Below are 230686 nucleotides of genomic sequence, written 5' to 3'. Positions count from 1 at the left end.
GATGACATCCGGGTCGAGGATATTGATGACGTGGGCAAGGCTTTTTGCCATGCGTTCCTCGTAAGCCTGCATCAGGGCTTCAGCCTGCGTATCACCCTGTTCCGCAAGCCTCACAATGTCAGCCGATGCGCGTTTACTACCCGTTGCCAAGCGGTATTCCGCCTCAAAACCTACCCCAGAAAGCCAAGTTTCGATACAGCCCTGTTGGCCGCAATAGCACGGTTTGCCGGGTAACTCGCTCGCAGTAGGCCACGGTAATGGGTTATGCCCCCACTCCCCGGCAATGGCGTTCGCGCCCGTCAACACCTTGCCGTGTACCACGATACCCGCGCCTGTGCCTGTTCCCACAATCACCGCGAAGACGACCGCCGCCCCAGCACCCGCGCCGTCGGTAGCTTCGGACAGGGCTAAACAGTTGGCATCATTTTCGGTTTTTATTGGGCGTTGCAGCAGGTTCTCCAGATCCGTCGGCAAGGGTTTGCCATTCAACACCACCGAATTGGCGTTTTTTATCAAACCCGTGGCGGGTGAAATCGCACCGGGTGTGCCGATACCCACGGTGCAGGTTTGTCCGGCGTGCTGTTCCGCTTCATCCACCAGTTGTTTGATGGTCTGCAAAATCGCGGCGTATTGGCCTTGTGGCGTGGGTAAGCGTTTACGGAAAACCTCATGGCCTGTCTCATCCAGCAATAATACTTCGATTTTGGTTCCACCAAGGTCAATGCCAATTAACACGCGTTACCTCCTAATTTCAAAAAACCTGCGCTAAGTCATGATGAACTCTGGCAAAATAATGCTAAATTACCCGAGATTACCTTGAACATAGACGAAAATGGCAGGCGTTACTATGCAATTTGACGACATTCTCACCCGTTCCCCGCTGATGGAGGCCGTGTTGCGTTCCGCACACTTGATTGCCCAGACCGACGCCAGCGTGCTGATTACCGGCGAGTCCGGCACGGGCAAGGAATTGGTTGCCCGCGCCATGCACGCGACCAGCCCGCGCTGCAAACAAGCCTTCATTACCGTCAATTGTGCCGCACTACCAGAAACGTTGGCAGAGTCGCTGCTGTTTGGGCATCGTAAAGGCGCTTTCACCGGCGCGGATAGCCAGCACCTCGGCCTGATTGGTGCGGCAGAGGGCGGTACGCTGTTCCTCGATGAAATCGGCGAATTGCCCTTGACGCTGCAAGCCAAACTGCTGCGTTTCCTCGAATCCGGCGAAATCCTCCCCTTGGGTGAAACCCAACCGAAACGCCTGAATGTACGGGTTTTCGCCGCCACCCACCGCGACCTGTACGCGCTGGCGCAAACGGGCGCATTCCGTCAGGATTTGTTTTACCGCCTCAATATCATTCCGGTCGAATTGCCCGCGTTGCGTGAGCGTAAGGAAGACATTGAGCTGCTGGGTAAGCATTTCCTCACGCAATTCGCAGCACAGCACAAACTGCCTGTCGCGAGTCTGGCCAAAGAAGCCCGCCAACACCTGTTGCGCCATGCGTGGAAAGGCAATGTGCGTGAACTACGCAATCTGTGTGAACGCCTCAGCATCCTGCTGGCAGGTCGCGACATCGGTCTAACCAATCTGCCGTTGGAAATCCGTTCCGCCGCGCCACAATTTAGCGCAGCACCCTTCAGCCTGCCTGAAACAGGCATCAATCTGGAAGATTTGGAACGTGACTTGCTGAATCAGGCGTTGGAACGTACCCAGAACAATAAAACCCACGCTGCCCGCTTACTTGGCATCAGCCGCGATGCGCTCAATTACCGCATGAAGAAGCAAGCAGTCTAGCGTCACTTTTAGACCTCAGGTCGGAAACGCTCGGCACACTCACCCTTTCTCTGCCACACCTTGTAGGTAAGCCACAAGCTGAGGAGGAGTGAGTGATGTCCGTTAGTGATGTGTCAGTGTTGAAATATTCCGTGTTGGGTTCCGCGATGTTGACCTTGACGGGGTGTGGTTTGAACCCGCCTCGTGTGGCAGATATATTGCCTATGCAAACCATCCAGCCAGCCAAAGCTGCACCAGCCCCGATCAAACAAGCCGCTCGCGTCAAGCAAGTGCCTGTCCCTGCCAAGCCACAGCCCACCACCTTGCAGAAAGCCCCCGCTCCCGTCTCCGCCTCAATCACTGCGCCAGTGCCAGCACCATTACCTACCAAAGCCGTAGCCAGTACCACGCTTGATAAAGTGGCGTTTTGTGCGCTCAAGCAATGTGGCAAAGGTTACTGCTGGGGCGGCAATACCCCGATGAAAGGCTTTGATTGCAGCGGCCTGACCCAGTATTCCTTTGGGCAGGGCGCAAGTGTGGAGATTCCACGCACAGCAGCAGCCCAGTACAAGGTTGCCGAGAAAGTCTCTAAAAAAGAGGCCGGGCGCGGCGATCTAGTCTTCTTCAAAACACGCGGTTCACGGGTCAGCCATGTGGGGATTTATCTGGGCGCGGACAAATTCGTCCACGCCCCCCGCACCGGAAAACCCATTATGGTCAGTAAACTGAGCGGTTACTGGCAACACCGTTTGGTCGGCTTCGGACGCATTCCGGGTGCACGCCAACCCTTGCTGCCGCGCAGCGTCGTGTAAGATTTAGTGCATTTGTGGGGTGATTTCCTGAATCGGGGCATCGGTCGTAGTCGTGCTGCCGTCTTCAAAGGTTAGGGTAATCGGTGCGTTTTCACCCACCTTCATATCTTGTTTCAAGCCAATCAGCATGATGTGCAGGCCACCCGGTTTCAATTCCACTCGACCTTTGGCAGGAATGTCGATCTGCTCAACCTGACGCATTTCCATCACGCCGTTGTTGTTGGTGTGAGTGTGTAACTCTACCGTGGCAGCGACCGGGCTGGCAGCCGATTTGACGCTATGATCAACGTCAGAGCTATTCACCAGCGTCATGAACGAGGCGCTGTTAGGCTGACCCGGCGGCACGGCGCGAGCAAACGGGTTTTCAACGGTGATGCCGTCCGCTGCTTTGCTGGCACTGGCTGGCTTGGCTTCCGTGCTGGCGGCGGGGGTTGGGCTGGCTGCTTCTGGGGCTTTGTTCTCGGCAGTTTTTTCGCCGCAAGCGACCAACAGGGAAATCAGGGCGCTTAACACCGCGATACGGTAAACAGGTTTCATGGTTATATCCTTTCTTGAAGCAAATCTTAATCAGAATTCGGTTTCGAGTTTCAGCCAGGCGCTGCGCCCCGCTTCGTTGACACGCTCAATCGTACCACCCAAGTCCAGATTACGGCGACTGACGTGCTCGGAATAGGTTTTATCGAGCAGATTATCCACTCCAAAGCGTGCTTTCGTCGATTTGTTGAGGCTATAACGCCCGTAAGCATCCACCACGCCGTAACCCGCGCTGTCGCCGACTTCGGTGGCGCCGATCATGGCGGTATCAATGCGGTCTTGCCCGGCCGCGAAGCGTACCCGTGTGCCGCCGCTCCATTTGCCGCCGTTGTAATCCAGTTGCAGTTTGCCGTTGACAGGAGGCGTTTGCGCAATCGGGCGGTCATCCGTGGTATTGGTGCGCTTGACGTAGGCGACATCGCCGGAAAGCCGTAGTTTCTGGGTCAACTTGGTTTCTGCCCCCCATTCCGCGCCGAGCAGTTCGGCATCAACGTTACGGTAAATCTGTGCGCCCGTTTGTGCGCCGCTGGTTACTTTGTCACGCAAGATGTAATCGTCTACCTTGTCGGCGAAAACCGTGCCTGTCCAGCGGATATTGCCGCGTTGCTGGCTGAGGCCAAGGTCAAGCTGGTTGTGCTTTTCCGGTTTGATGTCAGGGTTGCCGACCCAGCGATCGGCGGCGGTTGCGCCCCATTTGTTGATGAAGCGTTCGGTTTCATCGGCCGTGCGCATGCTGCGGCTTGCCCCGGCAAACGCGGTGGTGGTGGCATTGAGGGATTTTTCGTAACGCAGCAAGCCACCCACATGGGTTTCTTCCTTGTCCGTCGCGCCGTAGCCGTAAATGGCGGTGTAATTCTGGTTGGCGGTGCGCCCACCTGCGACGGTGCTGGCTTTGGAGGCTGCTGCTTTTACCTGATCAACCCGCACACCGTATTTTAGTTTGTCCGCAGTGCCAAGCGGGGTTTCCGCTTCGGCGAAAACGCCGGTCTGGTCGGTGGTTGCGCCCGGCCACATCAGGCCAGTTACTGTGCCGCCCATCGACATGTTTTTCATCGTGGCATTACGGTCGCGGTTTTGCACGTTCACGCCATAGGTAACGTCGGTTTTGCCGAGGGTTGATTTTAGCGCTAGTTTGCCGCCGGTGGTGTCGGAGGTGGTGGGAACGGCCATTTTTGTGCCGGTTTGGGTGCGCAGGCTGTAATTGTCCATCAGGTGGTCAATTTCGCTGAGGTAAACTTCCGCCTCCACGCTGTTGATCTTGCCGTCGAGCTTGTCCTGATATTTGAGGCGCTGGATGGAGCCGGATTCTTCCGGGCTGTCCATGCTGGCGCCGGGGTAAAGGGCGTCGGAAAAGTCATTGTTTTCGTAGCTGTATTCCAGCAGGCGCTCGGGGGTGGGGGTTGCGCCGAGTACGATGCCTTGTTGCTGGTGTTTGTAGGAGGAGCGTACTTCGTTGCCATCGCCGTCTTCGTAATTGCTTGCTTCGCGATCCTGTGTGAAAACACGCGCATAGCCTTTCGTGAAGGCTTTGGTGACATCGGCGGAAACGTCGTGTTTGACACCATTACTCATGGTGGTGGCGGAGGCTTTGCCACTCCAGCCGCCGTCCGGGTCAAGGATGCTGCGGGTATCGCGCTCGAACAGTACCGTGCCGCCACTGCCGCCAGAACCGTGTTGCAGGGTTTGCACGCCTTTTTCCACAGTGACTTTTTCGTAGGTTTCCAGTGCTGCCCAACTCGCGGGTGGGTCCATGCGATTGGGGCAGCCGCCGTGGACGTAAGCACCGTCCAGCAACACATTCAACTGGGTTTGGGATTGCCCGCGAATAATCGGTTCCAGCCCGCGCCCGCCAAACCGGCTAGCGGATACGCCGTTCAATTGCTTGAGGAAATCGCCACCATCCGCAGGTAACACCGCGCTGCGTTCCGCTGACAATGGCGCGGCTTCGTTGGGGGAGGGGGCTTTTTTGGTGGATTTGATGTCAATGACCAAGGTGTCTTCGGCATTCGCCACCGCGCTTAACATCAGTAGGGAACTCAGGAGTGTCAAACGGGCAAGGGTGTGTTGCATGGCTAAACCTTTCAAAATCTGTTACTTGGTTAACGGATAGCAAGTAAAGTGCCAATGCTTAAATTGCTGATTTACAAGTTTATTAATGGATAATGTACTAATGCAGACGTGTGAAATAACGCGATTGCTGTGTGATTTCACGCTATTATCCTCGCCATCTTGTAACCGGATACAGCAACGCCATGGTTCCTAACCGTACTGAACGCCCTGTGGGCAGCCGCCGTGACTGGCATAATCTGCAATCCATGCTGCCCTTTTTGTGGGAATACCGGGGGCGGGCGCTGTTTGCGCTGGTTTGCCTGATCCTTTCCAAAGTGGCGAACGTGGGTGTGCCGGTCATTCTCAAGGACATCGTGGATGCGTTGCAAGGCAAGCCTGAGCAGGTGTTGGTGTTGCCTGTCATTTTGCTGCTGGGTTACGGCGCATTGCGGTTGGCGAGTGCCTTGTTCAATGAGTTACGCGACACGGTGTTTGCGCGGGTACGCTACCACGCAATGCGCAAGCTGTCGGTGCGGGTGCTGGAACATTTGCACAATTTGTCGTTACGCTTCCATTTGGAACGCAAGACCGGCGCGATCAGCCGCGACCTTGAGCGTGGCACTAGCTCGGTTAGCACCCTGATGAATTTCATGGTGTTCAGCATTATCCCGATTGCGGTGGAATTCACCTTGGTGGCGGTGATCATGTTGAAGAACTACGCGCCCGTGTTTGCGCTGGTGACGTTCGCGACGGTGGCGGTTTATGTGTTTTTCACCGTCAAAATTACCGAGTGGCGCATGGATCATCGCCACGAAATGAACCGGCTGGATTCGCAATCCAGCAATCAGGCGATTGATAGTCTGATCAATTACGAGACGGTCAAATACTTCAATAACGAAAAGCTGGAGTTGGGGCGTTACGACAGCACGTTGGGACAGTGGGAAGAATCGGCGGTCAAGAGCCAGACTTCGATGTCCTTGCTGAATTTTGGGCAGTCGTCGATCATCGGCATCGGTGTCACGATCATTATGTTTTTTGCGGCGAATGGTGTGGCGACGGGCAGCATGAGCATCGGCGATCTGGTGATGGTGAATGCCTTTATGCTGCAATTGTTTTTGCCGCTGGGGGCGCTGGGCATTGTGTATCGGCAAGTAAAATACACGCTGGCGGATATGGACATGGTATTCCGCTTGCTCGAAACCCCGCAGGAAGTGCAAGACAGGCCGGGTGTGGGCGAATTGCAGGTGACACAGGGTGAAATCCGCTTTGAAGACGTGAATTTTGCCTATCAGCCGGAACGCCCGATTTTGCAGGGTGTGTCGTTTAGCGTACCGGCCGGGGCGAAACTTGCCGTGGTTGGGCATAGCGGCGCGGGAAAATCGACGCTTTCACGCTTGCTGTACCGTTTCTATGACGTGACGGGCGGACGCATTCTGATTGATGGGCAAGATATTGCGGGGGTGAGTCAGGCCAGTTTGCGCAAAGCGATTGGTATCGTGCCGCAGGATACGGTGCTGTTCAACGACAGCATTCGCTACAACCTGCAATACGGCAATCCGCAAGCGACGCAGGCCGAGTTGGAAAAAGCCGCCGACATGGCACACATCCGCCGTTTCATCGACAGCCTGCCAGACGGGTGGGATACGATGGTGGGTGAACGTGGCTTGAAACTGTCCGGCGGCGAAAAACAGCGGGTGGCGATTGCCCGTGCCATTTTGAAGAAACCCCCGATCCTGATTTTCGACGAAGCTACCTCGTCACTGGATAGTGCGACCGAACAGGCGATCCAGCAGACCTTGCACGAAGTCGCCGGGCGTTACACCACGCTGATGATTGCACACCGGCTGTCGACGATTGTCGATGCCGACCGGATTCTGGTGATGGATGGCGGTAAGGTGGTGGAGCAGGGGACTCATGCGGAATTGCTGGCACTGCGTGGGCAGTACCAGCGGATGTGGGAATTGCAGCTTAGGGATGATACGCGTTAATTTATGGCATCGTCATGCTGCGCCGCTTGCAGGTCGAGGCAAGGGGTGGGAATCCGCGTGCACGTGCGCAGTTACGAGGAACGTTCCATCGGTGCCAGCGACGAGGCGGGCAATGCCCAAGCCTGTGCTTTCATCGAGTTGCGGCCAGTGAATGGCAGCGCCGAACACTATGGCGTCGGGATCGACGGCAATATTATTACCGCCCCCATCAAAGCTTTGGTGAGCGGGGTTAACCGTAACGCTTCAGCACTTTAGTCGCATACGACAAGTAAAATCTTGGTGCAAGACGTGTATTGCAATGTTTAAAGCCAGCAATATTTAGTACTACAATACAAAAAATCCACCAAAAAACAGGTATCGTAGTAAGATGATTGAGCCACTACAGCACCTTTCCAGTCAAATCAGGACGCAAAAGCTGCCGGACTACCAGCGATTCCTGTTCCGGCAAATCGACTTTTCGCAACGCTTGATCGGTATCATGGGCGCACGCGGGGCGGGTAAAACCACGCTGCTGTTGCAATACCTCAAGTCTGTGACGCGGGAAACCAAGGTGCTGTATGTCATTGCTGACCACCCTTTGGTCGGGCAGCACGGGCTGTTTACCATTGCCGATGAATTCCAGAAAATCGGCGGTGAACTGCTCATCATCGACGAAATCCACAAATGCCAACACTTCGAGCGCGACCTGAAGCTGATTTTCGACAGCTTTTTTAACCTCAAAGTCATTTTTACGGGTTCATCGGCAACCGCCATTGACAATGCCAAGGCGGATTTGAGCCGTCGGGCAATGCTGTACCCGTTGCCCGTGCTGTCATTCCGCGAATTTCTGGAATTGGAAACGGGCGAAACCTTTGAGGCGGTGACGCTGGATGCCCTGCTCCAGCAGCATCCGCAACTCGCGCTGGAAACGGTCAGCCGGATCAAACCGCTGGCGTATTTGCCCGCGTATCTGGAACACGGTGCTTACCCGTTTTACCGCGAGGCAGGTTCAACCTATTTGCTGCGCTTGTTGAATGCTGCGATGCAGGTGATCGAGACGGACATCCCCGCGCTTCACCCGATTGACTACGACAAGGTGAATGCGCTGAAAAAGCTGATGGTGATGTTGTGCCAAAGCGAGCCTTACGACATCAATGTGTCCAAGCTGTGCGGCGCGGTGGAGCTGAACCAGAAAACCCTCTACAAATACCTTGGGTTGTTACAGGCGGGCGGGTTGTTGCGCCTGTTGGGGGCGAAATCCAGCGGGGTCAGCATTATTTCCAAGCCGGAAAAGCTGTATCTGGATAATACCAACCTGTTCGCTGTCTTTTGTAACCAGCCCAAAGCGGGGACGTTGCGTGAGACATTTTTCGCCTCGATGCTGTCTTATCACCATACGTTGAATTATCCCAAAAGCGGGGATTTTCTTGTGGATGGGCAGTATGTGTTTGAGGTCGGCGGTAAGTCCAAATCGAAGAAGCAGATTAAGGATGAAACGGCGGCGTGGGTAGTGGCGGATGGGCTGGAAATTGGTGCAGAGGGGAAGATTCCGTTGTGGTTGTTTGGGTTTTTGTATTGAGTGAAGCCTGCATCAGCGATAAGTTGAGACGGCGACGAGTGCCGAACTATCTGCAATGACAATCATGCGGCGCGAAGCTGTTTGAAACGAATGACTTCGGCTTCGATTTCATCCATATCGGTGCTGATGGTTTCGATGTGGTACTGCTTGCAGGCGGCAAGGAAGGTGTAAATGTCTACACCTGCAAATTCGCAGGCTGCGCCACGCGATAATTGACCGGACTGGAACAGCAACAAAGCGGTATGTAGCTTGAGTAGCTGCGCGAGACTGGTTTTATCCTGTTGTGGCAGCAGGACGTGATCGGGTATTTCAAGCGTTATTTGCATGTTTTGCCCTCTGAGGAGTGATGGATATGTGCTTGATTGTAGGGTTATCGCGGTGGAAAAGCCATATCACGAATTTTTGAGCTATTTGTGATGGCAAACACCTACATTACTACCGTTTATCAGATAAGCTTTACCGAACTTCAGTCTCAGGGGCTTCCGCATGACTCATACAAACCACCGCGCTTCAGCAATTCTCATTTTGCCCCTCACCCAATAAAATGGCGTAAACTAAACCTATCCCATTGAGATCTGTTCCGGGAGGTGAAGTCGATGAGCTACCCAACCGTTACTGCTGCTGCGCTAACCGCACCGCTCACCTTTGCGGGTATCGTGGAGCAATTGCGCGATACATTCCGCGCCTTCCCCGACTGCCGCAAACCCGGCAATAATACCCGCTATACCTTGGAGGATGCGGGTTTGAGTGCCTTTTCGGTGTTTTTCATGCAGTGTGCGTCCTTTCTGGAGTACCAGCGGCGCATGGTGGAGAACCAAGAGCGGAGTAATGCACAGACGTTGTTCGGTGTTCATGCCATTCCCTGCGACAATCAAATTCGCCATTTGCTGGATAGCGTGCCGCCGTCAGCCGTTGCGCCTGCTTACCGTTATCTTTTCAATGGGTTGCAACAGAATGGTTATTTGGATAAGTGGCGGGTGCATGACTACGGTTATTTGTTGGCACTGGATGGGACACAGCATTTTTCGTCATCCCACATCCATTGTGAGCAGTGTTTGACGAAGACGCATCACAACGGGACAGTCACCTACTCACACCAAGTGCTGACCCCGATTTTAACAGCACCCGATAAACCGCAGGTGATCCCGTTACCGCCAGAGTTCATCAGCCGCCAAGATGGGCAAACCAAGCAAGATTGTGAAATCAACGCCGCTAAACGCTGGCTGGCTCAGTGGGGCGCGGATTACATCCCGCTGGGCATCACGTTTCTGGGGGATGATTTGTATTGTCACCAGCCCTTTTGCCAAGCAGTCCTGGACGCTGGCGCACAGTTCATTTTCAACTGCAAACCCACGTCCCACACGACCTTATATGAAGAGTTGGAAGGGCTAGAGAAAATCGGCGCGATACGCACCCATCTTGTACAGCGGCGGATGGGAAAGCATTCTGTCACGGATACCTACCGTTTTGCGACGCAGATGCCCTTACGTGATGGGGACGATGCCCTGCGTGTCAACTGGTTCAGTCTCACGAGTGTGCGTGATGATGGTAAGTGCTTATACCATAACGATTTCGCCACCTCTCACCCTATCACCACCGGCAAGGTCGTCGATCTTGTGAAGGCTGGGAGGTGTCGCTGGAAGATTGAGAACGAAAACAACAACACCCTGAAAACCAAAGGCTACCACTTTGAACACAACTTCGGGCATGGGCAGCAACACCTCGCCAACTTGTTGGCCGCATTAGTGTTATTGGCTTATCTCGTCCATACCGTGATTGACTTGATGGATGAGCGTTTCCGAACGTTACTTCAGAAAATGGGGTCACGCGAACGCTTGTTCGATGACATCAATACGCTCACGACCTTTTTGTGCTTCAAAAGTTGGACGGCTCTGCTGGATTTTATGCTCGTCGGCTTAGAGCGGCGGCATCAAGCGGATGAGATTGAGCAGTGGGTGGTAAAATGAGAATTGCTGACCGCGCTTACGGTAGCTGGATTTTCGGCGCAATCCTGCTGATTTTTGTCTTCGCTGTTTTCTGGCTTGCACCGGATGCTTTGCCGTCTTTCAAACAACAGATTCTGGCATTTTCGATGGCATTGCTGGCGGGTTTGTTTGGCTTTTTCCTGACGGGGGATATGACGCTGGCGATGCAGCATAAGGAGTCCAGTACTTCGTTGAAAGCGGCGGGTGGGATTGCGTTGTTTGTGTTGGTGCTGGCGTGCTGGCGTGGTGGCAGTCGTCGGCTGCGCCGGTCATTGCAGCGGAAGCACCGCAAGCGGCTAAATCGGTTGAAAAAGCGGTAGCACCCAAACCAAGCCAATCCGTTACGCCTACACAAACGCAAGCACCTAAAGCCGCTGAAACCCAGCGTGATAGCAGCATTCATTCCAACAAAGATGCCAAAATTCGTGCTGCAAATGAGGGTGAGGTCAGTGTCATCATGGGCAATGGGCAGGTGGTGCAAGGCAAGCAAACGGCTGGCGAATTCAAGGAACAACCTGCGACACCCAGCAATTCCAGCATTAGCAGTGACGGTAATCTGGTGATCGAAGCCACGGGCAACGGTAAGGTTAATGTCGTGACGGGCAACGGACAAATCCAGCAAGCGGAGTAAGCCATGAAAGCAGCAGCCTTTTTCCTCCCTCTGTTACTCAGCAGTTCGCTGGTTTTGGCGGATCAGGATTCCAGCATCCGTGCCAAAAAAGTCGAAATGACGGCTGAGGAAGAAGCGACTGCCATCATCCAGACAGGTGACGGCAAGATCATTGGCAAAACGGGCGACTTCATCAAGGAACTGCGCCCCTCAAAATCGGGTGGCAACCGTAACAGCAGCATTTCTGCGGGAGAAAACCTGACCATAAAGGCAACGGGCAAAGGCGTGGTCATTGTCCAAACGGGCAACGGCACTATCGTTTACCAAGCCAATAAAGAAGCCGTCAAGAAACTGGGTGTCGCGGAAAAATCGCTGGCTTCGTTCTTCGCCATCCTGCAAGTCGAAGACGTGCCGTTGCAAGACTGGGATAAGAAACTCGAAGAAATCGCCGAAAACTACCAACGTTTGAAAACGCAAATTGCCGACATCCAGACCGACGACCAAGCCATTGCTAATCTGAAGAAACAAGCGGAAACCGCCATTGATAAAGGTCAGCTCAACGAAGCTAAAACCTTGTTGGATAAAGCTGAAACATTAGCAATGGATAGCCATGTCGAAAATAGACTGATTACGGCTGCTGATATTTCCGCTTCTAAAGGTGCATTGGCATATTTTCAGTTGCAATACCAACTTGCGGGCGAAAATTACGAAGATGCTGCCAACAAAATAGGGGCGCTAGGTGATAAGCACTACGTGACGTGGAGTCATTACCTAGATTCGGCTGGTCGAGCTTTCCATGATGCGGGACAATATCAACAAGCACTGCCATTGTATGATAAAGCACTAATACTGCGGGAAAAACATCTACCTGTTAACCACCCGGATGTTGCTACTAGTCTCAATAATTTTGCAGAACTCTACCGAAAGATGGGGCAATACGAAGAAGCAATTCCACTACATGAACGTGCGTTAAACATCAGAGAAAACGCAGTTGATAAAGACCCATCCGCTGTTGCCACTAGCCTCAACAATCTTGCCTTTTTGTACTACACAAAAGGGCAATACGAAAAAGCGTTGCCATTGTTTAAACGATCTCTGGAGCTTTTGGAAAAAAATCTTGGCAACGACCACCCTGATGTGGCTCGGAATCTTAATAATATCGCACTTTTGTACCTATCTACAGAGTAGCCTCATATAAGCCAGCAATATTATTAAGTACAGTGGCAACCTTCTCGTGATCTTTTCCGAGTCCTTTTTCAAAAATCTCTAGGGCACGTTCAAACAATGGTAGAGCTTTCTCGTGCTGTCCTTTAGCCCATCTCTTTATACACAAATCAGTCCTTCCCCCAATTCACTAGCCATCTGAATCCCATAAATACAGTCCAGCACCCTTGAGTAGCCCAACCAGATACTTTTGGCTCCCGGTTCGCCATCGCATTTTCTGCCCAGAAAGCCCCCCAGTTCTGCCAGATTGCGGATCACTTGATTGAGGGTAGGTATGCCATCGGGCAGTGCTTTTTTGCCGAGCCGGAAGGATACTTTCCATTCCAGCGGGTCAAACACCAGCTCAGCCGGAAGTTCTGGGCAGGTACGCCCCAACCGCATCAGAAACATAATCCGCCAGGCCACCATGATGTAGAGCGCGAGGGCTTTTTCGATGCGCTCTTTAGTGTCCAGTTGCAGTTTTTCGACGCGACAGCCAACTTTCAGGACATCAAAAAACATTTCGATTTCCCAACGCGCCCGATACCAGTCGATGAGTTCACCGGCGGCATCGGCGGTCTCTACACAACGGTTGGTGACTAAACGCCAAATGAGGGGCGATTTTCCGGCGGGTGGGTTGATTTCTTTGGCTTGAACCAAGGTCAATAACATCGGGTGCTTGCTCTTGGGACGCAGGGTATAACGTAACACCTTGATTTCCTGTACCACTTTGCGGGCTTTTTCACCCTGCTTGCGCGGTTTGGTAAAGGTGATGCGGGTCAACGCCTGTTGTTGCTCAATGGCATCCCACAGTTTTAGGTCATCTCCTAAGGCACGGTTATGTTGCGCCCGTATCAGCAGGTCAGCCGGGTAATCCAAGACTTGTGCCCGTTTGAGCAAGTCGTAAAAGTCGCTTTCCCGGTCGCCCGTATAGATGAGCCGGTGTCCGGGGCAGCGTGCCGCCAGTTCGGCTACCCGTTCATACCCTTCGATCCAGCGACGGCTTTCTTTGATGCTGGGGTTCGCTTGGTCGGCGGCTTTGCTCAAGCCCCGTGACCACATCCACGTATCGGTGATGCCCAACGGCAGGCGTTCCGGGGTGATACACAAGGTCGGATGCAGGTACATCCCGCGTTGCTTATCGTAGGATAACCGCCCCAAGCCCTCGGTTTCCTGTCCATTGAAGTCCAATTCGGTGGTGTCTTGAATGCACAGGATAATCTTCGAGTCTTGTTGACGGATTCGGCACTCTGTCGCTTCAAAGTGGGATGCCATCAAAGCATCATGGCTCACCGCCTCATTCCAGAAGAAACGGTACGTCGCCAAGGTACTTGACCAACTCTGGCAAGCCTTGGGGAGGCTGGATTGGGGCGCTTTCAGCATGGCATTGAGAATATGGGCGGCGCGTGTTTCGAGGCGCTTGTCTCCCAAATCAAGATCGGTGAGTTCGCTAGATGACCAGTTCATAGGTGAAAATTGCTTATCTTACATCAGCTTGGGACTTGTGTATAAGGAGATGACCTTAAGCGGCAACAAATCCAGTCACCGGATTCAATACTCGCGGAGGGGGAATAGGCAAACGCACCGTCACCGGCTTTTTAGCCAATGCCTGCTGGCACGCTTGGCGGATAATTCGGTAAGCGCTGATACCTAGGCGTTTGCAGGTTTCCACGATAGTCAGTATTAACGGGCGGAATTGATCACCTCGGAAAGATTGGCTAAAAAAGCTGGTCTTACGCCAGATGACATAGGGGCGGATAGCCCGTTCGGCAGCATTGTTGGTCAGAGGAACACCGGAATGACGCAAAAATGTCCATAACATCAGGTCATCATCCCGTAAGCGTTGGCACTGGTTGGCGGTTTTAGTCGGCTTATCAGGATGTTGTGCTTGACGTAAGCCGCTACCTGCTACCAATGTCTGGCGGAAGGCTTCGCGGAGTTTATCCATGCGTTGCCGGTACAACCTGTCCGAGTAAGCACCTGCGAGCTTGCGGTTATGCAAGTGGACAATCAGGCGTGCCAGACGCAGCAAACGCTTCCCTAAGATGCCTGCACGCCCGTAACGTTGTGCTATTTTTTTGAACTTACGGATAATGTGCGCCCAGCACAGTTGCCGTCGTTCATTGGGGTGGTGATTATAGCCGCCGTGCTGGTCGGTCACGAGTACGCCATTGAATTTTCCCAGCAATTCGTCCGCTGCACCTTTGCCGCGTGAGTAATGCGTCATGAAGTACACCACCTGTGGCGAACACATCACCCATAACCATTCACGTTCGCGCCCACGGTAGTGACTGGTTTCATCCGCGTTTACCACCGGGCTGCTACGCACCGCATCACCCGCCTGAGCATATAAGGGTGCTAACCAACGGCTGACGGGGGCAGTAGCCTCACTGATCGCACCGCTACTGAAGGATAACTGCCATTGTTCTTCCAGCAGTAACTGGATTTGCCGCGTGGACAGGCGGCACGCCCCGTTCATCAGGGTGATCCAACTGATCAAGCCAGCACCCATCTGCCCGCTGGGGATGTCTTCGGGTAACTCGGCTACCTGACGTTTCCCGCAGCAACTACACGTACCCGCATACAGGCGGTGTTCCGTTACTTGATAAGCAACTTCCGGTAGGTCAAATACCTGATGACGCTGGCTCGGCGTGTTTTCCAGCACCAGATGACCACCACAACGGCAACAGCCTTCGGGATAGTAATGCTGGATAGCATCCAGGCGTGATTCCTCCACCAAGGCGCGTTCATGTTTGCTGTGTCCTGGCTGACCGCCGCGTTTTAACGGGCTTTTCGGTTTGCGCTCGCGTTGGGCGCGTTGTTCGGGCGTGTCACGTGACGGTGGGTTAGAGGAGTTCGCGGAGGAGTCATTCAGGCGTTCTTTCAGTTCTGTCAGTTCCGCTTCCAGTTGTTTTACCCGTGCCTGCAACGCAACCACCAACGTCAGCAGATCACGGTTAAGCTGCTGAGAAGCTGCCAAATCGGTTGGCAACGCAATATCAGTAAAATCGGTGGTGATCGTTAGCTCGTTCATCTTTCAAGCATAGCTCAGACTCTGGCAGTTGCAAGCCCGTGAACAGTTACCGAGAATGTTCCGAGCTGCATTGACATCTCTGTCGTGCAGCGTGCCACACTCGGCACACATCCATTCTCTTATTCCAAGCCCTGCTTTACCTTTCGGACTGCTGGCAGAAATACTGCCGCAACACGAACAGGCTTGGGTAGTGTACGCTTCGTCGACTTCCTCAAACACCACTGACCGCGCGATCGCTTTGTATTTCAGTTGGGTTTTCAGCATGAACCGGCCTGCATCCAAGCCGCTTTTTGCCATCGTGGTTTTGGCTAAGGCGGAACTGCTGACGTTGCCGACAACGATGAGTTCATTCTCACACACCAGCTTGGTGGTGAACTGTTGTAGCGCATCTTTACGCTTGTTTTTGATCTTGGCATGGATGGCTTTCACGCGCTTTTTCGGTCAGACACTATCTACCTACCCCACTGCAAACGCCGCGTCAACAATCCTCCCAACAGAAGCAATATCGGCCAATCTGTAGCGCCAGCTCCACTGCTAGTGCTAGTGGCAGCAGATTCATCGTACACATCAAATTGTGTACCCGTATCGAGTTCCACTCCCGGCATTAGCGGAATGCTGGGAACGTCGATGGTTTGCCCCCAGAAATCCGTGATCCGAAAATCGTAAGGCCCAATCCCCAAACCACTGGGCGCAACAAAGTAATTGTGTGATTCCCGCGCGATGGTCGTGTAGGCATTGCCAGAACCAGCAGTGCGTGCTTCCAGTTTTGCAATCGGATAGAGATGGTCGCGCACCTGCACCGCCATCCACCATTGACTGGAACTTTCCTCCACATAGAGTTTGAGATTACCCACTTGATCATTGGCGACATAATGCCAACTGATCGGAATAATACCCGTGTCAAGATTAGCAATCTGCGCAAAGGCATCCTGATCAAGATCGACATTGCCGGGCGCACATTCAGGGCACTGATCATCAACCCGCACCGTGACGCTCAGCCCCGTAGCGTTGTTGGTTATCTTGATAAGCCCACCGCAGGCTGCCGAATTGGCGTAGTCGCTTGCATTCATCGCCGCCGTCAGGGTGGTAGTGGGAACCGGCAGGCTGCAATTGCCCCCGCCACTATAATCATAGAAAGTGCCTTGGCCAGTATGCGTACTACTGTCGGCATAAGCACTGCCACCAGAAGCCAGTAGCAGCAGTGCGCAACTGATGCGCATAGAATGGTGAAAAACAGAAATAGTCATGGTCAGTCAACTCCCTTCAACGATGCCATGACTCAGTATAGTTGTGGTTGACACCGTTAGTCCCCTCATCTGCCCAACTTGCCCAACCTTTTTCCAACCTGCTCTTCATTAAGCTGCTTTCCAGTACCTGTAGTGGCATAGGAGGCTGTTACGGGGTCAACCTAGATATTTGCTTTAGCTGGAGAGGAGAATCCCCCCATGAAACAAGAGCGTACCTTCCGTAGACTGTTGCTGGTACTGACCGTCAGTTGTGCCTTTAGTAGCCCGCTAGCCCATGCCACCGTGACCGACCAAGACATTGCTGACGATGCCAAAACCACCAATGATGTCGTGAGTTACGGCATGGGCTTGCAAGGCCAACGTTTCAGCACGCTGGACAAGCTGAATACCGAGACGGTGAAAAACCTCACTCCCGCCTTCGTGCTGTCTTACGGCGATGAAAAGCAACGCGGTCAGGAAGCGCAACCCTTGGTGCATAACGGTAAAATCTTCGTCACCGCCTCTTATTCCCGCGTATTCGCCGCCGATGCCAAAACCGGCGAAGAAATCTGGCAATACGACCACCGCTTACCCGAAGGCATTATGCCGTGCTGCGACGTGGTAAACCGTGGCGGCGCGTTGTACGACAACTTGTTCATTTTCTCCACCCTCGACGCACAACTGGTTGCCCTCGATCAGGACACCGGCAAAGTCGTCTGGAAAGAAAAAATGGAAGACTTCAAAGCCGGTTATTCCAACACAGCCGCGCCTATCGTGGTGAAAGGCATGGTCATTACGGGCGTCTCCGGCGGTGAATTCGGCGTGGTGGGTAAAGTCGAAGCGCGGGATGCCAAAACCGGCAAACTGATCTGGTCACGCCCCACCGTGGAAGGCCACATGGGTACACTCAACGGCCAAGACAACGGCATTACCGGCGAAACCAACAAATCTTGGCCGGGCGACCTGTGGAAAACAGGCGGTGCGGCGACATGGTTAGGTGGCACTTACGACGTTGAAACCGACAGCCTGTTCTTCGGCACGGGCAACCCTTCACCGTGGAACTCGCATTTACGCCCCGGCGACAACCTGTACTCCTCTTCCGTACTTGCCATCAACCCGGCGGACGGCAAGATCAAATGGCATTACCAATGGACACCGCATGATGGTTGGGACTTTGACGGCGTCAACGAATTCGTATCATTTGACCTGAAAAAAGACGATGGCACGATTGTCAAAGCCGGTGGTCACGCTGACCGCAACGGCTTCTTCTATGTCTTGGATCGCACCAACGGCAAGCTGATCAACGCCACCCCATTCGTGAATAAAATCACGTGGGCAAAAGGCATTAATCTAGAAACCGGTCGCCCTGAATACGACGACACCAACCGCCCCGGCGCACCGGGCAGCGAAGCCAAAGGCACATCTGTGTTCTCCGCACCCTCCTTCCTCGGGGGCAAAAACTGGATGCCAATGGCCTACAACCCCGGCACTGACCTGTTCTACATCCCCGCCAACGAATGGGGCATGGACATTTGGAACGAGCCGATCAGCTACAAAAAAGGCGCGGCTTACCTTGGTGCAGGTTTCACCATCAAACCGTTGAACGAAGACTACATCGGCTCACTGCGGGCGATGGATCCGAAAACCGGCAAAATCGTCTGGGAAGCCAAAAACAAAGCGCCACTTTGGGGCGGCGTACTGACCACCGCTGGCAATCTGGTCTTCACCGGCACACCCGAAGGCTACCTGAAAGCCTTTGATGCCAAAACAGGCGCAGAACTGTGGAAATTCCAAACAGGTTCCGGTGTCGTTGGCTGCCCAACCACGTGGGAACAGGATGGCGAACAGTTCGTCGCCGTGCCTTCCGGCTGGGGTGGCGCGGTACCACTGTGGGGGGGGGAAGTCGCCAAGACCATCAAACACCTCAATCAAGGTGGCAGTCTGTGGGTATTCAAACTGCCTAAAACAACCTCTTAACCCCGACAACGCGGGCGGGGTGCAACCACCCCGCCACAACGCGGAATGGGCTTTTCTTTGATCGAAGGTATGTACTATGCAAATCGCAACACGTTCTGTTTCCGCTGCACTGGCAGCTTTAGCATTGGTTGCTGCCACCAATGCGTTTGCCCACGGTGATGTCACCCCACAAGCCATTAATATTTCAGGGCTTGATCCACTCAAGGACAGCGCGACATGGGAGGAAACCAACCCGTATTCCGGTAACGAAAGGGCGGCTGAAATCGGGCATCACGCATTCGCCCAAAACTGCGCCCGTTGCCACGGCATTGATGCCATTTCGGGTGGCATTGCCCCCGACTTACGCGAAACCCTTCCGTTGGGTACAGAAGGCGATGAAATTTTCCGGGAACGCATGATCAATGGCGCAATCCGTAACGGCGTCACCTACATGCCCAAATTTGACGGCATTGTGGCTCAGGAAGGTTTATGGGCAATCCGCTCATGGCTGGAAACCGTTTCGGTCGATGCGCCCCCCAAAGACGCCGCCAAACCAGAAGAAAAAAAATAGTCGTTATGCCCCTCCCCAAGAGGGGTTTTCTCATGCAGAGGAGGATACACCATGAAATTGACCACATTAAGCACACTCGGGTTAAGCGCCCTATTATTCGCTGCCCCGCTCTACGCTGGTACGCTGGAGGAAGTCAAAGCCAAAGGCGTGTTAAGCATTTCCCTGTACAAAGAATTCCCCCCGTATTCATCCGTGATTGATGGCAAACAACAAGGCGTAGACGTCGCCATTGCCGAAGCCCTCGCCCAAAAATTGGGTGTAAAAAGCGAAATTCGGCTGGTCAGTGCCGATGAAAACGTCGAAGACGACCTACGCAATAACGTTTGGAAAGGCCATTACCTCGGCGGTGGTGTTACCGATATGATGTTACACATGCCCTACGACAATGCTTTTTCCGACAAAGTGGATAAGGTCAAATTCGTCGCCCCGTATCAGATGGAGCAAGTCACGTTTGCCTTTGATACCAGCAAAGTGGGTAAGCAACCGACGCTAGCGAATTTCACCAGCGCCCCCATCGGGGTTGAAATCGACACCCTCAGCGACTTTTACTTGCTAGAAGCCTTACAAGGGCAAATCAGCAAAAATATCCGGCATTTCCCCAACCTTACGCAAGCCGCCGATGCCCTGAAAAAAGGTGAAATTGCAGGCATTATGGGGCCACGCGGTGAACTCGAAGGCGTGTTAAGCGCACGCCCGGACAATATCCAAATTCAAGGTTTGATTACCCCCGGTTTAGGCCGTGGCAGTTGGGCGATGGGCGTGGCGGTGAAAGCCGATAATGCCGACCTCGCCAGCGCCGTGGATGGCGGGATGGCAGAGTTGGTTAAAGACGGCTCCGTGAAAAAGATTTTCGAGCAATACAAACTGACGTACAACCCAGCAGCAGAACCCCCTGTGGCAACCGCCCAGAAGTGAGGCTTTATGATCAGGCATGGTCGATGGCTGGTGTTCTGCCTGCTCTGTCAAACGGCAGTAGCGGCAGAACCTGACCCCCTCAACTCCCCGCAATGGGAGGCGATGCACACGCGTTTCCTCAACGGCGAGCCGTACACCTTCGACAGCAAGGTAACGGTAGAAGCCCCACCAGAGGCGGAAGATTCACTCAATGTTCCCATCGCCTTACGGGTGACGGACTTGCAGGGAATACAGGAAATGCGCGTGTTTGCGGATCTCAACCCGCTGCCACACGTGCTGAACTTTCGCCCCAAAACCATCGCCCCGAACCTTGCCTTCCGCATGAAGTTGCAACAAGGCAGCCCGGTGCGGGTCGCCGTGAAAACCGCTGACGGGCTATGGCATGTTGGCGGCACGTATGTCGAAGCGGCAGGCGGCGGTTGCACCTTACCCAGTCTCGGCACATCCAGCGGTGACTGGAGCAAAACGCTGGGGCAAGTCTCGGCAAATGTATGGAAACACCCCGACAACAATCGCTTGCGCATCCGCGTCATGCACCCGATGGATACTGGCTTAGCCAGCGGCATTCCCACCTTCCACATTGAAAACCTCAACGTCAAAGACGCGCAAGGTCAGGTACTGGCCGAACTCGACCTGTACGAGCCGATCAGTGAAAACCCCATGCTGAGCCTGGATGTCGGCAAAAACACCACCTTCACACTGGAAGGACGCGACAACAACGGCAACAAGATTGCAGCGGAGGTGACCCCATGAAACGCTGGTTACTCATGCTGTTACTGGTAAACGCTACGGCAGTGGCGGAGAGTTTCGAGTACCCACTACAACCACAGCCAGTGGCCACCGACACCTACGTCATCGAAGGCAAAACCGAGGATTTTTCCAAACAGAATGGCGGTTTCATCGTCAACACCGGCTTTATTGTCACCACGGCGGGCGTGGTAGTCATTGATACCGGCGTATCGCGGCGTTTTGGCGAACAACAACGCGCGGTGATTGAAAAGCTTACTGGCAAAAAAGTGGTGCGTGTGTACATTACCCACCACCACCCCGACCACTTTCTGGGCAATCAAACGTATACCGATGTACCGATTTACGCCCTACCCGCGACCCGTGACGGCATCAAGGCGGAAGGCGAAACCTTCAACGGCAATATGTACCGCATGGTCGGTGATTGGATGCGCGATACCCGCGTCACCCCGCCCACCCAAGATGCCAAAGCAGGCAAGGAAACCGTCGGTGGGCATGAACTGGAAGTGATTGCCCTACAAGGGCATACCGCTGGCGATTTAGTGCTGTTTGATCACACCACCGGTGTCTTGTTTTCCGGCGACCTAGTGTTCAATAACCGTGCGGCGACGACCCCACACGCAACGCTGGCGATGTGGTTAACAACGTTGGATAGCTTGCAAGCCTTGCCCTTTAAAACGCTCGTGCCGGGGCATGGCAACGTCGCCAGCGACACCGCCCCGATTCAACAAACCCGTGCGTATTTGCAATGGCTGCAAACCACGCTTGAAGATGCCGCCGCACACGGGCTGGATATGTTGGAGGTGATGCAAACACCGATTCCAGCCGACTTCCAACACGTCGCGTTGGTGCAACATGAATTACGGCGCTCGGTCAGCCATCTGTACCCGGCGCTGGAACAAGCACACCTGAAACCGGCGAAGCCAGCAGAATGAAATGGGGCAATCTCCTCCTCCCACTCTATTGCCTTTGCTTACCTGCTTGTCAGCCGGATTTGGGTTTAGCTGACTGTGAACGTACCCCGGATATGCCAGCGGGGTTAAAAATGGCACATTACCGGGGGGCAACCCCGGCGTGTGTTCCCAATAGCATCACGCTGAATGTGACAGCCTTGCAAACCTTGCTACAACGCCCTGAATCCCCCGTGCTGATTGATGTGTGGGCGATTCTGTTGCGTCAGGAAGCAGGCTTCCCCAGCGTCTGGCTGCCCAATGACGTGCATGAAAGTTTGCCGAACGCGGTGTGGTTGCCGAACGTCGGTTACGGGGAGTTAGCGCCGGAAATCGACACGTATTTGCAAACCAACCTGCAACGTTTGAGCGGCGGCGACAAACACAAACCGCTGGTATTCTTTTGCGTAGCGGATTGTTGGATGTCGTGGAATGCCGTGCAACGGGTACGCCAGTACGGTTACACGCAGGTGTATTGGTTCAAGGATGGCACGGATGGGTGGGCAGAAGCAGGACTACCCTTGGTCACGGTCAGTCCTGTGGATATGGATTAAAACTTACACTGGCTGTCGCGCTCGTCGAAGCCTAGCGTGTCGAGATTATTGGTTTGATGTAAGAAACCTTCCAGCGGGGCGCGATCTACCACCCAGTTATGCGTCGACAGTAGCAGCGGCTGACGTAACTGATGATCCCACGGGCGGAAGCTGCTGGCATTGCCTTTTGCGCCATCCAGCGTGGTATCGGGCGCGGTCAGAAAATCCCGCAACTTGGCAAAATCAGCCCCATTGGTTTGTTGTACCGCTGTGGCAATCGCTTTGACTGCCATCCAAGCTGCCCAATCGGGGTCACTCATGCGGCGGGCGGCTTTTTTCTCGAAACGCTTCTCGACTTGCGGTGCGCCGTGGCGTTCCCACGCCCAGTTCCATGCCAGCGCATTCAAGCCCTCCGCACCAATCACCGGACGCGGCAACAGCGTTTGGTAAGCGGCATTGCGGGCAAATTCGCCGTGACTGTCGGCAATATAAACCACATCGTAATCTTCATCTCCGGTCAGCAGCGCAATATTGTTCTTGTCGCGCTCACGTGGGTCATTGCCCAACACAAACGGGCGTTTGGCAACGATTTCTGCGCCGTAACGCTTGGCAGCCCGCTCGAAGGCAGCGGTCAGCAACTGGTCTTCTGGCGCTGCGCCTTCCAACACCAACACTTCTTTCCACTTGTGTGCGACCAAGTATTGCACCAAGGCATCGGCTTGCATGGCGTGATTGGGCAAGGTGTGAAACACGACCGCTTGACACTGTGCCTGACGCAAACTGTCATCGGGGGCGGAGACATTGAAAAACACTACGTCTTTGCCTTTGAAGGCGCTGGCAACTTCGCTCAAGGTGGGTGCAGGCAAATCGCTGAGGATAAAGCGCACCCCTTTGGCTTGCAGGGTTTCCACTTGTTTGACCAGCTCTGCCGCTGTTGCCGCTTCAGCTTGTTCCAGCACAAAGTCGATACCGGCGTTTTGCCCGTGGAATTTCACTTCCTTGAGTGCCACTTCTGCCCCCACAGATGGGCGACCCAAGGCTTGCCCCAGAAATTGCGCAGTCATGTGCTTGTCGTCGTAACGCGGGTCAGCGCTTTGCTGCACATACCCGATGCTGAGGGTTTGCGCGGCAAACACGGGCAAGCTGGCGCAACCGACCCACAAACACACCAGCCAAGTGCCGCAACGCTTAATCATCGACCACCACCATGTAGGGCACACGCCCAACCGGAACGGATTTGGTCACTTTACGGTCTGCCACATTGACGATGGATACGTCATCGCTCAAGCCATTCGCCACGAACAACAGCGACTCATCCTTGTTCAATGCCGCATTCCACGCACGTTCGCCGACCAGAATGTAATCCGTGACCTTGCGGGAAACCACATCCACCACCGCCACGCGATTCGCCCGCCCGATGGTGACGAAGGCGGTTTTGCCATCACGGGTCATGCTAATGCCGACGGGGGTAATGTCTTCCTTGCGGAAACCTTCGGGAGCAAAGGTGATTTTTTCTTTGAGGGTATTGTCGGCGAGGTTGATGATGCTGATGGAAGCATCCAGTTCGCTTGTCACCCACAGTTCCTGATTGTCAGGCGTGGTGGCAAAGCGGCGCGGACGTTCGCCCACCACAATATTGGCTTTCACCGCTTGGCTGGCAATGTCGACCACATGCACGGTATTGGCGACTTCGGAGGTGACATACACACTTTTGCCGTCATGACTGGTCAGGACACCTTCAGGTTCTTCACCGATTTCGACTTCCTTGAGCATTTTTTTGCTGGCAACGTCGAGAATTCCTAATGCACCGTCATCTTCGAGGGAGATGAACATTTGTTTGCCATCCTGACTGAAATCGAAGGCTTCGGGGTCTTCGACATCCTCAATCTTGTCGATGACTTCAAGCGTGGCAACGTCGATCACGTCGATGCTGGCACCTTCACCGCAGGCGGCGTACAGCAAGGTTTTATCGGGGTTGAATTGCAAATGGCGTGGGCGTTTGGAGGTTTTGATGTCTTTAACTTTTGCAAAGGTTTTGCCATCCAACACGGTGACAATGTGGTCGTTTTCGCTGCTGACGAAAGCGTAGCCGGTATCTTTGGCGAAAGTGGGGGTGGCCAGCAGACTGATCGACAGCAGTGGCAGGGTGAATAGCGGGTGCAGGTGTTTCACGATGTCCTCCTCATCAATGGCACTTGCGGGTCACTGTAGTGGGAAGGTGGTTGGAAAAAGGTTGGTTGGAAAAAGTTGCTACACTACCTATCCCTACCCAGCTAGCGTAAGATAAATTACTGTAATAATTATTACGGTAAATCCAAATGAAATTCTACAACCGTGACAGCGAACAGCAGCAATTGCGCCTGTGGTCACAGCAAGCAGCAGAAGGCAAATCCAGCCTGACCCTGATGGTGGGGCGGCGGCGTGTCGGCAAAACGGGCTTATTGGCTCACACCTACCAAGGTTCAGCCCTCTACCTGTTCATTTCCCGCAAAGCCGAGCCGCTGTTGTGCGCAGAATTCACCGAGCAAATCCGCACGCAATTAAATCTGCCGATTTTCGGGCAACCCCGCAGCTTGCGTGAAGTACTGGAAATCCTGTTCCAGTACGCGCAAACCCAGCCGCTAACACTGATTCTGGATGAGTTTCAGGACATTGCGCGGGTAAACCCGGCGGTATTTTCCGAACTGCAAAACCTTTGGGATCAGTACCGCCCGCGTTGCAAACTGCACCTGATTTGTTGCGGTTCGCTGTATTCGCTGATGACCAAACTGTTTCAGGACAGCAAAGAACCGCTGTTCGGGCGTGCCGATCACCGTATTAACCTGCAACCGCTCAAGCCCGCCTACCTTGCCGAATTGCTGCATGACAGCGGGCGTTACAGCGCGGATAACCTGCTGACGTGGTATACCTTGAGCGGCGGTGTGCCGAAATACCTCGAATGGCTGGCACAAACCGACCCGCAACGCGACTTGTGGGAAAGCCTGATCAATGAGTTCAGTCTGGTGATCGAAGAAGGCCGTTATCGGCTCGCGGAAGAATTCGGCGCAGAACAAAGCACTTACTTTTCCATTCTTGCCACTTTAGCCAGCGGCAAAACCAGCCGCAGCGAAATTGAATCGGTGCTGGAAATGTCCATCGGCCCTTACCTGAAACGGCTGGAGGAAGACTTCGCCATTATCCAGCGCGTTACGCCGGTATTCGCCACCCCCAACAGCCGACAGATCAAATACCGTATCCAGGATGCGTTCCTGAGCTTCTGGTTTCGCTTTATCTATCGTTATCGCAGCGCGGTGGAAATCGAAAACTTCGCCTTCCTCCGCCAAGCGATTACGCGGGATTTTGCCACCTACAGCGGCGCATGGCTGGAGCAACTGTTCCGCGCCCAGCTTGCCGCCACGGGCGAGTACAACCTGATTGGCAATTACTGGGAAGCGGGCAACAAAAACGAAATCGACATTGTGGCGGTCAACGACTTCAGCAAAACCGCGCTGATTGCCGAAGTGAAACGTAACCCCGATAACTTACGTTTGAGCCATCTCAAAGCCAAAGCGCAGCGGCTGGAACAACGTTTGTCAGGTTATGCGATCACCTATCGGGGGTTTTCGCTGGCGGATTTAGAGGCTTAGGTTGGTAAAAGGTTGGTAGATAAACCGCCCGCTTTGCGGTATCAAGGATAAGCAAATCAACGGGAGGCGGTGATGGCAACCACAAGGCATTGGCCTGCAATGCTGGCAATCAGTCAGCGCGAAACCATCAAATTCTGGCATCAGCGCGGACGCTTGTTGTCGGCACTGGTACGCCCGGCCTTATGGTTGATGGTGTTCGCTGCCGGATTCCAGAATATTTTCGGGGTGTCGATTATCCCACCTTACGACACGTATATTGAATATCAGGTCTACGTCGTACCCGGGTTGCTGGGAATGGTGTTGCTGTTTAATGGGATGCAGTCGTCGCTGGCCATGGTGTATGACCGCGAAATGGGCTTGATGCGTTTGTTGCTGATTGCGCCGCAACCGCGCTGGTTTTTGCTGTTGAGCAAGCTGGTCGCGGGAACAGTGTTGTCGGTGTTGCAAGCCTATGCTTTCTTGGCCTTGTGCGCGGTGTTCAAGGTGGATATTCCGTGGTCGGGGTGGCTGTATGCCTTGCCTGCGCTGGTGCTGGGCGGTTTGATGTTGGGTGCGTTGGGGCTGCTGCTGTCGGTATCCGTGCGCCAATTGGAAAACTTCGCGGGGACGATGAATTTCGTGATTTTCCCGATGTTTTTTCTTTCCACCGCACTGTATCCGTTATGGAAATTGCAGGAGTCGGGGGCAGTCATTGTGTATACGCTGACACGCTTCAACCCGTTCACCCATGCGGTGGAAATGATCCGTTTTGCCCTTTACGGCCAATTCAACCTCCTCTCCTCTCTGGTCGTATTGGGCGCTTTGATCCTGTTTTTCCTGCTGGCGGTGTGGGGGTATGACCCGCAGCATGGGTTGGTGAAGAAAGCGCGGCAGGCTTGAGGCCGATGCTCACCAGCAATATCTTTCATTTGCTTGCTGAGCCACTTGGTTTTACTATAATCGAATAGTAAAACTTTATTAGAGGCTACCGATCATGCACAAAGTAAGCAGTAAACGCCAAGTCACCTTACCCAAAGACTTGTGTGATCAAACCGGTATTTTTCCCGGTGATTACGTGGAAATCTTTGAATTCAACGGCAAGCTAACCGTGATTAAAAAGGTTGTGGGTAGCAGTGCTGGCAGCCTGCAACACCTCAAGCCCCGCATAGCTATTCGTGATAATGAATCCTTACAGGATGCGCTGCATGATTGCCATTGATACCAATGTGTTATTGCGCCATGTGTTACAGGATGATGAACAACAATCTCCATTAGCAACCCAGTTAATTGAGCGACACGCCAAGGTATTGGTGACAGATGTTGTGTTGATCGAAACGGTCTGGACATTGAGTGGTAAAAAGTACCAAGCCAGCCGTGACGATATTATCAAACTGATCAGTGACTTGCTGAGTGAACCCAATATCGTGTTTGAAAATCCACAAGCTGTGTGGGCAGCTTTAAGTGAATTCCGCACAGAACGCCCTACCCAAGATGAAACAGGCAAGAAGCTCAAACTGCCCGATTTTCCTGACACCTTGATCATTTACAAAGCCAAACAGACTGCCAAGCAATGGGGTGAGCCAATTGAGGCTGTTTACAGCTTTGATAGTGGTGCACTGCGGGTCAGAGGAACAAAGCATCCCTGAAGATGGGGATATGCACAATAACCATTTTCCTCAAATCAAATAAAGCCATTCCACAATTGTTCTGGATCCCCGCAGGTTGGTAAAAGGTGGGTAGTATTCCCCCCTGCTTTGCGGTATCAAGAAGCCTTCATGTCATCGTGGAGGAGGACATTATGTCGGGTTCATACCGTCTTTACTGGGTGCGCTGTGTCGCCGTTTTGGGTTTACTCGCAGGGCTAACATCACCCGCCTTCGCGCTGGAAAAAGTCCGCGTTGGCGTGCTGGAATTCGGCACGGTCAACTGGGAAATGGACGTGATCCAAACCCACAAACTCGCCGAACAACAAGGCATTGATCTAGAAATCGTGCCGCTCGCTTCCGCCGATGCCTCCACCGTGGCGCTACAAGGTGGCGCGGTCGACATCATTGTCTCTGACTGGGTATGGGTCGCCCGCCAACGCGCTGCCGATGTTGATTACACCCTATTCCCCTACTCCAACGCGGTCGGCGAATTGCTGGTCAAGGCCGATAGCCCCATCAAAACGCTAGCCGACCTCAAAGGCAAAAAACTCGGCGTGGCGGGCGGCGCGTCCGACAAAAGCTGGCTGCTGTTACGCGCCTTTGCCCAGCAACAACAGGCGCTGGATTTGCAAGCCGACACCGAGCCGCAATACGCCGCGCCCCCGCTGCTGAATGCGCTGATGCAACGCGGCGATTTGGATGCAGTGCTGAACTTCTGGAACTACGCCGCCCGCCTCAAGGCCGCCGGGCTACGCAGCATCATCACCGTGCCCGATACGCTGGAAGGCTTAGGCATCCCGCGTGACCTACCGCTGCTTGGCTGGGTCTTCAGCGAAAAATGGGCAAAGGAACACGCCGCCAGCGTCAACGGTTTCCTCAAAGCCTCGTATGCCGCCAAGCACATCATGCAAGACGACGATGCCGAATGGGTACGCCTGCGCCCGCGCCTGAAAGCCGATGACGACGCCGTGTTTACCGCCCTGCGCGACGGTTTCCGCGCGGGCATCCCCACCTGTTTTGGCGACAAGGAAAAGCAGGCGGCGGCGGATACCTTCCGCATTCTGGCTGAAGTCGGCGGCGAAAAGCTGGTCGGCACCGCAACCGCGTTGGACACAGGCGTGTTCTGGCCTGACTTCAGCCTGCCTGCTTGCGCGAAGTGAAGCTGAATCAGCGTTACGTGCGGGTGCTAGTGCTAGGCGGCTTTTTGCTGGTTTGGCAACTGCTCGCGTTACTGCTAGCCAGCCGTTCCCTGCCCAGCCCGCTGGCAGTGCTGGAAACCTTGTGGCAACAGCTCGTCAACGGTGAATTACTGTTTCATCTCGGCATCACCCTGCTGCGGGTTATCGTCAGTTTCACGCTGGCGATGCTGGTCGGGGTCGCCATCGGCATTCTCATGGGCAGCCGCAAAGCGTGGGATAATGCGCTGGATGTGCTGCTGATCCTCGGCCTCAATATTCCCGCGCTCGTCACCATTATCCTCTGCTACATCTGGCTGGGCTTGGGCGAAACCGCAGCGGTGCTGGCGGTAGCCTTGAACAAAATCCCGATGGTGATTGTCACCCTGCGCGAAGGCGCTCGCGCCATCGACCACGACTTGCTGCAAGTCGCGCAAGTCTATCGGCTGTCACGCTGGCAAACCTTCCGCAGCGTCTACCTGCCACAACTTTACCCCTATTTGTTCGGCGCAGCGCGTAACGGGCTGGCGCTGATCTGGAAAATCGTGCTGGTGGTGGAACTGTTGGGGCGTAGTAATGGTGTCGGTTTCCAATTGGGCAATTACTTCCACTTTTTCGACATTAGCGGGATTCTGGCCTACACACTGGCGTTTGCGCTGATCGTGCTGGCGCTGGAAGCCTTGCTGCTACGCCCGCTGGAGCGGCATTTGAATCGGTGGCGCACATGAGTCTTCTATCCATTGATTTACAACGCAAAATCTACCCAAACGGCGTCTGTGCGGTGCAGGATTTGCGTTTTAGTGCCAATCAAGGCGAATTCATCGCGCTAGTGGGGCCTTCGGGGACGGGCAAAAGCACCTTGTTGAATATGATTGCAGGGCTGGATACCGATTTCACCGGGCAAATCCACTCCCCGCCGGACACCACCTTAAGTTTCATGTTTCAGGAACCGCGTTTGCTGCCTTGGCTAAGTGTCGCGGATAACATCCGGCTGGTGCTGGAGGCGCCGCAACGCCAGCACGACAACGCACGCTTTGCCCGCATGGAGACGCTGTTGCAGCAACTCGGTTTGCAGGATTTCCGTGACAGCTTCCCCAATCAACTGTCGGGCGGAATGAAACGCCGCGCCGCACTGGTACGCGCCTTCGTGACCCAGCCCAGCCTGTTGCTGATGGATGAACCCTTTCAGTCGCTGGATGAACCCACCGCACAAGACTTACGCCAGTTGCTGCTGAAGCTGTGGGCAGAAAGCCAGCCGACCGTGCTGTTTGTCACCCACAGTTTGAACGAAGCCTTGTTGCTGGCGGATAGAGTGCTATTCTTATCGCCACGCCCTGCCAAGGTGATTCTGGATTACCGCGTGCCGCTGCAACGCCCGCGCCCACTGAATACCAGCGCCTTACAACCCTTGCAGGCTGAACTGCTGCAACAATACCCGGCACTGCTTTCCGGCCTGCTTGACCGGACTTCTGAGGAATTTCCACATGCCTGAATTACCTATCCTGTCCGTCGCTGCGATCAGCAAGCACTACGGCAAACTGTGTGCTGTGAATCAGGTGAGTTTCCAGCTTGGCAGCGGCTTTCATGCCTTGCTGGGACCCAATGGAGCGGGGAAATCCACCCTCTTCCAACTGTTGACCGGGCTATTCGCGCCAGATCAGGGCGATATTCACCTCAACAGCATCAGCATTCGCCAACACTTGCCGCAAGCACTGGCGCAGATGGGCGTGGTGTTCCAGCAACCCGCGCTTGATCTTGACCTCAGCGTGCAAACCAATCTGGACTTTTACGGGCGTTTGCATGGCATGGGTAAAGCCGACATCCGCGCCCGCAGTACCCACGTCCTCACCCAACTGGAAATCGCCGACCTTGCCCCCACGCCTTGTCGCAACCTCAGCGGTGGCAATCGCCGCAAGGTGGAACTGGCGCGGGCGCTCTTAACCGAACCGAAATTGCTGTTGATGGATGAAGCCACCGTCGGCCTTGACCCCGCTTCCCGCGCCACCTTGCTGGCTTACGTCCACCGCTTGTGCCGCGAGCAAGGCTTGTGCGTCTTGTGGGCCACCCACCTGATTGACGAAGCCGAGCAAGCGGATCAGATACTGGTCATGCACAAGGGCAAATTGCTGGCACAAGCCCCACCGGCTGCCCTGATTACCCAAACCAACACCGCATCCTTGCTGGAAGCTTTCTTCCAGTTGTCGGGGGAATCCCGTGTAGAAACCACGCCAGCCCAGCTATGAAGAACCTGCCCGTCACCCAAGGCCATGTGTTGCATTACGCCGAATTCGGTCATCCGGCGGGTATTCCCTTGCTGTTTGTACACGGCGGCCCCGGCTCTGGCTGTCATCCCGCGCAAGCCAAGCTGTTGTATCCAGAAGGCTTCCGCATTATCCAGTTTGATCAGCGCGGTTGCGGGCAATCCACACCCGGCGGCAGCTTATTAGGCAACCGTACCGCAGCACTGGTGCGCGACATGGAAGCCTTACGCCAGCATTTGGATATTACGCAATGGGTTATCTACGGCGGTTCGTGGGGCGCAAGCTTGGCGCTGGAATATGCTAAACGTTACCCACAACAGGTATTGGGCTTGCTGTTGCGCGGGGCATTTCTGGCACGGCAAGAAGACTGGGAATGGTTTAGTACGCCACACGGGGTTGCCCAACAATTTCCGGCAGCGTACCAAGCCTTACGCCAAGCCTTGGCAACACCGGAAGGTGCAAACCCCATCCTCAGCTTGTACCAGCAGTTGCTCAACCCGCAGACTCGTCAGGAAGACGCTTACCGTTACGCGCTGGCTTGGGATGTGTGGGAATGCACGGTCATGGGGCTATCCGCGCCGACCTTCAACCCTGACTCGGCACGCTGGCAGCGGAGCATCCACCGCGCCCGCGTGTATAGCCATTATTGCGCCCACCAGTTCTTTCTCAGCCCGCAAGGTGTCTTGCCGGGGCTGGAGGCTATCCGCGACATTCCCGCCACACTGGTACACGGCGTCAACGATCAGGTATGCCGTTATGCCAGCGCCCACTTGCTGGCGGATGCCTTACCACGTTGCCAACTGGTGGCGGTGGAGGCGGGACACGGGATGCATGAAACTACCTTGCAGCAAGCTCTGCAACAAGCGGCAACCACATTGCACACCAACCTAACGTCGTGCCCACATTTCCCTGATTGACGCCGCTGAAAGTGCGGATGGAAACATTGTTGATGCACTTGGTGTAACCATCCGAAAAGAGCAATAAAACCCTGAAGGAAAAAGTCGGTGAAGGCTTCAAGACGGTGGGCGATGGTCTGGTCGGGATACTGGAACTGAGCAAGGATTTGATCCCCGGTGGCGAATTGGTCGCTGGCGGTGCAAAAGTACTGGTCGGTCTGGGTTCAGGTGTCGCGGGCAACGCAGCCCAAACCAGTGAGAACGAGGCTGCCACCCACCCTGAACTCTACCTGCTGAACGCTTTGGCTGCCGCCGCGACAAACGGTAAAAAGCCGGTGTGTCTGGTTGATGCGGATAGTGACGAGTTAAATCGGGAAATCAGTCACGCCAGCGAGTTATTGGCGTTGTTGCCGAAACATACCCACCCCGACAGGCAGGAGGTGGAGGATGATTTCTGATATAAAGCTGTTTGACTAGGGACTGGAATTTTTGGTGGTCAATCATAAGGGGTACGGTATTTTACTCAACACCAAGCAATTCAATTTCATAGATCAGTACGGCATTGGCGGGGATGATGCCGGGAACGCCCGTCTGCTGGTACGCGAGGTGAGGGCTGATTTTTACCTTCCGCGTTCCACCAACACGCATACCCTCAACGGCGTATTCGATGCCGGGTATCAGCACTCGCTCACCAACGACAAACGTGTTTAGGGTGTTTTGGTCAATGGGTTCACCTTTGCTCAGCCAACCATTCAAACGGACGTTAACGCGCGTGCCTTTTTCTGCTGTCGCACCGACGCCTTCGATTTCTGATAGCAACTTAATGCCGGGTTTGAGCTGCATGAAAGCACCTAAAGGTTTGTTGGACGAAAACTATATATAACAGGCGATCGAGTATGCATCTATCAGGACGCTTGGAAGGAACCAACTGTTCATGACGTTGAGTATAAAACCTTGTTGCAGCAGGTGTTCCCAATGGGGGCGAGTTAGTTCGTTGGTTTGGATTTTCAATGGACTCGCGGATTGTACCAGTTTGTCACTCGCTGGCTGACCTTGCTTGGTACTAGCGATGAATCCAATCCCCCATTACTTTGGTTACTTTTGTTTCTTTTCCGTTAATATCTTTCACAATTAACTCCAAACGAGTTGATGGCTTTAGGATGATTTCTCGTCGCATTGCAACATAAAACAGGAGTGTTCCCTCAACTGGTGTAGTTCCCACTGGCATATCCTTTGTTTTGGACTCAAGAGATTCAGATGCGCGTATAACAGTGCTATTAATCGATCCGCTTACCCGAAGAGAGTCTGGTATTTCAGTCAGTTGAGCAATAACAGGAGTTTCATTTTCTGGAATAACAAATAACAGCCATTCAGTTGCAACACTGGATGCGCCAGTATTCCAAATTTTGGCGTTTATCCCTATTCCTGTCCAGACTCCTCGCATGTCTGTTGCGTCTGGGTCGAAGACACCAGCCCCTATCATTGATAGCATCAGATTGGGCTGCTGTGAAAGTTGTGTCTCTGAAGTACTCCTTTTGTTGGATATGAGCAATCCTATTGCTAATCCAAGCAAAAATATGCCGAATCCAACTCCAGTGAAAGTTACCCATGCAGGTATTAGAGGAAACCTTGTTGGGGCAATACTCCAAAGCCCAAAAACAATGGTGAGTGCTAACCCAGATACCCCAATGGCTCTGTCTATCATTGAAAAGTTCCCAATTTGGCAATCGATTGCCAAAGATTATAGCGTCAAAGGTTAGCATTATGCAGAGCTTTTATCGGTAGCTTCTATTATGAAAATTACCTGCATCAACCTAACCCAACCATTAAAATCCCCCCATGAACCTCGACATCTTCAACACCCCGCCCGAACCGTGGACTGAACCCTTAAGCCCCGGTGCGCTGGTATTGCGCCAATACGCCGCCGCCCACACCGATAGCTTGCTGGCAGGCATCCACGCCATTGCTGCCCAAGCCCCGTTCCGGCACATGCAAACGCCCGGCGGCTATACGATGTCGGTGGCGATGACTAATTGCGGCACGGCGGGCTGGATCACCGACCGTAAAGGCTACCGCTACAGCACCACCGACCCGCTGAGTGGGCAAGCGTGGCCTGCGATGCCAGCGGATTTCCGCAACTTGGCGCAAGCCGCAGCACTGGCGGCAGGTTTCCCCGCATTCCAGCCAGATGCCTGCCTGATCAACCGCTATCCGGTAGGTGCAAAAATGGCCTTGCATCAGGATCGGGACGAACGCGACCTGACCGCGCCGATTGTGTCGATGTCGTTGGGTTTGCCCGCGACGTTCTTGTGGGGCGGATTGCAGCGCAGTGACAAGGCGGTGAAAGTGCCATTGCTGCACGGCGATGTGGTGGTCTGGGGCGGGGCAGCACGGTTGGTGTTCCACGGCATTGCGCCACTCAAGGCGGGGCAACACCCGCTTTTGGGTGAGGAACGCATTAACCTGACGTTTCGGCAGGCGTTGTGACTAAAGGGAAAACTGGTTTTTCGCATAGACTTGAAAAACATGCTATTAACCTGTAGATGGTCGATGCTGACCGTAGTAAGGTTGAGAAGAGTTTGGGAGGCAGGAGGTAGTATGGCACTGGCAAGCGTAAGAGGTAGCCGCTTGACCCAACGGCGGTCTGAGATTGAGACTCAGTGGAGCCGTTTCGTAGCGGGTAGTCCGTTCATCAAGACAGATAATGTTCGCGAAGACATCATGTCCTCGTGGCAGCGGAGTGCCCAACATTTAAAACCTCAGAGGCTTCATGCCCCGGCGGATGACGAATACACCGCCGCCCGCCATTGGCAGGAATCCCCCCTGTGCCAAGCCGCCCGGCGTGAACAGGATGCCATGATGCAACTCGCCAAGGAAGGCGAACTGGTGGCAGCGATTGCCGACCCGTCCGGGCGGCTGCTGTGGACATTCGCCAGCAACCACATGCGCAAACGTGCCGAAGCCGTCAATTTCACCGCAGGCGGGCACTGGGATGAACGCTCAGTCGGCACCAATGCCATTGGCCTGTCGCTGAAACTGCGGCGTTCGGTGACGGTGTTTTCATCCGAACACTATTTGCCGTTTGTGCATGACTGGGTGTGTTATGGCGCACCGATCATTCACCCGCAATCCGGTGAATGCGTTGGTATCCTGGATATGTCGACTACTTGGAACCAGCACACCCCCTTGGGGCAAGCGGCGGTGACGGAACTGGCGCGGTCGATTGGGCGTTGCCTGCCGCAAAATTTGCCGCTTGCCGAACTGGAAATCCATGCCCTTGGGCAGCCGCGCATCCTGTTTCGGGGTAAGCCCATGAACCTGCCGATGCGTCAGGTGGAAATTCTCTGCTTGTTGGCGCTGAACCCACAAGGTTTGACGTTGGAAGGCTTCCACGCAGCATTATACGGCGATTTGCCAGTTTCTACCGCGACCCTGAAATCGGAGTTATCGCATTTGCGCCGTTTACTGGATGGGAAGATTGGTTCACGCCCATACCGTTTGCAGGTTCCGGTGTGGGCAGATTTTATCCGCGTTTGGGAAACCTTGCGCCAGCAGCAGAGTCAGGAAGCGTTTTCACTGTACCGTGGCAGTTTCTTGCCGCAATCAGAATCACCGGAAATTGAAGAATGGCGGCATTGCATTGATGCCGTGATGGGCAAGGCGCTTGAATCCTGCCAAGACCCGTCCGTCTTGATGGAAAAACTCTGCCACAGCACCTCAGGCAGCGAATTGGTTCGCGAGCGGCTGGAAGAACTGGTATCACGCCCGCGCCGGTGATGGTGACATCAGCACCGCGTAATGGCGCAGGTATTCCGGCTCATACGCCAGTAAGGCAGTGCGTAAATCCTGTGCCGCAATCAAGGGGGAAAGGGCGCGTGCCAGCACATTGCAATTCCACAAGCCCACCACGGGTTGTTGCCCAAACGCATAACGCCCGTGCTCATCATCGGGGTGGCAGACATAAGCCGGGTCACGTTCCAGGGTAAAAGTTCCCAGCCCCACATCCAGCGTCAGCCCAAGGATGGACTGGTTGTCGGTGTTCATCACCCCATGCACAAAACCGACTGCTTGCCAGTGCGCCACTAGGTGTGCCGTGCGTAACACGACTGCATGGAAAAAGGCCGCATAACGCTGTTCCCCCGCTGCCTCACATGCCGGGTAGTGGCAGGTAATCACATGGTCTGCCAGTTGTTGTAAGGCGTCGCGGTTTTTCTGGAAAAAATAATTCTCGAATGTGCCAAAACGCACATGGCTGGGTGCAATGCGCGTTACGATGGCGCTTGGCTCGAAGCCACCCCGATACACTGTCTGGCTGCCGGAAACCACACACAAACACCGCGCCGTCGGTACACCTAACGCTGCCAATTGTTCAGTCGTGTGAAATTCGTGCAGGCATTCGCGCAATCCGGCACGCCCGTCAGCATTGCGGGCATAGGGCGTTTTGCCTGCACCTTTGAGGTAAATATCCAGAATACCCGTGGGTGTTTCCACCTCGCCCAGCAACAGGCCGCGACCATCGCCCAGCAAGGGGTTGAAGTTGCCGAACTGATGCCCTGCATAATCCTGCGCCAAAGGTTGCATACCGGGGAGTAAGGCATTGCCGCTGAAGACTTGCAGGAACAAATCCGTGGTTGCTTCATCGGGGTGCAGGTTGAGCCAGTGCAATACCGCCGCACTGCTACACACTACGGTCGGGTTTTCCAGCCCCAGCGGCGGGCATTCGCTGTAGAAATGCGCCCCCAGCGTGTGGAAGCGGTTGTGGAAAGTGAGGTCGTTCAGGTGCTTCAACGGGGTTTCCTGGGTAATGGGTATGCAAAAATCTGGCGTTCTCTGGCTTTTATCATTTATCTGGTGATGGCTAGGTACTAGACTGGGGGCAATACTTAATAAATGAACACAGGATACCTGTACAAATGCTGACATTCATTCGTAAAAACCTCTGGCTTGCCATTGGCCTGATCGCGCTGAGCATTGCGGCAAGCAGTTTTGTGCTGACGGCGTGGTTGGATCTTCACCCTTGCTACTTATGCATTTTCCAGCGCTTGCTGTTCATGCTGATCGGGGTGTTTGGCCTGCTCGCCGTGACGGGTTTTGGTGAGAAAGTCTGGGGTTGGCTGGTGCTATTGCTGGCAGGTGTGGGAACCGCTACCGCCAGTTATCAAACGTGGTTGCAGCTACAGCCCCCCGGCGAAGTCTCTTGTGCAGGCGGGCAACCCAACCTGATTGAACAACTGGTTTACTTCCTGAGCGATCACGTTCCCGGCCTGTTTGAGGTAACGGGGTTGTGTGAAGACGAGGAATTGGTGATTCTGGGGCTTTCCCTCGCCAATTGGGCGCTGGTTTCCTTCCTGTCAGCGTTGGTTGTGGCGGCGTGGGCTTTGTTCGGTAAGCCGAAAAAAGCGGATCAGGCATAGCCCGATCCACACATCGCACGAGGAGGAGGAAACTTAGAAGAAGCCCAGCGGGTTGATGTCGTAGCTGACCAGCAGGTTTTTGGTTTGCTGATAATGGTCGAGCATCATTTTGTGGGTTTCACGGCCTACGCCAGATTTTTTGTAGCCACCGAAGGCTGCGTGCGCAGGGTAGAGGTGGTAGCAGTTAGTCCATACACGGCCTGCTTGGATGCCACGCCCCATGCGGTAAGAACGGTTCATGTCACGCGTCCACACGCCTGCACCCAGACCGAACTCGGTGTCATTGGCAATCGCCAGCGCTTCCGCTTCGTCTTTGAAGGTGGCCACCGACACGACTGGCCCGAAGATTTCTTCTTGGAACACGCGCATATTGTTGGTGCCTTTCAGCAGGGTAGGCTGGATGTAGTAACCTTCGCAGTAATCCGCCGCCATGCTTTCAACTTCACCGCCGGTAATGACTTCCGCGCCTTCTTCCTTGCCAATCTGGATGTAGCTGAGGATTTTTTCGTACTGCTCTTGGGAGGCTTGCGCACCGACCATGACTTCCGTATCCAGTGGGTTGCCGCGTTTGATTTGTGCGGCACGCTCGATCACCATGCCGATGAATTTTTCGTAGATGGATTCTTGAATCAACAGGCGTGAAGGGCAGGTGCAAACTTCGCCTTGGTTGAAGAATGCCAGTACCGCGCCTTCGACTGCTTTGCTGACAAACGCATCTTCATGATCCAGTACGTCTGCAAAGAAGACGTTAGGGGATTTGCCGCCCAGTTCTACGGTGGAGGGAATGATGTTTTCCGCCGCGTATTTCATAATCAGAGAGCCGACCGGGGTAGAGCCGGTGAAGGCGATTTTGGCGATGCGTTTGCTGGTGGCCAGTGCTTTGCCTGCTTCTACGCCGTAGCCGTTGACGATGTTCAAGACACCGGCTGGCAGTAAGTCAGCGATCAGTTCCATCATGACCAGAATGGAGGCGGGGGTTTGTTCTGCCGGTTTCAGTACCACGCAGTTGCCTGCTGCGAGTGCGGGCGCCAGTTTCCAGCACGCCATCAGCAGCGGGAAGTTCCACGGGATGATTTGACCGACCACGCCCAGCGGCTCATGGAAGTGGTAAGCGACGGTGTGTTCGTCGATTTCACCCATCGTGCCTTCTTGCGCACGCAAGCAGCCTGCGAAGTAGCGGAAGTGATCGGAGGAAAGTGGCACGTCAGCGTTCAGGGTTTCGCGCACGGCTTTGCCGTTGTCCCAGGTTTCGGCGACTGCCAGCATTTCCAGATTGGCGTCGATGCGGTCAGCGATTTTCAGCAGGATATTGGAGCGTGCGGCGACGGATGTTCTGCCCCACGCGTCTTTGGCGGCGTGGGCGGCATCCAGTGCCAGCTCGATGTCTTCGGCGCTGGAGCGCGGGATCTGGCAGAACGGCTTGCCATTGACCGGGGAAATATTGTCGAAGTATTCACCGTTTACCGGGGCAACCCATTCGCCGCCGATGAAGTTGCCGTAGCGTTCTTTGAAGTTGATGACTGCGCCTTCGGTATTTGGATTTGCGTATTGCATGTTCGTCTCCTCTCTTGTCCATTTGATAACTCGGGATTGCTTCCCTTGTGAATAAGATAAAGCGCGAGGGTTGGGAAAAGGTGGGTGGATGCAGCTCAATGACAGTGGAAGTAGCACAGATTTCCATGCCTATCACCAACCGAATAGCTGTACTTGCACCACATCCCCCGGTTCTACCGTGGCGGATGCTTCCGGCAGAATAATCAGGCAATTCCCCTTACTCATGGAACTGAGTACACCGGAACCCTGATAGCCGGATTTTTCCACCACCAGTTTGCCGTCTGCTGCGCGACTCACCGTGCCGCGTTGGAATTCCATCCGCCCCGGTCGTTTTTTCAGGCGGCTTTGGCTGATGGCATCCACCAGCAACGCTTGGTCAGCCGTTTGCCCGGCAAGTTTCAGCAAGGCAGGCTGGACGAATTGTAGGAATGTCACCATCACGGCAACCGGATTCCCCGGCAAGCCAAAGAACAGCGCATTGCCGAGCTTACCGAAAGCCAGCGGACGCCCCGGTTTGATGGCGATTTTCCAGAAATTGATCTGCCCGAGCTTGTCGAGGATGAGCTTGGTGTAGTCGGCTTCACCCACGGAGACACCGCCGGAGGTGATGACCACATCGGCGATTGCCGAGGCTTGCAGGAAAGCCGCTTCCAGCGCCGTTGGGTCATCGCGTACCACGCCCATGTCGAGGATGTCGACGTTAAGCTGTTTCAACATGCCGTACAGGGCGTAGCGGTTGCTATCGTAAACTTCCCCGTCGCGCAGGGTTTCGCCGATGCTGCGGAGTTCATCCCCCGTGGAGAAAAACGCTACCCGCAGCGGACGGTAGACGCTGAGTTCGCTGATACCGAGGGAGGCGAGTACACCCAAATCCGCCGGATTTATCCGCCGCCCAGCACTGATAACGCAACTGTCCTTGGCGATGTCTTCACCTGCTTGACGCACGTTTTGCCCGCTGCGGTGGCCTGCACCGATGCGCACCCTGCCTGCTGCGCCCGCTTCGGCTTGCTCCTGCATCACCACGGTATCGGTTCCGGTTGGCATGGGTGCGCCGGTCATGATGCGCACGCATTCGCCCTGAGCACAGCTAGCAGTGAAGGGTACACCGGCGAACGCTGTACCGATTACCCGGTATTCGCGGATGGCATCGCCCGGCAGGTCAGTGCCGTTCAGGGCGTAACCATCCATCGCCGAATTGACGTGGTTGGGTACGTTGAGGGGGGAAATCACGTCTTCCGCCAGAATATGCCCGAGGGCATCGCGTAACGGACGTTTGAGCGCGGGGGAAACCGCTTGCAGGGCATCCATGATACGGCTGCGGGCGGCGGCGACGCTCAGGCTGGTAGGGTCGAGGTCGTCGGCACAACTGGGGGCGGAACGGATGTGGTGGGTGGAGGGAGGGGTTTCCCCCTTCTTCATCCAGTTCAGCACAAATTCGGCGATTTGATCCGGTTGGTTGATGTCGAGTTTGGTGATGTGTGGTGGCGTTTCCAGCGTCATATCGTCAGTTGCCAAGGCAATCACATGGCTGTCGTCGGGGAATAGCAAGGGTTTGCCGAGGCTAGGGCGGTGTACTTCGATTTTGGGAATGGCGGTGTGCTTGAAGCCTTCCACCAGCACCAGATCGGCGCAATCGGGGTTGACGAAATGCAGCACGTCGACCAGTTCCGGTTCGCGCTGGGTTTTGCATTCCTGCATCATCGCCATGCGTTTGCGGGAAGCCAGCAGTACCTGATCGGCTCCGGCTTCGCGGAAACGGTAGCTGTCTTTGCCCGGTGTATCCAGCTCGATATTGTGGTGGCCGTGTTTGATCACCGTCAGGCGCAGCCCGGCGAATTTCAGGCGGGGGATCAGTTCGGTGAGCAGGGTGGTTTTGCCAGTGCCGCTCCAGGCGCAGAAGCCGAGGATGGGGAATGGGGTGGTGGAGGAAGGGAGGGGGATTTTCGCCCCTTCCATTTCTGCTTGCTGCTCTGGGGTATTGATATTGCGGAACATGTCGCGGCAAGTGGCGAAATCTGCTCGTGCCATGCGGTGTTGTGCGTACCACAGGTCGATCTTGCGGTCGCCGTTTTCCAGAAAGGCCAGCAGGCTGGGCAGCAGGCTGACGGGGATCAGCGCATGTACGGGTTGCAGGCGTTCGCCGTCATGCGCGACGGCCAGTTCAGCATCGTTTTGTCGCAGGGCTTGTAGCAGGCGTTCCGCCATGTCCGGCGCGATAGTGGGGCCGTCGCAGGGCACGGTCATGATGTAGGCCGTTTTGGCTTCCTGCATCGCTGCGGCGAAGCCCGCTAATGGCCCCTGAAAGCCGCTGAGTTCATCATTAACCACTGGCAAGCCGTAGCGCTGGTAGCGCTCGTGATTACGGTTTGCGTTGATCAGCACCGCGCCTGTTTGTGGCTGAAGTGCGTTCAGTAGGTGTTCTACCAGCGGCAGTCCGTTGAAGTCGATCAGTCCCTTGTCCTGCCCGCCCATGCGGCTGCCGCGTCCGCCTGCGAGGATGACGCCCGTAATATCGGTGGTTGAAAGCTTCTTTTCCATGATGGTACTCACGATGCCTGCTGTAAAAGGGTCATGTTAACGAATCGGGACGCGGGTGTAACCGTTTGCAGGCGGCCTGCGCTCAGATTCAGGTGTTCGTTGACCAATGATGAAAAACATTCCGGGTCGTGGCTGGCGACCAATAGCGCCATGCCATCGTCGCGTAATTGGCGTAACAGGCTGATGGTGCGGTTGCGGGCTTCCCTATCCATGTTGGCGGTGGGTTCGTCGAGCAGCAGGATACGCGGTTGGCGTAACCAGGCGCGTGCCAGTGCCACCCGCTGGTATTCGCCGCCGGACAGGGTTTTTGCACGGGTATCCGCGATTTGTTCCAGCCCTGCCCATTGCAGCGCGGTGTGGATGCGTTGTTCGCGTTCGGCTTTCGGCAGGCTGCGGTCAAGAGCAAAACTGAGGTTGTCGCGCACACTGCCTTCAAACATATAGGGTTGCTGGTGCAAATACAGCACGCTGCTTTGCAACAGCTTGCGGTAATGTCGCCAGTTGAGCTGTGCGTGGCCGGTGTCGGCCGCGAATTGTTCCGGTTTCTCGAAACCGCCGAGGATGCGCAGCAAGGTGGTTTTGCCCGTGCCATTTTCGCCGGTCAGCAGGGTGCAGCTACCGGTACGCAGGCACAGTTCCAGCCCCGCTAGGATCGTGCGCCGGGCGTAGTGTTTGTGGATGTCGCGGAAATGCAGTGTACTCATGAGCCAACAAATCCTTTGCCTTGAAAGTGGTGTAACAATACGTTGAGAGTGGCCGCCATCACCAGTAATACCATACCGAGTGCGATGCCTTGGGCGAATTCCCCCTTGCTGGTTTCCAATGCAATTGCGGTCGGAATATTGCGGGTGTGATGCAGAATATTGCCGCCCAACATCATTGACGCGCCCACTTCCGAAATAATCCGCCCGAACGAGGCCAGCACTGCCGCCAGCAAGCCGAAACGCACTTCGTAGATAATCGTCAGCAACGCCCGCAGGTGGGAAGCCCCCAGTGTCCGCGCCGTTTCCCACGCGCGGCGGTCAGCTGCCTGAAGTGCCGAATGACCGATCGACACCAGCATTGGAAAGGCCAAGGCAATCTGCCCGATGATCATGGCGTTTTGGGTGAACAGCAAGTGCCATTCCCCTAAGGGGCCTTGCCGTGACAAGATCAGGTACAAGGTTAGGCCAATCACGACCGTCGGCACGGATAGCAGGGTGCTGAAAAGGGCAATGATCAGCCGCCTGCCGGGAAAGTTGCCATACGCCAGCACAAACGCCAGCAACACGGCTGGCGGGGTGGCGATCAGTAAGGCCAGCAGGGAAACGCGGAAGGAGATTCCGACAATTTCCCACAAGGCCATGTCACCGCTGAACAGCAGGTGCAGGGCTTTGAGGCTGGCGTCAATCAGGGCATCCATGCACCCTTATTTGGCGGTCGCTGGTGCTTCTGCCGGTTTGTCAGCAGATGGCGCCGCTGTGTCAGCATTCGGGGTGAACAATGGCGTACCATTGATCTTGAAATCGGCAATCGCTTGCTGGCCTTTTGCCGAGATGATCCAGTCGATAAAGGCTTGTGCGCCCGTGTGGTTAATGTCGGGGTAACGTGTTTGGCTAACCGCAATCACACCATAAGGGTTGAACAAATCCTTGTCGCCTTCGTGGACGATTTTCAATGGGGATTTGTCAACGCCCGCTAGCCAAGTGCCCCGGTCAGCGAGGGTGTAACCTTCCAGTTCGCCCGCCATCTGGATAACCTTGCCCATGCCTTGTCCGGCTTCACGGTACCAGTCACCTGCTGGCTTGATGCCTGCGGTTTCCCACAATTGCTTTTCTTTCTTGTCTGTGCCGGAATCATCGCCGCGTGAGATGAAAATGGCTTGCTTCTCAGCGATTTTGGCGAATGACTCAGGTGCAGTCTTGGTGTCGCGCACGCCCGCCGGGTCAGCATCGGGGCCGAGCACGATGAAATCGTTGTACATCACCGGGTAACGCTTGTCGCCGAAGCCTTTTTCGACGAATTCTTTTTCGGCAGCGGGGGCGTGTACCAGCACCACATCTACATCGCCATCTTCACCCATTTTCAGCGCCTTGCCCGTGCCGACGGCAATGACTTGTATGCTGTAGCCAGATTCTTTCTCGAATTTGGGCAGCAAATCTGTGAGCAGGCCGGAGTTTTCGGTACTGGTGGTGGTGGCCATTTTCAGCGTCATGTTGGCAGGTTTGTCATCGGCATGAACTGCGCCGCACAGGAATGCGCTTGCCAGCAATAGGGTTGATAATAGCTTTTTCATGAAGTCTCCTTGAGTGAGTGGTATACATGGTGTTTGCAACTGGCAGATATAGAGCAAAAACAATGCCACCTTGCTACTTATCGGTCTAAAAGCCGTTTTGGCGGGCATAAAACACCCTGAAACTACGCTAAACCACCAAGGCTGATCGCTGATTGTTGCCTGATTGGTTCATTATGTCCCATATATTGCACAGGTTATGGGTCATAATGATACAATCACCGGTATTGCAAGCCATTGGTAACCCCACCTGATGAAATCTGTGCTGATTGTTGATGATGAACCCGGTATCCAGTCCTTTTTCCTGCGTGGCCTAACCAGTCGCTTTGACCTGATCGAAACAGCGGGCGATGTAAAAACTGCGAGTGCGCTGCTGGAACGCTGCCATTTTGACTTGATCATTTCCGACATCCGCTTACCAGACCGTACCGGGGTGGAATGGGTAACGGAACTGCGCGACAAGGGCAACCTGACCCCGGTCATTTTCATCACCGCCTACGCCAGTCTGGAAACCGCCATCGACGCGCTGCGGGTGGGGGCGATGGATTTCATCCTCAAACCATTCCGGCTGGAGCAGATACTCGCAGCGATTGACCGTTGTCTGGAAACCCAGCAGTTACGCCGGGAAAACTTCGTGTTGCGTCGCCAACTGGAACAGCATTTGGAGGTTGGCGGTATTATTGGTGAGTGCGAGGCGGTACACAGCGTCTGCCAGATCATTCGACAGGTTGCGCGGATGCCGTCTACCGTGTTGATTGAGGGTGAATCCGGTACGGGCAAGGAGCTGGCCGCCCGTGCGATTCACGAACTCAGCCAGCGCAAAGGTAATTTTGTCTCGGTCAACTGCGGGGCGATGACGGCAGAGCTGATGGAGAGCGAGCTGTTCGGTCACGTTAAAGGCTCTTTCACCGGGGCGCATCAGGCGCGGGAAGGGCTGTTTGCCTACGCCAACGGGGGGACATTGTTTCTGGATGAAATCGGTGAAATGCCGCTGACCATGCAGGTACATTTGCTGCGGGTGCTGGAAGAGCAGCGAATTCGCCCGGTGGGTTCCAACCGTGAAACGCCGATTGACGTGCGTATTCTTGCCGCCACCAATCGCGAACTGGTGCAGCGGGTTAAAGAGGGGCTGTTCCGTCAGGATTTGTTTTACCGTCTGAATGTACTCAGCATCCGCCTGCCGCCGTTGCGTGAGCGTGGGCAGGATGTGGATTTACTGGCACACCATTTCAGCAAGCGGCTTTCCGGCGAACTTGGGGTGAATGCCTTACCGCTGGATAGAGCCGAAATCATGCGCCTACAAGCCTACGACTGGCCGGGCAATGTGCGCGAACTGAAAAACGTGATCGAACGGGCGTTGTTGCTGGGCATTATGCCTAGCCAGTGTTTGGCGGGAACGCCATCCGGCAGAAAACTGCCCGTACTCAAGGAAGAGGCTTTGCTGCTGGAGGATGTGGAAAAGCAGCATATTCTGCGTGTACTGGCGTTGGAAGACAGCAACAAGTCGGCAGCGGCGCGGCAATTGGGTATCTCCCGCAAGACGCTGGAACGCAAGTTGAACGGCTGGGCATTGGAGTGATCGGGTGAAGCTATGGCGTCTGCTGTTCCGCAAGATTCAGCGTTCGGTACGTTACAAAGTCTTGCTGCTGGTGTTGCTGCCCTTGTTGCTGATGATGCCGTTGCTGTTGGGGGCGACGGTGTATTGGGGCTATCAGCTCACTTACCAGCAGTTGTTTATTAAGGTGAATACCGATCTGTCAGTGGCGGATGATGTGTTCCGCCGCCTGCAACAGGATTACCTCAACCGCTTGGCGCGGTTCGGCGAGTCGTATGCTTTCCGTACCTTGCTGGATGCCGGGGATCAGGCGGGTATTTCCCGAAGGCTGGATGCTTTGCGTCGTGAGGAACAGCTTGCCTACCTGCAACTGCTGGATTTGGGGCAATTGGATGGCTTCCCGGATGCGCAATCCGGGCGTCAGTCGCCTGCCTTGCAAGCCGCGATTCGGGGGCAGGCCAGCACCGGCATTGCCATTTTCAGCCCGGAAGATTTGCGCCGCGTTGACCCGCATTTGGAGGAACAAGTACGCTTGCCGCTACTTTCCACCCCTTACGCCCGACCCATCCAGCGGCAGCAAGAAAACCGGGGGATGATGATCCGCGTGCTGTATCCGGTACGCGATACCGAGGAGCATGTCATTGCGGTGATGGATGCGGGGGTGTTGCTCAACGGCAATTTTGCGCTGGTCGATGCCATCCGCGATTTGGTGTACGGCAAGGGCAGCCTGCTGCCGGGCAGTATCGGCACGGTGACGATCTTTCTGGATGACGTGCGCATTTCCACCAACGTGCCGCTGAAACCGGGGGAGCGTGCGCTGGGGACGCGGGTATCGGAAAGCGTGCGGCATAGCGTGCTGGATCAGGGGAAAACCTGGATCGACCGCGCCTTTGTGGTCAACGACTGGTACATTTCTGGCTACGAACCGATTCTGGATACGAGCGGTCAGCGGGTCGGGATTCTCTACGCCGGTTATCTGGAACAACCGTTTCGTACTCGCTTGTGGGATGCCATCCTGTTTCTGGTAGGGCTGTTTCTGGCGCTGACCGGGATGATCGCCGTGTTGGTGGTGCATGGCGCGGGCGTTATCCTGCGTCCGCTGGAAAAAATGCGTGAGGTTATCCGCGCTATCAGCCGGGGGGAAAAGCAGCGCATCGGCAAGCTGGCTTCCCGCGACGAATTGGCTGAACTCGCCAGCCGTTTCGACCTGATGCTGGAACAACTGCAATTACGCAGCGATGAAATCAGCCATTGGGCGACGCATCTGGAACACAAGGTCGACGAACGTACCGCCGAACTTCAGCAGAAAAATGCTGATCTCAGTCGCACGATTACCTTATTGCACACGACTCGCGACCAATTGGTTGCCGCCGAAAAAATGGCCGCACTCGGCGAGTTGACCGCAGGCATGGCGCACGAAATCAATAACCCGGTTGCGGTCATTCTCGGCAATGTTGACGTGATGACTTCATTACTGAGGGAACACGCCCAGCCGGTACAGCCAGAAATCGACCTCATTATCGAACAGATCGACCGGATTCGCGCCATCATCCACAACCTGTTGCAATACGCCCGGCCTGCTGATCATTTGCAGTTGGAACAGGTGGATGTGAACGTTTTGGTCGCACAAACCTTCAAGCTGCTGAAGCATAGCCACCAGCGTCGGCATGTCCGTTTTAAGACCGATTTCGGTGCTAGCCTGAAGGTCACGATCAACCCGCAGGAATTACAACAAGTTTTGGTCAACCTGATCCGCAATAGTATTCAGGCGCTGCCGGAAAGCGGTGGTTTGATTACCATCAGCACAGAACGCTGGGCGTTTTTGGGGGTTGTTATCCACGTCCGCGACAACGGTGCAGGCATTGCGCCAGAACACTTGCCGCGCATTTTCGACCCGTTCTTTACCACCAAACCGAGCGGTGAAGGTACGGGGTTGGGGCTGTCGTTGAGCTATGCAATGGTGCAGCGTTACGGCGGGCATATCACGGTGGAATCGGTGTTGGGCGAGGGGGCGTTGTTTAGCGTGTATTTGCTGGAAAGCCCGGTGGATGAGGCTTGCGTCAGCCAGCTCGAATCATTGTAAACATGGTTAGTAATTTTGGTTGCGATGATTTATGCCATATACGGCACATGCTTGTAGCCATCAGGCTATAATGTGTGGCAGAGGTACAACCATGCAGCCAATCCTGACTGATACATCGCTAAGCACATTGATCGCCCAAGGTGAAAATAATGCGGTGGAATTTAAATCCGCGCTGGTAAATCCTGATTCGCTAGCGCGTGAGCTGGTGGCGTTTGCCAATACCCACGGTGGTGTTGTGCTGCTGGGTGTGGAAGATTCCGGCGACATTACCGGCCTCCCCAATGACAGAAACCACGAAGAATGGGTGATGAATATCGCTCGCGAGAACGTGATTCCAGCGCTGGATGTCACTGTTACCCAAGTTATCCATGAAAATAAGACAGTATTGCTGATCCAGGTTCCCAAGGGGCGCGATAAACCTTATCAGACTCGTAAATTCCAGTTTCTGATTCGGGTTGGCTCAACCAATCGTGTGGCTACCCAAGCCGAATTGATGCGCCTGTTCCAGCAAAGTGGCGTCTTTCATTATGACTTGCAGGGTGTTGAAGGCACTTCCATGCGGAGCTTGGATTTGCGCAAGTTGGCTGACTATTTCCTCAAGTACGACATTGATTTCGAGCAGGAGGATGATCGGGAACGGATTTTGATCAATACCGATATTCTGGATGAGTCCGGTCGCGCCACTATTGGCGGTATGCTGATATTCGGAATCAATCCGCAACGTCATTTGCCGAATGCCAGCATTTCCTTCGCTCACTTTGCCGGTCACGAACTGGATGACGAACTACTCGACAAGCAGGTGATTGGCGGTACGTTGGATATTCAGGTTGATACCGCGTTGGCCATCATCAAGAATCATATCCGCCAGCCCAGTCGGATCGAAGGTAGTCGTACCGTGGATCAGATTTTCCAGTACCCGGATAAGGTGTTCCGTGAGCTGTTGGTGAATGCCTGTGTCCACCGCGATTACGCCATTCATGGCTCACGTATCCGCGTTTTCATGTTTGATGACCGTCTGGAATTCATCAGCCCCGGACGCTTGCCTAATACTGTATCGGTGGAAAAAATCAAATTGGGCGTTTCCTACGGGCGTAATCCAGTCATCGTCAAATTCATGGAAAACATGCGCTACATCGACAAGCTTGGGCGTGGGCTGCCGATGGTGTACCGCACAGCAGTGCAGGCTGGAAAGCAGGTGGAGTTTATGGAGTTGGGGGAAGAGTTCCGGGTCATTCTGGCGTTATAAAACAATGGGGCGCATTCCGCGCCCCCAACACGCTTTGTGGAGTCTATTGAGCTAAACCGTTTTCTGCCTCGCAGCACTCATTCCATCACTCTCTGCTTGATCCTTCATTTCCTCGTACCACAAATCATGGTGTTCCTTCGCCCAGTTGGCATCGCAATAGCCGGTCGCCATGGCTTCAAACGCGCCTTCCATGGCGACTGTACCCATGTAGATGTGTCCCATGGCGGCTGACATGATGACCACGCCTGCGATGCTGTGAATCCAGTGATACCACGTCATGACGTTGCGCCCCTGCTCGAAGTTGGGGAAATCCAGCACCAGCCCGCTGACCACTACAAATGTGCCAACGATGGCTGCAATCCAGTACCAGCCTTTCTCGCCCGCGTTGTAGCATTCAGCAGAAACGTGTTTGTCGCCAAACAAGCCGCCACCTTTTGCCAGCCATTTCAGGTCGAGCAGTTTGGGCATATTGCCTTTCATGAAGGTAATCACCAGCACCACCAACGATACGGCAAACGCAGGCCCCGCAAAATCATGGATACGCTTGAACAGGTAAGTCAGCGTGCCGCCGATTTCCGCCCCGAACACCGGAATCACAATATGACGCCCGAACATCAACACCATGCCAGTAATGGCCAGTGCCACGAACAGGATAGCTGTCGTCCAATGCACATAACGCTGCAAGGTGCTGAAACGCTTGATCTTGTGATCAGAACGCCCGGCGCGGATCGGAATCTTACCGCGTACCAGCCGGAACACGATAATCGCCAGTGCCACCAAACCGAGCACGATAGCCGCGTTCGGAATCAGTTTTTCCATCCGGTATTCGCGCCAGTCTTGACCTTGCTTGTTGATCAGCACGCCCGTATCGACGCCTTGCACCTGCGTCCGAATTTGCCCGGTATCCGTGCCGTCGCGACCACGGATTTCATTCCATAAATCCACCCCCGGCGAGGGTACATTTTGCGCCGCTAACGGTGGCGGGGCTGCGGTTTGATCCGCCGCCTGTACACCCGGCACGAATAGCATCAGGCACAACAACAGCAGCATTATTTTGTTCATAACCCTACTCCGTGGCCGTAGCCTTACCTTCCAGTTCTGGCGGAACCACCGTTGGCTGGAAACCCGTTTGTTGCAGGCTAGAGCTGGAAACCAGTGCGCTCGCCGCCCGGTTCACCACTCGCTTGCGGTAGATGTCGGCAACGATATTCGCATCTCCCGCCAGCAATGCCTTGGTGGAACACATTTCCGCACACAGTGGCAGCTTGCCTTCAGCGATACGGTTGCTGCCGTATTTTCTGAACTCTTCCGGGCTATTGTCGGCTTCTTCGGGGCCTCCGGCGCAGAAGGTGCATTTGTCCATTTTGCCGCGTGACGAGAATGCGCCATCGCTGGGGAATTGTGGCGCACCGAACGGGCAAGCATAGAAGCAATAGCCACAGCCGATACAAGTATCCTTGTTGTGCAGCACGATGCCGTCTTTGGTGGTGGTGAAGCAATCCACCGGACACACTGCCTGACAGGGCGCGTCGGAACAATGCATACAGGCGACCGACAGCGAACGTTCACCCGGCTCGCCATCTTTGATCGTCACCACCCGGCGGCGGTTAACGCCCATCGGCACTTCGTTAGCGTTTTTGCACGCCGTGACACAGCCATTGCACTCAATGCAGCGTTCCGCATCACAATAAAATTTCATTCTTGCCATGATTCTATCCTCAAGCCTTGGTGATGCGGCACAGGCTGCACTTGGTTTCTTGCATCTGTGTTACCGAGTCGTAACCGTAAGTGAAAGCGGTGTTGCAGGCTTCGCCCAGCACAATCGGGTCAGCGCCTTCCGGGTATTTGGCGCGTAAATCCTTGCCCTCGAACACACCACCGAAGTGGAACGGGGTAAACGCCACGCCCGCTGCGACCCGTTGCGTCACCAGCGCCTTGACGTGAATCTTGCCGCCTTCAGGGGCTTCCAGCCACACCATGTCACCGTCCTTGACCCCGGCGTTATTGGCGTCACGCGGGTTGAGCTCCACGAACATGTCCGGCTGCAATTCCGCCAGCCACGGGTTGGAACGGGTTTCGTCGCCGCCGCCTTCGTATTCCACCAAACGCCCAGAGGTAAGGATGATGGGGAAGTCTTTCGAGTAATCCTTGGCCTGAATCGAGCCGTAACGGGTTGGCAAGCGCCAGAAAGATTTACGGTCTTCGTAAGTGGGGTATTTTTCCACCAGATCGTGCCGCGAGGTATACAGCGGTTCGCGGTGGATGGGGACTGGATCAGGGAATGTCCACACAATGGCACGTGCCTTGGCGTTGCCGTAAGGAGCGCAACCGTGCTTGATCGCCACCCGCTGGATGCCGCCGGAGAGGTCGGTTTTCCAGTTTTTGCCTTCGGCAGCAGTTTTTTCCTCGGCCGTCAGATCGTCCCACCAGCCGAGTTTTTTCAGTAATTCGTCGGTGAACTCGGGGTAGCCGTCGGTGATTTCCGAACCCTTGCTCCAAGAACCTTCGGCGAGCAGGTTGACGCCATCACGTTCCACCCCGAAACGGGCGCGGAATGGCATTCCTCCTTCCGCCACCGGAATGCTGGTGTCGTAGAGGTTGGGGGAACCGGGGTGGTTCATTTCCGGTGTGCCCCAGCACGGCCACGGCATTCCGTAGAAGTCACCGTCACACGCGCCGCCGTTGGCTTTCAGCGAGGTGTAATCGAATGTGCCCCAGTTTTGCTGGTGCTTTTTCATGCGTTCAGGGCTTTGTGCGGTGTAGCCGATCGTCCACATGCCCCGGTTGAATTCGCGGGTCAGGTCTTCGATCACTGGTTCGCCATCCTTGACCTCAATGTGTTTGAACATTTGCTGGTCGAAACCCAGTTTCTTGGCGAACAGGTACATGATGCTGTGGTCGGGTTTGGACTCGAACAGCGGTTCGATTACCTTGTCACGCCATTGCAGCGAACGGTTGGAAGCCGTTACCGAGCCGTAGGTTTCAAACTGGGTACAAGCAGGCAGCAGGTACACGCCATCAGTACGGTCGTGCATGACGGCGCTGATGGTGGGGTAAGGGTCGACGACGACCAGCATTTCCAACTTTTCCATCGCGGTTTTCATTTCCGTTCCGCGTGTCTGGCTGTTGGGGGCGTGACCCCAGAAGAACATGGCGTGGATACTGTCTTTTTGTGCGATATTGGCCTTGTCTTCGAGCACGCCGTCGATCCAGCGTGAAACCGGGATGCCGCTGGTTTCCATGACCGGTACGTCGATTTCTTTGCCGTCTTTGTCCTTGCCTTTTTCGTAGCTGCCGGGTTCAAAGCGGCCTTTGATCCAGTCGTAATCCAGATCCCAGACTTTCGCCCAGTGTTTCCAAGAACCGCCGGTCAGGCCGTAATAGCCGGGCAGGGTATCAGCCAGCACGCCGAGGTCGGTTGCACCTTGTACATTGTCATGCCCCCGGAAAATATTGGTGCCGCCACCGGGTACGCCCATATTGCCGAGTGCCAACTGGAAGATGCAGTAGGCGCGGGTGTTGTTGTTACCGATGGTGTGTTGTGTACCACCCATGCACCAGATGAAGGTGCCAGGGCGGTGTTCAGCCATGGTTTGCGCGGCCTTGAGGACTTGCGCTTCGGGTACGCCGGTGACTTTCTCGACTTCTTCCGGTGTCCACTTGGCGACTTCGGCCTTGATCTCATCCATGCCGTAGACGCGCTGACGGATGAATTCCTTGTCTTCCCAGCCGTTCTGGAAAATGTGCCACAACATGCCCCATACCAAGGGTACGTCCGTGCCGGGGCGCAGTCGCAAGTATTGATCAGCGTGCGCCGCCGTGCGGGTGAAACGCGGGTCAATCACGATGACGGGGGCGTTGTTCTGTTCCTTGGCTAGCATGATGTGTTGCAAGGATACGGGATGCGCTTCCGCTGAATTCGCCCCAATGATCAGGATCGCTTTGGAGTTGTGGATGTCATTGTAGGAGTTGGTCATCGCCCCGTAACCCCAGGTATTGGCTACCCCGGCGACGGTGGTCGAGTGGCAGATACGTGCTTGATGGTCGACGTTATTGGTTCCCCACATCGCCGCCATTTTGCGGAACAGGTAAGCCTGTTCGTTGCTGTGCTTGGCAGAACCTAGCCAGTACACCGAGTCAGGGCCAGATTTTTCGCGAATTTGCAGCAGCTTGTCGCCGATTTCGTTGATGGCTTCATCCCATGAAATCTTTTTCCACTTGCCGTCGACCAGCTTGGTGGGGTACTTGAGGCGGCGTTCGCCGTGGCCGTGTTCGCGGACTGCCGCACCTTTGGCGCAGTGCGCCCCGAGGTTGAAGGGGTGGTCGAAAGCCGGTTCCTGCCCTGTCCACACCCCGTTTTTCACTTCGGCAATAATGCCGCAGCCGACTGAACAGTGGGTACAAATGGTGCGGACTTCTTTGGTGTCACCGCCTGCTTTGGGGGCATCTTCCGCTTGTGCTTTGCGCATCATGCCAGCACTGATGCCGGTGGCGAGCATGGCTCCGCCTGCCATCAGGCTGGAATTGCGCAGGAATTCACGGCGATTGATCGACTTGATGCCGAGGGTCTGTGTGGCTGGCTGGATGGGCTGGTCGCTGATTTTGCGTAGTTTCATGGTCTAAATCCTCCAACCACATCAATGTGCGGCAGTTTTGTAATAAGCGGCGATATGGGGAGTGAGCCGGTAGCCTGTCTTTTCTTCTGGTTTGGCGGCAACGGTTTCCGTGGCAGCTTCGGCTACGCCGGGCAGGGTGGCTAGCAAGGTTGCACCCGCGCCCGCAGCAACCGTGCCACGCAGGAATTCACGGCGGGTGGTATGGGGTTGCTGTTTCTGATCACTGTTCTTCATGCTCTGACTCCTACATCTGCATATTGAAATACTGTTGTTCAAAACGGATGAACGCACCGCCTGTCTGTGCTACCGACTGATAGAACGAGGCCGCTGTCGCTCCCTGCAAGTCGCCGAAAAACCTTTTCAGCCAGTTCACCATGTGCCGCTGGAAGAACCCCGCTTGCTGGGCAAACTCGGCCTGATCTTCGATCAGCATGGCCATGACTTCGCACAGGGCGGCGGCGTGGTCTTCCGGTTCGTGTACGTTGGGGTCACGTTCAAACCCCAGTCGGGCGAGTTCCTGACGTAACTGACCCAGCGGTTTTTCCATCAGGAAGCCGGTCAAATACCACGAGCCGTAGGGAACCACTTCGCCCCTGCCTAGCCCGATGAATAATGCATGGAACTCGTCATCAATCATCATCGGGTCGGCGTGGCGGGCGGCTAGCCCCAGCCCAATCAGCGCGGTTGCCAGTTCGTCATTACCATTGGTCATATTGGCCAGTTGTTGCACGTAATCGAGGATGTCGCTATCCGGTGGTTTACGTAACAACGCCGCCAATAAACGGTAGGTGTTGGCGCGGTAAATTTGCTCCGGCTCCTGCGTGCGAACAAACAGACTGTTCTGGTTCATCCATCTTGCGCGAGATACCCCGTCCTTCAGGGCGGGGAGGGATAGCGCGTCGGCGGAGCCGACCCTGTTCTCGCTCCTCTTTTCGTTTACGCTATTTTGGTTAAACAGGCACAACGAACACGGCATGGACTACACTGTGAGTCATGCCAACGAAACGCGCCTACAAATTCCGGTTTTACCCAGACCCGCAACAAGAAAAGTTGCTGGCGCAGACGTTTGGTTGTGTGCGTTACGTGTACAACAGCATCTTGCGTTACCGCACGGATGCTTACGATCAGACTCAGGAAAAGGTCAGTTACCTGGGTGCTAATGCGCGATTGACCGCCATCAAACAATGGCCTGAGCTGCTTTTCTTGAATGAAGTCTCCAGTGTTCCGCTGCAACAATGCTTGCGGAACCAACAAACCGCGTTCAAGAACTTTTTTGAGGGCAGGGCAAAATACCCTGTCTTCAAATCCAAAAAGCACCGCCAGTCGGCAGAATTTACTTACCGTGCTTTTACATACCGCAACGGTGAATTGAAGCTGGCTAAGTGCGATGTGCCGCTGGACATTCGATGGAGCCAGCCACTTCCTGCTGCCCCGACCACCGTTACTGTTTCCAAAGATCAGGCCGGACGCTATTTCGTGTCTTGCTTGTGTGAATTTGAACCCACGCTGTTGCCCGTCACCGACAAAAAGGCAGGCATCGACGTGGGCATCAAGGATTTGTTCGTCACCTCTGACGGTTTTAAGTCCGGCAATCCCGGCCACACCGCCCAACACGCGGCTAAACTGGCGAAATACCAACGCCGTCTTGCCAAGAAGAAACGCGGCAGCAAGAACCGGCTGAAAGCTAAACGCAAGGTTGTCCGTGTTCACGCGAAAATTTCCGATTGCCGTTCGGACAACTTGCACAAACTGTCCCGCAGATTAATAAACGAGAACCAAGTGATCTGCGCTGAAAACCTCGCTGTGAAGAACATGATTAAGCACCCGAAACTGGCCAAGCACATTGCCGATGCGAGTTGGGGGGAATTTACCCGCCAGCTTGAATACAAAGCCCACTGGGCAGGCAGGACGTATGTCGAGATCGACCGTTTCTTTCCTTCCAGCAAACGCTGTAACGGCTGCGGGTTCGTGAAAGCAAACATGCCGCTGGACGTGCGGTCTTGGAAATGCCCGGAATGTGGCGCAACCCACGACCGTGACGTGAATGCAGCACGTAACATTTTAGCCGCCGGACTGGCGGTGTTAGCCTTTGGAGAGAATGTTAGCGGTGATGGCATTTCGGTGTCGTTGTCCTGTTCTCGATGAATTAGGAATCCCCTTCCTTTAGGGAGGGGAGGAAGTCAATGCGTCTCCTTTCCTTCTTTAGTAGGGCAATTTCCGTACCAGCTTTGGCGGTAAAAGACTGCCCGATAACACCAGCGGGTCAGATCAAATCTGCCCATTTGCCCAGTAGCGGGACATTTTGTCTGTGTCAGTGGCGAAATGACCGGGACATTGTGTCGCCCATCGCGTCAGGGTCTTGCACCACATCCACCACCCGGCAGTTGTCGCACATTTCCAGCCGTTTGAGGGCGCGGGGATCCTGAAACATGGGGTGGGAAGCCAGTTTGCCGAGCATCATTTTGATCGCGCTTTGGCTGCCAAAGGGTTTGCCGCAACGGATACAGCAGAACGGTTCTTCCTCGTGGAGGGTGCGGGTCAGGCGGCGCTGTGCGTGGTCGGCAAGGTAAAGTGGTTGTAGGGTAATGGCCTGTTCCGGGCAGCCATTGGCGCACAAGCCGCATTGCACGCAGCGGTCGGGGTGGAAGCGCAGTTGTGGCTTGTTGGTGCCGCCGTCGATGGCTTTCAGGGGGCAAATGGTGGCGCAGGCCATGCACAGGGTGCAGGCGTCCTTGTTGATGTTGAGTAGGCCGAAGGGTGCGCCTTGCGGCAGCGGGATTTCGGCGCTGGGTTGCGGGGCGTGTTGGTAGAGGTGGTCAAGCGCTACCGTCCATTGCAGGCGTTTGTCATTCATGCCGCCTTGGGTGGAGGAGGGGAATGTCGGCATGACCGGGGCGGGGCTGATGCCATCCGCTGGCGTGCCGACGGCCAGCCATTGAATCGCATCGCTGGCATAGCCTAACCCCTGCAATTGCGCGTGGGCGGTGGCGAGTTGCTGTTGCAAGGTTTGGCGGCTCAATTCGGGCGTGGCGTCTTCGTCGTAGAGCAGCACTTGCGAGGCACCGAAACTGAGAGCGGCGAACCACAGTTCCGGGCTGGTGCTGCCGAGTTCTTCCACCGGTAAAGGCAGGATATTGGCAGGTAAAGCATCCAGCGACACCGCCATTTCACTGCGATGGAACAGGATTTTGGGGGCAACCCCACCCGCTTCCCGGTACGTGCGCAACATGACCCGCAACTGGTCAACGCTGTGCGCCGGGGAGGGGTACTGGTAACGGATAGCACCGCTGGGGCAGGCCGCCGCGCAAGCGCCACCGCCTTGACACAGTTGCGGGTTGACTTCGATTTTTGTGCCGATGGAAATGATTGCTTCCGCCGGGCAAGCGTCAATGCAGCGGGTGCAACCCTTCAAGCCGCTGCTGCTGTGGGCGCAAAGACTGGGGTTGTAGTGGAAATAACGTGGCTTGCTGAATTCGCCGATCAGGTCGGGAAGTTCGGCGAGTGTGCCGCCCAGCGTTTCCGGGCTGGGGGCGAAATAGCCGGGCGGTTGTATGCCGCGTTGCAGGGTAGGTGTGAGTTGCAGGTCGAGGATCAGGTCAGTTTGCAGGATGCTGCCTTTGCCATCCTCACTGTTCAAGCTGATGCTGAAAGCCCCTAAATACCCACTGATGTCGATGCTGCGCCCAGCCAATGGCGTAACCACTTGCTTCAGCTCTGTGTTCACGGCTTCCGTCAGCAGGATGTGCGGCTTGAGTGTCTCCGGCAATTGTGCCGCGATTTCCAGCGCTTCCGCCCCGCCAATAATCAGCACCCGGCCTTGCGACTGGTAAGCAACCGAGTCGGTCACGGCTTGGGGGTGTTGTTGCAAACTGGCGAGCGCCTGCTGGCGGGCGGCGAGTAAGGTGTCGTGGGTCATGGCGTTTGTTTCCATCAGGGATTCCAGTTGTGCGCGGGCAGTGCGTTGCAGGTGGTATTTCATGTCGGCAGTGATCAGGTTGCCGAGTGGGGCGAACGTGGTGTAGTCGCCGCAGTAGTCATCGAGTGGGTCGATGACGTTGAATTGGGGTTGGTGGAACAGCTTGCGCAGGGCAGCGTTGCGTAAGGCTTCGCTGACTTTGGCAGAAAAGAAGCCGCTGTAGTCGGAGTCGAAACCGAGTGTTTCCAACGGGGGCATGTCAGCATCGGTGAGTTCGGGGGGCACTTCGGGTGGCGTTGCGGGGGGCGTTGCGGGTTCTGCTTCTGGCTTTTCAGCGTCGGCGGTTTTGGTTTCGCGCTTCAGGCGTGCCCAGCGTCCGAGAAAGTTTTCATCGCTCATCGTTAATGTCCCCGGTCGTTGTCGTTTTGCCAGTCGGTCAGGCGGCGTTTTTTCTTTTTTTCTGGCGCGTAATGTTCCAGCACGTAGGCTTCTGTCCAGCGGTAGAGTTCGGGTGGAATCGGTACGGCGTACACTTCCGCGCTGCCTTGCAGGTAGGAATTGGCTTCGTCGAAACTGAGGGTGACGATGTATGGGGAGGGCGTGCCGTCAGCCGCGAGGTTGGCGATGATGTAGCAGCCCGGTTGCGGCGATTGCAGGTTGTGGTAGTAACCGTCGCATTCGTCGCGGTGCAGGCTGACACTGAGGCCGGGGTAAAGGTATTGCTGGATGCCGTCCTGTTCATGCAACAGGGTAACGGTGTGGTGTTCATTGGTACCGACCACCACGCCGGTGGCTGTCCAATAGGCATCAGCCCAGCGGCTGATCGACGGACGTTTTTCCAGAATGACGGATACCGCCAGCCGTTGGGGTAAAAGGGGCGCATCTTGCAGGGTTGATGGATTCACGGTTTTCCTCCGAAAGCGTTCTTTAAAGACTTGAGCAAGTTACGTGCCAGCGGGCGAAGGGGGGAATAAGTCGGTTTGGTGGTGTTTAATGCGGGGGTGTTGGGTCATTTTGTCCGGTTCAGTCGCTTGACATGGGTCAATTTGTTACGCCCGGTACTTGGGGTATAAAGTATTCCCTTGGATTTGAATGGCCTGTTACAGTCGGTATGGTTCTTGCTAGGAACAATACACCAGACGGAGAAAATTGAATGAGCAGCACTGCCCACCCTACCCAACTGGTTGACCGTTTTGGTCGCCAAATCACTTATGTCAGGCTGTCGGTCACTGACCGCTGTGACCTGCGCTGCGTGTATTGCATGTCAGAAGACATGACCTTTGTGCCGCGCGAGCAATTGCTGACGCTGGAGGAAATGGCGCGTCTGGGCAAAGCCTTCGTCGCTCTCGGCGTGCATAAACTTCGCATTACCGGCGGTGAACCGCTGGTACGCCGCAATATCCTCAAGCTGTTTGAGGACTTGGGGCAACTGGAGGGCTTGCGTGACCTGACCCTGACTACTAACGGTACGCAGTTGACCCGTTACGCCAAAGACTTGAAAGTGGCGGGCGTGACCCGCGTCAATATCAGCCTCGATACGCTGGATGCGGAACGTTTCCACAAACTCACCCGCCTCGGCGACATCAACAAGGTGCTGGCGGGGATTGATGCGGCACTGGAAGCCGGTTTCCAGCGGGTCAAGCTGAATGCGGTAGTGCTGAAGCACCGTAACCACGATGAAGTCACCGATCTGGTCAATTTTGCCCACCAACGCGGCATGGACATCAGTTTCATCGAAGAAATGCCGCTGGGCGTGATCGGCGATCATGACCGTGCCGAAGCTTATTATTCCAGCGATGAAATCCTCCGTGATTTGCGCACCGGGATGGAGCTGCATGGAGTGGATGAGAATACCGGCGGGCCAGCCCGCTATTTCCAGCGCGGCAGTACGGATAGCCGGGTGGGGTTCATTTCGCCGCATAGCCATAATTTCTGCGATACCTGCAACCGGGTGCGGGTCACGGCGGAAGGGCGTTTGCTGCTGTGCCTAGGGCAGGAACATTCGCTGGATTTACGCCGCGTATTGCGTGCCAACCCCGGTGATGATGCCAAGCTGCGTGAAGCCTTGCTGGCGTCGATGGCGCTCAAACCCGAGGGTCACGATTTCGACTTGAAAGCCCAACCGGTTATTTTCCGCCACATGAGTGCTACAGGAGGTTAGTCATGTCTGAGCCACCCGCTACGCCGTATCCACAGTTGAGCAATGCTTCGCTGGATACCACTATCTGTGTGCAGCCGGTGGACGAATACGGGCAAGCGCGGGAAGGCTACATTTCTGCGGAACGCCCGCTGACGATTTACCTCGACAAGCGCGAAATCCTCACCCTGATGACCATGGGCAGTCAGCCAGAATTGCTGGTATTAGGCTGGTTACGCAACCAGAACCTGATTACCGAACTCGCCCAGCTCAAGGCCATTCAGGTGGATTGGGAAACCGAATCAGTCGCCGTCACCACCTTTCAGGGTGTGGAGGGGTTGGATGAAAAACTGGGTCGCAAAACCGTCACCACCGGCTGCGGACAGGGAACCATGTTTGGCAACCTGATGGACAGGCTGGATCAGTTGCAACTGCCCGCCGTCACGGTGCAGCAGTCGCAGCTTTATGACACCTTGCACGCGCTCACCGAATACAACGAAATCTACCGGCGGGCGGGGGCGGTGCATGGTTGTGCGCTGTGTGCGGGCACTGACATCCTCAGTTTTGTGGAAGACGTGGGCAGGCACAATGCGGTCGATACCATCGCCGGGCACATGTGGCTGCACGGTATCGTGGGTGGCGACAAGCTGTTTTACACCACCGGGCGGCTGACTTCGGAAATGGTCATCAAGGTGGCGCAAATGGGTGTGCCGGTGTTGTTATCGCGTTCCGGCGTGACTGAAATGGGCTTGGCGCTGGCGAAAAAGTTGGGAGTAATCCTCATCGCCCGTGCCAAGGGGCGGCATTTTCTGGTGTACAACGGGGTGGAACGGGTGGTGTTTGATGCCATGCCTCGGCGTGTGGAAGCGGATGCATGAACCAGACGACTTACATGAGCGTCAAGCAGGTCGCTGATTACTTGCATCTGAATGAAAAGAAAGTCTACGAATTGGTGCGCGATAATCAGATTCCAGCCACCAAGGTGACCGGCAAATGGCTGTTTCCGCGTACTTTGGTGGATCGTTGGCTGACGGAATCGTCCTATAACGGTTTGCTTAGCGACCGGCTTTCCATTGTGGGTAGTGACGATCCGTTGTTGTATCGGGTGGCAATGGCTTACACCAATGCGGTGGGACCCAATGCGCTGGTCAGCTATTTTCCGACCGGCACTAGCATGGGCTTGAAGCTGTTGCACATGCGCCGCGCGGATGCTTGTTGCTTGCACTGGGGGCCGAATGAGGAAAGTGGTTTGCGTCACCCGGCCTTGTTGCGCCAGTTCCGGCAGGCGGATTTGTGGGTGTTGGTGCATTTGTACCGGCGCGAACAGGGCTTGATGATTCACCCCGAGGCGCTGGAGCGGGTTGGGGATGATAAGCAGCAGATTTTTCGCCAGCCGCTGCGCTGGGTGGAACGCCAGCAGGGGGCAGGTTCGCAACGTTTCCTGATGGAAGTGCTGAGCCGCGAAAACCTGAATGTCGACGATCTGGATATGCGCCAGATAGCCTATTCCGAACGCGAGGCAGCGGCGCTGGTGTCGATGCGCGAGGCTGATATTGCCCCGGGGGCGAAGGCGGCGGCACAGGAAAACGGGCTGGCTTTCATTAGCTATGGGTGGGAGTCGTTCGATATTGCCTTGCCGCGCAATATCTGGTTCCGGCATTTGTTTCAGGGGCTGTTGCAGCGGTTGCGCTCGGATGTGACCCAGCGCATGGTGCTGACGTATGAGGGCTATGATTTGAGCGAGACGGGGAAGCTGTTGTGGGGGGAAGATTGATTTTAACGTTGGAGGTGCTTGAATGGCAGCATTGGCTTCCACACGCCGAGGCATGGCATCAAACACCACCTGCTTCACCCCGACGGTTCAGGATGACACCTACAATTAGTTTAAATCAAAGGGGGAAGATTCGATTGATCAGGTTGCGCGGCAAACCCCGTCCTTCAAGTCGGGGAGGATAGCGCGGGTGGCGAAGCCGCCCTATGTTCGGTAGTTTTGTCGGATAATCCGCGCAGTTTAACGCAGAATACCCACTCAAGCCGCTCTTGTTTAGCTACACTCCGAAGATGCAACGACTACAAGCCTTCAAATACGAACTCATGCCCAATGGTGAAACACAGCGTCAACTACGCCGTTTTGCTGGGTCATGTCGCTTCGTGTACAACAGGGCGTTAGCGTTGCAGCAAGCCAATCATGAAGCAGGTGAAAAATTCATCGGTTACGTCGCAATGGCCAAGCACCTGACCGCATGGCGCAACGGTGTGGAAACCCCGTGGCTGAAAGATGCCCCTGTTCATCCCCTGCAACACGCGCTCAAAGACCTCGACAAGGCTTACCAAAACTTCTTCGCCAAACGTGCCGACTTCCCCCGTTTCAAGCGCAAAGGCAGCGGTGACAGTTTCCGTTATCCTGACCCCAAACAAATCAAGCTCGACCCAGGCAATAGCCGACTTTTCTTGCCGAAACTGGGCTGGATACGCTACCGCAATAGCCGCGATGTGTTGGGAGAACTACGCAATGTCACGGTTTCCAGCAAAAGCGGGAAATGGTTTGTCAGCATCCAAACCCAGCGCGAAGTGGAAAAAATCGCTTCTCAAGCCACGACAGCCATCGGCATCGACCTTGGTATAGCCCGTTTTGCCACGTTCTCCGACGGTACGTACCTCGAACCGCGCAACAGCTTCAAAACCAAAGCCGCCAAACTCGCCAAATACCAACGGCGCATGGCGCACAAACAAAAGTTCAGCAACAACTGGAAAAAGGCCAAAGCCAACGTTCAAAAAATTCACATGCAAATTGCCAACGCCCGCCGCGATTTCCTGCACAAGGCGACGACCACGCTCAGCCAAAACCACGCGCTCGTGTTCATCGAAGATTTGCAGGTCGGTAATATGTCGAAGTCAGCGGCAGGCACGGCAGAAAACCCCGGCAAGAACGTTGCCCAAAAGTCCGGCTTAAACAAAGCCATTCTCGACCAAGGCTGGGGTGAATTTCGACGGCAACTCGACTACAAGCTGGCATGGAAAGGCGGCATGTTGTTCGCTGTGCCACCGCATTACACCAGTCAGGAATGCCCAGAATGTCATCATGTATCGGCAGATAACCGCCAGACGCAAGCACGGTTTGTGTGCGTGAAATGCCACTATGAAAATCATGCCGATCATGTCGGCGCGATCAATATCAAAGAGCGGGGATACCGCTTGTTAGCTTGTGGAGATGCGGCCTTAAGCCGCTCGATGAAGCAGGAACCCGCCGAAGTAAGTCAGCTATCTAGCTGAATGCAGTAGGAATCCCCTTCCTTTAGGGAGGGGAGGATGTCAAGAAAGATTCAAATTCTACTGCGTACATAATCGTTTACCTATTAAGGGTGTCAGATGATGATACTACGCTGGTTGGTTTGCGGCTATCTACCACCACGCTGTTTGGGTTTCCCCGTTGGCTTCGGCTTCCCGCCCATATCCGCCCGCGCCTTCGGTGGCAACCCCGTATGCTGCGTCAACATTTTCCCACCCTGCGGCTTCGTATTCGGTTTCCCCACCCGCTTCTGATGCTCTCCACCCTTATTCTTGCGCCGATGCGCCTCATACACCAACTGTTCCTCACCCGCTTTGTAATGTGGGATCAACTGGTTCTCGCCATCGCCGATCAGTTCCTGCCGCCCCATCTCCGCCATTGCTTTGCGCAGCAGCGGCCAGTTTTTCGGGTCGTGCCAGCGCAGGAACGCTTTGTGCAGCTTGCGCTGTTCCGGTGATTTCGCGGTTGCCACTTTTTCGCTCTTGTAGGTGACTTTGTGCAGCGGGTTTTTGTCGGTGTGGTACATGGTGGTGGCGGAGGCCATCGGTGAGGGGTAAAACGCTTGCACTTGGTCGGCGCGAAAGCCGTTTTTCTTCAGCCACAGCGCGAGGTTGAGCATGTCTTCGTCGGACGTGCCGGGGTGCGCGGCGATGAAATACGGGATCAGGTATTGTTCCTTACCCCCTTTATCCTTGTTGCCTACGCTGGATGCTTGCCCGCCATACAGAGCACACGCCGCATATTCACCAAGCCCATACGATTGAGTTTTAACGCTGCTACGGTTGCTCGCCCGATTGCTGTCAAACCAATCATTTGCGTGTAATCATCCGTCCAACCAAAATGGGCTTCCCATTGTTGCTGGCGCGGATTAAACAGCTCAACCCTATCACCTGTCGCAGGATCAGTGCCTTGCACTTTATTGGATTTGTGGCGATTACAGCCACCGCAGGCTAAGGCTAGATTTTCGAGCGATGTTTCGCCCGCACGGCTGATAGGGGCGATATGATCAAACTCGAACGATTGCCCCGAATATTCCATCTGGCTTTGGCAATACTCGCAACGTCCACCCGCACGCTCAATAATCGCGCTTTGTTCCGCGCTGGAAAGATGGCGTTTAGACATAAGGTGCTGGTGTCTGAATCCCTAACTGTTGCATTAGCGTATCCAGTGGTACGTTGCGCAGTTGGGCAAGCTCAAATAAATGCTGCATCCGTTCGGCATCTGCCAGTTCGACAACATCCACCAAGGTTAGTAAGTGAGCATGTTCGGCTGGCGTAATATTCTCATCGCGCAATTTTTGGCTGAGATCCTGATAGTCTGCCAGCGTTTGCGCGGGCAACGGCGTATTGATTTGTTGCAGCAATACCGCTTCCCGTTGCGGGATACTGGGTGCTTTGCGGCGTGCCAACAGGATACCGACTTGCGAAAAGAAACGTTCCAACTCTGGCGTGTCGAGCATTTCAACACCGCGCAACACCTGATCCAGTTCAATAGCTGAATTGACTTGCAATGTGGTCATGGCATGGGGTCATCCTACGGTTAAGAAGCTGATAGCGAGAACTTTAAAACAAGATGACAGGTGTTGTCGAATAATGAAAGTCGTTTACTCTCAATAGTTTCCTCAAATACATTCAAGTGCTGGATTGGGGTGAAGAGCAATCGCAATAGGCGGCGTTGGTGCGCTGTGAATTAATGCAGTTGGGGCAACCGATTGGGCATTATGATACGTTGATTGCTGCTCATGTCCGCTCGTTGAAAGCGATATTGGTGACGCACAATGTCCGTGAGTTTGAGAGAGTGCAGGGGTTGTTGTTGGAGGATTGGGTGTAGTTACTCACCAGTCAGTAATTTTATTCTTGGAAGCATCGAAATAAGGCTTTAAAAATAGCATCAATGCCCGACCAGTCATAGTTATTGATTTTCGTATGATCTTTTTCGCATATGCTAAGTTTTTCTTGCATTTTTTTGAAAAGTTGCTTTTTTTTATTTTTTTGGAAATTTCCTTGATCTTTTTTTTCAGTCCACTGAATTGGAATTAAATTATTTTCTTCTGTTAAAATATCATTTCCATAGTAAATTTCAATACTAGCAGCTTTGCCATTGATATTACACATGGTTGTTGACGGTTGGTCATTGGTCTGTTTATCGTGTGCTGGATACTCATTTGCTAGAGAAATATCAGGATAATGAATTAGTTTTATATTGGAGGGTAAATTTTTTTTATTTATTTTGCTCTCTGCTTCTATTCCTGCTTTATCATTGTCCAATAAGCCAATTACTCGATTATTTATACAACAAGCTACAAAGCTTTCTATTCTTTTAACCAGAAGAGAAGCTGAACTCTCAATTTCATGTTTTTCATCAAGCTCACCAAAATGAAAAGGCATAAATAAATAATAATCTACTAAGTGTGGATATCGTAAGCGCAATGATCTCTCTAGAATTTCTTTATCTGTTTTTCCTTCGGTTAATATGAGTATTTTAGAGTTCTCGGCAATATTTTTATTTAGTTCGTTGATGCTATCATTTCTAATCTCACCTTTGCAATCAAGAGTTTCAGCCAGATCTAGCCATGTTAAATCTAAGCTAATAACATCGCTAGGGTCAAAAGCTTCTAGAATGCATCTCAAATAACAACGTTGATTATTATCTGGATAGTCAAATGTTTCTTTTCCGCTACTGTATGCTAATATATAATTGGCAAGGAATGAAATTCCTTTATTAGGAATTCTTGAGTTCTTCAAAGCTATTAAATCAATTTGATTTTCCTTTAGTTGCTTAAAGGCTTCTATAAAATCATCCACTGTTAAGTCTTTGAGTTTTTTCCTTATCTTTCCTTCTTCTAGTATTTCATTTAATGTTTTTGAAAGAGTGGAGTGAAATCTCTTTTCTAAGAATTTATCTATTGAATCAGTGTAAGAAATTTTATAAGATTTTTTTATTTTATCTAGTGTGTAGCCGATAATTTCTAGCCTATCTATAGCTTTGGCTACGGAAGTTATATATTTCCAAGTTATTATTTCTTCAACAGGTTCATCATCAAAGATATTTTTATCTTTTTCTATAGAGCGCAGCTTTTCAGATTCGACAAAAATTATCATTAAATAAGGGTTTATATTATTTTTTGAAGACGAAATAGTGTATTCATTAATGCTTATATTGGCATAAGTATCCATATTCACTATTTCCCTATTTAGTGTTTCTTTTTTGTAAATGGCTTCGGCGGCAACCCCGTATGCTGCGTCAACATTTTCCCACCCTGCGGCTTACCCGCATTCGATTTACTCGCTGCTGCTTGCGCGGGTTTGCCAGTATTGGGTTTACCAGTCGCTACACTTTGCGCAGGTTTACCATAATTCGGTTTGCCAGTCGTTGCAGCCGCGACAGGTTTCCCCACCCGCTTCTGATGCTCCCCGCCCTTATTCTTGCGCCGATGCGCCTCATACACCAACTGTTCCTCACCCGCCTTGTAATGCGGGATCAACTGGTTGTCGCCATCGCCGATCAGTTCCTGCCGCCCCATCTCCGCTATCGCTTTGCGCAGCAACGGCCAGTTTTTCGGGTCGTGCCAGCGCAAAAACGCTTTGTGCAGCTTGCGCTGTTCCGGTGATTTCGCCGTTTCTACCTTTTCGCTTTTGTAGGTGACTTTGTGCAGCGGGTTTTTGTCGGTGTGGTACATGGTGGTGGCGGAGGCCATCGGTGAGGGGTAAAACGCCTGCACCTGATCAGCACGGAAGCAGTTTTTCTTTAGCCACAGTGCGAGGTTGAGCATGTCTTCGTCGGACGTGCCGGGGTGCGCGGCGATGAAGTACGGGATCAGGTATTGTTCCTTGCCCGCCTCCTTGGTGTATTTCTCGAACAGGCGTTTGAATTCGTCATACGCGCCGATGCCGGGTTTCATCATTTTGGAGAGCGGCGCATCTTCGGTGTGTTCCGGGGCAATCTTGAGGTAGCCGCCGACGTGGTGCGTGACCAGTTCCTTGACGTATTCGGGGTCAAGTACAGCCAAGTCGTAGCGCAGGCCGGAGCTGATTAAGACCTTTTTCACGCCGGGTAAGGCGCGGGCTTCGCGGTAGAGTTCTTTTAAGGCGCTATGGTCAGTGTTGAGATTTTGGCACACGCCGGGGTAAACGCAACTCGGCTTGCGGCAGGAAGCTTCTACCTTCGGGTCTTTGCAGGCGAGGCGGTACATATTCGCAGTCGGCCCGCCAAGGTCAGAAATGACGCCAGTGAAACCGGGCACTTTGTCACGGATGTCTTCCACTTCGCGGATGATGGATTCCTTGGAACGGTTTTGGATAATGCGGCCTTCGTGTTCGGTGATCGAGCAGAAGGTACAGCCACCAAAGCAGCCGCGCATGATGTTCACCGAGAAACGGATCATTTCATAGGCGGGGATGCGTTCGCCGCCGTAAGCCGGGTGCGGTTGGCGAGCGTAGGGCAGGCCGAACACGAAATCCATTTCCGGCGTGGTCAGTGGAATCGGTGGTGGCGTGATCCAGATGTCTTGCGTGCCGTGTTTTTGCACCAGTGCACGGGCGTTGCCGGGGTTGGTTTCCAAGTGCAGCACGCGGTTGGCGTGGGCGTACAGCACCTTGTCTTTGCTGACTTTTTCAAACGAGGGCAGGCGGATCACGGTCATGTCGCGATCCAAACGGGCACGCGGGTGGAAGGTCAGTTTGTGTTCGTCGGGGCGTTTGCTGCGCGGGTCTTCGTATTCAAACCACTGCACATTGCGTTTTTCGACTTCGCATTCCGACAGTTCGGTGGTGTTGATGTAGGGGTTGATGATGCGGTCGATTTTGCCCGGTTGGTCGACGCGGCTGGAGTCGATTTCCATCCAGCCTGCCGGGGTGTTGCGGCGGATGAAGGCCGTGCCGCGCACGTCGGTGATGGTTTCCACCGCTTCGCCGCGTGACAGTCGGTGGGCGACTTCGATCACGGCGCGTTCGGCGTTGCCGTAGAGCAGCAGGTCAGCGGCTGCGTCCACCAGAATCGAGTGGCGGACTTTTTCCTGCCAGTAATCGAAGTGGGCGATGCGGCGTAACGAGGCTTCGATGCCGCCCAGAATGATCGGTACATTGGGGTAGGCTTCTTTGCAGCGTTGCGAGTACACCAGCGAGGCGCGGTCGGGGCGTTTGCCTGCCGCTAAGCTGAAGAACAGGGTAGCTACAAAAGCTACCCTGAACTAATGATCTCTCACCGCTACTTTTTCTTTAATCCCATCCGTTCAGCACATGCCAACACCATTACTTGATTCCAATGTACTGCATAATTACCAAAAGCCTCCCCAAGTTGAGGCCATCCTTGAGTATGTTTGCTCGGACAACCACTTAATATTTTGCTTAAAAGTGATTGATCTTCCAATTCTGCAACCTCTTTGTCATCAGTTAGCCGCTCCAAAGAATTTGGAGGGGGTTGATAACCAAGGGGATACCCAACCCGACCAAATGGTGGATAACGGAGTACTGCCTCGTCACTGGATGCACCATTATACAAAATATAATATTCTCCTTTGGCAGCAGTTGCCTTGGCATCAGCCTTGGCATCCCGGTTCTGCAATAAGGTTATTAACCGTGGATATTCCTCCTCGGAGATGTAGTCCGCCCGCAGTTTTGGGTCAAGGTAGGCGACATACCCGATCACTATGAAAGGGGAACTTCCTTGCGTGACGGATATTGGTGGCTTTGCCTGTGGTTGTTGGGACTCAGATTTTACAGGTATCAGATTGCTGTCCTGTGGTGTTGGATAGGTAGTACAAGCATTCAATACCAATGTGCCAAGCAAGAGTAGAGGAAAAGCATAAGTTTTCATGGTTAACGTCCTGTTATTTAGGTTTGGCCACGTGTGGCGTGGTGGCGGAAAGGCTGAAGAAAATGTTGTTGTTGCACTTCACCCTAATGTGGCTTTTGGTTCCAATGGTTTGGGGTAGTGTTACCTGTGCTGAACCATTATTGGCCACTCTAGACAGCAGGGTTGTGAAGCTTTTGCCATCATCGCTGGTGACCGCAATATCTACAGCTTGACAGTTGATATTTTTGGCATTGTTAGTCCCTGCTACATCCCACGTGACGGTTTGTTTACCACCGGGGGTCAACTTTGTAGTATTGGGTGCAGTGACCTTGAATGGTCTGCTGGCAGATGGTGCAAGTGGATTTACGGTATTGACTACTACTACTCTTCCGGCAAGACCGCCGTAACCATCACGTGCATTTAACACGAAAGTCAGTGATCTTTCCGTGATGGGCAGAACTTCGCCTGCACTCTTCGTGCCAGCCATTAGATCAGCCATTTGGGGGATTGTGCGTATGGGGCTTGCTTGGGGGAGGCGAGCGCGGATCAGGGCATTATTGCCAGTGACAACATTACCGCCAAGGTCAACATTGGCTGTTGATGCAACACCTGTATCCTCCTGTTCCCAAGAATATTTCAGGGTGTCAAGGTCCGCATCGCTTCCAAGTCCAGCATCCAGAACGAAGGGTGTCTGAGGGGGAATTCGGTAGGATGTGTTGCTGAGGGTTATTGTTGGATTTCTATTCTGGCTATTCGTGCGCTTGTTGAGTATCTGATATGACGTGGCGCAGGCGCGGTCGATGCCGTAGTGAGTCGCAGTGAGTATTTCGGCGATGGATTTGTTGTGGTACATGGCATCGGCATTCTGGACAATGATGTCTGATGGGTTGCACCTTCCAGCATAAGACATGATCGTACTACCGCTGCCAGGTTCAACGGCCGTTTTTGCTTCCCGTGAAGAACAGCCATTAGTATTGAATGTGTGGTTTGCCCCCAACTGATGTCCTAATTCATGTGCCACTACATCAAGTGATACGGTGGCATCAATCTCTCCCTTACCTATGCCACTGAACCCACGGGCTTTCAGATGTGGTCTTAATATTGAGCTGTCACATACACTCCCAACATCCGCCAAGCCCCCGATATTGATACCCCCAAACAAATGCCCAATGTCATAGCTACTGGATGGTATACCTGCTGCTTTAAATGCCGCTTCATTTTGATCAAGTAGCTGCTTAAGATGGGTAAGACTTGTATCATTGCTATCTGAATACCCGTCTTTTCCTGTGCCATCTGCGACCATTCTACCATCACCCACAAGTCTCAGTTGGATAGAAAGGTCAGTTTTCATCACCAAATTCACACGGTCAATAGTCCGTCTGATTTGTTCGAGTGCTGCATTCCTTGACCCGCCATGTGACTTAGTGTATTCGTCGGTAGCAGCAACAATTAGGTCGTAGATGAGGACATTTTCTCCGTGTGGTTGGCTGCTTGCGGCGGCAGCCCGGTAAGTAGATGTGGTGGTGGTGTCTATTGTGTCTAACGAGGTTGTTAAAGCTGGTACGGTGGTTGAAAAACTGGCGGTTTGGGTATCAGGTGTCCCACATGTCCAATTGAGATGTTCAAACATTTTTGTGTTGCTTTGCTTGCTGAAGCTGGCGTATTGCCTTTGTCCCGTTGATGTAGTTGGGTCAATGAATGTGGTGTCACCATTAGACAGGTTCAGCATTGCATGGAATCCAGTATTGCTAACGTCGATAATGCCATCAATGATTTTTCCATCAGTACCCTTGACTGTCCAAGCACGATAGTTAGGGGTTAGTTTGGCAATTTCTGGGGAGGCATTCTCTATCGGTGTAATTTCTACGTTTGCAAAGGTGTTATCTGGCAGTGGTAAGCTGATAACTGTGCCGGGGACTACATTTGCAGCCGAGCCTGCCAACAGTAATTGTAATTTGACACGATTCTCATCTAATGTCAGTGAACGGTATTTTTCCAATTGGGCTGTAATTGTATCAGAAACTAACATGCTGCGTATTGTGCTGGTCGATGCGGCAATGTCTGCTTGAGGAACATCTTGCCAAACAGTTTCATCTGCATGGAGGATGGATACACTTGTCATGAGCAAAACGGTAGCTGCTCCCACGAATTTGTGGGAGATTTTTTGTGTTGTTGGCATGATTTAGCCCCTTGTGATTGTTGGTTAGTAAACTATTTTATCCACAATCAGTTTTTTTTTTCAATGTAAATTATTAATTATTTTTATGGATAGGGGGCTATGGGCGTGGCCGGTGTTTATTTTTAGTTGATAGTGTGTGATTACTTCTGGGTTTTTCATTTTTTATTAATGGCTTCGGTGGCAACCCCGTATGCTGCGTCAATACCTTCCCACCCTGCGGCTTACCCGCATTCGGTTTACTCGCTGCCGTTTGCGCAGGTTTCCCCACCCGCTTCTGATGCTCCCCGCCCTTATTCTTCCGCCGATGCGCCTCATACACCAACTGTTCCTCCCCCGCTTTGTAATGCGGGATCAACTGGTTGTCGCCATCGCCAATCAGTTCCTGCCGCCCCATCTCCGCCATTGCTTTGCGCAGCAGCGGCCAGTTTTTGGGGTCATGCCAGCGCAAAAACGCTTTGTGCAGCTTGCGCTGTTCCGGTGATTTCGCCGTTTCCACCTTTTCGCTTTTGTAGGTGACTTTGTGCAGCGGGTTTTTGTCGGTGTGGTACATGGTGGTGGCGGATGCCATCGGCGAGGGGTAAAACGCTTGCACTTGGTCGGCGCGGAAGCCGTTTTTCTTCAGCCACAGCGCGAGGTTGAGCATGTCTTCGTCGGACGTGCCGGGGTGCGCGGCGATGAAATACGGGATCAAATATTGTTCTTTGCCCGCTTCCCTGGTGTATTTCTCGAACAGGCGTTTGAATTCGTCATACGCGCCGATGCCGGGTTTCATCATTTTGGAGAGCGGCGCATCTTCGGTGTGTTCCGGGGCAATCTTGAGGTAGCCGCCGACGTGGTGCGTGACCAGTTCCTTGACGTATTCGGGGTCGCGGATGGCGAGGTCGTAACGCAGGCCGGAACCGATCAGCACTTTCTTGATACCGGGCAAGTTGCGGGCGGTGCGGTACAGCTCTTTCAGCGCGGTGTGGTCGGTGTTGAGGTTCTGGCAAATGCCGGGGTAAACGCAGCTTGGTTTGCGGCAGGAAGCTTCCACCTTCGGGTCTTTGCAGGCGAGGCGGTACATGTTCGCGGTGGGGCCGCCGAGGTCGGAAATGACCCCGGTAAATCCCGGTACTTTGTCGCGGATGTCCTCGACTTCACGGATGATGGATTCCTGCGAACGGTTCTGGATAATGCGGCCTTCGTGTTCGGTGATCGAGCAGAAAGTGCAGCCGCCAAAGCAGCCGCGCATGATGTTGATCGAGAAACGGATCATTTCATAGGCGGGGATGCGTTCGCCGCCGTAAGCCGGGTGCGGTTGACGAGCGTAGGGCAGGCCGAACACGAAATCCATTTCCGGCGTGGTCAGTGGAATCGGTGGCGGGTTAATCCAGATGTCCTGCGTGCCGTGTTTTTGCACCAAGGCGCGGGCGTTGCCGGGGTTGGTTTCCAGGTGCAGCACGCGGTTGGCGTGGGCGTACAGCACCTTGTCTTTGCTGACTTTTTCAAACGAGGGCAGGCGGATCACGGTCAGGTCGCGATCCAAACGGGCACGCGGGTGGAAGGTCAGTTTGTGTTCGTCGGGGCGTTTACTGCGCGGGTCTTCGTATTCAAACCACTGCACATTGCGCTTTTCAACTTCGCATTCCGACAGTTCGGTGGTGTTGATGTAGGGGTTGATGATGCGGTCGATTTTGCCCGGTTGGTCGACGCGGCTGGAGTCGATTTCCATCCAGCCTGCTGGGGTGTCGCGGCGGATGAAGGCCGTGCCGCGCACGTCGGTAATGTTGGCAACGGGTTCGCCGGAAGCGATGCGGTGGGCGATTTCGACCACGGCGCGTTCGGCATTGCCGTACAGCAGCAGGTCGGCGGCGGCATCCATCAGGATCGATCGGCGTACTTTTTCCTGCCAGTAATCGAAATGCGCAATGCGGCGCAATGAAGCTTCGATCCCGCCCAGAATGATCGGTACGTCGGGGTAGGCTTCCTTACAGCGTTGTGAATACACCAAGGAGGCGCGGTCGGGGCGTTTGCCGCCAACATTGCCGGGGGTGTAAGCGTCGTCGGAGCGCATCTTGCGGTCGGCGGTGTAGCGGTTGATCATCGAGTCCATATTGCCCGCCGCGACGCCGAAGAACAGGTTGGGTTCGCCCAGTGCCATGAATGGGTCTTTGGAATGCCAATCCGGTTGCGCAATGATGCCGACGCGAAAACCTTGTGCTTCTAACATCCGCCCGATCACTGCCATGCCAAAGGAAGGGTGGTCGACGTAAGCATCCCCGGTAACGATAATAATGTCGCAGGAATCCCAGCCCAGCGCGTCCATTTCCGCACGACTCATGGGGAGATAGGGCGAGGTGTCATAGCATTCTGCCCAGTATTTGGGGTGCTCGAACAGGGCGAGAGGTACGTGGGGATTGGCGTTGGGCGACATGGTATCCGGGGGCGTAAACAATTAATGCGTTAGTGTATCCTATTCTTTGTTGCGTTGCTTTCGCCCTTATACACTTTAGGGTCAGGACTCCCCATGTAGTTTGCGCTACCTTTCGGGGAACAGCCCAGGCATCCAACGTGCCGCCAACATCGCCGGGAAATTCAAGCGCAGCGGTGCGCGTGTCGATTCCGTAGCCAGTACACCCCGCTCCATTGCTGGACAGCGATATGGGCTTTGGCCTCCAGTTGCAGGTCACGCTTTCTGGAGTCGGTGCTATAGTCCTCGTTGAGCGCCCGTTCGATGTCAATCGGGTGGGTGTCATGCCCTTCAATCAGGTTGCTGTAATAGCAGTTCATGGAGCGCACCAGATCAGACAACGCACGTGCAATGCCTACCGGTAGGCTTTTACGCAGTGCGGTAGATTTGGCGGTCAGTTCCAAAGCCAAGTCAGCCAGTTCAGGGCGAAAACGGGATGTCCCTGAAACCAGTAGCGGCTCCATCATGCCGATGGATTCGCCTCGGTCTTCCGCGATATTGTCCGCTTCCATGTCCGGTTCTTTAGTGCTAATTAAGTAATATTTATCAGTGGGTTGCTGTTTTGAAATAATCTATTCTACACGTTTGCATGACCGCTTTGTATGCCTGTCATTGGCTATGCCATAGAATGCGTCATTCTGAACAACAAGGATGTTCCCATGCTAGAAATCTTCCTAAAAGGCGCGATGATCGCCATCGGCCTGATCATCGCCATTGGCGCACAAAACGCCTTCGTCCTTAAACAGGGCTTGGCGCGTCACCATATTTTCTGGGTGGCCTTGACCTGCTTCCTGTGTGATGCAGTGTTAATGAGTGCCGGGGTGCTGGGGTTGGGTTCGTTGATCAGCGCCAATCGCATGGCGACGTTTGGCCTTGCGTTGGTTGGGGCGCTGTTCCTGTTCTGGTATGGCTTCAAGGCATTCCGCAGTGCGTATCAGGGGACAGGTTATCTGGAAGCCGCAGCGGGCAATGCAGCAAAAACCAGCCTGCAAACCGTGCTCATGGCGACTTTAGCCATTACCTTGCTTAACCCGCATGTCTATCTCGATACCGTGGTCGTGCTGGGCGGTGTGGCAGGCACGTTGGCAGCCAGTGAAAAATTGCCCTTTTTGCTGGGGGCGATCAGCATTTCCGGCCTGTGGTTTTTCGGCTTGGGTTACGGCGCAAGGCTGTTGTCACCCTTGTTCAAAAAGCCGGGGACATGGCAAGCCCTCGACTTGTTGATTGGCGTCATCATGTGGTGGATTGCCGCAGAACTGGTGTTATACGGGGCGACGCTGATAGGCGTTTAAACGCTTTTCCAGCAGCCGGAAGCCATACACCAGCACATAGGTCATGATCAGATACAGCACCGCCGCCGTCAGGTACATTTCATACACCGCAAAGGTTTTGGAACGGATCAAATCCGCTGCGCCGGTCAGGTCAATCACGGTAATGGTGCTCACCAGTGAGGTGGCTTGCAGCAAAAACACCACCTCATTCCCGTAAGCGGGTAGGGCAATGCGGAAGGCTTTCGGCAAAGTCACGCGCCGAAACAATAACCAGCCCGACATACCAAACGCTTTACCCGCCTCGATTTCGCCACGCGGCACGGCTTGAATCGCACCCCGGAAAATTTCCGCTGAATACGCAGCCGTATTCAAGGTCAGGGTCAGCACCGCGCAAAACCACGCATTACGGAAATACGTCCACAAGCCCAGATCGCTAAACAGCTCGCGGAATTGCCCGCTGCCGTAATAGATCAGGAACAGTTGCACCAGCAACGGCGTGCCCCGGAAATAAAACACAAACCCCGTGGCAGGCCAGTTCAACAGCTTGTTGGATGAGAGCCGCGCCAACGCCAGCGGCACAGCCAGCAGCAAACCGATGGCAATGCTGAACAGGGTTATTTGCACGGTAACGCCCGCGCCCTCCAGCAATTTCGGCAGGCTTTCCCAGATCAGTTCCCAATTCATGTACGCACCCCGCGTTTCGCCCAGGTTTCGGCACGTTTCAGCACCAGCATCGACACCAGCGTAATCGCCAGAAACAGTAAGGAGGCGAGGAAATAAAAGGTAAACGGCTGGTGAGTGGCGGTGGCGGCGAGTTTGGCCTTACGCATCAATTCATCCAATTGGATCAATGAAATCAGCGCAGTGGCCTTGATCAGCACCATCCACACATTGCCCAGCCCGGGCAAGGCCATGCGCATCGCCAGCGGCAATTGCACCCGGCGGAACGCAAGGGTACGGCTCATGCCAATTGCTCGCGCCGCTTCCATCTGCCCACGCGGGACGGCTAAAAACGCCCCGCGCAGCACTTCGGTACAAAATGCGCCGTAGATGAAACCGATGGTCAGAAAGCCCGCCACAAACGGGTTCAGGTCAAGGCGCATGTCATAGCCTAGAGCGGCAGCCCCATCCTGAATCAGCTTGGGCACGCCGTAATACACCAGCAACAGCAGGATCAGTTCCGGCACGCCGCGCACCACGGTGGTGTACGTATCCGCCGCCCAATTCGCCAGCCGTGAGTGCGAGAACTTGCCCCACGTGCCCAGCAAACCGAACAGGATAGCCACCAACATGGCGCACAACCCCACCAGCACGGTCATTTGCAGACCTTGCAACAGCATCCAGCCGTAACCTTGTAAATCCAGCAAGGCTTATTCCCCGTACAGGTCGAAGTCGAAGTATTTCTTGTTGATTTCGGCGTAAGTGCCATCCTCCCGGATTTTGGCAATCGCCTTGTTCAGCTTTTCAGCCAGCGCGGTGTCGCCTTTGCGCACGCCAATACCGACGCCATCACCGATGAATTTTTTGTCGTCGAAATCGCCGCCGACGAATTCGACCTTACCGGCGTTTTTCTCATCCTTGACGAAGGGGGCGAGTACCACGGAATCCGCACACACCAAATCGACACGCCCGGAAAGCAGATCCATATTGGCTTCGTCTTGGGTTTTGTAGGCGGTGATTTCAGCAATGTCTTTAAAGGTTGCCCGTGCAAAATTATCCGAGACAACGCCGCTTTGCACGCCGATCATTTTGCCCTTGAGAGTATCGGTTTGGGTCGGGTCAACCGTTTTGCCGGTTTCGCGGGCGCACTTGATCGGGGTGGAATAGTATTTGCCGCTGAAGTCGATCTTTTCCTTACGCTCGTCCGTGATCGACATGGAGGCAACGATGGCGTCAAATTTTTTCGCATCCAGCGCGGGGATCAGGCCGTCCCAGTCGGAGGTGACCCATTCGCATTCGGTCTCCATCGCCTTGCACAGTGCGTTGCCGATGTCGATGTCAAAGCCTGCCAGCTTGCCGTCTTTATCCACGGTATTGAACGGAGCATACGCGCCTTCGGTGCCGAGTCGCAGTTTGTCGGCGGCTTGTGCAGTACCGGCAACAGCCAAAGCCAGTACGGTACTGGACAGTAGAAGGGTAAGTTTTTTCATGGAATTCTCCTGTGATTGGGTGGCAAGTAGGGAAGGGTGATTCATGACGTTATTTGAGCTGGCTGGCGAGGAATTGCTGGCAGCGTTCGGATATCGGGTTGCCGAATACTTGTTCGGGGCTACCTTGCTCCTCGATTTGCCCTTGGTGCAAAAAGATGACTTGTGAGGAGACTTCCCGCGCAAAACCCATTTCGTGGGTGACGACCAACATGGTCATGCCTTCGTCGGCCAGTTGGCGCATCACGCGCAGCACTTCGCCCACCAATTCCGGGTCGAGGGCGGAAGTGGGTTCGTCAAACAGCATCACGGCGGGTTTCATCGCCAGAGCGCGGGCAATGGCAACGCGCTGTTGCTGCCCACCGGACAAGTGATCGGGGTAACTGTCGGCTTTGCTGGCAATACCGACCTTGTGCAGCAATTCCAATGCGTATTCCTTGGCTTCGGCTTTGGGGATGCCGAGAACATGCACCGGCGCTTCGATAATATTGTCCAGAATGGTGCGGTGGCTCCACAAGTTGAAGCCTTGGAACACCATGCCCAAACGGGTGCGGATGTGGTCAACCTGCTTCTGGCTTTTGGGAATGGTTTTGCCGTGGCGGTCATGGGTCATTTCAATGCGTTCACCCGTGACGTAAACCTCGCCTTCATCCGGGGTTTCCAGCAAGTTGATGCAACGGAGTAGGGTGCTCTTGCCAGAACCGCTAGAACCCAGCAGGGAGATGACATCGCCCTTGTGTGCGGTCAGCGAGATACCATTGAGGACGGCTAAATCACCGAAGCGTTTTTTGATGTTGTTGACGACGAGGGCATGTTCCGGGGGCATTCAGGCGTTTTCTCGCTAACAGAAGGAATGAATAGATCAAGCAATAAAACAATCAGGGCAAGAAAGCAAGCAATAGCTTGATCCCCATCATGAAATCACTTGAATTCACTGCTGGTAAGCGGGCATAACGTTCTGACGTTAATTTGTTGCTTAACGGTAAGCCCGCAGTGCCATCAGGTTATGCGGGGTAGGCTCTTCTTCGTTTTCTTTGACGGGGCGCAGATTGCCGATGTCAGCCAGTTTGCTGACTTCTGCATCTTGAGTTGGTGTGGCGGAGGCTACCATTTCTTCAACTTCGGCAACGATTTCGGCGGCATCATCGGAGTTGGAAGCTTCGAGCGTTTCCTGCATCAACGGTAGTGCCTCGGATTCGTCTGCGTGTGCAGGTGCTGCGGCGGGTTGTTTGGCGTCCAGGCTGGTAGTGACGTTTTGCACGGCTACTTCCAGTGAGAACAGCAGATCACGCGCATTTTCCATGCCTTTGTGCAAGTCGCTGGACATTTGTTCGGTCAGATCCAGCGTTTTGGCAATACGTTCCACGCGGATGTGGTCGATCTGCTCGAATTGCTGGTGGATGCGGCGGCTCAGGTCGTTGCTTTGCTCTTCGCGGCGGCGCATGGTTTCGACATGTTTGCGGCTTTCTTCCAGACCAGATGTCAGCTCGTGGCGTGCCAGATCGGTGCTTTGGGACAGGGTGCTGAAATGCTCGCTGGCTTGTGATTCCAGTCCTTCCATTTCGGTATTGAATTTCAGGAACACGGTATCGGCATCCTGCTGGTAACGCTGCATTTGTTCCAGCAAGTGGCTGGACTCCTTGAGCATGGCTTCCAGACGGTTGTGGACTTCAGCGGACATGCGAGCATTTTCCTGCTGGTTGTGCGCTTGTTCCTGATGATGGTTGAGCAGGCGGCGGGTGAACCCTTGCGCCATTTTTTCCTGTTCGCGCAAACGGATCAGACTGTCGTCAACCTGTGTCAGCCCTTCGTGCAATTTGCTGCGGATGCGTTTGACGCTTTCGACAGAATCGCCGAGTTGTTCATCCCAATAGCCTTGCAGGTGTTGCAGACGGTCGCCGAGTTGGCTGGAAATGTCGCGGATTTCCTGTTCGGCCGTGGTTACCCGTTCAATAATGCGTTCGGCTTGTTCGGCTCGCGCCTGACTGGCTTCGTAGCTGCGGGTGGTTTGTTCGACTTGGGCTTTGAGTTTACTGAGTAGACTCTCAGCATCCTGTGCGCCGTGTTGAGTCACTTCCAGTACATCAGCAACCCGTTTGCGGTCGGCTTCGGCTTGCAAGCGAACCACGCGCAGCCCTTGGGTTTCCTTGCTATTGGTTTGCGGTAACAGCAGTAATACGGCTCCTATCGCAGCCATTAGTGCAACCAGAATGATGATCCAGTCAATATAACCCAGCATAAATGAAAACCCTGTGTCTAAACCAATAATTTATTCTATCTAGTATAGCTTTCGATACCAGAATTGCCCGTCCAGTTCAATCCTGTAGCAGACATTATGAGCCAGTTCGTAGAATGAATGCCCTGCCTGCCGGGAAAAAGTGTTGTGCTGCTGCACGGCCTTCGTCGCCTTCCCCAGTATAGATACCGATTCGGGTGACGCCCCTGTCATCCGATCTACGGTCTGTTGCCAGCAACAAGCGCCACTCATGTTGCACGATTTTGCCGTTATTGTCACGCAAAGCCAGCTCAGCAAGTAGGATGGAACCCAGCGGGATCAGACTGGTATCGACCGAGACCGTATGCCCGGCAACCACCGGCAGGCCGGAGGAACTGCGTACCACATCGCTGACAGGGTGAAAAAATACGAAGGATTGGCTGGCATTCAAGACTTCATCCAGCTTATCGGGGTTTAGTTTCAGCCATTCGCTGACGGCTGTGTTCGACAGGTTATTGGTGCGCAAATAGCCTTTCTGCTGCATGTAACGCCCAATACTGGCGTAGGGATAGCTGTTTTTACCGGCAAAGCCCAGCAGTTGGGTGTGCCCATCCGGGTAGCGGATCAGGCCGGAACCTTGCACTTGCATGAAATAATAACCCACCGGGTCGTTTGTCCAGGCAATTTCCAGCCCCTTGCCGTGCAATGCGCCTTGCATGATGGTGCGTCGTGAGGGTAGCAGGCCGCTGGCTGGCTTGTCATAAATCGGGTATTGATACGTGTCCGTTGGGGTGGCGCTGACTTCTAGCATGGGGGTGTAATACCCACCGTACTGTACCGGGCGTTTTGCGGTGGTGTTGCCCAGTGCCTGTAGGCTGAATTGTTTTTCCAATGGGAGTCTGGCGTCCGGGGCACTGTCTAGCCAGTGGATGAGTTGTGTGGCGGTATCCTGAAGTTGGCTGACATCGAGCTTTCCCTGATATTCCGGTGCAATCAGCCGTGAGGGTGTTGTGGTTTGCAGGTAAACCGCCAGATCCACCAGCCCCTCGCGCAAGGCCGGGGTTTTACGGATACAGTTTTCCGTGGGCGTTACGACTTTCCCCTGAGGCTGTACGTTGCACGCTGGCGGAAGGGGCGTGGTGGTGGTTTGGGCATTGGTGTGGCTGGCAAACAGGCAGATGCCTGCAAGCCATGCATATTTTAACAGCATTGGATCCCCTCGCATGGATAATTTTTTTTTATTATCGGCGGATCAGCTTGGAATTCCAAGCGGTATTACAAGGCGTTTAGCCCGGTTTGCGCACCAGCATGAAAACACGATGCAGACCCGTGACGGAATAGGCGGCTGATTCGGCATCCCCGCCAACGCCAGTATACAAATCGAAACGCCCGTTACCCTTGATGGCACGTCCGTGATCCTGTGCGAACAAGATACGCCACTCCGTGCCGCCCTGACGCTTGCCGAGTGCATCGAGCCGGGGTAATTCCGCCAATAATACCGAGCCGTGGGGAATGTAACGGCTATCCACCGCGATGGTGTGACCGGGGATGACCCCATGACCAGAAGCGGTTTGCGGAGACTCTTGGGTTTCATTGAAAAAAATGTAACGCGGGTTACTCAGGAGTGCATCAGGAAGGATTGCCGGGTGGTCAAGCAGCCAACGGTTAATATTGTTATGCGATAACGCGCCAATTTTGTAACCTTTTGCCGCTAGGTAGGTGGAGATTGCTTTGAATTCCCGTCCGTTGTCACTTGCATAATCCAGTGTGCTGACGCTGCCGTCGGTAAAATAGATGCGGGCGGCACCTTGTACCTGTGCGATGTATAGCAAGTAGGCATTATTCACCCACGCCACCTCCAGCCCTTTACCGGTCAGTGCGCCATGGGCAATCTCATTGTGCGACAAGCGCCTGAGGTTACTGGGTGGGGTACGGTATACCGGTATGTTGAACTGTGCGGTACGGGTACGACTGCCTTGCAGAACCGGCGTGTAATAGCCGGTAAACTGTGCTTTGCTATCGGCTTTGGAAGAAACAGACACCAGGTCAAATTGGCGTTCTAGCGCGGCAGGCTCTAGGCTGTCTTGCCAGGTAAGCAGGCGCTTTACGGTTTCCATCAGGGTTTTGTTGGCAATGTTGTTACCGAGTGGCGCGGCACGTTCCCACTGGCTTTTGCCTTCCAGAGAGTGTGCCAGGTCGAGCAAACCTTGTTGGATGGGATTGCTCAGTGGCGCAGGGGCTGAATAAGTCGCGAGTTGCAGGCGTGGCTGTAATGTACCTTGGCGACTGGGGGCAAATTCCCCACGTTGCGGATAAGGTTGCGACCACGATTCCCATAGTGGGGCATCTGCCCATGAGGGTGCAGCAGAGCCTGTAATCGTGCCTGCCAGTAAGACAGTCGCCAGATGACGTTGGAGCATGTTGACACCCTTGAGTTGTTATCGTTATGTGATGAGGTATGTGTGATTGTCAGCATTATGGCGGGAGGGGGATGGGGCGAAAAGCCATGAACGGTATATTCAGATAAGCGGATAACGAATGATAGAATAAATAATTTTTATGAGTTATGCTTTGTTATAACAAGTTACGTATCCGACTTGATTAAAATAATGATAAAAATGCTTGGGGCGCTAAGGCTATGAAACCAATGAGTTACAATGCAGTAACACCGTTAGGTGTTATCTTGCTTTTTTTGTGGGCGACGGTTGTGCAGGCAGCACCTGCCTATAATGCTAATGTCAGCCCTTCGCAGATGTCAGCTATTCTTGATGGCCCTGGCTTGTCAGTCAGGAATTTGTCGGTAACACAGGGTGCTAACCAGCAATACGGTATCTTTAGCAGTGGCGGGGATGTGCTGGGTGTCAGTACCGGCGTATTCCTGAATACGGGTAATCTGGGGAGTATTCAAGCCCCGAACAGCAGCGCTGCGTATTCCAGTAACACCAAAGTACAATACCTTGACCCCGATCTGGCGACGATCAGTGCCAATGCTAAATATGACCCCTCCATTATTGAGTTCGATATTACCCCGGAAGGTGACCGGCTTAACTTCGTGTTTGCGTTTGGTTCGGAAGAGTACCCGGAGTATGTGTGTAGCCGTTTCAATGATGCCTTTGGGTTGTTTGTTTCCGGGCCGGGGCTAAGTGGTGTCAGGAATGCGGCTTTCATGCCGGATACGGGCGATGCAATAGCGGTCAACAACGTCAATGCCGGGGCTAAGGGCGTGAATGCCGATGGGGCGGCCTGTAATCTGGGGAATACTGCTTACTTTGTGGATAACGGCAATGGCAGCGGTAGCAGTTCAAGCCAACTGGATGGCTATACGCGTCCGATAACCGCTTCAATGGGGGGCTTGACGCCGGGGCAGAGCTATCATGTCAAGCTGGCGTTGGCGGATGCAGGCGACCCGGCCTACGATTCCGGGGCGTTTTTCAAATGGCTGACCAGTACCCAGTCAACCCCGGTGGATTTGTCCTTGCAGGCAGCAGCCAGCAGCCTTAGCCCCGCCTGGAACAGTGAGGTGGAAATCAGTTACACCCTTAAAAATGCTTCATCTATCTCCACCAGTCTGGTGCAGGTAGGGCTGGAATGGCCCGCAGGGCTGGAGTGGGTCAGCGATGATTCGGCAGGCAGTTATAACGCCAGCACCGGCGAGTGGAATGCGGATGTGCTTCCAGCGAATGGCGCGAAAACCCTCAAAATCCGCGCACGGGTTGGCACAGCCAGCAGCTACCGGGTGGATGGTGAAATTACCTTTGCTTTCAATGAAGACCCTGATTCCACCGCATTTAACCGTCGCAGCTTTCCTAATGAAGACGATACTGCTGGCCTTACCTTGAACCCGGTGGATAAGCCCGTGAACTTGTCGCCCGTGATTAACAGTAACGGCGGTAATGCCACGGCGACTTTGCCGATACCGGAAGGCCAAACGGCAGTGACGGCAGTTAAGGCGGTTGACCCGGAGGGGGTGGGCATTACCTATAGCATTAGCGGCGGATCGGATGCGGCACGTTTCAGCATCAATACCGCCACGGGCGCGTTGAGTTTCAAGGTAGCGCCGGATTATGAAGTGCCAACCGATGTCGATTTGAATAATACCTATGAAGTTCAGGTGACAGCGAGTGATGGTACGCTGGCCAATACCCAGATGATCACGGTGCAGGTTACCAATATTACCGAGAATGTAGCGCCCACTATTACCAGTAATGGCGCTGGCGTAGTAGCTTACATGAATGCGGAAGAGAATCAGGTCGAGGTCACTTATGTTGAGGCTACCGATGCCAACAATGATGACTTGGTTTACAGCATTACCGGTGGGGCGGATGCGGCGTTATTTAAAATAATTGCTAGCTCTGGTCGATTACGTTTCATGACAGCGCCTGATTACGAAAAGCCGCTGGATGCTGACCGCAACAACCGTTACGACGTGCAGGTTACCGTGAGTGATGGCAGTTTGACCGACCAGCAGATGATTTACGTGAGTATTGTGAACTTGCCGGATGAAAACTTACCGCCGGATATAGTGAGTAATGGCGGTGCGGCGAGTGCTGCGGTTGCGATCAATGAAAATCAGACGCTGGTAACGGTGGTGATAGCGACAGATGGTAACGGTGACAAGCCGGTTTACAGCATTAGCGGTGGGGTAGATGCCGCAACGTTTACCATCAATACCAGCACGGGTGTGTTGAGTTTTGTGACGGATCCTGATTACGAACTCCCCACTGACAGCGACAAAAACAATGTATATGAAGTGAAAGTGACCGCGAGTGATGGCAGCCTGAGCGACACCCAAACCTTGGAGGTTGCGGTTGCCGATGTTGTCGAAAACCAGGCACCGAGCATTATCAATCCCAGCGCGGTTCTTTACCCTGAAAATGCCAGTGCTATTGTCATGGATATTAATGCTACCCATAAAACCGAGTCGGAAGGTCATGGTTTGGTTTACAGTTTTGCGGGGCAATTGGATGACGTGCTGTTTCAGGTAGACTCGATGACCGGGGTCTTGTCTTTCAATAAACTACCCGATTATGAAAAGCCGTTGGATGCTAATAAGGATAATGCCTACATTGTTAGTGTCCGTGTGTGTGACTCCTTGGCAAGCTGTGCCGATCGGGTGGTGATTGTTAGCGTACAGGATGTGGACGAGGATAGTGACAGCGACGGCTTGATGGATTCAGTCGAAAAAATAATCGGAACTGATCCGTGGAAAGCCGATACCGATGGCGATGGTATTGGCGATTTGCAAGAAGTACATGATTTTACCGTCCCGTTGGATCACGACAAGGATGGCCTTATTGATGCGCTGGATGCGGATGATGATGACGATGGTATTCCAACCCGTTACGAAATGCCCGACCCCAATGGTGATGGCAATCCGGTAGATGCCCGTGATTCCGATAAGGATGGCCAACCCGATTATCTGGATACGGATGACGACGGCGATACGGTGCTGACCCGTTACGAAGCACCTGACCCGAATGGTGATGGCAATCCGGCAGATGCACGGGATACTGACGGTGATGGTAAGCCGGATTATCTGGATGCGGATGACGACAATGATGGTTCACCCACTGCCACAGAGAAGCCTGACCCGAATGGTGATGGTAATCCGGCTGATGCGGTTGATAACAACGCCAATGGTCTTGCTACTTACCTCGATGTTGAAGAAGATTTTCTGGTCACGCTACAACTGCGGGTAGCTTTGCAAGGGCCATACGATAAATCCACCGGTTTGATGAACAATGAGTTGTTCAGCCAGGGGCTGGTGCCGCTCTTGCAGCCCTATGGTGAGTTGAAATCAGCATTTGGCTATGTGGATTCGGGTAGTACGATATCCCCGTTTGATTATCATGGCACCGAAACAGCAGCATCGGGGGTGTGGAAGGCTACAGGTAAGGATGCCCCTGTCGATTGGGTATTGATTGAGCTACGCGATAAGTTTGACCCTACAGTGCGGGTTGCCGCAATAGCTGCGCTGTTGCAACGTGATGGCGATGTCGTGGACGCGGTAACTGGCTCGAAGACGCTGCAACTGTTCAATGTAACGGATGGTGATTATTATGTGGTGGTGCGTCACCGCAACCATTTAGGGGTTATGACCAATGCCCCTATTGCCTTGAAAACATCCGCTGAACTGATTGATTTTACCCACCTAGGAACCAAGGTTTACGGTGGTGTCAATACCCGTTTGCTGAGTTCCTCCGTCGCCTTGTTATGGGCGGGGGATACCAATAACAGCAGTACCATTATCATCAGTGGGCCGGGCAGTGACAGCAATGTAATTTTGGGGGCGATTCTGGTTTCACCTGATAACAAGCTGGTTAACACCGCTTTCCGTTTGGTGGGGTATTATGCCACTGACCTGAATATGGATGGTGCAGCGGTGTACACGGGGCCCCAAAATGATACTAACGTGTTGTTGGGGAATGTATTGCTGCATCCGGGTAACCTGACATTTAGCAGTAATTACATCATTCAAGGAAGCTTGCCGCGTTAGTCGGATGGTTTGTGCTGGTTGCCAGCAACAAGCGGCTTACACTATAGTAAGCCGCTTATCGCAAGACTATAAGCCGCAAGAACGGAGAAACCATGTCGCAGGCTGATTCCATCCATACCCTATCTTTGAAGGGCATTCACGACGGGGTGCATACGGGCAAATTTTCTGTCATGGAAGCCACGGATGCCTACCTTGATCGTATCGAACGCTTCAATCCTGAATTGAACGCCTACATTACCGTGACCCGCGACGCTGCCAAAACGCAAGCCGTGGACATTGACAACCGCATCCGCAAAGGTGAACTCACCGGGGCGCTGGCGGGCGTGCCGTATGCGCTCAAAGATTTGTTCTGTTCGGAAGGGGTGTTGACCACCTGTGCTTCCAACATGCTCGCTAACTTCATTTCGCCTTACGATGCGCATGTGGCTGAAAAGCTCAAAGCGGCGGGCGGTGTCTTGCTGGGCAAGAACAATATGGATGAGTTTGCGATGGGGTCTTCCAATGAAACCTCGGCCTTCGGCAGTGTGTGTAACCCGTGGGATGTGGGCAAAGTACCGGGCGGCAGTTCCGGCGGTGGCGCGGCAACGATTGCGGCACGGCTTGCGCCGATGACGTTGGGCACGGATACCGGCGGCTCGATCCGTCAACCTGCTTCGTTCTGTAATATCACTGGGATTAAACCGACTTACGGGCGCATTTCGCGTTACGGCATGATTGCGTTTGCTTCCAGTCTTGACCAGTGTGGGCCAATGGCTGCGTCGGCGGAAGATTGTGCGCTGACCCTGAATATCATTGCCGGGCTGGATGGGCGCGATTCCACCTGCATGGATTTACCCGTGCCGGATTACACCGCCACCCTCAACGGTTCTATCGAAGGCTTGCGGATTGGCTTGCCGAAAGAGTTCTTCGCAGAAGGCTTGGATGCGCAAGTGGCTGATGTGATTGACCGTGCGATCAAGCAGTTTCAAGCCAAGGGCGCGATCATCAAGGAAGTGACCTTGCCGAATAGCCATCTGGCGGTTCCGGTGTATTACGTGGTGGCTCCGGCGGAATGTTCCTCCAACCTGTCGCGTTTTGACGGGGTGCGTTTCGGGCATCGTTGCGAGAATCCCAAGGATTTGATGGATCTGTACGAGCGCAGCCGTTGGGAAGGTTTCGGTGATGAGGTGAAACGCCGCATCATGATCGGTACTTACGCGCTGTCAGCAGGCTATTACGACGCTTATTACCTGAAAGCCCAACAAGTACGCCGCTTGATCAAACAGGACTTTGAAGCAGCCTTCAAAGATGTGGATGTGATCATGGGACCTTCTTGCCCGACAACCGCTTTCGGTATCGGCGAGAAAAAAGATGACCCGATTTCGATGTACCTTGAAGATTTGTACACCATCCCGGTCAGTTTGGCAGGTTTGCCGGGGATGACCTTCCCGATTGGCTTTGCGGCTGACGGTTTACCGGTCGGGATGCAATTGGTCGGTAATTATTTCGAGGAAGCGCGGATGTTGAACATTGCGCATCAGTACCAACAATGGACAGACTGGCATACGCAAGTGCCAGCCCGTTTCGCCTAAGGAGGCAAGCTCATGGAATGGGAAACCGTTATTGGTCTGGAAATTCACGCCCAGCTTTCCACCAATTCAAAAATTTTTTCGGGTTCATCCACGGCTTACGGGGCAGAAGCCAATACGCAGGCCAATCTGGTCGATTTGGGGATGCCGGGTGTTTTGCCGGTCTTGAACAAAAAGGCGGTGGAACTGGCGATTCGTTTGGGGCTGGCCATTGATGCTGAAATTACCCAACGTTCGATTTTCGCGCGTAAAAACTACTTTTACCCGGATTCACCCAAAGGCTACCAAATCAGCCAGTATGAGCTGCCCATCGTTGGCTTAGGCCACATGGACATCCAACTGGAAAATGGTGAAACCAAGCGTATCGGCATTACCCGCGCCCATCTGGAAGAAGATGCGGGCAAGTCGCTGCACGAAGATTTCCAAGGGCAAACCGGGATCGACTTGAACCGGGCAGGCACGCCATTGCTGGAAATCGTCTCCGAACCTGATATGCGCAATGCCAAAGAAGCCGTGGCTTACATGAAAAAGCTGCACGCGCTAGTGCGTTACCTCGGTGTCGGCGATGGCAATATGCAAGAAGGTTCGTTCCGTTGCGATGCCAACGTCTCGGTACGCCGCCCCGGTCAGCCGTTTGGTACGCGCGCTGAAATCAAGAACCTGAACTCGTTCAAGTTCATTGAACGCGCCATCAACCACGAAGTAGAACGCCAGATCGACATTGTCGAGTCCGGCGGCACGGTGGTACAGGAAACCCGTTTGTTCGACCCGGATCGCGACGAAACCCGTTCGATGCGCAGTAAGGAAGATGCCAACGACTACCGTTACTTCCCCGACCCTGATTTGCTGCCGGTGGTGATTACCCCGGAAGACATTGAAGCCGTGCGGGCGACGCTGCCGGAATTGCCGGATGCCAAAAAACAGCGTTTCATGAGCGAATATGCGCTGACCGACTATGACGCCAGCCTGCTGACGCAAAGCCGTGAAGTGGCGGATTATTTCGAGGCAGTCGCGCAAGGGTGCGGTGACGCCAAGCTCGCCGCCAACTGGGTGAATGGCGAAGTCAGCAAAACCTTGGCAGATCACGATCTGGATATTACCGCAGCGCCAGTCAGCAGTGCGGCTTTGGTGGAATTGCTCCAGCGCATTCAAGACAACACCGTGTCCAACAAGATTGCTCGCGAAGTGTTCGAGGCGATGTGGAAAGGTGAAGGTTCTGCCGATGCGGTCATCGACCAGAAAGGCTTGAAGCAAATCACCGATACCAGCGCGATTGAAGCGATGATTGACGAAATCATTGCCAAAAATCCGGGGCAGGTAGCGGAATACCGCAGCGGTAAAGACAAGCTGTTTGGTTTCTTTGTGGGACAAGCGATGCGTGCTTCCAAAGGCAAGGCTAACCCCAACACCTTGAACGACATCCTCAAACAAAAGCTGGAGGGCTGAGCATGGCCATTTCTGAAGATGAAGTGAAAAAAGTAGCCCGTCTGGCGCGTCTGGCCGTGCCAGAGGAACGGCTGGCGGCTTATACCCAAAGCCTTTCCAATATCCTCAATCTGGTGGATCAGTTGAGTGCGGTGGATACCACGGGTGTTGAACCAATGGCGCATCCGCTGGACATGGTGCAACGCTTGCGTGAAGACGTGGTGACGGAAACCGATCACCGCGCACAGTATCAGGCCATCGCGCCAGAGGTGGAGAAGGGGCTGTATCTGGTACCAAAAGTGATTGAGTAACGCTGGATTATTACACTCGCAGTCTCCCCCAAAAGCCCGCTTTCTGCGGGTTTTTTGTTATTTATCTCAATAAGATAAACTAATTAAGCATAGGTAAAGTTGTTCTAGATTATTAATACGCGGCAATTATTCAAATTAAATGCTGATAATAACAAGGGGCTAACGACATGCGCATTCAAGCGTGGGGGACACTGATGGCAATTGCTGTCACGATTGGGGTATCGGGGTGCAGCACACAGACTATCCACTCAGCACAGCAAGATGAAACGGATGAACTGCTGTTCGGGGCCAAGAAAAAAGTTTCCGTTGCGAAAAAAACCACTGGAACACGTCCCAAAGTTGCGCAATACGGCGGTAGCCAAGGTGCGCGTACCCCAGCTTATACGCCTGCGCCTACGGGGAGTGCTGGAGGCCTTGTATTACCGCAAATGTCCAGTAACGAACTCATGATGATTGCTGATCGTATTTTCAAAAATGAAAGCGGTAGCGACCCGGACAAGCTGGTGCATTGGAATGACGGCGAAAACTTCGCGTCGATGGGTTTGGGTCACTTTACTTGGTATCCAGCGGGTCGGCAGGCGCGTTTTGGCAATACCTTCCCGGACTTGCTGGGGCATTTGCAGTCCAGCGGTGTGGCATTACCTGTTTGGGTACAGCAAGCACGTTATCAAGGCGCACCGTGGCGCACCAAGGCGGAGCTGATGCACGCCAAACAAACCGGGCAAGTGCAAGAATTACAGAACCTGTTGTATCAAACGCGCTTATTGCAAGCTGCTTATATCGTGGAACGCGCTCGCCGCGCCATGCCGAAACTGGTGAATGCTGCCCCGGCGGCTTCCCGTACTCGTGTTGCACAAAACCTGAATGCGATTGCCAATACGCCGGGTGGCTGGTATGCACTGGTGGATTACGTCAATTTCAAGGGCGAAGGCTTGAATAACGCCGGTGGCTATAACGGTCAAAACTGGGGTTTGTTACAGGTGCTGGATGATATGCAGCCTAGTCAACCGGGCCAGCAAGCCTTGCATTCTTTTGCCGATGCAGCCAGTCGGGTGCTGGTACGACGGATACGGAATTCGCCGCCAGCCCGCAATGAAGCCCGCTGGTTGGCAGGTTGGTCTAACCGGGTGAATACTTATCGCTACCCTGGCGTGTAATTGTCCTTTGTATCGCTCGTCGGGTTAATGCATCGTGACGGGCAATTTTCCCTTATAGTTCCCTAAAAATAATAATAAGAGGGAATCAGTCATGAATACAAAAACGGTGATGGCGCTTGCCGCCCTTGCTAGTCTCGGCCTGTCTGCGTGCAGCCCCCACTCCCAAATGACACGGGGCGGGGGTAAGACCGCAGTCCCACAAGCCAGTACTGTATCCCCCGCCTTCAGTGTACAAAATCCGGCAGCGCAAAATACTTCTCATTATAGTTCGCAAAACACTAGCCCCCCTCGCCAATATGCGAGCAACGGTATGCCGGGGCTTTCCCCGGTGGAATTACGGGTGATTGGTGAGCAAATCTTCAAGAATGAAGGTGGCGGTAATGTCGATAATCTGGTGCATTGGAATGATGGTGAAAACTTCGCTTCAATGGGTATCGGGCATTTTACCTGGTATCCGGCTGACGGTCGTCGGCAGCGCTTTGGTAGCACTTTCCCCGAATTGTTGGCTTATATGCAGGCACGCGGTGTGCAGCCGCCCGCATGGTTGTCCGTGACAGGTGGTGCACCGTGGCGGAGCAAGGGTGAGTTGATGCAGGCCAAGCAAACTGGACAGGTGCAGGAATTGCAGAATTTCTTGTTCCAAACCCGTGATTTGCAAACCCAGTTCATCGTTGATCGTACCCGTCGTGCCATGCCTAAGCTGGTGAATAATACCCCTGAGCACCTGCGTCCACAGATTGTCAATAACCTCAATGCTGTTGCCAATACACCGGGTGGGTGGTATGCGCTGATTGATTACACCAATTTCAAGGGCGAAGGCTTGAACCGCAGCGGTGGCTATAACGGCCAGAACTGGGGTTTATTGCAGGTATTGGAGGAAATGCGTCCCTCACGCCCCGGTGAGCAGGCATTACACGCATTTGCCGATGCTGCCATGCGCGTTTTGGAACGTCGGGTACGGAATTCCCCGCCTGCAAACGGTGAAAGCCGCTGGCTGGCTGGTTGGTCTAATCGTGTGAATACTTACCGTCGTTTGTTGGTCTAGTTCAGAAATGTATCGACCAACGCGGTAAATTCAACGGGTGTTTGCACATGCGGCAAATGCCCGGCGGCTTCGATGCTGATCAGCTTGGCTGCTGGAAAGGCTTGTCGGATCAGCGCCAAATCTTCGTCTGCCACATAATCCGATTGTCCGCCCCGTATGAAGAGTGCGGGGGCAGGGCAGCTCGCCGTACTTGCCGGGAAACCGGAAATTTTCAGGTAATGCCGGGCGATTTCCGGCAGATTGCATTGCCAGTAAAAGCTACCATCGGACTTACGCCCCAGATTCTTCAACAGAAAGCCACGCTCGAAGGGGTGTTTGACGGTGGTGCTCAGCCATTCATCCGCCTGTTTGCGGCTGCTCAAACTTGCTAAGGGCATGGATACCATCGCCTGCAACAAGGCTTGGTGGCGCGGCGGATAGGCTTTGGGAGCAATATCCACCACCAGTAAGCGCTGGATGCGTTCGGGGTGTTGCAAGGCCAGACTCATGGCGACTTTGCCACCCATCGAATGCCCCATCAGGTCACAGGTTGGAATCGCTAGCACATCCAGTACCGCCAGCACATCACTCACCATTTGCTGGTAAGACATGCCTTCGACGTGTGGCGAGTCGCCATGATTGCGTAAATCCAGCGCCAGTACCGGGCGCTTACCTGCTTGACCACGCGCAAAGGTTTGCCAGTTATCCAGCGACCCCAGCAAGCCGTGTAGCACCACCAGCGGGGTTACACCGCTATCACTTTCTCCAAACCAGCGGTAATTCAGCACGCGAATTGTCGCCCCATCGTGGCAATGTCTTCCAGAATGGTGCTGCGTTCTTCAGCACTCAAGGCGGGGACATTGTAGTAGATGCTATGGCGCACATCCTTGATGCCGCAGAATGCCAGTGTGCCATCCGTAACCGGGCGGTAGATCAGGTGTTCTGCGTCGGTTTGGCGGAAATAATCTTCTGTGCCGCCTGCGGTGATCAGTACCAAAGCCCGTTGATGTTTCAGCAAGCCTTTCACACCTTCCTGCGAATATTCAAATGCGGTGCCATTGGTCAACACATGGTCGAACCAGCCTTTGAGGATGGCAGGGCGGTCGAACCACCACAGCGGGTAAATGAATACCAAACCATCTGCCCACAACAGGTCTTGCTGTTCACGGCTGATTTTGTCGGGGATAGTGCCGGTTTGCAGCACGGCCAGATCCGAGGCACGCAGTACTGGGTTGAAATCTTCCGCGTACAGGTCTTTGACCCGTACTTCGTGACCGCCTTCCAGCAAGCCTTTGCGGCAATAATCCAGCATCGCATGGTTGAAGCTGCTGGGGTTGGGGTGGGCGTAAACGATCAGAACGCGCATGAGGTTTCCAGTGTTAAAGTGAGTTGTGAGTTAGTGCAGGGTGTCATTCGTGGGCATCGCAGGCTTGAAGAGCAAGCTGGTATCCACTGCATCCAGTGTATAGTTGGCATTGCAGAATTCACAAATGATCTCAATTTTTCCCTGTTCTTCCAGAATGGTTTCGGCTTCCGCCTGACCGAGGGAGCGTAGCATGGTTTCGACCCGTTCCCGGCTGCAACCACAGTGGAAGCTGATGTCTTTGGCGTCAAACAGGCGCACGTCTTCTTCGTGGAACAGGCGATACAGCACTTCTTCCGGTTCCAGATGCACCAGTTCTTCGCGGGTCAGGGTATCGAGCAATACCGAGGTGCGCTGCCAGTCTTCCGGGTTCACCTCTTCCAGCGGCAGGCGTTGCAACAGGATGCCTGCGGCGGCGGTATCATCCGACATCAGCCACAAGCGGGTTGGCAACTGTTCGGAACGCTCGAAATAAGCCTCCAGCGCTGCACTCAGGGTGTCACCTTCCAACGGAATCAGGCTCTGGTAGCGTTCGTTGCTGTTACGTGATTCCAGCGTAATGGCCAGTTGAGCATCACCAAACAGCGCAGACAGGGTCAGGTCGTCGGCATCGCGGCTCCACTGCGCCAACCCGCGTACCGTACCTTCTGCCGTCGCCTGAATAACCAGTAAGTGAATGGGGCCGTCGCCGCGAATTTGCAAAGTAAGCGAGCCATCATGTTTGATGGTGGCAGCGAGTAATACCGCAGCGGTGAGGGCTTCCCCCAGGATCGTTTTGACGAAGGCGGGGTAGGCGGCGCGTGACAGCATTTCCTGCCAAGTGTTGTCCAGGTGCAGCCATTCGCCGCGCACATGCGCATTCTCTAACATAAAACGTCTTAATGTATCTGCTGACATATCGTCCATTAACCCCAGGGGTTGATAATTACTTTCTAATTGCTGGCTAATCTGCTAAAAAGCACCCATTTTAGCCGGAACGTGAACTTATCACACAACGCGGCTTGCCCAAAGTAGTGGCGATTGTTACATTTAGCGAATTATTTTTTGGGGCTTCCAAAAGGTTAGCCTGTTCGCGGAAAAACGACAACCACACGGAATGTGTTCAAGTACTCCATTTTTTAGCTTTAAGCCGGATTGATTAGATTATGTTCAGAGCCTTATCAGGTTTGTTTTCCAATGATATTTCCATTGACCTCGGCACTGCCAATACCCTGATTTACATGCGTGGTAAGGGCATCGTGCTGGATGAGCCATCGGTTGTTGCCATCCGTCAAGACCGTGGCCCAGGTGGCCCCAAGTCGATTGAGGCTGTGGGGACTGAAGCTAAAAAGATGCTTGGTCGTACCCCGGAAAATATTACGGCCATTCGCCCGATGAAGGATGGCGTGATTGCCGATTTCACCTATACCGAAAAAATGTTGCAACATTTCATCCGTAAAGTGGATGCGGGTCGTATCTTGCGCCCTAGCCCACGCGTGGTCATTTGTGTGCCATGTGGTGCAACACAAGTAGAACGTCGTGCGATTAAAGATTCTGCCCTCGGTGCGGGCGCACGTAAAGTGTACTTGATCGAAGAGCCAATGGCTGCGGCAATCGGTGCTGGCATTCCGGTCGATGAGGCGATTGGCTCAATGGTGCTGGACATCGGTGGCGGTACCTCTGAAGTGGCCATCATGTCATTACGCGGCATTGTTTACTCGGCGTCTGTGCGTATCGGTGGCGACCGTTTGGATGACGCGATCATCAGTTATGTGCGCCGTAACTACGGGATGCTGATCGGTGAAGCGACGGCTGAACGCATCAAATGCGAAATCGGTTCCGCTTACCCCGGCAAGGAATTGCTGGAAATCGAAGTGAAAGGTCGTAACTTGTCGGAAGGTGTGCCGCGTAGCTTCACCCTGACCAGCAATGAAATCCTCGAAGCCTTGCAAGAACCGCTGTTCGGTATTGTCAGTGCGGTGAAAACGGCATTGGAACAAACCCCACCAGAGCTGGCTGCTGACGTGGCAGATCGAGGGATTGTGTTGACCGGCGGTGGTGCGTTGTTGCGTGACCTTGACCGCCTGTTGATGGAAGAGACCGGTATTCCAGTCGTTATTGCTGATGATCCGCTGACTTGTGTGGCGCGTGGTGGCGGCAAGATTCTGGAAATCATGGAAGAAGAAGGCGTCAACTTCCTCGCTACCGACTGATCATAAAGCTGGACGACAGCAGCGGAGGCGACCATTAACGACGTAAACTATCATGCCACGCCGGGGTTTTCCTTCCGGTTTATGGTGCTTATTCTTGGTGCATTGGTGCTGATGGCGGTGGATAACCGCAATGCAGCAGCGCTTGCACCTGTGCGCACGATTGCCACCATGATGGTCTATCCGTTGCTGTATAGCGTCGATTTTCCGCAACGTGCTTACCAACGTTCCAGTGGCTTCTTTTCAGCACAAAGCCAGTTGTCAGAGGAAAACCTTGTCCTCAAGCAGGAAGTGCAAGTCTATTCGGCACAACAACAAGACCTGAATGTGGTACAGGCGGAAAATCAGCGCTTGCGTGCCATGTTGAATGCTGCCCCTCGTGATGGCTACACCTTCTCGATGGCGGAAGTCCTGCAAGTGGCACAAGACCCGGTGCGGGGGCTGGTGACCTTGAACAAAGGTTCCCGCGATGGCGTCAAGGAAAGCCAGGTGGTGCTGGATGGCAATAATATCTACGGTCAGGTGGTCACCGTTACCCCCTTCGATTCTACCGTCATGCAATTGATTGACCGTGAGCATTCCATTCCGGTACAAAACCAGCGTACTGGGGAGCGGGGGCTGGCAGATGGTTATGGTCGTGGAATGCCGATGGAAATCAAGAATCTGGCTGCCCTCAGTACGGTAAAAGAAGGCGATGTTTTCATCTCTTCCGGTCTGGGGGGCTTGTTTCCGGCAGGCTTTCAGGTAGCCAAGGTGTTTCGGGTAGAATTCAAACAAGGGAATATGACTATTTTGGCCATGCCATTGGTTGATTATGAAGCGGTACGTGAAGTGTTGCTGGTCTGGAAAAAAGCTGGTGGTGAAGTAGATGCCCGTTAAAGACCCCCGTTTTCCCGGTGCTGTACTGCTGACCCTGATCTTGGCGATGGTACTGGCGATCATTCCACTCGGCGAGTCCTTTGCTTTTTGGCGTCCTGAATGGATTGCCCTGACCTTGGTGCATTGGGCGCTGGTTATCCGTGACCGCATCAGCTTGGTGATGGTGTTCATCATCGGCTTGGTGGTGGATACCTTGTACGGCTCTTTGCTGGGGCAACACGCACTCGGTTATGTGCTGGTGACGTATCTGGCAGTACGCCTGAGTTTGCGAATGACCCCTGAAGCCTTTCTGCAACAGTTGGCGTTATTGTTCGTCATTTTGGGTTTGTACATGCTGGCAAATTTGTGGATGCAGCGGGTAACAGGTAATAGTAGCCCTATCGGTTGGCTGTATTGGGCCTCCTTGCTCAGCAGTATTGTTATCTGGCCAGTGTATCACTCTCTGCTGGGGTATTTTCATATGCAGCGTAAAGCCCTTTAATGGTGCTTTAATCAATGTCTGGTCTAGGTAAATTATCGCAGTGCCCGCCGTTTTGTTACTGTGGTAGCCAGAAAGCCAAGCCCTGATCAAGAGGAATTCACATGATGTCTACAAATGCCTGCCAGGAACTGCCGTGTGCCGTGATGCCGGACGTTGCCAAGCAACCGCTCGCAGGTGCCAAAGGTACACTTGACTGGGTAGGAATGAGCCAGATTGAGTTGCCCGTATTTTTACGCAGCCCCAACGGTGACCGGGTACAGACGCTGGCACGGGTTCAGGCTTACGTTAACCTGACTGACGCCAACAGCAAGGGCATTCATATGTCGCGCCTCTACGTCGCGCTGGACACTATTCTGGGTATGAATGACCTAACGCCGGAGGTGTTGCGTGAAACGATTACCCAGTTTGTGGATACCCATGTTGGCCTGAGTGATGCCGCTTATCTGGAATGCCGTTTTGACTACTTCGAGCGCCGCAATTCCCTGTTGAGTGATAACAGCGGTTGGAAAAATTACCCGGTGAAAGTGGCAGCGACGTTGCGCAACGGCCAGATCGACACCGAAGTCAGCGTCGAAGTGCCTTACTCCTCGACCTGCCCTTGTTCGGCTGCACTCGCTCGTCAGTTGATTCAGGAAGGTTTCCGCGAAACTTTTGGTCAGGATACCACTGCGGTGGATGCGAACAGCGTTTACGACTGGTTGGGAACCGCTAACGGCATCAGCGCGACACCGCACAGCCAGCGCAGCATTGCGCAGGTACGGGTCAAGCTGGCAGAAAAAGTTCGCACCTTACCAATCACTAGCCTGATCGATCGCGTGGAAGATGCCCTGAAAACACCCGTACAAGCCACTGTCAAACGTGAAGATGAGCAGGAGTTCGCGCGTTTGAATGCTGCCAACTTGATGTTCTGCGAAGATGCTGCTCGCCGTTTAAAGACCGCCCTGAATGATGATATTTCCGTGCGTGACTTCTGGTTGCGGGTGAATCACATGGAAAGTTTGCACGCTCACGATGCGGTATCCGTGGTGGTGAAAGGCGTGGAAGGCGGCTACCGCGACGACCCCCGCGAATACGTGCACCCGACCTGAAACCGTTGCATGGAACACGTTGTTCTGGTCGATCAGCAGAATGCAGTGCTTGGCACGCTGCCTAAAGCTGAGGTTCACACACTGGAAACCCCGTTACACAGGGGTTTCTCAGTTTTTATTTTCAATGCGTTGGGTGAATTGCTGCTGCAACAGCGCAGTTTTGGCAAGGTGACATGGCCGGGGTTCTGGTCTAATTCTTGTTGCGGGCATCCGGCCTTGGGCGAAACGGTGGCTGAGGCCATCCAGCGCCGCGTCCGTGTTGAGCTGGGGATGCAGGTCTATGATTTGTTTGAGGCTTTGCCGTATTTTCAATATCGCTGCGAATACGGTGGTGTCGTCGAAAACGAAATCTGCCCGGTGTGGCTTGCGCGTACTCTGGATGAGCCCGTCCCCAATCCGCTAGAAGTTGCCGCTACCCGCTGGATTCCCTGGAAAGATTTCAAACAAGTGTTGGACGCTGATGCCGCTGGGCGTTACTCGCCGTGGTGCAAGCTGGAAACGTCGTTGCTTGAGGAAAAAGTCGCTGATTTTCTCTCACACGTTGGCGGTTAGATCCCGATCCAGTTCTGCCAGCCGTTCTGGCGTGCCGATGTCGCGCCAGTCGCCTGCAAACGATTCCCCACTGACTTGCCCTGCGTCCATCGCTGCCCGCAGCAGTGGCGCGAGCGGGTGCTTGCCCGCTGATAACCCAGCAAACAATGCCGGGTGGTAATAACCAATACCGCTGAAGGTGTAACGGGGTTCGCCTGTGTTGGCGACACGCCCGTTGCTGAGGGCGAAATCACCTTGTGGGTTATGTGCCGGGTTGTTAACCAGTACCAGATGGGCGAGATCATGTTCAGGCAAGGCATAAGGCAGGCAAGGGTAATCACACCACACATCCCCATTGACCACCAAAAACGGTGCGTTGCCCAATAAAGGCAATGCTTTGAGGATGCCGCCTGCGGTTTCCAGTGCACCTTCGCTTTGTTCGTCGGAATAGTGCAGGGTAACGTTCCAGCGTGAACCATCACCGAGTGCTGCGGGGATTTTCCAACCTAGCCAAGCGAGATTGATGATGATGTCGCGGAATCCGGCGCGAGCCAGTTTTTCGATATGCCAAACAATCAGGGGTTTACCGCCTGCTTGTAGCAGTGGCTTGGGGGTGTGATCCGTCAGAGGGCGCATCCGTGTGCCGTGTCCGGCGGCAAGAATCATGGCTTTCATGGGTATTGTCGTGCTCAATAGTGCGTTTAGTCAGGAATGTCGACAGTACCAATGCGCTCAGGAATTCCCGCGCTACGCATCCATTCAATCAGCTCACTGGTTTCGGGGTAACGTGAGCCGATTTCCAGTACGTAGCTCAAGACCCGTGGCAGGTCATCCAGATAGCCGGGCTTGCCGTCGCGGTGATTGAGGCGGGCAAAGATACCGAGTACCTTTAGATGGCGCTGTAAACCCATCAGGTCAAACCATTGACGGTAAGTTTGCTGATCAACAGGCGGCAAAATACCGAGGGCGATGGCTTCTTTGCGGTATGAATTGACCCACCATTCAACCTGCGCTTGCGGCCAAACGATATAGCAGTCGCGCAGCAGGGAAACCAGATCGTAAGTCGCAGGACCGAGCAGGGCATCCTGATAGTCGATAATGCCAGGGTTATTTTCAGTCGTTACCATCAGGTTGCGGCTGTGGTAGTCACGGTGGACAAAGGCGACAGGTTGACCGATGGCGGATTCAATCAGGTGTTCAAAGGTTTGCTTGATCAGTTCGTGGGGGATTTCCGCGTCACGGAACCCCAGATGGGTTTTCAAGAACCATTCGGGCATGAGTTCCATTTCACGCCGCAGGGTTTTTTCGTTATAAGCAGGCAGGTTGTCACAGTCTGCTTGTTGCAAATGTAGCAGGGCTTGCAAAGCGTCGGCGTACAGGTTTTTGGCAGTTGCTTCGCTAAGCTGGCTGAGGTAGCTGGTATTGCCGAGGTCTTCCAGTAGCAGGAAGCCGTCCAGCAGGTTTTGCGCTAATAATTGCGGTACGTGTACCTCGGTGGCGGCTAACAGGCGGGTAACTTCCACAAAGGGGTGGATGTCTTCCTTGTCGGGTGGTGCATCCATGCAGATGGCGGTACCTTCCGTGCCACGCACGCGGAAATAGCGCCGGAAACTGGCATCAGCCGAGGCTGGTTCCAGTACGCTGTATTCCCATCCCGGAAGACTATTGACCCACTGGGTTAATTGCTCAAGACGTGTATCCTGTGTCATAAGCCTCGGCTTTTCCTGTCTCGTTAATAGGCTATAAAAGAGTGTATCCTAACATGGCAGGCTTTCTGGAAATTTAACAAAAAACGGCAGTTTTTATGAGTAATGAAGAAGTGTTGTGGCCTTCCGCCGCTTACCACCAGCAAGTAGAGCAGTTACGTTGCTTGATTGGGCAGCCGGTTTATGTGGTGGAAATTAACTCGACCGAGATCAATGCGGGCGTACATTTTTCGGGTAAGCCGTTGGTGTTGCTGGCAATTGTGGATTTTCCTCGGCCTGACCCGTATCGGCAGCTTTGCCCGCATCTGCTGGTGCTGGAAGATGGGCGTGGGTTAAATCTGGGGCGGGTAGCGCGGATCAGCCGCCGCAGTGCTTACGCGCCTGCGCAGGAAGATATTGCGTTTATCAATCAGGAATTTGTGGAAAATGTCTTGCTGGCGCCACGGCGCTTTAGCCGCGAACGGGTGGCAGACACTACACGCTTAGCGCTTGGTGAGATGCTGGGGAGGAGTCCTTCCCCCCCAGCACTAGAGAACTAGCCTTACTTGTTTTCGCGGAAGTCGATCAGGTTGTCGACAACGCTTGGATCAGCCAGCGTAGAGGTATCGCCCAGACCGTCGATTTCGTTGGCGGCAATCTTACGCAGGATACGGCGCATGATTTTACCGGAACGGGTTTTCGGCAGGCCAGGTGACCACTGGATAATGTTGATCTTGGCAATCGGGCCGATTTCCTTACGTACCAGCGTGTTCAGCTCGTTTTTCAGGTCGTCGGTGCCTTCTTCGCCTGCCATCAGGGTGACATAAGCGTAAATGCCTTGGCCGGTGAGCTCGTGCGGGTAGCCAACGACAGCCGCTTCAGCGACTTTCGGGTGCAGTACCAGCGCGGATTCGATTTCGGCAGTGCCTAAACGGTGGCCAGAGATGTTGAGTACGTCATCGACGCGCCCGGTGATCCAGTAGTAACCGTCTTCGTCACGACGTGCGCCGTCGCCAGTGAAGTAGTAACCCTTGAACATGGCGAAATAGGCTTCGTAGAAACGCTTATGGTCACCGTACAGGCTGCGCATCATGGAAGGCCATGGGCGTTTGATCGCAAGGTTACCCACGGCTGGGTTGCCTTCGATTTCATTGCCTTGATCATCCAGCAAGCAAGGTTCTACGCCGAAGAATGGGTTGGTGGCAGAACCCGGTTTCAGCGGGGTTGCACCCGGTAACGGCGTCAGCATGTGTGCGCCGGTTTCAGTCTGCCACCACGTGTCAACGATTGGGCAACGGTTTTTGCCGACAACACGGTGATACCATTCCCACGCTTCTGGGTTGATCGGTTCACCTACTGAACCCAACAGACGCAGGCTGCTCAGTTTGGCTCTTTCGACGAATTGGTCGCCAGCACCCATCAGCATACGGATAGCGGTTGGAGCTGTGTAGAAAGTGGCTACGTTATGCTTGTCACAAACATCCCAGAAACGGCCTGCATCCGGGTAAGTCGGGATGCCTTCAAACATCAAGGAGGTCGCGCCATTCGCCAGTGGGCCGTAAACGATGTAGGAGTGGCCTGTTACCCAGCCCACGTCAGCGGTACACCAGTAAACTTCGCCATCTTTGTAGTCGAACACGGTTTTGTGGGTCATCGCTGCTTGCAGCAGGTAGCCACCCGTGGTGTGCAATACGCCTTTGGGTTTGCCCGTGGAGCCGGAGGTGTAGAGGATGAAGAGTGGGTCATCCGCTTCCATCGGTTCTGCCGGGCACTCAGCATCGGCTGCTGCGATGGCGTCGTGATACCAGATGTCACGGCTGTCATTCCACTTGACCGGATCGCCACCCCGTTGCACCACGATACAGGTGTGGACGGATGGGCATTGATCCATCGCTTTGTCAGCATTGCCTTTCAAGGGGACTTTTTTGCCGCCGCGCATGGATTGGTCGGAGGTAATGACCACGCCGCATTCAGAATCTTGAATCCGGTCACGCAGGGCATCCGGGGAGAAGCCACCAAACACGATGGAGTGGATCGCACCGATACGGGTACAAGCCAGCATGGCAACCGCCGCTTCAGGGATCATCGGCAGATACAGGGAAACACGGTCGCCACGCTTGACGCCACGCGCTTTCAGCACATTGGCGAGTTTGCTGACTTCAGCGTGCAACTCGCGGTAAGTAATTTTGCGGTCTTCGTTAGGGTTGTCGCCTTCCCAGATGATGGCAACCTGGTCACCACGGGTGTCAAGGTGACGGTCAAGGCAGTTGTAGGAGACATTCAGTGTGCCGCCGGTAAACCAGTTGATGTGTAGGTCATCCTGATCGAAGCTCCAGTCTTGTACCTTGTCCCATTTCTGGAACCATGTCAGGTATTGCTCGGCCTGTTCGCCCCAAAAAGTATCCGGGTCGTTGATGGATTGCGCATACATGCTGGCATATTGCTCGGCATTAATATTGGCTTGCGCAGCAAACTCGGCGGGGACAGGGTAGGTTTTGACATCGGACATTATTGTTGACTCCTCGTTCTAGCTAATCGGTACGTGAGAACTGACGTGGTGCTGTTTTGGGGTTTAACCCCGTTATTATTCGGCTCTATCTTTATACAATCTGTTGCCAGTGTCCAGCAATGCCGCTGGAAAAAACCAAGATTGTCGACACTTTAGGTTTTTTCGATGCCATCACGAATCAATGGCTGCATCGCTGTTAATAAACTTTTGAACATTGTCGGGTTTTTTTGCTCCTCGCTGGCGAGTAATTCCTTCATGTGCTGCCGTTGGGTGGGCATGTCGAAACACATCGGGCAATTTTCCACAATCACCGGCAATTCGGCAGCTTTAGCAAAATCAGCGGTTTGGCGTTCACGCGCCATCACTAGCGGGCGGATGACGCGCAAGTCCCCGGCGTCTATCCGGTAGTGTGCCTTCATGGTTTTCAATTTGCCACCGTGGAAGGCCGACATCAGAAAACTTTCTGCCAAATCATCCAAATGTTGCGCCAATGCCAGCACATTGTAACCGTTTTCGCGGGCGGTGCGGTACATCAAGCCACGTTTCATGCGCGAGCAGAAGGCGCAGTAGGAATCGTTGTCCATGTGCGTTTCCGCCAGTTTCACTATCGGTTCGCGCACGTAGTGATAGGGAATGCCAAGACTTTCCATGTAAGGAATCATGGGCGATGGGTCGAAAGTATCGGCTTGCGGGTCGATGGTGACCGCCGCAAACTCGAAACGGATCGGCGCATGGCGCTGGAAATGGTTAAGCAGGTGCAGCAGCGCGAGCGAATCCTTGCCACCGGAAAGGCCGAGCAGGATGCGGTCGCCTTCGCGGATCAGCTTGTATTCACCGATGGCTTTGCCGACTTTACTCAGCAGGGATTTAGGAGGCTTGACGAATTGATTCATTCCAGAAACATAAACGATTGAGGGGGAATATGCTATAGCGGGGAAGTGGGCAAGCCGTAAATAGCCCGCCCACCCAGTTTGGGTTGTACAGCCGAAGACTCGAAGACTTACGGTTGTAGCGGTGCGCTAACGGTGGTGATGTCGTTAGCATCCAAACTGCCCAGCGTGCTGCCGGAGACATTGGCGCGAACCATTCTGCCTTTGGTCAAATCACCACTGGTGAGGGCAATCAGCATGTACTTGGTGCCTACGCTGAATTTGATGAGATTTGTCGTACCCGCAACATTTTCGACCGTACCAACCGCCTCTGAATATTGCCCACCGCATTTGTCACGCAAGGTAGCGGTTGCACCGCTGAAGGACATGGTCATTGCAGTACAGGAAGTACCCGTCATATCAAAACTGAGGTGTTTGCCGTTCAGTGCCGCGAGCGTCAGCGGTTTGGCTTTGTGGAGCTCAGACAAATCACCATCAGCAGCATCGGTTGTACTTTCAGAAAACGTATCAATGACATCACCGTCTTGGCTGATTTTATGGACTTTATATTGCAGGCTTTTGCCATCTTCGGTGAAACTTACCAGTGCCTGTCCATTGCTCATTTGCCAAGTGCCAAGCAGTTGATTGGGAGCGGGATCACCGAAGTCTTGGGCAAGGATTGTGAATGTCCCATCGGTATTGAAAATGGATATTTCGCTGTCGTCAGCATTCACCATCCCAGATATTTCGCTGGTCTGCCACGGGGTAGAGCCAACGGCTTTAAAGACGTGCGCTCCTGCCACTTCGCTTGCCACTACTTTCTGATTGACCAACGCAACTTGGCTGGATGTCTGGATTTCAGTCAAGACTTTGGGAGTAAGTAGACCGTCCAGCATCTGACCATACATATTATCTTTTTCGAGTATCCGCCCTGTTTTCAATACATCTGCCAGTTTGGTTTTGAAGTTGGCAATGGTTGTGCCATCCAGTTTGATCTTGGAAACGTCGATCAAATCAGGATTGGCGTCGGTATCCATCGTTTGCAGGAACTGCGCAACATAGCCTTCGGTTGAGATCAGGGTGACGGGCAGTTTGGCTTGCGCCTTGCCAGAACCGAGTTCTACGCCGTCGAGGCTGAAAGTGACGGTTTCGCCCGTGATGTAGTTGAATTCGCCCTTGTCGTTGGTCACGCCGCTTTGGGTGGCGGTTTTGTAGGTGTCAAGCCCTTGACGGGTGCGTCAATGAATACGCCGGTTTTGACGCTGGTGTCAGCGATAGTTGTGCCGCCAGTCGTGTCGGGCGTAGTGGTAGCCGCCGTGCCGGAGCTACCGCCGCCGCAAGCGGTCAGCAGCACAAGGCTGGAAGCCAGCAGGGTAGTGGAGGCAATAGTTGCAAAACGTGATTTGATTTGAGTCATGATGAATATTCCCCATAGTGTGGTGTAAAAACGGCGGGTAGCAGCGCAGTAAGCCCAATTTGCCTATGAACCTGTTCGGCTAATAAGCAAATTCACCTGAGGTTAACAGAAAAGATGTAAACAGCGGTTCGCACATGCGAAATTTTTTATGATTTTTATCAAATTTTTTATGAGTAAGGTTGTTGAGGGTGAGGCTTGAGAAAAGCTCAAAACCCAAACTCAACCCCCAATGTCACCGCCCGCTTGCGCCCCTGCACGATAAAATCAGCACCTTCCGACGCAGCCACGTAATCTTCATCCAGCAAATTGCGCACGCTGGCTTTGAGGGTGGTGCGCTTGTCCAGCTTCCATTCTGCCCCGGCATCGAGGCGCGTATAAGCGGGGGCATCAAAGCTGTTGGCATCATTCCCGGCGCGTTTGCCCACATGCACAGCGCCCAATGTCAGGTGAGTACGGGCATCCGGCGCATAATCCAGCATCAGTGAACCGCTGTGGCGCGGGGCATTGTGCAAGCGGTTGCCAGTATTGCCGTCGTTATTCTCGGTAATGCGGCTGTCGTTGTATTGATAGCCTGCTTGCAAATCCAGCTTCGGGGTAAGCGGCAATTTGAGGTTGGCCTCAATGCCTTGGGAACGGGTTTTGCCGGTCAGGATTTGTGCGCCCGGTTCGGTCGGGTCGCGGGTGGTCACGTTTTCCTGTTCAATTTGGTAAGTGCTCAGGCTGCCGCGTTTGCTGCGCACGCCGATTTCATGTTGTACCCCTTGGAGCGGGTCGAAAAAGTGGTCGTTTTTATCCATGCCGAGATTGGGGGCGAAGGATTCGTTGCGGCTGGCAAACGCCTGCCATTGCGGGTTTAGCTGCCACGTTGCGCCAAGGGATACCGAGGTATCGGCACTGGTCACTTCCTTGAACGACAGAGTTGGCGAGGTGTAATCAGCGTCGTAGTGGCTGCGGCGTATGCCTGCGGTAAGCCCGAGTTTGTCGCCAATATCGGCTTGGTGTCGCCAATACCAAGCGCGTTCCTCACGCAGGGTAGTCGCTTCACGCTTGGTCAGCTTGCTGGCATCTGGTAGAGCAAAGTCAAAACTTGGCTGGAAAATATCCAGTTGGAACAGCCCGGTGCGGTATTGGCGTTGCAGGTCGATTTCCACCGACTGCTGGCTGATGCCGAAACGGGTGTGGTGGCGGGTCGTGCCAAGGGCGTACTGGCGCGATAATTCCGCACGTAAGCCTTGCTGGGACTGCTCATATTGCGCATCACGGTAATACCCCGGCAAGCGGCTACCCGTGTCAGGCAGGTAGGCGAAACCGATCCAACGTTCATCGCGTTTGGCATCCACTTGGCTGGCTTGCAGCGAGGCTTCCCAGCCCTTGCCCAAGTCGCGGGTATAGGTCGTGCCGAAGCGCGTGACCCGGCGATCGGCAAACGAGCGCGGGTCAACATACGACACGTTGTACACGGGTGCGCCTTGGTAAAATACCGTGTCGAAATCGTATTCGCGATTTTGCCAGCCGTATTCCATCTCCAGTAGCAGGGATTGTTGCTCGGTTTGCCACAGCAGCGAAGGCATTAGGGTAAAACGGTCATCCCCCACATTGGCACGCCCGGTCTCGGCTTGTTGCCCCGCCATCACCAAACGCCCCGCCCAGTCTGGATTCGATAAGGGCTGATTGATGTCGAGCAGGGTATGGAATTGCTGGGGGGAGCCCGCGCTGAGGCTAATGCTACGCTGTTGTTTAAAGCTGGGTTTTTTGGTGAGGTAATTCACCGATCCGCCGGGTGAACCTGCGCCAAACAGCACCGAATCGCGCCCCTTACTAACTTCAATGCTGTCAAGCGTGGCGGGGTCACGCAGGTAAAAGCCTTGCACATCCAGCAAGCCATCCAGTGTCATAGCGCCATCCAGCGAATAGCCGCGCAGGTAAACGCTGCTACCAATACCCGCCTGATTGCGCCCGATTTGCACGCCGGGCAGGTAGTCGGCGACATCTTCCAGGCGGTCGCTGCCGATTTTGCTGGCATCGTCGGTTTTTAGCGTGGTGGTGTTGGGTGGCTGCTTGTGGGTAGGGCGGACGTTAACCGTCAAAGTATCCTTGCGCGTTTCCTCCCGCTTGTCGGCAGCTTCGCCGTAGCCGTTCACACAAAGCCCAGCGCTGATGCAGAGCAATGGGAGTGTGTAAGTGTTCTGTTTCACAAGGCAACGACTTTGACCAGACAGTACAGCCCGGTTAAGTTAGGAAATAGGATTTCACCCGCTTCATTGACACTTTTCCAGTGCGAAATGGTGGTACAGGCGAAATCCGGGGCGCGGAATATCACATGCAGGCGTACTTTCTCACCCGGTTCGGTGGTGGGGATGGGAATACTGTTTTCCAGTGGTTGTAAGCCGTATTGGAGTTTTTTCCCCTGATACTGCTCCGAGCCATTAAGCGCTTGGACACTAAGGTGTTCGTCCACGCATTGCAACCGCCAGTTCACCCACGGTTGTGAACCCAGATTGGCGACCTCCCAGACTTTCTCGAAGGTTTGCCCGACTTGGACGATGCTGTTATCGGGGTAGGTAATATCGGCAATAAATCCGCTGGCAATGGCCTGAGTATCGCCCACTTTGCTATGGCGACTGGGCAGGGCATTACCGTGGAAATAAAGGCGTAACATGCTGAGCGGGTGGGTTTCCAGCGTTTCTGCAATCTTGACCAAGGTGGAAAGCCGTGCTTCGGCAATATCGGCACACAATAATTTGTGCCATGTCTGTCGGGAAATGCCAGAATGCTTGGCAGCCGCAACCAACGTCATCTCTAACGTTTTTAGCCTTTCTTTCATATAGTTAGCTAAATCCAGTGCTGACATGGTGCCTTTCCCTTAACCCTTATCCTTTGCTGGTAATCTAGCACATCTAAACATCAAAGCCATACAGGGTATTTGGGATAAGGAGATAAGCAGGGATATGACAAAAGTCATGTTTTGATCATAAGTTCCTCAATTCTTTGCGTAAAATTTTACCAACATTGCTCTTCGGCAACGATGCTACAAACACCATTTTTTTCGGGCATTTGTAAGCGGAAAGCTCGTGGCGGCAATAAGCCCGCAATTCCTCTAATGTCAGGCTATCATCCTTTTTCACCACAAAAGCCTTGACGATTTCGCCGGAGTGTTCATCCGGCACGCCGATCACGCCAGCCTCCAGCACTTTGGGGTAGCTGGCGAGCACGTCTTCCACCTCATTCGGGTACACATTGAAACCGGACACCAGCACCATATCCTTGAGGCGATCCACCAGTTTGATGAACCCTTGTTCGTTGATGATTGCCACATCACCGGTGCGTAACCAGCCGTCACCTGCCATAACGTTGGCGGTTTCATCCGGGCGTTGCCAGTAACCTTGCATGACTTGTGGGCCACGCACCCACAATTCGCCTGCTTCGCCCACGTCCAGTTCATTGCCATCAACATCATGGATGGAAACCTCGGTGGAAGGAATCGGCAGCCCGATCATGCCGTTATAGTCGTGCAAGTCCACCGGGTTGATGGCTACAGCCGGGGACGTTTCGGTCAGGCCATAGGCTTCCAGCAAGGTCACACCGGTCAGGGCTTTCCAGCGTTCTGCCACGGCTTTTTGCACCGCCATGCCGCCGCCGAGGGAAATTTTCAGGCGTGAGAAGTCCACCTTGCCAATGTCAGCATGGTTCAGCAGGGCGTTGTACAGCGTGTTGACGCCAGTAATGTAGGTAAACGGTTCGTGCGCCAGATCCTTGATAAATGCGGGCAGGTCGCGAGGATTGGTGATCAGCACGTTTTTCGCCCCCATCTTCAGCGCAAACATGGCGTTCGCGGTCAGTGCAAACACGTGGTAAAGGGGGAGAGCGGTGATGACAATTTCTTTACCAGCGACCAAATCAGCCGTTGTCCACGCTTCTGCTTGCAGCATGTTGGCGATGATATTGCGGTGAGTCAGTGCCGCGCCTTTGGCAATGCCGGTCGTGCCGCCGGTGTATTGCAGGAAAGCAATGTCTTCATGCCCCGGTTCGGCATCCTTGAAGCGTGTGGCGTACTGCTTGCCTAGCGTCAGTGCTTGATTAAATTTGATGGCAGTTGGCAGCTTGAAGGCAGGTACCATCTTTTTTACGTATTTGACGACCAGATTCACCAGCAGCGACTTGGGAAAGCCAAACAGGTCGCCAATTTCAGTGGTGATGATGGTTTTGATCGGAACTTTATCCAGCACGTCTTGCAGCGTGTGAGCGAAGTTAGCCGTGATGACGATGGCCGTTGCGCCAGAATCCTTCAACTGATGTTCGAGTTCGCGGTCGGTATACAGCGGGTTGGTGTTGACGACCACCAGCCCTGCCCGCAACGCGCCGAACAGGGCAATCGGGTATTGCAACAGGTTGGGCATCATCAAGGCGATGCGCTCGCCCGGCTTCAGCCCCGCCCCGTGGATCAGGTAGGCGGCAAACTGGCGGGTGAGTTCATCCACTTGGTTATAGGTCAGCACCTTGCCCATATTGCTGAAGGCAGGAAGCGAGCCGTACTGTTTCACACTGCGTTGGAACAGGTCGACGAGTGAATGGTATTGATGGGTGTCAATCTCTGCCGGGACGTGTTTTGGGTAACTTTGTAACCATAGTTTGTCCATCTCCTCCTCCTTAATTTCTCAATGGCTTGCCAGTTTCCAACATGTGGCCGACTCGCGCCAGTGTTTCCGGTTTGCGCACCAGTTGGGTGAATTGCGCGTATTCCAGCGCCAGCAGGTCGTCTTCGCTCAGGGTATCGGTCATGTCCGTGTCGCCGCCGCTGAGGACGCTTGCCAGTGCTTGCGCAACGACGGCATCGTAAGGGGTGGCTTTGCCTTGGGCGCGGAAGTCGTTGACCGCCATTTCCATGGCTACGCGGGCAGTTGTGCCGGGCAGGTGAAACACGGGTGGCTCGGGTGGCTGGTAGCCTTCGACCATCGACAGAGCGCGGGCTTTGGCATCCGCCAGCAGGCGGTCGCGGTTCATGGTGATGCCGTCGGTGTGGCGCAGGAACAGGTAGTCTTTGGCTTCAAACGCGGATTTGGCGACGGTGGCGACGCTGATGATTTCAAAGCATTTCAGCACGGGCGGTAAAGGGCCACGCGGCATTCTGGGGTTGGTACTCCAGCGGTGCAGCATTTCCTTGCAGCCGCCCCAGCCGGGAATCAAACCGACGCCGGTTTCGACCAGCCCGACGTAGGTTTCGGCATGGGCTTGCAGGGCGTCGCAATGCAGCAGGATTTCACAGCCGCCACCCAGTGCCATGCCAAACGGTGCGCCGATGACCGGGAAGGGGGCGTATTTGAGGGTTTTGTAGGCTTGCTGACCGCCACTCACCATCTTGTCGACTTCATCCCAACCGCCGAGTTTGGCGGCGAACATGAGCAGGCCGAGGTTGGCACCTGCGGAGAAGTTGCTGCCTTCGTTGTAGATGACCAGCGCTTTGTGATTTTGCGGGATGAGTTCGACCGTTTCCTCGATCATTTCCAGAATCAGCGGGTCGAGGGAATTCATTTTGCTGTGGAATTCGAGGCAGGCGACGCCATCGCCGATGTCCCACAGGCTGGCGGCGTCGTTTTCTAGCAGCGGTTCGGCGTGGCGTTTGAGGTCGGCGAGGAGCAGGACACCGGGGGGGCGTTGGAGCGGTAGGTAAGAGCCGTCGGGTTGCAGGTAGAGGGTTTCGTTTTCGTTATGGCGATAGAAGCCATGTTCCCGCGCCATTGTCAGCAACGGTGGAACATCCTGCCCATCCGTCGCTAGTCGTTGTGCGAAATCATCCGCGCCCAACTGATCAATCAGTTCAAATGGTCCAAATTTCCAGTTGTAACCCAATTTCATGGCGGTGTTGACGGCGCAAATATCGTCAGCAATTTCTGGCACGAGTGCGGCGGCGTAGCGCAAGGTTTGCGACAGCACCCGCCACGCATATTGCCCGCCCTTGTCGGGGTGGGCAATGAGCGCTTGTAAACCGCCATCGCGGGCGGCTTTCACGCTGTCGAGTTTGGCGGGTTGGGAAGGGCTGTATTCGCCGGTTTGCAGGTCGATGGATTCTTTGATCTTTTGCCCGCTGTCGCGGTTGAGGCGGTAGAAACCGCCCTTGCCTTTGCGCCCGGTGTAGCCGGTGTCGATCATATTCTGGATCAATGGTGGAATCGTGGCTTTTTCGCGTAAGGGATCATCGGTTGGCAAACTGCGGTTCATGCTGCGCATCAAGTGCGGCATCAGGTCGATGCCCACCAGATCGGAAAGGCCGAACACGCCAGTTTTGGGAATACCCATCGGCCTGCCAACCACAGCATCGGCTTCTTCCACCGTTAGCCCCATGTCGATGGCTTCCTGAATCGCGGTTTGTATCCAGAAAATGCCGATGCGGTTGGCGATGAATCCGGGGGTGTCCTTGCACGGCACGACGCCTTTGCCGAGTTTGAAATCGCAGAATTGGCTGATTTTTTCTACCGCGTCCTGATCGGTTTGCTCGCTGGTGACGATTTCCAGCAGGCGCATGTAGCGCGGCGGGTTGAAGAAATGGGTGATCATGAAGTGCGCGGCGAAGTCTTCCGGCAAGCCTGCTACCAGTTCGTGCAGCGGGATGGAGGAGGTGTTGGAGGAAACGATCGCGTCAGCTTTACGCACAGCCGCCAGCTTGCGGTACAAGTCTTGCTTGATGGCGAGGCGTTCGACGATGGCTTCGATGATCCAGTCGCAGTCGGCGAGTTGCGGCAAGTCGTCTTCGATATTGCCGGGGGTGACGAGGCGGGCGTTCTTTTTGTGCATGAACGGCGCGGGGTCGGCCTTGAGCAGCTTGGCGAGGGCGGTGTTGGCAATTTGGCTGCGGTCGCTTGCGCCTTCTGGCACGATGTCGAGCAGCAGGACGGGGATTCCAGCGTTGGCGATGTGGGCGGCGATGCCTGCACCCATGACGCCTGCGCCAATCACGGCAACGTTGTGGATGTTCATGACACAGCCTCCAGAATGGTGGCGATGCCTTGCCCGCCGCCGATGCATTGGGTGGCTAGGGCGAATTGTTTGCCTTCACGTTTGAGCAGGGCGGCGGCTTTGCCGGTGATGCGTGCGCCGGTTGCGCCGAGCGGGTGGCCGAGGGCGATAGCGCCGCCGTCGAGGTTGATTTTCGTGATGTCGAGGTCGAGGTCGCGGATGCAGGCGATGGATTGCGAGGCAAAGGCTTCGTTAAGTTCGATGATGTCGAGGTCGGCGACACTTAGCCCGGCGCGTTGCAGGGCTTTCTGGGTGGAAAGGATTGGCCCTAGCCCCATGGTTTCGGGGGCGCAGCCGGAAATGGCGATGCTGCGAATGCGGGCGAGGATGGGTAAGCCGTGGGCGTTGGCGAAGTCTTCGCTGCATACTAGCGTGGCGGATGCGCCGTCGGTGAGTGGGGAGGCGGTTCCGGCGGTGACAGTGCCGTGTTCGTCGAAGGCCAGTCGTAAGCCCGCCAGCCCTTCCAACGAGGTGTCGGGGCGCAGGCAGCCGTCTTGCGTGACCTTGGCGACGGGGATGATTTCGTCGGCAAGTTTGCCAGCAGCTTGGGCGGCAGCGGCTTTTTGTTGGCTGGTGACGGCGAAGGCTTCCTGTTCCACACGGGAAATGGCGTATTGTTTCGCTACGATTTCGGCGGTTTGTCCCATGCCGATGTAGGCGGCGGGCAGTTTCTCGTAGAGGTGCGGATTGGGTGAAGGGTTGAAGCCAGTCATGGGGATGCGGGTCATGGATTCGACCCCGGCGCAGATGAAGGCGTTTCCGGCGTTCATCTGGATAGCTCCGGCGGCTTGGTGGATGGCTTGCATGGAGGAGCCGCAGAAGCGGTTGACGGTGACGCCGCCGACAGCTTGCGGCAAGCCTGCCATTAGCACGATCAGCCGTGCCATGTTGAAACCTTGCTCGCCTTCGGGGAAAGCGCAACCGAGGATCAGGTCTTCGATTTCAGTGCCATCGACGCCGGTTTTCGCCAGCAGGCCGAGGACGGCGGCAGTCGCCAGATCGTCGGGGCGGACTTTGGTAAACGCGCCCTTGTGGGCGAGGGTAAACGGGGTGCGGGTGTACCCGGCAATGACGACGTTTTTCATAAGACTCCTCCTTAGGTGGGCATTTCGGAGTCGGGCAGATGCGATAGGCATTCCGTTTCGATGCGGGTTAGCTCTTGCAAGGTTTGCGCCAGATCTTCCTGTTGCTGGCGTAGCACCTTGACTTTTGCTTGTACCTTGTCCAACAGGTAGCGCAACTGGCTGGCGTGGGCGGGGTCGCATTCGGCGTGGTAGAGGGCGAGAAATTCGCCGATGTCTTCCAGCGAAAAGCCGAGGCGTTTGCCGCGCAGGATGAGGATCAACCGCGCTTTGTCCTGATAGTTGTAGACGCGGTTTGCACCGACCCGCTGGGGCTGGAGTAGCCCTTTGTCTTCGTAAAACCGGATCGTGCGGGTGGTGACGCCACATTCATCTGCCAGTTCGGAGATGCTCCACAGTTTCTGCTCCATAATCACTCCTTTGGATGAATACTAGAACTGCTTAACGTTAACGTCAAATGCCTGACGTTTTGTGGTGTTAACGGGCAGATGGACGCAGCATTTGGATGTGGGGAATGCCTTCTTCGAGGTATTCGTCGCCGATGATGGTGAAGCCGAGGTTTTCGTAAAAGGATTGAAGGTAGGATTGGGCGCTGATGCGGATGGACTGGCCGGGGTAGATGTCGGCGATGGTGTCGATGGCGACTTGCATGATGCGCTTGCCGAGTCCGGTGCGGCGGTAGGCTTGGGTGGTCAGGACTCTGCCGATGGCGGGTTCGGGGTACTTTTCGCCGGGGTCGACGACGCGCAGGTAAGCGGCGACTTTGCCATCATGCAGAGCCGTCAGGTGCCAGGAATGGGTGTCGTGTTCGTCAGCGTCCGGGCAGCAGATGTGTTGCTCGGCGATGAAGACGGTTTGGCGGGCGAGTGTGATGGCGTGGAGTTCGAGGCTGGAAAGGGTTTCCAGTCGGCTCCAGTGGAAGTTGATGTTGTTCATGAGGTTGAGTCCAGACATTAGTTACGCTTTCACCAAACGTGATTCCAGCCATTTAGCACGCTTGTTCACAAATTTGGTAATACTGGCCATCAGGGGATTGCCTTCTGCCCCCAATGTTTTTGCTACGGGCTGAATCGTGTCCAATACCCGTTTGCCCAGTATCAAACTGCGTTTTTGCAACAGAGAAAAATTGATACCAGCTTCATCAGCAAACCGCTGCCAATGCCGATGCTGCACCCACTCAGGCCGGTATTCGCCGCCAATCGCCATCGCCATGCGCGTATCCAGTTGCGGATAAGCGCTGGTACACAGCAGGTCATACAAGGGCGCAAGCTGCAAACGGTTGCCCGCACCCACCAACATCGCCAGATTTTTGGCATGGGCATCAGCATTACCGATCAGGTAATTGAACACTACCCAATCCAGCACTTGTAGGCGGTCACGCCCCGGAACGCTGGCGTAATGGCAAAAGGCTTCGTTCAATACCGAATCGGGGAAAGTTTTCTGCGGCTGGATGGCGGGCTTGAGGATATGGGTGGAAGCTGCTCCATTCATCGGTAACTGAAACTGCCCATCGGCGTAATGTACCGGGATTTTGTCCTGCGCTCCAGCTAGCGACAGGCGCAATTCCCCATGTTGAAACAGTAGCGGCAAATGATCCGCCAAGCGTTCCAAATCAGCGTGGATATTTTCAACGGGATAGGGCTGGTAAGCAGGCTGGCGTTGACGGATGTTACCTTCTGGCACGATGGAAAATGCGCCTGCGGTGTCTTCACCGAAGGCGGTTAATTGCGCGAATATATCACCTCGCGGCAGGCGTTTGAGTTTCAGGATCGCATCCAGCACCGCTCCTTCCGGCAACAGGTTGCTGAAGAAAAACAGCACATCATCGCCGCGCCGTATTTGCAGGCCGAGTGACAGGTGTGGGGTGAGAGGAAAGGCATTGGGCGATTGCGCCCAGCTTGCGGCGTATTGGAAGCATAATTCTCGCGATTCGCTCCATAGTTGCCCGACTGTTGCGTTGCCGTAGAGCACTTGCAGCATATCAGCGCTCCTGTGCGGTGAGTTGTAACCCCAGTGCCATCAGCACGCGGCACGCCTTGCCCAGTGTTACGCCCGGTTTGCCGTTTTCAAGCTGGATCACCAGTTCGCGCCCAACGCCGGAAACCAGCGCCAGTTCTTCCTGCGTCATGCCGTTGGCAAGGCGGGTATGGCGAATGTGGTCGCCCAAGGATAGCAAGGCAGGGTCATTGCCAGTGCTGGCGTGGCTGCGGCGCTTGGTTTGGATGTCGCTGATGTCCGACATTGTAGTTTTCCAGAATGCTGAAAACAGGAAAGTCTGTTATCGCCAACTTTCAAGGAAAAGTGGCATTAAGTCAAGAGGATGTCTGTTATCGGCGACATAGCATTGTAATCATGCGCAACCCGCCGAATCTTCCCATCCCGCTGCAAAAACAGCGACGGAAAACTGTTCCCGCCAATTCTCCGCGCCAGCGCCATCTCTGCCAGCAACGCTTGCTGGGTGGTTTCTGCATTCAGGTCACGGGCGAAAGCCGCCACATCCAACCCAATTTGCTGCGCCAGTGCGCACAAGGTGTCGGTGTCAGATGGATTCTGCGCGTGCCGGTAGTAAGCATCCTGAATCGCGTGGATCATGGCGATTTCGCCATCCTGCCCCTGTTCACGTGCCAACAGCACTGCACGGCAAGCCGGGTAAGTAGAGCGGCGCGGTTGGCATTGTTCCCAAAAAGCGAAGTTGAACACCGTGCCGGGAACACTCTGGATGATTTTGTGCCATTGGCTTTGCACATAAGCGCGAGTTTCCGGCGGCATTGGCTGGTCGGAATCAGGTGCAAGTCCGCCGAGCACGTATTGCACGCGGATAGTGGCAGGCAATTGCTGCTGGATTTGCATCCATATCGGGCGGAAGGCATAACACCAACTGCACATGGGGTCGTGAACGTAATAGAGGATGGTTTCGGGTGACATACTACAAACCTGCTGGGCAATTTTCCTTTATACTATTTTTCCAAGAATAATGTTTTTAGGGAGAACCATGCGTGAGTGCACTTTACCCACCCATTCGTGACAATGGAAATTTCTATCTGCGCGTCGATGATGTACATGAGCTTTATGTGGAAGAGTGCGGCGTGCCGGATGGCTTGCCCGTCGTGTTTCTGCATGGCGGCCCCGGTTCGGGGTGTGAGCCGTGGCATCGGCAATTTTTTGACCCTAACCGTTACCGCATTATCCTGTTTGACCAGCGCGGTTGCGGGCGTTCGCGGCCTCATGCCTCGTTAGAGCGCAATACGACGTGGGATTTGGTGGCGGATATGGAGCTGATCCGTGAACATCTAGGCATTGATCAGTGGGTGTTGTTTGGGGGGTCGTGGGGTTCGACGCTGGCACTGGCGTATGCGGAAACCCATCCAGAAAGGGTTGCTGGGATGATTTTGCGCGGTATTTTTCTGTGCCGCCAGCAGGATATTGATTGGTTTTACCAGTTGGGGCAGGGCATTGAGCGGATTTACCCCGATTACTGGCAGGATTACCTTGCGCCGATTCCCGAAGCAGAGCGCGGCGATATGGTGAAGGCGTATTACCAGCGCTTGATTGGTGAAAACGAGATTGCGCGGATGCAGGCGGCGAAAGCCTGGTCAACGTGGGAAGCACGTTGCGCTAATTTGCAACAAAAGGAAGCGGTGCTGTCGCATTTTACTGACCCGTACACGGCGATGAGTGTGGCGCGACTTGAGGCGCACTATTTCATCAATAAAGGCTTTTTGGCGCCTGACCAGCTTTTGAAAAATGCGGCGCGGATTGCGCATTTGCCGGGCAGCATTATCCACGGGCGTTACGACATGATTTGCCCACTGGAACAGGCCGTGGCTTTGCATGAGGTGTGGCCGAATGCGGATTTCCACATTATTCCTGACAGTGGCCATGCGGCGAGTGAGGCGGGCATCCAGCAAGCCTTGGTGCAGGCTACTGATGCTTTGGTGGAACATCTGGAATGATTGGGCTGATCCAGCGCGTTTCCCGCGCACAGGTGGATATTGAGGGCGTGAGCGTTGCTCAGATTGGGCGGGGTATTACGCTGTTGTTGGGGGTGGAAAAGGCTGATACGCCTGCAACGGCTGAGCGTTTGCTGGAGCGAGTGCTGGGCTACCGTATTTTCCCCGATGCGCAGGGCAAGATGAATTTGTCGTTACGGGAAGTGGCGGGCGGTTTGTTGATTGTGCCGCAATTTACCTTGCCTGCGGATACCCGCAAGGGGACGCGCCCGAGTTTTACCCCCGCCGCGCCGCCGGATCAGGGACGTGCGCTGTTTGAGTATTTTACCGATAAAGCGCGATGCCAGCTTGAAGGGGTGCAAACCGGAGTGTTTTCAGCCGATATGCAGGTTTCCTTGACCAATGATGGCCCGGTGACATTCTGGTTGCAGGTGTAAAAATAACGTCTATCCTCTGTAGGTTGATGATGAGGGTGGCGGCATTTATAATAAACAATCAGCATTTGTCAATAAAGCCCCTTATTGCAGTTGATCGGGTCATCCTGTCGCTACATCCTGACAATCAGGTAAGGTGCGCGGGTGTATGTTAAAAAGTGTCAGTGCTTTATGGAAATTGTCTGGAGCGGCATGTAATGTCTTCTGAAATGTCTTCTACTATCAAACGGATGGAAGGGCAGCCGGTGTTGTTTACAGCACGCCCTACCCGTTTGTCATTACAACAACTGAACTTTGGTGAAGACCACTATCGGGCGGTCACGGTAAATGTTTGGCGCAACCATGCGCTGGAGTCTATCATTAGTTTGGCGAACCCGTATTTTGCGTTTGGGCGTTGGCAAGTGGCCTTCAATTTTGGGGATTACGATGATTCCCTGATGTTTGCTGGGCACGCCCCGGCCGATATTGAACTGTTATGGCTGGATAGCAGCCGCTATCTGGAAAATACCGATTTTGCGTCGTGGAGCGAATGGCTGTTGACCCGTTTGGGTGTACTGCGTTCTACCTCGACCGCGCCGATTATTGTGGCCACTTGGTTGCAAAACCCTGAGCAGCGCCAGCAGATGCAGGCATTGGTTGATACCTTGCCAGACATTTACTTTGCTGATATTGGTAGCGCTTGTCGTGAGGTGGGTGTTGCGTTGCTGGATATGCGGATTGCAGTTGCGACAGGTTCGCCAGTCAGCAATGCTGCCCAAGCAGTATTGGCACGCAAGCTGGCTTGCCATTGGCTTCCGGCAGCAATTTCCCCGCCGATTAAAGCCTTGGCGCTGGATCTGGATAATACCTTGCACAAAGGGATTCTGGGCGAAGATGGGGTTCAGGGTGTGGAATTGACCCCACAGCACATTGCTTTGCAAGCCTCCATTAAAGCTTTGCAGCAGAAAGGTATCTTTCTGGCGTTGGTATCACGCAATGAGCGTGTCGACGTGGAGGAACTGTTTGCCAAACGTGATGATTTTCCGCTGAAATGGGATGATTTTGCGGCAACAGAAGTGTCATGGGGCGACAAGGCCAGTGCGATTGCCCGGGTGGCGCAAGCTTTGCGGATTGCCCCGGATGCGGTGCTGTTCGTGGATGATAACCTTGGTGAGTTGGTGGCTGTTACCAGTCAGTTGCCTACCGTTCACGCGATTCATGCTCACGACAATGCCGAGCTGACCCAGCGGGCGCTGGAATATTACCCCGGTTTGTGGCGCTGGAAAGTCACTGCCGATGACGTGAAGCGTAATCAGGATATGAAGGCGAATGCCTTGCGTGAATCCTTGCTCACTGAGGTAACTGACCCGGAAGAATATTTACGTAACCTGCAAGTGTCGTTGACCTTCAATCATTCCCCACAGGAACATTTGTCGCGTCTGGCTGATTTGTGCAAAAAGACTAATCAGTTTAATCTGGCGATGCGGCGATTTAGCCTGTCGGAAATCACCGAGCGTCACCAGAGTGATAATGCTTGTGTCGCTTGCGTGCAATTGAAAGACCGCCTGTCAGATAGTGGTATTATCGCTGTCATGGTTGCCGAACGTCACGGTGATTTGCTGGTTATTGAGGAACTGTGCATCAGTTGCCGCGCATTAGGGCGTCAATTGGAAGACACGTTGGTGTTATGGACTATCCGCCAGATGCCACAATTCCAGACCTGTCAGCAGGTTGCTTTCCGTGTCCAGCATGGCCCACGTAACCAGCCCGCCGTTGCGTGGTTGGCCGGGCATCTGGAAATGGCACCTGATGCCGTTCAAGAAGGGCTGAACGGTATCCCGAAACACAAACTTGAACAGTTTACGCCTGTACAAAGCGTCAAATTAACCGAGGAATAACAAAATATGGATGCAGATAAAGTTAAGGCTACCTTACAGGCAGCTATTGTTGCTGTATTGGGCAAGCCTTTACCCAGTGGTGAAGAGGCATGGCTGACAATGAATGGTCGCCGCGACTGGGATTCCCTCAAGCAGGTCGAAATCCTGTTGATGCTGGAAGAGGAGTTTGGTATCCGTTATACCGAAGAAGAATTCGCGCAATTGGATACGGCGGCTGACATCGTGGCATTGACCGTGTGTAAATGTAACGAGGATTCTTCAGCCCCTAACCCTGACGATGACTTATTTAGTTATTATTAAAACCCAGTGCACTGTATGAATTACCTAAGGGGCAAGCATGGCTCGTTTTGATGAAATACTGGTTGGGCAAGTGGCCGAACTGGAACACGTCGTCACCGAAAAAGATTTGGAACGCTTTGTTGAGTTGAGCGGCGATGATAACCGCCTGCACGTGGATGCTGATTATGCAGCCCGCACCAGCTTCAAGAAGCCGGTGGCGCATGGCATGTTAGGGGTGTCATTCATCTCGACCATTATTGGGACACGTTTGCCGGGTGACGGGGCGCTGTGGTTCTCCCAGAGTCTTGAGTTTTTGCTGCCCGTTAGGGTCGGTGACACCTTGTTGGTGCGTGCCGAAGTGCTGAGCAAGGCGGATCGTACCCAGGTTATTGAACTGCAAACCGATATTTTCAACCAGAACCGCCAGAAAGTGACCACGGGTATCGCCAAGGTCAAAGTGGTGGAGTTTGAAGAGGATGTGTCGATTGAGCCAGAACCACCGCGCCCGGTTGCTTTGGTGGTGGGTGGCTCAGGTGGCATGGGCAGTGCGGTATGCCGTAGCCTTGCAGCCGCCGGGTTTGATGTGGCCGTACATGGCTTTACCCAAATGGATAAAGCTGCTGCCATTGCGCGTGAAGTCGAAACGGCAGGGCAAAAAACGGTAATCGTGAGTGCGGATATTCGTGACGAGGCCGCTGTTGCCAATATGGTGCATCACGTCAAACGTCACTTGGGTAATATTACGGTGCTGGTGAATTGCACGACAGCTTCCATGGCTCCTATCCGTTGGACGGATGTGTTGTGGAAAGATTTTGACGCGCATTTGCAAACGGCATTGCAAGGGGCTTTCCATTTGGTGCGTCATGTCACGCCACAAATGGAAGCGGTGGGTTACGGTAAAATCATCCATATCAGTGCGCAAATGCTGGATACCCCGATGGGGAATCAGTTGCCGTTTATTACCGCGAAAGCCGCTTTGGAAGGTTTTAGCCATGCGTTGGCGATTGAATTGGCTTCCAGTGGTATCCGCGTGAATATGGTTGCCCCCGGCATGACCGATACCGCGCAAATGTCAGAAGTGCCTGAGCGTATTCGCTTGATGGCTGCTGCACGTGTGCCGTTACGCCGTTTGGCTAAACCGGACGATATTGCCGGTGTCGTTACCTTCCTCGCTTCGCGCCAATCAGATTACCTGACGGGCGAAACTATCCGCGTTAACGGCGGACAGGTTATGTCCTGATTTTTAGTAAAGGATTTCTCATGTTTAAGTCCATCGTACTGTTTTTTGATAACGTACTTAGAAGTCTCATCCGCAATTTGGGCGGTTCTGTCGGGCGTTCGTTACGCTATATGTATTACAGTCGCCGTTTGGGGAGTTGCGGTAAAAACGTCATTATTGATGAAGGCGTCATTATTCAAGGTTCGCGTGATATTCACTTGGGCGATGATGTTTGGATTGACCGTTATTGCATCCTGATGGCAGGTAAAGTGCCGTTGGAAGAGGGCGCAAAAGTGCTGACTAACCCGAATTATCAGCACGACATCGGTGAATTGCATATCGGCAATAATGTCCATATTACCCCGTATTCCTTGATTCAGGCGCATGGTGGTGTCCAGATCGGTAATGATTGTGGCACGGGTTCCGGCGCAAAAATTTACTCGCTGACCAATCTGCCGACGGATTCTGGGAAACCTGATCGCCGCGTTTGTTATAGTTGGGGTGGAGAATTGGCACAACTGTCAGCACCGATTGTGATTGGTAATAACGTTGGGATCGGTCTGGGTGCAGTGATTTTGCCTGCGGTGACCATCGAAAACGAATGTTTTGTGGCACCTTATTCCATCGTTATGAGTCCGATTAAAGAAAATAGTTTTGTTTCCGGGAATCCTGCCCGTAAGATTAAAGAGCGTTTTCCTGTGGCGGAGGCTGAAGCCGCTAAAGCAGAATAAATAGTTTGAAAACTGGAGGATTGTTATGAATGTTACTCAATTGATGAATATTGCGTTATTGGCTGCTGGTTTGAGTGTTTCTAGTGCGGCTTTTGCGGCTGATGAAGCGAAACCTGTTGGTATTACCGCCGACAAAATGAGCATTACCGTCAAACATGGTGGTGCTGATGTTGAAATCAAACGTAATCAGGATAACACTGCGGTCGTGTCGGAAGATTTTGCTAAGACCTCGCGCCCTTGTCCGCCATTCTGCATCCAGCCAGATAAGGTCGCTGACGGTGTTGATACTATTGCCGAACTGGGTATGCTGGATTATCTGGAAAAAATGAATGGTGGTGATAGCAGCATTCTGGTGATCGACTCCCGTACCGCTGACTGGGTGGAAAAAGGTACCATTCCCAGTGCAGTGAATATTTCGTGGGAAAGCTTAGCTCCCGACCGGGGTGCAACCACTGATGGCATCATCAAAGTGCTGACCGAGCAGTTCGGCGTTAAACTGGCAGAGAGTGCTGACGCCATGTCGGTTGACGAGGCCGTTGCGACAGGTGGCGATGCCGTCAGCAAGGTGTTTGATTATTCCGATGCAAAAACACTGGTCATGTTCTGTAATGGTATGTGGTGTGGTCAGTCACCGATCAATATCAAGACACTGCTGAAGTTCGGCTACCCGGCTGACAAGATCAAGTGGTACCGTGGCGGGATGCAAGATTGGGAAATTCTCGGTCTGACAACGGCTAAACCAGCGGCTGTCAAGGCAGAAGAAAAGAAGTAATGCCATTGTTGGAGTATACAGGAAAGGCCAGTTGATCTGGCCTTTTTTGTGTGCGCGATTAACGTTCCTGTACCAATACCCACGGCGCAATCACCACTGCCCACAGGTTATCGGGTTGTTGGGCTGCCCATTGTAGGGCGGTATCGTCATTTAATTGGCCTACCTGCTGGTTATCTATCCAGTTTTTTAGCTGGGTGGCCTCGTCTTCTGCGATGCACGCAGCAACGTCGATCAGATCCAGTTCCGGGGTAACCTGTATGACCTTGCCGCCCGCGAAATACCGTTCCAGTTCAGGCCAGGTAATGCGGGCGGTTTCCAGATTCAAGCGGTCACGCAGGGGCAGTAGTTCTTCCATTGGCAAGCTATCCATTATTGCAGCACAGGCTGACATTTTACGTCAGCAGGCGGCTGGAATATACCCGTCAGTTCCGGCGCAGTTTGTCGACGGCGTAGTCCAGATTTGCCTGAATCCGGGTACGGGCGGCCTCCGGTAAGTTCGGGTTCGACAGCATCTGGTCACACAAGTTGGCGCATTGCTGATAACGGCCTATCCAGTACGCGGCGATGGCGAGCTCATCCTTGGCCTGCCATTCGTAAACATTGCGGGCAACGAACAGTAAATCATCTGTCATCGGGATGTCGCTGGCTGCCAGTGCGTACAGGTAGGCTTGGGCAAAACGCTCTTTTTGCCGCAAGTAGCGGGCGAGGTGATGCAGGGATTCTGCCCGCAGTGGGCGGTTTTCGTAAGCATCCAGATACGCGCGGATGACTTCCTCCTCCGGGTCGCCGAGCCGTTCCTTGAGGCGGGCAATCTCGAACAGCGAATACCAGACTTCTTCTTCCCAGCCACCCATTTGCGCCCGTTGCTGGTAAGCGCTGATGGCTTGTCTGGCGTTCTCGTTGTCACGCCAGGTCTTGGCTAGATAGAAGGTGCTGCGGCTAATCAGGTTGGGGGCGTGCCGCAGTATGCCGCTTTGGTGGGCAGCTTCGCGTTCGGCGGGGCTGGCGGTTTCGAGGGCTTGCAGTTGTGCAATTTGTTCCTGCAATAAATGGGCATCCCGTTCGTATTTGTCGCTTTTTGCACCACCATCCGCGAAATCCAGCATTAAAATGCCGTTATGACGCTCGCGAGTGGCGAGAAAGGGTTCAATGGAATCGCAGTATTCGTGGGTTGCGCCCCAGTAGCGGAAGCGACGGTCGCCTTCTAAGCGTCCATTGACGAGGCGGATATTGGGGTAGACGAGTAGCCCGCCGTGGGCACGTTGATTGACGAGGTAGGCGTCGGCTTCGAGGTGCTGTTTCCAGTGTTGGTCGTGGACTTCCAGCGCCATGTCGGCATCGCAAAACAGGATGTAATCGGCCTTGTTTTCGGCGAGTTCGAGGGCTTCGCTGCGGTTGAGGGAGAAGTTTTTCCAGGGGCGCTCAATGAGTTCGCCGGGAACGCCGTGTTGCGCCATGAAGTTGCGGATGATGTCTTGCGTTCCGTCAGTGGAGCCGGTGTCGACGACGACCCAGTAGTCCAGTTCATCGACCATGGACGCCATACAGCGTTCGATAATGCGGGATTCGTTCTTGACGATAGCGTTCCAGCAGACGCTTTTCGGTGTTGTGTGCATGATGTGTCACCAATGAGTTTGTGTTTACGGGTGTTTACTCATTCATTACAAAAACCTGCCAAAGGGCGGGCTTTCAGGTAAGTCGGGCGTGTGTTAGGCCAGACTTTGAGCGAAATGGAGATTGGCTTCGAGTCGGGGTTTTTCCTCCGTGGGTGTTAGTGGGGAGTTTAATAGGTGCTCCATCATTTGGGCTGCTTCCCGATGCTTATTGGTATACACAGCGCAGATGGAGAGTTCGTCAATAAATTGCCAGTCGTAAATGGATTTGTCCACAAACAGGGTGTCATCTGGCATTGAAATGCCTTTGGTTGTCCATCCCAGTTGGCAACCCAAGTGGTAATGCCCGTTGATCCGGCATATTTTTACGGCTTCATGGAGTGCTTCGAGGCGTTGCGGTCGGAAGGTGTGGGCGATGAGGAAGGCGTTAATGACATCCAGGTGGTTATGCCCTAACCAGTAGCGGTTTTTGGCGACTTCGAGCAGTGAGTAATAGACTTCTTCCGACCAGCCGCCCATGTCTGCACGCTTTTGGTAGTGTATGGCGGCTTGTTCGAGGTTGCGGTCGTCCCGGTAGCTTTGGGCGAGGTAAAACTGGTAACGGGTATTGTCAGGTTCTTCACGCAGGGCTGCTTCGAGTACTTTGATGTCATTTTTGTACTTGTCCGGGTTTTGGCTGCGTGCGCCTTCCGTGGTGGACTGGATCACGTAATCACCGGGCAGGTTGGCGCGGCTATACGGTGTTGGGCTGTGCAAGTATTCGTGCAGAACCCCATGCCACTGCCAAGGTAAGTTAGCGCGAATCAGTCTTTCGTTGTAATAGTCGATGCCATTGCGTTGCATTTTGAGCATGTAACTGTCGGCAGTCAGTTTATGAAAACGAAAGCTTTCAGATTTGGATAGGTAGTCATCGGCATCCATGATCAGGATGTAACCGTTGCGGCCTAAAGCTTGTTCGAGTGCCTGATTGCGGTTGTGGGAGAAGTTTTTCCACGCGTTTTCGAGGAGCAATCCGGGAATGTTGTGCTGTTTGAAGTAGTCCGTAATGATTTGTTGTGTACCATCGGTTGAGCCGGTATCACTGATCACCCAGTAGTCGATAAGGTCTTTGACGCTATCCAAACAGCGGGTAATGATTTCGCTTTCATTTTTGACAATCATGTTTAGGCAGATGCTTGATTTGATTGCTTTCATTGTTTGGTGTCCTCCTGTTGTCAAAGAAAAGCCCACCAAGGGCGGGCTTTTCTGTCAGGTGAAAAGCGGTGGTTTCCCGAAGGAAAGCCACCACTCGTTATCCGAAGATAACGTTAGGCTTAGGAAACCTTACCGGTCAGATCCATGCCTTTCTTCAGGTCGGCTTCAAACGTGAACTTGCCGTCAGCGCCTTGGGTGCTCAGAGTGAAGACTTTGCCGTCCCCGTCGTTGTCACACAGGTTGCCGTACCAGCCGTTGTAAGAGCCGGAGCCACCAGTGGCAGTCAGTGTGCCGTCAGCTTGCTTCTGTACACCGGTCAGGGTCATGTCGCCTTTGGAAGTCCACAGTGTTGCTGTAGTACCGCCATTCCAGGTGAGCTTCACATCAGAGTTGCAACCATCAGTGGTTTTACCCGTATGCATCCCTGGAGTGATCATGCCAGGCATAGAGCCAGTGCCGCCAGTTGCACCAGTAGCACCAGTTGCACCAGTTGCACCAGTTGCACCAGTTGCACCAGTTGCACCAGTTGCACCAGTTGCACCAGTTGCACCAGTTGCACCAGTTGCACCAGTTGCACCAGTTGCACCAGTTGCACCAGTTGCACCAGTTGCACCAGTTGCACCAGTTGCACCGGTTGCACCAGTGTTACCAGTGTTACCAGTGTTACCAGTAGCGCCGGTTGCGCCAGTGTCACCTTTAGCACCGGTTGCACCAGTGTTACCAGTAGCGCCGGTTGCACCAGTAGCGCCAGTAGCGCCAGTATCACCTTTCAACCATGATTGAACGTCAAATGCGTCTGTGGTTCCGTTTCCATCAACGTCACCGATGGTGTTAGAGAACCAGTCAAAGAAGCCTTGACCATTTGAGCCGCTTGAGCCAGTTGCACCAGTAGCGCCAGTGTCGCCTTTCGCGCCGTCAGCACCGTTAGTGCCTGCTGCGCCAGTGTCACCTTTAGCACCAGTAGCACCCGTGTCGCCTTTAGCACCATCAGCACCGTTTGTGCCGTTAGTACCTGCTGCGCCAGTGTCACCTTTCGCGCCAGTAGCACCAGTGTCGCCTTTGGCACCATCAGCACCGTTTGTGCCGTTAGTACCTGCTGCGCCGGTGTCACCTTTCGCACCAGTAGCGCCAGTGTCGCCTTTGGCACCATCAGCACCGTTTGTGCCGTTAGTACCTGCTGCGCCAGTGTCGCCTTTCGCGCCAGTAGCACCAGTGTCGCCTTTCGCACCATCAGTACCTGCTGCGCCAGTGTCACCTTTCGCGCCGGTAGCGCCAGTGTCGCCTTTCGCACCATCAGCACCGTTAGTACCTGCTGCGCCAGTGTCACCTTTCGCGCCGGTAGCGCCAGTGTCGCCTTTGGCACCATCAGCACCGTTAGTACCTGCTGCGCCAGTGTCACCTTTCGCGCCGGTAGCGCCAGTGTCGCCTTTGGCACCATCAGCACCGTTAGTACCTGCTGCACCAGTGTCACCTTTCGCGCCGTCTACACCGTTAGTACCATTGGTACCGTTAGTGCCTGCTGCGCCAGTGTCGCCTTTCGCGCCAGTAGCGCCAGTGTCGCCTTTGGCACCATCAGCACCGTTTGTGCCGTTAGTACCTGCTGCGCCAGTGTCACCTTTCGCGCCGGTAGCACCTGCTGCGCCGGTGTCACCTTTCGCACCATCAGCACCGTTAGTACCTGCTGCGCCAGTGTCACCTTTCGCGCCGGTAGCGCCAGTGTCGCCTTTGGCACCATCAGCACCGTTAGTACCTGCTGCACCAGTGTCACCTTTCGCGCCGGTAGCGCCAGTGTCGCCTTTGGCACCATCAGCACCGTTAGTACCTGCTGCACCAGTGTCACCTTTCGCGCCGTCTACACCGTTAGTACCATTGGTACCGTTAGTGCCTGCTGCGCCAGTGTCGCCTTTCGCGCCAGTAGCGCCAGTGTCGCCTTTGGCACCATCAGCACCGTTTGTGCCGTTAGTACCTGCTGCGCCAGTGTCACCTTTCGCGCCGGTAGCACCTGCTGCGCCGGTGTCACCTTTCGCACCATCAGCACCGTTAGTACCTGCTGCGCCAGTGTCACCTTTCGCGCCGTCTACACCGTTAGTACCATTGGTACCGTTAGTGCCTGCTGCGCCAGTGTCGCCTTTCGCGCCAGTGTCGCCTTTCGCGCCATCAGCACCGTTTGTGCCGTTAGTACCTGCTGCGCCAGTGTCGCCTTTCGCGCCGTTAGCACCTGCTGCGCCGGTGTCACCTTTCGCACCAGTAGCGCCAGTAGCGCCAGTGTCGCCTTTAGCACCATCAGCACCGTTTGTGCCGTTAGTACCTGCTGCGCCAGTGTCACCTTTCGCGCCAGTAGCACCAGTGTCGCCTTTGGCACCATCAGCACCGTTTGTGCCGTTAGTACCTGCTGCGCCGGTGTCACCTTTCGCACCAGTAGCGCCAGTGTCGCCTTTAGCACCATCAGCACCGTTTGTGCCGTTAGTACCTGCTGCGCCGGTGTCGCCTTTCGCGCCAGTAGCACCAGTGTCGCCTTTGGCACCATCAGCACCGTTAGCACCTGCTGCGCCAGTGTCACCTTTCGCGCCGTTAGCACCTGCTGCGCCAGTGTCACCTTTAGCACCAGTAGCGCCAGTGTCGCCTTTGGCACCATCAGCACCGTTTGTGCCGTTAGTACCTGCTGCGCCAGTGTCGCCTTTCGCGCCAGTAGCACCCGTGTCGCCTTTCGCGCCGTTAGTACCTGCTGCGCCAGTGTCGCCTTTCGCGCCAGTAGCACCCGTGTCGCCTTTGGCACCATCAGCACCTGCTGCGCCAGTGTCACCTTTCGCGCCGTTAGCACCTGCTGCGCCAGTGTCACCTTTAGCACCAGTAGCGCCAGTGTCGCCTTTAGCACCATCAGCACCGTTAGTGCCGTTAGTACCTGCTGCGCCGGTGTCACCTTTCGCGCCAGTAGCGCCAGTGTCGCCTTTGGCACCATCAGCACCGTTAGTGCCGTTAGTGCCGTTAGTGCCGTTAGTGCCGTTAGTGCCGTTAGTGCCGTTAGTGCCGTTAGTGCCGTTAGTGCCGTTAGTGCCGTTAGTGCCGTTAGTGCCGTTAGTGCCGTTAGTGCCGTTAGTGCCGTTAGTGCCGTTAGTACCTGCTGCGCCAGTGTCACCTTTCGCGCCGTTAGCACCTGCTGCGCCGGTGTCACCTTTCGCACCAGTAGCACCAGTGTCGCCTTTCGCACCGTTAGTACCTGCTGCGCCAGTGTCACCTTTGTCGCCTTTCGCGCCGTCTACACCGTTAGTACCATTGGTACCGTTAGTGCCTGCTGTGCCAGTGTCACCTTTCGCGCCAGTAGCGCCGGTGTCGCCTTTCGCACCGTTAGTACCTGCTGCGCCAGTGTCACCTTTGTCGCCTTTAGCACCGTCTACACCGTTAGTGCCGTTAGTGCCTGCTGCGCCAGTGTCACCTTTAGCACCAGTAGCGCCGGTATCACCTTTAGCACCGTTAGTGCCGTTAGTACCTGCTGCGCCAGTGTCACCTTTAGCACCAGTAGCGCCGGTATCACCTTTAGCACCGTTAGTGCCGTTAGTACCTGCTGCGCCAGTGTCACCTTTAGCACCATTTGTGCCGTTAGCACCTGCTGCACCAGTGTCACCCTTCATGCCGGTGTCGCCTTTAGCGCCAGTAGCGCCAGTAGCACCCGTGTCGCCTTTCGCGCCTGTTGCGCCAGTAGCGCCTGTTGCACCAGTGTCACCTTTAGGGCCAGTAGCGCCAGTAGCACCGCCGTTGTTATGACCATGAGAGCCGCTGTTGCCATGAGAACCGCTGTTGCCATGAGAACCGCTGTTGCCATGAGAACCGCCAGTGCCAGTGGAGCCGCCAGTGCCGGTGGAACCGCCAGTGCCGGTGGAGCTGCCAGTGCCGGTGGAGCTGCCAGTGCCAGTGCCAGTGGAGCTGCCAGTGCCAGTGCCAGTGCCAGTGGAGCTGCCAGTGCCAGTGCCAGTGCCAGTGCCAGTGCCAGTGCCAGTGCCAGTGCCAGTGCCAGTGCCAGTGCCAGTGCCGCAGTCGTCTTGGCTGCCAGTATTGCCTTGGCTGCCGCTACCATCTTGCATACTTTGCAGTAACTGCATGATCAGTTGCAGAAGGGTCATCATGAGGGTGGAACTGTCACCACTCATACCAGGCAGGCCACTGCTTGAGCTGCCCAGACTGGAGGTTGAACTTGTGTTGCTGCTGCCATAGTTGCCGCTGATGACAGAGTTGCTGCTTGTCGTATTAGGAAGATTGCCGATGTTGAGATTAAGCATTTCATGCTCCTTTGCTTTTTGACTCGTCGTGGCTGAAGTCATTTCAGCCGCTCTTTATTATTCCGTGGCTAACAGCCCATGCTTGGGCGTATGCAAACTTGCCAGAAAATCCATATCAGGCGTATCTGCACTCTGCGTCGCCAGGAACAAATTTCTCCACGCTGGGGTGAGGTTTGTTGTGCCTTGCGTGATGTTCCGAAGTATGTGTCAAGGCTTTTGAAATGGTGCGGGGAGGAAGGATGAAAGTTGCAAACTCACTTACGAGCGGTTAAGGCGGAGGTGTTTGTTGGGCGTTTACAACGGAGAACGATTCGCCGATGATGCTGTCTTGATCATTTATACATAACAAGCTAAGGGTATCTGCATCATGACTGAAACCTCTCCGCCGCAGCCGATGGGCTGGTCTGAATCGTTGCGGGCGTTCCTGCATCCTAGGGTTATCACTATGTTGTTTCTAGGTTTTTCGGCGGGGATTCCACTCCTGTTGATCTTTTCTTCGCTGTCGTTATGGCTGGGGGAGGCGGGGGTTGAGCGTAAAACCGTGACGTTTTTCAGTTGGGCGGCACTGGGGTATTCGTTCAAGTTTGTCTGGGCACCGTTGATCGACAAACTGCCGCTGCCAGTATTGACCCGCCTGTTGGGGAAGCGTCGGGCGTGGTTGTTAGTGGCGCAATTATTGATCATGCTGGCGATTGTGTTGATGGGCAGTATCGACCCGGTGCTGGGCGAAACGCAGTTAAAATGGATGGCGTGGGCGGCAGTTTTGTTGGGTTTTTCATCGGCGACGCAGGATGTTGTGATCGATGCTTACCGGATTGAGGCGGCGGAAACCCGTTTGCAGGCGATGATGTCGTCAACTTATATCGCCGGTTATCGGCTGGGGATGATCGTGGCGGGAGCAGGGGCGTTGTTCATGGCGTCGTGGCTGGGGTCGGAAAAGGCACATTATGTGTATGCCGCGTGGCAGTGGACGTATTGGGCGATGGCTGGAATGATGTTGGTAGGCGTGATTACCACGCTGCTGATCCCGGAGCCGGAGCATCAGCGGGCTGAACGGCATCATTACGCGGCAATGGATTACACTCGGTTGTTGCTGGTATTTGCCTTGGCGGTAGCGGGGTTTGTGACTACCTTTGCCATCAGTAGTGCCTTGTTTGAGGATTTGCAAACGGCTGTGGGTGGGGATGCTTTCGTCGGTTTTGGGCTGGAAACTTTGCATTTGTCCTTGTCGATTGCGGTGGCAGTGCTGATTGGCTGGGCATTGGTGCAGGTGGGCGCGGTGAATCAGGCGATGGCGCGGGATACCTGGATTGAGCCGATTGCGGAGTTTTTCCGCCGTTATGGGGTGAAAACGGCATTGTTGTTGCTGGCCTTGATTGGTTTGTACCGGATCACGGATATTGTGCCGGGGGTGATTTCCAATGTGTTCTATCAGGATTTGGGTTTCAGCAAGCCGGAAATTGCGACTGCTGTGAAGACCTTTGGGGTGGTGGTGAGTATTGCGGGTGGCTTCATGGGCGGGTTGTTCGCGACCCGTTATGGGGTGATGCGTACCCTTATGTTAGGGGCGGTGCTGACGGCTTTTACCAATCTGGTGTTCGTGTGGCTGGCGTATTCAGGGCATAACGTGCCGGTGATGTATACGGCCGTGACGGCGGATAATCTGGCGGCGGGCTTTGCGAGTGCGGCGTTTGTGGCCTTCCTGTCATCGCTGACCAGCGTGTCGTTTACGGCGGTGCAATACGCGATTTTCAGTTCCTTGATGACACTCTTGCCGAAAACCATTGGTGGGTATTCCGGCACGATTGTGGATAGCATTGGCTACCCCGGCTTTTTCACCTTCACCACCTTGATCGGGATTCCGGTGCTGTGGTTGGTGTGGGCAGCCGGTAAGCATCTGAAAGTGGAGTGATTATCCCGCCAGATTGAGCGCGGCGCTGCATTTCGGGTCGTTGGCGGCGGGTGTCGCATCCGGGTAAAAGGTGCGGATACCGTTGGCGCGGCGCACGAATACGGTGGTGAAATGAGCGCCATCATCGGTAATAGGTAACAAGCAAGCGGTACTTTCAGCGCTATTGGTGGGGTTGTCAGCAAAGGCACGGGTGGCAGCTTTGAGGATGTCTTCAGCATTCAAGGTCAGGCCGTAGCCTTTGATGGAAGAGCGGGCAATGCCGCCGTTGGCCGCCTTCATCGTTGCGCCCATTGAATACAGCACGCCGGGCACAACTTCATTCTGGCGGAAGTTGCTCATGCGACAGGCATCACCGCTGGCTTGCAATTGCACGTAGCGCCCGTAGAAATGCAGACCACCGATGGCGCTGCCTGCTTTGGGTTCGCCGCAGAAAATGTGGTCGAACGCTTTGAGGTTAAACCACGCATCACTCAAATCCTGCAAATAGGCTTCGCTGGAAGCAGGCGCGGGGCGGTTGGCGTACACCTGGTTTTGGGTGAAGGCTTGCAGGCGTTGCAATACATCGGGGTGTTTGCGTAACAGGGTTTGGAATTCGTTGACAGACACGACTTTGCCGGGTGCGCCACAGGTGTCGTTGACGGCAAGGTCGAAAGCGTTGAGTGCCGGAGCGGGCGGGGTGATGTCTGCATTGCCGCCGACGTTGATCTTCACCGGGTTGTCGATATTGTCGAAAAACGGCAAGCAGGCGGTATCGGTGTTGGCGGGGGTTTCTGGTGTAGGCGCGGCGGCAGCATGGGTGGCGTAATGCCCACAACTTAACGCGACCCATTTGTTTTCAGCACCCACCGTGATGGCGGCATGGGTGGCATCGGGCTGTTTGTTTTCAGCGGTGGCGCGGTAGGTTTTGCCCACTTCCAGCGTGACCGGATAGCTTTTTTTACGCAGTGAAGTGTAAGCCTCGCAAGGCTGCTCCACCACAAAGGCGCGGGGTTGCGGTAGTGTTACCTGTGCGAAAGCGGTTGTTAGCCCACTTAGGGTAAGAGTGATGCACACTGCGGTTTTCCAAAGAAGGTGTTTCATGTTGAAGCCTGTGTTGGTGGGTAAATTAATGTGGGTATGTCTATCCCTAAAGTAATAGATGGCATGGTATAATGAGTCGCCAATTTTTTATACCAGAGCTGCATCTTGTACAAAAAGCAGCCTGATTACCACCAAAGTAGGGAAACATAATGTCTGTGCAGAACCCAACAATTATCTATACCTTGACTGATGAAGCGCCTTTGCTGGCGACGTGTTCGTTATTGCCGATTATCAAGACGTTTACGGCAACGGCGGGCATTGAGGTGACCCAAAGTGATATTTCCGTGGCTACCCGTATTTTAGCAGAGTTCCCGGATTATTTGAGTGAAGCGCAACGTGTGCCGGATAATCTGGCGGAATTAGGGCATCTGACCCATGAGTCGGATACCAATATTATCAAATTGCCCAATATCAGCGCTTCTGTGCCGCAATTGAAAGCGGCTGTCAGCGAGTTGCGTGCCAAGGGTTTCATGATTCCCGAATACCCGGAAAACCCGCAAACCGAGGCTGAGCTGCAATTGGCTAGCCGTTACTCGAAAATCTTAGGGAGTGCGGTTAACCCGGTGTTACGTGAGGGCAATTCTGATCGGCGTGCGCCGCCTGCGGTTAAGCGTTATGCACAAAAGAACCCGCATTCAATGGGCAAATGGAGTCCTGCCTCACGTACTCACGTGTCCTACATGCGCCGTGGTGATTTCTATTCCAGTGAACAGTCTGTCGTGATGGAACAGGACGGCGCGGTGCGGATGGAATTGGTCACGCCGGATGGTGAAGTGCAAGTGCTCAAAACTATCCCGCTGCTGGCTGGCGAAATTATCGACAGCATGTACATGAGCAAGCAAGCCCTGTGCGCTTTCTATGCCGAGCAATTGGCCGATGCCAAGGATAGCGGGATTTTGTTCTCCCTGCACGTCAAGGCGACCATGATGAAGGTGTCGCATCCGATTGTATTTGGTCACGCGGTCAAGGTGTTTTTCAAGGACTTGTTTGCCAAGTACGGCGAGTTGTTTGAACAGTTGGGGGTGAATCCGAACAACGGCATGAGCAGTGTGCTCGAAAAGATTCAGAGCTTGCCCGCAGAGATTCGCGTCGAGATTGAGCAAGACATTGCCGATGGTTATGCCCAGCAGCCGGAATTGGCGATGGTGGATTCCGATAAGGGCATCACCAATTTGCACGCGCCGAATGATGTGATTGTGGATGCTTCCATGCCTGCGATGATTCGCAACGGCGGCAAAATGTGGGGTGTGGATGGCAAGCTCAAGGAAACCAAAGCGGTGATCCCGGAAAGTACCTTTGCGCGGATTTATCAGGAAATGATTGGTTTTTGCAAAACCAATGGGGCTTTCGACCCGACCACGATGGGCTCTGTCCCTAATGTGGGTTTGATGGCGCAGAAAGCCGAAGAATACGGTTCACACGACAAAACCTTTGAAATCACCACACCGGGCACGGCGCGGGTAGTGGATGAGCAAGGCAAAGTGCTGATGCAGCATCAGGTCGAAACCGGCGACATCTGGCGTACTTGCCAAACCAAGGATGCAGCGGTGCGTGACTGGGTGAAATTGGCGGTGAAACGTGCTCGCTTGTCGAATACGCCAGCGGTGTTCTGGCTTGACCCTTACCGTCCACACGAAGCGCAACTGATTCAGAAGGTCGAGCTATACCTGCAAGACCATGACCTGAACGGGGTGGAAATCCACATTATGTCGCAAGTGCGAGCCATGCGTTTCACGCTGGAGCGGATTATCCGGGGCATGGACACGATTTCTGTGACGGGCAATATTTTGCGTGATTACCTGACTGACCTGTTCCCGATCATGGAGCTGGGGACTAGTGCGAAAATGCTGTCCATCGTGCCGATGATGGAGGGCGGCAGCATGTTTGAAACCGGGGCAGGTGGTTCCGCCCCTAAACATGTGCAGCAATTGGTGGCAGAAAACCACTTGCGTTGGGATTCGTTGGGTGAGTTTCTGGCAATGGCTTCTTCACTGGAAGAGGTCAGTATCAAGACCGGCAACCCGCAAGCCCAGATTCTGGCGACTACGCTGGATCAGGCCACCGGCAAATTGCTGGATAACCGCAAATCGCCCGCCGCCAGAGTCGGGCAGTTGGATACACGCGGCAGCCATTTCTATCTGGCGCTGTATTGGGCGGAAGCACTGGCTGCACAGACGCAAGATGCTGGGTTGGCGGCACGTTTTGCGCCGCTGGCAAAAGCCCTTGCCGACAATGAGCAGGTGATTATTGCTGAGTTGAATGCGGTGCAAGGCCAGCCAGTGGATCTGGATGGGTATTACTGTGCTGACATGGATAAAATGACGGCAGTGATGCGGCCTAGTGCGACCTTTAATGCCACACTAGCGGCTGTGTAAGCTTGTTTCTGGACTCTCTTCTCGGTTTTGAGAGGAGAGTCTTTATAGCGTTTTAAACAACACCTGCGAGTTGCGCTGGTAGTTGTACAGCGATTTCTTGTTGGGTGGCAATTCATCGACGCTGCCTTTGATAAAGCCGCGTTCGCGAAACCAGTCGGTGGTCTGAGTCGTCAGCACCAGTAGGCGGGTTGTGCCTTGGGTTTTCGCCAGTTGGGCAATGTGTCGGAGCAGTTTGTCGCCGCGATTGCCGCCACGATAGTCGGTGTGTACCGCAAGGCAGGCAAGCTCGGCAATGTCGGGGTTGTCCGTATGGTAAAGCGCGACGCAGGCAATGATCTTCTGGTCACGCACGGTGACATGGAAGTTGCTGATTTCCAGTTCCAGTTGTTCCCGCGAACGTTTGATCAGCGTTCCTTTGCTTTCCAATGGGCGAATCAGGTCGAGGATGCCGCTGATGTCTTCTACAGTTGCTGCCCGCATTTGCTCGAATTGTTGGGCTGCAATCAAGCTGCCTACACCATCGCGGGTATACACTTCCAGCAGTAAGGCGCCGTCGGTGGCAGCATTCAGTAGGTGGACGCGTTCACTGTCGCCATCCAGCAGGATGCGGGCGATCTTTTTCAGGAAAGGTGAGGCGTTGGCATCGGCATCAATTTGCCCGGCGGTGATTTCGTGGGGCAGTTGTGCGTCGTTGTCGCTGAGGAAAATGATTTTGTCAGCATTCAAGGCTTTGGCGGTGCTGAGGGCGACGTGTTCGTAGTCGATGTTGTAGGTTTCGCCGCTGGGGGAGTAGCCGATAGGTGACATCAGTACAATATTGTGGCTGTCGAGTTGTTGCTGGATAAAGCGATGAGCAATGCGGCGGATTTTGCCGGTATGCCCGTAATCGACGCCATCAATGATGCCAAGCGGCTGCGCGGTGATGTAGTTGCCGGAGCTTACGCCGATGCTGGCGTTTTCCAGACCGGGTTGATTGAGGGCGTGGCTGAGCAGGCTTTCGATTTTGATGCGAAGGAACCCAACGGTTTCTTCTACCAGAGGAATATCATCCGGGTGCGTGACGCGGATATTGTGGTGGATGTGCGCGACACGCCCAGCCGCTGCAAGCCGTTGGTTGATTTGCGACCGAGTGCCGTGGACGATGACAATGCGGCTGCCCAAGGCGGAAACGGTGGCAATGTCCTGAATCAGGCGGTTAAACGTGGGCTGTTCTATTACTTCGCCGGGAAAGGCAATGACAAAGGTTCTATTGCGGTGATGCTGGATGTAGGGGCTGGCTTCGCGTAGCAGGCTGACGCTATTGCTGGGGTCATTCATGGTGTTTCGGTCAAGAGCATCTGGTCAACAAGGTCGCAAATGCAGTGAATTAACAGCAAATGGGTTTCCTGAATACGGGCGGTGCTGTCGGCGGGGACGCGTAGTTCTACATCGCCTGCTTGCAACAAGTCTTTCATGCTGCCGCCTACTTTGCCGCTGAGGGCAACGACCTTCATCCCGCAGTCGTGCGCGGTTTCAATGGCGCGGTTAACGTTGCCAGAATTGCCGCTGGTGGAAATCGCCAGTAATACGTCACCCTTACGCCCCAGTGCTTCGATCTGGCGGGCGAATATACGTTCGTAGCTGTAATCGTTGGCAATGGAGGTGAGGGTGGAAGTGTCCGTGGTCAATGCAATCGCGGGTAAGCCCCGCCGTTCCTGCTCGAAACGGTTGAGCATTTCGGAGGAAAAATGCTGGGCATCGCCTGCTGAGCCACCGTTGCCGCAACTGAGGATTTTGCCGTCGCGTTGGATGGCCTCGAAAACCAAACGAGCAGCAGTAAGGATGGGCTCTTGTAACAGCTCTAGTGCTTTTTGCTTGGTTGCAATGCTGGCGGCGAAATGTTGTTGGATGCGTGTTTGTAAATTCATGATGGGGTTAGCCCTTTAGCCCGATTCGAAAGCGTTCTTGATCCAGTTGATGGGATTGTTACCTTCTACCGCTACCACGTCGAAACGCGCTTGGGCGTCTGGGGCGCGGTATTGTAAATAGTGTTGTGCGGTGCGGATGATACGCGCTTGCTTGCGTGGGTCAATACTAAGCAATGCGCCGCCGTAACGTTGGGTTTTACGGTAGCGCACTTCGATAAACACGATGACATTGCCATCGCGCATGATTAGGTCGATTTCACCCATTTTCAGGCGGTAGTTTTGATGCAGCAGTTGCAAACCACTGGCCTGCAAGTATTCGCAGGCCAGTTGTTCGGTGCTGATGCCGCGTATCAGGTGCGGCGCTTGCGGCTGCTTATTGTCCAAGGGCTTGTGGAACGCCATTGACGAAAGTGGCAAACAGCAGGGTGCGCTGGATTTGGCGGTTGCCTGCCACGCGGATGTCGCCGGTTTTGCCGTTGACTTGCGCGTTGGGGTTGCCGCCAATGCTGGGCAGGTTTTTGGCGATCAGCAGCGCATCCATGCCCAGTGCAAACATGCGCGGGAAGGTGGAGTTGTTGAGGCTACCGTTTTGCAAACCTTCGATGACCCAAGGGATTTCGGTGTAACGGATACCGTCGAGGTCAGCGTCATTGCCGGGGTCAGTGCGCCCGGAGAAGATGTGCGAAGTGGCATACACGGGCAAGGAAGGTGCTTGCGCTGCCAATAGTGGGCGCATTAGACGCGCTTGGCTGGGGGAGGCGGCGAGGAATACCATGCTGGCACGCCCTTGGGTGGCTGCTAGAGCATTCTGCACGTTTTGCATATAGGCATTGGAGGCTGTGTCTGGGTATTGCTGGATATTGAGCACTTGCCCACCTTTGGCTTGATAGGCGCTACGGAATGCAGCGGCTATCCGGTCGCCCCAACTGGAGGCGGGCGCCATGACGATAGCCGTGCGTAAACCCCGTGCCGTGGTGGCTGTTGCCACCTGACGGGCTTCATCTTCTGGCAACAGGCCGAATTGGTAGAGTGCGCCCGGAATATTGCGGCTATTGGTCAGGTAATTAAGGCTCAGCAAAGGCTTGGAGAGCAGTTGGGGTTGCGCCAGCAATTGCGCCAGTGATTCCTTGTCGAGGGGGCCAACCACTACATCAGCACCTTCGGCGACCGCCCGCTGGTATTGGGCAACTGCACCACCTGCATTGACATCGTACAGTTGCACCGTGGTGTCGCTGGCGATGCTGTTACGGGCAGTTTCCATGCCTCGGTAGATTTCTTGCCCAACACTACGAAGTGCGCCGGATTGGGGAAGCAGAGCTGCGATGCGGTTAACGCTGCTGGGAACCATGGCTCGCTGCACGTTTTGCCCTACAGAGCCACCTTTGCCGCCTGCACTGGCTTGGGCGCGTTGCTGGATATGTTTGACTTTTGCACGCAAGGCCGGGGAAATATTATCCAGATTGCTGGGCAATGTGCGCAAGGCCAACGCGGGGTTTTTTTGTTGTAGCGCCAAGAGTGCTTTGACGTAGGCTTGGCGGGCACGGTTTTCACCATCCAGTACAGAGGCAGGGACGCGAGCCAGATAGGTATTGGTTAATTGGGCATCACCGATGGAGGCGGCGATTTCAGCTGCTTGCAAGATTATCCGTTCGCGCTGCGGGGTTGGGTAGCGAGCAGAGGCTGCATAATAAGCCTGAGCTGCTTCACGTTTTTTGCCTTGAGTAAACAGTGCATTGGCTTGTTCAATGCTGGCATTGCCTTGGGTGGCGCTGCCATCTGTACCGGGGATGCTCGTGGTTGGTGAGCACCCTTGCAGTAACAGTGGCACGACTATTAATAAGGATAGAGCGCAATATTTCAGGATGCTTTGGTGAAATCTTGGTTGCATGATGTGAGTCCTGGTACCTGTTTAGGAGGGTATGGTTGCTGAAATATAGCATTTTTTTTTCGGGATACTGAAGGTTTGATACGGCGAGTGGTATTTTATGGGGGTTGAGTCGGTAGATAAAGCTGATAAATATCCATAAAAGGCGGATAAACAATACGGTTAGATGCTGAAAATAGGGCTATGCTTGTTTACGAGCGCCTGATCTTGCTTGGCACTACAGACGGGTCGGGTGGTGTTCCGTTAGATAATAGAAATATGTGATGGAGGTACTTTGATGTCCACAGGTTTGGCCGTAGCTATTTTGTGTGCGCTTGCCGCGCTCATCTATGGTGTTGTCACGATTCGCTGGGTGTTGGCTCGCCCGCAAGGTGACGCGAAAATGCGTAGCATTGCGCAAGCTATTCAGGAAGGGGCGCAAGCCTACCTGAACCGCCAATACACCACCATTGCCGTGGTGGGTATTCTGCTGTTTGCAGTCATTTTCATGACTCTGGGTTGGAAAACCGCGATTGGTTTTGCGCTGGGTGCGCTGCTATCGGGTGCAACGGGGTATATCGGCATGAATGTGTCGGTGCGTTCCAATGTGCGCACGGCGGAAGCTGCCAAACATGGCCTGAATGCAGCGCTGGATGTTGCCTTCAAGGGCGGCGCGATTACGGGCATGTTGGTGGTTGGCTTGGCATTGTTGGGTGTGGCGGGTTATTACGCTGTGCTGACCATGACGGGGACTTCTTCCAGTGATGCAACCCATGCCTTGGTGGGCTTGGCGTTTGGTGGTTCCTTGATCTCCATTTTTGCGCGGTTGGGTGGTGGCATCTTTACCAAGGGCGCTGACGTAGGCGCGGATTTGGTGGGCAAGGTCGAAGCAGGTATCCCGGAAGATGACCCACGTAACCCGGCAGTTATCGCCGATAACGTGGGGGATAACGTCGGCGATTGCGCGGGGATGGCGGCTGATTTGTTTGAAACTTATGCGGTTACCATCATTGCTACCATGTTGCTGGGCGGCTTGCTGATGAATGGCTCGGAAAATGCCATTGTTTACCCCTTGGTGTTGGGCGGCTTTTCGATTTTGGCCTCGATTTTGGGGGTCATGTTCGTCAAAGCCCGCACGGGTGGCAAAATCATGAATGCTTTGTACCGGGGGTTGGCGGTAGCGGGTGCGGCATCTTTGGTGCTGTTTTACCCAGTAACTGACATCATGATGGGCGATAATGCCCTGTATTCAGTGAATGCCTTGTATGGCTCGGCGGTTATCGGTTTGCTGCTGACGGCGGCAATGGTGTGGATTACGGAATATTACACTGCCACGGAATACAGCCCGGTACAGCATATTGCGCAAGCCTCCACTACTGGGCATGGTACGAATGTCATCGCCGGGTTAGGGGTTTCCATGAAATCTACCGCTGCGCCGGTGTTGGCGGTGTGTCTGGCGATTTGGGGCGCGTATGAACTGGCTGGTTTGTACGGGATTGCGGTTGCGGCAACGTCGATGCTGTCGATGGCGGGGATTATCGTGGCACTGGATGCTTACGGCCCGATCACTGACAACGCGGGCGGGATTGCGGAAATGGCAGGCTTGCCGGATGAAGTGCGTAACATTACTGACCCGCTGGATGCGGTGGGTAATACCACTAAAGCCGTTACCAAAGGTTATGCGATTGGTTCAGCCGGTTTGGCAGCTTTGGTGTTGTTTGCGGATTATACCCATGCGCTTTCCACCAGCCACCCCGGTTTGACGTTTGATTTGTCGAACCACATGGTCATTATTGGCCTGTTTATTGGTGGCATGGTGCCGTATTTGTTTGCAGCGATGGGGATGGAGGCTGTGGGGCGTGCTGCCGGTTCGGTGGTGGTGGAAGTGCGCCGTCAATTCCGCGACATTCCGGGCATTATGGAAGGCACGGGCAAGCCGGAATACGGCAAATGTGTGGATATGTTGACCAAAGCGGCGATCAAGGAAATGATTTTGCCTTCGCTGTTGCCAGTTGCCGTGCCTGTGGTAGTTGGTTTGACGCTGGGGCCGCAAGCTTTGGGTGGCGTATTGGTGGGGACGATCATTACCGGGATTTTCGTGGCGATTTCCATGACAACCGGCGGTGGTGCATGGGATAACGCCAAGAAATACATTGAGGAGGGTAACTTCGGTGGCAAGGGTTCTGAAGCGCACAAGGCTGCCGTGACGGGCGATACTGTCGGCGACCCGTATAAAGATACCGCAGGCCCGGCGGTTAACCCGCTGATCAAGATCATCAATATTGTGGCCTTGATGATCGTGCCATTGTTGGCATAATGCAGGGTATTGTTGGTTGAAACCAGAAGCCCGCCCTTTGTGGCGGGCTTCGTTTTTTAGGAAAAGACATGAAGCAAGGTATTTTGTACTGCGTGGCAACGCCGATTGGTAATTTGGCGGATATGACCGAGCGAGGTAAGCGTATCTTGTCGGAAGTCGACAAGGTTTACGCAGAAGATACGCGGGTCACGCGCGGTTTGCTGACCCATTACGGTATCCAGAATACCTTGGCAAGTTTGCATGATCATAATGAAGCGGATCGGGTGGCGAGTATCCGTGCCGAGTTGGATCAGGGGATGCAACTGGCCTTGGTGAGTGATGCGGGCACGCCGTTGATCAGTGACCCTGGTTACAAGTTGGTTCATGCTTTGGGGGAGTCAGGGCATACCGTGGTGCCGATTCCGGGGGCAAGTGCCTTGATTGCGGCATTGTCGGTGGCGGGGTTGCCGACGGATCGTTTTGTGTTTGAAGGATTTCTGCCTGCAAAATCGGTTTCGCGCCGTAAGTTATTGGAAGGGGTGCGCGAAGAGCCGCGTACTTTGGTGTTTTACGAGTCCAGCCATCGGATTGCGGATATGTTGGCGGATGTGGTGGCAACGCTGGGTGAGGAACGCCGGGTGGTGATCTTGCGGGAGTTGACCAAGTTGTTTGAAAGCATTTACCGGGGCAGTGCCGGGGATTTGTTGCAGCAAATGGCAACCGATACCAATATGTCACGCGGTGAGTTTGTGGTGGTGATTGCGGGCAATGTGGTGACGGAGGATCAGGAACAGCTTAGTGCTTTGCGTGCCGACAGTATCCTGGCGGTGTTGTTGGAGGAGTTGCCGGTGAAACAGGCAGCAGCGCTTGCTGCCCGTTTGACGGGATTGCCTAAGAATCAGTTGTACAAGCAGGCTCTGGCGATGGGGTAATGGCATCGTCTTCCGGGGCATTGATCACGATCAGTTTGTCGGGGTCTAGTGCCAAAATTTGTTGTGCCGTATCCGCCGGAATCAGGCAGCGTTTGCCACCGAGGAAGGTGATGGCGAGTTTGCCATCCGCGAGTTCTTGCTGTTGGGCTTCGGTGACGTACAGGTATTTGATGTTGTCGCCGATGACAAAATTGTAGCGGATGTCAGCATCGTCGACATTTTTCAGATTGTCGTTGATGAGGGCGGCCACTTGTTCGCGGGTTTGTTTGCGGCGGGCGGCGATTTCGCGCTGGCGTTGTTCGGCCTGTTGGCGTTCTTCGCGTTCGGTCTTGGCGCGGGCTTCATAGAACTGCGCAAGGTCACTTTTTTCCTTGGGAGCAGGCCGAGGCGCTTTGTTTTCGCGGCTTTCAGGGCGTGGAGCGGCCGGAGGTGGGCGATTCTCCCGACGCGGCGGTTTGCTCTTTGCCTGAGGTTGCCGAAGCGTGCTGGGTTTAGGTTGATTGGCTTTTTCAACCTGTGCTTCTGTGACGAGCCCTGCCTTGAGGAGCTGGTCGCGTAATGAGTGTGCCATGCTATTCTCTTGAAATTGTCGACAAGTAGTGGTGGTTAGTTGCTGTGAGAATTCGTAACAGGGGTTATAATACCGTGATTTGTACACAACGGTAGAGTAAACAATGAATATTGATAAAGTTCCTGTAGGGCGTGATGTGCCAAATTGCGTGAATGTCATCATCGAAATCCCGGCATTGTCCACGCCTGTCAAATACGAGCTGGATAAGGAAAGCGGCGCTTTGTATGTTGACCGTTTCCTGTCTACACCGATGTTTTACCCTGCAAATTATGGGTTTATTCCCCATACGTTGGCGCAAGACGGTGACCCAACGGATGTGTTGGTGGTTTCACCTACGCCATTGATGCACGGTTGCGTGATTCCAGTGCGCCCGGTCGGGATGCTGAAAATGTCGGATGAGTCGGGGATTGATGCGAAAATTGTGGCGGTTCCAGCCCATAATCTGTCATCAGGGTATCGTGATATCGAGTCTTATGAGCAGTTGCCTAAGCTGCTGTTGAGCCAGATCCAGCACTTCTTTGAACGTTACAAAGAGCTGGATGCAGGCAAATGGGTCAAGGTGGAAGGCTGGGCTGGTATTGAAGAAGCCAAGCAGGAAATCATGGATAGCATCAAGCGTTATGAGATCGAACAACCAGAGGAGATTCCCTTCTCATAATCTGCTATAGTCGCCCGATTTCAGGCTGGCAGGATGCTCATTAGCAATTTATGAGTGATAGACCAATTAAACTGGAGCGCGATGAGCAGCACATGTTCAATGTGCGTGCTATTGTGGCGGGCGTTATTATCCTGTTTGCCTTGTTAGCGATCCTGGGGCGGGTTTACCAGCTCCAGGTTTCGCAGCACGAAAAATATTCGGAACTTTCCCGCCAGCATTACCAGAAACGTATTCCCATTCCGCCGAATCGCGGTCAGATTTATGACCGTAACGGTGTTCTGTTGGCGGATAGCCACACCCAATATGTTCTCGAAGTGGTGCGCGATAATGTTGGTGATGAAAATGGGGATGGGCGCTCAACGCTGGCGGATGTCGATGGCCTTATTGCTAGGCTTGGTTTGGTCATTCCGTTGGTGGAGAAGGATGTACGCCTGTTCAAAACTCAGGCGCGTCGTTTCAAATACCAGTCTATCCCGATCCGGGAAAATCTGACCGAAGAAGAAATTGCGGTATTTGCTGTCAATCGCCCGCGCTTTCCGGGGGTCAGGATGGAAGTGCGCATGGAGCGTTATTATCCTTTGCTCAATACGGCTAGCCATGTCATTGGTTATGTCGGGCGTATTGATACCCGCGATCTGGAGCGGGTAGATAAGGATGAGTACACAGGTACAACCCATATTGGCAAATCGGGTGTGGAGGCGTCCCACGAAGACCGTTTGCACGGGAAGGCCGGTTTTGAGCTGATTGAGGTGGATGCACATGGCAAAAAGCAGAATGAAATTGGCAAACAGGAGCAGGTAGGCGGGCAGGAGCTATTCCTTGGCATAGACATTAACCTGCAAATCTTGGCGGAAAAATTACTGGAAGGCGAGCGGGGTGCCATTGTGGCGATAGACCCCAGCAACGGTGAGGTATTGACGTTGGCCAGTTTGCCTACCTTTGATCCCAATTTGTTCATCGACGGGATCTCGCAAAAAGATTACTCCAGCTTGCGCGATGACCCCGGTCGCCCCTTGTTTAACCGTGCTTTGCAGGCTGCGTATCCCCCCGGTTCCACCATTAAGCCGATGGTAGGGGTGGCTGGTCTGGCGGAAAGGGTGGTGACACCGGGTTCACGGGTTTATGACCCCGGCTTTTTCCGCTTGTCGGGGCAAAAGCATGTGTTCCGCTGCTGGAACAAACGTGGTCACGGTTCAGTTGACCTTAAATATGCGATTCAACAATCCTGCGATACCTATTTTTATGACTTGGCTTATCGCATGGGTATTGATCGCTTTTCGAGCTACATGAGTCGCTTTGGCTTTGGGGCAAAGACGGAGATTGACCTGCCTTCAGAGTCGTCTGGCTTGATGCCGACTAGGGAATGGAAAGAGAAACGTCACAAGCGTAGCTGGTTTCCTGGCGACACGGTCAATATCGGTATCGGTCAGGGGTACTGGCTGTCAACCCCGCTGCAACTGGCTCATGCGACTTCAATTATTGCTAATCACGGTATACGTTTGAAACCGCATGTCTTACGCGGGGTGCGTACTGCGCGTAATCAGGAAGAAAAAGTACTCAAGCCTGAGCCTTTTCCGCCCATTGAGACGGATGCGCGTTTCTGGAATTTAGCGATACAGGGGATGGAAAACGTGATGCGCCCCGGTGGTACGGCACGGGCGGCGGGTGCTGGGGCAGCCTACCGGATTGCAGGTAAAACAGGTACGGCGCAAGTCTTTGGATTAGCTGGCGGTAAATACAATGCCGGACGTATTGCCAAGCGCTTGCGTGACCATGCCCTGTTTGTGGGGTTTGCGCCTGTGGAAAACCCCAAAATTGCGGTGGCGGTCATTATTGAAAACTCTTCAGGAAGTGGTGGGCATACCGCAGCCCCCGTCGGTCGTAAGATCATGGATGCTTATTTGTTGCAACAGTACGGGGATCATGTCTTGAAACCAGCAGGGGTCGTGGTGCAACCTAAACAGGAAGTGTCGCCAGAAACCGAGAAGGCTGACGCGAAAGAAAAAGCCGCTGTGAAAACCAAAACTAAAACAAAGCTCAAAAAAGCCGGGGGTACACATGATTAATAGCCTTTTCCCTTCTTGGTTGGTGGTTGCCTTGCAGCGGGTCGATGCTGTGTTGTTGGCGGTATTGTCGTTGCTGATTTTTTTGGGGTTGGCGACCTTGTACAGTGCCAGCGACGCCAATCTGGAGCAGGTACAGCGCCAATCGATCCATTTCACCATTGGGTTGGGTTTGCTGGTATTGTTTTCGCAGATTTCCAGTAAAACCCTGCGGCATTGGGCGGTGTGGCTTTACAGTATCGGCGTGGTATTGCTGGTGCTGGTTTTGATTGTGGGGGTCACTAAAAAAGGGGCGCAGCGCTGGTTGTATATTGGTATGGATATACAGCCTTCAGAAATCATGAAGTTGGCTGTGCCGATGATGGTCGCTTATTACTTCTCTGAAAAACCGTTGCCGCCGCGTTTTGTGGATGTCGTTATTGCGCTGTTATTGGTCTTAGTTCCCATGCTGCTGGTTATGAAGCAGCCTGACTTGGGTACGTCGTTGTTGATTGCGACTTCAGGCTTTTTTGTGATCTATCTGGCAGGCATGTCCTGGTGGTTGATTGGGGGCGGGATCCTTTTCATCGGTGCGGCAGCGCCTTTGATGTACTTTTTCGGAATGCATGAGTACCAACGCAAACGTATCGAAACGCTTTTCGACCCGGAATCTGATTTATTGGGAACTGGCTACCATATTTATCAGTCAAAAATTGCGATTGGGTCTGGTGGGGTTGATGGAAAAGGTTGGATGCAAGGGGATCAATCGCATCTGGACTTCCTGCCAGAACGGCACACAGACTTCATTTTTGCGGTATTCGGTGAAGAATTCGGCTTGGTGGGCAATCTGATTTTAATGAGTTTATACTTATTTATTATCTGGCGTGGTCTATACCTTGCCAGTAAGGGTGAGGATACCTTTGCCCGACTTTTGGGTGGAAGTCTGAGTGTGTCATTCTTTTTTTATTTGTTTGTGAATACCGGCATGGTCAGCGGGCTGCTCCCGGTGGTTGGTGTACCGCTACCCTTGGTGAGTTACGGGGGGACTTCTGTGGTCACACTAATGATGTCTTTCGGTATTATCATGGGCATGAGAAAACGCAAACGCATTTATCAACGGGATAGCTGAAGACGGATTTTCAAGCTCTCCTCAATAGATCAGGAGATGGAGTAATGAGAGTCACGCATGATTCAGCCCAATGGAAACAGTCGCTCAGTCAGTTAGCCGGGCTGGTCATTGTCGGTAGTTTGTTGGGGGGCTGTACGACTGCCGGGGCGCAATGGCCTTGGGTATTTGCGCCATCTGCAACCAATCCCCCGGCCAATAATCAGAACGTGCAAGCGCCTGTCATCAGGCCACCCGTGGTGACAGTGAATGCTCCCCGTGACTTGGGAGGAGACTACGCGAATTATCCTGAGTTGCGTGAGTTTATCGGTAAGATGAATCATCAGCATGGTTTCGATATTGCGTTTCTGGAACAGACATTTTCCGGGGTGCAGCGCGATCAAGCGGCATTGACCAAGGCTAGTGCGCCGACTGAAGGGCAGGCCTGGCAGGTGTACCGTCCCATTTTCCTGACCGAAACGCGTATCAATGGTGGGGTGGATTTCTGGAACCGTCATGCCGTGCTGCTGGATAGCGCTACCCGCCAGTACGGGGTGGATACAGCGTATCTGGTGGCGATTATCGGGGTGGAAACCCAGTACGGTAAAAATACCGGCAAGCATAATGTGTTGCAGGCGCTAACCAGTTTGGGGTTCGATTTCCCACGGCGAGCCAGTTTTTACCAGAAAGAGCTGGAGCAGTTTTTGCTGTTGTCACGTGAGGAAAAAGTCAGACCGCAGATTTTCAGTGGTTCTTATGCGGGGGCAATGGGGCTGGGGCAATTTATTTCCAGTAGCTACCGTAGTTATGCCATTGACGGCAATCGTGATGGCAAACGTGACTTGTGGGATCCGCAGGATGCTATCCCCAGTGTAGCGAATTACTTCGCCAAAAATGGCTGGAAGCGTGGCGCAGGCGTGGCAGTGCCTGCTTATATTTCCGGTAATGGGTATGCTAGTATTGCCGAAACGACCGCGAAAAAACCTTCACGTACCTTGAGTGACTTGGCTGCCAGCGAGGTTAGGCCACAGGCTCCGATTAACTCGGCGAAGGTCAGCCTGATCAAGCTGGATGGGACAACCGATGAATATTGGGTAGGCGGTGAAAACTTCTATGCCATCACCCGTTACAACCCTAGCGTCAAATACGCGATGGCGGTACATCAGCTTGCACAAGAAATCCGTAAGCGTAAGTTTGGTTTTTAAGGGCTATACTAACATCGCCCTTTACCCTGATTGAGGGTAGGGGGCGTTAATGATTGGGTAATAAAAGCTGGAAAATATGATGACAATAAACTGGCGATTTTCAGGGATTCTGTTGGCTTGCATGGTAATGGGATTAGCGGCGTGCAGCAGCAATAGTACAAAAAAATCGGCAGCCCCGGTTATTCTGGTGGATGGTAATACCAGTGCCAAGGCGCAAGGCGGGTGTGGCAATGACCCGACTTACACTATTGAAGGCAAGACCTATCAAGTGCTGAATTCTGCCGCTGGTTATGCGGAAAAAGGTACGGCTGCGTGGTACGGTGCCGAGTATCAGGGGACGGAAACAGCAGGCTGTGAAGCCTTTGATATGTATGGTTATTCTGCCGCACACCGGACGTTGCCTCTGCCCAGCTTTGCACAGGTGACTAACCGGCAGAATGGTAAGCAGATTATTGTGCGTATCAATGACCGTGGGCCATTTGAGGGCGGCGACTTGATCCAGTTGTCCTTTGCTGCGGCTAATGCCCTGGGTATCAAGGCACGTAGTGGTGCGCCTGTGGAAGTGGCAGCTATTTCACCGGATCAGCTTCCCCCTGAAGCACGGGGTGTTGCCAAAGCCAATACTCAGGTGGCAAAACCTGCTGAGCCAGTCGACAAGTCGAAACCCTATTATGTCATTGCGGGTACTTGGCCGGATAAAAATACCTCCCTTGACATGTTTGTGCGCCTGACATCGGTGGGTCTTGCCAAGACTGAAATGGCAACCGCCCAGCAAAACGGGCGTGAAATGTATCAGGTCAGGGTTGGCCCCCTGTATAGTCAGGATCAAATTGATAATGTGAAGGACATACTGGAAAGTAACGGCTTGGCAAACTTCAAGGTAGTTGCGCGGTAGCGCCTGCTCCGTTACCGTAGTGTTCTCATGAAAATAATTAGCATCAGTAAAAGGACTGTTCATGCTCACAAGGATTATTAAACTGTTACTGCTAGTAGGGTTACTGGCAGGTAGTCTCTCCATGGCTGCTGAGCAGCCTGCTCCGTCGTCAGGTGAGGAGGAAGCGCCGAGCGACCTGTCGACTGCACCTTACAACGACTCCTCGATTCCACCTGAGATTGTTGCGATGGCTTCTGGTGTGCCAGAAATTGAGGCGCGGAATTATTTGTTGGTGGATTTCCAGAGTGGTGAAGAGCTGGCGGGTCTCAACCCTGGGTTGCGCATTGAGCCAGCGAGCATTACCAAGCTGATGACCGCTTACCTAGTCTATCAGGACTTGGGTACAGGTAAGGTCAAACTGGATGATCAGGTACTGATCAGTGAAAAAGCTTGGAGAATGGAAGGCTCGCGCATGTTTGTCGAGTTGGGTAAAAGAGTTCCATTTGAGAAGCTGTTACGAGGCATGATTATCCAGTCCGGCAATGATGCGGCAATGGCTCTGGCGGAGTATATAGCGGGAAGCGAAGAGGCTTTCGTGCAGCGGATGAACCAGACGGCGGCTGAGATGGGCATGAAAGATACCCATTACATGAATGTCACGGGTTGGCCTGCTAAAGACCACTACACCACGGCGCGTGATATTGTGACATTGGTGCGTGCCTTGATTACCGAGTTCCCAGAGCGTTACAAGCTCTATTCCGAGAAAGAATTCAGTTATAACAATATCAAGCAGCAAAACCGCAATCGCTTGCTGTTCCGCGATCCCACCGTCGATGGCTTGAAAACCGGGCACACCGAATCGGCTGGTTATTGTCTGGTGTCTTCTGCCAAGCGCGATAATATGCGCCTGATTTCTGTGGTGTTGGGGACTAAAAGCGATGATGCCCGCGCCAATATTAGTCAGCAACTACTGGAGTACGGTTTCCGTACCTTTGAAACACACCAGTTATACAATGCAGGTGCGGTGCTGGCTAACGTGCGGGTCTGGAAAGGCGATCAAACTGAGGTTCCAGCGGGCGTGACCGATGACTTGTTCATTAGTATTGTGAAAGGTCGCTATGATCAGTTGAAAGGCGGTATGCAGCTTGATAAAGGCATTGACGCCCCCATTAAACGCGGTGACAGACTGGGCACCGTGATCATTACCGATCGGGAGCTGGGTAAAATTGTCAAGGAATCCCCGTTGTTGGCACTGGAAGATGTTGCTGAGGGCGGCTGGTGGCGGCGAATGATGGATGGTATCCAGAAATTGTTCGCCGATTAAACGGGAACAAGTGAGGACAGAACGTGGAACGTTTTGGTGATCAGGAAGAATTGATACTGGAATTTCCCTGTGATTTTCCAATCAAGATAGTGGGTCGTGCGGATACTGAGTTTCATCTGCGCATTTGCGAGATTGTCTGCCGCCATGATGACGGTTTCAACCCGGATGAGCATGTGCAGCGCCGTGACAGCTCGACTGGGAAATACCATAGCCTGACGGTCAACCTGCGTGCAACCAGCAAGGATCAGATCAATGCGGTGTATCAGGACTTGAAAGCCTGTGAGCTGGTGTTGTGGGCACTGTAAATGTTGTAGGCGGCATTACTGACACTTTGCAGGTGCGGGTGTGGGGTGTCCAAGATTATGTGCCGGTGTGGCAGCAGATGCAGGCATTCACCCAAAACAGGGGTGAGAATACCCCTGATGAAATCTGGGTGGTGCAGCATTCGCCCGTGTTTACGTTAGGGCGTAATGGCAAGATGGAGCATGTGTTGGCGCCGGGCGCTATTCCTGTGATCCCGATTGATCGGGGTGGGCAGGTGACATACCACGGGCCGGGACAGTTGGTGGTTTATTTGCTGCTGGATATTCGCCGCAAAGCACTCGGTGTGCGTGAACTGGTGATGCAGATTGAGCAGTCCGTGATTGATTTGCTGGCGCATTATGGTATTGCTGCGGCAGGTGATCGGGATGCGCCGGGCGTGTATGTGCAAGGCTGTAAGATTGCGGCGCTGGGTTTGCGGGTTGCCAAAGGTTGTACTTACCACGGTTTGAGCCTGAATGTGGATATGGATCTGGAACCGTTCCAGCGGATTAATCCTTGTGGTTATGCGGGTTTGCAGGTGACGCAGTGCAAGGATTTGGGGGTAGGGCAAACGCCGATGGAGCTTGCCGGTGAGTTATGCGGGTATCTTGCAACCCGTTTACAGTATACCGTGCTGGACTGGCGACAGGATTAAACGTAATAGGTGCTTTTGGTCATGACTTTCGACATCAGCGGCATTAACAACTTACGTGCGAGGAAGGGTAGTTTGGCTCCCCCTGCTTGCATGGCTACCTCACCGTGATGCATTTCGTCGGCTTTCATTTTTTGCAGGATGGTCATGTCGGTCAGTGCATGGGCGGGTAGTTGGTTGATGTGTTCTTCCAGATGCTTGATGACCTGATCTTCGGTTTCTTTGACGAAACCTAAACTCCATTTGTCGCCGATTTTGCCTGCGACCGCGCCAATGGTGAAGGAGCCCCAGTAGAATAACGGGTTCAGCAGGCTTTTTCTGCCGCCGAGTTCTTGTAAGCGTTTATCTGTCCAGTTCAGGTGGTCGTTCTCTTCCATGGCGGAACGTTCCATCTGTTCACGGATGTCTTCGCGTTTGGCGGTGAGTGCCTGCCCACGGTACAAACCTTGGGCAGATACTTCGCCAGTGTGGTTAATGCGCATCAGCCTGCTGATCAGCTTGCGGTCGTCCTCGCTGAGAGGAGCCGTTGCCTGCACACCGTCTGCCGGGTTAGGGCGTTCGGTGGTCGGTGCGGTGGCATGAACCACCCGCAATGACTGGTCAATTTCGGTCAGGACTTTATCCAGTAGGCTGAATTTGCGCATATCACTCTCCCTGTATTACTTGGATTCGTGTTTTACCAGATAATTAATGACTTGCAATAGCTTGTCTTCACTGCTGACCATGCTTGGGCTAGTGCGGTATTTACCATTGACGATGATGACCGGAACGGAGTCTGCTTTGGACTTGGTGCCGACTTCATCTGCCCGTGCCATCATGGCTTTCATTTCCATGGAGTTCAGGGCATTTTTGACTTGATCGGCGCTAAAACCCAGTTCCACGAAAAAGCGGGTCATGGATGCGTCATCGTTGATTTGGCGGCGCTGCTTCTGGATCGCTTCAAAAATTTTGGTGTGGACATGCTTGGCTCCATCAGGATCCAGCATTTGCCCGACATAGAACAGTTTGGCATGATAGACCCAGCGCGGACTCAGCGTGGCGGGAACACGTTGGAAGACAACATTGTCCGGTTTTTTGCTGAGGAAAGCGTTAATGGTTGGTTCCATGGAGTAGCAGTGTGGACAGCCGTACCAGAACAACTCCGTTACCTCAACCTTCCCGGCAGGTGCTTGGGTTGGAATGGCAGGTGAAATGGTCACGTACTGGGTGCCTTCTTTGAATTCTTCTGCATGGCTGGACTCAGGAATGCAGCCAGTGAGGGCAAACAGTGCGGCCATCATAAAGCCGAGGGTGTGGCTCAATGCGCGTTTCATCGGTTCAATATCTCCCTTTTGTGTTTATTTAAGTACAGTGTCATTCGGTTATTTTAATGGAATGCCCTTGTTAGACTCAGGGATGGGTTTCAAAGTTCACCGTAAGAATGCAAGCCGGAGAGAAACATATTCACGCCCAAGAAAGCAAACAGGGTAACAAACAAACCAACAATAGCCCACCATGCCATCGGTTCACCGCGCCAGCCTTTGGAGAAGCGTAAATGCAGCCATGCAGCATAGTTTAACCAGACAATTAATGCCCAGGTTTCTTTCGGATCCCATGACCAGTAGCCACCCCAAGCTTCGGCGGCCCACATGGCACCCAGAATGGTCGCAATGGTGAAGAAGGCAAAGCCCAAGGCGATGGCTTTGTAGGTTATGTCATCCAACATTTCCAGTGAGGGGAGGCGTTTTGCCATTAACCCGTTGGGATTATGCCGCTCACCTTTGGATTTCAACAAATACGCAACGCTGACCATCGCAGCCAGGGCAAAAGAGCCGTAACCCACAAAGTTGGCGGGAACATGGATTTTCATCCAGTAGCTTTTCAGTGCAGGCACAAGCGGGAGAATTTTATCAGCACCACGGCTATAGCTGTACCACAGCAAGAAGCCCACCGCAGCACTAATGACCAGCAGCACAAAACCACCGAGTGAACGGTTTTTGTAGCGGCCTTCATAAAACATGTACAACAAGCCTGTGATGATGCTGAACAGGATGAAAACTTCATAGAGGTTACTCACGGGAATATGACCGAATTCCGGGTCAACCAGATAGGTTTCATACCAGCGTACCATCAAGCCAGTCAGACCCATGATCAGCGCTGCCCAAGTCAGTGCTGTACCTGTTTTTAGGGTGAATTCGTTGTTGGCTACCAAGCCGCCGATATAAGTGACGGTAGCCATCACAAACAGGGCGCTCATCCACATCACGGCTGACTGGCTAGAGACCAGGAACTTCAGGCCAAACACCACTTCAGCATTGGCGTAATTGCCACCATACAGCCAAATGCCCAGTAGACTGAAAGCAGCAACCGCCAGTGCGTAGGGTTGGAAGGCTTTCCAGTACCAACCCAAACCAATCAGGCCGGGGGCGGTCATGGCGAGGATGCCAATTTCATAGCCATCCATAATGCTGCCATATTTGGTAAAAACAAAGGCTGTAGCAGCAAGTACTAGCGCTGCCCATATCCAGTCACGCAAGCCTAGTTGCTGGAACAGGCTGGGTCGTTCAATCAGGGATTCAATCGTTTGTTGTGGAACTGACATGCTTCACCTCATGTGCCATGGCTTGCTGGAAAATTCCCTGCAAGTGATTAAAATAGCGTTCAAATTCGGGCTGGTTGCGGTTGCTGCTGCCTGCCACGACAATGTCCGACTGGTGGTCGCCGTTTGGCTTGATCCAGACCCATATTCTACGATGCGACACGTAAAATAGCAGAAATACCCCTAAAACCAGCATGGCACTGCCGAAGTACACCACATCCTTACCGGGAGAGCGGGTGATTTGCAGGCCAGAGGCTTCAATTTGTTTGAAGCTGCTCAGTTGTACCAGCCAAGGTGAGCCATAGGCGGCAATTTTGTCGACTGCTAAAATGCTGTCATCAAAGAATAACCAATCGGCATCGTTGGGTTCGCCACTGCCACCTTCCTGCTTCAGGGTTTCGGCGTATACCCCGCGCAGTGAAGCATTCAGGACTTTCATAAAGGCTTCGGCGGCATTTTCACGCTTGTCTTCCGGGAAGCGTGCAGCAATTTCCTGCATAATGCCTTCGGAGCCTTTGCTTGAGAATTGTTCCGTCAGCCGCACCATCGACTCGATGACCTGATTCTCTATCTCGGGATTTTGCAACTTGGTTTGCTGCATGGAGCTGCGGGTGGTTTCAATGGCCGCTTGCTTTACCATCTCGGGATTTTGCATATTGGCGAGGAATTTCATGAAGCGTTCCATGCCACCTTTCGGGTCAACCGGGATATGCAGGTAACGGAACGGCTCATTCGGTGAGGCACGTACCCCGCTGATGTAATAGATTTGTCCCTTGATGCTGAGCGGGTTCATGTAATTCTGGTATTCCATCGCTTGCCCGGTGGCATCACGCAGTTTGAAGGTGATGCTGGGGCCGACGTTTTTCTTTTTAACTTTACCGTCTTCACCTTCCATATCATTGATATTGAAGAGGCGGAAGTCTTTCAGTTCCAGTGTGTATTGCTGGTCGGAACTGGTGAGTTTGTAATCGCCAAAGATTTTGCCATCCAGATCCTGCGGGGCGTAGCGGGTGCTGAAAGGGCGCAAACGCAGTTTGACTTCTGAGCCACCGTCACCAAAGTTGGCTTGGTAAATGGCGACGCCTTTGTAAATGAGCGGGTGATTGACGGAAATAGTGGTTTCCAGCGGTTTTGCCAAATCCTTGTCGTGGATAACCAGATCGCTTTCAAAGGACTTGGGCATCCCGGTCGAATAATGTTCGACACGGAATTCTTTCACCTCAACTTCAAAAGGCAGATGCTGCACCAGATAGCCGTCACGCATCGGCTGGAACAGGATATTGGCACGGCTGCCTTCAGGAATATCGACTGAGCCACGGAAAGAGAAACTGGATGTGGGGAGTTGGCTGATGGCGGGTACTTCACCGGCTGGAATATTGCGGGTTTCGGGCTTCAGGTTGCCCTGCCACTCGGCAATCATTAGCGGCAGGCGGCTATCCATCAGACCCCCGAGGAAAATGACAATCATGCCAACGTGCGTTAGCCAGTAACCCCAGTGGTTCATGCCGCCTTTCATGCCTGCGACGACGGTATGATTGCCATCGATTTTTTGGCGTGTTTTGAAGCCTTGGCCGTGCAAGATACGGGTTGCCAGCGCTTGAGCCTGCTCGTGGTTTTGCGCAGTGCTAAGAGTGCTTTGGTGCTTCATCGCCCGTAGCGATTTTTCTTGCACATTTTCGCGAAAATGCCGGAGTTCCCGCAGCACACCAGGGGTGTTGCGCCCAACGCAAGTGGCGATGGAAATAACTAAAAACGCCAGAATGGCCAGAAACCATAAGGCAGAGTAGACATCATACAAAGCCAGTGACCGGAATAAGTCAAACCAGAAGGGGCCAAATTTGATCTGGTAGTCCGTGTATGGTTGATTTTGTTGGAGAACAGTTCCGATAATGGAGGCAACCGCCACCACCACCAGCAAGCTGATGGCCAGATTCATTGAACCGAGGAAGTTGATCAGGCGCGTACTGGAGGCTGGGGAGTTTCTCATACCACAAAAATCATGTTTACAATGGAGTGAATTAAAACAACAAAGGGTGGCAAATGCCACCCCTTGTTTTACAGTAAAGCGTTACCAAATGGTAATGACATTACTTTAGGCCAGCAATGTACTCGGCAACGGCATCGATTTCCACATCAGTCATGCCAGTCGCGATGTTACGCATCATCTTGCCTGCATCGTTGGCACGCTCGCCTTTGCGGAAGCTGTTCAACTGGTTTTTGATGTAGGTGACGTGCTGGCCATGCAATGATGGGAAGTTGGCGGCTGGGTTGCCAGCGCCATTCGGGCCGTGGCAGGCTGCGCACGCGGCAACGCCAGTAGCATTGTTGCCACCTTTGTAGACTTGCTCACCCAGTGTCACTTTGCTTTGGTCTGCTTCACCTGGTTTTGCTGTCTGGGATGAAAAGTAAGCAGCCAGATCGGCCATATCCGTGTCACTCAGTGGCTTTGCCATGGGCGTCATGGACGGGTTAACACGCTCATCATTCTTGAAGTTCATTAACTGCTTCAGAATGTAGCTTGGGTGTTGACCCGCAAGCTTAGGCCATTCCGGGTTGGTGCTGTTGCCGTCCGCACCGTGGCAGGCTGCGCAAGTCGCGGATTTGGTTTTGCCCGCTTCAGCATTGCCACCTTCTGCCCAAGCAGATGCAGCGACGCTAACAGCCAAGCCAGTCAGTACAAGCATGAGTACTTTTTTCATGTCGAAGTGCTCCTAATATCAGAAAATCTGTCATGTTTTTTGCGCTGCCGCCGTGACTCCCCATGTTCACTGCTTGACGCGCTGCCTTAACCGTCTTCTCGCGGTTGGGGCAATTGCTTGCAATCATGCCGGGTGCACTTTAATCTGCACCCATCCTGACGCAGGCATACCATATCCATACGCTCTACAGCCTTTCCAGTCTTCCAATCCACCGCTGTGGGAAGGTATTCTGAAAAAAACGACTGAATTGTACAACATATTCTGCTTACGTTCCGCAAAAAATATTAGAGAATGCTAACATTATGAATCGTTATTATCAGCAGGCTAGTTTCCTGCAAAGTGCGACAACCCACAAGACTATGCCTGCGGAAAGCGGTTTGGAGATTGCTTTTGCAGGACGCTCCAATGCCGGAAAGTCCAGTGTAATCAATCGGGTGTGCTCCCAGAAGTCATTGGCGAGAACCAGTAAAACCCCCGGTAGAACCCAGTTAATCAACTTTTTTCAGCTCTCGGATGCCAATTTTCTGGTGGATTTACCCGGTTATGGCTATGCCAAAGTACCAGAAGCCATCAAGCTGGAATGGCAAAAATTTATTGAATCCTATTTGACGCAACGCAATACGCTCAAAGGGATGGTGCTGGTCATGGATATTCGCCACCCGATGACCGATTACGATCAGGCCATGTTGCGTTGGGCGGGCAACAGGATGCTGCCGGTGCATGTGCTGCTTAATAAGTCGGATAAGTTGACGCGCGGGGCAGGGACGAATGTGTTGTTGCAAGTACGCAAGATGTTGGCAGAGAGCGGGATAGCTTCAGTACAGATGTTTTCGGCATTAAACAAGCAAGGGTTAGACGAGTGTTGGGATGTTTTGGATAAGTGGTTGGGTAAGGACGTAAGTATTGTGCAATCTGAGCCGTAAGTGGGACTTATTCAGGAAGAGTTCATTTCTCTGAGGGTATCCTTGTTCCTGCTGGAAAAAGGAACCCCGGCCAAACAGGGGGTCTAAAAAGCCGGGGTTTAATTAACAGGTTTGGATTGGGGACACCAAACCTGTGTCCGTAAACAGAAGACACCGATGCCGGGCTTAAGCATCATTGTAGCGTATCTTCTGATACTTCACGGAAACTTTTAAGGTATTGAATTCCGTCGTTTCAACAAATCTGGCTGAATAGTAGCGCATTTTTGCGTACTATAAAAATAAAATACTTTAATGGCTATTCGCGTTTTATAGTATAGCTGATCTATCAGGCCTTGTGGCACTCTTTGCCCAGATTTTTTTCTGGAACCTGTTTCAAACCCTAGTGCAACCCTTTTTCCCAGTAGGGCTGATTGGCTGCGCTTTGCATATTCCCTTTGGGGGTTGGTGCGGCTGACCTGCCACCCTCTGGTGGTTCAGTGACGACGGTAACATTCCGTGGGCGACCTGCCCGGAGTATGGTCATGTGAACTTCTGCACCTACCCGCAAATCACCAATCATATTTTTGACATCGACGGCATTACCCACGTTTTTGCTGTTGAGCCGTGTGATTACATCGCCGGTCTGGATGCCTGCCTTTTCAGCGGGGGAGCCAGCAATGACTTGATTGATAATGGCTCCTGCGTTGTTCTTCATGCCAAAATCCCGCGCCATGGCGGCATCCATGTCTTGTACTTCTACCCCCAATTGCCCGCGTTCCACCTTGCCGAACTGGACAATTTGCGTAATGACGCCTGCTGCGGTATTGATGGGTACAGCAAAGCCGATACCGAGGTTGCCGCCCCCCTGATCACCGAGAATAGCGGTGTTGATGCCAATCAGTTCGCCTTGCAGATTGACCAGTGGGCCACCGGAGTTGCCCAGATTGATAGGGGCATCGGTCTGGATGAAGTTTTCATATTCACTAATGCCGGGGTTGCGGTGCAAGGCACTGATAATGCCGGAGGTCACGGTTTGCCCAATACTGTAAGGGTTGCCGATGGCCACTACAAAATCGCCCACCCGCAAGCGGTCAGAATCACCAAAGCGCATGGCCGTCAGGTGTTCAGCCGGAATTTGTAATACAGCCAAATCTGCACGCGGATCAATGCCGACCACTTCTGCTTGGTATTTGCGCCCATCTTTCAGGGTCACGTGTATGACATCGGCACTCTCGATAACATGGGCATTGGTTAGGATATGACCACGTTGGGCATGGATGATAACCCCGGATCCCGTGCCGTTAATTTGACCTCCTCCCTGTGGGGAGTCGCCAAAAAAACGTTTGAAAAAAGGGTCGCTCATCAGTGAGTCACTGACGGGCTGATGCCCCTCTGTCGCAATATTAACCACGGCAGGGGTGACTTTTTCCAGCATAGTAGCCAACGAAGGCAGTGCTTGCCCATTAACTTCGGTCGGAAGTGCCGCACAGACGGTGTTCGGTACGGCAACCGGCAGGAGGATGGCTGCCAATAAAGCTATCTTGCGCGTGAGGGGTAACATAACCATGTTTTACTGTTCTCGGTATGTGGCATTCAATGTTTTCAGACAGTTATCCTAGGATAAGGTTCCTTGTCAGATCATGTGCTGTCGGGGATTCCAGGCGAACAGCGCTTTCATTCTGGCATAATACTCTTTTTGTTCTGCGGTATCAGCAGGAGGAGTATGCACGTGCAGCACAATGTATAAATCGCCCGGCTCCTGACCTGCCAGACCCCGGCCTTTCATGCGCATTTTTCTACCTGATTGCGAGCCGGGCGGGATTTTCAAGCTAATCTTGCCTGCCAACGTTTTGACCGTGACCGTTTCACCTAGTGCTGCTTCCCAAGGTGTAATGGGTAAATCCAGATAAATGTTGCTGCCTTCCCGGCGGTAATGGGGATGCTCCTTGATTTTCACCATTAAGTAAACATCTGAGCCGTGCGGGCCTTTGCCGGGGATGCGTATCCTTTTGTCATCCGAGATGTCAGGTGGGATACGTATCTGGACGCTGCCGCCCGCAGGCAAAGTTACGGTTTTTAGACCCCGGTAAATATCTTCCACATCAATTTGTAAGGTGGATGAACTGGTTGTGCCTGTTGATGCCCGTCTGAAGCCGCCGCCAAACAAGCCTTCAAAAAAATCACTGAAGCCGGAAGACTGCTGGGCATTAGCGCCACGCCGGGCGATGCCTTCAAAAAACGACGAATCAAACTGCGGGGACGTTTTCCCCCAGCCCGGTGGTGGTTTGAAGTTTTGACCGGCACGCCACTCCGCACCCAGTTGGTCATAACGGGCGCGTTTAGTGGCATCCCCCAGAACTTCATTGGCTTCATTGATTTCCTTGAAGCGATCTTCAGCCCCTTTGGCCTGATTGCGGTCGGGGTGGTATTTCGCCGCTAATCGTCGGAAAGCTTGCTTGATACTATCCTGATCAGCAGTACGCTCAACCCCCAGTATTTTATAGTAATCCTTATATTCCATCTGATATTACTCAATATTTTGCACTTGTTCACGCATCTGTTCGATCATCACCTTGAGATCGACAGCCGCTTGCGTGGTGTCGGAATCATTGGACTTGGAAGACAACGTGTTGGCTTCGCGGTTGAGTTCCTGCATCAGGAAATCGAGGCGGCGACCAACCGGCTCATCGCGTTCCAGCACGGCGTTGATTTCGTCCAGATGCGCCATCAGGCGGTCGAGTTCTTCCTCAACATCCAGCCGCTGGGCGAGGATGACCAACTCTTGTTCGATGCGGTTGTAATCGGGCGAAATTTTCAGCTCTTCAATGCGATTCAGGATTTTTTCGCGTTGCCCAGCGATGATGCTGGGGCGATGTTTGCGGATGCGTACCGTGATTTCCGCAATCTGATCACAGCGCTGGTAGATGAATTCCGCCAGGCGTTTGCCTTCACGCTCGCGGGTTTCCAGCAAGTCCTCCAGCATATCCTGAAGCAACGCTTTAGCGTGGGCGGCGAGGATGTCACGATCGGGTGTGACATCTTGCGCCACACCGGGCCAGCGCAAAATATCGACGGCCTTGAGCGGTTCCGGGTTGTCGGTAATGGTTTCCAGTTGGCGGCAGGCAATGATCAGGGCGCGAGCCAGCGGTTCATTGATGCGGATTTCGTTGTTATTGCCGGTCGTTGGGCTGAAGCGCAGGGTCGCATCCAGCTTGCCGCGCTTGAGTGTGCTCTGGATGGTTTCGCGGAAACTGTTTTCCAGACTGCGGAATTCTTCCGGCAGGCGCAGGCTGATGTCGAGGTAGCGGTGGTTAACCGAGCGTGCTTCCCACTGGAGAGTGCCATGTTCGATGGTCAACTCGCGGTGGGAAAAGGCCGTCATGCTGCGAATCATGGTTTATTCCTCACCGAGGCCGGACATGCCCAGGATATTCCAACCACCATCCACGTAAGTGATTTCGCCGGTAATCCCGGATGCTAGGTCAGAACACAGGAAGGCCGCTGCATTACCCACTTCCTCAATGGTGACATTGCGGCGCAGTGGGGCGTATTTCTCGAAATGGTCGAGCATTTTGCGGAAACCCGCAATCCCGGAAGCTGCCAGTGTGCGGATAGGCCCGGCGGAAATTGCATTCACGCGGATACCCTGTGGCCCCAGATCAGCAGCCATGAAACGTACCCCAGCTTCCAGACTGGCTTTAGCCATGCCCATCACGTTGTAGTTGGGGATAGCGGCAACCGCACCCAGATAGCTTAATGCCAGCATGGAGCCGTTGCGCCCGGCCATCATCGGTTTGGCGTAACGTGCCAGCGCGAGGAAGCTGTAAGCACTGATGTCGTGTGCAATTTGTGAACCTTCGCGGGTGGTGTTGTCCACAATGCTGCCAGAAAGCTGCTCTTTTGGCGCAAACGCGATGGAGTGCACCACGATGTCCAGCCCGTCCCACTGTTCACCCAGTTGCTGGAAAGCGGCGGCGATGCTGGCATCTTCCGCCACTTCGCAGGGGATCACGATGCTGGAGCCGAATTGTGCTGCGAATTTTTCTACCCGGCCTTTCAGCTTGTCATTCTGGTAGGTGAAAGCCAGCTCAGCGCCTTCGCGGTGCATGGCCTCGGCGATACCGTAAGCGATGGAACGGTCACTTGCGACCCCGGTAATCAGGGCGCGTTTGCCAGTCAGAAAACCCATGTGAACTCCTATTTGTGTAAATGCTGCACCCCGAAGGGGTTAATGATATGCTCTAGAACCCTGAATTATGCAGTAAATGAACAAGCGTATGCAAAAACGATCGAGCACCACGGGCTGGTTGCTGTATTTGTTAATCACGGTGGTCATTATATTGATCGTGCTGACCATGTACCAGATTGACCGGCAGTGGAACAAGCTGGCAGCGGTGCAAGCTGCCATGTCAGAACAGGCGAAAGATATACGCGAGCTACGCACGGCGCTCAGCAGTGGTGTGGTGCGTCAATCTGGCGGTGCTGGCGCAACCGCTTCTGTTTCCCCAGCGTTCCAACGCGCCCAAGCCATGACGCAACAAGCCGATTATGCGCAAGGCGACTGGAGTGTCGACGCTTTTGGTACCAACCTCAAAACCCTGACCCCGCTGGTGTCGACCGATGCTTACGCATCCGACGTGCAAAGTTATGTGCTGGAAGGTTTGATTACCCGCAACCCGGATACCCTGGAATGGGAGGGGCTGATTGCTAAAAGCTGGCAGGTAAGCCCTGACGGTTTGACTATTACCTTTCAGATGCGTTATGACGTAACCTTTTCCGACGGTGTGGCGTTGACGGCGGATGATGTGGCGTTCAGCTTTAACTTCATCATGACTGATGCGATTCAAGCACCGCGTGAACGCGCCTACTACGAAAAGATCAAGGAAGTGAAAGTACTTAACCCTCATGAGGTGGTGTTCGTTTACAAAGAACCGTACTTCGAGGCGCTGTCGCTGGCGGGAACCTTGAGCATTTTCCCCAGGCATTTTTACGAACCTTATTTGAAGACACCGCAGGTATTCAACGAATCCAAAGGCTTGTTGCTGGGCAGTGGCCCTTACCGTTTAGCTGATCCGAAAGGCTGGCGACCGGATGCAGGCAGTGTGGAACTGGTGCGCAACGACCGTTACTGGGGGGATGTGCAGCCTTCGTATAATCGCATTTTGTGGAAAATTATCCAGAACGACAGTGCCCGCCTGACCACGTTCCGCAATGGCGAGATTGATGCTTATGGTGCGCGTCCCAAAGAATACGCGGGTTTGAAACATGACGCGCAAATCATGGCGAATAGCCATAATTTCGAGTACATGCCGCCGGTAGCAGGCTACAGCTATATCGGCTGGAATCAGGAGCGTGCGGGCAAGCCCACCCGGTTTGCAGACAAGCGGGTACGTCAGGCCATGTCTTACCTGACCGATGTGCCGCGCATTATTCAGGATATTTACCTCGGTTATGCAGAAGCGGCGATTAGCCCGTTCAGCAATACCAGCAAGCAGCATGATACCAACCTGAAGCCTTACGCGTTCAATCTGGAAAAAGCGCAAGCCTTGCTGAAAGAGGCGGGTTACGAAGACCGCAATCAGGATGGCGTGTTGGAAGACAAAGATGGTCAACCCTTCAGCTTCAAGCTGACGTATTTCGAGGGCAATGAAGACACCCAGCGCATGGTGTTATTGCTGAAAGATTTGTATGCACGTGCTGGTGTGAAAATGGAACCGTTCCCACAAGAATGGCCGGTAATGCTGGAATCGCTGAATAAAAAAGACTTTGATGCGATCACGTTGGGGTGGACGAGTGGGATTGAAACCGACATTTTCCAGATGTTCCACAGCTCGCAAGCGAAAACTGATGGTGATAATACCATCAGCTACAAAAACCCTGAGCTGGACAAGCTGATGGATCAGGCGCGTGCCACGGTGGATGAAGCAGCCCGGATGCCGTTATGGCAGCAGGCCGAACGCATTATGGTGGAAGACCAGCCGTATACCTTCCTGATGCGCCGCCAGTCTTTGTTGTTCGTGGACAAGCGCATTCATAATCTGCAAATGACCAAGCTCGGTTTGAACCGGGGCAGCTTGCCGGTGGAAAACTACGTGCCTGCGGCGATGCAGAAGTATACGAAGTAGATTTAGCAGGTATTTATGGGTCTCAAACTACTGGTTGACATATGCCCCTTATTACGTCGCAGGACTGGCGTAGGTAATTATATTTTCTATCTGTTGCGAGAATTGCTTCAGGATGACAGGGTTGATGATATTGTCGGCGTTTGTGGAACAAGATTTTGGAGCCGACAGGAGTTGTTTGGTCTGCTTTTTTTGCCAGCGTCTGGTACGTCAAGTAGCCTGTCAGGGCAGCAGGTGAGTATTGATTTGCTTGCACGAATGAAGAGTCTTTTGAAGCGTTTTCCCTATATCAGAGATCTTCGCGTTGTTGCTCAAACGGTGCGCTTGGCCTACACGGGCAAGCGTTACAAAGAGTACATTTTTTGGGGAGGGAATTACTACCTGCCCCCCTTCATCAAGTGTAAGTGTCTTTTGACAATTCATGACCTGTCACACATTCATTATCCTGAATGCCATCCTGTGGATCGTGTCAGATTTTTGGATAAGCATTTGCCGACAGCAATCCAGCGTGCTAGTGCCATCACGGTGGTTTCCGCTGCAACGCAGGAAGACGTCCTTAAGACATTTGGTGACTCGTTGGTTTTACCACCTATTTTTGTGGTGAGTCCGGCGGTCGGTGAGCATTTCTTGAATCTGGATATTGCTGTCGAAGCGCAGGTAAGGTTGAAGTACGCATTACCCGAAAAATTTATCTTGTCAGTTGGAACATTTGAACCGAGAAAAAATTTGATTAGATTGCTTGATGCTTATGCGGCCTTGGCAGGAACGGTACGGGATGAATGGCCTTTGTTACTGGTGGGAGAAAAAGGTTGGCTTGCGGAAGATATTGTCGGAAAAATCAGCGCTGCTGATAATGTTCGTTGGTTGGGTTATGTTCCTGAAGCAGATATGCCGTACCTCTACAAGTTGGCTGGTGTGTTTGTTTATGTTTCTTTATTTGAGGGATTCGGTATGCCCATTCTGGAAGCCATGTCGGTGGGGACACCCGTGATTGCTTCTGATCGCGGTTCGATGAGGGAGGCTGCGGGTAATGCGGCACGTTTGGTTAATCCAGAAAAAACGGAAGAAATCAGTCATGCACTTGCAGAAGTCATAACTTGTACTAATATAAAGGATGGGTTGCGTATCAGCGGCGCACAACGCCAACAAGGACAGACTTGGGGGGCGAGAAAAGACGATATGCTCAAAATTCTACAACACATCAAGACTTGATACTTTTAATTATGAATCCAACAAAATTGACAGTTGCATCGTTACGCAAAGTATTCCTACTGGAGGGGCTTGATGATGCTACCTTGGGGATTGTTCTTAAACAGCTTACAGTGCGACGTTATGAAAAGCGGGACGTTATTTTACAGAAAGGTGCCTCAGATGGGGAACTTTTGTTCCTTCTGGCGGGTCAGTTGCATGTAGTTGATTATACTTTGCAGGGTAAAGAGGTTTTCCTGCATGTCATTCAGGCCGGGGATTATTTTGGGGAGCTGTCTGTCATTGATGGTGCGCCCCGTTCGGCTTCAGTTGTTGCGGTCAAGGAGTCTGTTGTTGCATTTTTGTCGAAACAACATGCATTAAATCTTTTTCATAATTACCCATCTGTAGTTGAGCGATTGTTGGGCAGATTCGCGCAGGTGATTCGGCAAGCATCAGGTCGACAGATGTTGTTAAGTATTCCCTCTGCCCATGCACGGGTGTATGTGATGTTATCGCGGATGCCACGGGTGCTACCTGTCCAGGAAGAAGGGGAGGAGGAACCTGTGGTTTTAGATAATGTTCCTACACAACAAGAAATTGCTGGAATGGTTAATACGACTCGGGAAACGGTGTCAAGAGCGATGCAGATTCTTGTAAAAGAAGGTATAATTAAAAAAGATAAGCGTAAAATAATTATCTTGCAGCCTACCGTATTAGAAGAAAAGGCAATGCAAGGGGAGGGGATGCTGGTTAAGGACATTGATGAATAGTAAGGGCTTTACTGAGAGGCAAATAACATGAAATACATATCGGCAGCGTTTATGGGGATGGCAGTGTTTGTGGGGACAACTCTGTTTGCTCAGGTACATGCGGATCAGACTATCAACGCTGCGCCACAGGCAGTTGGTAAGGTGGTTTTCCTACTGGGTCAGGCTAATTTATATGCAAAAGATGGGAGTGTGATGCCCGTTTTCAGGGGGATGGATATACCTGAGGGGGGGCGCTTTGTTGTTCAGGATCGGAGTCAGGTCGGTTTGCGCATGATGGATGGTGCTACGGAGCAGATTCGTGCCAATAGTGTCTTTGAGGTCAAACAATACGATTTTGACCCAGCAAATCCCGCTGCAAGTGAAATCCGCCTTGAGCTGGTCGAGGGCGAGGTTGTTAGTAAAACGGGTAAAGGTGGGCAGGCAGCCAAACACCGCTACCGTCTGAATACTCCCATTGCGGCTATTGGTATTCGAGGAACAGAATTTACGGTGAATACTACGCAGTTGCAAACCCATGTCAGTTTGCGTTCTGGGGCAATCGTCATGTCCGGCTTTAACAACGGTTGCCAACGTACAGGGCTCGGGCCTTGTATGGGGGGGAGTGCCGAGACACTTTCTGAGGCGCAACAGGGTTTGGCACTAGTATTACAGGCGGGGCAGTTTAAGCCTCAACTGATACCCGTGGTGCAGGTGAATCATGTCTCGGTGTCACAAAACGTAAAAGAGGGGCAGGCTAGTTCTAGTGATACCAAGACTAGTGATACCAAGACTAGTGATACCAAGACTAGTGATACCAAGACTAGTGATACCAAGACTAGTGATACCGTAGTTGCTTCAGGGGCATCTGCTGCCGTGCCTGCCAAGGAGAGTTCCAAGACTTCTGCCACCGTCGTTGCTGTGGCGGACACTGGTGTTGCTGCAACAGGCTCCACCAAAAGCAGTACTTCGCCCGTTCAGGTGAGTGAGCCAATTGCCTTGGGAGGTGTTGGGTCTACCAAAGAATCAAGTAGTGTAGATGCTGCGAAAGCAGGGGAAATAGCCAAGGTTGCAGTCTTAACCCCTGCATTGGTTCAAGTAGAGACACCAACCCAGGCGGTAATCACGCCTTCTCCAGTTGCAGGGCCAAAAGAGTTTGTCATTGACGTGAGTGGTGATAGTGTGGCTCCGATTACTTCGCCAGCCGTGCCGAATGTTCCAGTAGTCGCTCCCTCTCTTCCTACCAGTACCACTCCAGTGGTTAAATGGGGTCGTTGGAGTCCAGCGGCAGGTGCAGGCGCTATCCCGTTGAGTGAGCAAGTGGGTAAAGAATATGCCTTGATTACTTCCAACAGTCAGTATGCGGTTACTCGTTTGGCAAAATATGACAAGTTGCTGCCAACCGCTCCTGCCGTTTACAACTTTAAGCCCGGTACTTCAGAGGCTTATATCCGGGAAGGGGGGCGTTACACCAAGGCTACCGTTGGTGATGCCAGATTACAGGTTAAGATTAATAATGCTGATTCTGCGTCCTTTTCCACAGGGTTTTCCTTGGCATCAGAGGCATATAACGGTTCGGTAACTGCAACGGGCACGATTTCCAAGGATGGCATCATGATGGATGACCGCTTGGATCGGGCAACGGTCATCCAAGGGGCTGTAGCCGGTGACGGGACAACCCTTAATAGTGCTGCATACACTTTCTACCATTCAATCAATACTACGCAAGATTCCTTTGGCGGTATTGATTGGGTGAATCCTTGAGAGAATTAGGTAGTATGACTTGTTGAAGATGGGCTTGATACCGTGGTTAGGGCGGGCTGTATTAGTGATGGTGGTGGGGCTCGTTTTGTTGCTGGCGTCCACGTGGGATTCCGGTGGTTTCTATAGTACTAGCCAAGCCCGCTTATGGAATGCCTACCAACAGTGGGGCAGTGTTTTTACTGCGCATTCCCCGTATGTTGTGGTCGTCCAGATTGATGCCGATAGCATTAAGGCATTGCGTGAAAATGATGGGGAAGATTGGCCATGGTCACGGCAGCGTTACGCTGAGTTGCTGCAATTGTTGTTTGAAGAGTACAAGGTAGCCGTTGTTGGGTTGGATATGTATATGCCTGATGATCGGGATGCAAAGGGTAATACGGCTTTGCTGGATATTGCTCGGCGCTATCCGGTGGTATTTTCTCAAGCGTTTGATCTGGAAAATGAGCCCGCTAATGCTTTTTTGAGTGGTCAGGTCAGTGCAGGGGTGGCGATTGATAATCCCCTTGCCGATAGCATTTTCCCACATGCAAGGGGTTACATCGGTAATACCAGTCTCTTGGCTAGTGCGCCTTGCGTTGGTCATATTACATCCATCAAAAATAACGAGGGCATGATCACTCAAGTAAACCCTTTTATTCTGTGGGAAGGGCGTTTATTCCCCATGTTGGCTTTGGAAATGCTGCATTGTTATTCGGGAGCCGATAAACGCTATGATTTCACGCTCACTGAACAGGCTAATGGTTGGCAAATACAGGCTCATGGTTTGTTAGGAGAGGGGAGCGTTACCCGTTTGGTGGTGAATGACGAAGGGCAGTTGCGCATACCTTATTTGATTCCGAAGGATTACATTGTGGGGATTCCCGCGATTGATGTGCTGAAGCGCCAGGTTGACCCAGCCTATGTACAGTATTTACAGGGAGGGATGGTGTTGCTGGCTGGGACAGCGCCGGGATTGGGTGATCAGCAGGCGACACCATTGAGCAATAATATTCCGGGGGTATCGGTGCATGTGCAAATATTGGACTGGCTCTTATCTGGTAAAGATAACGTCCCCGACTTTTCCCTCGATGTATGGTCTTGGATTTCGGGTTTCGCAGGGTTGATTGTGCTGTATGTCATGTTGGCGTTCGGGTTTAGAGCCAGCGTGGTGGTGGTGGTTACGGTATTGTTGATGGTGGGGTGGCTGGGTCTGGGCTTTTGGGTGTGGGTAGATCGCCAATGGTTTTTACCCATGCATCCCGCTATGTTGTTCCTGTTCTTTTTGGTATTCCAGATTCCAGTGGAGTGGTGGATATCTCAGAGTGCCGCTGGGCGGTTGCGTCATGTTTTCCGGGACTATTTGCCTACTTCTTTGGTTGATCACATTGTGAATGATAGCAGGACTGACTTGTTGCAGCCCAGTCGCCGTTCCCTGACGGTGTTGTTTGCTGATATTGCCAACTTTACCGAGCGGGCAGAGCATTCAGCACCAGAAGAAATTGCGCTGCTGACCCAGCAAATTCTTGAGTGTTTGACGGTGGTGGTACATAAGCATGAAGGAACGTTGGATAAATACATGGGAGATGCTGTGATGGTGTTCTGGAATGCTCCTTTCCAACATGACGATCATGCAGATAAGGGGGTTCAGGCAGCGTTGGATATGCTAGAGGCTATCAAGCAATTCAATCAGTCTTATGGCATAAGAAGGCTGAGGGGGAAGCCGGTTCTTGTGCGGATTGGTGTGCATACAGGGGATGTCATTGTGGGGGATTTGGGGACACGTTTCAGACATGCCTATACAGCTATTGGTGATGCAGTCAATGTTGCTGCCCGTTTACAAACGTTTGCCAGAGAAATAGAGGAACCCTTGGTCGTTAGTCAGCAGACGGTGGAGTGTTTACAACACGAATATCCCCTTGTCAGTCGGGGTATGATGGCACTTAAGGGTAGGGAAAACAGAGTCGGCATTTACACACTAAAACCGGGTAAAGTTACGGAGGGTGGTTGATGGTGTGCTTTTTGTCTGGATGGCAGTTTGATCGCTGGTTACGTTGTTGCTTGGGGCTTTTGATGTTGGGGGCAACGTCGGCAAGCGTGCTTGCTGCGGATCAGGTATCTGAAGTGGATTTTGGTCAGTCGCTGGAGCTGGCAGCCCAAGCCTGTGAAGCAGGTGATAATGCGGGTCTGGAAAAAGCGAGTGGGGAAATACGCCAACTTTTGGCTGCTTTGCCCAGCCTTGATGTTGCATGGCGACAATATGTCGAGCAATGGCTGCTGTTATTCCAGTATGGGGTGTGCCGCCCGGAGCAAATACAGCGGAACAAGCTGAGTATGGATGGTCAGCATGTCCCTGCTGCGGAGTCAAACGGGGCAGCCAGTTTTTCAGTGGCAGTGGGTTATCTGGATAATGTGAATCTTGGGACACGCCATGAACGTCTCAGCATCAATAACCCTTTTGGCAACGGTAAAATAGAATTAGAGGTTGATGAAAGCAGTCGACCCCTGTCATCGTCCTTTGTGAATATCAGGGGGGGGTATCAGGTATTGAATACGCACGGTGGGCTTGATTATGTTGCTGCTCAGAAGCAGTTTTATCCTGATGTACCCAAAAATAACATAACAGGGTTCGCGGCAGGTCGGCAGTGGCTAAGTGCTCAAGAGGGTCGGGAAGCCCAGATTGCTTTTGTGGGTGATGGGCGAGGTAATGCTCGCGGTAGTATCGGGGGGCGATACCAAAAGATATTGGGTGCTCAGGCTCTGAAAGTACTGGAGGCGGGGCTGAGGTATGATATTTACCCTGAACAGAAGGGGCTGGAAGCGTTGCTCACAGATCTCAGTATCAAGCAACAATATCCGTTACAGGCGCGGGGGAAGCTGTTGACAGATATTACCCTGACGTATGATCACGCGCTTGGCGAACGACCGGGTGGGGGGCGAGCGGAGCTGGAGTTGTCAGGCAATTGGGAGGGGGAAGCCATTGCTGGCTGGCAACCCAGTCTTGGGGCAACGCTAGCCTATAAACGTGATTTTGACCCTTATAATCAAGTGTTGTTTGGTGACAGTGTGCGCAATCAGGTACGAACAGGGCTGGATATTGGATTAGCCAAAAAAATATCAAAAAATAAGCGTTTGTTATTGCAGTATAATATGGATCGCATACAGGATAGCGAAATCCCTCTGTTTGATTTACCGGTTGGTAATACAGTCAGTCTTGCTATTGAAGGCAACTTAAGTAAATAGCGCGTTTTCGTGTCTATTTCGCCTGTTTTCTGACGATCTAGCGTCAAACTCCTCATATATCATCTTTTCAGTCATCCTACATTCTGCTTGTTTTATAAGCAAAATGCATTTAATTATAAACAAATCTTCTGACTGGTGATGCGTATCACATATTCGCGAATTAACTCTATGTATAGTTAGCCTCAATCCGTTGAGTAATAAGTTACAGCGGACTTACACAATACTGATCAATAGATATTATTCACTATTTCTAAATTAATTAGGAGCATACTCATGGCCGCAATCGACTATTTCAATCAAGTGCAAGACATCTATATTGCTTATTATGGCCGTCCTGCTGACCCAGAAGGCTTGGCTTACTGGGCTGCTCGCCTGGATGGTGCCAATGGCAACCTCAATGAAATCATCAGTGCATTCGGTAACTCTGACGAAGCCACTGCTCTGTACGGCAGCGAGTCTGTCGCATCACGGATCGACAAAATTTACATGCAATTGTTTGGTCGTCCTGCTGAAGCTGAAGGTCTGGCGTTCTATGAAGGCGAGATTGCTGCTGGGCGTAAGACAACCGAGTCTGCCATGCTGGACATCCTGAATGGTGCACAAAATGATGACTTGGCGGTTCTGCAAAACAAACAGGCAGTTGCCAGTGCGTTCACGGCTCATCTGAATGAAACTCGCGAATCCAATGCTTATGCTGGTAATGCAGCGGCTAACACCGTGCGTGATTTCATGAGCGATGTTCGTAAAGACAACTTGAAAGACAAGCAGTTGAATATTGACCCAGTGATTGAGACACTGGTTGGTGGCAACCCAGCACCAACGCCTACAAGTGTTTCTTTGACTACTGGCACTGACGTACTGTCTGGCACGCTGTTTGAAGCAGGGGTAGGTTATACACCGGGCGGTAATGACCGTGTCAATACCTTGCAAGATGAAGATTTCCTGACCGGTATGGGTGGCAATGCTACGTTGAATGTTACGTTGGGCACGCCTAACGATAACGGTACGAATATTGTTACACCACAACTGCACAATATGCGTACTGTCAACGTAGACTTCACCAGCGGCACCCAGCCAATGGAATTGAACCTGCAAGACGCGCCGGGCGTTGAGTTTGTTCATATCAACCGCATTACTGGCGCGAACAACAGTGCCACTATCGGCGATATGAGAAGCATCCCGCTGAACATGTCACTGAACAACACAACTGCACAAACCAACACGGTCACGTTTGACTTCGCTGCTCATACACTGGATCGCGTTAGCTCGGCATCCTCTGATGGCGATGTATCTGCCATCACCATCAACAATGCTGATGTTAACCATTTGGTTATCGGTGAAGTAGACAAGCAACTGAACGCTCTGGAAGCACTGAAAATTGACTCTGCGGGCAACCAGACACCTAACGTGATTGGCGAGTTGAACGTACATGGCTTGGAGCAACTGGTTGTTTCAGGTAGCAGCAACCTGACAATCGGCGATCTGACCGGTATGGACACTTCACTGCGCTCTTTGGATCTGCGTGAAATGACCGGCACTCTTACCCTGTCTGACAAAGCCGTTAACCTGATCAAAGTTGACGAAGACAGCTTGAATGCAGGCCAGAAAGTTGACGGTCAAGATGCTGGCAGCGACGTGCTGGAAATCTTCAACACGGCTGATGTTTCCCCGGCTGACTTGGCTGGCTTCAAAAACATCGACAAAATCGTGTTCAGCAGCGGTGATCAAACTGAACAGCAAGTGCTGACCCTGAAACTGAACGATGCCATTCTGGATGGTTTTGACACTGCTGGTACTGCTTCAGTGGCTACCCCAGAAATCGTCAAGCTCGCACTGGGTGCCGGTACTGCTGACAAGAAAGTGGTGCTGGATCTGACTGATGTCACAACCCCGGGCAAATTCCTGTTCGAGGTTTCCGCAGCAGATTTGGTTAAATTCCAGCTTATCGACCCGAATGGCGTCTTCCCAGGCGTTGTGACTCCTGTTAGCAACCCAACATTCAGCATTGCTAATGCAAGCGTTGCGGAAGAAGCTGGTTCTGTCACGCTGACCATCTCTCGTGATATCACTACTGATGCTGCGACTGTTGATGTTCAGACAGCAAACGGCACGGCAATCGCTGGTCAAGACTATACGTCTGTTACACAGACAGTTAGCTTTGCTGCTGGTGCAGCAACAGCCACTGTTGTAATCCCAGTATTGGATGACGCACTGCCTGAAAGTGCTGAAACCTTCACTTTGGCATTGTCCAACCCGTCTATGGGCACTATCGGCGCAGCCGGTACAGCGACTGTCACTATCACTGATACTGACGTTGCAGGCCCAGTTGCCCGCACCGTGACAGTCACTAACGGTATTGACGATGCGGCTGCTGGCAGCAACACAACGGAAAATGCTGCGATTGATGACGTTACTTTCGTGATTGCTGATGGCATCGGTGCTGACTTCACTTACACCATCGACGGTTTTGGTGCTGGCGACAAGATTGACTTTGAAGATGGCTTCATTGTCCCAGCCAGCATTACCAACGTTGACTTTGCTGATGGCCTTGTCCAGATCAGTGCGGCTGATGCTTCTGGCAATATCGCAACCATCGTACTGACCGGTGTTGCGGCTGAAAACGGCTCTACGTTCATCGTGGATGCTACTACGTTCAACAACACTTTTGGTGCAGGCAGCCTGATCTAAGGTCACTGCACTAGAAAACCAGGTACTCAACACTCGTTGAATACCTGGGGGCTTATTTTCAACTAAGGAGTTAATTCAAATGGCACGTATTCTTTTATCAAGCGGCGAAAAACTCAATATCGCCAGCGACAGCGGCAATGTTATCGGTAATGCTGGTGTAGAAACAGTTGTTATCTATGATAACGCACCCTTCAACGTCGATGGCATTACACTGGACCAAAACGTTGAACGCGCTGATGTGGCATCTGCTAGCAGCGCTTACAAGTTCCAGGCGACTGGTAACGTACTGAAAGTGTTTGGTACGGATGGCAAATTGGTCGTGGAAATGCCGATCAATACTAGTGGCACCCAAACCGTTGCTTTTGGCGATGGTTCTGCTGTGGTCAAGTTTGAAACGACTGGTGCGAACGCCGGTAAAGTCACTGTCGGTGGTGTAGCGGTTTCTGCTACTACTGGCGGTGCTGTTGTGACCGGTGCTTCTCTGGATGTAGCGGGTGCAAGTACTCATGGCGTAGCACTTACGCCGACTTTCAGTCTGGTGGCTGGCGCACCCAGTGTTGATGAGGGCTCCACAGCCAGCTTCACACTGACCACTACCAATGTGGCGGATGGTACTTCTGTTCCTTACACCCTTTCTGGCATCAATGCGGATGACTTGGCTTCAGGCAGCCTGAGCGGTGTGGCAACAGTTACTGGTGGCAAGGCTACCATTTCCGTTGCACTGAAGGCAGATGCGACCACTGAAGGTGCGGAAACCCTGACCGTCAGCATTAATGGTCAAAGTGCAACGGCTGCGATGACGGTGAATGATACTTCAACCACACCGCTTCCTTCCGTATTCAGCATTGCAGCGGCAAGCGCTGCGGTTGTAGAAGGTGATACGGGTGCATCCACGGATGTAGTGGTAACGATTACTCGTACTAACCCTGCACAGGCAGCTACCGTTGAAGTGAACTTCACTGGTACGGCGGACGCGGCTGATTACACTGCTACCGACCCAGCGCCAACAGGTTCTCAAGTGGCGTTCGCAGCAGGCGAAACCACCAAGACCCTGACGGTATCTGTTAAGGGTGATACCGTAATTGAAGCGAATGAAACCATCATTGTTGGCTTGTCAAACGCTTCTGGTAGCAACACCATTGCAACACCAGCAGCATCAGTTACTGTGACTATCACCAATGATGACGTTGCACCACTACCAACCGGCCAAACTTTCTCACTGACGACTGGTTCAGACACAGGCGCTGCTTTCACCGGCACGACTGAAGCTGACACCTTTAATGCAGGTGAGTTTAGTTCAGGTGCGGCTTCTTCCAAAACACTGACCGCAGGTGACAATCTGAACGGTGGTGCGGGTGTGGATACCCTGAACGTTTCAGCTTCCGACGTTGCGCCTAACCCTGACAATTACAATGGTTTCTTCATGAGCGGGATTGAAGTCCTGAATGCGACTTCTGAAGGTGGCCAAGTATTTGACCTGTCCGGGACAACGGGTTTGACAACAGTCAAGTCCAGCAACTCTTCTGGCTCTGCTGCCTTTAACCAAGTATCTAACCTGGTTGACTTGGAAGTGGTAAACCTGACAGGTGCTTCCCCTGTGACTGTTCAGTATCAGGATACCGCTGTAGTCGGTACGACTGACAGCATGAATGTTAAACTGAGCAACAGCAATGTTGGTGCTGTCACGATTGGTAGTGTGACTACCGCCAACGCTGGTGTTGAGACAGTTAACCTGACGGCTGAAGGTGCGGCTAGCACCGTGGCTGCTCTGAACACTAACCTGACTACCCTGAACTTTACAGGAACTCAGAATGTAGCCATTACAGGTGCGTTGAATGGCACGGTTACGGCTATCAATGCTGCTACTGCAAGTGGTGGCTTGACGGTGGCTACCAATACAGCCAATGCCCTGAACTTTGCCGGTGGTACTGGTAACGACCAAGTGACCTTTGCTGCGGGTACATTAACCGTATCGGATACAGTGACCGGTGGTACTGGTGATGACCGCATCGTGGCTAACCAAGCGGATCTGATCGCGGCAGAGAGCCAGATCAGTGGTGTTGAATATATCCGTGTGCAGGATACGCTGACTGGCGTACAGAATGCGGACAACGCCCTTAACATTGAAGGTGACAACTACGCCGGTGCTACCCGCATTGAATTGGCGGCAGGTTACAACAATGCCCGTATTGATGATTTGACCAGCGCTGTGCAGCGTGTTGACATCCTGGCTGGCCCGGTCACGGGTACTTTGCAGCTTGATGATGCCGGTAGCAGCGCGACGGCTGACAAGTTCACTATCGGGGTGGGTAATAATGCCGATACGTTCCTGGGGACGGCTGCGACCAATGTGACTGGCGCGAATGTGGGTTTTGTGTCTGGCTCGATTGAGACAGTTGACATCATCTCCAATGGCTCAGCAGCCACAGCTCCGGTCAACAGCCTGACACTGGGTGCGGGTACTGCCAACATCAATACCGTCAATATCTCAGGTGCGGAAGGCTTGACCTTGGCAACTACGGCCAGCAATATCACTGCGGTGAATGCAGGTACAGCAACCGGCAACCTGAACCTGACTGGCGTGACTTACAGCACAACGGCTGCTGCCACCATCACAACCAATACTGGTAATGATGTAGTGACAGGTTCCGCTCGTGGTGACACCATCAATGTAGGCGCAGGCAATGACACGGTTAACGGCTCTACAGGTGCTGATACCATTACCTTGGGTGCTGGTACTGACCGGGTGGTTTACACTTCGCTTGCCCAGTCCAACTCTCCGGTTACTGGCGTCGCTACTACTGGGACAGACACCATTGTCGATTTTGTATCCGGTACGGATGTCATCGACCTGACAGGTCTGGGAATTACTAGCTATTTGGGTTCCTTCGCTGAATTCTCCGCTACACAAGGTGCGTTGACTGGTGTTAATGCAGCGGCTTTCGATGATGCAACCGATACTTTATGGGTGAATCTGGACGGTAACGGCACACTGGACTCCAATGACTTCCGGGTCAAGTTGTCAGGTGTGAACAGCTTAGCGGCAGCGTCTGTGGCAACCATCAATAATAGTGGTAGTAACGTAACGCTGACAGCTCCTGCTTCAACGTCCACTGGGACAGCGTTTGATGACACTATCAATACCACTGTTGCCAATTTGGCAGGTTCTACGGTTAACGGTGCGGGTGGTACTGACAAGCTGGTGATCAGCGATGCCATCACGACTGCCAACTTCTCGGTAGATGACGGTAGTCAAACGACTGGTAATGTACAAAGTGTTGAAGAAGTGACATTGGCAGCGGGCACCACTGGTGTTGGCAGCTTCACTATCAATGGTGAGTTCAACAAAGTAACGGCTGGTGCAGCATCCAGTATCACACTGGGTACTGCGGGTCGTAACGTTGTGGGTTCAACAGGCGCCGACACTATCAGTACCACATCAGCACTCTTGAGCGCTGCTACAGTGGACGGTGGTGCTGGTACGGATACCTTAGCTCTTACTGCCGTGACTGCTCCTATGGTCTTGAACAATGGTACCACAGGTGGTGTCCTTTCCAACTTTGAACAGGTATCTCTGGCGAATGGCACTGGCGGTAACGCTGTGACGATCTTTAACAACCCAACGGGTGTTTCTGTTGCCACAACGACGGGTGCTGCTTCCATCGTTAACTTGGGTAACGGTGGTCAGTCCTTCACTGGCTTGGTTGGTAACCAGATTGTATCCAGTGACGCTACTGTGAATGGTAACGATACCATCACGACGGGTGCAGGTGCTGACGTGATCTCTGTCGGTGGTGGTAATGACAACATCCAGACAGGTACTGGTGTTGACGTCGTTAATATGAACGATGTGTTGGGTGGTGTGGCGCTGACGAGTGCAGATACAGTTAACGGTGGTGGTGATGCGGGTGATACATTGAATATCACTGGCCCAGCTAGCGCAGCAGGTAGCGATCTGACTAACGTAACAGGCTTCACTAACCTGAACATCTTGACTAATGGTACGCCAAGCACTTATGTGACTACGGACAATTTGGTGGCAGCGGGTACACTGGCTGTTAACATGGGTGGTGCTACCGCAGCGGTCACGTTCAATGGTGCAGCAGAGACCACTGGTTCCTTCTCCATGCAAGGCAGTGCGTTTAACGACGTATTGACCGGTGGTGCGTGGGCTGATACCTTTGATGGCGGTTTGGGCAATGACACTATCAATGCTGGTGCTGGTGGTGATATCGTGAATGGGTCTGCCGGTAATGATGTGGTTGACCTGGGTGCTGGTGATGATGTCTTCTTGACCACATCTGGTGTGGCTGGCAATGCCACAGTGACAGGTGGTGCTGGCAGCGATTTATTCGCACTGACGGATTTGGCTGTTGGTACTAATGCGTTCCAGACAGGTGTTATTAGCTTAGCTGATTTTGCCTTGGGTGCAGCCGGTGACCAAATCTACTTGGATTTGACTGACGCCGATTCGATCGTTGCTCGGGATGGCTTTGGTGATATTGTTGGTGGTGTTCCTATTAGTGATGATATCGTTATTCTGGGGACAGCGCAGACAACTGCCCAAATCACTAGTGCTGCTGCTGCTGCTATGGATGGTGTGGTAGCTGTCTTTAACAGCAGTACCGGTCACGGTGAACTGTGGTTTGATGCTAATTGGTCTGACAGTGCAGGTCGCGTACAAATTGCCTCGTTGGATAATATGACCAGTGCAGCACAGTTGGGTGGTTTGTCAACCATCAATGGCGTTGACTTCATTTTGGCGTAAACGTTAACCGATCGGCTATTCGTAGCTGATCAGTTTTGAGTAAAGCCCTTCAATCATTAGATTGGAGGGCTGAGGATAGAAAATACTTTTTAGTGTATAATACTTGTCAGGAAGGAAAGAATATGAAGTGTTTTTCTAGTTCCTGCCACTGTTACACTGTTATTTAAGGAGATTAAAATGAAACTGAAAGTTATGGCTACAGCGCTTCTAATGGCTGCTACAGTAGGTGTTAGCAGTAATGCAAATGCTGCCGTGAGTGATATTTTTGCCAAGTTGAATTTATTGCGTAATGCTGTGGTGATTAGTCCTGCGGCTGCCAATAACCCGGCACTGACTACTAAATTAACCGCAGTTAATACTCAAGTGCAAGCACAGCAGGCTCAAGTGGCTGCGTCTACCGCAGCAGCAAACACAGCAGCTACGGCAAACGCTTCTGCGGTAGCTACTATTCGAGCTGTTATCCAGCAACAACAGGCTAGTGCAGGCATTAGCGACAAGTAATTGCTTTAATTGCTTTAGTCTAATCGACAAAAGCCCGCCATCTGTTACAGGTGGCGGGCTTTTTTTTGGCAGGCTTGATGGGGGCAAAGTCTGGCGAGGTCTGCTAGACTTGGTGTGACATATTCATTAAGGTCATTACCATGCAAGCTGTTGCTTCCCTGCGCTACGGGGTTATTTTCAAAAAAGCGTTCTCCCAGCCGGACGTATTCACCGCCTTCGTCAAGGATATTCTCGGCATTGAGCTGGATATTGACCATGTAGAAACTGAAAAGTCCTTCCCCAGCCCCATCGGCAGTATTGACAGTATTGACAGTCGTTTTGACCTGTTTGCTGAGGACAAAGTCAAGCGCATCATCGTTGACATCCAGCATCGCCGTTACGGCGATCATTACCACCGTTTTCTACACTACCATTGCGCTGCCCTGCTGGAACAGGCAGTCAGTGCCAGAAACTACCAGCCCGCCCTGAGCGTCTACACCATTGTTATCCTCACCTCCGGCGACCGCCACCAGCGCGACATGAGCCAAATTGACTTTGACCCTAAAGACCGGCATGGTCAGGGTTTAGGTGAAATTCCCCATAAAATCCTTTTCCTGTGCCCGAAATACGTCAACGCGGAAACCCCCGAACCGTGGCGCGAATGGCTGCTAGCGATTGATGACAGCCTCGATGGGCAAGTGGATGAAACCCACTACCACAAGGCTTGTGTGCAAAAAATCCTTGAAACGATTCGCCAAGACAGCCTCACCCCGCAGGAACGCGCCCGCATGAAAGATGAATACAGCGAGGAGGCTTGGCTACAGGATAAACTGGGGGAGAGCCTGCAACAGGGTTTGGAGCAAGGCAGGCAGGAAGAAAAAGAAGAGGTTGCCCTGCGCCTGTTGGCGAAGGGCATGGACGTGGTGTTGGTGGCGGAAGTGACCAACTTGCCGTTGGAGCGGGTGCAAGCGCTATGGGAGCAGAGACGGCGCGAGAATTGAGTGCAACAACTGCAAGTGTTGTGGCAGGCAGGTCTGGGTGAAGTCGTAGTGTTGAATGGCGTGGGTGCGGGCATTGCTTGGTAGCGACTGGTAAGCCGCTGGGTTAGCGAGTACCCGGCAAACGCCCTCTGCTAGGGCGGGCGGGGAAAAGAAATCCACCAATAGCCCGGTTGCTTGGTCGGTGATGACTTCACGGATCGGGGCAGTATCGGCAGCGACAATCCGGCAACCGGCACTCATCGCCTCCAGTAACGACCACGACACCACAAACGGGTAGCTCAGGTACACATGGGCAGTGCTGAGTTGCAGTAGTTTGAGGAAAATATCATAGGGGACTTGCCCGGTAAAATGGATGCGACGCATATCCAACCGTTCGTGGACTTCTTCCAGAAATACCTGTTTCCAAGTTTTGCCACTGTTGCTGGCTTTGCCATAACTGAAGCTGTCACCCCCCAAGATGAACACGCGCACATCCGGGTGTGCCTGCTGAATCAACGGTAAAGCCCGCATGAACTGATGGTAGCCGCGTGCCGGTTCCAGATTGCGGTTCACAAAGGTCAATACCTTGTCGCCGTAGCGCACACTTTCCCCGGTTTCCTGAATACGTAACTGAACCTGCGGGTTGGGTTTGACCTGTTGGGTGTCGATGCCTTCATGGATGACCTTGACCTTGTGCTGGTAGGCACTGGGTAGCAACGAATGCTGCCAATGGGTCGCCGTTACCCCGACGTCGCAACTTTCCAGTGTTGATAGCAGGTGCAGATTCCTGACCGCACATTTGCGGCTGACATGGGCTTCAGGCGGAAATTCCGGGTCAAAATTCAGGTCACCGCCCCATTCGTGGTAGAAGTATTCAAAATAGGCCACGACCCGCGCGGTGGGCCATACCTCTTTCAGGAATAACGCTTCCCCCCAGCCACTGTGGGCGCAGATCACCTCAGGGGTGTAACCTTGTGACTTGAGCGTGGCGCAGGTGGCTGCCACGGCTTCCCCTCGCTTGTAGGCACTTTCGACATTGACCAGGAACGGGTGCAAGCCGGGGGTATTGCCACTAGCCAACCCATAGGGGACGTTACGGATGCCGCTGATGGTAGGTTCCGGGCGCATGGAAACCGCGAGCACCTCATGCCCAAGCTGTTGCAAGGCAGGCGCGAGGCGGGCATATTGCCCCGGGAAATTTTGGTGGATGAAGAGTATTTTCATGCCATCACTTGCAGTTTGAACAGTTGTTTTGCAGCATCGCTGGGTTCGTGCGTGAAGGCCACGGCTTGGATTTCGAGGTTGCCTGTCTGGGTGAATACCCAAGGAAAACCGTGCTGGCGTAGGGCGTGTAGCAGGGATTTGGGGGTGAAGCCGGTCTTGTGGGCAAAAAAGTCCTCCCCACTCTCGGCAATTTTCTTGCCATAGCCGTATAGCACGTCCAATGCCGTGATCGGTCCGGCGGGTGACTGGTACAGCGTATCAGTGAGGTCAAGGTTTTTAGCCAGTACAGTGCGCATTAGTGCATCCACATCAGGTACGCGGATGTGGACAAAACCGCTATCTTTGAGCACATGCCGGAAACCAGCCAACACTTTGGGTACATCATGTGCGTAATAATGTTCAAGGTTGTGCGAGCAATAGATGGCGTCATATTGATCCGCCGTCAGTGTGTCCAACTGGCGTGCGTCACAGACCACATCCGGGTTACCGCTGGGGTCGATGTCCAACAGGATATGTTCAAAGCCTGCATATTGGGGGGGGAGCGGGATGGCTTTGCTGTTGCCGCCGACATTTAGTACTTTATTCGTCATGTTTAAGCCTTTCGTAAAAATAACCCAGCCAAAAACGCAAAAAACAGGGCATTAGCGGGGATATGGAAATTGAAGTCCACATACGCATGTAACAGCACTAGCAACATACCGATGCCCGCCCCCGCCTTGAGGAAGCGTGTCTGTTCCCATGCCTGTTGGCGCAGTTGCCACCAGCCGTACAGGTAAAGCAACAACATTCCGACGATAATCACGCCACCCACCAGCCCGGTGTCAAACAGCAGTTCCAGATAATCATTATGGGCATTGTTCACAAACCCGCCCGTTTGTCCCAGTGGTTGCAAGGCACGGTAAATATCAGCAAAGGTACCAGGCCCTGAACCAAACGGGAAAAACTGTTGTATGCCCCGCAGGCTGGTGTCAAACAAATACCAGCGCAAATCATCGGCGGGGTTGGCCTGCATAAAACGGTTCAGGACAGGGATCAAGCCAATGCTGGCAGCGATGCCCCCCCCGATAGTGCTTAGGGTCGCCATCAAGCTTGCCGAGCGTTTGCCGCCAATATGCCGGGCAAACATCAGGCTAGACAACAGGATGCCTAATATCATCAAGGCAACGCCCGCCCGCGAGCGCGAAAATATCCCGGCTAGCAGCAGCAGCAGGGTAAGACTGGCAAATACCAAAACCCGGTTGAGCTTGTGTTCCAGCACCCCAGTATCCGCTTCATGGTGCTTGGTGTGTCTGCCAACATGATAAGCCGCTAATCCAAAGGCCAGCGGGAATGCCATCGCCATGAATGCCGAAAAATGGTCACGGTTGGGGTAGCTACCGCTGGCACTGTCGCTGAATCCGGCGGAATATTGGGTCAGCCCAATGCCTGCTTGGAGAGCGGCTACTCCCAGAAACAGGTAGACAACAGACACGAGCTGGCGCTTATCCAGGCAACCAACGGCCAAGAAAATGCCCAATGGGGGCAGCAGCGCCATCAGGCTGTAAGCGGTGTTGGCGGGTATCAGCGAAACCGCGAGGTACAGGTCACGTTGCCCGGATTCCCCTAACCAGTCGTATACGTCCACATACAGTGCCCGACCGGGTAATGCCCGCCACAGGCTTTCAGGGATAGGAACCAAGTATAGCCCCACCAAGCCGATACTACCGATCAGGAACCACCAAACGGCTGTAGGGAAACGGTGGCGGTACAGCCCCCACCATCCTAATACCAACAGGATGCCAAGACCGAGTAACTGCATGACCAACAAAGCAAAGCCCGTATTACCGGCACGAATCAGCGGGGCAAACACCAGCAGCAGGCAGGCTAGCCCAAACACCAGCCATTGGGGGAAGGAAATATTTGTTGTCTGGTTCATTTGACAGCTTTAACCTCAACATCATCAAACCACAGGCCACCTTCAAACAGGCGCTCGTGGGCATATTGGCTGGCAGCTTCCAAGCGCAGCATTTGGGTGGCACAGCCGCCGGGTTGGGTGTCTTTGTCACGGGCAGGCACGCTGAAATTGACGCTCAGTGCTTGCCAGTTGCCTGAACCTGTCAGCGGCTGGCTTTCACCGAGTAGCGTCGTATCACCCGCGTCACAACGGATACGCCACTGCAAGCCCTTACCGGTGTTGAAGCTGTCGAGGCGGTAACGCAGTTTGAGGGTGTAATCCCCGCTTGGCAGTACCAAACGCTGCCACACTTGCTGGAAGTTGATGGGTTTTTTTTGCGCTTTGAAAGCAATGTGCAAGGCTCGTTTCCCATCAATGCCGCCCGTGAGGCCGGTGTCAATAGCTACCAGTGGAGTGGGGCGAAAATACCAAGCAAAGCCCTCGTTGTGTATTTCCCCTTCAAATCCGCCATCATACAGCCGGTCAGTGGCTAATTGTTGTTGCTCAGGCTCCAAGGTTTGCGCCCATATCGTGCGTGCCTGCTGCCATTGTTGTGCTTGAAGCAGACGGTTGACATAGGGAATTTGTTCGCTTTTTAGCAAGGGTTTGTCCGCTTGTTGGCGGATTTGGTAATACGTGCGGATCAAGCTCAAATCTTTTTCTTGGGCACACAAGTAGGCAAAAAACGCTGGCCACCAAGTGGGGGCTTGGGCAACGTATTGCTTGAGCGTTGCGTTGACATCTTCCGCTTGTGCCAATTGGTGAAGAGCAGGGTATAACTGTGCGTTGAATTCGCCAGTTTGCGTCATCAGTGTATTCAGCACGGGCATAAGCTGCTTAAGGTCTTCCCGCGCAATCCAGTGCGCAGAAATCCGTAATAACGCATCGCTGTGCATCGGCCATAGGCGGGAAGCCAGCGCTGCCAATCGATCACCTGCTTCCATCTTGTGCTGCAAATCGCGAATATTGAGCAGCCGGGCGACTGCTCGTCCGCTGCTAATATTGCTGTTAATCGCCCGCCAAGCATAAGCTTCTGCATCCGTCTGATTGCCCCGAACTAATGCTTGGTCAGTCAAGGATGCCCAGCCGTCAGCCGTCAAGTTGACCTTGGCATCGGGTGGAATGCTGTCCACAGCATCCACCCACGGTGTCGCCCATCCGGCATAAATCGCCGCCAAGCGTTCCGACTGCATTTGGGCAATGCCCATGACCACGGCCTGCCAACCCAGCAGGCCAACCACGATCACTATTATCAGGCGTTGCCACATATACACACCCTCCTTGTTGCTAAGCATTAGCCATCCATCACGCCTTTTTGCCGATCAGGGACTTTTTCGGGGTGCGCCCATCGCCGTCGCCATCACCGTCGCCGTGCCCGTAGCTGTAATAATACTCGTAGTTGTAATAGCTGGAATCCCCGGCATTGCTCTTGGCCTTGGTCATGACAACCCCCAGAATGTTGCTGCGGGCTTGGCGCAAGCGCTCAACAGCCGCCAGCAAGGGTTGCTTGCGGGTTTCGCTGTAGGCCGTGATCAGCAAAGTGGCATGGGTATGGTTGCCGAGGATCAGGGCATCCGCCAGCCCCAGTACCGGTGGTGCATCGAGCATGACGATATCAAAAGGCAGTTGCCCGGTTTCTGTCATAGCAGACAGTTCACGCAGGTGTTCACTGGACAGCAGTTCTACCGGGTTGGGCGGAATAGGCCCAGAGGTTATCACCTGAACATTGTTGATGGCGGTTTTTTGGGTGACGTTTTCCAGCGATTCTTGCCCGGTCAGGAAATGCACGAAGCCTTTGCTGTTGTCGAGTTTGAAACGCTTGTGCAAGGTGGGTTTACGCAAGTCAGCGTCGATCAACAATACCCGATTGCCAGCCTGGGCAAACGCTGTCGCCAGATTGATGATGGAACTACTTTTACCTTCACCGGGGCCAGCGCTGGTCACATTCAACAGGCGTGGTGCGCCGGTACGGGTGGCAAACAACAGGTTAGTCCGCAGTGAACGGAAGGCTTCGGCCACCGCCGATGTCGGCTTTTCGGCGGTCATCATGTGGTATTCTGTGCCATTTCCGCGTTTGCCGATAGCCGGGGCAACACCCAGCAGTGGGATGTGCAACAACCGTTCAATGTCATCTTTGTTTTTGATGCGGTCATCGAGGAATTCGAGCAAGAAGGCTGCGACGACCCCAAGGAATAACCCCAGCACTGCGCCCAATGCCAGATTAAGGCGTTTGTTCGGCGTGTGGACGGTATAAGGGGTGATGGCCGGGTCGACCACGGAAATGTTGTTAGTGACTGCGCCACTGGCGACACCAACTTCTTTCATGCGTTGTAACAGCCCTTCGTACACGTTGCGGTTGGTTTCTACTTCGCGTTGCAGCGAGTTATAGCTGATGCGCTTGTCACGCAAGTCCAGCAGGCCGCCGGTTTGTTTACCTAATTCTGAACGTAGTTGGCTTTCCTTCTGCTTGGCTTCCAAATAGTCAGATTTCAAGGATTCCCGGATATTGCTCGTTTCACGTTTGAGTTGTGCCTGTAGCTCGTCAATTTTTTGTTTCATGCCACTTTTGACAGCACCGGCACGCTGGTTGAGTTGTGCCTGTACTTCATTAATCTTTTGTTTGGCTTGTACCATCAGTGGGTAGTCGGCTTTGTAGATTTCCAGTTTTTGCTGGTAATCGGCTTCCAGTTTGGCGAGTTCCTGTTTGAGGTTGTCGACCATTGAGTCATCGATAGCGGAGGCGCTACTGCCCGTTGATTGGTAATCCACTTCCAGTTTCGCCAGCGCTTGCTTGAGGGATTGCACGGTGAGGCTATCCAACACTTTGGAAGCCATGCGGGTGGAAGTGGCTTGTTCGTATTTGCTCTCGGCGGCAATCCGTGCGCGTTCCGCTTCTGCCAACGCGACATTGAGGCCAGAGAGGGTTTGTTCGGTGAGGTTTTTCCCGTCAATGTCGATGATGTTGGATTGTTTGGCGTAAGCAACCAGTTCGGTTTCGGACGCATCCAGTTTGCTTTTGGTCAGCACCAGTTGTTCATCGAGGAAACGCTTGGCGTAGTCGGTGGAACTAGCTCGCCGCTCCAGATTCATCTGGATATAGCTTTCCGCAATGGTATTGGCAATGCTGGCGGCGGTCTCCGGGTTAGGGTCATCGTAGTAGATGCCGACGATTTTGGAGTTTTTGACCGGCGTGACGGTAACTTTCGCCAAGAAGCGGTCAGCCAATGGGCTTTCAGTGGCTACTGGCGTGGCTTGTTGAGCTTTCTCACCCCTGAATTGCTCCAGCCATTCCGCATAAAAGGGCTTGGCAAGTTGTTCATCATTACCGCGCAGTTTGCTTTCCAGCCCCGCCCTGTTGATGACGCGATCGGCGAGGTTACGACTTTTCAGCAACTCGTAATGGGTCTGGTAGAAATCCTTGCTGTTCGCAGCCGAGCCTTTGTCATTGGCGGCGACGTCATAGTCCAAAACCCGCTTATCGTCGGTGTCGATTTCCATGGTGACGCCTGCCCGATAAATCGGGGTCATGCTCAGCGTAACGATCAAGCTAACGAGAAAAGTGAGCAGGAACAGGGTCAGCACGATGTTTTTGCGCCGCCGGATAACCTGCCACAGTTGGCGCAGGTCGATTTCATCGTCATCCTTGTCGGTTTCCATGGCGGTAACGGGCAGGGGCGGCTCATAATCGTTGAGCGCCACCAGCTTATTTGATTTCATTGGAATAAGCTCCTGCTTGTGAGGAAAACTGCGTCCCTCAGGAGAGATGTTTGGTAATGACATGTTATTTTAAATCCGTTTTTAATGTAAAGCCCGATGAGTTTCTAAAAAGAGACTAACCCTGAAATCATACTTTTGACTTCCTTGAACCAGTAACGGCTGTCGGAACGGTGAGCAACAATGCGGTCATCGCCACGCACATAGGGATCCCGCATTTTGCCCTCGCGGATGGCGTTCATATCCAGGCGGTAAGCTTTCATCTGATTGCCCTTACGGCGGAACAACACTACCCTGTCGGGTGAGGCCAAGTCAGCCAAACCACCCGCTAATGCAATGGACTGAAGCAAGGTAAAGCTGCCTTCTATCGGGTAAACACCCGGTTTTTGTACTTGGCCTTCCACTGTGACCCGTTGTTTGGTGAAACCGCCTTCTACCAATACCGTTACTTGGGGATTTTGTAGGTATTTTTGGCCTAATAAGCCCTTGATCCGGTTTTCAGCTTCGATAGGGGTCAGCCCGCCGACGCCGAGTGTACCGATCAGTGGTAATGAAATATTGCCATCAGACGCTACCCGTACTTTGCCGGACAGTTCGTCCGCCTGAAAGACCTTGATGTCGAGTATGTCATCCGGGGTGATACGGGAGGCTTCTTGGGGGGCAAGGTAATCCAGCTCATTCAAACTGGCAAACAGGTTGCCGTCCATGGCCGCAGCGCCCGCTGTATCCTCACTGCTTGCCGGGGTCGTGCTACAACCACTTAATAGCAGACTGCTGAGTACTAAGGCCAGCAGGATGGTTTTATCAGCAGTGTTTTGTTTTTTCATCAACATAATCAATCATTTTTTCCGTGAATGGCTTGGCTATTTAGGCGAACAGGCGTTGCAGTAGGCTTTTGCGAGCAGGCACTGCCCTGTGTGTGATAGCTGCTGGTATTGGCATAGCCAAACCGGGTGGTTGGGGGACATCCGCCGGATCAATATTGTCAAGGACGGCTTGCGGACGCTCTTGTACCATGCGGCTAATTTCTGCCTCATCCCCCGTTAGGCGGATAGCTTCGATCACCCCGGTGGACATGGCTGGGCGACGGTGTTTTATACCGTGGGCATCCGACGCAATGATATGCACAATGCCATCGTGCAACATGCGCTCGGCCCATTTCTTGGCGTTACCACCAAACTCACCGTTGATGGAACCGGCCGTGATTTGTATCCAAGCACCATTCTGAGCCGCTGTTACAAAGTCAGCGTAATAATCGTCCAGCCAGCGCAACCGTTCCGGGTGGGTAATGAGCGGTACATAACCCGCATTCAGGAAATTATCAATTTGCTCCAGAAAACCGGGGACAGGTACGTGATGGGAAGGTTCCAGTAGGAAATAGCGCGAGCCGTGCAAGGTCGGTATATTTCCCTGACGTAACCCGGACATGACCTCGGGTACCATGTGGACATCAGCACCCGCCACTAGCGTGAGCGGAATGGCATGGTCATCTAAAGCTGTCTGTAACTCACGCAAGGCGGGGAGAATGGTGCTGCTCGAATTATGATAGATACCCGGATAAATATGCGGTGTACAGGCCAAGTGTGTTGTCCCGTCTTCCACCGCGATACGTGCCATTTCTAGCGAGGTTTCCATATTTTGGGAGCCATCACACAGGGCAGGTAAGATATGGCTGTGTAAATCAATCATAATTAATAGCTACCTATATTAGTAATGTGTCAATTATATACCATTCGTCGACAATATTTTGTGAACTTCGTCACATTGTTCGACAGCATATGGGGATGAATTTGATGCTATCAGGCGACGCCCTCCAGTTTCACGGGAAAGGGTATTACGCGTCGTTCGGTGTTTTTCATCGGCGCATTCGGGGTGTTACCCGGATGTGTAAACCCGTGGATATGTTTGTGCAGCAGGCGGAAAATGCTGGGAAGGTTGCGTTGTCGGCATTCCGTTTCCAGAGTATCCAGCATTTTCATGACATCCTGCCAGCTCAGGCAATCTTCACGCGCCATAAAAATGCGTGGATGGGACGTGTCCTGAGGGTTTTCACCAATCAGGAGTTCCTCATACAGTTTTTCACCGGGGCGCAAGCCGGAAAATACAATGGGGATATCGCCAGTGGGGTTGGTTTCGTCCAGGATGCTCAGCCCAGACAGGTGAATCATACGCTTTGCCAGATCAAGGATTTTCACGGGTTCCCCCATGTCCAGCACGAACACTTCTCCGCCCTGTGCCATGGCTCCGGCTTGGATGACGAGTTGAGCCGCTTCGGGTATGGTCATGAAGTAGCGGATAATACCCGGATGGGTCACGGTCAGCGGGCCGCCTTTGCGGATTTGTTCGCGGAATAGGGGAACAACAGAGCCGGAAGAGCCTAACACATTGCCAAAACGTACCATGCTGAAGATGGTTTCGCCCGGCATTTGTGCTAACCCTTGCAGGATGAGCTCTGCCATGCGCTTGCTGGCTCCCATGACATTGGTAGGGCGTACTGCTTTGTCCGTAGAAATGAGGGTGAAATGCCGAACACCCGTTGCGCGTGCTGCCTGTGCCGCCCGCAAGGTGCCGAATACATTGTTACGTAGCCCTTCGATAGGGTTATGTTCCACCATGGGGACATGCTTATACGCAGCAGCATGGTACAGGGTATGGATGCTATGCTGGCTCAGGGCTTCTTCGACCCGTTGGTAGTCTTGCACAGACCCTAACATGGGAATAACCGGAACACTCAACTTTTCATGCTGGCATAGGCTGAGGAGCTCCTGTTCAATCTGGTATAAGGCAAATTCAGAGGACTCAAATAATACCAAGCGTGTCGGTTGCAGCCGGATAATCTGGCGGCAGAGTTCCGAACCGATCGAACCACCGGCTCCGGTGACCATCACGGCGTTGTGGGTAATGCATTTGCTGAGCAACTCTGCTTGAGGAACGACGGGGGAGCGCCCTAGTAACTCATCTATGCCGATTTCACGCAGTTCTGCTACTGAGAGCTGCCCAGAAACCAAGTCTGAGAGTTCAGGGATCGTGCGGACATGTACCGGTAGGGTTTCCAGTGACTGGATAATTTCCCGGCGGCGTAAATGGCTCACTGATGGCATCGCGAGTAGCACTTGGCGAATATTGAGGGGTTCTAGCAATTCAGCTAATGCTTGGGGGGGGTAAACCCGGATGCCGTTGATAACCGCTTTATGCAAGGTAGGATTGTCATCCAGAAAAACACTAACGTGGTATTCGGGCATACCTTCTAAGGCTGCTGCTAACTGAATCCCGGACTCGCCTGCGCCGTAAATGGCAATCTGGGTGTGCCCGCTGCGTTGCCGAGTGGTTTGGTAGTGATGTCTAATCAGGTAACGGCTACTGCCTATCAGCAAAAATGCCGTTCCCCAATAAATGGGGTAGATCGAGCGTGGGATACCTTCCCACTCGAAAAAAAAGGTGAAAAGGCCGAGTAGAGCGGTTGAGGCAGTGATGCCTTGTACTAGCGCGACGAGTACTTGTCCACCGATAAAACGGATGACGGCTCGGTACAATCCCAAGGTTATGAATAGCGGGATTGTCAGGAGAGGCGCAACGATAACCAACCAAAGCCCATCGTTTAACGTGGGCTGCCAGCTTCCAAGGCGTAAGGCAAAGCTAACCCAAACAGCTAGTGAAAGCAAAACAACGTCAGCCCCCAACATGATAGCACGTTTTTGCCAGCGAGACAGGGTAAGCAGGTTGTAAAAATAAGCGCCAATATCCATGATGAAATCCCCGAATAGAAAAAATTTTTTACTAAAAATTACGCTGACCCTGAACTTAATTTCATGACAACAATAATCAATATTTATGTATTTATTGCTATATTATCACTCAAAGCCATTACATAGATAATTAAAAATAGTGCTGACTTTGTGTTTTTTTCAGTGATAGTTAATATTAACGAGCCTATAGTTATTTTTATGTGACGAGCTTCACATGGAGAGTGTAAAGCTTGGTGTAAAGTCGGCGACAAGGCAATGAGAAGAACTAAAGTCTCCGTTGTTTGTGTTGTACGAATATGGTTATTGAGGGGAATTGTATGAATAATCAAGAGAATAGTGCGATTGTTGCGGCGCTTTCCAGCGGTTTTTCTTGGGGCAGTGCTCCAGTTTCGTTTAGTCTTCCAGTGGTTGGTAGCTCTTGGGCTTACACGGGTGAGTCGAGCAGCCCTGCTTATGGTGTGTTATCCAGTGTGCAAGCTGACCGTTTTCGGGCAGCAGTGAATGCTTGGGATGAGGTGGTTGCAGCCACGTTGCTTGAGGTCAGGGAGCCTGAGGCGGTGGGGCAGATTCGGGTGGCTTTCTCTAATGTTGGAACTATCGAATCCAGTTATGCTTATTACCCGGTGGGCGAAGCACAGGGCGGTGACATTTGGTTGGGTGAAAAGCTGAAAACCTCAGATTTTGCAAATGGTAGTTATGGTTACAATATTATGCTGCATGAACTGGGTCATGCGTTGGGTCTCAAGCATCCACATGAAGCTAGCGGCCTTAGTAGCACGATACTGCCAGTAGAGCAGGATGACATGCGTCATACGGTCATGTCCTACCATGAGCAGCCCGGGCGGTATAAGTTGGATTTTTATATCGATAGTTCAAATAATCTGGCTTACAGTGCAACGTTTGTCTACGCAACAACCCCGATGCCGTTGGATATTTTGGCAGTACAGGCTATCTATGGTGTGGATACCAGCACCCGTACCGGTAACGATACCTATCGTTGGGAGAGCGGGAAGGCATTTCTGGCGACTATTTGGGATGCTGGGGGTGTGGATACCCTTGATGCTTCCAATCAGACTGCCAGTATTATCAATCTGAACCCTGGCACTTTTTCTTCTATTGGGCAGGTTTCAGCCGATACTTTGAAGCAGACGGTGGCACAGCAATTTTCGAATTATCCTGTCAGTTGGATTAATGAAAAAGTAGATCGTTTTGTGGCTGACGGGAGCTTGTATACCGGTAAGGATAACCTCGCAATCGCCTATGGTGTGACTCTTGAGAACGCAGTGGGGGGTTCAGGTAATGATGTACTGATTGGTAATGCTGCCAACAATACCTTACGGGGTGGGGCAGGCAATGACCTGCTGGAAGGGGGCGGGGGTAATAACAGCCTGTTTGGTGATGCGGGTTATGACATTGCCCGCTATGACGTGTCTGCCGACACTTACCGGCTGACCAAGAGTGGCAATGTATGGGGGTTATCCGCTATTGGCAGTGAGAGAGTGGATACTCTGTATGACATGGAATCTATCCAGTTTCTGGACAAGATATTTTTTGACAGTAGTGAAGCTCGCCAAGTGTATCGACTCTATAAGGCGGCATTTGACCGTACACCCGATAAAGATGGCCTAGGCTATTGGGTTGGCGAGTATGTTGCTGGTTCAGGGTTAGAACAAATTTCAACGGGCTTTACCAGTTCAAAGGAATTTATGGATTTATACCCGGTAGGCAATACGGTTACTTTCCTGAATGGCTTGTATGATAACGTACTAGGGCGTGCGCCTGATGCGGGTGGTCTGGCTTATTGGCAAGGTGCCATGCAGCAGGGGATGCAGGCATCTGCGGTATTGCTGGCTTTCAGCGAAAGCAGTGAAAACCGTGTAAACCTGTCTGCCCAGATTGATGATGGTTTCTGGTTGGCATGATGCTGGTACGCTCAGAACCCATACGCTTTTCAGTGGCAGTTACTCGCGCCCGTCATTAAAAGATTAGTGAAATTAATTGGCATATTCACTTGACTTTCATGTAAATGCTGCATATTAATTGGTTATGAGTATTTTCTGGATTGGGGGCTATCATGGCGCGAGTACTTTTGAGTAATGGGGAATCGTTTAATATTGTCAGTGACAATGTAGAAATAGTCGGCAATATCGGTTCTGAAACAGTGACCATTTTTGATGGAGCTCCGTTCAGTGCGGACAACATCACTTTTGACCAGAGTATAGAACGTATTGAATGGGGGAGCGGTAGCAGTGGCTATCAGTTCCAGCAGACGGGCAATGTGCTGCGTGTCTATAATCTGGGCGGCGATCTGATTGCAACAGTGCCTGTCGATGCGGATAACAGTCTGGATTTCGTATTCAGCAATGGAAAAACCGATGTTAATTTTGAGGTTAGCGGTATCAATGCTGGCAAGATCACTGTTGGTGGTGAGGCAGTCGCTACGATCGAAGGTGGTAAGCCGCTAATCGCCCCGGTGTTCACAGACTACAACCCGGTTTTCAGTTTGACACCGTTGACCACAATGGTGGCGGAAGGCGATGCGGGCGAGCAAACTCAGGCTATTGGTATTGTGGTTAACCGTAACGGTCATGAGGGCGATTTGACCGTCAACCTGCGGGTAACAGAATCAGCGCCAGTTAGTGCCACTGCCGGGGTCGATTTTGTGGGGGAAACCATTCCTGTCATCATTTATGCCGGTTCCAGTCTGGCGGCGGTGGATGTGGCTGTGTTGGGTGATAGGATGTTGGAAGGTTCGGAAACCTTCATTGCGGAACTGGTGGAAGGTTCTCAGAGTATTGGTGACATCAACGCGTTGGCGCGGGTAGCGACCATCACCATCATTGACGATGATGTGGTGGTGCAGCCTGTCAATCAGCCAACTTCCCAAGAGCAATTCATGCTGGAGTTGTTGAACCGCGCTCGCCTGAACCCGGCTGACGAGGCCGCCCTGTTCGGCATTGGTCTGAATGAAGGGCTAACTGCGGGTACGTTGTCTTCCAGCGCCAGCCAGCCGTTGGCCTTCAACAACGAGCTGACGGCAGCGGCTCGTTCCCACAGTGAGGACATGCTGGATAATGATTTCTTTGCGCATGTCAATCTGGAGGGACAATCACCTTTCGATCGTATCCAGACTGCCGGTTACACTTACGTTACGGCGGGTGAAAATATTGGCTGGATCGGGACGACGGCATCCCTGACAGAAGCAACTATCAATACCTTCGTTGGTGATTCCCATGAAAGTCTATTTGTGGATGAAGGTGTTGTCGGGCGTGGTCACCGCGTCAATATGTTGGATGACAGTTTCAAGGAGGTCGGTATCGGCATCCATAGCGGCGAATTCACTAGTGGTGCTACTGCTTTTAATTCGGTGATGTCAACCCAGAATTTCGCTACTCAGCCCAATGCTGAGGCTTTTTTGTTGGGCGTTATCTATAAGGATGCCGACAACAACCGTTTTTATACGCCGGGGGAGGGAATTGGCAGTGTTGGGATAGTGATTGTCAATACGCTCACCAATGCCACGCAGACCATCTATTCCATGGATGCGGGGGGCTATCAGGTCGAACTGGACGCGGGTATCTATGACATTACCTATACTTTTAATGATAATGCACACTTTATTGATGATTTAGTTATTGGTGTTGATAATATCAAGTCAGACTGGGTGGTTTGATCAGGTTGCGCGGCAAACCCCGTCCTTCAGGTCGGGGAGGATAGCGCGGGAGGCGAAGCCGCCCTATGTTCGGTAGTTTTGTCGGATAATCCGCGCAGTTTAACGCAGAATACCCACTCAAACCGCTCTTGTTTAGCTACACTCCGAAGAAGCAACGACACCAAGCCTTCAAATACAAACTCATGCCCAATGGTGAAACACAGCGTCAACTACGCCGTTTTGCGGGGTCATGCCGCTTCGTTTACAAAAACTTCTTTGCGAAACGTGCTGATTTCCCCCGCTTCAAACGCAAAGGCAGTGGTGACAGCTTCCGTTATCCTGACCCCAAACAAATCAAGCTCGACCCAGGCAATAGCCGACTTTTCTTGCCGAAACTGGACTGGATACGCTACCGCAATAGCCGCGATGTGCTGGGAGAACTGCACAATGTCACGGTTTCCAGCAAGGGCAGCCAATGGTTTGTCAGCATCCAAACTCAGCGGGAAGTGGAAAAAATCGCCTCTCAAGCCACGACAGCCATCGGCATCGACCTTGGTATAGCCCGTTTTGCCACGTTCTCCGATGGCACATGGATTGAATCGCGCAACAGCTTCAAGGGCAAGCAAGCCAAACTCGCCAAATACCAACGGCGCATGGCGCACAAACAAAAGTTCAGCAACAACTGGAAAAAAGCGAAAGCCAGCGTCCAAAAAATTCACACGCAAATCGCCAATGCCCGCCGCGATTTCCTGCACAAGGCGACGACCACGCTCAGCCAAAACCACGCGCTCGTGTTCATCGAAGATTTGCCGGTCGGTAATATGTCGAAGTCAGTGGCAGGCACGGCAGAAAACCCCGGCAAGAGCGTTGCCCAGAAATCCGGCTTAAACAAAGCCATTCTCGATCAAGGTTGGGGCGAATTTCGACGGCAACTGGATTATAAAATGGCATGGAAGGGCGGTATATTGTTCGCTGTTCCACCGCATTACACCAGTCAGGAATGCCCCGAATGTCACCATGTAGCGGCAGACAATCGTCAGACGCCAGCGCGGTTTGTGTGTGTGCAATGCCATTACGAAAATAACGCCGATCATGTCGGCGCGATCAATGTTTTAGAGCGGGGATACCGCTTGTTAGCCTGTGGAGATGCGGCATTAAGCCGCTCTGTGAAGCAGGAACCCACCGAAGTCAGTCAGCTATCTAGTGTCTGACCGGAAACCCTAAAACCCTTTTCCGATCAAGATGCTACGCCCGTTTTCCTTGCCCTAAGATTTCCCGGAAGCAGGCCAGAAAGCTGCAAAAGCGCCCAAAATAGGGCAAAATAGGGCATCCATCCGCCAAACTTCGCAGGAGACACACGATGCGTGAAGTGATCGCCCGCCAACTTCGCCTGGGTCACGCTGACATCGGCAGGCTGACCTTCAACCCACGTTCGCGGGACGACATCCCGCAGGTGTTGCAAGGGCTGCAATACATTTATGTGACAGACGAACTGCGTGAGGCGGTGTTTGCGGTGCTGGAAAAGCGGGTTCCGGCGGAGGTGGACGCCAGCCGTGGACGCCCCGGCATGGATCTGTGGAATGCGCTGGTGCTGGCGACATTGCGGGTGAACCTGAACTGGGACTATGACCGGCTGCTGGAGATGGCGAACCAGCACCGCAGCATCCGTCAGATGCTGGGGCATGGTTTCTGGGATGATGACGATGAGTACAAGCTGCAAACGGTCAAGGACAACGCCGCTCTGGTGGACGAAGCCAGCCTGCAACGCATCAACCAGTTGGTGGTGGAGGCCGGTCACAAGCTGCTAAAAAAAAGCCGCGCCGCTGAGCGCCCGTTGTGACTCCTTCGTGGTGGAAAGCAACATCCACTACCCGACCGACATCAACCTGTTGTACGACGCGGTGCGTTGTTCGGTGCGCACGGTGGCCGATTGGTGTGAAGGGCACGGCGACAGCCGCTGGCGGCAATGGCAGTACAATCTCCGCCAGGTGAAGAAAGCCTGCCGTCATGCGCAGAAGCTCAAGCACTCCAGCTCCCAAGACCCGGACAAGCAGGCCACCCGGCAACAGGCCATCCGTGACGCCCACCACACCTACCTGGGCCTGTGCGCCGCGCTGTTGTCGAAAGTGGAGGAAACGGTGGCTGACCTGCCCCTCAGCCTGCTGGACAGCCGGTCGGGCAACGACCTCCAGCGCTGGCTGGGGTACGGGTGGCATCAGGTTGACCTGGTGCGGCGGCGGGTGCTGGACGGGGAAACCATCCCCCACGGCGACAAGATCTTCTCCCTCTTCGAGGATTACAGCGAATGGCTCAGCAAGGGCAAAGCCGGTGTGCCGGTGGAGCTGGGCCTGAACGTGTGCGTGATGGAATCGGCTGACGGCTTCATCCTCCACCACCAAGTGATGCAACACTGCCCCGACAGTGAGATTGCCGTGACCATGGTTAAGCAAGCCAAAGCGCTGTTCCCCTCCCTGAGCGCGTGCAGCTTTGACAAGGGGTTCCACTCACCGGCCAACCAGCGCGAACTGGCCGAACTGCTCGACCGGGTGGTGTTGCCGAAAACGGCCGCTGGAGCCAGGCGGACACTGCCCGTGAAACCGACCCGGCGTTTGTCCAGGCCAGACGCCAGCACTCAGCGGTGGAATCCGGCATCAACGCACTGGAAGTCCATGGGCTGGACTATTGCCCCGACCGGGGGCTGGAACGCTTCAAGCGCTATGTGGCACTGGCGGTGGTGGGCAGGAACCTGCAAAAGGTCGGGGCCATTTTACAGGCCAGGGCGTTGGAGGCCTTGCAGAAGGATGAACGCCGACGACAGCGCCAAGCCGCCTGAACCACCCCACAACGCCGACCGATGAGGGAAAATGCCGGGAAGGCAGGGCAGCCCCTGCACCGAAGGCAAGCCTGCGCTGCCAGCCATGCCTTGAAACCCAGCGTTTTACCCTCGTGCTTGCCAGAAGGTGGCGGGGAAAACGGCTGCATGGACTAAAATTGGGCACTCGTGGCGGCAGGAAGGCTTTTTCGGTCAGACACTATCTAGCTGAATGCAGTAGGAATCCCCTTCCTTTAGGGAGGGGAGGATGTCAAGTGGAGTTTTCCCAGCAGGGGGAAGACATCCCTAGTCAGGTAGCTAATACTTCGGTCGTAGTGGCTTTCCGACCACCCATCTTTATTCCTTGCCAGCCATTCACGGGAAACCGCTTCAAAGGTGTTTTCTGTTGCGTCTGCCATTTTCAATTCACGCTTGTGCTGCGAGGGGTCAACACCACGCGCCAGCAATGCCCGCGCCTCTGTATGCTTTTCGCGGGCTTCACTGTGGCTGAATTCTGGATAAGAGGCGATTGCCAGCGTTTTACGCTTGTCATGATGGCGGTAATCATAGCGCCAGTGTTTCCCGGTCGGGCTTACCAGCAAGTACAGGCCGCCCCCGTCCGTATACTTTTTGGGTTTGCCGTCTTGGTGTGGTTTGGCGTTGCGTATTGCGGTATCGGTAAGGCTTCTTTTCATGATTTACGGTATCCGGGTTTTGATTTGTGGATATACCGTCAATCATACCCATATTTTGCCCGGCTGATACCGTCTTTTGTCGGTCATTGCCGGATAGTGCAGAAACAAAAAAGCCCGCTAGAATGCGGGCTTTCGGTCATTGTCGTTTGTTCTTGTATAAAAAGATGGCGGAAAAGAAGGGATTCGAACCCTTGATACGTTACCGTATACACACTTTCCAGGCGTGCTCCTTCGACCACTCGGACACTTTTCCGCAGGGTTCTGCCGCTGGCAAAACCAAGGGCGCAATCGTAACGCAGGTGAGAGAGCTTGTAAACTGCATAACCTGACTTTTCGCGGTGTTATGGGTATGTGGTGCTGATATGCAGTTGGTCGGTTAGGATTCGACAGGCCAGCGGTGATACGCTAGCATGGCGATTGGGGTTTACAACAAAAAATATAAAGCCATGTCATTTATTCCAAAATTTCAAACATTCATACGCTGGTGGGGTGAGGGCTTGTACAACGGCCTACCCAATGCTGCCCGCAAATTATTCCGCGCCGAGTTGCCGCGCCTGCTGTTGCAGATGCTGGATGATCGCACGGTGGATGCGGTGTGGTTACAGGAGGGCAAGCAGCAGTCGCTGGGGCAGTTTGCCTTGCAGGAGGGTGATACCCAACTGGCGGATGCTTTACCCAAGTACACCAAAGGCAAGCCTTATCAGGTAGAGCTGCGCTTGGGCAAAACGCAAGTATTGTCGTTACAGCATCACTTCCCGGAAGCGGTTAAGGAAAACCTGCAACAGGTATTGGGCTACCAACTGGATCGCCTGACGCCGTTTACCGCCGAGAGTGCCTTGTTTGATGCGCGGGTGGCGCAACATGACAAGGGGCGCAAAGAAATTCTCGCCGATATTTTCGTTGCTCCCAAGCTAATCATTGACCGTTTGAAGCAGCAGTTGACCGGGATTGGTCTGGATGCTGTGCAAGTGGTGTCGGTGGATGGTGCTCACCCTGACATTAATCTGGCAGCACGGGAGGATTCCCGGCACGCGCAAGGCTGGTCAAGGATTCCACTGTACTTTTTCCTGGGGACGCTCGTGTTGGCGTTACTGATTCCGTTGGGTTACAAATATCGCCGGGTGGATCAGATCGAAACCGCGCTGGCTGAGGTACGCAAATCCTCTACTGAGCAGCTTTCCATTCGTGAAAAATTGCTTGAAGCTGAAGATGCAATGAAATTCATTGAAGCCAAACGTAAAACCTCGCCAATAGCGCTGGATGTGGTGGAGAAGTTGTCGGCAGCGCTTCCCGAACACACCTGGCTGGAACGTCTGGAAATTCAGGGCAACAAGCTGGAAATCCGGGGTGAGTCCGGCAAAGCATTGACCTTGATCGACACGCTGGAAGAAGCGCCCGAGTTTTCCAATGTGCGCTTCAAGTCGCCCGTTACCCGCAACAAGGACAACGGGCGTGACCGTTTCCATATCGAAGCCACGCTGGAGGTTCCTCATGCTGAATAACGCATTATTACGGCAACACCAAACCTTGCTGGCATGGGGGGTGTTGGTGCTGCTGCTGTTGGTCGGGGTGTTCCTTATCATTATTCCAGGCGTGCAAAAGTCGCTGGAACTGGGCGACAGGATTGAGGATGGTTATCAGCAATTGTCGCGTTTTCGCCAGATCGCCAATGCCACGCCTGAGTTCATGGCTGAGTACGAACGGGTGCAACAAAACGGGCTGGACAAGCTGTTTTACCCGGCAGGTATGACCTCTGCCCAAGTTGCCAAGGAATTGCAGAAAAATCTCGCGAATGTCATTACCCGTGACAATGGTGTATTGATCAGTTCTGAGGTGCTGGATGATCGACAACCTGAGGATGGTGAGGAAAAAGCCGTGTATCAGCGGGTGATGGTGAAAACCGTTTTCCAGAGCAGCCCTGCCTTGTTGCGTGAAGTCTTGCACCAAGCTTACCGGGCGCGTCCGTTGATGTTTGTGGAAAGCCTTGACGTTAAACCGTTGGATGGCGAAGAAGCTAAAAACCAGATCATGAAAGCCGAAGTACAGGTTTCAACTTATTGGCGTGGTGGGGAGGTGCAGCATGAAAAGCTTGATTAAACCACCCGTGCAGTCAGTTTTGTTACTGAGTGGTGCTGTTTTATTAGGATTAACGGCTTGGGGCTTATTCAACCTGAAAGTGTTGGAGGAACAGCAAGCTCATCAGGCCGACAGCATTAGCGTGAAAATTCCCGATGCCAGTGCGCTGGATGCGCCGGATTTGAACAGTTACCCGCAAATGGTCAGCACCCCGTTGTTCTGGGAAAGCCGCAAGGCTATCGAGCCAGAACCAGTGGTAGCACCTGTGGTCGCGGCTGCCCCGGTAGATACTACGTTGCCGGAAGGCCGCCTGATCGGGATCGTTGATTTGGGCGACAGCCTGTTTGCGATCATGGAAAATGCTGCCGGTGGCAGCGTGCATTTGCGCAAGGGCGAGATGTGGGGCGCGTGGAGCGTCAAGGGTATCGACCCTGACCGTCTGATTCTGAGCGTGGGTGATCAGGAACAGGTGATTCCACTGGTAGCAGATTTTTCTGCGCCACAAGAAAGCCCGCAGGTTGCCGAGGCTCGTGCCTTACAACAAGCTGCCCAGAAACATCAACGCGCCGCGCGTCAGGCGGTAGCGGCACAACAGATCCAACAGCAGCCCGTTATGCTAGGGGGGGCGGCGGGGAATGTACCCGCAGGCGCGGGATTGCCGTTTCCAGCGGATATGGAAAAGCAGCCACCTGCCTTGTCGGTCAATGATGCGCTGGAAGCACGTCAGCGTTTAATGGCCTCACGTTGGGGCGCTTTAACGAATGATGCTCAGGGGCAAGCACCACCATGAGCAGGAAGATAGGTATGATCTATCCGATAAGCTGTACTTTTTATTAAATTGATAAACCATTAGTATAGTTAAAATAAAGCCCGACGGGATCTATCAGACCGAGGCTCAGAATAAAAATAAAAACAAATGGGGTTAACTTTGTGAAATACAGGGGCAGCATTGTAGGGCTTGTCAGTGTGGCGGTACTTATGTCCGCTTGCACGTCAATAAAAGGCAGTCCGGGTTATCGCAGTAACATCAAAAAAGCAGGTTTTCAACGTAGCGATGCGGTTAAGGAATTGGACTCCGCTGCGGTGGGGTTATCGCGTCCGGTCTTGCACCCATTGGATAGCGGCAGTATCCAGACCGTTGGTTATCGTGAGGATAGCAATACTACCCCCGCGTGGGATTCCATGCCGTCAGGGTCTGCGGGAAGCACCAGTAAGAGTAATAAGCGCGATGATGTAGAGCTGATTCTCGGCACTCAGGATTACTACCGTTCAGATGTTAAGCGTCCCACTGTGTCGAACAAAGCTGCTCGTGGTGAAGGTATTGCGCTTAACTTTGAACGAGCCAGTATCCGTGAAGTGGTCAAGGTTGTGCTGGGTGACATCCTCAAGCAAACCTATACCGTAGAGCCGGGGGTTGAAGGTGAAGTGACTATCAATTCCACCAACCCGATTGATCGGGATGCACTGATTCCCACGCTGGAATCCTTGCTGCAAACTCAGGGGGCAGTGCTCTACAAGGATGACACCGGCAATTACCGGGTGGCGGCGCGTGCTAACTTGAAAGGGCGTGGTTTCATGCCTTCTGCCGGGGCGATTAAGCCCGGTTACAGTATGCAGGTGGTAACGTTGCGTTATATTCCGGTTTCTGAAATGCAAAAGATTTTGGAGCCATTGGCAAGCCCGGATGCTTTCGTGCGGGTTGACCCGAACCGCAATATGTTGGTGCTGGCGGGAACCAGTTCGGAACTGGCTAACCTGATGGCCACTATTCAGACATTTGACGTGAATGTGTTGAAAGGTATGTCGGTTGGCATATACCGTTTGAAAAATGTGGAAGTATCGGTTGTGGCGAAAAACCTCGATGCTCTATTCGGCGAAAGCGGCAACAGCCCGATGGCGGGTATGATCAAAATCATGCCGATTGAGCACATGAACAGCATTATGATCATTTCCGCCAATCCTGATTACCTCAAAGATATGAAAGACTGGGTAGACCGTTTTGATCAAGTCAGCCAGACGGCTGGTAAGCAACTGTTTGTTTACCAAGTGCAAAATGGTGATGCAGAACATCTAGCTGACATGCTTAACCAGATTTTTAGTGGTAAGACAAGCAGTAGCAAGGGTGGCGTTTTACCGGGTAGTGATACCTCCAGCTTGGCTCCGGGACTCTCGCCCGCGATGGTGGGGGGAGAGGGTCAACCGATGGCTGGCCCCGCAAAAACCATGTTGGGAGATGGCGGTGGTGGTGGGGTCAGTATTAACCCGGATGCCGAAGTCCGTATCGTTGCTGATAAGGTTAATAACTCGCTGATGATCATGTGTACAGAGGATGCTTACAAACAAATTCAGGAATCATTGAAACGTTTGGATATTATGCCGATGCAGGTGCAGGTAGAAGCCTCCATCATGGAAGTGACCCTGACGGATGGTCTGGAGTATGGTTTGCAATGGTACTTCAGGAACAACGGCAATGCGTTTGGGACGAACGGTCTGGGGAGCTTGGGGTCTGACTCCAGTGGTTATACGACCCCGGGTGGATTCTCCTTCTCGGCGACATTGGGGGCTGAACGGGTGATGGGAGCAATCAATGCATTAGCACGTGAGTCCAAAGTGCGCGTATTGTCTTCGCCGTCGGTATTGGTATTGGATAATCAAACCGCTTCCATCAAGGTGGGGGATCAGCAGCCAGTCTTTACCGGGAGTCTGTCCACCGCTAGTGGCAGCAGTTCAGGTCTGACAACGGCGACTACCGTGCAATACAAGGATACGGGGGTTTCCTTGCAAGTAACGCCGCATGTGAATTCCAACGGGCTGGTAAAAATGGACATCCAGCAAGACATTACTGACGTGGGCGAAGTGGATTCCGCCACCGGCAACCGCAGCTTCTTGCAACGTAATATCAAGAGCAACGTGGCGGTTAAAAGTGGTGAAACCGTCGTCCTCGGTGGTTTGATTCGTGACAATAATACCGAAGGTCGCACTGGTGTGCCGGGTCTGAGCAAGCTACCTATTATCGGTAGTGCATTCAGCGGTACTAGCCAGGGCGGCAAGCGTACTGAATTACTGGTAATGATTACGCCAACGGCGATCACCAGCCAGCGTGATTTGGTTAAAACAGGTCAGGAAATGCGGGATCGCATGAAAAGCCTGATGGAAGGGGATAAATTCCTACCACAATTGAAGGGGCAATATGTTAATTAAAAATACCGTGAGTTTATTACTAGCAACTTCCCTGCTGACAGCGTGTGGTTCTGGTGAGGAAGCTTTGAGTAAGGCGGCGGAAGGCCGTTGGCAGGCTCTGATTCAAGGGAATATGGAAGAGGCTTACCAGTACTACACGGATGCTTTCCAGAAAACCACCTCACAAGAGATGTTTAAGCACAAGGTACATAGTGGTTTATGGAAAAAAGTCAAAGTTAAGCAGATTCAATGCGTTGAGTCTGGTAAGCGCTGTGATGTGGCTGTTGATGTGGCTGTTGTGATGCGGATGCCGGGTTTGAGTAAGCCGATGGAAAGTCATACTACCCTGCATGAGGTCTGGGTCAGGGATGGTTGGTTTTCAGATTGGCGGTATGTAGATGAATGAATACTTGCGTGAAAAAAATTATTAATATGGTATAATTTATTTAACGCTTGGAGCTAACCAAGCGTGTGAATAGATAAACCTAAACGCCTTTTACCAACTAAATATGAATTAAAAATAAGGAGGCACGCAAGTGTTCAAAAAAAGCAAAATAGCCCTTAGCGTTGTGGCTGGGGTCATGGGAGTCATGGGTATCATGACAAGTGCTGAGGCTGTACATGTTAACCCGGACGGTACAGGTCAGGCGCTTATTTTTCCGTACTTTAATGCCAAAGATAAATATATTACTAATATTAACTTGGTGAACTCAACAGATAAGACTAAGGCTGTAAAAATTCATTTTCGTGAAAGTAAGACTAGTAAGGACATGTTTGACTTTAATATTTACATGTCACCGAATGATGTCTGGACAGCTACGCTGAAGCAGAGCCAAGAACCTGATAAAAATGGTAATTACGTGGGTTCTCTCACCACAACAGACCGGACGTGTACCTTACCTTTGGAAATGGCGGCTTCCTGCGAGGATGGTCGGTGTGAAACGACTAAAAATTTTCATGGGTATGAAGTATTTGGTATTAATGCATCAGATACCCAAGAAGGTTATGTCGAAGTCATTGAGATGGGGGTCGTGGAAGACTCTCTTGTGAAAGCGGGTGTCTTGCATCATGACGGAGCACCAGCAGACTGTACAGCTGTTGCTAATGCTTGGAGTGCTAAGCGTTTCACTGAAGGCACTGGGGCGAGTGCCAAGGGAATGTCTGCACCGACAGGGGGGTTATTTGGTCATTCGGCAATACTAAATATTGAGAAAGGGACTGCATTTGCGGTTGACCCCGTTGCAATCGACAACTACAGCACCCAGGCACAGCACTATCTGGCGAGTAGCCCAGTTAACTTTGGCCTGCCCTCTCTGGCTTCTGGGGATGTAACCACCAGTACGATACTCACTGGTTCTGAAATGGTGGAAACTACTTGGAAGCCGTTTACCAAGGATGCTTGTTTGATGGATGGTGATGACTTGACACCTGCCTGTGGCAAGAACCCTTATCCGATGGCTCATGTATTGACAGCCCCTTATGTGATGAATGAGTATTTTGTGGATCCGAGTGCTGATTATGATGGCCATACTGACTGGGTTATGACATTCCCGATGAAGAAATATGGTATCGCTTGGAAAGATAAAAAAGAGATTACTGATACCGCAACGGCTCTGACGATTGATGAGATGAATAGTCGTGATGGGTCATTGGTTCTGGCTGGTGTATTTCAAGATATTTATGACCGTGAAGAGGGTATGTCACATTCTAATACCCCAATAGGTGAAAATGACTTTTTTGGTTTCGTAGACTTCTCGCCGACAAAATGTCCAGCGGGTTCCTCAATTTTTGACAAAGATAAGGATGGCGAGTTGGGAACCTCTGGTGATGCTTGTTGCCCGACGGAGTATCAAAAAGATACCAATGACGATAGTGTGCCAGACATGTGCGATAATCCTACTATTGTAGATCCGTGCGTAGAGGCAGGAACATGTGCGGAGTTGCGACGTGAGGTCAATGTCTTGACTTTCCTAACAACAGATCCTGGATATGATGCTAGTTATTCCGTACTTTCTAGCGGATCGGATATAAATCCTCTCAGTGTGGGCGAGTTTGTTAGTGGTTGGGCACGTTTGTCCTTTAAGGGCTACGGTTTATCTGCTGGTTTTGATAGTGCAAAAGCCTATGGTGCGAATGCGGTTGATCCAGTAGCGACAGACTCATTGTATGAAGGGGTTCCCGTTGTCGGTGCGGCCTTTATTCAAGGCAAAGTTGTCGATAATCCTGCTGGTAGCTTTGGTGATGCATTGCCGCATAAGTTCCAACGTGATTGATTGATTGATTGATTGAATGAATGTGTTGGGTTAGATCTTAATCGTTCAAATTGAGGTTAAGATCATGCAAAGGGCGACAGGGCTTGTTCCTGTTGCCCTATAGTTAATGCTTGTTGCTTCAGGATTATCTTTATGCGCCAAAAAATTATCTTGGCACTGCTGTGCTCTTGTTCATTTGTGGTGATGGCTAGTGATATTGCTGCACCTGTCGATGCTGAAAAACATTATATCCAGAATGCTCTGATTCAAAAGGGGATTAAGCTAGGGCTGGATAATAGCCCGGAATTACTGGATCAGGTAGAAAATTTTCGGAAGGAACAATTAGTGCGTTTGACGATTGAGGCGGAAAGCGTGGCCGGTATGCCTGATTTCAGTGCTCGTGCCGAAGAACTTTACCAAGTCCGCAAAGATAAACAATACAACTTGCCGTTGCGTTTGCGTGTCAGAGTGCTGGAATTGGAGGTTCCTGAAGAAAAAGCGCAGGCGATACAAGCGGAACTCGAAACGATACGGGGTGAGGTTGTTGCGGGCAAACAGGATTTCAAGACGGCGGTGATGGAACACAGTAAAGCGGTTGATCTGAGGTTGGCACAGGGTGATAGCTACTGGTTTCATAAAGAGCAAAAGTCTGCGGCATTTTTTGCGGCAGCGGAAGCCCTTTCAGCCGACAAGCCGTTAAGTGATGTCTTCATCGACCAAGGTAAAGCCTACTTATTGGGTTTTCTTGACCGTAAAGAGGCGGAAATCCGTTCCTTTGATCAGGTAAAGCCAGAAATCATTGCCGAATTACAACAGGAATACCGCAAAGACCAGCAGAAAATGTTACTGGAAACTTTACGTAAGGAATTTCAGCAGCAATCCGCCGCCAAGTCTGAATCTGCTTCTCAGAATACTGCAATGTGAATGCGGCAACCTTGACCTTGCTGGGGCAACTATTACGGCAAGACTTACGCGAACGTTATGCTGGAACTGTGCTGGGCGTGTTCTGGTTATTGGCACAACCGCTGTTCATGCTGTTGGTGTATGCAGTGGTGTTTGGTGAAATCTTGCAACTGCGCTTGGGCGCTGCAACCGATTCCGTGCAGTTTACCGCTTGGTTGTTTACCGGGCTAACGGCCTTCAATGCACTCGCAGAAGTGCTGACCCGTGCGCCGGTGCTGCTGACGGAGCGTCGCGAGTTATTACTGAATTCATCATTGCCACCTGCCTTGTTGCCGTTGTTGCCAGTGGGTGCTTCGCTGGTGCTGGAAGGCTTGTCAGTCGGCTTGTTGTTGCTGTGGCTGGGGTTGCAGGGGCAGCTTCAGCCGCTGGGCGTGGTGTTTTATTTACCTTTTCTGTTGTTGCGCGTGGTGTTTTCGCTGGCCTTTGCTTATGGGTTGGCGGTGCTGGGGGTTTTCCTGCGTGACTTGCGCCAGATGATGCCACCGTTGTTGACCGTGTTGTTGCTGGTGTCGCCGATTGTGTACCCGCTGACGGTTGTGCCAGAAACATTTCAGGCGTGGTTTGAATGGAATCCGCTGGCGCAACTGGTGCAGGGTTATCGTGCTGCCTTGCTGGAAGGCCAGTTTTTGTGGCAGCCGTTTCTGGTTTTGTTATTGCTGGCAAGTGGGCTATTAGGGGCGGCGCTGTGGCTGTTTCAACGCCTGTTGTGGCGGGCGAGGTATGTGTTGTGAGTACCGCCATTCGCTTGGAAAATGCTGGGGTGGCTTACCGGCGTTATGCGCACCCGCGTGATGCCTTGCTGGAATGGGTGTTGCGGCGCGAACGCCATGTGCTGTTTCATGCCTTGCAAGGGGTGAGTTTGAGTGTGCAGGCTGGGGATTCGCTTGGTGTGGTGGGCGATAATGGCGCGGGCAAAAGTACTTTTCTGAAAATGCTGGCGGGAACCTTGCCGCCGACGCAGGGTAGTTGTGAGATTCGTGGTAGACGTTCCGCGCTGCTGGAGCTGGGAACGGGATTGCAGCCGGAATTTAGTGGTGTGGATAATGCGCGGATGGGGTTGGCGTTGCGCGGGCTTGCTCATGCGGATATTGAACGCTGCTTGCCTGAGGTGTTGGCGTTTGCTGAATTGGGCGAGTTTGCGCATCAGCCGGTGAAAACGTATTCGAGCGGTATGGTGGTGCGGCTGGTATTCGCGGTGGCTGCGGTGATTGAGCCTGCGGTGCTGATTGTGGATGAGGCGCTTTCTGTTGGTGATCAGTATTTCCAGAAAAAATCCTTGGATCGGATGCGGGCTATTCTCGGGAACGGTGCGACGCTGGTGTTTTGTTCCCATAACCTCTATCAGGTACGCGAGATGTGCCGTCAGGCCGTGTGGCTGGAACAGGGCAGGGTGCGGATGTTGGGCGATGCGCAAGCCGTGGTGGATGCGTATCAGGATGATGTAAGAGGAAGAAACCCCTCCCGGCCTCCCCTTATCAGGGGAGGAGTAAGAGAGGGAAACGTTGCTCTTCTTGATGTCAGTTTGAATCGCGATCTGTTCCAGACCAATGACCTGTTCCGCCTGAGCATCCGCGCCAGTCAGGGCGAGCGTCCGCTGGCTGATGTGCATGTGGGAATGGTGATTCGCCGCAATGATGAGGTGCAGTGTTACGGCATCAGTACTTTGCATGATGGTGTGCCCATGCAGGTGGTGGATGATGGAGTGCTGGCGGCAACGTTTGTGATGGATCATTTGCCGCTGTTGTCGGGCGAATATTGCCTAGAAGTCTGGCTGATCGACAGCAGTGGTGTGCATGTGTATGACTCCCGCGAACGTTGCTGCGCTTTCCGGGTGCAGCAAGCGGGGCAGCAGCAAGGGGTGGGCATGGTGATGTTGCCGCACCGTTGGGAAGAGGTGGTTGATGCAGTGGCGGCCTGAGGATTTTTCCTTGCGTTACCAGTTGTTGTTTCCGCTGTATGCACAGTTGCCGCCTGCGCTGGGCTATCGCTTGGCGGCGCAACAGGCGGAGGTTTTCAAGCGGCGTAAGCAGGATGAAGCAGCGACTATCCGTACCCAGATGCAACTGGCCTTGCCGGAGGCGAGTGCAGTGCAACTGGATGGCTGGATCGACGATTACTACCGCATGGTGGAACAGGAAGCGCTGGATACTTGGTATCTGCAACACCAGCCGGTGAAGCAAATCGTGGAGCTGCAAGGCTTTGATGCCATTGAGCAAGCGCGTAAACAGGGTAAACGGGTTTTGCTGACAGGCGGGCATTTCGGGCGTTTCTGGATGGCGGGGTCTGCGATGCGGGCAAGGGGCTTTACCACAGGAACGATTACCCGTGATGGCGGCGCTACCAATAGCCACGGGCTGCATCCGGCAGAGTACCGTTACCGTTTATTCAAGCTGCAACGCTTGCAACAAGCCTTGGGTGGGCCATTTCTGGTGGAAGGTGATGAGCTACGCCCTTTATATCGGGCGCTTAACGATCACTTAATTGCGTTGATATTTGATGTTCCATACACAGAAGCGCATAAAGGAAGAGTGACAGTTAATTTTATAAGCGGTACTATTGACTTGCCCGCCGGTATTTATCGAATTGCAAAAAAAACCAGGGCATTGATCGCGCCGTTCTTTATGCGTGATTTGGGAGGGGGTCGGGTAATGGCGGAATTCTCTGCTGTGCTTGATCCGTGTGACTATGACGAAACAGCACTGATGGGGTTGCTCGCCAACCAACTGGAACAGCGGATTCGGGAAAACCCCGGTCACTGGTGGTTGTGGCCTGCACTGCCCTTGCTACGGAGCAATAACAATGAACAAGGTAGCCGCCCACTTTCCTTTGGATGACAACCATTCACACAGCCAGATTGTGCGGCGTATCCCGCGTTATGCCCAGGTACTGGAACTGGGGTGTGGCGATGGCAGTATGTCGCGCTTGATGCGGGAACGTTGCGAAGCGCACATCATCGGTGTTGACCATAACCCGGATATTGTTTGGCAGGCGCAGCGCTATTGCGATTATGTTTTCACCGAAGATTTGGATGACCCCCACAGTCTGGATGCGCTGGAAGGCGAAAAATTCGACGCGATTACGCTGGTCGATGTGCTGGAACATTTGCAACACCCCGAAGACTTGCTGCGGCGTCTCAAGCCCTTGCTGCTGGATGAGGGGCAGATCCTGATTTCTATCCCCAATATTGCCCATGCATCGGTACGATTGGAATTGTTGAACGGGCATTTTGAATATGAAAAAACCGGGATTCTGGATACTACCCACCTGAAATTTTTCACCGCTGATAGCGTGCAATCGTTGCTGGCTGACGAAGGCTATGTGGTGCATGAGCTTGATTACACTTGGCACGATTTGCCGGATGAGGTGATTGCCCATTATCTGCAATCCGCTGGGCTGGAACCCACCCCGCAAGCCTTGGCGAAATTCCATGAGCCGGATGCGATGGCTTACCAGTTCATCATTTCCAGCAGCCCGGTGGTGGATGAAGTCGCCCCGCCCGCCAAAGCTGACATGATGCTCAAACCTATCGACGTTTCCTGGCAAACCTGGGGGCGGATGCACACCGAGTTGGCAATGGCACACGCGGAACTGGAGCGCGTGTATTCCACCCGTAGCTGGAAGATGCTGCGGCGCGGGGCAACGGCATGGCGCAGTATTCAGTCACGCTTCACACTGGAATGATAACCTGACGACCAGCGGTTAAGGTGTCATTATTATCATTAAGTTAGGGGATGTTGTGGTGAAGGTCAGTGTAATCCTGCCGGTTTACAACCACGCCCGCTGGGTTAGGCAGGCGCTGGACTCAGTGCTGGCACAGTCTTTCACTTCATTTGAACTGATTGTGATTGATGACGCTTCGCAGGATGCTTCCTGGGAAGTTGTTCAGGCCGTTTGTCAGGCCAACCCAACGGGGCGCTGGCAATGCGTGCGTCATAAAACCAACCAAGGTGCGCCCGCCACCCTCAACGAAGGCCTGCAACTGGCGCAAGGTGACTTTCTCGCCATCCTCAATTCTGATGACGTGTGGGATGCTGGGCGGCTGGCACGTCTGGTCAGCTTGGCAGAGCGCGAATCCGTCGATTTCATTAGCACCGACGTGGCCTTGCTGGATGGGGATTCTAAGCCGAAAGAGGCAATTGAACGGCATTGGGTCGCCTGGTTTGAAGCCTTGAAACAAGATTACCTCACTCACGCCGATAGCTGGGCAACCTTATTGCGTGGCAATTTCCTGATCACTACGTCCAACTTTTTTTTCCATCGGCGGGTGTATACACAGGTCGGTGGTTTTGCCGAATTACGTTATGTGCATGATTACGAATACGCCTTGCGGATTTGGCTGGCAGGTTTCAAGACCCGCTTTTTGATCGGGGAAAAGTTGTTGGGTTATCGCTTGCACGACACCAATACCATCCGCGAAAAACCGTTGGCAGCGATTGAAGAAAACATGCGCTTGCTGTTGGGGTGGTTGCCGCGTTTGCAACGGGTGTTGGACTGGCAGCGCTTGCGGGGGCTGGAAACCCAACTCCAAGATTTGTATCGTTATACCCGCGAGGAATGGCTGACGATTGTGCATCAGCGTTTGGTGGCACGCGAGCAGGAACTGTTCCCGCTGATTGCTGACCGGGATGGCTGGATAGCCGAACGTGACACGGTGATTAGCAACTTGCAGCAACAACTGGCGCAACACCGCGAATGGCTTGCCGAGCGCGAGCACTGGATTGGTGAACGTGACATGTGGATAGCTGACCGCGATAGCTGGCTGACCGAACGGGACGCCTTGATTCAGTTACAGACAAAACACCTGAGCGAGCGTGACCAATGGGTGGCTGACCGTGATGGCTGGATAGCGGAACGTGACACGCTGATTCAGCAATTGCAGCAACAACAACAGGACTTGTTGGCAAGCCGCGCTTTCCGTTTGGGGCAAGCCTTATTGAATCCATTGCGCCGTTGCAAACAGTGGCTAACAGGGGTGAGTCATGCCTGAAAAACTGATCCTGCGTGACTGGGGCAAGGTGCGCGTTTGGTTGGAACCACGTCTTCAGGATGTGAAACTGATTTCCCTCGATATTTTCGACACGGTGCTGGGGCGCTATGTTGGCGACCCGGCGGAAGTGCAACGTGCCGTATGCCGTGCTGTCAGCGAACGCACCGGCATTGATGCCGAAGCGGTGTGGCAAGCCCGTCAACAAGCCGAACAAGCCTTGCGTGCTGAAGCGGTGCAAGCGGGTTTCGACCACGAATGCCGCTACAGTGATTTGCTACCGCGTTGGATAGCGTGTCTCCCTTCGACTGCGTTCAGGGAGCGGGGGAGTTCTTTAGCCTCTTTTATCCGCCAAACCGAACTCGATCTGGAAGCAGCGACTCTGTACGTCAAACGTGATGCTCAAGTGTTCATGGATTGGGTGAAAGGGCGCAACCTCAACATTATCGCCATGTCCGATATGTATCTGGATGGCGACATGCTGTGCGAGTTGCTGCGGCGCAAAGGCATTGTGAATTATTTTACCTTCATCTATGTCTCCGGTGATTTCAAGTTGGGCAAATACAGCGGGCGGTTGTTCCAGAAAATGCTGCAAGTCAAAGGTGTGACTGGCGCACAGGTGGTACACATCGGCGATAACCCGATTTCGGATCGGCGCATGGCTTGCCGTGCCGGTATCCAGGGCATTTGGCTGTATGAAAAAGCCGAGTTGCAACGCCGCGAACGCCAGACTTTATCGGCAAGCATGGCGCAACGCGGCGGCATTTGGGCGGGGCGGCATTTCTTTGAATGCGTGGAAACCCGCAGCCAGCAACAGGATGGCCTGAAACCGCGTGATTTCTTTTTCCGCTACGGGCGTGATGTGCTGGGGCCTGCGTTCAGCGTGTTCATGCAAGGCTTGCAGGAACGCTTGCAGCAACAGCGTGACGCTGCTCAGCCAATTGAAAAGCTGCTGTTCGTGGCGCGGGATGGTTTCCTGTTTGAACGTTTGTACCGCACCACTCAGGGGCGGCTACCGTCGGAATACGTCTACCTGTCACGGCGGGTGATTACCGCTGCTTCGACAGCGGAAGGCTTGAGTTGGGAACAGACTATCGTGGCGTTTTACAACCCGAAGCAATGCGGGCTGGAATCGGTGTGCAAGGTGTATGGTTTGCCGCAGGCGCTGTTGCAACCCTTGGCACGCGAACACGGTTTTGAGGATTTTGCCGCCCCGATTCACGATTGGGAAGATACCCGCTTGCGCCATTTCTTGAAGGATGAGCAAGTGCAGGCGATTATCCGCGCCGAAGGCAGCAAGCACCGTGATTTGTTGCAGCGTTATCTGGAGCAGGTGGGCTTTTTCGCGCATCAGCGCGTCGCCTTGGTGGACATCGGCTGGAATGGCACGGTGCAGAAATTCCTCAAACAGGCGTTTGGGCAGCGTGAGGATTTCCCGCTGTTGCACGGCTATTACTTTGCGTTTGTGCCGAAGATGTACGCGGATTTTGGCGAGGATAATGTGTGCGAAGGCATTATCCATGATTCGCGGCGCGGCAATGCCTGCGAACGTATTCCGGCGGAGTTTGAGGAAATTTTCGAGCAAGGGGCGCGTTCCCACGAGGCCACGACGATTGCCTACCGCGAGCAGGATGGGCGCGTCGTGCCGGTGTTGAAAGCGGCAAATGCACCCGATCGGCAAGCAGAAATGGCCTGCAATATCTTCGTGGCGCAAATACAGCAGGGCGTGGCGCATCACTGGGAACATTTCCGCGCGGTGCAGCGCCTGACGGGGTATACCAGCCAGCAATTGCTGCCGTATGTGCATGGCGTGCTGGAACGTGCGGTAGTTTACCCGACCCGTGAAGAAGCCCGCGAGTTGACCAAGTTGGTGCATACCGAAGATTTCGGGCATGACCATGTGCTGGAACTGGCGAATCAGCCGGTGGGGTGGGGTGATTTGTTACGCCCGCGTCATTTGCTGCGCCGTCTGGAACTTAGTGCGTGGCGTTATGCGCTGTTTGACCGGATTCCGACCGGGGTGGCGAATTTCGCGTTCCGTATCGTGTATTTGCATACGGTGAAGAAGTAGCGGCTACAGCCCCTCAAACTTCGGAAGATTACCAAGAAAGCAAGCAATAGCTTGATCCCCATCATGACATCACAGGAATTCACTATCGGTAAGCAGGCATAAAGGTCTGCTGCCTTTTAATAGTGCGTTTGTGGTAATTAGTGCACATAGATGAAGCCTGATCGCGTTTGTTGCAAAAGTGGCACACATTTTGCTTTCACTCATTTACCCTTGTTGTGATTTTTTCTTACTATCTTACTAAATTAAATAATTGAGGTGTCGTATGCGAAATGCCAAAAAGATATTTGCCACTGGTCTTGTAGCCCTGCTATCCACGACGGTGTTAGCGCCTGCGGCTAGTGCTGGTGGTGGAGTGGATGTGTCTGCTTCTGTCGGCGTGGCTAATATGTACTTGTGGCGCGGTTATGACTTAGGTGATGGCGATGCTGCCATTTCAGGTGATTTGAAAGCAACCCATAATTCCGGGGCATACGCCGGTATCTGGGGGTCTTCCGGTGATGCAAGCTGGGGTACTGAGTATGACCTGTATGCCGGTTGGGCTGGCACGGTCGGTTCGCTGGATGTGGATGCCAGCCTCTGGACTTACGCTTACCCGGATAAAGATGCAACTGTCGGTGGGAATATTGCACCCGGTGAACTCATGGATGGTGTGGTTTCCGTAGGTTCTGGCCCTGTTAATGTCACCCTATACGAAGCGCTGAAAGGTGATGATGACAATGCATACCGCTATGTTTCAGCCAAGTACACCAAAGGCAAATATTCCGCCATGTATGGTCAGCATATGTATGAGGAAGGTGCTAGCCCCGGTCATATCCAGCTCGGTTACCAATACAACGATAACCTGAGTTTTGCGGTTAGTCAGTTCGTGGTGGATAAAGAAGAGATGGATGATAATCCGAAGTTCTTGGTTAGCTATAGCTTGCCATTGACTAAATAACACGGTTTACCCGTGTTTAAAAAAGGGATGCTACGGCATCCCTTTTTGTTTGCCCGCTGTTTGGCTTTCTGGTGATGCTTATCACGGTTATGGTTCATTTATACAGAAAACGTTGTTTTTTTGCATCAGATTGGTGCGCAATCGCAACAGATACTAATGCTGGCACGTTTTGTGCTTTGTCCTGAATAGGTTGACACGTTTTATCCATTATTCAGGAGTGACCCATGTTGTTTAAAGACGTTTTCAAACAAACCCTGCTAGTTGTAAGTATGGCGACGGCACTTGGTCTGTCTGGCCTTGCATCCGCTGCTGATGACACGATCAAGGTTGGCGTACTGCATTCCCTGTCCGGCACGATGGCCATCAGTGAAACCACCTTGAAAGACACCATGCTGATGCTGATCGACGAACAAAATAAAAAGGGTGGTGTACTGGGCAAAAAGCTCGAAGCCGTGGTGGTTGACCCCGCTTCCAACTGGCCATTGTTTGCCGAGAAAGCGCGTGACCTGATCGAAAAAGATAAAGTGGCGGCAACGTTTGGTTGCTGGACATCGGTTTCCCGCAAATCCGTCCTGCCGGTGTTTGAAGAGAAAAACAGCCTGTTGTTTTACCCCGTGCAATACGAGGGTGAAGAATCTTCCAAAAACGTGTTCTACACCGGTGCTGCACCTAACCAGCAGGCTATCCCCGCTGTTGATTACCTGATGAAAGAAGGTGAAGTGAAACGTTGGGTATTGGCCGGTACCGACTATGTTTACCCGCGTACCACTAACAAGATTTTGGAAGCCTACCTCAAATCCAAGGGTGTTGATGAAAAAGACATCATGATCAACTACACCCCGTTTGGTCATTCTGACTGGCAGTCCATTGTTGCCGACATCAAGAAGTTTGGTGGCGAAGGCAAGAAAACAGCGGTAGTTTCCACGATCAACGGTGATGCCAACGTACCGTTTTACAAGGAACTGGGCAATCAGGGCATTTCAGCGGAAGACATTCCGGTTGTGGCATTCTCTGTCGGTGAAGAAGAGCTTTCGGGTATCGACACCAAGCCACTGGTCGGTCACTTGGCAGCATGGAATTATTTCATGAGCGTCGAAAACGATGCGAATAAAGACTTCATCAAGCAGTGGAAGGCGTACACCAAGAACGACAAGCGCGTGACCAATGACCCGATGGAGGCACACGTTATCGGTTTCAATATGTGGGTAAAAGCAGTTGAGCAAGCCAAATCCACCGATACCGATAAAGTGGCTGAAGCCATGATTGGTCAGGAAGTGCCTAACCTCACGGGCGGTACTGCCAAAATGTTACCAAACCATCACCTCACCAAGCCCGTGCTGATTGGCGAAATTCAGGAAGATGGTCAGTTTGAAGTCGTCTCCAAAACGCCTGAAGTCGCGGGTGATGCATGGTCTGACTTCCTGCCGGACTCCAAAAATATCGTGGCTGACTGGACAGGTAAGGAAACAGACGGCAAGCCGTGCGGTAACTACAACACTGAAACCAAAAAGTGCTCCGGCCAAAAATATGAATAAGCGCGTTTAGAACAACACGTTTCCCCTAGAGGTATCTGCCATCACATCCTCTACCTCCATCCTCTCGGCAGATACCTCTCCCTTTCACGGTGTTCAGGTATATGTATGCTGAAAACTCATGATTTACCCCGTATTTTCCTGTTGAGCTTGTTGTTGTGGTTCAGTCCGCTGCTACAGGCTGAGCAGGAAAGTGCCGCCTTTACCCAAGCCGCCGCTTTGTTTGCGGAGGCTTCTTTCGATAAAACGGGTGAAGCCATTGACTTGCTCGCTGCCAGCGGTGACTCGAAAGTCGTGCCGTACTTGCAGGCATTGCTGGATGGCAAGCTGTACCAGCACGAGGAGCAAGGCACGCTGGTGATTGTTGCGGATGGCGCATCCACCGATGGGCTACGCAAGATTCCCACCAAGAACAGTTTGCGCCGCTCTTTGCGGGCTGCGATTGGGCAATTGAGCCTGAGCAGCCCGGATGCGTCGGTACGGCTGACGTCCGCCAATGGCTTGCTGGAAACCATTACGCCGGACATGGCTCCGCAATTGCGCGGCCTGCTGGACAAGGAAACCGACCCGGCAGTGCAGGAAGCTTTGTCGCTGGGTTTGGCCATGGCTGATTTGAATGCAGCCGAACAGCCAGTACGCTTGGCGGCGATTGCTTCACTGGCAGGCAATTTGAACCCCGGTGTGCGTAACCGCTTAACGACCATGACCACGGATAGCGATGCCGCTGTTGCTAAAGCCGCGCAAGCATCCCTGAAAGCGATTGAAGACCGGGCGGAATTATACGGTTATGCCGAAACCCTGTTTTTCGGCCTGAGTCTCGGCTCGGTGCTGGTGCTGGCGGCGATTGGGCTGGCGATTACCTTTGGGGTGATGGGCGTGATCAATATGGCGCACGGCGAGCTGATTATGCTGGGCGCTTACACCACTTACATTGTGCAGCAACTGATGCCCCAGGCCATTGATTACTCGCTGTTTGTGGCAGTGCCTGCGGCGTTTATTGTGTCGGGGTTGATGGGGATTTTGATTGAGCGCACGGTGATTCGCCATTTGTACGGGCGTCCGCTGGAAACCTTGCTGGCAACCTTTGGGATCAGCCTGATCCTGCAACAACTGGTGCGCACGGTGATTTCGCCGCAAAACGTGCCGGTTTCCAACCCGTCGTGGATGTCGGGTTCGCTGGAAATCAACAGCGTGCTTTCCCTGACTTACAACCGTTTGTACATTGTGCTGTTCTGCCTGATGGTGTTTGCCTTGCTGTATTTTGTGCTGCGTAAAACCAATTTGGGTTTGCAGGTACGGGCGGTCTCGCAAAACCGGGCGATGGCACGGGCAATGGGCGTGCGTTCGGCGCGGGTGGATGCGCTGACCTTTGGTTTGGGGTCGGGCATTGCCGGTGTCGCGGGTGTTGCGCTCAGTCAGTTAACCAACGTCGGGCCAAATCTGGGGCAGAGTTACATTATCGACTCGTTCATGGTGGTGGTGTTCGGCGGGGTCGGCAATTTGTGGGGAACGCTGGTGGCAGGTTTGTCGCTGGGCGTGGTCAACAAGGTGCTGGAGCCGTGGGCAGGCGCGGTGCTGGCGAAGATTCTGGTGCTGGTGTTCATTATTTTGTTCATCCAGAAACGTCCACGCGGGTTGTTCCCGCAGAAAGGCCGGGCGGCGGGGGATTAAGCGATGTTCATCACACGTATTCTGCACAATGACCGGGGCGGACAAATCATGCTGGCGGTGCTGGCTGTGGTGCTGGTACTCGTTCCGGTACTGAATTTGCTGGTGCCGGAAGGCAATTTCCTGCACATGCCGACGTATCTCGTGACCTTGCTCGGCAAGTATTTGACCTATGCACTGCTGGCGATAGCCGTGGATCTGGTGTGGGGTTACTTGGGCATTTTAAGCCTTGGACACGGCGCATTCTTCGCCCTCGGCGGCTATGCAATGGGCATGTATTTGATGCGTCAGATTGGCGACCGGGGTGTGTATGGCAACCCGAACTTGCCGGACTTTATGGTGTTCCTCAACTGGAAGGAAATGCCGTGGTTCTGGCAGGGCTTTGACATGTTCTGGTTTGCAATGCTGATGGTATTGCTGGTGCCGGGCGTGTTGGCGTTTGTGTTTGGTTGGCTGGCATTTCGTTCGCGGGTCACAGGGGTTTATCTGTCGATCATTACTCAAGCGCTGACATATGCGCTGTTGCTGGCGTTTTTCCGTAATGAAATGGGTTTTGGTGGCAATAATGGCTTGACCGATTTCAAGGATATTCTTGGTTTCAGCCTGCAATCGGACAATACGCGCATGACGTTGTTTGTGCTGTCGGGGCTGGCCTTGGCGGGTGGGTATTTGCTGTGCCGTTTCATTATCAACTCCAAGTTGGGACGGATTGTGGTGGCGATTCGCGATGCCGAAAGCCGTACCCGTTTTGTTGGCTACCGGGTCGAGCATTACAAGGTGTGGGTGTTTACGGTGTCGGCGATGTTGGCGGGTGTGGCGGGGGCGTTGTATGTGCCGCAGGTGGGCATTATTAACCCCGGTGAATTTTCCCCGCTGAATTCGATTGAAATCGTTATTTGGGTGGCGATTGGCGGGCGTGCCACGCTGTACGGCGCGGTGATCGGCGCGATTCTGGTCAATTACGCCAAGACGGTGTTTACCGGGCTGATGCCGGAATCGTGGATATTCATGCTGGGGGCGTTGTTTGTGCTGGTGACGCTGTATTTGCCGCAAGGCTTGGCCGGGCTGGTACAAAACCTGAAGGACAGCCGCTGGTTTCATAAGAGGGTGCAAGCATGAGTGAAGGCGCACATTTACGTCACACCGAGGCCGGGCAACCGGATGCCAGTCACACAGCCATCCTGTATCTGGAGGATTTGAACGTCAGTTTCGACGGTTTCAAAGCGATCAATAACTTGACGCTGTACATCGACAAGGGCGAATTGCGCTGCATTATTGGCCCCAACGGTGCAGGCAAAACCACCATGATGGACATTATCACCGGCAAAACTCGCCCCGACAGCGGGCAGGCATGGTTCGGACAAACGGTGGATTTGCTGAAACTGTCTGAACCTGAAATCGCCAATGCAGGCATCGGGCGCAAATTCCAGAAACCTACCGTATTCGAGTCGCACAGCGTCGCCGAAAATCTGGAACTCGCCATGCACGGCAACAAAAGCGTGTGGTACAGCCTTCGCGCCCGTTTGAGTGGCGAACAACAAGCCCTGATCGACGAAACCTTGCAGACCATCGGCCTGACTGACCATTACCACCAAGCCGCCGGAGCGTTATCCCACGGGCAAAAGCAATGGCTGGAAATCGGCATGTTACTGGTGCAAAAGCCCTATCTGCTGCTGGTCGATGAACCCGTTGCCGGGATGACCCATCAGGAAATGGAGCGCACCGCCGAATTGCTCACCTCGCTGGCAGGCAAGCATTCGGTGGTGGTGGTGGAACATGACATGGATTTCGTGCGTTCCATCGCCCATCAGGTCACGGTGCTGCACCAAGGCAGCGTGCTGGCAGAAGGTACAATGGACGAAGTACAAAACGATCAGCGCGTGATCGAAGTGTATCTGGGGGAATAGCTTCGGCTTCGCTCAGCTACCGCTCGCGCCCTGAGCGGAGTCGAAGGGCAAAACGAATTAGAGAGTAGTAACGATGCTAGTTGTTGAAAAAGTTAACCAGTATTACGGCGAAAGCCATACGCTGTGGAATCTGGACATGCAGGTGCCGGAAGGCGAATGCACCGTGTTGATGGGGCGCAATGGCGTGGGTAAAACCACCTTGCTCCAGTGCATCATGGGGCTGATCAAGGCGCGGGATGGCGCAATCCACTATCAAGGGCAAAACCTGCTGGGGGTGGATGCGGAAAAGCGTGCCAACCTCGGCATTGGTTACGTGCCACAAGGGCGGCAGATTTTCCCGTTGCTGACGGTGGAAGAGAATTTGCTGATTGGCCTGCCCGCGCGACGCGACAAGGTGCGTAGCATTCCCCCCTTTATTTTCGAGCTGTTTCCGGTATTGAAAGAAATGCTGGGGCGGCGTGGCGGCGACTTGTCCGGCGGGCAGCAACAGCAGTTGGCAATTGGGCGGGCGCTGGTGCTCGACCCGAAATTACTGATTCTCGACGAACCGACCGAGGGCATTCAGCCGAATATCGTGGCGGAAATCGGCGACATTATCCGTAAGCTCAATAAGGACATCGGTCTGACTGTATTGCTGGTGGAACAGAAACTGCCGTTTGCGCGGAAAGTGGGGGATCGGTTCTGCATTCTGGATCGTGGGCAGCAAGTCGCACAGGGCGCGATGGCGGAATTGAATGAAGGGCTGATTCAGCGCTATTTAACGGTTTAAACACGCTTTAAAAAAGAGGGGGTAAAAAATACCCCCTAACGACTCAAAAAAATGTTGTGGCTGGTAATGATCAGAAGTGGGCTTTGATCATGAAGGATGGGTTACTTTCGTTGACACCATCAATACCGTATTTGTTGTTCCATTGTGCCTGTTCAACACCAACATAGATCGGTTTTTTAGTGTGGAATAATTGCTTGCCTGCATTCCATTTGATCTGTGATGTAAAATTAGTTTCCGCCGCATGATCGCTTTGCTTGGTGCTGACATCGATAAATCCATCATACAAGAATTCAGCGTTACCTACTTGGAAGGGTAATGCCCATGTGGCGGTTATCTGTTCGTCATCCATTTGTTTGCCGTTGTTGGCCTTGTAGAGATTTAGGTTGACGTATTTGAACTTAGGCACATCTAGCCCAACCCCAACCCCATACAGGTAGTTGTCTGCATTTGCGGAACCTTCCATGGTTCCTGCCAGATACACGTCTTTGATAATGCCCTTTTTCAATTCCTTGCCGCTCAAGTAACTGAGGCTGACACGCGGGGCAAGCTCAAAGTAATTGTTCTTGGAGCCATCGGAAGCCACGGTGTGGTCAATGAAAAAGAAGGTATCACCCCAGTCTTGCCCCGTGGCGTGTTCAAAGGTCATGACTTGGCGATCATTGTCGCCTACCTTGTAATTATCGCCTTTGAGGTATGTCAGGCTGGCGTCACTCCACTTCTGTTCAGCCAGAACGGAGGGGGAACTCAGAACGCCCAACATAACGAATGCAGGTACAAAAAATTTCGATTTCATAAAGACTGACCTCTATTGCTTAATGTGCTAAACCGTAAAACCTGACCATACGGACAACTTTTTTAGTTAAAGCAAATTTCAGGCCAAAGCTGATAAATTGTGATGAATCTTCTGTAAGCCTTTATCTGTCGTTGGTTTGCCAAAACTTGGGTAGAATCCCGGTGAGCTTCAGTACCGTGAGTGCACCAGTACTAGGCATTTTTGACACTTGAAGGTGCATTGTTTGTGAATACACAGGAATATCATGCTCATTCATGTTGAGTCCCATAAGCAGGACAAATCGGTAGGCCGTATCCGCCAACAAAACGAAAGCAAAATCATTGCTGCGGCGGAAATTGAATTTGCCCGGCATGGCTACAAGGGAGCCAGTATCCAGAATATTGCCGAACGCAGCGGTTTGCCCAAAGCCAATATCCATTATTACTTTCGTTCCAAGCAAGGGCTGTACGCAGCGGTATTGTCGAATATTCTGGATTTGTGGGATGAAGTGTTGAGTGAACTCGACCCTGACGGTGATCCGGCGCAGGAATTGGAAGCCTATATCCGCGCTAAAATGGTGCTGTCGCGTGATTATCCCTTGGCGTCGCGCATTTTTGGTATCGAGATTATGAGTGGTGGGGCGCACCTCAAGGAATATTTTCAGGATGGCTATGTCGACTGGTTCAAAGGGCGCACTGCTGTGTTTGAAACGTGGATTGCACAGGGAAAAATGCAGCCGATTGATCCAGCGCACTTAGTGTTTCTGTTGTGGTCTTCCACCCAGCACTATGCCGACTTTTCCTGCCAGATTGATGCGGCTTTGGGCAAGCCACAAGCCATGCTTGAGCGAGCCGAGTTTGATACAGCAACGGAGACCTTGATCCACATCATTCTGCAAGGTTGCGGCATCCGCCAGCCGTAAATCTTATATTGTATCCAATCTTGATTAGCGATTGTATACAATGCTACCCTGCATCAAAGTTTGTCGACTTGAGTGGAAAAAGCTTTCCTTTACGCAAGCATTTTGCGTGCCAACCACTTTGCAGGGAGTTTGAAATCTCAAATGACAGGTTTAACCACACATGTTCTGGATACAGCCAATGGCTGTCCGGCAGCCAACGTTCGGTTGGAATTGTATGCCTGTGCCTCAGCGACTGAGCGCAGCCTGATAAAGCAAACCATGACCAATCACGATGGGCGTTGCGATGCGCCCTTGCTGACGGTTGACGAGATGCGTACCGGCATCTGGGAGCTGGTCTTTCATGTTGCTGACTACTTTCGACAAGCCAATACGCCTCTGAGTGAGCCGCCGTTTCTGGATGTGATTACGCTGCGTTTTGCGATTGCCGATATGACCGCGCACTATCACGTGCCGTTATTGGTATCACCGTGGAGTTATTCCACTTACCGTGGCAGTTAAACCCTTCAGGGAGGCTTTGTATCATGGAATCGATCATCATTGAGTGGCTGGGGCTGGCATTTCGCTGGATACACATCATTACCGCGATTGCTTGGATTGGCGCTTCGTTTTACTTCAACTGGTTACTGAATCATCTGCTGACATCGGAAGACCCCAACGTCTCAGGTCAGTTGTGGGCGCTGCACGCTGGCGGCTTTTTCAATGTCGAAAAGCGCAATATCGAGCCGGGTAAACTGCCGGAGCCGTTGCATTGGTTCAAGTGGGAATCCTACTGGACATGGATGAGCGGTTTTGTGCTGTTGGCCATCGTGTATTACGCCGGGGCAGAAGCCTACCTGATTGATCCGGCAGTGGCTGACATCAGCCAGTGGCAAGCGATCCTGATCAGTTTGGCAACGCTGGTGGGGAGCTGGTTGGTTTACCATCTGTTGTGGAATTCAGCGTTTGGGCGGCAAAGCCAGACGCGCAGTGCGCTGCTGACCGCTTTGTTCATCATGCTGGCCTCTTTCCTGCTGATGCAAGTATTTAGCGGGCGCGGGGCTTTCTTGCATACCGGGGCGATGCTGGCGACTTGGATGACGGGTAATGTGTTCTTCGTGATTATGCCAGCCCAGCGCCAGTTAGTGCAGTCAACGCTGGAGGGTCAGCCACAAAACAAGCAATTGGCCGCCGATGCCGGGCAACGTTCCTTGCACAATAACTACCTGACCCTGCCGGTGTTGTTCTGCATGTTCAGCAATCATTACCCCTCCACCTTTGGTAGTGAATGGAACTGGACGGTATTGATGGCGCTGTTCGTGGTGGGTTTCATGGTGCGGCATTACTTCAATGTGCGTGGTAAGCAAGGCAACCTGAAAGCCCTGTGGTTACTCGCTGTGGCCTTGTTTATCTTTGTGGGCACAGCGTTGTTAGCCAGTTACCCGCTGCTGAAAAACGCTGGAGCGGCGGGTGAAATCAGTTTCACGACGGTGCATGGTTTGGCACAAACGCATTGCATCAGTTGCCATGCTGCTCAGCCAACCAATACGGCTTTTCCCGCGCCGCCCAAAGGGGTGCTGCTGGAAACCGAAGCCCAGATGGTCAGCCATGCCGCGCAGATTGCCACACAGGTCGGTTCGCGGATTATGCCCCTGGGGAATACCACGCAAATGACCGATGACGAGCGTCAACTGCTGGTACAGTGGGCGAACAGCAGGCAGTAAGGTTACAAGGTATGACAGCGGAAAAGTGTACAGAGGAACAGGATCAAGGGCGGGATGCCGGGATTTACGAGCAGGTATTCGACGCTATTCTGGAGCAGCGTCTGGTTCCCGGCACTCGCTTGTCCGAAGACAAGCTGGGGCAGTTATTTGGGGTTAGCCGCACCGTGGTACGCAAGGTGCTGCTACGGTTGGAACACGAGGGCGTGGTGACTACCCACCGTCACAAGGGCGCAGTCATTACCCACACAACCGCCGCACAAGCCAAACAGGTGTTTGCTGCCCGCCGGGCGCTAGAGCTGGAAGTGGTGCGTAATGCCTGTGCCGGTATGGAGGCTGCGCAATTTGCCCATCTGCGTAGCCTCATCGTCGAAGAACAGGCCGCGATTGACGGTGGAGATAAAGGGCGTGCCTTGCGCTTATCTGGTGAACTGCATTTGTATCTGGCGGAATATGGCGGCAATGCCTTTCTGGCGGGTTTCATGCGTTCGCTGGTGTCGCGTTGTTCGCTGATCATTGCCCAGTACGAAGCAACAGACCGGCATTCGTGCCCGCATTCCGAGCATGAAGCCATTCTGGATGCTATCGAAGCGGGTGACGAAGCGCTGGCGGTGCAGTTGATGGCGGTGCATATCCAGCATATTGAAGACAAAATTGATGTGCGAGAAAAACCGGCTGCGCCTGATTTGACCGTCATTTTTGCCCAGCCGTGAAGCAGCCTTTAGAGGAAATATCCATGCTCGAACAGCCAGCCTATCCCAGAGACCTGATCGGTTATGCCGACCACGTTCCCCATGCCAATTGGCCGGGCGGGGCGCGGATTGCCGTGCAATTTGTCCTGAATTACGAGGAAGGCGGGGAAAACTGCGTGTTGCATGGCGATGCCGCCTCGGAAGCTTTTCTGTCCGAAATCGTGGGTGCGCGTGCTTACGAAGGGGTGCGCCACCCAAGTATGGAGTCGATTTACGAATACGGTAGCCGTGCCGGGGTTTGGCGTATCCTGCGTTACTTTCAGGAACGGGGCATTCCGCTGACGGTATTCGGGGTGGCGATGGCACTGGAACGTAACCCGCGTGCGCTTGAAGTGATGCTGGAAAACGGCCATGAAATCTGTAGCCACGGCTGGCGCTGGATCGACTACCAGTTCATGGACAAGGATTTGGAACGTGAACACATGCAGCACGCCATCAGTATTATCGAACGGCTAACCGGCGCAAAACCCAAGGGCTGGTATACCGGGCGCAACAGCCCGCATACCCGCGAACTGCTGATCGAGCAGGGCGGTTTTTTGTATGACGCCGATGATTACAGTGACGATTTACCCTTCTGGGTCAAGGTGAGTGGGCAGGATCATTTGGTCGTGCCCTACACACTGGATAGCAATGACATGCGTTTCGCCACCCCGCAGGGTTTTAACAGCGGTGAACAGTTTTTCCAGTACTTGCGTGACACGTTCGACGTGTTGTACGCGGAAGGGGCAGCAACGCCGAAAATGATGTCGATTGGTCTTCACTGCCGTTTGGTTGGGCGTCCGGGGCGGTTTCGCGCCTTGCAACGTTTTGTCGAATACGTCCAACAACAGCAGGATGTCTGGTTTTGCTGTCGTCTTGACATTGCCCAGCATTGGATCAACGAACACCCAGCCAAGGGAGTCACACCATGAAAATACCTATCGCCACGCTCAACCAACTGGATCAGGCCGCGTTTGTGCGCCTGCTGGGTGGTGTGTACGAACATTCCCCTTGGATGGCGGAACGCTGCTATGCCCAGCAACCATTTGCTGAGCGGGCAGCCTTGTTGCAGGCCATGCGTGAAGTATTGGCAGCCGCGACGGAGGCGGAACAACTCGCCTTGATCCGCGCTCACCCTGATTTGGCGGGTAAAGCTGCCTTGCGCGGTGAACTGACTGCCGAGTCCACGCAGGAACAGGCCGGGGCAGGGCTGGCGCAACTCACGCCTGCGGAATTCGCCCGCTTTACCGAACTGAACACCGCTTACACCACCCGTTTCGGTTTCCCGTTCATCATGGCGGTCAAAAATGCCAGCAAAGACCAGATACTGGCCGGTTTTGAGCAGCGTATTACCCACACACCCACAGCGGAGTTTGCGATGGCACTGGAACAGATTAACCGCATTGCCGCTTTCCGTATTGACGACCTTATTGAGTAAGCCGAGATGAGTGATTTACTGAAACATTTGACTTCGTTCTGTGTTGATTTGGCGCAACCGCGTCTGGGGGCTGATGCGGTCTATGCCAGCGATGAATTCTTTGCGCCGTTGACTCGCCTGATTGAACCGGCAGAACCCGTTTTCATTGCCGATAAATACGATGATAACGGCAAGTGGATGGATGGCTGGGAAACCCGCCGCAAACGTGGCGAAGGTTATGACCATGCCATTATCAAGATTTGCCCCGGCATTATTTTCGGGGTTGATCTGAATACTGCCCATTTCACCGGCAACTTTGCACCGTCAGCCAGCATTGAAGCTTGTTACAGCCGTACCCCGCCGACGGAATCGACCCGCTGGTTTCCGCTGCTGAGTTCGATGAGTCTGGATGGCAATAGCCATAACGTGTTTGCGATCAGTTCACGGGAAACTTGGAATTACCTGCGCCTGAATATTTACCCCGATGGCGGCATTGCCCGTTTGCGGGTCTACGGGCAAGTGATGGCGGATTTGCAAGGGCGTGATCCGGCTGAGGAAATCGACCTCGCCGCGATGCTCAATGGTGGGCGTGCCTTATGTGCCAGTGACATGCATTTCGGGCATATCAGCAACCTGATCGCGCCCGGCAAGGGCATCAATATGGGGGATGGCTGGGAAACCCGGCGGCGGCGTGAACCGGGCTTTGATTGGGCGATTCTGCGGCTGGCGGATGTGGGTGAAATTTCCCGGCTGGTGATTGATACGGCGTATTTCAAAGGCAATTACCCCTATGAATGTTCGGTGTGCGGCACGCTGTATCGCGGCGGCAATGAGCTGAGTATTGCCACGCAAAGCCTGTACTGGCAGGAAATTCTGCCCACCCAGCGGCTGGCGGCAGATACGGAATTTACCTTTGTGGACGAATTACGCCAGATTGGGGCGGTTTCCCACCTGCGTTTGAACATTTACCCGGATGGGGGGGTTAGTCGCCTGCGTGCCTTCGGGCATATCAGGAGGGAGTAAACCATGAGCCTGATTCTTACCCCTGAACCTTTGAGTGCGGCGGCTTTCGCGCCGTTTGGTGATGTGATTGAAGTCGCTGATGGGTGCAATCATTACGCCATCAATTACGGCAGGACAGAGCGCTACCATGACCTTGCAGCATTGGATGTGCTGGAAAATGCGGGCAAGCCAACCGTCAGCATTTTCCGTTCCCAACCCGCGCAATTTCCGCTGCGGGTGGAGGTGATGGAGCGTCATCCGCTCAGTAGTCAGGCGTTCATTGCGATGCAACGCAAGCCTTTCCTGATACTGGTTGCACCAGCGGGGGAACAGCCGCAACTGGCGCAACTGCGCTTGTTTGAGGTGGGGGCGGAACAAGGGGTGAATTACCACCGGGGTGTTTGGCATCATTACCAGTTTAGTCTGGATGAGGTTAGGGACTTTATCTGCATCGACCGCAGCGGCGGGCACGGCGCTAATTGTGACGAATACCGTTTCACCGAAGCGGTTTATTTGCAGCGTTCGCCGAGTATATAGGTCGCGGCTACCGAGCGGTCATCACCGAGCATCATCAGGGCAAACAGCTTGTCGTGAATGCTGTGGCAGTGTTGCAAGCGCCGTTCCAGCAGCGGGGTTCCGCGAAAATTCAGCACCACAAAGTCGGCTTCCTTGCCGGGTACAAGATTGCCGATTTTGTCATCCAGATACAGGGCTTCTGCCCCGCCCAAGGTGGCTAGATAAAGCCCTTGATACGGCGAGAGTTTATTACCGAGTAATTGCGTGGTCTTGTAAGCATCGGCAAAGGTTTGCAACAGGCTGAAGCTGGTTCCCGCGCCGACATCCGTTCCCAATCCCACCCTCATTCCCCAAGTTTTGGCAGCGTGCAGGTCGAACAGGCCGCTACCAATAAACAGGTTGGAACTGGGGCAAAAGGCTGCTGCCGCGCCGCTTTCCGCCATGCATTGCTTGTCGGTGTCATCCAGATGCAGGCAATGCGCCAGCACGCTGCGCGGTTGCAGCAGGCCGTGTTGCTGGTACACATCCAGATAGCTGCGGCTGGTGGGGAACAGTTCGCGTACCCACGCAACTTCCGCCGGGTTTTCGGCAACGTGGGTGTGCAGGTAGGTATCCGGGTATTCGCGCAGCAATTGCCCCGCTTTGGTCAGTTGCTCCGAGCTGGAAGTGGGTGCGAAACGGGGTGTGACTGCGTACAGCAAGCGACCGCGTTTGTGCCACTTTTCAATCAGTGCCTTGCTTTCCTGATAGCTGCTCTCTGGTGTGTCCTGTAAGTCGCTGGGGCAGTTTCTGTCCATCATCACCTTGCCTGCAATCATGCGCAGTTTGCGAGCTTCGGCAGCGCTGAAAAACGCTTCGACCGATGCGGGGTGTACCGTGCCGAAGACCAACGCAGTGGTCGTGCCATTGCGTAACAGCTCATCCAGAAAGAAATCGGCGACCTCACGGGCAAGCGCGGAGTCGCTGAACTGCTTTTCCGTCGGAAAGGTATAGGTTTCCAGCCATTCCAGCAATTGTTCACCGTAAGCGGCAATCATGTCGGTTTGCGGGTAGTGGATGTGAGTGTCAATCAGCCCCGGAATAATCAACTGATCGGGGAAGGTTTCCAGCTCACAATCCGCCGGTAACTGCCCAAGCAAGCTGTCAGCCGATCCGATCTGGGTGATATGCCCGTTTTCCACCACCAGCACTCCGTCTTCCAGGTATTCGACCTGTTGCTGCGGGGGGAAGTCGTGGCCGGGGTCGCCCAACAAATGCAGGATGGCACTGCGAAAGGCTTTGCAACGGCTAGATTTCATAATGGCAGTTTCCTGATGAGTGGTTGGCAAGCATTTTGCAGTAATATTTCCTGACCAATCAGACAGCTTTTGTCAGGAAACACGTTCATGAGTGAAACAGCAGTACGTTCAAGCATTACCTTCCGGCTCGATCAGGAGGAAATCACGGTACAAGGCATTAGCCCGACGACCACTGTGCTGAATTTCCTGCGTGACCACCTCGGCCGTAAAGGCAGCAAGGAAGGCTGTGCGGAAGGTGACTGCGGTGCGTGTACCGTGGTCATCGCCGACCTGCATCGGGGGCAGTTACGCTACCGCCCGGTTAATGCCTGTATCCAGTTTCTACCGCTGCTTGATGGCAAGCAATTGTACACGGTGGAAAGCCTGCGTCCGGCGCCGGGCGAACTGCACCCGGTACAGCAGGCGCTGGTCGATTGCCATGCTTCGCAATGCGGTTTCTGTACGCCGGGCTTCGTCATGTCCCTGTTTGCCTTTTACAAGAATCATGCCAGTGCCAGCCGGGAACAGCTTACCACCGCCCTGTCCGGTAACTTATGCCGTTGTACTGGCTATCGTCCGATTATTGAGGCGGGTTTGGTGATGTATGACTACGCCCAAGCCGTTCCCTCGCCCGAAATAAGTGCGCTGACCGCACCCGCCGGCAATCCGGTGGGGCAGGATGTACTGATCCAGCAATTGCAGGCGCTGGCAGCCGACCCCCGCAGTGTGGCACTGGCGCACGGGCAACAACGCTTTTTTGCCCCGAAAACATTGGTGGAACTCGCCGGGTACTTGGCGGCTTACCCGGATGCGGTTTTGCTGGCGGGCGGAACCGATGTCGGTTTGTGGGTCAGCAAGCAGCACCGTGACATTGCGACGCTGGTATACCTCGGCAATATCGCGGAACTGACCACCCTCACCGAGCAGGATGGCTGGCTGGACATCGGCGCAGCGGTGTTGCTGGAAGATGCTTACACACGTTTGGTGCAGCATTACCCAGTGTTGCAGGACTTGCATAGCCGCTTTGCTTCCTTGCCGATTCGCAGTGCTGGAACGCTGGTGGGCAATGTTGCCAACGGCTCGCCCATTGGTGATTCCATGCCCTTGTTACTGGCGCTGGATGCGCATGTCGTGCTGCGCAAAGGGGATGAAACCCGCGAACTGGCGCTGGAGGCGTTTTACCTCGGCTATCAGCAAACAGCGCTGCAAGCGGGCGAGTTTGTGCAGGCTGTGCGGGTTCCGCTGCCGTCAGCGGGGCGGGCGTTACGCAGCTACAAAATTTCCAAACGCTTCGGGCAGGATATTTCGGCAGTTTGTGGGGCATTCTGTGTGGCGCTGGAAAACGGCAGGGTCAGCCAGATTCGCATGGCTTTTGGCGGGATGGCAGCGATTCCCGCCCGCGCTTACCACACGGAAGACGTGTTGCGTAACCAGCCTTGGGATAACGCCTCCGTCGAACAGGCGATGCAAGCGCTGGCGAGTGATTTTTCCCCGCTCAGTGACCTGCGAGCATCGGCACATTACCGGATGCAGGTGGCGCGTAACCTGTTGCTGAAGTTTTACCTGCAAACGGCTGAACCCGCCGTACAGACCGGCGTTACCCGTCGCGAGGTGTGCGTATGAACAGTAGCGTCGGTCACAGTATTCGCCATGAAAGTGCTCACCTGCATGTCAGCGGGGAAGCCCGTTACATTGATGATTTGCCAGAACCCAAAGATACCCTGTATGCCGCCGTTGGCATGAGTACCCAAGCTCATGCCGAATTACGCCGGGTAGATTTGGACAGGGTACGCCAAGCCCCCGGCGTGGTGGCGGTCATTACTGCTGCCGATATTCCCGGTGTCAACCACATGGGTGGGCTGTTTGCCGATGAGTCGGTGTTCGCGGTGGAACGGGTGGAATACATTGGTCAGTCGCTGTTTGCGGTGGCGGCGGTGTCGGTGGAAGCTGCCCGCCGTGCGGTCTTGCTGGCGGACATTGATTACGCCGTGCTTGCACACAATCTCGACATCCGCCAAGCGGTGGCAGCGGGGCATCAGGTGATGCCACCCAAGCAGTTACAGCGAGGTGATGCCGAGACAGCTTTGCAGCACGCCCCCCACACCTTGCAAGGCCAGTTTCAACTCGGCGGGCAAGAACATTTTTATCTGGAAGGGCAAATTGCCTTCGCCCAGCCTAAGGAAAACGGCGACCTGTTGGTGTACAGCTCCACCCAGCACCCGCATCATGTTCAGGAAATGCTTGCCGGGGTATTGGGGCTTACGCAAAAAGACATTGTGGTGGAATGCCGTCGCATGGGTGGAGCCTTCGGTGGTAAGGAAAGCCAGCCTGGCTTTTTTGCTTGCGTAGCAGCCTTGCTGGCGACGAAAACCGGGCGTGCGGTGAAATACCGGGTTGACCGTGACGACGACATGTTGCTGACTGGCAAGCGTCATTGCTTCGATATTGTCTACGCAGTCGGCTTTGAGGAATCCGGTCTGATCAGCGGCATCAAGCTGGACTATGCCTCCCGCTGTGGTATTTCGGCGGACTTGTCTGGCCCGGTCAATGACCGCAGCATGTTCCATGCGGACAATGCCTATTTTCTGGAAAACGTGGCGATTATCTCCCACCGTTGCAAGACTAATTCCCAATCCAATACTGCTTTCCGGGGGTTTGGTGGCCCGCAGGGGATGATGGCGATTGAATACGTGCTGGACGAAATTGCCCGCTATTTGCAGCTTGATCCGCTGGTGGTGCGCCAGCGCAATTTCTACCGCACCGATGGCAGCCGTGATGTCACCCAGTACGGCATGAAAGTGGCAGACAATATTATCCACGAGATTGTCGCGGAACTGGCCGAGACAGCGGACTATACCGCGCGGCGACAAGCCATCCAGGCATTCAATGCCGCCAACCCCTATTTGAAGAAAGGCATTGCCCTGACCCCGGTCAAATTTGGCATTTCCTTTACCGCTACCCACCTCAATCAGGCGGGGGCGTTACTGCATGTTTATAGCGACGGAACGGTGCAGTTGAACCACGGCGGCACGGAAATGGGGCAGGGTTTGTATACCAAGGTCGCGCAAGTGGTGGCGGAAACCTTGCAGATTGCACTGGCTGACATCCGCTGTACCGCCACCAGTACCGAAAAAGTGCCGAATGCTTCCGCCACGGCGGCTTCTTCCGGCGCTGACCTCAATGGCATGGCTGCGCGTGATGCAGCGCAAACCATCAAGCAACGTCTGATCCGCTTTGCTGCCGAGCAATACGCCGTTGCTGCCGAGCACATTGTGTTTGCCAACGGGCGGGTGCACATCGGCGATGTGGCAAACCTCAGTTTTGCCGAATTGGCGCATCAGGCTTGGTTTCAGCGGGTTTCCCTGTCGGCGACCGGCTTTTATCGTACCCCAAAAATCCATTACGACCCGCATACCCTCAGCGGACGGCCGTTTTACTATTTCGCCTACGGTGCTGCGGTGTCGGAAGTGCTGGTGGATACCTTGACCGGCGAATACACCCTCCAGCGGGTGGACATCCTGCACGATGTAGGCAATTCCCTGAACCCAGCTCTCGACATTGGGCAGATCGAAGGCGGCTTTGTGCAAGGTACGGGCTGGCTGACCACCGAGCAATTGTACTGGAATGCCGCCGGGCGCTTGCTGACACATGCGCCATCGACTTACAAAATTCCCTTGGCGGAAGACGTGCCCGCGATGTTCAAGGTGAGTTTGGTCAACAAAAAGCCGAATCCCGAAGACACGATTTACCGTTCCAAAGCTGTTGGCGAACCACCGCTAATGCTGGCGATGTCGGTGTTTTACGCCCTCAAATACGCAGTGGAAAGTGTCGCTGCGCACCGTTACAGCTCGCGCCTGAATGCGCCTGCTACCCCGGAAGAAGTCCTGCTGGCCATCGAACGCCTGCAAAACCAGCCGGAGGATTTCCCCGCATGATGCCTTGGATGCAAGCCATTGCCACCTGCCACCAACAGCACCAGCCTTGTGTGCTGGTCACAGTGGTGGCAACCGAAGGTTCCGTGCCGCGCGAAACCGGCACCAAGATGGTCGTCGCCACGGAACGCTGCTACGGCACGATTGGGGGCGGCAGGCTGGAATATCAGGTGATTGCCAAAGCCCGCGACTGCTTGACTCGGGGCGGACAACAACCCGTCTGCCAACAGGAACGTGTAGTACTCGGCACGGAACTGGGGCAATGCTGCGGTGGCGTGGTGACGTTGCTGCTGGAATGCTTGCCCCCGAACGGTTTCAACATTGTTCTGTTTGGGGCAGGGCATGTCGGGCAAGCCCTCGTCAGGGTGCTGATGAATCTGTCCTGCCAGCTTCACTGGATTGACAGCCGCCCCGAAGCTTTCCCGGATTGGTTGGAAGACAGTGCCGTTACGGGTGTGAGCACGTATTTGCTGGAAGACCCTGCTGAATTAGTCGCCGCAATGCCTCCCGCCAGTGATTACCTGATCATGACCCATGACCATGCGCTGGATCTGGCGCTGTGTGAGCAGGTATTGCGGCGCGACGATGTGCATTTCGTTGGCCTGATTGGTTCAGCCACCAAGGCAGCGCGGTTCCGGCATCGCTTGCTGCAAGCGGGCATTAGCCCGGAACAACTGGAACGGCTGGTATGCCCGGTGGGTATGCCGGAAATCCGTTCCAAACAGCCGGGGGCGATAGCCGTTGCCATTGCCGCCCAGTTACTTAGCCTGCGAGAGGTTCACGCATGATGACAATACCCCCTGCCGCGCCCGTTCCTCCCCGTCTGGAATTGCGTGGCATCAGCAAAATTTACCCCTCGGTGATTGCCAATCAGGATGTTGACCTGAAGGTCATGCCCGGCGAAATCCACGCACTACTGGGTGAAAACGGCGCGGGCAAAA

The 230686-nt window shown here is 53.4% G+C and carries 204 protein-coding genes, 1 tRNA gene and 2 pseudogenes (2 of these 207 cut by a window edge); 114 read left to right on the top strand and 93 right to left on the bottom strand.

Features of this window, described 5'->3' with window-relative positions; genetic code table 11:
- Positions 1-735: the 5' portion of an ROK family protein gene (locus J9253_RS13895; RefSeq protein WP_210221521.1), read on the bottom strand. 186 nt of this gene lie to the left of the window's left edge; 735 of the gene's 921 nt are visible here — the first part of the coding sequence; the start codon lies at positions 733-735; the stop codon falls past the left edge of the window.
- A gap of 112 nt (positions 736-847) precedes the next feature.
- Here J9253_RS13895 and J9253_RS13890 point away from each other — a divergent pair, with 112 nt between their 5' ends.
- Together J9253_RS13890 and J9253_RS21005 are read left to right on the top strand one after the other, a co-directional pair.
- Positions 848-1792 carry a sigma-54 interaction domain-containing protein gene (locus J9253_RS13890; protein ID WP_210221520.1) on the top strand — a complete coding sequence of 315 codons (945 nt, stop codon included), beginning with the start codon at positions 848-850 and terminating at the stop codon, positions 1790-1792.
- Positions 1793-1887: 95 nt separating this feature from the next.
- Complete coding sequence (locus J9253_RS21005) at positions 1888-2583, top strand: C40 family peptidase (RefSeq protein ID WP_228291387.1); 696 nt, start codon at positions 1888-1890, stop codon at positions 2581-2583.
- A 3-nt stretch (positions 2584-2586) separates the two neighbouring features.
- Here J9253_RS21005 and J9253_RS13880 read toward each other — a convergent pair whose 3' ends face one another.
- Positions 2587-3120: a copper chaperone PCu(A)C gene (locus J9253_RS13880; protein WP_210221519.1), complete on the bottom strand. Its 534-nt coding sequence runs from the start codon at positions 3118-3120 to the stop codon at positions 2587-2589.
- Between the two features lie 30 nt (positions 3121-3150).
- Positions 3151-5187, bottom strand: coding sequence for a TonB-dependent copper receptor (locus J9253_RS13875; RefSeq protein WP_210221518.1), 2037 nt, complete (start codon positions 5185-5187; stop codon positions 3151-3153).
- Positions 5188-5369: 182 nt separating this feature from the next.
- Between J9253_RS13875 and J9253_RS13870 the strand changes: the two genes are divergently transcribed.
- The 3 genes from J9253_RS13870 (at position 5370) to J9253_RS13860 (ending at position 8712) form a co-directional block, all read left to right on the top strand.
- On the top strand, positions 5370-7154 hold the full coding sequence (locus J9253_RS13870; protein WP_210221517.1) for an ABCB family ABC transporter ATP-binding protein/permease: 1785 nt from the start codon (positions 5370-5372) through the stop codon (positions 7152-7154).
- A gap of 3 nt (positions 7155-7157) precedes the next feature.
- Positions 7158-7409, top strand: a complete 252-nt coding sequence (locus J9253_RS13865; RefSeq protein ID WP_228291386.1) for an alpha-isopropylmalate synthase regulatory domain-containing protein — start codon at positions 7158-7160, stop codon at positions 7407-7409.
- Between the two features lie 112 nt (positions 7410-7521).
- Entirely contained in the window at positions 7522-8712 is a 1191-nt protein-coding gene (locus tag J9253_RS13860) for an AAA family ATPase (protein ID WP_210221515.1), read from the top strand.
- 62 nt (positions 8713-8774) lie between these two features.
- Here the strand turns inward: J9253_RS13860 and J9253_RS13855 are convergent, their stop codons facing one another.
- Positions 8775-9038 (bottom strand): UPF0175 family protein, encoded by a 264-nt coding sequence (locus J9253_RS13855; RefSeq protein ID WP_028488332.1) that lies wholly within the window; start codon positions 9036-9038, stop codon positions 8775-8777.
- Between the two features lie 270 nt (positions 9039-9308).
- On the opposite strand from J9253_RS13855, the gene J9253_RS13850 reads away from it, so the two are divergent.
- Genes J9253_RS13850 through J9253_RS13835 form a run of 4 tightly spaced genes read left to right on the top strand, consistent with a single transcriptional unit; the run spans position 9309 to position 12495 of the window.
- Complete coding sequence (locus J9253_RS13850; protein WP_407701772.1) at positions 9309-10679, top strand: ISNCY family transposase; 1371 nt, start codon at positions 9309-9311, stop codon at positions 10677-10679.
- Positions 10676-11017, top strand: coding sequence for a hypothetical protein (locus J9253_RS13845; protein WP_210221514.1), 342 nt, complete (start codon positions 10676-10678; stop codon positions 11015-11017). The genes J9253_RS13850 and J9253_RS13845 overlap by 4 nt, the downstream gene beginning before the upstream one ends.
- Positions 10933-11328, top strand: a complete 396-nt coding sequence (locus J9253_RS13840) for a hypothetical protein (RefSeq protein WP_210221513.1) — start codon at positions 10933-10935, stop codon at positions 11326-11328. The genes J9253_RS13845 and J9253_RS13840 overlap by 85 nt, the downstream gene beginning before the upstream one ends.
- A gap of 3 nt (positions 11329-11331) precedes the next feature.
- Entirely contained in the window at positions 11332-12495 is a 1164-nt protein-coding gene (locus J9253_RS13835) for a tetratricopeptide repeat protein (protein WP_210221512.1), read from the top strand.
- Here the strand turns inward: J9253_RS13835 and J9253_RS21345 are convergent.
- The 5 genes from J9253_RS21345 to J9253_RS13810 are packed head-to-tail and all read right to left on the bottom strand — an operon-like array spanning position 12485 to position 16791.
- Complete coding sequence (locus J9253_RS21345) at positions 12485-12640, bottom strand: tetratricopeptide repeat protein (RefSeq protein WP_407701771.1); 156 nt, start codon at positions 12638-12640, stop codon at positions 12485-12487. The two genes, J9253_RS13835 and J9253_RS21345, sit on opposite strands and share 11 nt — an antisense overlap.
- Entirely contained in the window at positions 12631-13977 is a 1347-nt protein-coding gene (locus J9253_RS13825; protein WP_210221510.1) for an IS4 family transposase, read from the bottom strand. The genes J9253_RS21345 and J9253_RS13825 overlap by 10 nt, the downstream gene beginning before the upstream one ends.
- A gap of 55 nt (positions 13978-14032) precedes the next feature.
- A complete protein-coding gene (gene tnpC, locus J9253_RS13820; protein ID WP_228291385.1) occupies positions 14033-15544 on the bottom strand; it encodes an IS66 family transposase in 1512 nt (503 codons plus the stop codon).
- 3 nt (positions 15545-15547) lie between these two features.
- Positions 15548-15973 (bottom strand): RNA-guided endonuclease InsQ/TnpB family protein, encoded by a 426-nt coding sequence (locus tag J9253_RS13815; RefSeq protein WP_266097342.1) that lies wholly within the window; start codon positions 15971-15973, stop codon positions 15548-15550.
- Positions 15974-15996: 23 nt separating this feature from the next.
- On the bottom strand, positions 15997-16791 hold the full coding sequence (locus tag J9253_RS13810) for an expansin EXLX1 family cellulose-binding protein (RefSeq protein WP_210221509.1): 795 nt from the start codon (positions 16789-16791) through the stop codon (positions 15997-15999).
- A gap of 198 nt (positions 16792-16989) precedes the next feature.
- On the opposite strand from J9253_RS13810, the gene J9253_RS13805 reads away from it, so the two are divergent.
- From J9253_RS13805 to J9253_RS13780, 6 genes are all read left to right on the top strand, one after another.
- Entirely contained in the window at positions 16990-18747 is a 1758-nt protein-coding gene (locus tag J9253_RS13805) for a methanol/ethanol family PQQ-dependent dehydrogenase (RefSeq protein ID WP_210221508.1), read from the top strand.
- Positions 18748-18823: 76 nt separating this feature from the next.
- Positions 18824-19297 carry a cytochrome c-550 PedF gene (gene pedF, locus J9253_RS13800; RefSeq protein WP_210221507.1) on the top strand — a complete coding sequence of 158 codons (474 nt, stop codon included), beginning with the start codon at positions 18824-18826 and terminating at the stop codon, positions 19295-19297.
- 51 nt (positions 19298-19348) lie between these two features.
- The gene (locus J9253_RS13795; protein WP_210221506.1) at positions 19349-20212 is read left to right on the top strand and encodes a substrate-binding periplasmic protein; all 864 of its coding nucleotides are present in this window, start codon (positions 19349-19351) and stop codon (positions 20210-20212) included.
- A 6-nt stretch (positions 20213-20218) separates the two neighbouring features.
- A complete protein-coding gene (locus J9253_RS13790) occupies positions 20219-20965 on the top strand; it encodes a quinoprotein dehydrogenase-associated SoxYZ-like carrier (RefSeq protein ID WP_210221505.1) in 747 nt (248 codons plus the stop codon).
- Positions 20962-21894: a quinoprotein relay system zinc metallohydrolase 1 gene (locus J9253_RS13785; RefSeq protein WP_210221504.1), complete on the top strand. Its 933-nt coding sequence runs from the start codon at positions 20962-20964 to the stop codon at positions 21892-21894. Before J9253_RS13790 ends, J9253_RS13785 begins: the two co-directional genes overlap by 4 nt.
- A complete protein-coding gene (locus J9253_RS13780; RefSeq protein WP_210221503.1) occupies positions 21891-22463 on the top strand; it encodes a rhodanese-like domain-containing protein in 573 nt (190 codons plus the stop codon). Before J9253_RS13785 ends, J9253_RS13780 begins: the two co-directional genes overlap by 4 nt.
- On the opposite strand, the gene J9253_RS13775 is transcribed toward J9253_RS13780, so the two are convergent.
- On the bottom strand, positions 22460-23638 hold the full coding sequence (locus J9253_RS13775; protein WP_210221502.1) for an ABC transporter substrate-binding protein: 1179 nt from the start codon (positions 23636-23638) through the stop codon (positions 22460-22462). The two genes, J9253_RS13780 and J9253_RS13775, sit on opposite strands and share 4 nt — an antisense overlap.
- Positions 23631-24614 carry a PQQ-dependent catabolism-associated beta-propeller protein gene (locus tag J9253_RS13770; RefSeq protein ID WP_228291384.1) on the bottom strand — a complete coding sequence of 328 codons (984 nt, stop codon included), beginning with the start codon at positions 24612-24614 and terminating at the stop codon, positions 23631-23633. The genes J9253_RS13775 and J9253_RS13770 overlap by 8 nt, the downstream gene beginning before the upstream one ends.
- A 146-nt stretch (positions 24615-24760) precedes the next feature.
- On the opposite strand from J9253_RS13770, the gene J9253_RS13765 reads away from it, so the two are divergent.
- The 10 genes from J9253_RS13765 (at position 24761) to J9253_RS13720 (ending at position 32483) form a co-directional block, all read left to right on the top strand.
- On the top strand, positions 24761-26068 hold the full coding sequence (locus tag J9253_RS13765; protein WP_210221501.1) for an ATP-binding protein: 1308 nt from the start codon (positions 24761-24763) through the stop codon (positions 26066-26068).
- Positions 26069-26140: 72 nt separating this feature from the next.
- Positions 26141-26947 carry an ABC transporter permease gene (locus J9253_RS13760; RefSeq protein ID WP_210221500.1) on the top strand — a complete coding sequence of 269 codons (807 nt, stop codon included), beginning with the start codon at positions 26141-26143 and terminating at the stop codon, positions 26945-26947.
- A gap of 94 nt (positions 26948-27041) precedes the next feature.
- Positions 27042-27266, top strand: coding sequence for an AbrB/MazE/SpoVT family DNA-binding domain-containing protein (locus tag J9253_RS13755; RefSeq protein ID WP_210221499.1), 225 nt, complete (start codon positions 27042-27044; stop codon positions 27264-27266).
- A complete protein-coding gene (locus J9253_RS13750; protein ID WP_210221498.1) occupies positions 27253-27693 on the top strand; it encodes a PIN domain-containing protein in 441 nt (146 codons plus the stop codon). Before J9253_RS13755 ends, J9253_RS13750 begins: the two co-directional genes overlap by 14 nt.
- A 152-nt stretch (positions 27694-27845) precedes the next feature.
- Positions 27846-28853 carry an ABC transporter substrate-binding protein gene (locus tag J9253_RS13745; protein ID WP_210221497.1) on the top strand — a complete coding sequence of 336 codons (1008 nt, stop codon included), beginning with the start codon at positions 27846-27848 and terminating at the stop codon, positions 28851-28853.
- The gene (locus tag J9253_RS13740) at positions 28850-29596 is read left to right on the top strand and encodes an ABC transporter permease (protein WP_228291587.1); all 747 of its coding nucleotides are present in this window, start codon (positions 28850-28852) and stop codon (positions 29594-29596) included. The genes J9253_RS13745 and J9253_RS13740 overlap by 4 nt, the downstream gene beginning before the upstream one ends.
- Positions 29593-30360, top strand: a complete 768-nt coding sequence (locus J9253_RS13735; protein ID WP_210221496.1) for an ABC transporter ATP-binding protein — start codon at positions 29593-29595, stop codon at positions 30358-30360. The genes J9253_RS13740 and J9253_RS13735 overlap by 4 nt, the downstream gene beginning before the upstream one ends.
- Entirely contained in the window at positions 30353-31111 is a 759-nt protein-coding gene (locus J9253_RS13730; RefSeq protein ID WP_210221495.1) for an ATP-binding cassette domain-containing protein, read from the top strand. The genes J9253_RS13735 and J9253_RS13730 overlap by 8 nt, the downstream gene beginning before the upstream one ends.
- Positions 31108-32046 (top strand): alpha/beta fold hydrolase, encoded by a 939-nt coding sequence (locus tag J9253_RS13725; RefSeq protein WP_210221494.1) that lies wholly within the window; start codon positions 31108-31110, stop codon positions 32044-32046. Before J9253_RS13730 ends, J9253_RS13725 begins: the two co-directional genes overlap by 4 nt.
- 104 nt (positions 32047-32150) lie before the next feature.
- Positions 32151-32483 (top strand): hypothetical protein, encoded by a 333-nt coding sequence (locus J9253_RS13720; RefSeq protein WP_210221493.1) that lies wholly within the window; start codon positions 32151-32153, stop codon positions 32481-32483.
- A gap of 61 nt (positions 32484-32544) precedes the next feature.
- On the opposite strand, the gene J9253_RS13715 is transcribed toward J9253_RS13720, so the two are convergent.
- The gene (locus tag J9253_RS13715) at positions 32545-32868 is read right to left on the bottom strand and encodes an FKBP-type peptidyl-prolyl cis-trans isomerase (protein ID WP_210221492.1); all 324 of its coding nucleotides are present in this window, start codon (positions 32866-32868) and stop codon (positions 32545-32547) included.
- 220 nt (positions 32869-33088) lie between these two features.
- Positions 33089-33730, bottom strand: coding sequence for a hypothetical protein (locus J9253_RS13710; protein ID WP_210221491.1), 642 nt, complete (start codon positions 33728-33730; stop codon positions 33089-33091).
- A gap of 134 nt (positions 33731-33864) precedes the next feature.
- On the opposite strand from J9253_RS13710, the gene alkB reads away from it, so the two are divergent.
- The gene (alkB, locus tag J9253_RS13705; RefSeq protein ID WP_210221490.1) at positions 33865-34512 is read left to right on the top strand and encodes a DNA oxidative demethylase AlkB; all 648 of its coding nucleotides are present in this window, start codon (positions 33865-33867) and stop codon (positions 34510-34512) included.
- A gap of 111 nt (positions 34513-34623) precedes the next feature.
- Positions 34624-35802, top strand: coding sequence for a helix-turn-helix domain-containing protein (locus J9253_RS13700; RefSeq protein WP_210221489.1), 1179 nt, complete (start codon positions 34624-34626; stop codon positions 35800-35802).
- On the opposite strand, the gene J9253_RS13695 is transcribed toward J9253_RS13700, so the two are convergent.
- A complete protein-coding gene (locus J9253_RS13695; RefSeq protein ID WP_210221488.1) occupies positions 35785-36813 on the bottom strand; it encodes a protein adenylyltransferase SelO family protein in 1029 nt (342 codons plus the stop codon). The two genes, J9253_RS13700 and J9253_RS13695, sit on opposite strands and share 18 nt — an antisense overlap.
- A gap of 125 nt (positions 36814-36938) precedes the next feature.
- Here J9253_RS13695 and J9253_RS13690 point away from each other — a divergent pair, with 125 nt between their 5' ends.
- On the top strand, positions 36939-37439 hold the full coding sequence (locus J9253_RS13690) for a disulfide bond formation protein B (RefSeq protein ID WP_210221487.1): 501 nt from the start codon (positions 36939-36941) through the stop codon (positions 37437-37439).
- 33 nt (positions 37440-37472) lie between these two features.
- Here J9253_RS13690 and exaC read toward each other — a convergent pair whose 3' ends face one another.
- The 5 genes from exaC to J9253_RS13665 form a co-directional block, all read right to left on the bottom strand.
- On the bottom strand, positions 37473-38993 hold the full coding sequence (gene exaC, locus J9253_RS13685) for an acetaldehyde dehydrogenase ExaC (protein ID WP_210221486.1): 1521 nt from the start codon (positions 38991-38993) through the stop codon (positions 37473-37475).
- Positions 38994-39125: 132 nt separating this feature from the next.
- Positions 39126-41531, bottom strand: a complete 2406-nt coding sequence (locus J9253_RS13680; RefSeq protein ID WP_210221485.1) for a bifunctional molybdopterin-guanine dinucleotide biosynthesis adaptor protein MobB/molybdopterin molybdotransferase MoeA — start codon at positions 41529-41531, stop codon at positions 39126-39128.
- Positions 41532-41539: 8 nt separating this feature from the next.
- Positions 41540-42235 carry an ABC transporter ATP-binding protein gene (locus J9253_RS13675; RefSeq protein ID WP_210221484.1) on the bottom strand — a complete coding sequence of 232 codons (696 nt, stop codon included), beginning with the start codon at positions 42233-42235 and terminating at the stop codon, positions 41540-41542.
- Entirely contained in the window at positions 42232-42933 is a 702-nt protein-coding gene (locus tag J9253_RS13670) for an ABC transporter permease (protein WP_028488281.1), read from the bottom strand. Before J9253_RS13670 ends, J9253_RS13675 begins: the two co-directional genes overlap by 4 nt.
- A gap of 6 nt (positions 42934-42939) precedes the next feature.
- Positions 42940-43806, bottom strand: coding sequence for a substrate-binding domain-containing protein (locus tag J9253_RS13665; protein WP_210221483.1), 867 nt, complete (start codon positions 43804-43806; stop codon positions 42940-42942).
- 250 nt (positions 43807-44056) lie between these two features.
- Here J9253_RS13665 and J9253_RS13660 point away from each other — a divergent pair, with 250 nt between their 5' ends.
- The 3 genes from J9253_RS13660 to J9253_RS13650 all read left to right on the top strand — a co-directional run bounded on the left by J9253_RS13660 (position 44057) and on the right by J9253_RS13650 (position 48687).
- Entirely contained in the window at positions 44057-45382 is a 1326-nt protein-coding gene (locus tag J9253_RS13660) for a sigma-54-dependent transcriptional regulator (protein ID WP_210221482.1), read from the top strand.
- A 4-nt stretch (positions 45383-45386) separates the two neighbouring features.
- Positions 45387-47441, top strand: a complete 2055-nt coding sequence (locus J9253_RS13655) for a sensor histidine kinase (RefSeq protein WP_210221481.1) — start codon at positions 45387-45389, stop codon at positions 47439-47441.
- A gap of 91 nt (positions 47442-47532) precedes the next feature.
- On the top strand, positions 47533-48687 hold the full coding sequence (locus J9253_RS13650; RefSeq protein WP_210221480.1) for an RNA-binding domain-containing protein: 1155 nt from the start codon (positions 47533-47535) through the stop codon (positions 48685-48687).
- 51 nt (positions 48688-48738) lie between these two features.
- Here the strand turns inward: J9253_RS13650 and J9253_RS13645 are convergent, their stop codons facing one another.
- Genes J9253_RS13645 through J9253_RS13625 form a run of 5 tightly spaced genes read right to left on the bottom strand, consistent with a single transcriptional unit; the run spans position 48739 to position 54153 of the window.
- Positions 48739-49749 (bottom strand): formate dehydrogenase subunit gamma, encoded by a 1011-nt coding sequence (locus J9253_RS13645; RefSeq protein WP_210221479.1) that lies wholly within the window; start codon positions 49747-49749, stop codon positions 48739-48741.
- A gap of 4 nt (positions 49750-49753) precedes the next feature.
- Positions 49754-50395 (bottom strand): formate dehydrogenase FDH3 subunit beta, encoded by a 642-nt coding sequence (gene fdh3B / locus J9253_RS13640; RefSeq protein WP_051542827.1) that lies wholly within the window; start codon positions 50393-50395, stop codon positions 49754-49756.
- 10 nt (positions 50396-50405) lie between these two features.
- The gene (locus J9253_RS13635) at positions 50406-53303 is read right to left on the bottom strand and encodes a formate dehydrogenase subunit alpha (RefSeq protein WP_210221478.1); all 2898 of its coding nucleotides are present in this window, start codon (positions 53301-53303) and stop codon (positions 50406-50408) included.
- A gap of 21 nt (positions 53304-53324) precedes the next feature.
- On the bottom strand, positions 53325-53537 hold the full coding sequence (locus J9253_RS13630) for a twin-arginine translocation signal domain-containing protein (RefSeq protein WP_038140536.1): 213 nt from the start codon (positions 53535-53537) through the stop codon (positions 53325-53327).
- A gap of 10 nt (positions 53538-53547) precedes the next feature.
- Positions 53548-54153 carry a TorD/DmsD family molecular chaperone gene (locus J9253_RS13625; RefSeq protein WP_210221477.1) on the bottom strand — a complete coding sequence of 202 codons (606 nt, stop codon included), beginning with the start codon at positions 54151-54153 and terminating at the stop codon, positions 53548-53550.
- 143 nt (positions 54154-54296) lie between these two features.
- Here J9253_RS13625 and J9253_RS13620 point away from each other — a divergent pair, with 143 nt between their 5' ends.
- Complete coding sequence (locus J9253_RS13620; RefSeq protein ID WP_210221476.1) at positions 54297-55448, top strand: RNA-guided endonuclease InsQ/TnpB family protein; 1152 nt, start codon at positions 54297-54299, stop codon at positions 55446-55448.
- Positions 55449-55614: 166 nt separating this feature from the next.
- Here J9253_RS13620 and J9253_RS13615 read toward each other — a convergent pair whose 3' ends face one another.
- Both J9253_RS13615 and J9253_RS13610 read right to left on the bottom strand, forming a co-directional pair.
- A complete protein-coding gene (locus tag J9253_RS13615) occupies positions 55615-57618 on the bottom strand; it encodes a DUF3306 domain-containing protein (protein ID WP_210221475.1) in 2004 nt (667 codons plus the stop codon).
- Positions 57619-57620: 2 nt separating this feature from the next.
- Positions 57621-58124 (bottom strand): DUF3305 domain-containing protein, encoded by a 504-nt coding sequence (locus tag J9253_RS13610; RefSeq protein ID WP_210221474.1) that lies wholly within the window; start codon positions 58122-58124, stop codon positions 57621-57623.
- Between the two features lie 248 nt (positions 58125-58372).
- Here J9253_RS13610 and moaA point away from each other — a divergent pair, with 248 nt between their 5' ends.
- The 4 genes from moaA (at position 58373) to J9253_RS13590 (ending at position 62629) form a co-directional block, all read left to right on the top strand.
- Complete coding sequence (gene moaA, locus J9253_RS13605) at positions 58373-59380, top strand: GTP 3',8-cyclase MoaA (RefSeq protein ID WP_210221473.1); 1008 nt, start codon at positions 58373-58375, stop codon at positions 59378-59380.
- A 2-nt stretch (positions 59381-59382) separates the two neighbouring features.
- Positions 59383-60234, top strand: a complete 852-nt coding sequence (locus J9253_RS13600) for a formate dehydrogenase accessory sulfurtransferase FdhD (RefSeq protein WP_210221472.1) — start codon at positions 59383-59385, stop codon at positions 60232-60234.
- The gene (locus J9253_RS13595) at positions 60231-61130 is read left to right on the top strand and encodes a helix-turn-helix transcriptional regulator (protein WP_210221471.1); all 900 of its coding nucleotides are present in this window, start codon (positions 60231-60233) and stop codon (positions 61128-61130) included. Before J9253_RS13600 ends, J9253_RS13595 begins: the two co-directional genes overlap by 4 nt.
- A gap of 287 nt (positions 61131-61417) precedes the next feature.
- Positions 61418-62629, top strand: a complete 1212-nt coding sequence (locus J9253_RS13590; RefSeq protein WP_210221470.1) for an RNA-guided endonuclease InsQ/TnpB family protein — start codon at positions 61418-61420, stop codon at positions 62627-62629.
- A gap of 125 nt (positions 62630-62754) precedes the next feature.
- Here J9253_RS13590 and J9253_RS13585 read toward each other — a convergent pair whose 3' ends face one another.
- From J9253_RS13585 to J9253_RS13545, 9 genes and pseudogenes are all read right to left on the bottom strand, one after another.
- Positions 62755-63264 (bottom strand): DUF3362 domain-containing protein, encoded by a 510-nt coding sequence (locus J9253_RS13585; protein ID WP_407701770.1) that lies wholly within the window; start codon positions 63262-63264, stop codon positions 62755-62757.
- Between the two features lie 80 nt (positions 63265-63344).
- Positions 63345-63767, bottom strand: a complete 423-nt coding sequence (locus J9253_RS13580) for an HNH endonuclease (RefSeq protein WP_210221469.1) — start codon at positions 63765-63767, stop codon at positions 63345-63347.
- Complete coding sequence (locus J9253_RS13575) at positions 63760-64164, bottom strand: hypothetical protein (protein WP_210221468.1); 405 nt, start codon at positions 64162-64164, stop codon at positions 63760-63762. Before J9253_RS13575 ends, J9253_RS13580 begins: the two co-directional genes overlap by 8 nt.
- Before the next feature lie 331 nt (positions 64165-64495).
- On the bottom strand, positions 64496-65821 hold the full coding sequence (locus tag J9253_RS13570) for a HEPN/Toprim-associated domain-containing protein (RefSeq protein ID WP_210221467.1): 1326 nt from the start codon (positions 65819-65821) through the stop codon (positions 64496-64498).
- Positions 65822-65838: 17 nt separating this feature from the next.
- Positions 65839-67791, bottom strand: a pseudogene (locus tag J9253_RS13565) (YgiQ family radical SAM protein); the annotation flags it as partial.
- A gap of 59 nt (positions 67792-67850) precedes the next feature.
- Positions 67851-68459 (bottom strand): hypothetical protein, encoded by a 609-nt coding sequence (locus tag J9253_RS13560; protein ID WP_210221466.1) that lies wholly within the window; start codon positions 68457-68459, stop codon positions 67851-67853.
- Between the two features lie 13 nt (positions 68460-68472).
- Complete coding sequence (locus tag J9253_RS13555; RefSeq protein WP_210221465.1) at positions 68473-70617, bottom strand: reprolysin-like metallopeptidase; 2145 nt, start codon at positions 70615-70617, stop codon at positions 68473-68475.
- A 97-nt stretch (positions 70618-70714) separates the two neighbouring features.
- Entirely contained in the window at positions 70715-73030 is a 2316-nt protein-coding gene (locus J9253_RS13550; protein WP_210224630.1) for a YgiQ family radical SAM protein, read from the bottom strand.
- 161 nt (positions 73031-73191) lie between these two features.
- On the bottom strand, positions 73192-73578 hold the full coding sequence (locus J9253_RS13545; RefSeq protein WP_210221464.1) for a Fic family protein: 387 nt from the start codon (positions 73576-73578) through the stop codon (positions 73192-73194).
- A 147-nt stretch (positions 73579-73725) separates the two neighbouring features.
- On the opposite strand from J9253_RS13545, the gene J9253_RS13540 reads away from it, so the two are divergent.
- Positions 73726-74358, top strand: coding sequence for a LysE/ArgO family amino acid transporter (locus tag J9253_RS13540; protein WP_210221463.1), 633 nt, complete (start codon positions 73726-73728; stop codon positions 74356-74358).
- Here J9253_RS13540 and J9253_RS13535 read toward each other — a convergent pair.
- The 7 genes from J9253_RS13535 to J9253_RS13505 form a co-directional block, all read right to left on the bottom strand.
- Complete coding sequence (locus tag J9253_RS13535; protein WP_210221462.1) at positions 74329-75021, bottom strand: ABC transporter permease; 693 nt, start codon at positions 75019-75021, stop codon at positions 74329-74331. The genes J9253_RS13540 and J9253_RS13535 overlap by 30 nt on opposite strands.
- Complete coding sequence (locus tag J9253_RS13530) at positions 75018-75704, bottom strand: ABC transporter permease (RefSeq protein WP_051543554.1); 687 nt, start codon at positions 75702-75704, stop codon at positions 75018-75020. The genes J9253_RS13535 and J9253_RS13530 overlap by 4 nt, the downstream gene beginning before the upstream one ends.
- Positions 75705-75707: 3 nt before the next feature.
- Positions 75708-76487 carry a lysine/arginine/ornithine ABC transporter substrate-binding protein gene (locus J9253_RS13525; protein WP_028490521.1) on the bottom strand — a complete coding sequence of 260 codons (780 nt, stop codon included), beginning with the start codon at positions 76485-76487 and terminating at the stop codon, positions 75708-75710.
- 49 nt (positions 76488-76536) lie between these two features.
- Complete coding sequence (locus J9253_RS13520) at positions 76537-77310, bottom strand: ABC transporter ATP-binding protein (protein ID WP_028488587.1); 774 nt, start codon at positions 77308-77310, stop codon at positions 76537-76539.
- A gap of 150 nt (positions 77311-77460) precedes the next feature.
- Positions 77461-78723: a coiled-coil domain-containing protein gene (locus tag J9253_RS13515; RefSeq protein WP_210221461.1), complete on the bottom strand. Its 1263-nt coding sequence runs from the start codon at positions 78721-78723 to the stop codon at positions 77461-77463.
- 94 nt (positions 78724-78817) lie between these two features.
- Complete coding sequence (locus J9253_RS13510) at positions 78818-79909, bottom strand: MltA domain-containing protein (RefSeq protein WP_210221460.1); 1092 nt, start codon at positions 79907-79909, stop codon at positions 78818-78820.
- Positions 79910-79985: 76 nt separating this feature from the next.
- Positions 79986-81119, bottom strand: coding sequence for an MltA domain-containing protein (locus J9253_RS13505; protein WP_210221459.1), 1134 nt, complete (start codon positions 81117-81119; stop codon positions 79986-79988).
- Between the two features lie 227 nt (positions 81120-81346).
- On the opposite strand from J9253_RS13505, the gene J9253_RS13500 reads away from it, so the two are divergent.
- The 6 genes from J9253_RS13500 to J9253_RS13475 all read left to right on the top strand — a co-directional run bounded on the left by J9253_RS13500 (position 81347) and on the right by J9253_RS13475 (position 90701).
- A complete protein-coding gene (locus J9253_RS13500; protein ID WP_210221458.1) occupies positions 81347-85195 on the top strand; it encodes a choice-of-anchor L domain-containing protein in 3849 nt (1282 codons plus the stop codon).
- 92 nt (positions 85196-85287) lie between these two features.
- On the top strand, positions 85288-86766 hold the full coding sequence (gene gatA / locus J9253_RS13495) for an Asp-tRNA(Asn)/Glu-tRNA(Gln) amidotransferase subunit GatA (RefSeq protein WP_210221457.1): 1479 nt from the start codon (positions 85288-85290) through the stop codon (positions 86764-86766).
- Positions 86767-86778: 12 nt separating this feature from the next.
- Positions 86779-88209 (top strand): Asp-tRNA(Asn)/Glu-tRNA(Gln) amidotransferase subunit GatB, encoded by a 1431-nt coding sequence (gatB, locus tag J9253_RS13490; protein WP_210221456.1) that lies wholly within the window; start codon positions 86779-86781, stop codon positions 88207-88209.
- A gap of 2 nt (positions 88210-88211) precedes the next feature.
- Positions 88212-88499 (top strand): Asp-tRNA(Asn)/Glu-tRNA(Gln) amidotransferase subunit GatC, encoded by a 288-nt coding sequence (gatC, locus tag J9253_RS13485; RefSeq protein ID WP_210221455.1) that lies wholly within the window; start codon positions 88212-88214, stop codon positions 88497-88499.
- 167 nt (positions 88500-88666) lie between these two features.
- Positions 88667-89656, top strand: coding sequence for a hypothetical protein (locus J9253_RS13480; protein ID WP_210221454.1), 990 nt, complete (start codon positions 88667-88669; stop codon positions 89654-89656).
- A 91-nt stretch (positions 89657-89747) separates the two neighbouring features.
- On the top strand, positions 89748-90701 hold the full coding sequence (locus tag J9253_RS13475) for a hypothetical protein (protein WP_210221453.1): 954 nt from the start codon (positions 89748-89750) through the stop codon (positions 90699-90701).
- On the opposite strand, the gene J9253_RS13470 is transcribed toward J9253_RS13475, so the two are convergent.
- The 3 genes from J9253_RS13470 to hslO are packed head-to-tail and all read right to left on the bottom strand — an operon-like array spanning position 90698 to position 92940.
- Positions 90698-91468: an alpha/beta fold hydrolase gene (locus J9253_RS13470; protein ID WP_210221452.1), complete on the bottom strand. Its 771-nt coding sequence runs from the start codon at positions 91466-91468 to the stop codon at positions 90698-90700. The two genes, J9253_RS13475 and J9253_RS13470, sit on opposite strands and share 4 nt — an antisense overlap.
- Complete coding sequence (locus J9253_RS13465) at positions 91462-92046, bottom strand: NAD(P)H-dependent oxidoreductase (protein WP_210221451.1); 585 nt, start codon at positions 92044-92046, stop codon at positions 91462-91464. The genes J9253_RS13470 and J9253_RS13465 overlap by 7 nt, the downstream gene beginning before the upstream one ends.
- A gap of 30 nt (positions 92047-92076) precedes the next feature.
- Positions 92077-92940, bottom strand: coding sequence for an Hsp33 family molecular chaperone HslO (gene hslO, locus J9253_RS13460; protein ID WP_210221450.1), 864 nt, complete (start codon positions 92938-92940; stop codon positions 92077-92079).
- 248 nt (positions 92941-93188) lie between these two features.
- On the opposite strand from hslO, the gene J9253_RS13455 reads away from it, so the two are divergent.
- The 5 genes from J9253_RS13455 (at position 93189) to idi (ending at position 97232) form a co-directional block, all read left to right on the top strand.
- Positions 93189-94235 carry a rod shape-determining protein gene (locus tag J9253_RS13455; protein ID WP_028489619.1) on the top strand — a complete coding sequence of 349 codons (1047 nt, stop codon included), beginning with the start codon at positions 93189-93191 and terminating at the stop codon, positions 94233-94235.
- Between the two features lie 33 nt (positions 94236-94268).
- Positions 94269-95111, top strand: a complete 843-nt coding sequence (gene mreC / locus J9253_RS13450) for a rod shape-determining protein MreC (protein ID WP_228291585.1) — start codon at positions 94269-94271, stop codon at positions 95109-95111.
- Positions 95101-95592: a rod shape-determining protein MreD gene (gene mreD, locus J9253_RS13445; RefSeq protein ID WP_210221448.1), complete on the top strand. Its 492-nt coding sequence runs from the start codon at positions 95101-95103 to the stop codon at positions 95590-95592. The genes mreC and mreD overlap by 11 nt, the downstream gene beginning before the upstream one ends.
- Positions 95593-95693: 101 nt before the next feature.
- Positions 95694-96680: a GTP cyclohydrolase FolE2 gene (folE2, locus tag J9253_RS13440; RefSeq protein ID WP_210221447.1), complete on the top strand. Its 987-nt coding sequence runs from the start codon at positions 95694-95696 to the stop codon at positions 96678-96680.
- 9 nt (positions 96681-96689) lie between these two features.
- On the top strand, positions 96690-97232 hold the full coding sequence (gene idi / locus J9253_RS13435) for an isopentenyl-diphosphate Delta-isomerase (protein ID WP_210221446.1): 543 nt from the start codon (positions 96690-96692) through the stop codon (positions 97230-97232).
- Here idi and murU read toward each other — a convergent pair.
- A complete protein-coding gene (gene murU / locus J9253_RS13430; protein ID WP_210221445.1) occupies positions 97215-97886 on the bottom strand; it encodes an N-acetylmuramate alpha-1-phosphate uridylyltransferase MurU in 672 nt (223 codons plus the stop codon). The genes idi and murU overlap by 18 nt on opposite strands.
- A gap of 26 nt (positions 97887-97912) precedes the next feature.
- Positions 97913-98920 (bottom strand): aminoglycoside phosphotransferase family protein, encoded by a 1008-nt coding sequence (locus J9253_RS13425; RefSeq protein WP_210221444.1) that lies wholly within the window; start codon positions 98918-98920, stop codon positions 97913-97915.
- A 95-nt stretch (positions 98921-99015) separates the two neighbouring features.
- Between J9253_RS13425 and J9253_RS13420 the strand changes: the two genes are divergently transcribed.
- Positions 99016-99456, top strand: coding sequence for a hypothetical protein (locus J9253_RS13420; RefSeq protein WP_210221443.1), 441 nt, complete (start codon positions 99016-99018; stop codon positions 99454-99456).
- 2 nt (positions 99457-99458) lie between these two features.
- Here J9253_RS13420 and acs read toward each other — a convergent pair whose 3' ends face one another.
- The 14 genes from acs to J9253_RS13350 all read right to left on the bottom strand — a co-directional run bounded on the left by acs (position 99459) and on the right by J9253_RS13350 (position 114709).
- Positions 99459-101405, bottom strand: a complete 1947-nt coding sequence (acs, locus tag J9253_RS13415) for an acetate--CoA ligase (protein WP_210221442.1) — start codon at positions 101403-101405, stop codon at positions 99459-99461.
- Positions 101406-101557: 152 nt separating this feature from the next.
- Entirely contained in the window at positions 101558-102298 is a 741-nt protein-coding gene (locus J9253_RS13410; RefSeq protein ID WP_210221441.1) for an ATP-binding protein, read from the bottom strand.
- 107 nt (positions 102299-102405) lie between these two features.
- Positions 102406-103464 carry a hypothetical protein gene (locus tag J9253_RS13405; RefSeq protein ID WP_210221440.1) on the bottom strand — a complete coding sequence of 353 codons (1059 nt, stop codon included), beginning with the start codon at positions 103462-103464 and terminating at the stop codon, positions 102406-102408.
- Positions 103461-103691 carry a hypothetical protein gene (locus J9253_RS13400; RefSeq protein WP_210221439.1) on the bottom strand — a complete coding sequence of 77 codons (231 nt, stop codon included), beginning with the start codon at positions 103689-103691 and terminating at the stop codon, positions 103461-103463. Before J9253_RS13400 ends, J9253_RS13405 begins: the two co-directional genes overlap by 4 nt.
- A 206-nt stretch (positions 103692-103897) precedes the next feature.
- A complete protein-coding gene (locus tag J9253_RS13395) occupies positions 103898-105886 on the bottom strand; it encodes a TonB-dependent receptor (protein ID WP_210221438.1) in 1989 nt (662 codons plus the stop codon).
- The gene (locus J9253_RS13390) at positions 105883-106542 is read right to left on the bottom strand and encodes an NBR1-Ig-like domain-containing protein (RefSeq protein ID WP_210221437.1); all 660 of its coding nucleotides are present in this window, start codon (positions 106540-106542) and stop codon (positions 105883-105885) included. Before J9253_RS13390 ends, J9253_RS13395 begins: the two co-directional genes overlap by 4 nt.
- A 118-nt stretch (positions 106543-106660) precedes the next feature.
- Entirely contained in the window at positions 106661-108328 is a 1668-nt protein-coding gene (locus J9253_RS13385) for an AMP-binding protein (RefSeq protein WP_210221436.1), read from the bottom strand.
- Positions 108329-108338: 10 nt separating this feature from the next.
- On the bottom strand, positions 108339-110663 hold the full coding sequence (locus J9253_RS13380) for a 3-hydroxyacyl-CoA dehydrogenase/enoyl-CoA hydratase family protein (RefSeq protein ID WP_210221435.1): 2325 nt from the start codon (positions 110661-110663) through the stop codon (positions 108339-108341).
- Positions 110660-111787 carry a thiolase family protein gene (locus tag J9253_RS13375; protein ID WP_210221434.1) on the bottom strand — a complete coding sequence of 376 codons (1128 nt, stop codon included), beginning with the start codon at positions 111785-111787 and terminating at the stop codon, positions 110660-110662. The genes J9253_RS13380 and J9253_RS13375 overlap by 4 nt, the downstream gene beginning before the upstream one ends.
- Positions 111788-111798: 11 nt before the next feature.
- The gene (locus J9253_RS13370; RefSeq protein ID WP_038141501.1) at positions 111799-112194 is read right to left on the bottom strand and encodes a MerR family transcriptional regulator; all 396 of its coding nucleotides are present in this window, start codon (positions 112192-112194) and stop codon (positions 111799-111801) included.
- Between the two features lie 67 nt (positions 112195-112261).
- Positions 112262-112720 carry a GNAT family N-acetyltransferase gene (locus J9253_RS13365; RefSeq protein WP_210221433.1) on the bottom strand — a complete coding sequence of 153 codons (459 nt, stop codon included), beginning with the start codon at positions 112718-112720 and terminating at the stop codon, positions 112262-112264.
- 21 nt (positions 112721-112741) lie between these two features.
- Positions 112742-113764: a HipA domain-containing protein gene (locus J9253_RS13360; protein WP_210221432.1), complete on the bottom strand. Its 1023-nt coding sequence runs from the start codon at positions 113762-113764 to the stop codon at positions 112742-112744.
- Between the two features lies 1 nt (position 113765).
- Complete coding sequence (locus J9253_RS13355) at positions 113766-114026, bottom strand: helix-turn-helix domain-containing protein (RefSeq protein ID WP_210221431.1); 261 nt, start codon at positions 114024-114026, stop codon at positions 113766-113768.
- Positions 114027-114091: 65 nt separating this feature from the next.
- Complete coding sequence (locus J9253_RS13350) at positions 114092-114709, bottom strand: DsbA family protein (protein WP_210221430.1); 618 nt, start codon at positions 114707-114709, stop codon at positions 114092-114094.
- Positions 114710-114780: 71 nt separating this feature from the next.
- On the opposite strand from J9253_RS13350, the gene pip reads away from it, so the two are divergent.
- The 7 genes from pip to J9253_RS13315 all read left to right on the top strand — a co-directional run bounded on the left by pip (position 114781) and on the right by J9253_RS13315 (position 121046).
- On the top strand, positions 114781-115737 hold the full coding sequence (pip, locus tag J9253_RS13345; protein WP_210221429.1) for a prolyl aminopeptidase: 957 nt from the start codon (positions 114781-114783) through the stop codon (positions 115735-115737).
- Entirely contained in the window at positions 115734-116171 is a 438-nt protein-coding gene (dtd, locus tag J9253_RS13340) for a D-aminoacyl-tRNA deacylase (RefSeq protein WP_210221428.1), read from the top strand. Before pip ends, dtd begins: the two co-directional genes overlap by 4 nt.
- Positions 116172-116365: 194 nt before the next feature.
- The gene (locus tag J9253_RS13335; protein WP_210221427.1) at positions 116366-118045 is read left to right on the top strand and encodes an HAD-IIIC family phosphatase; all 1680 of its coding nucleotides are present in this window, start codon (positions 116366-116368) and stop codon (positions 118043-118045) included.
- 6 nt (positions 118046-118051) lie between these two features.
- Entirely contained in the window at positions 118052-118345 is a 294-nt protein-coding gene (locus J9253_RS13330) for an acyl carrier protein (protein WP_038141505.1), read from the top strand.
- A 37-nt stretch (positions 118346-118382) separates the two neighbouring features.
- Positions 118383-119564: an SDR family oxidoreductase gene (locus J9253_RS13325; RefSeq protein WP_028489639.1), complete on the top strand. Its 1182-nt coding sequence runs from the start codon at positions 118383-118385 to the stop codon at positions 119562-119564.
- Positions 119565-119584: 20 nt separating this feature from the next.
- A complete protein-coding gene (locus J9253_RS13320) occupies positions 119585-120274 on the top strand; it encodes an acyltransferase (protein ID WP_210221426.1) in 690 nt (229 codons plus the stop codon).
- 25 nt (positions 120275-120299) lie between these two features.
- Positions 120300-121046 carry a rhodanese-like domain-containing protein gene (locus J9253_RS13315; protein ID WP_210221425.1) on the top strand — a complete coding sequence of 249 codons (747 nt, stop codon included), beginning with the start codon at positions 120300-120302 and terminating at the stop codon, positions 121044-121046.
- 58 nt (positions 121047-121104) lie between these two features.
- Here the strand turns inward: J9253_RS13315 and J9253_RS13310 are convergent, their stop codons facing one another.
- From J9253_RS13310 to J9253_RS13290, 5 genes are all read right to left on the bottom strand, one after another.
- On the bottom strand, positions 121105-121401 hold the full coding sequence (locus J9253_RS13310; RefSeq protein WP_210221424.1) for a DUF2288 domain-containing protein: 297 nt from the start codon (positions 121399-121401) through the stop codon (positions 121105-121107).
- Between the two features lie 67 nt (positions 121402-121468).
- The gene (locus J9253_RS13305) at positions 121469-122662 is read right to left on the bottom strand and encodes a glycosyltransferase (protein ID WP_210221423.1); all 1194 of its coding nucleotides are present in this window, start codon (positions 122660-122662) and stop codon (positions 121469-121471) included.
- 93 nt (positions 122663-122755) lie between these two features.
- Positions 122756-123853: a glycosyltransferase gene (locus tag J9253_RS13300; protein ID WP_210221422.1), complete on the bottom strand. Its 1098-nt coding sequence runs from the start codon at positions 123851-123853 to the stop codon at positions 122756-122758.
- Between the two features lie 119 nt (positions 123854-123972).
- The gene (locus J9253_RS21250; protein ID WP_210224629.1) at positions 123973-127482 is read right to left on the bottom strand and encodes a beta strand repeat-containing protein; all 3510 of its coding nucleotides are present in this window, start codon (positions 127480-127482) and stop codon (positions 123973-123975) included.
- A complete protein-coding gene (locus J9253_RS13290; protein ID WP_210224691.1) occupies positions 127479-127925 on the bottom strand; it encodes a hypothetical protein in 447 nt (148 codons plus the stop codon). The genes J9253_RS21250 and J9253_RS13290 overlap by 4 nt, the downstream gene beginning before the upstream one ends.
- Positions 127926-128494: 569 nt before the next feature.
- Here J9253_RS13290 and J9253_RS13285 point away from each other — a divergent pair.
- Positions 128495-130039 (top strand): AmpG family muropeptide MFS transporter, encoded by a 1545-nt coding sequence (locus J9253_RS13285; protein ID WP_228291383.1) that lies wholly within the window; start codon positions 128495-128497, stop codon positions 130037-130039.
- Here the strand turns inward: J9253_RS13285 and J9253_RS13280 are convergent, their stop codons facing one another.
- On the bottom strand, positions 130040-131119 hold the full coding sequence (locus J9253_RS13280) for an EndoU domain-containing protein (protein WP_210221421.1): 1080 nt from the start codon (positions 131117-131119) through the stop codon (positions 130040-130042).
- 149 nt (positions 131120-131268) lie between these two features.
- Here J9253_RS13280 and J9253_RS13275 point away from each other — a divergent pair, with 149 nt between their 5' ends.
- A complete protein-coding gene (locus J9253_RS13275) occupies positions 131269-133494 on the top strand; it encodes an NADP-dependent isocitrate dehydrogenase (protein ID WP_210221420.1) in 2226 nt (741 codons plus the stop codon).
- 42 nt (positions 133495-133536) lie between these two features.
- Here the strand turns inward: J9253_RS13275 and argA are convergent, their stop codons facing one another.
- Genes argA through J9253_RS13255 form a run of 4 tightly spaced genes read right to left on the bottom strand, consistent with a single transcriptional unit; the run spans position 133537 to position 137289 of the window.
- Complete coding sequence (argA, locus tag J9253_RS13270) at positions 133537-134811, bottom strand: amino-acid N-acetyltransferase (RefSeq protein WP_210221419.1); 1275 nt, start codon at positions 134809-134811, stop codon at positions 133537-133539.
- Complete coding sequence (locus J9253_RS13265; protein ID WP_210221418.1) at positions 134808-135401, bottom strand: phosphoheptose isomerase; 594 nt, start codon at positions 135399-135401, stop codon at positions 134808-134810. The genes argA and J9253_RS13265 overlap by 4 nt, the downstream gene beginning before the upstream one ends.
- A gap of 15 nt (positions 135402-135416) precedes the next feature.
- Positions 135417-135785: a YraN family protein gene (locus tag J9253_RS13260; RefSeq protein WP_028489950.1), complete on the bottom strand. Its 369-nt coding sequence runs from the start codon at positions 135783-135785 to the stop codon at positions 135417-135419.
- Positions 135775-137289: a penicillin-binding protein activator gene (locus tag J9253_RS13255; protein WP_210221416.1), complete on the bottom strand. Its 1515-nt coding sequence runs from the start codon at positions 137287-137289 to the stop codon at positions 135775-135777. The genes J9253_RS13260 and J9253_RS13255 overlap by 11 nt, the downstream gene beginning before the upstream one ends.
- A 274-nt stretch (positions 137290-137563) precedes the next feature.
- Between J9253_RS13255 and J9253_RS13250 the strand changes: the two genes are divergently transcribed.
- Complete coding sequence (locus tag J9253_RS13250; RefSeq protein WP_210221415.1) at positions 137564-139582, top strand: sodium-translocating pyrophosphatase; 2019 nt, start codon at positions 137564-137566, stop codon at positions 139580-139582.
- 68 nt (positions 139583-139650) lie between these two features.
- The gene (gene rsmI, locus J9253_RS13245; protein WP_210221414.1) at positions 139651-140493 is read left to right on the top strand and encodes a 16S rRNA (cytidine(1402)-2'-O)-methyltransferase; all 843 of its coding nucleotides are present in this window, start codon (positions 139651-139653) and stop codon (positions 140491-140493) included.
- On the opposite strand, the gene J9253_RS13240 is transcribed toward rsmI, so the two are convergent.
- The gene (locus tag J9253_RS13240) at positions 140453-141064 is read right to left on the bottom strand and encodes a DUF2058 family protein (protein ID WP_210221413.1); all 612 of its coding nucleotides are present in this window, start codon (positions 141062-141064) and stop codon (positions 140453-140455) included. The genes rsmI and J9253_RS13240 overlap by 41 nt on opposite strands.
- 103 nt (positions 141065-141167) lie before the next feature.
- On the opposite strand from J9253_RS13240, the gene ppa reads away from it, so the two are divergent.
- The 8 genes from ppa (at position 141168) to lipB (ending at position 149230) form a co-directional block, all read left to right on the top strand.
- A complete protein-coding gene (gene ppa / locus J9253_RS13235; RefSeq protein ID WP_210221412.1) occupies positions 141168-141722 on the top strand; it encodes an inorganic diphosphatase in 555 nt (184 codons plus the stop codon).
- A gap of 50 nt (positions 141723-141772) precedes the next feature.
- Positions 141773-143788, top strand: coding sequence for a penicillin-binding protein 2 (mrdA, locus tag J9253_RS13230; protein WP_210221411.1), 2016 nt, complete (start codon positions 141773-141775; stop codon positions 143786-143788).
- Positions 143781-144893 (top strand): rod shape-determining protein RodA, encoded by a 1113-nt coding sequence (gene rodA, locus J9253_RS13225; RefSeq protein ID WP_210221410.1) that lies wholly within the window; start codon positions 143781-143783, stop codon positions 144891-144893. Before mrdA ends, rodA begins: the two co-directional genes overlap by 8 nt.
- A 44-nt stretch (positions 144894-144937) precedes the next feature.
- Positions 144938-146074, top strand: coding sequence for a lytic murein transglycosylase B (gene mltB, locus J9253_RS13220; protein WP_210221409.1), 1137 nt, complete (start codon positions 144938-144940; stop codon positions 146072-146074).
- A gap of 76 nt (positions 146075-146150) precedes the next feature.
- On the top strand, positions 146151-146969 hold the full coding sequence (locus tag J9253_RS13215) for a septal ring lytic transglycosylase RlpA family protein (protein ID WP_228291382.1): 819 nt from the start codon (positions 146151-146153) through the stop codon (positions 146967-146969).
- A 61-nt stretch (positions 146970-147030) separates the two neighbouring features.
- Positions 147031-148272, top strand: a complete 1242-nt coding sequence (locus J9253_RS13210; RefSeq protein WP_210221408.1) for a D-alanyl-D-alanine carboxypeptidase family protein — start codon at positions 147031-147033, stop codon at positions 148270-148272.
- A gap of 23 nt (positions 148273-148295) precedes the next feature.
- Positions 148296-148577, top strand: coding sequence for a YbeD family protein (locus J9253_RS13205; RefSeq protein ID WP_210221407.1), 282 nt, complete (start codon positions 148296-148298; stop codon positions 148575-148577).
- A gap of 26 nt (positions 148578-148603) precedes the next feature.
- Positions 148604-149230 (top strand): lipoyl(octanoyl) transferase LipB, encoded by a 627-nt coding sequence (lipB, locus tag J9253_RS13200; RefSeq protein ID WP_210224626.1) that lies wholly within the window; start codon positions 148604-148606, stop codon positions 149228-149230.
- On the opposite strand, the gene coq7 is transcribed toward lipB, so the two are convergent.
- From coq7 to J9253_RS13175, 5 genes are all read right to left on the bottom strand, one after another.
- Positions 149227-149871 carry a 2-polyprenyl-3-methyl-6-methoxy-1,4-benzoquinone monooxygenase gene (gene coq7 / locus J9253_RS13195; RefSeq protein ID WP_210221406.1) on the bottom strand — a complete coding sequence of 215 codons (645 nt, stop codon included), beginning with the start codon at positions 149869-149871 and terminating at the stop codon, positions 149227-149229. The genes lipB and coq7 overlap by 4 nt on opposite strands.
- Positions 149872-149886: 15 nt before the next feature.
- Positions 149887-150540: a thiol:disulfide interchange protein DsbA/DsbL gene (locus J9253_RS13190; RefSeq protein ID WP_210221405.1), complete on the bottom strand. Its 654-nt coding sequence runs from the start codon at positions 150538-150540 to the stop codon at positions 149887-149889.
- An 89-nt stretch (positions 150541-150629) separates the two neighbouring features.
- The gene (gene ccsB / locus J9253_RS13185; protein WP_210221404.1) at positions 150630-151808 is read right to left on the bottom strand and encodes a c-type cytochrome biogenesis protein CcsB; all 1179 of its coding nucleotides are present in this window, start codon (positions 151806-151808) and stop codon (positions 150630-150632) included.
- Positions 151783-153792, bottom strand: coding sequence for a cytochrome c biogenesis protein ResB (locus tag J9253_RS13180; RefSeq protein WP_210221403.1), 2010 nt, complete (start codon positions 153790-153792; stop codon positions 151783-151785). Before J9253_RS13180 ends, ccsB begins: the two co-directional genes overlap by 26 nt.
- 100 nt (positions 153793-153892) lie before the next feature.
- Positions 153893-154504: a c-type cytochrome gene (locus J9253_RS13175; RefSeq protein WP_210221402.1), complete on the bottom strand. Its 612-nt coding sequence runs from the start codon at positions 154502-154504 to the stop codon at positions 153893-153895.
- A 302-nt stretch (positions 154505-154806) separates the two neighbouring features.
- Between J9253_RS13175 and yihA the strand changes: the two genes are divergently transcribed.
- The gene (gene yihA, locus J9253_RS13170; RefSeq protein ID WP_210221401.1) at positions 154807-155427 is read left to right on the top strand and encodes a ribosome biogenesis GTP-binding protein YihA/YsxC; all 621 of its coding nucleotides are present in this window, start codon (positions 154807-154809) and stop codon (positions 155425-155427) included.
- A gap of 379 nt (positions 155428-155806) precedes the next feature.
- On the opposite strand, the gene J9253_RS13165 is transcribed toward yihA, so the two are convergent.
- From J9253_RS13165 to J9253_RS13150, 4 genes are all read right to left on the bottom strand, one after another.
- Positions 155807-156973 carry a trypsin-like peptidase domain-containing protein gene (locus J9253_RS13165; protein ID WP_210221400.1) on the bottom strand — a complete coding sequence of 389 codons (1167 nt, stop codon included), beginning with the start codon at positions 156971-156973 and terminating at the stop codon, positions 155807-155809.
- A gap of 66 nt (positions 156974-157039) precedes the next feature.
- The gene (locus tag J9253_RS13160) at positions 157040-157927 is read right to left on the bottom strand and encodes a DnaJ C-terminal domain-containing protein (RefSeq protein ID WP_210221399.1); all 888 of its coding nucleotides are present in this window, start codon (positions 157925-157927) and stop codon (positions 157040-157042) included.
- A 6-nt stretch (positions 157928-157933) separates the two neighbouring features.
- Positions 157934-158800 carry a YicC/YloC family endoribonuclease gene (locus J9253_RS13155; protein ID WP_210221398.1) on the bottom strand — a complete coding sequence of 289 codons (867 nt, stop codon included), beginning with the start codon at positions 158798-158800 and terminating at the stop codon, positions 157934-157936.
- A gap of 3 nt (positions 158801-158803) precedes the next feature.
- Positions 158804-159595 (bottom strand): enoyl-ACP reductase FabI, encoded by a 792-nt coding sequence (locus tag J9253_RS13150; RefSeq protein ID WP_210221397.1) that lies wholly within the window; start codon positions 159593-159595, stop codon positions 158804-158806.
- Between the two features lie 88 nt (positions 159596-159683).
- Here J9253_RS13150 and J9253_RS13145 point away from each other — a divergent pair, with 88 nt between their 5' ends.
- From J9253_RS13145 to J9253_RS13100, 10 genes are all read left to right on the top strand, one after another.
- Positions 159684-161531 carry a peptide-binding protein gene (locus J9253_RS13145; RefSeq protein WP_210221396.1) on the top strand — a complete coding sequence of 616 codons (1848 nt, stop codon included), beginning with the start codon at positions 159684-159686 and terminating at the stop codon, positions 161529-161531.
- A 15-nt stretch (positions 161532-161546) separates the two neighbouring features.
- Positions 161547-162740 (top strand): glycosyltransferase family 4 protein, encoded by a 1194-nt coding sequence (locus J9253_RS13140; RefSeq protein WP_210221395.1) that lies wholly within the window; start codon positions 161547-161549, stop codon positions 162738-162740.
- 11 nt (positions 162741-162751) lie between these two features.
- Entirely contained in the window at positions 162752-163489 is a 738-nt protein-coding gene (locus tag J9253_RS13135) for a Crp/Fnr family transcriptional regulator (RefSeq protein WP_210221394.1), read from the top strand.
- Positions 163490-163516: 27 nt separating this feature from the next.
- Positions 163517-165229 carry a FecR family protein gene (locus J9253_RS13130; RefSeq protein WP_210221393.1) on the top strand — a complete coding sequence of 571 codons (1713 nt, stop codon included), beginning with the start codon at positions 163517-163519 and terminating at the stop codon, positions 165227-165229.
- Positions 165230-165257: 28 nt separating this feature from the next.
- Positions 165258-167216: an adenylate/guanylate cyclase domain-containing protein gene (locus tag J9253_RS13125; RefSeq protein ID WP_228291584.1), complete on the top strand. Its 1959-nt coding sequence runs from the start codon at positions 165258-165260 to the stop codon at positions 167214-167216.
- An 11-nt stretch (positions 167217-167227) separates the two neighbouring features.
- Positions 167228-168448, top strand: coding sequence for a hypothetical protein (locus J9253_RS13120; RefSeq protein ID WP_210221391.1), 1221 nt, complete (start codon positions 167228-167230; stop codon positions 168446-168448).
- A 273-nt stretch (positions 168449-168721) separates the two neighbouring features.
- Positions 168722-171136 (top strand): Calx-beta domain-containing protein, encoded by a 2415-nt coding sequence (locus J9253_RS13115; protein ID WP_210221390.1) that lies wholly within the window; start codon positions 168722-168724, stop codon positions 171134-171136.
- Between the two features lie 79 nt (positions 171137-171215).
- The gene (locus tag J9253_RS13110) at positions 171216-175904 is read left to right on the top strand and encodes a beta strand repeat-containing protein (RefSeq protein WP_210221389.1); all 4689 of its coding nucleotides are present in this window, start codon (positions 171216-171218) and stop codon (positions 175902-175904) included.
- Positions 175905-176081: 177 nt separating this feature from the next.
- The gene (locus tag J9253_RS13105; protein WP_210221388.1) at positions 176082-176405 is read left to right on the top strand and encodes a hypothetical protein; all 324 of its coding nucleotides are present in this window, start codon (positions 176082-176084) and stop codon (positions 176403-176405) included.
- Between the two features lie 140 nt (positions 176406-176545).
- Positions 176546-177385 carry a hypothetical protein gene (locus J9253_RS13100; RefSeq protein ID WP_210221387.1) on the top strand — a complete coding sequence of 280 codons (840 nt, stop codon included), beginning with the start codon at positions 176546-176548 and terminating at the stop codon, positions 177383-177385.
- Here the strand turns inward: J9253_RS13100 and J9253_RS13095 are convergent.
- The 8 genes from J9253_RS13095 to J9253_RS13060 all read right to left on the bottom strand — a co-directional run bounded on the left by J9253_RS13095 (position 177356) and on the right by J9253_RS13060 (position 187981).
- The gene (locus J9253_RS13095) at positions 177356-178588 is read right to left on the bottom strand and encodes a glycosyltransferase (RefSeq protein ID WP_210221386.1); all 1233 of its coding nucleotides are present in this window, start codon (positions 178586-178588) and stop codon (positions 177356-177358) included. The two genes, J9253_RS13100 and J9253_RS13095, sit on opposite strands and share 30 nt — an antisense overlap.
- Positions 178585-179178 (bottom strand): class I SAM-dependent methyltransferase, encoded by a 594-nt coding sequence (locus tag J9253_RS13090; RefSeq protein WP_210221385.1) that lies wholly within the window; start codon positions 179176-179178, stop codon positions 178585-178587. Before J9253_RS13090 ends, J9253_RS13095 begins: the two co-directional genes overlap by 4 nt.
- A 2-nt stretch (positions 179179-179180) precedes the next feature.
- Complete coding sequence (locus J9253_RS13085) at positions 179181-180503, bottom strand: O-antigen ligase family protein (RefSeq protein ID WP_210221384.1); 1323 nt, start codon at positions 180501-180503, stop codon at positions 179181-179183.
- Positions 180500-181789 (bottom strand): hypothetical protein, encoded by a 1290-nt coding sequence (locus J9253_RS13080; RefSeq protein WP_210221383.1) that lies wholly within the window; start codon positions 181787-181789, stop codon positions 180500-180502. The genes J9253_RS13085 and J9253_RS13080 overlap by 4 nt, the downstream gene beginning before the upstream one ends.
- Positions 181790-181826: 37 nt before the next feature.
- Positions 181827-184238, bottom strand: a complete 2412-nt coding sequence (locus J9253_RS13075) for a GumC family protein (protein ID WP_210221382.1) — start codon at positions 184236-184238, stop codon at positions 181827-181829.
- 104 nt (positions 184239-184342) lie between these two features.
- Positions 184343-185062: a polysaccharide biosynthesis/export family protein gene (locus tag J9253_RS13070; protein ID WP_210221381.1), complete on the bottom strand. Its 720-nt coding sequence runs from the start codon at positions 185060-185062 to the stop codon at positions 184343-184345.
- Positions 185063-185102: 40 nt separating this feature from the next.
- Positions 185103-185924: a tyrosine-protein phosphatase gene (locus J9253_RS13065; protein ID WP_210221380.1), complete on the bottom strand. Its 822-nt coding sequence runs from the start codon at positions 185922-185924 to the stop codon at positions 185103-185105.
- A 110-nt stretch (positions 185925-186034) separates the two neighbouring features.
- The gene (locus J9253_RS13060) at positions 186035-187981 is read right to left on the bottom strand and encodes a polysaccharide biosynthesis protein (RefSeq protein WP_210221379.1); all 1947 of its coding nucleotides are present in this window, start codon (positions 187979-187981) and stop codon (positions 186035-186037) included.
- Positions 187982-188298: 317 nt separating this feature from the next.
- Between J9253_RS13060 and J9253_RS13055 the strand changes: the two genes are divergently transcribed.
- The 4 genes and pseudogenes from J9253_RS13055 (at position 188299) to J9253_RS13040 (ending at position 194466) form a co-directional block, all read left to right on the top strand.
- Entirely contained in the window at positions 188299-189903 is a 1605-nt protein-coding gene (locus J9253_RS13055; protein WP_210221378.1) for a DUF4214 domain-containing protein, read from the top strand.
- A gap of 152 nt (positions 189904-190055) precedes the next feature.
- Positions 190056-191654 carry a CAP domain-containing protein gene (locus tag J9253_RS13050; protein ID WP_210221377.1) on the top strand — a complete coding sequence of 533 codons (1599 nt, stop codon included), beginning with the start codon at positions 190056-190058 and terminating at the stop codon, positions 191652-191654.
- A 128-nt stretch (positions 191655-191782) separates the two neighbouring features.
- On the top strand, positions 191783-192844 hold the full coding sequence (locus J9253_RS13045; RefSeq protein ID WP_228291380.1) for an RNA-guided endonuclease InsQ/TnpB family protein: 1062 nt from the start codon (positions 191783-191785) through the stop codon (positions 192842-192844).
- A 149-nt stretch (positions 192845-192993) separates the two neighbouring features.
- Positions 192994-194466 (top strand): annotated as a pseudogene (locus J9253_RS13040) (ISNCY family transposase).
- A gap of 233 nt (positions 194467-194699) precedes the next feature.
- Here J9253_RS13040 and J9253_RS13035 read toward each other — a convergent pair.
- Together J9253_RS13035 and J9253_RS13030 are read right to left on the bottom strand one after the other, a co-directional pair.
- Positions 194700-195140, bottom strand: coding sequence for a tyrosine-type recombinase/integrase (locus tag J9253_RS13035; RefSeq protein ID WP_210221376.1), 441 nt, complete (start codon positions 195138-195140; stop codon positions 194700-194702).
- A 165-nt stretch (positions 195141-195305) separates the two neighbouring features.
- Positions 195306-195393 (bottom strand) — tRNA-Ser (locus J9253_RS13030).
- 244 nt (positions 195394-195637) lie between these two features.
- Between J9253_RS13030 and J9253_RS13025 the strand changes: the two genes are divergently transcribed.
- The 19 genes from J9253_RS13025 to urtE all read left to right on the top strand — a co-directional run bounded on the left by J9253_RS13025 (position 195638) and on the right by urtE (position 217479).
- Complete coding sequence (locus tag J9253_RS13025; protein ID WP_210221375.1) at positions 195638-196642, top strand: PilN domain-containing protein; 1005 nt, start codon at positions 195638-195640, stop codon at positions 196640-196642.
- Complete coding sequence (gspM, locus tag J9253_RS13020) at positions 196632-197237, top strand: type II secretion system protein GspM (protein WP_210221374.1); 606 nt, start codon at positions 196632-196634, stop codon at positions 197235-197237. Before J9253_RS13025 ends, gspM begins: the two co-directional genes overlap by 11 nt.
- Positions 197221-198006 carry a hypothetical protein gene (locus tag J9253_RS13015; protein ID WP_210221373.1) on the top strand — a complete coding sequence of 262 codons (786 nt, stop codon included), beginning with the start codon at positions 197221-197223 and terminating at the stop codon, positions 198004-198006. Before gspM ends, J9253_RS13015 begins: the two co-directional genes overlap by 17 nt.
- 188 nt (positions 198007-198194) lie before the next feature.
- Positions 198195-200417, top strand: coding sequence for a type II secretion system secretin GspD (gene gspD / locus J9253_RS13010; RefSeq protein ID WP_228291379.1), 2223 nt, complete (start codon positions 198195-198197; stop codon positions 200415-200417).
- Positions 200407-200802: a hypothetical protein gene (locus J9253_RS13005; RefSeq protein ID WP_210221371.1), complete on the top strand. Its 396-nt coding sequence runs from the start codon at positions 200407-200409 to the stop codon at positions 200800-200802. The genes gspD and J9253_RS13005 overlap by 11 nt, the downstream gene beginning before the upstream one ends.
- Before the next feature lie 130 nt (positions 200803-200932).
- Positions 200933-202669 carry a hypothetical protein gene (locus J9253_RS13000; RefSeq protein WP_210221370.1) on the top strand — a complete coding sequence of 579 codons (1737 nt, stop codon included), beginning with the start codon at positions 200933-200935 and terminating at the stop codon, positions 202667-202669.
- A 132-nt stretch (positions 202670-202801) separates the two neighbouring features.
- A complete protein-coding gene (locus J9253_RS12995) occupies positions 202802-203572 on the top strand; it encodes a peptidylprolyl isomerase (RefSeq protein WP_210221369.1) in 771 nt (256 codons plus the stop codon).
- Entirely contained in the window at positions 203569-204342 is a 774-nt protein-coding gene (locus J9253_RS20995) for an ABC transporter permease (protein ID WP_228291378.1), read from the top strand. Before J9253_RS12995 ends, J9253_RS20995 begins: the two co-directional genes overlap by 4 nt.
- A complete protein-coding gene (locus J9253_RS12990; protein ID WP_228291377.1) occupies positions 204339-205529 on the top strand; it encodes an ABC transporter ATP-binding protein in 1191 nt (396 codons plus the stop codon). The genes J9253_RS20995 and J9253_RS12990 overlap by 4 nt, the downstream gene beginning before the upstream one ends.
- Positions 205513-206445 carry a lysophospholipid acyltransferase family protein gene (locus J9253_RS12985; protein ID WP_210221367.1) on the top strand — a complete coding sequence of 311 codons (933 nt, stop codon included), beginning with the start codon at positions 205513-205515 and terminating at the stop codon, positions 206443-206445. Before J9253_RS12990 ends, J9253_RS12985 begins: the two co-directional genes overlap by 17 nt.
- The gene (locus J9253_RS12980) at positions 206411-207292 is read left to right on the top strand and encodes a class I SAM-dependent methyltransferase (RefSeq protein WP_210221366.1); all 882 of its coding nucleotides are present in this window, start codon (positions 206411-206413) and stop codon (positions 207290-207292) included. The genes J9253_RS12985 and J9253_RS12980 overlap by 35 nt, the downstream gene beginning before the upstream one ends.
- 55 nt (positions 207293-207347) lie before the next feature.
- Complete coding sequence (locus tag J9253_RS12975; RefSeq protein WP_210221365.1) at positions 207348-208598, top strand: glycosyltransferase family 2 protein; 1251 nt, start codon at positions 207348-207350, stop codon at positions 208596-208598.
- The gene (locus tag J9253_RS12970; protein WP_210221364.1) at positions 208591-210666 is read left to right on the top strand and encodes an HAD hydrolase-like protein; all 2076 of its coding nucleotides are present in this window, start codon (positions 208591-208593) and stop codon (positions 210664-210666) included. The genes J9253_RS12975 and J9253_RS12970 overlap by 8 nt, the downstream gene beginning before the upstream one ends.
- Before the next feature lie 262 nt (positions 210667-210928).
- Complete coding sequence (locus J9253_RS12965) at positions 210929-211603, top strand: TorF family putative porin (RefSeq protein ID WP_210221363.1); 675 nt, start codon at positions 210929-210931, stop codon at positions 211601-211603.
- 224 nt (positions 211604-211827) lie between these two features.
- The gene (gene urtA / locus J9253_RS12960; RefSeq protein WP_210221362.1) at positions 211828-213138 is read left to right on the top strand and encodes an urea ABC transporter substrate-binding protein; all 1311 of its coding nucleotides are present in this window, start codon (positions 211828-211830) and stop codon (positions 213136-213138) included.
- Positions 213139-213243: 105 nt separating this feature from the next.
- Complete coding sequence (gene urtB, locus J9253_RS12955; protein ID WP_210221361.1) at positions 213244-214806, top strand: urea ABC transporter permease subunit UrtB; 1563 nt, start codon at positions 213244-213246, stop codon at positions 214804-214806.
- Between the two features lie 3 nt (positions 214807-214809).
- Positions 214810-215922 carry an urea ABC transporter permease subunit UrtC gene (urtC, locus tag J9253_RS12950; protein WP_210221360.1) on the top strand — a complete coding sequence of 371 codons (1113 nt, stop codon included), beginning with the start codon at positions 214810-214812 and terminating at the stop codon, positions 215920-215922.
- The gene (urtD, locus tag J9253_RS12945) at positions 215919-216710 is read left to right on the top strand and encodes an urea ABC transporter ATP-binding protein UrtD (RefSeq protein WP_028488592.1); all 792 of its coding nucleotides are present in this window, start codon (positions 215919-215921) and stop codon (positions 216708-216710) included. Before urtC ends, urtD begins: the two co-directional genes overlap by 4 nt.
- Before the next feature lie 73 nt (positions 216711-216783).
- Positions 216784-217479 carry an urea ABC transporter ATP-binding subunit UrtE gene (gene urtE, locus J9253_RS12940; protein WP_210221359.1) on the top strand — a complete coding sequence of 232 codons (696 nt, stop codon included), beginning with the start codon at positions 216784-216786 and terminating at the stop codon, positions 217477-217479.
- Between the two features lie 70 nt (positions 217480-217549).
- On the opposite strand, the gene J9253_RS12935 is transcribed toward urtE, so the two are convergent.
- On the bottom strand, positions 217550-218272 hold the full coding sequence (locus J9253_RS12935; RefSeq protein WP_210221358.1) for a DUF5020 family protein: 723 nt from the start codon (positions 218270-218272) through the stop codon (positions 217550-217552).
- Between the two features lie 244 nt (positions 218273-218516).
- On the opposite strand from J9253_RS12935, the gene J9253_RS12930 reads away from it, so the two are divergent.
- From J9253_RS12930 to J9253_RS12895, 8 genes are all read left to right on the top strand, one after another.
- Positions 218517-219173, top strand: a complete 657-nt coding sequence (locus J9253_RS12930) for a TetR/AcrR family transcriptional regulator (protein WP_210221357.1) — start codon at positions 218517-218519, stop codon at positions 219171-219173.
- A 141-nt stretch (positions 219174-219314) separates the two neighbouring features.
- Positions 219315-219671: a hydroxyisourate hydrolase gene (uraH, locus tag J9253_RS12925; protein WP_210221356.1), complete on the top strand. Its 357-nt coding sequence runs from the start codon at positions 219315-219317 to the stop codon at positions 219669-219671.
- 23 nt (positions 219672-219694) lie between these two features.
- The gene (locus tag J9253_RS12920) at positions 219695-220873 is read left to right on the top strand and encodes a urate hydroxylase PuuD (protein ID WP_210221355.1); all 1179 of its coding nucleotides are present in this window, start codon (positions 219695-219697) and stop codon (positions 220871-220873) included.
- An 11-nt stretch (positions 220874-220884) separates the two neighbouring features.
- Entirely contained in the window at positions 220885-221583 is a 699-nt protein-coding gene (locus tag J9253_RS12915; protein WP_210221354.1) for a GntR family transcriptional regulator, read from the top strand.
- Positions 221584-221606: 23 nt separating this feature from the next.
- Positions 221607-222533 carry an allantoinase PuuE gene (gene puuE / locus J9253_RS12910; RefSeq protein WP_210221353.1) on the top strand — a complete coding sequence of 309 codons (927 nt, stop codon included), beginning with the start codon at positions 221607-221609 and terminating at the stop codon, positions 222531-222533.
- Entirely contained in the window at positions 222530-223039 is a 510-nt protein-coding gene (gene uraD, locus J9253_RS12905) for a 2-oxo-4-hydroxy-4-carboxy-5-ureidoimidazoline decarboxylase (RefSeq protein WP_210221352.1), read from the top strand. Before puuE ends, uraD begins: the two co-directional genes overlap by 4 nt.
- 6 nt (positions 223040-223045) lie before the next feature.
- Positions 223046-224041 (top strand): allantoicase, encoded by a 996-nt coding sequence (alc, locus tag J9253_RS12900; protein ID WP_210221351.1) that lies wholly within the window; start codon positions 223046-223048, stop codon positions 224039-224041.
- Positions 224042-224044: 3 nt separating this feature from the next.
- On the top strand, positions 224045-224557 hold the full coding sequence (locus J9253_RS12895) for an ureidoglycolate lyase (protein ID WP_210221350.1): 513 nt from the start codon (positions 224045-224047) through the stop codon (positions 224555-224557).
- Here the strand turns inward: J9253_RS12895 and guaD are convergent.
- Entirely contained in the window at positions 224530-225834 is a 1305-nt protein-coding gene (gene guaD, locus J9253_RS12890) for a guanine deaminase (RefSeq protein ID WP_210221349.1), read from the bottom strand. The genes J9253_RS12895 and guaD overlap by 28 nt on opposite strands.
- 87 nt (positions 225835-225921) lie before the next feature.
- Here guaD and xdhA point away from each other — a divergent pair, with 87 nt between their 5' ends.
- The 4 genes in view from xdhA to J9253_RS12870 are tightly spaced (each overlapping or abutting the next) and all read left to right on the top strand, a layout consistent with a single transcriptional unit that may run on beyond the window.
- Positions 225922-227436 (top strand): xanthine dehydrogenase small subunit, encoded by a 1515-nt coding sequence (gene xdhA / locus J9253_RS12885; RefSeq protein WP_210221348.1) that lies wholly within the window; start codon positions 225922-225924, stop codon positions 227434-227436.
- Positions 227433-229748, top strand: a complete 2316-nt coding sequence (gene xdhB, locus J9253_RS12880) for a xanthine dehydrogenase molybdopterin binding subunit (protein ID WP_210221347.1) — start codon at positions 227433-227435, stop codon at positions 229746-229748. The genes xdhA and xdhB overlap by 4 nt, the downstream gene beginning before the upstream one ends.
- Entirely contained in the window at positions 229745-230533 is a 789-nt protein-coding gene (gene xdhC / locus J9253_RS12875; RefSeq protein WP_210221346.1) for a xanthine dehydrogenase accessory protein XdhC, read from the top strand. The genes xdhB and xdhC overlap by 4 nt, the downstream gene beginning before the upstream one ends.
- On the top strand, positions 230530-230686 hold the 5' end (the start) of the coding sequence (locus tag J9253_RS12870; RefSeq protein WP_228291376.1) for an ABC transporter ATP-binding protein. Its footprint extends 1394 nt past the window's final position; the window shows 157 of its 1551 coding nt (coding positions 1-157); its start codon is at positions 230530-230532; its stop codon lies beyond the right edge, outside the window. Before xdhC ends, J9253_RS12870 begins: the two co-directional genes overlap by 4 nt.

The sequence above is a fragment of the Thiothrix litoralis genome (assembly GCF_017901135.1).
Taxonomy (GTDB): Bacteria; Pseudomonadota; Gammaproteobacteria; order Thiotrichales; family Thiotrichaceae; genus Thiothrix; species Thiothrix litoralis.
The sequence above is the reverse complement of the archived record's forward strand: the minus strand, read 5'-3'. Positions and strand labels throughout refer to the sequence as shown.

Excerpts from the sequence above, each read along its gene's own strand:
- J9253_RS13700 (WP_210221489.1), top strand. The coding sequence starts at position 34,624 with ATGGCACTGGCAAGCGTAAGAGGTAGCCGCTTGACCCAACGGCGGTCT.
- J9253_RS13190 (WP_210221405.1), bottom strand. The coding sequence starts at position 150,540 with ATGAAACGCGCATTGAGCCACACCCTCGGCTTTATGATGGCCGCACTG.
- J9253_RS13135 (WP_210221394.1), top strand. The coding sequence starts at position 162,752 with ATGAATCCAACAAAATTGACAGTTGCATCGTTACGCAAAGTATTCCTA.
- J9253_RS21005 (WP_228291387.1), top strand. The coding sequence starts at position 1,888 with ATGTCCGTTAGTGATGTGTCAGTGTTGAAATATTCCGTGTTGGGTTCC.
- J9253_RS21250 (WP_210224629.1), bottom strand. The coding sequence starts at position 127,482 with ATGAAGGGTGACACTGGTGCAGCAGGTGCTAACGGCACAAATGGTGCT.
- gspD (WP_228291379.1), top strand. The coding sequence starts at position 198,195 with ATGTCCGCTTGCACGTCAATAAAAGGCAGTCCGGGTTATCGCAGTAAC.
- J9253_RS13390 (WP_210221437.1), bottom strand. The coding sequence starts at position 106,542 with ATGTCAGCACTGGATTTAGCTAACTATATGAAAGAAAGGCTAAAAACG.
- J9253_RS13215 (WP_228291382.1), top strand. The coding sequence starts at position 146,151 with ATGATGACAATAAACTGGCGATTTTCAGGGATTCTGTTGGCTTGCATG.
- J9253_RS13070 (WP_210221381.1), bottom strand. The coding sequence starts at position 185,062 with ATGAAAAAACAAAACACTGCTGATAAAACCATCCTGCTGGCCTTAGTA.
- J9253_RS12995 (WP_210221369.1), top strand. The coding sequence starts at position 202,802 with ATGCGCCAAAAAATTATCTTGGCACTGCTGTGCTCTTGTTCATTTGTG.
- J9253_RS13845 (WP_210221514.1), top strand. The coding sequence starts at position 10,676 with ATGAGAATTGCTGACCGCGCTTACGGTAGCTGGATTTTCGGCGCAATC.
- acs (WP_210221442.1), bottom strand. The coding sequence starts at position 101,405 with ATGTCCGATGTCAAAACCTACCCTGTCCCCGCCGAGTTTGCTGCGCAA.
- J9253_RS13750 (WP_210221498.1), top strand. The coding sequence starts at position 27,253 with ATGATTGCCATTGATACCAATGTGTTATTGCGCCATGTGTTACAGGAT.
- J9253_RS13330 (WP_038141505.1), top strand. The coding sequence starts at position 118,052 with ATGGATGCAGATAAAGTTAAGGCTACCTTACAGGCAGCTATTGTTGCT.
- J9253_RS13585 (WP_407701770.1), bottom strand. The coding sequence starts at position 63,264 with ATGCTCAACCTCGCGCTGTGGCTGAAGAAAAACGGCTTTCGCGCCGAC.
- murU (WP_210221445.1), bottom strand. The coding sequence starts at position 97,886 with ATGAAAGCCATGATTCTTGCCGCCGGACACGGCACACGGATGCGCCCT.
- J9253_RS13570 (WP_210221467.1), bottom strand. The coding sequence starts at position 65,821 with ATGGATACTTATGCCAATATAAGCATTAATGAATACACTATTTCGTCT.
- tnpC (WP_228291385.1), bottom strand. The coding sequence starts at position 15,544 with ATGAACGAGCTAACGATCACCACCGATTTTACTGATATTGCGTTGCCA.
- guaD (WP_210221349.1), bottom strand. The coding sequence starts at position 225,834 with ATGAAATCTAGCCGTTGCAAAGCCTTTCGCAGTGCCATCCTGCATTTG.
- J9253_RS13775 (WP_210221502.1), bottom strand. The coding sequence starts at position 23,638 with ATGATTAAGCGTTGCGGCACTTGGCTGGTGTGTTTGTGGGTCGGTTGC.
- J9253_RS13145 (WP_210221396.1), top strand. The coding sequence starts at position 159,684 with ATGCAAAAACGATCGAGCACCACGGGCTGGTTGCTGTATTTGTTAATC.
- J9253_RS13780 (WP_210221503.1), top strand. The coding sequence starts at position 21,891 with ATGAAATGGGGCAATCTCCTCCTCCCACTCTATTGCCTTTGCTTACCT.
- J9253_RS13420 (WP_210221443.1), top strand. The coding sequence starts at position 99,016 with ATGAGTAATGAAGAAGTGTTGTGGCCTTCCGCCGCTTACCACCAGCAA.
- J9253_RS13510 (WP_210221460.1), bottom strand. The coding sequence starts at position 79,909 with ATGCTGTTAAAATATGCATGGCTTGCAGGCATCTGCCTGTTTGCCAGC.
- coq7 (WP_210221406.1), bottom strand. The coding sequence starts at position 149,871 with ATGCGCAAATTCAGCCTACTGGATAAAGTCCTGACCGAAATTGACCAG.
- urtA (WP_210221362.1), top strand. The coding sequence starts at position 211,828 with ATGTTGTTTAAAGACGTTTTCAAACAAACCCTGCTAGTTGTAAGTATG.
- J9253_RS13335 (WP_210221427.1), top strand. The coding sequence starts at position 116,366 with ATGTCTTCTGAAATGTCTTCTACTATCAAACGGATGGAAGGGCAGCCG.
- J9253_RS13870 (WP_210221517.1), top strand. The coding sequence starts at position 5,370 with ATGGTTCCTAACCGTACTGAACGCCCTGTGGGCAGCCGCCGTGACTGG.
- folE2 (WP_210221447.1), top strand. The coding sequence starts at position 95,694 with ATGATGTCTACAAATGCCTGCCAGGAACTGCCGTGTGCCGTGATGCCG.
- J9253_RS12980 (WP_210221366.1), top strand. The coding sequence starts at position 206,411 with ATGAACAAGGTAGCCGCCCACTTTCCTTTGGATGACAACCATTCACAC.
- idi (WP_210221446.1), top strand. The coding sequence starts at position 96,690 with ATGGAACACGTTGTTCTGGTCGATCAGCAGAATGCAGTGCTTGGCACG.
- J9253_RS13825 (WP_210221510.1), bottom strand. The coding sequence starts at position 13,977 with ATGAACTGGTCATCTAGCGAACTCACCGATCTTGATTTGGGAGACAAG.
- J9253_RS13660 (WP_210221482.1), top strand. The coding sequence starts at position 44,057 with ATGAAATCTGTGCTGATTGTTGATGATGAACCCGGTATCCAGTCCTTT.
- urtD (WP_028488592.1), top strand. The coding sequence starts at position 215,919 with ATGAGTGAAGGCGCACATTTACGTCACACCGAGGCCGGGCAACCGGAT.
- pedF (WP_210221507.1), top strand. The coding sequence starts at position 18,824 with ATGCAAATCGCAACACGTTCTGTTTCCGCTGCACTGGCAGCTTTAGCA.
- J9253_RS13625 (WP_210221477.1), bottom strand. The coding sequence starts at position 54,153 with ATGAACCAGAACAGTCTGTTTGTTCGCACGCAGGAGCCGGAGCAAATT.
- J9253_RS13285 (WP_228291383.1), top strand. The coding sequence starts at position 128,495 with ATGACTGAAACCTCTCCGCCGCAGCCGATGGGCTGGTCTGAATCGTTG.
- J9253_RS13850 (WP_407701772.1), top strand. The coding sequence starts at position 9,309 with ATGAGCTACCCAACCGTTACTGCTGCTGCGCTAACCGCACCGCTCACC.
- J9253_RS13760 (WP_210221500.1), top strand. The coding sequence starts at position 26,141 with ATGGCAACCACAAGGCATTGGCCTGCAATGCTGGCAATCAGTCAGCGC.
- J9253_RS12970 (WP_210221364.1), top strand. The coding sequence starts at position 208,591 with ATGCCTGAAAAACTGATCCTGCGTGACTGGGGCAAGGTGCGCGTTTGG.
- J9253_RS13090 (WP_210221385.1), bottom strand. The coding sequence starts at position 179,178 with ATGACGAATAAAGTACTAAATGTCGGCGGCAACAGCAAAGCCATCCCG.
- J9253_RS13580 (WP_210221469.1), bottom strand. The coding sequence starts at position 63,767 with ATGTCTAAACGCCATCTTTCCAGCGCGGAACAAAGCGCGATTATTGAG.
- rsmI (WP_210221414.1), top strand. The coding sequence starts at position 139,651 with ATGAAGCAAGGTATTTTGTACTGCGTGGCAACGCCGATTGGTAATTTG.
- J9253_RS13725 (WP_210221494.1), top strand. The coding sequence starts at position 31,108 with ATGAAGAACCTGCCCGTCACCCAAGGCCATGTGTTGCATTACGCCGAA.
- J9253_RS13105 (WP_210221388.1), top strand. The coding sequence starts at position 176,082 with ATGAAACTGAAAGTTATGGCTACAGCGCTTCTAATGGCTGCTACAGTA.
- J9253_RS13060 (WP_210221379.1), bottom strand. The coding sequence starts at position 187,981 with ATGGATATTGGCGCTTATTTTTACAACCTGCTTACCCTGTCTCGCTGG.
- J9253_RS13535 (WP_210221462.1), bottom strand. The coding sequence starts at position 75,021 with ATGAATTGGGAACTGATCTGGGAAAGCCTGCCGAAATTGCTGGAGGGC.
- J9253_RS13065 (WP_210221380.1), bottom strand. The coding sequence starts at position 185,924 with ATGATTGATTTACACAGCCATATCTTACCTGCCCTGTGTGATGGCTCC.
- xdhA (WP_210221348.1), top strand. The coding sequence starts at position 225,922 with ATGAGTGAAACAGCAGTACGTTCAAGCATTACCTTCCGGCTCGATCAG.
- J9253_RS13665 (WP_210221483.1), bottom strand. The coding sequence starts at position 43,806 with ATGAAAAAGCTATTATCAACCCTATTGCTGGCAAGCGCATTCCTGTGC.
- uraD (WP_210221352.1), top strand. The coding sequence starts at position 222,530 with ATGAAAATACCTATCGCCACGCTCAACCAACTGGATCAGGCCGCGTTT.
- J9253_RS13035 (WP_210221376.1), bottom strand. The coding sequence starts at position 195,140 with ATGAAAAGAAGCCTTACCGATACCGCAATACGCAACGCCAAACCACAC.
- gatB (WP_210221456.1), top strand. The coding sequence starts at position 86,779 with ATGGAATGGGAAACCGTTATTGGTCTGGAAATTCACGCCCAGCTTTCC.
- rodA (WP_210221410.1), top strand. The coding sequence starts at position 143,781 with ATGATTAATAGCCTTTTCCCTTCTTGGTTGGTGGTTGCCTTGCAGCGG.
- J9253_RS13865 (WP_228291386.1), top strand. The coding sequence starts at position 7,158 with ATGGCATCGTCATGCTGCGCCGCTTGCAGGTCGAGGCAAGGGGTGGGA.
- J9253_RS13210 (WP_210221408.1), top strand. The coding sequence starts at position 147,031 with ATGCTCACAAGGATTATTAAACTGTTACTGCTAGTAGGGTTACTGGCA.
- argA (WP_210221419.1), bottom strand. The coding sequence starts at position 134,811 with ATGAATGACCCCAGCAATAGCGTCAGCCTGCTACGCGAAGCCAGCCCC.
- J9253_RS13650 (WP_210221480.1), top strand. The coding sequence starts at position 47,533 with ATGCAGCCAATCCTGACTGATACATCGCTAAGCACATTGATCGCCCAA.
- J9253_RS13645 (WP_210221479.1), bottom strand. The coding sequence starts at position 49,749 with ATGAACAAAATAATGCTGCTGTTGTTGTGCCTGATGCTATTCGTGCCG.
- J9253_RS13505 (WP_210221459.1), bottom strand. The coding sequence starts at position 81,119 with ATGCTCCAACGTCATCTGGCGACTGTCTTACTGGCAGGCACGATTACA.
- J9253_RS13360 (WP_210221432.1), bottom strand. The coding sequence starts at position 113,764 with ATGCTGCAAGTGCTCTACGGCAACGCAACAGTCGGGCAACTATGGAGC.
- urtE (WP_210221359.1), top strand. The coding sequence starts at position 216,784 with ATGCTAGTTGTTGAAAAAGTTAACCAGTATTACGGCGAAAGCCATACG.
- J9253_RS13575 (WP_210221468.1), bottom strand. The coding sequence starts at position 64,164 with ATGACCACATTGCAAGTCAATTCAGCTATTGAACTGGATCAGGTGTTG.
- J9253_RS13675 (WP_210221484.1), bottom strand. The coding sequence starts at position 42,235 with ATGAGTACACTGCATTTCCGCGACATCCACAAACACTACGCCCGGCGC.
- J9253_RS13265 (WP_210221418.1), bottom strand. The coding sequence starts at position 135,401 with ATGAATTTACAAACACGCATCCAACAACATTTCGCCGCCAGCATTGCA.
- J9253_RS13255 (WP_210221416.1), bottom strand. The coding sequence starts at position 137,289 with ATGCAACCAAGATTTCACCAAAGCATCCTGAAATATTGCGCTCTATCC.
- J9253_RS13325 (WP_028489639.1), top strand. The coding sequence starts at position 118,383 with ATGGCTCGTTTTGATGAAATACTGGTTGGGCAAGTGGCCGAACTGGAA.
- exaC (WP_210221486.1), bottom strand. The coding sequence starts at position 38,993 with ATGCAATACGCAAATCCAAATACCGAAGGCGCAGTCATCAACTTCAAA.
- J9253_RS13795 (WP_210221506.1), top strand. The coding sequence starts at position 19,349 with ATGAAATTGACCACATTAAGCACACTCGGGTTAAGCGCCCTATTATTC.
- J9253_RS13300 (WP_210221422.1), bottom strand. The coding sequence starts at position 123,853 with ATGAAAGCAATCAAATCAAGCATCTGCCTAAACATGATTGTCAAAAAT.
- urtC (WP_210221360.1), top strand. The coding sequence starts at position 214,810 with ATGTTCATCACACGTATTCTGCACAATGACCGGGGCGGACAAATCATG.
- J9253_RS13250 (WP_210221415.1), top strand. The coding sequence starts at position 137,564 with ATGTCCACAGGTTTGGCCGTAGCTATTTTGTGTGCGCTTGCCGCGCTC.
- J9253_RS13480 (WP_210221454.1), top strand. The coding sequence starts at position 88,667 with ATGCGCATTCAAGCGTGGGGGACACTGATGGCAATTGCTGTCACGATT.
- dtd (WP_210221428.1), top strand. The coding sequence starts at position 115,734 with ATGATTGGGCTGATCCAGCGCGTTTCCCGCGCACAGGTGGATATTGAG.
- J9253_RS13315 (WP_210221425.1), top strand. The coding sequence starts at position 120,300 with ATGAATGTTACTCAATTGATGAATATTGCGTTATTGGCTGCTGGTTTG.
- J9253_RS13715 (WP_210221492.1), bottom strand. The coding sequence starts at position 32,868 with ATGCAGCTCAAACCCGGCATTAAGTTGCTATCAGAAATCGAAGGCGTC.
- gatC (WP_210221455.1), top strand. The coding sequence starts at position 88,212 with ATGGCCATTTCTGAAGATGAAGTGAAAAAAGTAGCCCGTCTGGCGCGT.
- mreD (WP_210221448.1), top strand. The coding sequence starts at position 95,101 with ATGCCCGTTAAAGACCCCCGTTTTCCCGGTGCTGTACTGCTGACCCTG.
- J9253_RS13525 (WP_028490521.1), bottom strand. The coding sequence starts at position 76,487 with ATGAAAAAACTTACCCTTCTACTGTCCAGTACCGTACTGGCTTTGGCT.
- uraH (WP_210221356.1), top strand. The coding sequence starts at position 219,315 with ATGACAGGTTTAACCACACATGTTCTGGATACAGCCAATGGCTGTCCG.
- J9253_RS13880 (WP_210221519.1), bottom strand. The coding sequence starts at position 3,120 with ATGAAACCTGTTTACCGTATCGCGGTGTTAAGCGCCCTGATTTCCCTG.
- J9253_RS13115 (WP_210221390.1), top strand. The coding sequence starts at position 168,722 with ATGGCCGCAATCGACTATTTCAATCAAGTGCAAGACATCTATATTGCT.
- J9253_RS13805 (WP_210221508.1), top strand. The coding sequence starts at position 16,990 with ATGAAACAAGAGCGTACCTTCCGTAGACTGTTGCTGGTACTGACCGTC.
- xdhB (WP_210221347.1), top strand. The coding sequence starts at position 227,433 with ATGAACAGTAGCGTCGGTCACAGTATTCGCCATGAAAGTGCTCACCTG.
- J9253_RS13100 (WP_210221387.1), top strand. The coding sequence starts at position 176,546 with ATGCAAGCTGTTGCTTCCCTGCGCTACGGGGTTATTTTCAAAAAAGCG.
- J9253_RS13670 (WP_028488281.1), bottom strand. The coding sequence starts at position 42,933 with ATGGATGCCCTGATTGACGCCAGCCTCAAAGCCCTGCACCTGCTGTTC.
- J9253_RS13015 (WP_210221373.1), top strand. The coding sequence starts at position 197,221 with ATGAAAAGCTTGATTAAACCACCCGTGCAGTCAGTTTTGTTACTGAGT.
- J9253_RS13425 (WP_210221444.1), bottom strand. The coding sequence starts at position 98,920 with ATGACACAGGATACACGTCTTGAGCAATTAACCCAGTGGGTCAATAGT.
- J9253_RS13690 (WP_210221487.1), top strand. The coding sequence starts at position 36,939 with ATGCTGACATTCATTCGTAAAAACCTCTGGCTTGCCATTGGCCTGATC.
- J9253_RS13785 (WP_210221504.1), top strand. The coding sequence starts at position 20,962 with ATGAAACGCTGGTTACTCATGCTGTTACTGGTAAACGCTACGGCAGTG.
- J9253_RS13110 (WP_210221389.1), top strand. The coding sequence starts at position 171,216 with ATGGCACGTATTCTTTTATCAAGCGGCGAAAAACTCAATATCGCCAGC.
- J9253_RS13560 (WP_210221466.1), bottom strand. The coding sequence starts at position 68,459 with ATGAAAACTTATGCTTTTCCTCTACTCTTGCTTGGCACATTGGTATTG.
- J9253_RS13520 (WP_028488587.1), bottom strand. The coding sequence starts at position 77,310 with ATGCCCCCGGAACATGCCCTCGTCGTCAACAACATCAAAAAACGCTTC.
- J9253_RS13455 (WP_028489619.1), top strand. The coding sequence starts at position 93,189 with ATGTTCAGAGCCTTATCAGGTTTGTTTTCCAATGATATTTCCATTGAC.
- J9253_RS12935 (WP_210221358.1), bottom strand. The coding sequence starts at position 218,272 with ATGAAATCGAAATTTTTTGTACCTGCATTCGTTATGTTGGGCGTTCTG.
- J9253_RS12915 (WP_210221354.1), top strand. The coding sequence starts at position 220,885 with ATGACAGCGGAAAAGTGTACAGAGGAACAGGATCAAGGGCGGGATGCC.
- J9253_RS13290 (WP_210224691.1), bottom strand. The coding sequence starts at position 127,925 with ATGGTAGCGGCAGCCAAGGCAATACTGGCAGCCAAGACGACTGCGGCA.
- J9253_RS13755 (WP_210221499.1), top strand. The coding sequence starts at position 27,042 with ATGCACAAAGTAAGCAGTAAACGCCAAGTCACCTTACCCAAAGACTTG.
- J9253_RS13860 (WP_210221515.1), top strand. The coding sequence starts at position 7,522 with ATGATTGAGCCACTACAGCACCTTTCCAGTCAAATCAGGACGCAAAAG.
- J9253_RS13555 (WP_210221465.1), bottom strand. The coding sequence starts at position 70,617 with ATGCCAACAACACAAAAAATCTCCCACAAATTCGTGGGAGCAGCTACC.
- J9253_RS13635 (WP_210221478.1), bottom strand. The coding sequence starts at position 53,303 with ATGAAACTACGCAAAATCAGCGACCAGCCCATCCAGCCAGCCACACAG.
- mrdA (WP_210221411.1), top strand. The coding sequence starts at position 141,773 with ATGAGTGATAGACCAATTAAACTGGAGCGCGATGAGCAGCACATGTTC.
- J9253_RS13765 (WP_210221501.1), top strand. The coding sequence starts at position 24,761 with ATGAAATTCTACAACCGTGACAGCGAACAGCAGCAATTGCGCCTGTGG.
- J9253_RS13380 (WP_210221435.1), bottom strand. The coding sequence starts at position 110,663 with ATGAACATCCACAACGTTGCCGTGATTGGCGCAGGCGTCATGGGTGCA.
- J9253_RS13095 (WP_210221386.1), bottom strand. The coding sequence starts at position 178,588 with ATGAAAATACTCTTCATCCACCAAAATTTCCCGGGGCAATATGCCCGC.
- J9253_RS13310 (WP_210221424.1), bottom strand. The coding sequence starts at position 121,401 with ATGGAAGAACTACTGCCCCTGCGTGACCGCTTGAATCTGGAAACCGCC.
- J9253_RS13550 (WP_210224630.1), bottom strand. The coding sequence starts at position 73,030 with ATGTCGCCCAACGCCAATCCCCACGTACCTCTCGCCCTGTTCGAGCAC.
- alkB (WP_210221490.1), top strand. The coding sequence starts at position 33,865 with ATGAACCTCGACATCTTCAACACCCCGCCCGAACCGTGGACTGAACCC.
- puuE (WP_210221353.1), top strand. The coding sequence starts at position 221,607 with ATGCTCGAACAGCCAGCCTATCCCAGAGACCTGATCGGTTATGCCGAC.
- J9253_RS13160 (WP_210221399.1), bottom strand. The coding sequence starts at position 157,927 with ATGGAATATAAGGATTACTATAAAATACTGGGGGTTGAGCGTACTGCT.
- J9253_RS13175 (WP_210221402.1), bottom strand. The coding sequence starts at position 154,504 with ATGAAAAAAGTACTCATGCTTGTACTGACTGGCTTGGCTGTTAGCGTC.
- J9253_RS13630 (WP_038140536.1), bottom strand. The coding sequence starts at position 53,537 with ATGAAGAACAGTGATCAGAAACAGCAACCCCATACCACCCGCCGTGAA.
- urtB (WP_210221361.1), top strand. The coding sequence starts at position 213,244 with ATGCTGAAAACTCATGATTTACCCCGTATTTTCCTGTTGAGCTTGTTG.
- J9253_RS13835 (WP_210221512.1), top strand. The coding sequence starts at position 11,332 with ATGAAAGCAGCAGCCTTTTTCCTCCCTCTGTTACTCAGCAGTTCGCTG.
- alc (WP_210221351.1), top strand. The coding sequence starts at position 223,046 with ATGAGTGATTTACTGAAACATTTGACTTCGTTCTGTGTTGATTTGGCG.
- J9253_RS13400 (WP_210221439.1), bottom strand. The coding sequence starts at position 103,691 with ATGACTCAAATCAAATCACGTTTTGCAACTATTGCCTCCACTACCCTG.
- mltB (WP_210221409.1), top strand. The coding sequence starts at position 144,938 with ATGAGAGTCACGCATGATTCAGCCCAATGGAAACAGTCGCTCAGTCAG.
- J9253_RS13085 (WP_210221384.1), bottom strand. The coding sequence starts at position 180,503 with ATGAACCAGACAACAAATATTTCCTTCCCCCAATGGCTGGTGTTTGGG.
- J9253_RS13150 (WP_210221397.1), bottom strand. The coding sequence starts at position 159,595 with ATGGGTTTTCTGACTGGCAAACGCGCCCTGATTACCGGGGTCGCAAGT.
- J9253_RS13465 (WP_210221451.1), bottom strand. The coding sequence starts at position 92,046 with ATGCGCGTTCTGATCGTTTACGCCCACCCCAACCCCAGCAGCTTCAAC.
- ccsB (WP_210221404.1), bottom strand. The coding sequence starts at position 151,808 with ATGTCAGTTCCACAACAAACGATTGAATCCCTGATTGAACGACCCAGC.
- J9253_RS13790 (WP_210221505.1), top strand. The coding sequence starts at position 20,219 with ATGATCAGGCATGGTCGATGGCTGGTGTTCTGCCTGCTCTGTCAAACG.
- J9253_RS13500 (WP_210221458.1), top strand. The coding sequence starts at position 81,347 with ATGAGTTACAATGCAGTAACACCGTTAGGTGTTATCTTGCTTTTTTTG.
- J9253_RS13155 (WP_210221398.1), bottom strand. The coding sequence starts at position 158,800 with ATGATTCGCAGCATGACGGCCTTTTCCCACCGCGAGTTGACCATCGAA.
- J9253_RS13050 (WP_210221377.1), top strand. The coding sequence starts at position 190,056 with ATGGCGCGAGTACTTTTGAGTAATGGGGAATCGTTTAATATTGTCAGT.
- J9253_RS13615 (WP_210221475.1), bottom strand. The coding sequence starts at position 57,618 with ATGAGCGATGAAAACTTTCTCGGACGCTGGGCACGCCTGAAGCGCGAA.
- J9253_RS12965 (WP_210221363.1), top strand. The coding sequence starts at position 210,929 with ATGCGAAATGCCAAAAAGATATTTGCCACTGGTCTTGTAGCCCTGCTA.
- J9253_RS13280 (WP_210221421.1), bottom strand. The coding sequence starts at position 131,119 with ATGAAACACCTTCTTTGGAAAACCGCAGTGTGCATCACTCTTACCCTA.
- J9253_RS13730 (WP_210221495.1), top strand. The coding sequence starts at position 30,353 with ATGCCTGAATTACCTATCCTGTCCGTCGCTGCGATCAGCAAGCACTAC.
- J9253_RS13875 (WP_210221518.1), bottom strand. The coding sequence starts at position 5,187 with ATGCAACACACCCTTGCCCGTTTGACACTCCTGAGTTCCCTACTGATG.
- ppa (WP_210221412.1), top strand. The coding sequence starts at position 141,168 with ATGAATATTGATAAAGTTCCTGTAGGGCGTGATGTGCCAAATTGCGTG.
- J9253_RS13275 (WP_210221420.1), top strand. The coding sequence starts at position 131,269 with ATGTCTGTGCAGAACCCAACAATTATCTATACCTTGACTGATGAAGCG.
- J9253_RS13165 (WP_210221400.1), bottom strand. The coding sequence starts at position 156,973 with ATGGTTATGTTACCCCTCACGCGCAAGATAGCTTTATTGGCAGCCATC.
- J9253_RS13130 (WP_210221393.1), top strand. The coding sequence starts at position 163,517 with ATGAAATACATATCGGCAGCGTTTATGGGGATGGCAGTGTTTGTGGGG.
- J9253_RS13240 (WP_210221413.1), bottom strand. The coding sequence starts at position 141,064 with ATGGCACACTCATTACGCGACCAGCTCCTCAAGGCAGGGCTCGTCACA.
- hslO (WP_210221450.1), bottom strand. The coding sequence starts at position 92,940 with ATGTCAGCAGATACATTAAGACGTTTTATGTTAGAGAATGCGCATGTG.
- J9253_RS13305 (WP_210221423.1), bottom strand. The coding sequence starts at position 122,662 with ATGCACACAACACCGAAAAGCGTCTGCTGGAACGCTATCGTCAAGAAC.
- J9253_RS13710 (WP_210221491.1), bottom strand. The coding sequence starts at position 33,730 with ATGATAGACAGAGCCATTGGGGTATCTGGGTTAGCACTCACCATTGTT.
- J9253_RS13680 (WP_210221485.1), bottom strand. The coding sequence starts at position 41,531 with ATGGAAAAGAAGCTTTCAACCACCGATATTACGGGCGTCATCCTCGCA.
- J9253_RS12930 (WP_210221357.1), top strand. The coding sequence starts at position 218,517 with ATGCTCATTCATGTTGAGTCCCATAAGCAGGACAAATCGGTAGGCCGT.
- J9253_RS13890 (WP_210221520.1), top strand. The coding sequence starts at position 848 with ATGCAATTTGACGACATTCTCACCCGTTCCCCGCTGATGGAGGCCGTG.
- J9253_RS13855 (WP_028488332.1), bottom strand. The coding sequence starts at position 9,038 with ATGCAAATAACGCTTGAAATACCCGATCACGTCCTGCTGCCACAACAG.
- J9253_RS12895 (WP_210221350.1), top strand. The coding sequence starts at position 224,045 with ATGAGCCTGATTCTTACCCCTGAACCTTTGAGTGCGGCGGCTTTCGCG.
- J9253_RS13075 (WP_210221382.1), bottom strand. The coding sequence starts at position 184,238 with ATGAAATCAAATAAGCTGGTGGCGCTCAACGATTATGAGCCGCCCCTG.
- J9253_RS13055 (WP_210221378.1), top strand. The coding sequence starts at position 188,299 with ATGAATAATCAAGAGAATAGTGCGATTGTTGCGGCGCTTTCCAGCGGT.
- J9253_RS13375 (WP_210221434.1), bottom strand. The coding sequence starts at position 111,787 with ATGAAAAACGTCGTCATTGCCGGGTACACCCGCACCCCGTTTACCCTC.
- J9253_RS12985 (WP_210221367.1), top strand. The coding sequence starts at position 205,513 with ATGCAGTGGCGGCCTGAGGATTTTTCCTTGCGTTACCAGTTGTTGTTT.
- J9253_RS13005 (WP_210221371.1), top strand. The coding sequence starts at position 200,407 with ATGTTAATTAAAAATACCGTGAGTTTATTACTAGCAACTTCCCTGCTG.
- J9253_RS13370 (WP_038141501.1), bottom strand. The coding sequence starts at position 112,194 with ATGGAGCAGAAACTGTGGAGCATCTCCGAACTGGCAGATGAATGTGGC.
- yihA (WP_210221401.1), top strand. The coding sequence starts at position 154,807 with ATGAATCGTTATTATCAGCAGGCTAGTTTCCTGCAAAGTGCGACAACC.
- J9253_RS13810 (WP_210221509.1), bottom strand. The coding sequence starts at position 16,791 with ATGACTATTTCTGTTTTTCACCATTCTATGCGCATCAGTTGCGCACTG.
- moaA (WP_210221473.1), top strand. The coding sequence starts at position 58,373 with ATGAGCAGCACTGCCCACCCTACCCAACTGGTTGACCGTTTTGGTCGC.
- J9253_RS13745 (WP_210221497.1), top strand. The coding sequence starts at position 27,846 with ATGTCGGGTTCATACCGTCTTTACTGGGTGCGCTGTGTCGCCGTTTTG.
- J9253_RS13620 (WP_210221476.1), top strand. The coding sequence starts at position 54,297 with ATGCCAACGAAACGCGCCTACAAATTCCGGTTTTACCCAGACCCGCAA.
- J9253_RS13125 (WP_228291584.1), top strand. The coding sequence starts at position 165,258 with ATGGGCTTGATACCGTGGTTAGGGCGGGCTGTATTAGTGATGGTGGTG.
- J9253_RS13140 (WP_210221395.1), top strand. The coding sequence starts at position 161,547 with ATGGGTCTCAAACTACTGGTTGACATATGCCCCTTATTACGTCGCAGG.
- gatA (WP_210221457.1), top strand. The coding sequence starts at position 85,288 with ATGTCGCAGGCTGATTCCATCCATACCCTATCTTTGAAGGGCATTCAC.
- J9253_RS13590 (WP_210221470.1), top strand. The coding sequence starts at position 61,418 with ATGCAACGACTACAAGCCTTCAAATACGAACTCATGCCCAATGGTGAA.
- J9253_RS12920 (WP_210221355.1), top strand. The coding sequence starts at position 219,695 with ATGGAATCGATCATCATTGAGTGGCTGGGGCTGGCATTTCGCTGGATA.
- J9253_RS13735 (WP_210221496.1), top strand. The coding sequence starts at position 29,593 with ATGAGTCTTCTATCCATTGATTTACAACGCAAAATCTACCCAAACGGC.
- J9253_RS13180 (WP_210221403.1), bottom strand. The coding sequence starts at position 153,792 with ATGAGAAACTCCCCAGCCTCCAGTACGCGCCTGATCAACTTCCTCGGT.
- J9253_RS13385 (WP_210221436.1), bottom strand. The coding sequence starts at position 108,328 with ATGGACAAACTATGGTTACAAAGTTACCCAAAACACGTCCCGGCAGAG.
- J9253_RS13475 (WP_210221453.1), top strand. The coding sequence starts at position 89,748 with ATGAATACAAAAACGGTGATGGCGCTTGCCGCCCTTGCTAGTCTCGGC.
- J9253_RS13320 (WP_210221426.1), top strand. The coding sequence starts at position 119,585 with ATGTTTAAGTCCATCGTACTGTTTTTTGATAACGTACTTAGAAGTCTC.
- J9253_RS13410 (WP_210221441.1), bottom strand. The coding sequence starts at position 102,298 with ATGAATCAATTCGTCAAGCCTCCTAAATCCCTGCTGAGTAAAGTCGGC.
- J9253_RS13355 (WP_210221431.1), bottom strand. The coding sequence starts at position 114,026 with ATGTCGGACATCAGCGACATCCAAACCAAGCGCCGCAGCCACGCCAGC.
- J9253_RS13595 (WP_210221471.1), top strand. The coding sequence starts at position 60,231 with ATGAACCAGACGACTTACATGAGCGTCAAGCAGGTCGCTGATTACTTG.
- J9253_RS13540 (WP_210221463.1), top strand. The coding sequence starts at position 73,726 with ATGCTAGAAATCTTCCTAAAAGGCGCGATGATCGCCATCGGCCTGATC.
- J9253_RS13545 (WP_210221464.1), bottom strand. The coding sequence starts at position 73,578 with ATGGAAGCGGACAATATCGCGGAAGACCGAGGCGAATCCATCGGCATG.
- J9253_RS13350 (WP_210221430.1), bottom strand. The coding sequence starts at position 114,709 with ATGTCACCCGAAACCATCCTCTATTACGTTCACGACCCCATGTGCAGT.
- J9253_RS13600 (WP_210221472.1), top strand. The coding sequence starts at position 59,383 with ATGTCTGAGCCACCCGCTACGCCGTATCCACAGTTGAGCAATGCTTCG.
- gspM (WP_210221374.1), top strand. The coding sequence starts at position 196,632 with ATGCTGAATAACGCATTATTACGGCAACACCAAACCTTGCTGGCATGG.
- J9253_RS13080 (WP_210221383.1), bottom strand. The coding sequence starts at position 181,789 with ATGTGGCAACGCCTGATAATAGTGATCGTGGTTGGCCTGCTGGGTTGG.
- J9253_RS13365 (WP_210221433.1), bottom strand. The coding sequence starts at position 112,720 with ATGAACAACATCAACTTCCACTGGAGCCGACTGGAAACCCTTTCCAGC.
- J9253_RS13515 (WP_210221461.1), bottom strand. The coding sequence starts at position 78,723 with ATGCTGGGTTATATTGACTGGATCATCATTCTGGTTGCACTAATGGCT.
- fdh3B (WP_051542827.1), bottom strand. The coding sequence starts at position 50,395 with ATGGCAAGAATGAAATTTTATTGTGATGCGGAACGCTGCATTGAGTGC.
- xdhC (WP_210221346.1), top strand. The coding sequence starts at position 229,745 with ATGATGCCTTGGATGCAAGCCATTGCCACCTGCCACCAACAGCACCAG.